213 protein-coding genes and 3 pseudogenes (1 of these 216 only partly in view) are annotated in these 221677 nt (G+C 72.2%); 117 read left to right on the top strand and 99 right to left on the bottom strand.

Translation table 11 applies throughout. The annotated features are described in order from the left end of the window. Positions 1-177 carry the final stretch of a TetR/AcrR family transcriptional regulator gene (locus tag ACIO3O_RS03995; protein ID WP_401741547.1) on the top strand. The gene continues 420 nt to the left of window position 1, outside the view, so 177 of the gene's 597 nt are visible here — the last part of the coding sequence; its start codon lies off the left edge, out of view; it ends in the stop codon at positions 175-177. A 6-nt stretch (positions 178-183) separates the two neighbouring features. Here the strand turns inward: ACIO3O_RS03995 and ACIO3O_RS03990 are convergent, their stop codons facing one another. After that, positions 184-873, bottom strand: a complete 690-nt coding sequence (locus tag ACIO3O_RS03990; protein WP_401741889.1) for a response regulator — start codon at positions 871-873, stop codon at positions 184-186. Between the two features lie 189 nt (positions 874-1062). Here ACIO3O_RS03990 and ACIO3O_RS03985 point away from each other — a divergent pair, with 189 nt between their 5' ends. From ACIO3O_RS03985 to ACIO3O_RS03970, 4 genes are all read left to right on the top strand, one after another. After that, a complete protein-coding gene (locus tag ACIO3O_RS03985) occupies positions 1063-1989 on the top strand; it encodes an ABC transporter ATP-binding protein (protein ID WP_401741545.1) in 927 nt (308 codons plus the stop codon). Between the two features lie 5 nt (positions 1990-1994). Continuing rightward, positions 1995-2753: an ABC transporter permease gene (locus ACIO3O_RS03980; RefSeq protein ID WP_401741543.1), complete on the top strand. Its 759-nt coding sequence runs from the start codon at positions 1995-1997 to the stop codon at positions 2751-2753. A gap of 54 nt (positions 2754-2807) precedes the next feature. After that, positions 2808-4451, top strand: a complete 1644-nt coding sequence (locus ACIO3O_RS03975) for a sensor histidine kinase (RefSeq protein ID WP_401741540.1) — start codon at positions 2808-2810, stop codon at positions 4449-4451. Between the two features lie 184 nt (positions 4452-4635). Further along, entirely contained in the window at positions 4636-4881 is a 246-nt protein-coding gene (locus tag ACIO3O_RS03970) for a chaplin (RefSeq protein WP_401741537.1), read from the top strand. A gap of 104 nt (positions 4882-4985) precedes the next feature. On the opposite strand, the gene ACIO3O_RS03965 is transcribed toward ACIO3O_RS03970, so the two are convergent. Then, positions 4986-5345 (bottom strand): DUF427 domain-containing protein, encoded by a 360-nt coding sequence (locus ACIO3O_RS03965; RefSeq protein ID WP_401741534.1) that lies wholly within the window; start codon positions 5343-5345, stop codon positions 4986-4988. 7 nt (positions 5346-5352) lie between these two features. Next, the gene (locus ACIO3O_RS03960) at positions 5353-6627 is read right to left on the bottom strand and encodes an erythromycin esterase family protein (protein WP_401741532.1); all 1275 of its coding nucleotides are present in this window, start codon (positions 6625-6627) and stop codon (positions 5353-5355) included. Between the two features lie 150 nt (positions 6628-6777). On the opposite strand from ACIO3O_RS03960, the gene ACIO3O_RS03955 reads away from it, so the two are divergent. The 8 genes and pseudogenes from ACIO3O_RS03955 (at position 6778) to ACIO3O_RS03920 (ending at position 13228) form a co-directional block, all read left to right on the top strand. Next, positions 6778-7515, top strand: coding sequence for a MerR family transcriptional regulator (locus ACIO3O_RS03955; RefSeq protein ID WP_401741530.1), 738 nt, complete (start codon positions 6778-6780; stop codon positions 7513-7515). A gap of 444 nt (positions 7516-7959) precedes the next feature. Further along, positions 7960-8685: a hypothetical protein gene (locus tag ACIO3O_RS03950; protein ID WP_401741528.1), complete on the top strand. Its 726-nt coding sequence runs from the start codon at positions 7960-7962 to the stop codon at positions 8683-8685. Between the two features lie 167 nt (positions 8686-8852). After that, a complete protein-coding gene (locus ACIO3O_RS03945; RefSeq protein ID WP_401741527.1) occupies positions 8853-9953 on the top strand; it encodes a chitinase in 1101 nt (366 codons plus the stop codon). A gap of 222 nt (positions 9954-10175) precedes the next feature. After that, entirely contained in the window at positions 10176-10352 is a 177-nt protein-coding gene (locus ACIO3O_RS03940) for a hypothetical protein (RefSeq protein WP_401741525.1), read from the top strand. Positions 10353-10526: 174 nt separating this feature from the next. Next, positions 10527-11084 (top strand): annotated as a pseudogene (locus tag ACIO3O_RS03935) (RHS repeat protein); the annotation flags it as partial. A gap of 351 nt (positions 11085-11435) precedes the next feature. Next, a complete protein-coding gene (locus ACIO3O_RS03930; protein WP_401741522.1) occupies positions 11436-11957 on the top strand; it encodes a hypothetical protein in 522 nt (173 codons plus the stop codon). 22 nt (positions 11958-11979) lie between these two features. After that, positions 11980-12306: a hypothetical protein gene (locus ACIO3O_RS03925; RefSeq protein ID WP_401741520.1), complete on the top strand. Its 327-nt coding sequence runs from the start codon at positions 11980-11982 to the stop codon at positions 12304-12306. A gap of 286 nt (positions 12307-12592) precedes the next feature. Then, entirely contained in the window at positions 12593-13228 is a 636-nt protein-coding gene (locus tag ACIO3O_RS03920; protein ID WP_401741517.1) for a TetR-like C-terminal domain-containing protein, read from the top strand. 42 nt (positions 13229-13270) lie between these two features. Here ACIO3O_RS03920 and ACIO3O_RS03915 read toward each other — a convergent pair whose 3' ends face one another. Further along, positions 13271-13756 (bottom strand): molybdopterin-dependent oxidoreductase, encoded by a 486-nt coding sequence (locus tag ACIO3O_RS03915; RefSeq protein WP_401741516.1) that lies wholly within the window; start codon positions 13754-13756, stop codon positions 13271-13273. Between the two features lie 159 nt (positions 13757-13915). Between ACIO3O_RS03915 and ACIO3O_RS03910 the strand changes: the two genes are divergently transcribed. Then, positions 13916-14575 carry an MSMEG_1061 family FMN-dependent PPOX-type flavoprotein gene (locus ACIO3O_RS03910; protein ID WP_401741514.1) on the top strand — a complete coding sequence of 220 codons (660 nt, stop codon included), beginning with the start codon at positions 13916-13918 and terminating at the stop codon, positions 14573-14575. Positions 14576-14690: 115 nt separating this feature from the next. Here ACIO3O_RS03910 and ACIO3O_RS03905 read toward each other — a convergent pair whose 3' ends face one another. The 3 genes from ACIO3O_RS03905 to ACIO3O_RS03895 are packed head-to-tail and all read right to left on the bottom strand — an operon-like array spanning position 14691 to position 19519. Next, positions 14691-15842 carry an XdhC family protein gene (locus tag ACIO3O_RS03905; RefSeq protein ID WP_401741512.1) on the bottom strand — a complete coding sequence of 384 codons (1152 nt, stop codon included), beginning with the start codon at positions 15840-15842 and terminating at the stop codon, positions 14691-14693. A gap of 57 nt (positions 15843-15899) precedes the next feature. Continuing rightward, complete coding sequence (locus ACIO3O_RS03900; protein WP_401741510.1) at positions 15900-18698, bottom strand: molybdopterin-dependent oxidoreductase; 2799 nt, start codon at positions 18696-18698, stop codon at positions 15900-15902. Beyond that, positions 18695-19519, bottom strand: coding sequence for an FAD binding domain-containing protein (locus tag ACIO3O_RS03895; RefSeq protein WP_401741508.1), 825 nt, complete (start codon positions 19517-19519; stop codon positions 18695-18697). Before ACIO3O_RS03895 ends, ACIO3O_RS03900 begins: the two co-directional genes overlap by 4 nt. Positions 19520-19817: 298 nt before the next feature. Between ACIO3O_RS03895 and ACIO3O_RS03890 the strand changes: the two genes are divergently transcribed. Then, a complete protein-coding gene (locus ACIO3O_RS03890) occupies positions 19818-21335 on the top strand; it encodes a PucR family transcriptional regulator (protein WP_401741505.1) in 1518 nt (505 codons plus the stop codon). 47 nt (positions 21336-21382) lie between these two features. Here ACIO3O_RS03890 and ACIO3O_RS03885 read toward each other — a convergent pair whose 3' ends face one another. Next, positions 21383-21781 (bottom strand): molybdopterin-binding protein, encoded by a 399-nt coding sequence (locus ACIO3O_RS03885; protein ID WP_401741503.1) that lies wholly within the window; start codon positions 21779-21781, stop codon positions 21383-21385. Between the two features lie 136 nt (positions 21782-21917). Between ACIO3O_RS03885 and ACIO3O_RS03880 the strand changes: the two genes are divergently transcribed. The 3 genes from ACIO3O_RS03880 to ACIO3O_RS03870 all read left to right on the top strand — a co-directional run bounded on the left by ACIO3O_RS03880 (position 21918) and on the right by ACIO3O_RS03870 (position 25439). Continuing rightward, entirely contained in the window at positions 21918-22313 is a 396-nt protein-coding gene (locus tag ACIO3O_RS03880) for a molybdopterin-binding protein (protein ID WP_401741501.1), read from the top strand. A 190-nt stretch (positions 22314-22503) separates the two neighbouring features. Then, positions 22504-23310, top strand: coding sequence for a molybdate ABC transporter substrate-binding protein (gene modA, locus ACIO3O_RS03875; protein WP_401741499.1), 807 nt, complete (start codon positions 22504-22506; stop codon positions 23308-23310). 161 nt (positions 23311-23471) lie between these two features. Beyond that, entirely contained in the window at positions 23472-25439 is a 1968-nt protein-coding gene (locus ACIO3O_RS03870; protein WP_401741496.1) for an ABC transporter permease, read from the top strand. An 8-nt stretch (positions 25440-25447) separates the two neighbouring features. On the opposite strand, the gene ACIO3O_RS03865 is transcribed toward ACIO3O_RS03870, so the two are convergent. The 4 genes from ACIO3O_RS03865 to ACIO3O_RS03850 all read right to left on the bottom strand — a co-directional run bounded on the left by ACIO3O_RS03865 (position 25448) and on the right by ACIO3O_RS03850 (position 29913). Further along, positions 25448-25870, bottom strand: coding sequence for a hypothetical protein (locus ACIO3O_RS03865; RefSeq protein ID WP_401741493.1), 423 nt, complete (start codon positions 25868-25870; stop codon positions 25448-25450). Between the two features lie 53 nt (positions 25871-25923). Then, entirely contained in the window at positions 25924-27477 is a 1554-nt protein-coding gene (locus ACIO3O_RS03860; RefSeq protein WP_401741490.1) for a serine hydrolase domain-containing protein, read from the bottom strand. 70 nt (positions 27478-27547) lie between these two features. After that, positions 27548-29197: a sensor histidine kinase gene (locus tag ACIO3O_RS03855; protein ID WP_401741487.1), complete on the bottom strand. Its 1650-nt coding sequence runs from the start codon at positions 29195-29197 to the stop codon at positions 27548-27550. Beyond that, positions 29194-29913 (bottom strand): response regulator transcription factor, encoded by a 720-nt coding sequence (locus tag ACIO3O_RS03850; protein WP_401741485.1) that lies wholly within the window; start codon positions 29911-29913, stop codon positions 29194-29196. Before ACIO3O_RS03850 ends, ACIO3O_RS03855 begins: the two co-directional genes overlap by 4 nt. 139 nt (positions 29914-30052) lie before the next feature. Here ACIO3O_RS03850 and ACIO3O_RS03845 point away from each other — a divergent pair, with 139 nt between their 5' ends. From ACIO3O_RS03845 to ACIO3O_RS03835, 3 genes are all read left to right on the top strand, one after another. After that, entirely contained in the window at positions 30053-30865 is an 813-nt protein-coding gene (locus ACIO3O_RS03845; RefSeq protein ID WP_401741482.1) for a PepSY domain-containing protein, read from the top strand. 70 nt (positions 30866-30935) lie between these two features. Next, entirely contained in the window at positions 30936-31613 is a 678-nt protein-coding gene (locus tag ACIO3O_RS03840; RefSeq protein WP_401741481.1) for a TetR/AcrR family transcriptional regulator, read from the top strand. A 24-nt stretch (positions 31614-31637) separates the two neighbouring features. Further along, complete coding sequence (locus tag ACIO3O_RS03835) at positions 31638-32360, top strand: DUF3159 domain-containing protein (RefSeq protein ID WP_401741478.1); 723 nt, start codon at positions 31638-31640, stop codon at positions 32358-32360. Positions 32361-32402: 42 nt separating this feature from the next. Here ACIO3O_RS03835 and ACIO3O_RS03830 read toward each other — a convergent pair whose 3' ends face one another. Beyond that, positions 32403-33068 carry a TetR/AcrR family transcriptional regulator gene (locus ACIO3O_RS03830; RefSeq protein WP_401741476.1) on the bottom strand — a complete coding sequence of 222 codons (666 nt, stop codon included), beginning with the start codon at positions 33066-33068 and terminating at the stop codon, positions 32403-32405. A gap of 167 nt (positions 33069-33235) precedes the next feature. Between ACIO3O_RS03830 and ACIO3O_RS03825 the strand changes: the two genes are divergently transcribed. Next, positions 33236-34165 carry a zinc-binding dehydrogenase gene (locus ACIO3O_RS03825; protein ID WP_401741473.1) on the top strand — a complete coding sequence of 310 codons (930 nt, stop codon included), beginning with the start codon at positions 33236-33238 and terminating at the stop codon, positions 34163-34165. Between the two features lie 69 nt (positions 34166-34234). On the opposite strand, the gene ACIO3O_RS03820 is transcribed toward ACIO3O_RS03825, so the two are convergent. Together ACIO3O_RS03820 and ACIO3O_RS03815 are read right to left on the bottom strand one after the other, a co-directional pair. Continuing rightward, complete coding sequence (locus tag ACIO3O_RS03820) at positions 34235-35452, bottom strand: winged helix DNA-binding domain-containing protein (RefSeq protein ID WP_401741472.1); 1218 nt, start codon at positions 35450-35452, stop codon at positions 34235-34237. 131 nt (positions 35453-35583) lie between these two features. Further along, positions 35584-36228 (bottom strand): dihydrofolate reductase family protein, encoded by a 645-nt coding sequence (locus ACIO3O_RS03815; RefSeq protein ID WP_401741469.1) that lies wholly within the window; start codon positions 36226-36228, stop codon positions 35584-35586. Between the two features lie 380 nt (positions 36229-36608). On the opposite strand from ACIO3O_RS03815, the gene ACIO3O_RS03810 reads away from it, so the two are divergent. Further along, the gene (locus tag ACIO3O_RS03810) at positions 36609-37061 is read left to right on the top strand and encodes a VOC family protein (protein WP_401741467.1); all 453 of its coding nucleotides are present in this window, start codon (positions 36609-36611) and stop codon (positions 37059-37061) included. A gap of 72 nt (positions 37062-37133) precedes the next feature. Here the strand turns inward: ACIO3O_RS03810 and ACIO3O_RS03805 are convergent, their stop codons facing one another. Together ACIO3O_RS03805 and nirB (ACIO3O_RS03800) are read right to left on the bottom strand one after the other, a co-directional pair. Beyond that, positions 37134-38567 carry an MFS transporter gene (locus ACIO3O_RS03805; RefSeq protein WP_401741466.1) on the bottom strand — a complete coding sequence of 478 codons (1434 nt, stop codon included), beginning with the start codon at positions 38565-38567 and terminating at the stop codon, positions 37134-37136. Then, on the bottom strand, positions 38564-41392 hold the full coding sequence (gene nirB, locus ACIO3O_RS03800; protein ID WP_401741465.1) for a nitrite reductase large subunit NirB: 2829 nt from the start codon (positions 41390-41392) through the stop codon (positions 38564-38566). The genes ACIO3O_RS03805 and nirB (ACIO3O_RS03800) overlap by 4 nt, the downstream gene beginning before the upstream one ends. Before the next feature lie 246 nt (positions 41393-41638). Between nirB (ACIO3O_RS03800) and ACIO3O_RS03795 the strand changes: the two genes are divergently transcribed. Together ACIO3O_RS03795 and ACIO3O_RS03790 are read left to right on the top strand one after the other, a co-directional pair. After that, positions 41639-42346, top strand: coding sequence for a sirohydrochlorin chelatase (locus ACIO3O_RS03795; RefSeq protein ID WP_401741462.1), 708 nt, complete (start codon positions 41639-41641; stop codon positions 42344-42346). 40 nt (positions 42347-42386) lie between these two features. Beyond that, entirely contained in the window at positions 42387-42866 is a 480-nt protein-coding gene (locus ACIO3O_RS03790; RefSeq protein WP_401741460.1) for a hypothetical protein, read from the top strand. Between the two features lie 32 nt (positions 42867-42898). On the opposite strand, the gene ACIO3O_RS03785 is transcribed toward ACIO3O_RS03790, so the two are convergent. The 3 genes from ACIO3O_RS03785 to ACIO3O_RS03775 all read right to left on the bottom strand — a co-directional run bounded on the left by ACIO3O_RS03785 (position 42899) and on the right by ACIO3O_RS03775 (position 44994). Then, complete coding sequence (locus tag ACIO3O_RS03785; protein WP_401741457.1) at positions 42899-43228, bottom strand: DUF4288 domain-containing protein; 330 nt, start codon at positions 43226-43228, stop codon at positions 42899-42901. 141 nt (positions 43229-43369) lie between these two features. Continuing rightward, entirely contained in the window at positions 43370-44014 is a 645-nt protein-coding gene (locus ACIO3O_RS03780) for an NAD(P)-dependent oxidoreductase (RefSeq protein WP_401741455.1), read from the bottom strand. Between the two features lie 44 nt (positions 44015-44058). Continuing rightward, positions 44059-44994 (bottom strand): EamA family transporter, encoded by a 936-nt coding sequence (locus ACIO3O_RS03775; RefSeq protein ID WP_401741454.1) that lies wholly within the window; start codon positions 44992-44994, stop codon positions 44059-44061. A gap of 45 nt (positions 44995-45039) precedes the next feature. Between ACIO3O_RS03775 and ACIO3O_RS03770 the strand changes: the two genes are divergently transcribed. Both ACIO3O_RS03770 and ACIO3O_RS03765 read left to right on the top strand, forming a co-directional pair. After that, positions 45040-45609, top strand: coding sequence for a MarR family winged helix-turn-helix transcriptional regulator (locus ACIO3O_RS03770; RefSeq protein WP_401741453.1), 570 nt, complete (start codon positions 45040-45042; stop codon positions 45607-45609). Positions 45610-45752: 143 nt separating this feature from the next. Further along, positions 45753-46208: a hypothetical protein gene (locus ACIO3O_RS03765; RefSeq protein ID WP_401741451.1), complete on the top strand. Its 456-nt coding sequence runs from the start codon at positions 45753-45755 to the stop codon at positions 46206-46208. Positions 46209-46394: 186 nt separating this feature from the next. Here ACIO3O_RS03765 and ACIO3O_RS03760 read toward each other — a convergent pair whose 3' ends face one another. After that, positions 46395-47180 carry a VOC family protein gene (locus ACIO3O_RS03760; protein ID WP_401741449.1) on the bottom strand — a complete coding sequence of 262 codons (786 nt, stop codon included), beginning with the start codon at positions 47178-47180 and terminating at the stop codon, positions 46395-46397. A gap of 141 nt (positions 47181-47321) precedes the next feature. On the opposite strand from ACIO3O_RS03760, the gene ACIO3O_RS03755 reads away from it, so the two are divergent. Both ACIO3O_RS03755 and ACIO3O_RS03750 read left to right on the top strand, forming a co-directional pair. Beyond that, the gene (locus ACIO3O_RS03755) at positions 47322-47639 is read left to right on the top strand and encodes a hypothetical protein (protein WP_401741446.1); all 318 of its coding nucleotides are present in this window, start codon (positions 47322-47324) and stop codon (positions 47637-47639) included. A gap of 151 nt (positions 47640-47790) precedes the next feature. Further along, complete coding sequence (locus ACIO3O_RS03750) at positions 47791-48207, top strand: ATP-binding protein (protein ID WP_401741444.1); 417 nt, start codon at positions 47791-47793, stop codon at positions 48205-48207. 84 nt (positions 48208-48291) lie between these two features. Here ACIO3O_RS03750 and ACIO3O_RS03745 read toward each other — a convergent pair whose 3' ends face one another. Continuing rightward, complete coding sequence (locus tag ACIO3O_RS03745; protein ID WP_401741443.1) at positions 48292-49230, bottom strand: DUF389 domain-containing protein; 939 nt, start codon at positions 49228-49230, stop codon at positions 48292-48294. Between the two features lie 39 nt (positions 49231-49269). Here ACIO3O_RS03745 and ACIO3O_RS03740 point away from each other — a divergent pair, with 39 nt between their 5' ends. Next, positions 49270-50259 carry an aminoglycoside phosphotransferase family protein gene (locus ACIO3O_RS03740; RefSeq protein ID WP_401741441.1) on the top strand — a complete coding sequence of 330 codons (990 nt, stop codon included), beginning with the start codon at positions 49270-49272 and terminating at the stop codon, positions 50257-50259. Between the two features lie 89 nt (positions 50260-50348). On the opposite strand, the gene ACIO3O_RS03735 is transcribed toward ACIO3O_RS03740, so the two are convergent. Further along, positions 50349-50927: an EF-hand domain-containing protein gene (locus tag ACIO3O_RS03735; protein WP_401741438.1), complete on the bottom strand. Its 579-nt coding sequence runs from the start codon at positions 50925-50927 to the stop codon at positions 50349-50351. 210 nt (positions 50928-51137) lie between these two features. On the opposite strand from ACIO3O_RS03735, the gene ACIO3O_RS03730 reads away from it, so the two are divergent. Both ACIO3O_RS03730 and ACIO3O_RS03725 read left to right on the top strand, forming a co-directional pair. Next, positions 51138-51722, top strand: a complete 585-nt coding sequence (locus ACIO3O_RS03730) for a GNAT family N-acetyltransferase (protein WP_401741437.1) — start codon at positions 51138-51140, stop codon at positions 51720-51722. Positions 51723-51730: 8 nt separating this feature from the next. Beyond that, complete coding sequence (locus ACIO3O_RS03725) at positions 51731-52633, top strand: alpha/beta fold hydrolase (protein ID WP_401741435.1); 903 nt, start codon at positions 51731-51733, stop codon at positions 52631-52633. Between the two features lie 7 nt (positions 52634-52640). Here the strand turns inward: ACIO3O_RS03725 and ACIO3O_RS03720 are convergent, their stop codons facing one another. The 3 genes from ACIO3O_RS03720 to ACIO3O_RS03710 form a co-directional block, all read right to left on the bottom strand. After that, on the bottom strand, positions 52641-52964 hold the full coding sequence (locus tag ACIO3O_RS03720; protein WP_401741433.1) for a hypothetical protein: 324 nt from the start codon (positions 52962-52964) through the stop codon (positions 52641-52643). Positions 52965-53109: 145 nt separating this feature from the next. Next, the gene (locus ACIO3O_RS03715) at positions 53110-53496 is read right to left on the bottom strand and encodes a RidA family protein (protein WP_401741430.1); all 387 of its coding nucleotides are present in this window, start codon (positions 53494-53496) and stop codon (positions 53110-53112) included. Between the two features lie 26 nt (positions 53497-53522). Then, complete coding sequence (locus ACIO3O_RS03710; RefSeq protein WP_401741428.1) at positions 53523-53996, bottom strand: hypothetical protein; 474 nt, start codon at positions 53994-53996, stop codon at positions 53523-53525. 137 nt (positions 53997-54133) lie between these two features. On the opposite strand from ACIO3O_RS03710, the gene ACIO3O_RS03705 reads away from it, so the two are divergent. Genes ACIO3O_RS03705 through ACIO3O_RS03690 form a run of 4 tightly spaced genes read left to right on the top strand, consistent with a single transcriptional unit; the run spans position 54134 to position 57721 of the window. Continuing rightward, entirely contained in the window at positions 54134-55021 is an 888-nt protein-coding gene (locus tag ACIO3O_RS03705; RefSeq protein WP_401741425.1) for an ABC transporter ATP-binding protein, read from the top strand. After that, entirely contained in the window at positions 55018-55848 is an 831-nt protein-coding gene (locus tag ACIO3O_RS03700; RefSeq protein WP_401741423.1) for an ABC transporter permease, read from the top strand. Before ACIO3O_RS03705 ends, ACIO3O_RS03700 begins: the two co-directional genes overlap by 4 nt. Further along, positions 55845-57086 (top strand): sensor histidine kinase, encoded by a 1242-nt coding sequence (locus ACIO3O_RS03695; RefSeq protein WP_401741420.1) that lies wholly within the window; start codon positions 55845-55847, stop codon positions 57084-57086. Before ACIO3O_RS03700 ends, ACIO3O_RS03695 begins: the two co-directional genes overlap by 4 nt. Further along, complete coding sequence (locus ACIO3O_RS03690; RefSeq protein WP_401741418.1) at positions 57083-57721, top strand: response regulator; 639 nt, start codon at positions 57083-57085, stop codon at positions 57719-57721. The genes ACIO3O_RS03695 and ACIO3O_RS03690 overlap by 4 nt, the downstream gene beginning before the upstream one ends. Positions 57722-57826: 105 nt before the next feature. Here ACIO3O_RS03690 and ACIO3O_RS03685 read toward each other — a convergent pair whose 3' ends face one another. Together ACIO3O_RS03685 and ACIO3O_RS03680 are read right to left on the bottom strand one after the other, a co-directional pair. After that, the gene (locus tag ACIO3O_RS03685) at positions 57827-58129 is read right to left on the bottom strand and encodes a DUF5133 domain-containing protein (protein ID WP_401741416.1); all 303 of its coding nucleotides are present in this window, start codon (positions 58127-58129) and stop codon (positions 57827-57829) included. A gap of 353 nt (positions 58130-58482) precedes the next feature. Beyond that, positions 58483-59376, bottom strand: a complete 894-nt coding sequence (locus ACIO3O_RS03680) for a SigB/SigF/SigG family RNA polymerase sigma factor (RefSeq protein WP_401741887.1) — start codon at positions 59374-59376, stop codon at positions 58483-58485. 571 nt (positions 59377-59947) lie between these two features. Between ACIO3O_RS03680 and ACIO3O_RS03675 the strand changes: the two genes are divergently transcribed. After that, positions 59948-61423, top strand: coding sequence for an MFS transporter (locus ACIO3O_RS03675; protein WP_401741414.1), 1476 nt, complete (start codon positions 59948-59950; stop codon positions 61421-61423). 255 nt (positions 61424-61678) lie between these two features. On the opposite strand, the gene ACIO3O_RS03670 is transcribed toward ACIO3O_RS03675, so the two are convergent. Continuing rightward, a complete protein-coding gene (locus tag ACIO3O_RS03670) occupies positions 61679-62491 on the bottom strand; it encodes an alpha/beta fold hydrolase (RefSeq protein WP_401741412.1) in 813 nt (270 codons plus the stop codon). 50 nt (positions 62492-62541) lie between these two features. Here ACIO3O_RS03670 and bla point away from each other — a divergent pair, with 50 nt between their 5' ends. The 4 genes from bla to ACIO3O_RS03650 all read left to right on the top strand — a co-directional run bounded on the left by bla (position 62542) and on the right by ACIO3O_RS03650 (position 65491). After that, positions 62542-63501, top strand: coding sequence for a class A beta-lactamase (gene bla, locus ACIO3O_RS03665; protein WP_401741884.1), 960 nt, complete (start codon positions 62542-62544; stop codon positions 63499-63501). 83 nt (positions 63502-63584) lie between these two features. After that, entirely contained in the window at positions 63585-64370 is a 786-nt protein-coding gene (locus tag ACIO3O_RS03660) for a DeoR/GlpR family DNA-binding transcription regulator (RefSeq protein WP_401741410.1), read from the top strand. Positions 64371-64433: 63 nt separating this feature from the next. Then, positions 64434-64793 carry a DUF4406 domain-containing protein gene (locus ACIO3O_RS03655; RefSeq protein WP_401741881.1) on the top strand — a complete coding sequence of 120 codons (360 nt, stop codon included), beginning with the start codon at positions 64434-64436 and terminating at the stop codon, positions 64791-64793. 11 nt (positions 64794-64804) lie between these two features. Beyond that, a complete protein-coding gene (locus ACIO3O_RS03650; RefSeq protein WP_401741408.1) occupies positions 64805-65491 on the top strand; it encodes an NUDIX domain-containing protein in 687 nt (228 codons plus the stop codon). Positions 65492-65538: 47 nt separating this feature from the next. On the opposite strand, the gene ACIO3O_RS03645 is transcribed toward ACIO3O_RS03650, so the two are convergent. The 3 genes and pseudogenes from ACIO3O_RS03645 to ACIO3O_RS03635 form a co-directional block, all read right to left on the bottom strand. After that, positions 65539-66078 (bottom strand): DinB family protein, encoded by a 540-nt coding sequence (locus tag ACIO3O_RS03645; RefSeq protein ID WP_401741406.1) that lies wholly within the window; start codon positions 66076-66078, stop codon positions 65539-65541. 5 nt (positions 66079-66083) lie between these two features. After that, positions 66084-67517, bottom strand: a complete 1434-nt coding sequence (locus ACIO3O_RS03640) for an MFS transporter (protein WP_401741405.1) — start codon at positions 67515-67517, stop codon at positions 66084-66086. Between the two features lie 272 nt (positions 67518-67789). Continuing rightward, positions 67790-68518, bottom strand: a pseudogene (locus ACIO3O_RS03635) (TetR/AcrR family transcriptional regulator); the annotation flags it as partial. A gap of 105 nt (positions 68519-68623) precedes the next feature. On the opposite strand from ACIO3O_RS03635, the gene ACIO3O_RS03630 reads away from it, so the two are divergent. After that, positions 68624-69325 (top strand): alpha/beta fold hydrolase, encoded by a 702-nt coding sequence (locus tag ACIO3O_RS03630; protein ID WP_401741403.1) that lies wholly within the window; start codon positions 68624-68626, stop codon positions 69323-69325. Between the two features lie 318 nt (positions 69326-69643). Next, positions 69644-71218, top strand: coding sequence for an aldehyde dehydrogenase (NADP(+)) (locus tag ACIO3O_RS03625; RefSeq protein ID WP_401741879.1), 1575 nt, complete (start codon positions 69644-69646; stop codon positions 71216-71218). A 20-nt stretch (positions 71219-71238) separates the two neighbouring features. Here ACIO3O_RS03625 and ACIO3O_RS03620 read toward each other — a convergent pair whose 3' ends face one another. Both ACIO3O_RS03620 and ACIO3O_RS03615 read right to left on the bottom strand, forming a co-directional pair. After that, entirely contained in the window at positions 71239-72096 is an 858-nt protein-coding gene (locus tag ACIO3O_RS03620) for an SMP-30/gluconolactonase/LRE family protein (RefSeq protein WP_401741400.1), read from the bottom strand. Between the two features lie 20 nt (positions 72097-72116). Further along, the gene (locus ACIO3O_RS03615) at positions 72117-72890 is read right to left on the bottom strand and encodes an IclR family transcriptional regulator (RefSeq protein ID WP_401741399.1); all 774 of its coding nucleotides are present in this window, start codon (positions 72888-72890) and stop codon (positions 72117-72119) included. A 237-nt stretch (positions 72891-73127) separates the two neighbouring features. On the opposite strand from ACIO3O_RS03615, the gene ACIO3O_RS03610 reads away from it, so the two are divergent. The 13 genes from ACIO3O_RS03610 to ACIO3O_RS03550 all read left to right on the top strand — a co-directional run bounded on the left by ACIO3O_RS03610 (position 73128) and on the right by ACIO3O_RS03550 (position 91116). Next, positions 73128-74282, top strand: coding sequence for a mandelate racemase/muconate lactonizing enzyme family protein (locus ACIO3O_RS03610; RefSeq protein WP_401741397.1), 1155 nt, complete (start codon positions 73128-73130; stop codon positions 74280-74282). Positions 74283-74311: 29 nt separating this feature from the next. Next, positions 74312-75331 (top strand): zinc-binding dehydrogenase, encoded by a 1020-nt coding sequence (locus ACIO3O_RS03605; RefSeq protein WP_401741395.1) that lies wholly within the window; start codon positions 74312-74314, stop codon positions 75329-75331. A 91-nt stretch (positions 75332-75422) separates the two neighbouring features. Beyond that, entirely contained in the window at positions 75423-76427 is a 1005-nt protein-coding gene (locus ACIO3O_RS03600) for a hypothetical protein (protein ID WP_401741393.1), read from the top strand. Between the two features lie 4 nt (positions 76428-76431). Further along, on the top strand, positions 76432-77574 hold the full coding sequence (gene chvE / locus ACIO3O_RS03595) for a multiple monosaccharide ABC transporter substrate-binding protein (protein ID WP_401741391.1): 1143 nt from the start codon (positions 76432-76434) through the stop codon (positions 77572-77574). 20 nt (positions 77575-77594) lie between these two features. Beyond that, positions 77595-79160, top strand: a complete 1566-nt coding sequence (gene mmsA / locus ACIO3O_RS03590; protein WP_401741877.1) for a multiple monosaccharide ABC transporter ATP-binding protein — start codon at positions 77595-77597, stop codon at positions 79158-79160. Between the two features lie 9 nt (positions 79161-79169). Continuing rightward, positions 79170-80402, top strand: coding sequence for a multiple monosaccharide ABC transporter permease (gene mmsB / locus ACIO3O_RS03585; RefSeq protein WP_401741388.1), 1233 nt, complete (start codon positions 79170-79172; stop codon positions 80400-80402). A 735-nt stretch (positions 80403-81137) separates the two neighbouring features. After that, the gene (locus tag ACIO3O_RS03580) at positions 81138-83927 is read left to right on the top strand and encodes a hypothetical protein (protein WP_401741387.1); all 2790 of its coding nucleotides are present in this window, start codon (positions 81138-81140) and stop codon (positions 83925-83927) included. Positions 83928-83934: 7 nt separating this feature from the next. Beyond that, positions 83935-84372 (top strand): hypothetical protein, encoded by a 438-nt coding sequence (locus tag ACIO3O_RS03575; RefSeq protein ID WP_401741385.1) that lies wholly within the window; start codon positions 83935-83937, stop codon positions 84370-84372. Further along, complete coding sequence (gene grpE / locus ACIO3O_RS03570; protein ID WP_401741383.1) at positions 84369-85022, top strand: nucleotide exchange factor GrpE; 654 nt, start codon at positions 84369-84371, stop codon at positions 85020-85022. The genes ACIO3O_RS03575 and grpE overlap by 4 nt, the downstream gene beginning before the upstream one ends. Positions 85023-85072: 50 nt before the next feature. Further along, positions 85073-87589, top strand: a complete 2517-nt coding sequence (locus tag ACIO3O_RS03565) for an Hsp70 family protein (RefSeq protein WP_401741381.1) — start codon at positions 85073-85075, stop codon at positions 87587-87589. A gap of 85 nt (positions 87590-87674) precedes the next feature. Continuing rightward, entirely contained in the window at positions 87675-88637 is a 963-nt protein-coding gene (locus ACIO3O_RS03560; protein WP_401741379.1) for a pseudouridine-5'-phosphate glycosidase, read from the top strand. Next, on the top strand, positions 88634-89578 hold the full coding sequence (locus tag ACIO3O_RS03555) for a carbohydrate kinase family protein (RefSeq protein ID WP_401741377.1): 945 nt from the start codon (positions 88634-88636) through the stop codon (positions 89576-89578). The genes ACIO3O_RS03560 and ACIO3O_RS03555 overlap by 4 nt, the downstream gene beginning before the upstream one ends. Positions 89579-89658: 80 nt before the next feature. Next, on the top strand, positions 89659-91116 hold the full coding sequence (locus ACIO3O_RS03550; protein ID WP_401741375.1) for an alpha-L-fucosidase: 1458 nt from the start codon (positions 89659-89661) through the stop codon (positions 91114-91116). Positions 91117-91142: 26 nt separating this feature from the next. Here the strand turns inward: ACIO3O_RS03550 and ACIO3O_RS03545 are convergent, their stop codons facing one another. Then, entirely contained in the window at positions 91143-91805 is a 663-nt protein-coding gene (locus tag ACIO3O_RS03545; protein WP_401741373.1) for a GntR family transcriptional regulator, read from the bottom strand. 40 nt (positions 91806-91845) lie between these two features. Next, on the bottom strand, positions 91846-92169 hold the full coding sequence (locus ACIO3O_RS03540; RefSeq protein WP_401741372.1) for an L-rhamnose mutarotase: 324 nt from the start codon (positions 92167-92169) through the stop codon (positions 91846-91848). Positions 92170-92352: 183 nt separating this feature from the next. Between ACIO3O_RS03540 and ACIO3O_RS03535 the strand changes: the two genes are divergently transcribed. Next, a complete protein-coding gene (locus ACIO3O_RS03535) occupies positions 92353-93861 on the top strand; it encodes a sugar porter family MFS transporter (protein ID WP_401741370.1) in 1509 nt (502 codons plus the stop codon). Then, entirely contained in the window at positions 93858-94946 is a 1089-nt protein-coding gene (locus ACIO3O_RS03530) for a mandelate racemase/muconate lactonizing enzyme family protein (RefSeq protein WP_401741368.1), read from the top strand. Before ACIO3O_RS03535 ends, ACIO3O_RS03530 begins: the two co-directional genes overlap by 4 nt. Before the next feature lie 9 nt (positions 94947-94955). On the opposite strand, the gene ACIO3O_RS03525 is transcribed toward ACIO3O_RS03530, so the two are convergent. Both ACIO3O_RS03525 and ACIO3O_RS03520 read right to left on the bottom strand, forming a co-directional pair. Continuing rightward, complete coding sequence (locus ACIO3O_RS03525) at positions 94956-96896, bottom strand: reprolysin-like metallopeptidase (RefSeq protein ID WP_401741366.1); 1941 nt, start codon at positions 96894-96896, stop codon at positions 94956-94958. A 105-nt stretch (positions 96897-97001) separates the two neighbouring features. Next, entirely contained in the window at positions 97002-97694 is a 693-nt protein-coding gene (locus ACIO3O_RS03520; protein ID WP_401741363.1) for a winged helix-turn-helix domain-containing protein, read from the bottom strand. Positions 97695-97771: 77 nt separating this feature from the next. Here ACIO3O_RS03520 and def point away from each other — a divergent pair, with 77 nt between their 5' ends. Beyond that, positions 97772-98431: a peptide deformylase gene (gene def / locus ACIO3O_RS03515; protein ID WP_401741362.1), complete on the top strand. Its 660-nt coding sequence runs from the start codon at positions 97772-97774 to the stop codon at positions 98429-98431. Between the two features lie 48 nt (positions 98432-98479). Here the strand turns inward: def and ACIO3O_RS03510 are convergent, their stop codons facing one another. Further along, positions 98480-100432, bottom strand: coding sequence for a hypothetical protein (locus ACIO3O_RS03510; protein WP_401741360.1), 1953 nt, complete (start codon positions 100430-100432; stop codon positions 98480-98482). Between the two features lie 151 nt (positions 100433-100583). Between ACIO3O_RS03510 and ACIO3O_RS03505 the strand changes: the two genes are divergently transcribed. The 6 genes from ACIO3O_RS03505 (at position 100584) to ACIO3O_RS03480 (ending at position 111258) form a co-directional block, all read left to right on the top strand. Continuing rightward, positions 100584-102269 carry a TIGR02677 family protein gene (locus ACIO3O_RS03505; protein ID WP_401741358.1) on the top strand — a complete coding sequence of 562 codons (1686 nt, stop codon included), beginning with the start codon at positions 100584-100586 and terminating at the stop codon, positions 102267-102269. Next, positions 102266-103486 carry a TIGR02678 family protein gene (locus ACIO3O_RS03500; protein WP_401741356.1) on the top strand — a complete coding sequence of 407 codons (1221 nt, stop codon included), beginning with the start codon at positions 102266-102268 and terminating at the stop codon, positions 103484-103486. Before ACIO3O_RS03505 ends, ACIO3O_RS03500 begins: the two co-directional genes overlap by 4 nt. A 2-nt stretch (positions 103487-103488) precedes the next feature. Then, entirely contained in the window at positions 103489-107754 is a 4266-nt protein-coding gene (locus ACIO3O_RS03495; RefSeq protein WP_401741354.1) for a TIGR02680 family protein, read from the top strand. Beyond that, the gene (locus ACIO3O_RS03490) at positions 107751-109154 is read left to right on the top strand and encodes a TIGR02679 family protein (RefSeq protein ID WP_401741352.1); all 1404 of its coding nucleotides are present in this window, start codon (positions 107751-107753) and stop codon (positions 109152-109154) included. The genes ACIO3O_RS03495 and ACIO3O_RS03490 overlap by 4 nt, the downstream gene beginning before the upstream one ends. Before the next feature lie 87 nt (positions 109155-109241). Further along, positions 109242-110318 (top strand): YihY/virulence factor BrkB family protein, encoded by a 1077-nt coding sequence (locus ACIO3O_RS03485; protein ID WP_401741350.1) that lies wholly within the window; start codon positions 109242-109244, stop codon positions 110316-110318. A gap of 130 nt (positions 110319-110448) precedes the next feature. After that, positions 110449-111258, top strand: coding sequence for a hypothetical protein (locus ACIO3O_RS03480; RefSeq protein ID WP_401741349.1), 810 nt, complete (start codon positions 110449-110451; stop codon positions 111256-111258). Positions 111259-111274: 16 nt separating this feature from the next. Here ACIO3O_RS03480 and ACIO3O_RS03475 read toward each other — a convergent pair whose 3' ends face one another. The 5 genes from ACIO3O_RS03475 to ACIO3O_RS03455 are packed head-to-tail and all read right to left on the bottom strand — an operon-like array spanning position 111275 to position 119494. Next, positions 111275-112615, bottom strand: coding sequence for a nitrate/nitrite transporter (locus ACIO3O_RS03475; protein WP_401741347.1), 1341 nt, complete (start codon positions 112613-112615; stop codon positions 111275-111277). Positions 112616-112633: 18 nt separating this feature from the next. After that, positions 112634-113008, bottom strand: a complete 375-nt coding sequence (locus tag ACIO3O_RS03470; RefSeq protein ID WP_401741344.1) for a nitrite reductase (NAD(P)H) small subunit — start codon at positions 113006-113008, stop codon at positions 112634-112636. Continuing rightward, positions 113005-115566 carry a nitrite reductase large subunit NirB gene (gene nirB / locus ACIO3O_RS03465; protein ID WP_401741875.1) on the bottom strand — a complete coding sequence of 854 codons (2562 nt, stop codon included), beginning with the start codon at positions 115564-115566 and terminating at the stop codon, positions 113005-113007. Before nirB (ACIO3O_RS03465) ends, ACIO3O_RS03470 begins: the two co-directional genes overlap by 4 nt. Before the next feature lie 47 nt (positions 115567-115613). Further along, positions 115614-117152: an NAD(P)/FAD-dependent oxidoreductase gene (locus ACIO3O_RS03460; RefSeq protein WP_401741342.1), complete on the bottom strand. Its 1539-nt coding sequence runs from the start codon at positions 117150-117152 to the stop codon at positions 115614-115616. Continuing rightward, positions 117149-119494, bottom strand: a complete 2346-nt coding sequence (locus ACIO3O_RS03455; RefSeq protein ID WP_401741340.1) for a molybdopterin oxidoreductase family protein — start codon at positions 119492-119494, stop codon at positions 117149-117151. The genes ACIO3O_RS03460 and ACIO3O_RS03455 overlap by 4 nt, the downstream gene beginning before the upstream one ends. A 182-nt stretch (positions 119495-119676) precedes the next feature. Here ACIO3O_RS03455 and ACIO3O_RS03450 point away from each other — a divergent pair, with 182 nt between their 5' ends. Both ACIO3O_RS03450 and ACIO3O_RS03445 read left to right on the top strand, forming a co-directional pair. Continuing rightward, entirely contained in the window at positions 119677-120840 is a 1164-nt protein-coding gene (locus ACIO3O_RS03450) for a uroporphyrinogen-III synthase (RefSeq protein ID WP_401741337.1), read from the top strand. Further along, complete coding sequence (locus ACIO3O_RS03445) at positions 120837-121553, top strand: sirohydrochlorin chelatase (protein ID WP_401741334.1); 717 nt, start codon at positions 120837-120839, stop codon at positions 121551-121553. Before ACIO3O_RS03450 ends, ACIO3O_RS03445 begins: the two co-directional genes overlap by 4 nt. On the opposite strand, the gene ACIO3O_RS03440 is transcribed toward ACIO3O_RS03445, so the two are convergent. Both ACIO3O_RS03440 and ACIO3O_RS03435 read right to left on the bottom strand, forming a co-directional pair. Further along, positions 121550-122584 (bottom strand): PP2C family protein-serine/threonine phosphatase, encoded by a 1035-nt coding sequence (locus tag ACIO3O_RS03440; protein ID WP_401741872.1) that lies wholly within the window; start codon positions 122582-122584, stop codon positions 121550-121552. The genes ACIO3O_RS03445 and ACIO3O_RS03440 overlap by 4 nt on opposite strands. Positions 122585-122795: 211 nt before the next feature. Beyond that, complete coding sequence (locus tag ACIO3O_RS03435; protein WP_401741332.1) at positions 122796-123539, bottom strand: metallophosphoesterase; 744 nt, start codon at positions 123537-123539, stop codon at positions 122796-122798. Between the two features lie 99 nt (positions 123540-123638). Here ACIO3O_RS03435 and ACIO3O_RS03430 point away from each other — a divergent pair, with 99 nt between their 5' ends. After that, positions 123639-124223: a CGNR zinc finger domain-containing protein gene (locus tag ACIO3O_RS03430; RefSeq protein WP_401741331.1), complete on the top strand. Its 585-nt coding sequence runs from the start codon at positions 123639-123641 to the stop codon at positions 124221-124223. Here ACIO3O_RS03430 and ACIO3O_RS03425 read toward each other — a convergent pair. The 10 genes from ACIO3O_RS03425 to ACIO3O_RS03380 all read right to left on the bottom strand — a co-directional run bounded on the left by ACIO3O_RS03425 (position 124120) and on the right by ACIO3O_RS03380 (position 132743). Then, positions 124120-125001: an ABC transporter permease gene (locus tag ACIO3O_RS03425; protein ID WP_401741330.1), complete on the bottom strand. Its 882-nt coding sequence runs from the start codon at positions 124999-125001 to the stop codon at positions 124120-124122. The genes ACIO3O_RS03430 and ACIO3O_RS03425 overlap by 104 nt on opposite strands. Further along, positions 124998-126608 carry an ABC transporter permease subunit gene (locus ACIO3O_RS03420; protein WP_401741327.1) on the bottom strand — a complete coding sequence of 537 codons (1611 nt, stop codon included), beginning with the start codon at positions 126606-126608 and terminating at the stop codon, positions 124998-125000. The genes ACIO3O_RS03425 and ACIO3O_RS03420 overlap by 4 nt, the downstream gene beginning before the upstream one ends. Beyond that, complete coding sequence (locus tag ACIO3O_RS03415) at positions 126605-127546, bottom strand: ATP-binding cassette domain-containing protein (protein ID WP_401741325.1); 942 nt, start codon at positions 127544-127546, stop codon at positions 126605-126607. The genes ACIO3O_RS03420 and ACIO3O_RS03415 overlap by 4 nt, the downstream gene beginning before the upstream one ends. Positions 127547-127678: 132 nt before the next feature. After that, a complete protein-coding gene (locus tag ACIO3O_RS03410; RefSeq protein WP_401741323.1) occupies positions 127679-128401 on the bottom strand; it encodes a response regulator in 723 nt (240 codons plus the stop codon). Then, positions 128398-129702, bottom strand: coding sequence for a sensor histidine kinase (locus ACIO3O_RS03405; RefSeq protein WP_401741322.1), 1305 nt, complete (start codon positions 129700-129702; stop codon positions 128398-128400). The genes ACIO3O_RS03410 and ACIO3O_RS03405 overlap by 4 nt, the downstream gene beginning before the upstream one ends. 48 nt (positions 129703-129750) lie before the next feature. Then, positions 129751-130599, bottom strand: coding sequence for a GNAT family N-acetyltransferase (locus ACIO3O_RS03400; RefSeq protein WP_401741320.1), 849 nt, complete (start codon positions 130597-130599; stop codon positions 129751-129753). Positions 130600-130634: 35 nt separating this feature from the next. Then, positions 130635-130967, bottom strand: a complete 333-nt coding sequence (locus ACIO3O_RS03395; RefSeq protein WP_401741317.1) for a hypothetical protein — start codon at positions 130965-130967, stop codon at positions 130635-130637. 31 nt (positions 130968-130998) lie between these two features. Beyond that, positions 130999-131262 (bottom strand): hypothetical protein, encoded by a 264-nt coding sequence (locus tag ACIO3O_RS03390; protein ID WP_401741315.1) that lies wholly within the window; start codon positions 131260-131262, stop codon positions 130999-131001. A gap of 43 nt (positions 131263-131305) precedes the next feature. Next, a complete protein-coding gene (locus tag ACIO3O_RS03385; RefSeq protein WP_401741314.1) occupies positions 131306-131839 on the bottom strand; it encodes a GNAT family N-acetyltransferase in 534 nt (177 codons plus the stop codon). Positions 131840-131927: 88 nt separating this feature from the next. Further along, on the bottom strand, positions 131928-132743 hold the full coding sequence (locus ACIO3O_RS03380) for an NAD(P)H-dependent oxidoreductase (RefSeq protein WP_401741311.1): 816 nt from the start codon (positions 132741-132743) through the stop codon (positions 131928-131930). A 114-nt stretch (positions 132744-132857) separates the two neighbouring features. Here ACIO3O_RS03380 and ACIO3O_RS03375 point away from each other — a divergent pair, with 114 nt between their 5' ends. The 3 genes from ACIO3O_RS03375 to ACIO3O_RS03365 all read left to right on the top strand — a co-directional run bounded on the left by ACIO3O_RS03375 (position 132858) and on the right by ACIO3O_RS03365 (position 135325). Continuing rightward, positions 132858-133748 carry a helix-turn-helix transcriptional regulator gene (locus tag ACIO3O_RS03375; RefSeq protein WP_401741309.1) on the top strand — a complete coding sequence of 297 codons (891 nt, stop codon included), beginning with the start codon at positions 132858-132860 and terminating at the stop codon, positions 133746-133748. A 269-nt stretch (positions 133749-134017) separates the two neighbouring features. Continuing rightward, positions 134018-134098 (top strand): tryptorubin family RiPP precursor, encoded by an 81-nt coding sequence (locus ACIO3O_RS03370; RefSeq protein ID WP_380837501.1) that lies wholly within the window; start codon positions 134018-134020, stop codon positions 134096-134098. A 93-nt stretch (positions 134099-134191) separates the two neighbouring features. Then, positions 134192-135325, top strand: a complete 1134-nt coding sequence (locus ACIO3O_RS03365) for a cytochrome P450 (RefSeq protein WP_401741307.1) — start codon at positions 134192-134194, stop codon at positions 135323-135325. Here the strand turns inward: ACIO3O_RS03365 and ACIO3O_RS03360 are convergent. The 3 genes from ACIO3O_RS03360 to ACIO3O_RS03350 form a co-directional block, all read right to left on the bottom strand. Continuing rightward, positions 135310-136827 carry a PQQ-binding-like beta-propeller repeat protein gene (locus ACIO3O_RS03360; RefSeq protein ID WP_401741306.1) on the bottom strand — a complete coding sequence of 506 codons (1518 nt, stop codon included), beginning with the start codon at positions 136825-136827 and terminating at the stop codon, positions 135310-135312. The two genes, ACIO3O_RS03365 and ACIO3O_RS03360, sit on opposite strands and share 16 nt — an antisense overlap. A 13-nt stretch (positions 136828-136840) precedes the next feature. Further along, complete coding sequence (locus ACIO3O_RS03355) at positions 136841-138664, bottom strand: PQQ-binding-like beta-propeller repeat protein (protein ID WP_401741304.1); 1824 nt, start codon at positions 138662-138664, stop codon at positions 136841-136843. 166 nt (positions 138665-138830) lie between these two features. Further along, the gene (locus ACIO3O_RS03350) at positions 138831-139322 is read right to left on the bottom strand and encodes a hypothetical protein (protein ID WP_401741302.1); all 492 of its coding nucleotides are present in this window, start codon (positions 139320-139322) and stop codon (positions 138831-138833) included. Between the two features lie 341 nt (positions 139323-139663). On the opposite strand from ACIO3O_RS03350, the gene ACIO3O_RS03345 reads away from it, so the two are divergent. Further along, a complete protein-coding gene (locus ACIO3O_RS03345; RefSeq protein ID WP_401741301.1) occupies positions 139664-142111 on the top strand; it encodes a helix-turn-helix domain-containing protein in 2448 nt (815 codons plus the stop codon). Between the two features lie 65 nt (positions 142112-142176). On the opposite strand, the gene ACIO3O_RS03340 is transcribed toward ACIO3O_RS03345, so the two are convergent. The 5 genes from ACIO3O_RS03340 to ACIO3O_RS03320 form a co-directional block, all read right to left on the bottom strand. Then, on the bottom strand, positions 142177-144684 hold the full coding sequence (locus ACIO3O_RS03340) for an ABC transporter permease (RefSeq protein ID WP_401741299.1): 2508 nt from the start codon (positions 144682-144684) through the stop codon (positions 142177-142179). A gap of 70 nt (positions 144685-144754) precedes the next feature. After that, on the bottom strand, positions 144755-145501 hold the full coding sequence (locus ACIO3O_RS03335) for an ABC transporter ATP-binding protein (protein ID WP_401741296.1): 747 nt from the start codon (positions 145499-145501) through the stop codon (positions 144755-144757). A 57-nt stretch (positions 145502-145558) separates the two neighbouring features. Continuing rightward, the gene (locus ACIO3O_RS03330; RefSeq protein WP_401741294.1) at positions 145559-146824 is read right to left on the bottom strand and encodes a sensor histidine kinase; all 1266 of its coding nucleotides are present in this window, start codon (positions 146822-146824) and stop codon (positions 145559-145561) included. Continuing rightward, positions 146821-147540 carry a two-component system response regulator CseB gene (cseB, locus tag ACIO3O_RS03325; RefSeq protein WP_401741292.1) on the bottom strand — a complete coding sequence of 240 codons (720 nt, stop codon included), beginning with the start codon at positions 147538-147540 and terminating at the stop codon, positions 146821-146823. The genes ACIO3O_RS03330 and cseB overlap by 4 nt, the downstream gene beginning before the upstream one ends. Before the next feature lie 180 nt (positions 147541-147720). Next, positions 147721-148167 (bottom strand): hypothetical protein, encoded by a 447-nt coding sequence (locus ACIO3O_RS03320; RefSeq protein WP_401741291.1) that lies wholly within the window; start codon positions 148165-148167, stop codon positions 147721-147723. A 447-nt stretch (positions 148168-148614) separates the two neighbouring features. Here ACIO3O_RS03320 and ACIO3O_RS03315 point away from each other — a divergent pair, with 447 nt between their 5' ends. The 5 genes from ACIO3O_RS03315 (at position 148615) to ACIO3O_RS03295 (ending at position 155470) form a co-directional block, all read left to right on the top strand. Then, positions 148615-149700, top strand: coding sequence for a sensor histidine kinase (locus ACIO3O_RS03315; protein ID WP_401741289.1), 1086 nt, complete (start codon positions 148615-148617; stop codon positions 149698-149700). Then, on the top strand, positions 149697-150374 hold the full coding sequence (locus ACIO3O_RS03310) for a response regulator (RefSeq protein ID WP_401741288.1): 678 nt from the start codon (positions 149697-149699) through the stop codon (positions 150372-150374). The genes ACIO3O_RS03315 and ACIO3O_RS03310 overlap by 4 nt, the downstream gene beginning before the upstream one ends. A gap of 225 nt (positions 150375-150599) precedes the next feature. Further along, positions 150600-152795, top strand: a complete 2196-nt coding sequence (gene helR / locus ACIO3O_RS03305) for an RNA polymerase recycling motor ATPase HelR (RefSeq protein WP_401741287.1) — start codon at positions 150600-150602, stop codon at positions 152793-152795. Positions 152796-152980: 185 nt separating this feature from the next. Continuing rightward, positions 152981-153235: a hypothetical protein gene (locus ACIO3O_RS03300; RefSeq protein ID WP_401741284.1), complete on the top strand. Its 255-nt coding sequence runs from the start codon at positions 152981-152983 to the stop codon at positions 153233-153235. Positions 153236-153247: 12 nt separating this feature from the next. Next, entirely contained in the window at positions 153248-155470 is a 2223-nt protein-coding gene (locus ACIO3O_RS03295; protein ID WP_401741282.1) for an MMPL family transporter, read from the top strand. A 62-nt stretch (positions 155471-155532) separates the two neighbouring features. Here ACIO3O_RS03295 and cutA read toward each other — a convergent pair whose 3' ends face one another. Continuing rightward, complete coding sequence (gene cutA, locus ACIO3O_RS03290; RefSeq protein ID WP_401741280.1) at positions 155533-155883, bottom strand: divalent-cation tolerance protein CutA; 351 nt, start codon at positions 155881-155883, stop codon at positions 155533-155535. Positions 155884-155908: 25 nt separating this feature from the next. Then, positions 155909-156391, bottom strand: a complete 483-nt coding sequence (locus tag ACIO3O_RS03285) for a hypothetical protein (RefSeq protein ID WP_401741277.1) — start codon at positions 156389-156391, stop codon at positions 155909-155911. A 263-nt stretch (positions 156392-156654) separates the two neighbouring features. Here ACIO3O_RS03285 and ACIO3O_RS03280 point away from each other — a divergent pair, with 263 nt between their 5' ends. From ACIO3O_RS03280 to ACIO3O_RS03250, 7 genes are all read left to right on the top strand, one after another. Then, complete coding sequence (locus ACIO3O_RS03280; RefSeq protein ID WP_401741275.1) at positions 156655-157257, top strand: CGNR zinc finger domain-containing protein; 603 nt, start codon at positions 156655-156657, stop codon at positions 157255-157257. A 103-nt stretch (positions 157258-157360) separates the two neighbouring features. Continuing rightward, the gene (locus tag ACIO3O_RS03275; RefSeq protein WP_401741274.1) at positions 157361-158254 is read left to right on the top strand and encodes a GNAT family N-acetyltransferase; all 894 of its coding nucleotides are present in this window, start codon (positions 157361-157363) and stop codon (positions 158252-158254) included. Further along, the gene (locus ACIO3O_RS03270; protein ID WP_401741271.1) at positions 158251-159051 is read left to right on the top strand and encodes a methyltransferase domain-containing protein; all 801 of its coding nucleotides are present in this window, start codon (positions 158251-158253) and stop codon (positions 159049-159051) included. The genes ACIO3O_RS03275 and ACIO3O_RS03270 overlap by 4 nt, the downstream gene beginning before the upstream one ends. A gap of 9 nt (positions 159052-159060) precedes the next feature. Then, positions 159061-159411, top strand: a complete 351-nt coding sequence (locus ACIO3O_RS03265; RefSeq protein WP_401741269.1) for a hypothetical protein — start codon at positions 159061-159063, stop codon at positions 159409-159411. 123 nt (positions 159412-159534) lie between these two features. Beyond that, positions 159535-160080: an SMI1/KNR4 family protein gene (locus ACIO3O_RS03260; RefSeq protein WP_401741266.1), complete on the top strand. Its 546-nt coding sequence runs from the start codon at positions 159535-159537 to the stop codon at positions 160078-160080. Between the two features lie 35 nt (positions 160081-160115). Continuing rightward, complete coding sequence (locus ACIO3O_RS03255) at positions 160116-160535, top strand: hypothetical protein (RefSeq protein WP_401741263.1); 420 nt, start codon at positions 160116-160118, stop codon at positions 160533-160535. 165 nt (positions 160536-160700) lie between these two features. Next, positions 160701-162164 carry an NF041680 family putative transposase gene (locus ACIO3O_RS03250; protein ID WP_401741261.1) on the top strand — a complete coding sequence of 488 codons (1464 nt, stop codon included), beginning with the start codon at positions 160701-160703 and terminating at the stop codon, positions 162162-162164. A 128-nt stretch (positions 162165-162292) separates the two neighbouring features. Here ACIO3O_RS03250 and ACIO3O_RS03245 read toward each other — a convergent pair whose 3' ends face one another. Continuing rightward, a complete protein-coding gene (locus tag ACIO3O_RS03245) occupies positions 162293-163375 on the bottom strand; it encodes a hypothetical protein (protein ID WP_401741258.1) in 1083 nt (360 codons plus the stop codon). 151 nt (positions 163376-163526) lie between these two features. Here ACIO3O_RS03245 and ACIO3O_RS03240 point away from each other — a divergent pair, with 151 nt between their 5' ends. Then, positions 163527-164150 (top strand): GNAT family N-acetyltransferase, encoded by a 624-nt coding sequence (locus ACIO3O_RS03240; RefSeq protein WP_401741255.1) that lies wholly within the window; start codon positions 163527-163529, stop codon positions 164148-164150. 105 nt (positions 164151-164255) lie between these two features. On the opposite strand, the gene ACIO3O_RS03235 is transcribed toward ACIO3O_RS03240, so the two are convergent. Then, positions 164256-164630: a VOC family protein gene (locus tag ACIO3O_RS03235; protein WP_401741253.1), complete on the bottom strand. Its 375-nt coding sequence runs from the start codon at positions 164628-164630 to the stop codon at positions 164256-164258. A 143-nt stretch (positions 164631-164773) separates the two neighbouring features. On the opposite strand from ACIO3O_RS03235, the gene ACIO3O_RS03230 reads away from it, so the two are divergent. The 3 genes from ACIO3O_RS03230 (at position 164774) to ACIO3O_RS03220 (ending at position 167729) form a co-directional block, all read left to right on the top strand. Beyond that, entirely contained in the window at positions 164774-165376 is a 603-nt protein-coding gene (locus ACIO3O_RS03230; protein WP_401741252.1) for a LysE family translocator, read from the top strand. A gap of 1 nt (position 165377) precedes the next feature. Beyond that, positions 165378-166085: a B3/4 domain-containing protein gene (locus ACIO3O_RS03225; protein WP_401741250.1), complete on the top strand. Its 708-nt coding sequence runs from the start codon at positions 165378-165380 to the stop codon at positions 166083-166085. Between the two features lie 72 nt (positions 166086-166157). After that, positions 166158-167729 carry a PLP-dependent aminotransferase family protein gene (locus ACIO3O_RS03220; RefSeq protein ID WP_401741249.1) on the top strand — a complete coding sequence of 524 codons (1572 nt, stop codon included), beginning with the start codon at positions 166158-166160 and terminating at the stop codon, positions 167727-167729. On the opposite strand, the gene ACIO3O_RS03215 is transcribed toward ACIO3O_RS03220, so the two are convergent. After that, positions 167651-168922 carry an alkene reductase gene (locus ACIO3O_RS03215; protein ID WP_401741246.1) on the bottom strand — a complete coding sequence of 424 codons (1272 nt, stop codon included), beginning with the start codon at positions 168920-168922 and terminating at the stop codon, positions 167651-167653. The two genes, ACIO3O_RS03220 and ACIO3O_RS03215, sit on opposite strands and share 79 nt — an antisense overlap. A 66-nt stretch (positions 168923-168988) precedes the next feature. Between ACIO3O_RS03215 and ACIO3O_RS03210 the strand changes: the two genes are divergently transcribed. Further along, positions 168989-169369 (top strand): MerR family transcriptional regulator, encoded by a 381-nt coding sequence (locus ACIO3O_RS03210; RefSeq protein WP_401741244.1) that lies wholly within the window; start codon positions 168989-168991, stop codon positions 169367-169369. Positions 169370-169388: 19 nt separating this feature from the next. Here ACIO3O_RS03210 and ACIO3O_RS03205 read toward each other — a convergent pair whose 3' ends face one another. Both ACIO3O_RS03205 and ACIO3O_RS03200 read right to left on the bottom strand, forming a co-directional pair. Then, positions 169389-170237, bottom strand: coding sequence for an SDR family NAD(P)-dependent oxidoreductase (locus tag ACIO3O_RS03205; RefSeq protein ID WP_401741242.1), 849 nt, complete (start codon positions 170235-170237; stop codon positions 169389-169391). A gap of 197 nt (positions 170238-170434) precedes the next feature. Then, positions 170435-170653: a hypothetical protein gene (locus ACIO3O_RS03200; RefSeq protein ID WP_401741239.1), complete on the bottom strand. Its 219-nt coding sequence runs from the start codon at positions 170651-170653 to the stop codon at positions 170435-170437. A gap of 181 nt (positions 170654-170834) precedes the next feature. On the opposite strand from ACIO3O_RS03200, the gene ACIO3O_RS03195 reads away from it, so the two are divergent. Together ACIO3O_RS03195 and ACIO3O_RS03190 are read left to right on the top strand one after the other, a co-directional pair. Further along, entirely contained in the window at positions 170835-171644 is an 810-nt protein-coding gene (locus ACIO3O_RS03195) for a TetR/AcrR family transcriptional regulator (RefSeq protein WP_401741237.1), read from the top strand. Beyond that, on the top strand, positions 171641-172342 hold the full coding sequence (locus ACIO3O_RS03190; protein WP_401741234.1) for a hypothetical protein: 702 nt from the start codon (positions 171641-171643) through the stop codon (positions 172340-172342). Before ACIO3O_RS03195 ends, ACIO3O_RS03190 begins: the two co-directional genes overlap by 4 nt. Here ACIO3O_RS03190 and ACIO3O_RS03185 read toward each other — a convergent pair. The 3 genes from ACIO3O_RS03185 to ACIO3O_RS03175 all read right to left on the bottom strand — a co-directional run bounded on the left by ACIO3O_RS03185 (position 172320) and on the right by ACIO3O_RS03175 (position 174364). Beyond that, positions 172320-172907: a GNAT family N-acetyltransferase gene (locus tag ACIO3O_RS03185; protein ID WP_401741231.1), complete on the bottom strand. Its 588-nt coding sequence runs from the start codon at positions 172905-172907 to the stop codon at positions 172320-172322. The genes ACIO3O_RS03190 and ACIO3O_RS03185 overlap by 23 nt on opposite strands. Before the next feature lie 61 nt (positions 172908-172968). Further along, on the bottom strand, positions 172969-173700 hold the full coding sequence (locus tag ACIO3O_RS03180) for a 4'-phosphopantetheinyl transferase family protein (protein ID WP_401741229.1): 732 nt from the start codon (positions 173698-173700) through the stop codon (positions 172969-172971). Positions 173701-173797: 97 nt separating this feature from the next. Further along, a complete protein-coding gene (locus ACIO3O_RS03175; RefSeq protein WP_401741227.1) occupies positions 173798-174364 on the bottom strand; it encodes a CGNR zinc finger domain-containing protein in 567 nt (188 codons plus the stop codon). 82 nt (positions 174365-174446) lie between these two features. On the opposite strand from ACIO3O_RS03175, the gene ACIO3O_RS03170 reads away from it, so the two are divergent. The 3 genes from ACIO3O_RS03170 to ACIO3O_RS03160 all read left to right on the top strand — a co-directional run bounded on the left by ACIO3O_RS03170 (position 174447) and on the right by ACIO3O_RS03160 (position 177537). Further along, positions 174447-175691, top strand: a complete 1245-nt coding sequence (locus tag ACIO3O_RS03170) for an epoxide hydrolase family protein (protein ID WP_401741225.1) — start codon at positions 174447-174449, stop codon at positions 175689-175691. A 77-nt stretch (positions 175692-175768) separates the two neighbouring features. Further along, positions 175769-177175, top strand: coding sequence for a CoA transferase (locus tag ACIO3O_RS03165; RefSeq protein WP_401741222.1), 1407 nt, complete (start codon positions 175769-175771; stop codon positions 177173-177175). Then, on the top strand, positions 177172-177537 hold the full coding sequence (locus ACIO3O_RS03160; protein ID WP_401741219.1) for a hypothetical protein: 366 nt from the start codon (positions 177172-177174) through the stop codon (positions 177535-177537). Before ACIO3O_RS03165 ends, ACIO3O_RS03160 begins: the two co-directional genes overlap by 4 nt. A gap of 58 nt (positions 177538-177595) precedes the next feature. Here the strand turns inward: ACIO3O_RS03160 and ACIO3O_RS03155 are convergent, their stop codons facing one another. The 3 genes from ACIO3O_RS03155 to ACIO3O_RS03145 all read right to left on the bottom strand — a co-directional run bounded on the left by ACIO3O_RS03155 (position 177596) and on the right by ACIO3O_RS03145 (position 179918). Then, a complete protein-coding gene (locus tag ACIO3O_RS03155; RefSeq protein ID WP_401741217.1) occupies positions 177596-178498 on the bottom strand; it encodes an aminoglycoside phosphotransferase family protein in 903 nt (300 codons plus the stop codon). 43 nt (positions 178499-178541) lie between these two features. Continuing rightward, entirely contained in the window at positions 178542-179093 is a 552-nt protein-coding gene (locus tag ACIO3O_RS03150) for a DUF6609 family protein (protein WP_401741215.1), read from the bottom strand. 90 nt (positions 179094-179183) lie between these two features. After that, positions 179184-179918, bottom strand: coding sequence for an alpha/beta hydrolase (locus ACIO3O_RS03145; protein WP_401741212.1), 735 nt, complete (start codon positions 179916-179918; stop codon positions 179184-179186). A gap of 202 nt (positions 179919-180120) precedes the next feature. Between ACIO3O_RS03145 and ACIO3O_RS03140 the strand changes: the two genes are divergently transcribed. Further along, entirely contained in the window at positions 180121-180738 is a 618-nt protein-coding gene (locus ACIO3O_RS03140) for a GrpB family protein (protein WP_401741210.1), read from the top strand. 247 nt (positions 180739-180985) lie between these two features. On the opposite strand, the gene ACIO3O_RS03135 is transcribed toward ACIO3O_RS03140, so the two are convergent. Both ACIO3O_RS03135 and ACIO3O_RS03130 read right to left on the bottom strand, forming a co-directional pair. Continuing rightward, positions 180986-182212 (bottom strand): family 16 glycosylhydrolase, encoded by a 1227-nt coding sequence (locus ACIO3O_RS03135; protein WP_401741207.1) that lies wholly within the window; start codon positions 182210-182212, stop codon positions 180986-180988. A gap of 158 nt (positions 182213-182370) precedes the next feature. Next, entirely contained in the window at positions 182371-184437 is a 2067-nt protein-coding gene (locus ACIO3O_RS03130; protein ID WP_401741205.1) for a DUF5107 domain-containing protein, read from the bottom strand. A 299-nt stretch (positions 184438-184736) separates the two neighbouring features. On the opposite strand from ACIO3O_RS03130, the gene ACIO3O_RS03125 reads away from it, so the two are divergent. From ACIO3O_RS03125 to ACIO3O_RS03100, 6 genes are all read left to right on the top strand, one after another. After that, the gene (locus ACIO3O_RS03125; protein WP_401741202.1) at positions 184737-186062 is read left to right on the top strand and encodes an ABC transporter substrate-binding protein; all 1326 of its coding nucleotides are present in this window, start codon (positions 184737-184739) and stop codon (positions 186060-186062) included. A 53-nt stretch (positions 186063-186115) separates the two neighbouring features. Then, on the top strand, positions 186116-187003 hold the full coding sequence (locus ACIO3O_RS03120) for a carbohydrate ABC transporter permease (RefSeq protein ID WP_401741200.1): 888 nt from the start codon (positions 186116-186118) through the stop codon (positions 187001-187003). Positions 187004-187053: 50 nt separating this feature from the next. Further along, the gene (locus ACIO3O_RS03115; RefSeq protein WP_401741197.1) at positions 187054-187962 is read left to right on the top strand and encodes a carbohydrate ABC transporter permease; all 909 of its coding nucleotides are present in this window, start codon (positions 187054-187056) and stop codon (positions 187960-187962) included. Positions 187963-187999: 37 nt separating this feature from the next. Beyond that, positions 188000-189238 (top strand): ABC transporter ATP-binding protein, encoded by a 1239-nt coding sequence (locus tag ACIO3O_RS03110; protein WP_401741195.1) that lies wholly within the window; start codon positions 188000-188002, stop codon positions 189236-189238. A gap of 102 nt (positions 189239-189340) precedes the next feature. Then, entirely contained in the window at positions 189341-191692 is a 2352-nt protein-coding gene (locus tag ACIO3O_RS03105; RefSeq protein WP_401741192.1) for an alkaline phosphatase family protein, read from the top strand. Positions 191693-191719: 27 nt separating this feature from the next. After that, positions 191720-192304 carry an AAA family ATPase gene (locus ACIO3O_RS03100; protein ID WP_401741189.1) on the top strand — a complete coding sequence of 195 codons (585 nt, stop codon included), beginning with the start codon at positions 191720-191722 and terminating at the stop codon, positions 192302-192304. Here the strand turns inward: ACIO3O_RS03100 and ACIO3O_RS03095 are convergent. The 6 genes and pseudogenes from ACIO3O_RS03095 to ACIO3O_RS03070 all read right to left on the bottom strand — a co-directional run. Then, positions 192286-192999: a GntR family transcriptional regulator gene (locus tag ACIO3O_RS03095; protein ID WP_401741187.1), complete on the bottom strand. Its 714-nt coding sequence runs from the start codon at positions 192997-192999 to the stop codon at positions 192286-192288. The two genes, ACIO3O_RS03100 and ACIO3O_RS03095, sit on opposite strands and share 19 nt — an antisense overlap. 212 nt (positions 193000-193211) lie before the next feature. Then, entirely contained in the window at positions 193212-193697 is a 486-nt protein-coding gene (locus tag ACIO3O_RS03090) for a carboxymuconolactone decarboxylase family protein (protein ID WP_401741869.1), read from the bottom strand. A 5-nt stretch (positions 193698-193702) separates the two neighbouring features. Next, positions 193703-194782, bottom strand: coding sequence for a dihydrodipicolinate reductase (locus ACIO3O_RS03085; RefSeq protein WP_401741185.1), 1080 nt, complete (start codon positions 194780-194782; stop codon positions 193703-193705). Positions 194783-194984: 202 nt separating this feature from the next. After that, positions 194985-195302 carry a hypothetical protein gene (locus ACIO3O_RS03080; protein WP_401741183.1) on the bottom strand — a complete coding sequence of 106 codons (318 nt, stop codon included), beginning with the start codon at positions 195300-195302 and terminating at the stop codon, positions 194985-194987. Between the two features lie 45 nt (positions 195303-195347). After that, entirely contained in the window at positions 195348-195596 is a 249-nt protein-coding gene (locus tag ACIO3O_RS03075) for a hypothetical protein (protein ID WP_401741915.1), read from the bottom strand. Between the two features lie 151 nt (positions 195597-195747). Then, positions 195748-195948: pseudogene (locus ACIO3O_RS03070) on the bottom strand (maleylpyruvate isomerase N-terminal domain-containing protein); the annotation flags it as partial. Between the two features lie 51 nt (positions 195949-195999). Between ACIO3O_RS03070 and ACIO3O_RS03065 the strand changes: the two are divergent. Next, complete coding sequence (locus tag ACIO3O_RS03065) at positions 196000-196437, top strand: MarR family winged helix-turn-helix transcriptional regulator (protein WP_401741180.1); 438 nt, start codon at positions 196000-196002, stop codon at positions 196435-196437. A 25-nt stretch (positions 196438-196462) separates the two neighbouring features. Here ACIO3O_RS03065 and ACIO3O_RS03060 read toward each other — a convergent pair whose 3' ends face one another. Beyond that, entirely contained in the window at positions 196463-196906 is a 444-nt protein-coding gene (locus ACIO3O_RS03060) for a MarR family winged helix-turn-helix transcriptional regulator (protein WP_401741177.1), read from the bottom strand. 158 nt (positions 196907-197064) lie between these two features. On the opposite strand from ACIO3O_RS03060, the gene ACIO3O_RS03055 reads away from it, so the two are divergent. Together ACIO3O_RS03055 and ACIO3O_RS03050 are read left to right on the top strand one after the other, a co-directional pair. Further along, entirely contained in the window at positions 197065-197622 is a 558-nt protein-coding gene (locus ACIO3O_RS03055; RefSeq protein ID WP_401741174.1) for a quercetin 2,3-dioxygenase, read from the top strand. Then, positions 197619-198554: an alpha/beta hydrolase fold domain-containing protein gene (locus tag ACIO3O_RS03050; RefSeq protein ID WP_401741172.1), complete on the top strand. Its 936-nt coding sequence runs from the start codon at positions 197619-197621 to the stop codon at positions 198552-198554. Before ACIO3O_RS03055 ends, ACIO3O_RS03050 begins: the two co-directional genes overlap by 4 nt. Before the next feature lie 55 nt (positions 198555-198609). Here the strand turns inward: ACIO3O_RS03050 and ACIO3O_RS03045 are convergent, their stop codons facing one another. Further along, positions 198610-199131 carry an AAA family ATPase gene (locus ACIO3O_RS03045; RefSeq protein ID WP_401741170.1) on the bottom strand — a complete coding sequence of 174 codons (522 nt, stop codon included), beginning with the start codon at positions 199129-199131 and terminating at the stop codon, positions 198610-198612. An 80-nt stretch (positions 199132-199211) separates the two neighbouring features. On the opposite strand from ACIO3O_RS03045, the gene ACIO3O_RS03040 reads away from it, so the two are divergent. Further along, complete coding sequence (locus ACIO3O_RS03040) at positions 199212-200618, top strand: erythromycin esterase family protein (RefSeq protein ID WP_401741167.1); 1407 nt, start codon at positions 199212-199214, stop codon at positions 200616-200618. On the opposite strand, the gene ACIO3O_RS03035 is transcribed toward ACIO3O_RS03040, so the two are convergent. From ACIO3O_RS03035 to ACIO3O_RS03025, 3 genes are all read right to left on the bottom strand, one after another. Continuing rightward, positions 200569-201159, bottom strand: a complete 591-nt coding sequence (locus tag ACIO3O_RS03035; RefSeq protein WP_401741165.1) for an isochorismatase family protein — start codon at positions 201157-201159, stop codon at positions 200569-200571. The two genes, ACIO3O_RS03040 and ACIO3O_RS03035, sit on opposite strands and share 50 nt — an antisense overlap. Before the next feature lie 172 nt (positions 201160-201331). Further along, positions 201332-201820, bottom strand: a complete 489-nt coding sequence (locus ACIO3O_RS03030; protein WP_401741163.1) for a hypothetical protein — start codon at positions 201818-201820, stop codon at positions 201332-201334. Positions 201821-201903: 83 nt separating this feature from the next. Beyond that, positions 201904-202392: a pyridoxamine 5'-phosphate oxidase family protein gene (locus ACIO3O_RS03025; RefSeq protein WP_401741161.1), complete on the bottom strand. Its 489-nt coding sequence runs from the start codon at positions 202390-202392 to the stop codon at positions 201904-201906. A gap of 233 nt (positions 202393-202625) precedes the next feature. Here ACIO3O_RS03025 and ACIO3O_RS03020 point away from each other — a divergent pair, with 233 nt between their 5' ends. Beyond that, entirely contained in the window at positions 202626-203882 is a 1257-nt protein-coding gene (locus ACIO3O_RS03020) for a serine hydrolase domain-containing protein (RefSeq protein WP_401741159.1), read from the top strand. Between the two features lie 57 nt (positions 203883-203939). On the opposite strand, the gene ACIO3O_RS03015 is transcribed toward ACIO3O_RS03020, so the two are convergent. Further along, the gene (locus ACIO3O_RS03015) at positions 203940-204392 is read right to left on the bottom strand and encodes a nucleoside deaminase (RefSeq protein WP_401741867.1); all 453 of its coding nucleotides are present in this window, start codon (positions 204390-204392) and stop codon (positions 203940-203942) included. Between the two features lie 484 nt (positions 204393-204876). Between ACIO3O_RS03015 and ACIO3O_RS03010 the strand changes: the two genes are divergently transcribed. Beyond that, a complete protein-coding gene (locus tag ACIO3O_RS03010) occupies positions 204877-206151 on the top strand; it encodes a PP2C family protein-serine/threonine phosphatase (protein ID WP_401741864.1) in 1275 nt (424 codons plus the stop codon). Positions 206152-206214: 63 nt separating this feature from the next. Here the strand turns inward: ACIO3O_RS03010 and ACIO3O_RS03005 are convergent, their stop codons facing one another. After that, entirely contained in the window at positions 206215-206619 is a 405-nt protein-coding gene (locus ACIO3O_RS03005) for a DUF5997 family protein (RefSeq protein ID WP_401741157.1), read from the bottom strand. A gap of 91 nt (positions 206620-206710) precedes the next feature. On the opposite strand from ACIO3O_RS03005, the gene ACIO3O_RS03000 reads away from it, so the two are divergent. Then, positions 206711-207526 (top strand): LysR family substrate-binding domain-containing protein, encoded by an 816-nt coding sequence (locus ACIO3O_RS03000; RefSeq protein WP_401741155.1) that lies wholly within the window; start codon positions 206711-206713, stop codon positions 207524-207526. 11 nt (positions 207527-207537) lie between these two features. On the opposite strand, the gene ACIO3O_RS02995 is transcribed toward ACIO3O_RS03000, so the two are convergent. Together ACIO3O_RS02995 and ACIO3O_RS02990 are read right to left on the bottom strand one after the other, a co-directional pair. Next, complete coding sequence (locus ACIO3O_RS02995) at positions 207538-208494, bottom strand: M56 family metallopeptidase (RefSeq protein WP_401741154.1); 957 nt, start codon at positions 208492-208494, stop codon at positions 207538-207540. Between the two features lie 5 nt (positions 208495-208499). After that, on the bottom strand, positions 208500-208940 hold the full coding sequence (locus tag ACIO3O_RS02990; RefSeq protein WP_401741151.1) for a BlaI/MecI/CopY family transcriptional regulator: 441 nt from the start codon (positions 208938-208940) through the stop codon (positions 208500-208502). A gap of 262 nt (positions 208941-209202) precedes the next feature. Between ACIO3O_RS02990 and ACIO3O_RS02985 the strand changes: the two genes are divergently transcribed. From ACIO3O_RS02985 to ACIO3O_RS02970, 4 genes are all read left to right on the top strand, one after another. Next, the gene (locus ACIO3O_RS02985; RefSeq protein ID WP_401741149.1) at positions 209203-209778 is read left to right on the top strand and encodes a TerD family protein; all 576 of its coding nucleotides are present in this window, start codon (positions 209203-209205) and stop codon (positions 209776-209778) included. Between the two features lie 122 nt (positions 209779-209900). Beyond that, positions 209901-210125, top strand: coding sequence for a twin-arginine translocase TatA/TatE family subunit (gene tatA, locus ACIO3O_RS02980; RefSeq protein WP_401741147.1), 225 nt, complete (start codon positions 209901-209903; stop codon positions 210123-210125). 141 nt (positions 210126-210266) lie between these two features. Continuing rightward, complete coding sequence (locus tag ACIO3O_RS02975) at positions 210267-211511, top strand: cytochrome P450 (protein ID WP_401741146.1); 1245 nt, start codon at positions 210267-210269, stop codon at positions 211509-211511. Between the two features lie 4 nt (positions 211512-211515). Beyond that, complete coding sequence (locus ACIO3O_RS02970) at positions 211516-211749, top strand: ferredoxin (protein ID WP_401741145.1); 234 nt, start codon at positions 211516-211518, stop codon at positions 211747-211749. Here ACIO3O_RS02970 and ACIO3O_RS02965 read toward each other — a convergent pair. Both ACIO3O_RS02965 and ACIO3O_RS02960 read right to left on the bottom strand, forming a co-directional pair. Continuing rightward, complete coding sequence (locus ACIO3O_RS02965; protein ID WP_401741142.1) at positions 211741-212157, bottom strand: hypothetical protein; 417 nt, start codon at positions 212155-212157, stop codon at positions 211741-211743. The two genes, ACIO3O_RS02970 and ACIO3O_RS02965, sit on opposite strands and share 9 nt — an antisense overlap. 36 nt (positions 212158-212193) lie before the next feature. Further along, on the bottom strand, positions 212194-213468 hold the full coding sequence (locus ACIO3O_RS02960) for an MFS transporter (protein WP_401741140.1): 1275 nt from the start codon (positions 213466-213468) through the stop codon (positions 212194-212196). Between the two features lie 122 nt (positions 213469-213590). On the opposite strand from ACIO3O_RS02960, the gene ACIO3O_RS02955 reads away from it, so the two are divergent. Beyond that, positions 213591-214511: a LysR family transcriptional regulator gene (locus tag ACIO3O_RS02955; RefSeq protein ID WP_401741138.1), complete on the top strand. Its 921-nt coding sequence runs from the start codon at positions 213591-213593 to the stop codon at positions 214509-214511. 44 nt (positions 214512-214555) lie between these two features. Continuing rightward, a complete protein-coding gene (locus ACIO3O_RS02950) occupies positions 214556-215329 on the top strand; it encodes a 2-phosphosulfolactate phosphatase (protein ID WP_401741136.1) in 774 nt (257 codons plus the stop codon). Between the two features lie 3 nt (positions 215330-215332). On the opposite strand, the gene ACIO3O_RS02945 is transcribed toward ACIO3O_RS02950, so the two are convergent. Further along, positions 215333-215950, bottom strand: a complete 618-nt coding sequence (locus ACIO3O_RS02945; RefSeq protein ID WP_401741135.1) for a DinB family protein — start codon at positions 215948-215950, stop codon at positions 215333-215335. Between the two features lie 51 nt (positions 215951-216001). Beyond that, complete coding sequence (locus ACIO3O_RS02940; RefSeq protein WP_401741132.1) at positions 216002-218392, bottom strand: ATP-binding cassette domain-containing protein; 2391 nt, start codon at positions 218390-218392, stop codon at positions 216002-216004. On the opposite strand from ACIO3O_RS02940, the gene ACIO3O_RS02935 reads away from it, so the two are divergent. Continuing rightward, a complete protein-coding gene (locus ACIO3O_RS02935) occupies positions 218367-218561 on the top strand; it encodes a hypothetical protein (RefSeq protein WP_401741129.1) in 195 nt (64 codons plus the stop codon). The two genes, ACIO3O_RS02940 and ACIO3O_RS02935, sit on opposite strands and share 26 nt — an antisense overlap. 23 nt (positions 218562-218584) lie before the next feature. Here the strand turns inward: ACIO3O_RS02935 and ACIO3O_RS02930 are convergent, their stop codons facing one another. Then, positions 218585-219199: a YdeI family protein gene (locus ACIO3O_RS02930; protein ID WP_401741126.1), complete on the bottom strand. Its 615-nt coding sequence runs from the start codon at positions 219197-219199 to the stop codon at positions 218585-218587. An 81-nt stretch (positions 219200-219280) separates the two neighbouring features. On the opposite strand from ACIO3O_RS02930, the gene ACIO3O_RS02925 reads away from it, so the two are divergent. Continuing rightward, positions 219281-219916 (top strand): TetR/AcrR family transcriptional regulator, encoded by a 636-nt coding sequence (locus ACIO3O_RS02925; protein WP_401741123.1) that lies wholly within the window; start codon positions 219281-219283, stop codon positions 219914-219916. Then, positions 219913-221310, top strand: coding sequence for a phenylacetate--CoA ligase family protein (locus ACIO3O_RS02920; RefSeq protein ID WP_401741121.1), 1398 nt, complete (start codon positions 219913-219915; stop codon positions 221308-221310). The genes ACIO3O_RS02925 and ACIO3O_RS02920 overlap by 4 nt, the downstream gene beginning before the upstream one ends. Positions 221311-221677: the final 367 nt, after the last annotated feature.

Raw genomic sequence — 221677 nt, 5'->3', positions numbered from 1 at the left:
CGCATGCGGGGCCGGATCGCCCCGGAGGCCGACGTCCACGCGCTCGCCCCCACCCTCATCGGCACCGGCCACCTCCTCTTCGCCGACCGGACGGGCCCGGCCCCGGACGCGGAGACGGTGCGCAGGGCGGTGGGAGCGGTGCTGGGCGGCGAGGCGCGGGGACCCGCCTCCCCATAGGCCCGCCTATGAGTGACGCCCCGTCAGCCCTGCTTCGTACGCCGCGATCGCCGCCTCCACCCGGTTGCGGACGCCGAGCTTGGCGAGGATCGCGCTGACGTGGGCCTTCACCGTGACCTCGACCAGGCGGAGTTGGGCGGCGATCTCCGCGTTCGACAGGCCGGAGCCGACGAGGGCCAGCACGTCGCGCTCCCGTGCGGTGAGGCCGGACAGTGCCGAATCGTCGAGGTCCGGGGCGGGGCGGCCGACGCGCAGTCCGGCCACGACGCGGGCGGCGACCCGGGGAGAGAGGTAGGCGCCGCCGGCCGCCACCGCGTGGACGCCTCGCAGGAGTTCGCGCGGGTCGTCCGCCTTGAGCAGGAAGCCGTCGGCGCCCTGGCGCAGCGCGCGGGCGATGTAGTCGTCCTCGCCGAAGGTGGTCAGCATGATCACCGCCGTGCCGGGCAGCTCGCGGTGGATGTGCGCCGCCGCCGCGATCCCGTCGACGCCGGGCATCTGGATGTCGAGCAGGGCCACCGCCGGGCGGTGCGCACGTACCGCTGCGACGGCCTCGGCCCCGTCGGCGGCCTCGGCGACGACCTCGATGCGCGGGTCCCTCGCCAGGATCGCCCGCACCCCGGCGCGGACCATCGCCTCGTCGTCCGCGATCAGTACGTCGATCGGTACGTCCACCAGTACGTCGATCGGTACGTCCATGACATCCCGTACGCCGTCCCGTACCTCGTCCCGTGTGTCAGCCATCGGCGCATCGTAGCCGCCGGGACCTTCGCCGGGGACCCCTGACGAAAGTAAAGGGCCTGGTCACCGACCTGAGAGCGATGCGCCCGCGCCCGTACGGCACCTAGCTTCAAAGTCGTACCGAACGACGACACCGGAGGAGCTGCCGTGCTCACCCTGCGAGGGCTGACCAAACGCCATGGCGGGACCGTCGCCGTGGACGACCTGACGCTCGACGTCGAGGAGGGCCGCGTGACCGGGTTCCTCGGCCCGAACGGCGCGGGGAAGTCCACCACCATGCGCATGATCCTCGGCCTCGACCACCCCACCGCCGGAACCGCGCTGATCGACGGCCGACCGTACGCCCAACTCCCCCACCCGCTGCGGGAGGTGGGTGCACTCCTCGACGCGAAGGCCCTGCATCCGGCGCGCTCGGCACGCGGTCATCTGATCGCGCAGGCCCGCAGCAACGGCATTCCCGTGCGCCGCGTGGACGAGGTGCTGGAGCGGGTGGGCCTGGCCTCGGTGGCCCGGAAGCGGGCCGGGGCGTTCTCGCTCGGGATGTACCAGCGGCTCGGCATCGCGGGCGCACTGCTCGGCGACCCGAAGGTGCTGGTCCTGGACGAGCCGGTCAACGGACTCGACCCCGAAGGGGTGCGCTGGGTGAGGGAGTTGGTGCGGGAACAGGCGGAACAGGGGCGCACCGTCTTCCTCTCCAGCCACCTCATGAGCGAGATGCAGCTGACGGCCGACCGGCTCGTCGTCATCGGGAAGGGGCGACTGCTCGCGGACCTCCCGATGGCCGACCTCCTCGCCCGCAGCACCTCCGCCTCGGTACGCGTACGGACGGCCGACCCGGCGGAACTCCACCGTCTGGCGGCCGAGTTGAGGGGAGTCGATCTGGACTTGCAGGGCGAGACAGCCCTCATCGCCCGAGGGACGACCGCGTCCGCCGTCGGCGACCTGGCCCACCACCTCGGCGTACGGCTGCACGAACTGCATTCCGTCACGCCCTCGTTGGAACAGGCGTACATGGAACTGACCGCGCAGAGCGTGGAGTACGGGACGACGAGCGAACCGAAGGCGGGAGTGTGACCACGATGACAGAGCAACCACGGACCGCCACCCTGGCGCAGGCCATCGGCTGCGAGTGGGCCAAGCTGTGGTCCGTCCGCACAACAGCGGCCTGTCTGCTCGCCGGACTCGCCCTGACCGGCGTCTTCACCTTCTACTACGGCTCCATCGCCCGCATCAACGCGTACCCCCTCCAGCCCCTCGGCAACGCGCCGGTCTCCTCCCTCACCCTGGGGCAGTTCGCGCTCCTGATCCTCGCCATGGCCACGGTGACGAGTGAGTACGCCACCGGAAGCGCCCGCGCCTCGCTGCTGTGGGTGCCGGTGCGGGCCCGGCTGCACCTCGCCAAGTCGGCCGTGACCGCGGCGGTGGCCTGTGCGGCCGGGGTCGTCTTCGGGGTGGTGGGCCTGGCCGTCGCGTGGGGCCCGTTCGGTGGTCGGGCGACCTTCGACGCGGCGGAGGCGGCGGTTCAGGTGCTCGGCATGGGGGTGTACTGCGCGCTGCTGGCGGTACTGGCCGTGGGCGTGGCGTTCGCGCTGCGGACGGCGGCTCCGGCGATGAGCGTGCTGGTGGTGCTGGTCGCGGGACTTCCCGCTCTGTGCACGGGGCTGGGCGGACCGTTCCTGCTGGCCGTCAACGACGTCCTGCCGCAGACGGCGGGAACGTACTTCCTGCGCGGCGGCGAGGCCCCGTACCCCGCACCCGTCGGACTCCTGATCGTGCTCGGCTGGGCGTTCGCGGCACATGTGGCGGGGCTGACGGTGCTGCGCAGCCGGGACGCCTGAGGAGTGCGCCGGGACACCTGAGAGGCGGAGCGGCCGATGGCCGAGACTGATCCCGTGTTCGATCGACTGAAGCCGCAACGGCCCGCCGCCGCCGTCCTCCGGAAGGCGCTCCTCCTGGACACCGCCCTCTGGGCCGTCCTCGCGGGCGCGGGGATCTTCGCGTACGGAGAGCGGGCCGCGCCCTCCCTCGTACGGGACCTCGTGCTGCCGCTGCTGGTCCTGGCGGTGGCGGGGCCCGTGAGCCGAAGCCGTCCCCGTACCGCCGTGTTCCTCGCCAGCGCGGTGTGCGCGCTCGGGCTCGCGGGGCCGGTTCCGGCGGGCAGCCCGTACCTGCTGGCGCTGGCGGCCCTGGCCTTCCGGCTCGGCACCGGGCCGACCGGCACCCGGCCCGCGCTGGTCGCGCTCGGGGGCTGCCTGGCCGTCGACCTGCTGGTGTGCGGGATGCTGCGGGTGGACGCGGTGTACTGGTTCTACACGGTGTCGATGGTGCCGCTGGCCCTGCTGCTGCCGTGGCTGACGGGACGGTACCGGCAGGCCAGGGCCGCGCTGGTGCGCGACGGCTGGGACCGGGCGAAAGCCCTGGAAGAGCGACAGCGCTCGGTCGCCGAGCGCGCCCGGCTGCGGGAGCGCAACCGCATCGCCGCCGACGTGCACGACTCCCTCGGCCACGAGCTGAGCCTCGTCGCCCTGCGCGCCGGGGCCCTGGAGCTGTCCCCCACCCTGTCGGACACCGACCGGGCCGACCTCGCCGAACTGCGTGCGGCCGTGGCCGACGCCGTCGACCACCTGCGGGACACGATCGGCGTGCTGCGGGACGGCGACACTCAGGTGGCACGTTCCGACACGGCGTCGCCGCCGGAGACCGTCGAGCAACTTGTCGCCAGGGCAAGCGAATCCGGCGCCGCAGTCGACCTACGACGCACCGGCACCAGCACCGGCACCGGCAGCACCAGCACCAGCACCAGCACCAGCACCAGCACCAGCACCAGCACCGGACCGTCCCTCGCCCCCGTCGTCGACCGCACCGTGTACCGGGTCGTCCAGGAAGCGCTGACCAACGCCCTCAAGCACGCGCCGGGCAGCCGCGTCCGCATATCCGTCGACCACCGGGATTCCCGTACGTCGGTACGTGTCACCAACCCGGCCCCCTCCACCCCCACCGCACCGCCCTCCCCCGGCGGCCACGGTCTCACCGGGCTGCGCGAGCGGGTCCGGCTGATCGGCGGCACCTTCCGCGCCGGGCCCCGGGACGGCGGCTACGAGGTGCTGGCCGCGCTCCCCGACGACGTGACCCAGCAGCCCAGGGAGCCCGTGCCACAGGCCGACAGCGGACCGGCCGCCGCCCGGCGCGTCACGCGGCGGCGCTTCGCGGTGGCCTTCGCGGCACCGGCCGCGCTCGGGCTCGTCGCGCTGCTGTCGGCCGCCACGCTCGCCCACCAGCTCACCGGCTGTGTGCTGCGCCCCGCCGACTTCGCGGGACTGCGGGAGGGGCAGCCGCGCGACGCCTTCGCCGGCCGGCTGCCCGATCAGCAGTTCGCCTACGTGCCGGACCGTGTGCGGGCGGCGCCGCAACCAGCGGGTACGCGCTGCGAGTTCTACCGTTCGAACGGCAACCTCCTGGACCGGGCCGACGTGTACCGGCTGTGCTTCACCGGTCCGCGCCTGGCGGCCAAGGACGTACTGCCGGGCGGCGAGTGAGGGGTGGGCGCGGGGGTGCGCCCGTCTCCGTACACGATGTTCGATCAAGGACCGGGCAGCGTGTTCGATCACGGGAGGCTCGTGACGGTCGATCTCGGAAAGTGCGTGTCCTCCGGTGAGTTCACGCGTTCTTCCCTGTGTGCTGCGGCTGGCTGGCCGCAGAAATAACCAGGAGGACCCCCCAATGAACAAGCTCAACAAGGCCGTTGCCGTCACCATGGTCGCCGGTGGAATGATCGCCGCCGGTGCGGGTGCCGCCTCGGCCACCAGCGGCTCCGACGCCAACGGCAAGGCCGTCCAGTCCCCCGGCGTCGTCTCCGGCAACCTGGTCCAGGCCCCGATCCACGTCCCGGTGAACGCCACGGGCAACACCGTCAACGTGATCGGCGCGCTGAACCCGACCTTCGGCAACGAGTCGTCGAACGTCTGACATGTGCGGCATAGCTGGCACGTCTCGCGCTTCCGACACGCCCGGCATAGCTGACGCAGAGGGCCTCCCGAAACCATCGGGAGGCCCTCTGTCCGTGTGTACGGTCAGCTGTTGTCGGGGCTCACGACTTCCGTGTCGTAGAAGGAGAAGTGGCCCTTGATCTGCGCTACTTCGGGAATCGGGTTCTGGTACGCCCACACCAGATCGGCCGCGCCCGGCACCGACCAGTACGACGCGTCGCCCTTGAAGGGGCAGTGGGTCGAGGTGTCGGAGGGGGTGAGGAGGTCGGTGCGGACGTCCTCGGGCGGAAGGTAGTAGCGGACGGGCAGGCCGGTCTCGCGGAGGAGGAGCGGGCGGCGGCTCTCGGCCAGCAGCTGCCCCTCCCGTACGACACGGACATGCGTCGTGCCCTGCTCGACGGTGATGCGGTGGCCCTTGCGTTCGGGTGTCGTCGGTGACGTCATACAGGTGTCAGCCGCGAGCGAGGCTGTTTTCTTCCCGGAGCGGGCCCACGAAGGCGACGGCGTCCATGGCGGGCAGGTCGGCCGGGTCGAGCGGGGCGTACCACCAGCTGCCGGGGGCGCGCCGGTCCGGGACGCCCGCGTGGGCGGCCAGGGCGGGTGCGGGGAAGAAGGCGCGGGCCGGTGCGGCGGCCGCGAGGGCGTGCTGCAAGGTCTCCCCTTCGGGGCGGGCGGCGTCGGCGGGGTCTGCCCAGGAGGGGGCGCAGGCCGCGGCGGCCTCCGGGGTGGAGTCGGCGGCGACGAAGGCGTAACGGTCGCCGATCGCGGAGGCGGCGACCAGGGCGCCCGCACCCCACCAGTGCTGCTCGCCGAGGAAGTTCATGGAACAACGGGTGCGCTGGAGATGGGAGTTGTGGGCGAAGACGAGGCTGGGGGTGCGCTGGGCGGCGGCGAGGGCGAGGAGGTTCTCGGCCATCATCGCGTCGCGGATGCCGAGCATGACGGCGATCCGGTCGGGTGCGGTGGAGGCCATGGCGGCGTGGTAGCGCAGGAGTCCGCGTGCGGTGCGGGCCTGGGTGTGGGCGCGGTCGAAGGCGGTGGGGTCCTGGGGGCGCAGGGCGGGGAGTTCGGTCTCGTACACCGCGAGTACGTCGTCGCAGGCGGCCCGCAGTGCGCGGGCGCGCGGTGTGCCGCCGACCGAGAGGGCCGGGTCCTTGAGGGCTTCGCCCACTTCCCAGGGGGCGTCGTCGCCGAGGAGTTCGCGCAGGGCGTCGGCGGTGTGCGGGATGCGGTGGGCGGGGAGGCGGTCGGCCAGGTGGGCGTGGGCGGCGAGGAGGGCGGCGCGGGGGCTCGGGGTGTCGCCGATGTCGAGCGGTGCGTCGAAGCCGTGGAAGCGCACCTGCTCCTCGGGCGGGAGACCGGTGTTGTGCTCGCGCAGGCGGACGACGAGGTCGCGGTTGGCGGCGAGGCCGCCGAAGCGGTGGGTGAGGCCGGTGGCCAGGACGTCGTCGAGGTCGCCGGCGCCGGTGGTGATGTGGTCGTCGACGCGGGTGGCGGCAAGGCAGTCGCTCTCGATGGCGATCGCGCGGTAGCCGTGGTGGCGCACGAGGTGCAGGAAGAGGTCGTTGCGCAGCTCCAGGAACTGTTCCGCGCCGTGGGTGGGCTCGCCGAGGCCGAGGAGGAGGGGCGGGTGAGGGAGGGTGGCGAACAACTGGTCTGCGGCGAGAGCGAGTTGGGCGGGGTCGTTGTCGAAGTGCAGGCCGAGGGAGTGCAGGGGTGAGGGCATGGGGGTCCCCTTGGGGGTGAGGTCCGACGACGACGGGTTCGTCGGGATGGGTTCGGGGTCTTCCTTCCACCGTATCCTTGAACACTCCATTGAGACTTTCCGCCGATTCTGTACGCCATTACCCACCACAACCCTCAAACGGTGGTCACCATGAACCCACGCGGCCTGCGCCCCGTCGACCTCGCCCGCGAGCACGGCCTGTCCACCCAGGCCGTGCGCAACTACGAGGACGAGGGCATCCTCCCGCCCGCCGAACGCACCCCCTCCGGCTACCGGCGCTACACCCCCGCCCACGCCCAGGCCCTGCGCGCGTTCCTCGCCCTGCGTCCTGGGTACGGGCACGGGGTCGCCGCCGAGATCCTGCGCTCCGCGCACCGGGGAGACACGGGCACGCTCTTCCGGCTGATCGACGGGGCACACGCGGAGCTGCTGCGCGAGCGCGACACCCTGGCCGAGGTCACGACCGCGCTGGGCGCACTGACGGCCGCCCCCGAGACGTACCCCCGGACCCCCGTCGAGACGTACCCCCGGACCCCCGTCGAGCCGACCGTCGGCACCCTCGCGCGCCAACTCGGCCTGCATCCGGCCTCGTTGCGGAAGTGGGAGGCCGCCGGAATCCTGCACCCGCGCCGCGATCCGGCGACCGGACACCGGCGCTACCCGCCGGGGGCGGTGCGCGACGCGTACGTCGCCCGGCAGTTGCGGCGGGGTGGTTTCCCGCTGGAGAGGATCCGGGTGTTCACGCAGCAGTTGCGCGGGGCGGGCGACACGGACGCGCTCGGCGAGGTGCTGGCCGAGTGGCACGGCCGGCTGCACCGGCGCAGCCGGGCGATGCTGGCGGCGGGGCGGGAGCTGGACGCGTACCTGGATCTGGTCGGGGCCCCCTGAAGAGGCAGTACCGGAGCTGATACGGGTGGCCGCCGTTGCAGCCGGACGGTCGTGGAGGCCGAGCGCGCTGCGGCCGGATATGCGCTGACCTGGGCCTTGTGGTTCACGGGCCGCGCCGAACGGCTACCCGGCGCGGGTGCTCGCTCCGGTGCGGGAGGTGCTCGTACGGCAGCACGCGCTCCGGGGGGTGGCGCCGGGGGGGGCTGACGGTCCGGTGCTGCTGATGGGGTGACAGGGGGCGCTGCGATTGCGGGTGATGGTTTGGTGGCGGAGTGTGATCGGTGGGCCGCTCGCGGGTCCTGGCCGTGTCCCACGGCTCGGGGGCCGGGCGGCGCGGCCCGGGTCGTACCCGAAGCCGTACCCCTTGCACCACCCCTGCACCACCCCCTGTCGTACGCACGTCACGGCCGCCCCCTCGGTCGTACCACCGGAAGGAACCGCCCCATGGGCCACACCGCCACCCTCTCCGCCACCGTCACCGTCGCCCTGTGCGGGGTGCTCACCCTGGGCCCCGCCGCGATCGCCTCGCCCGAGGCCCACACGGGTCCGGCCGCCGCACCGGCGGTGTCGGCACCCGTCGCACCGCGAGGGAACGTCGTACCGCTGGGGGACAAGGACCGGGAGAAGCTCGCGTCCACCTTCCAGACCGTCAGCAAGTTCGGTGCCGCGTCGGAGCGGACGGGCAAGCTGGCCGGGATGGTGGTCAAGGGCGAGAAGGACAAGAAGAAGCTGGACAAGGCCCGCAAGGACTCCGACAAGGGCCTCGACAACCTGATGGCGATCATCCCCGGCGGCTCGCCCGCCAACTACGCGGGCCGCGCGGCGACCCCGCAGCAGGCGGCTGCCCGGGAGGGGATGAAGGCGGCGGTCGAGCTGATCAAGACCGACACGAAGGCGCTGGTCGAGGCCGCCCTGAAGGGGGATGCCGCCGGGTTCACGAAGGTCGGCGGGACGCTCGTCGTCCACTTGGGCCAACTGGCCACGAGCATCTTCCTGGAGATGGGGCTCGGCGCGGTGAAGGACATCCTGCCGAAGGCACCGACCTTCGACCCGGCGCAGCTGCCGAAGATTCCGGGCACCCCGAGCATTCCCGGGTTCCCGGGGGCGGAGGCGGCGTCCGGGGCGAAGAACCTGCCGGGGGTGGGGGCGGGTGTGGCGGGCCGTCACTGATTCGGCGTAGTGCGGGGGGAGGCCTTCGGGGAGAGCCCCGGAGGCCTCCCCCGCGTCAACGTACCAACCTGGTCCAGACCTCTTGACGGTTGGTCTGGACCTACCTAGCGTGTGGGCGCACCACACCCCCCTCGCGTCTCCCGGTCCCCCCACCCAGGAGGTTCAGCATGTCCCCCCGCGCCCGCACCACACTCCCCCGCCTGCTGACGGCCGCGCTGACAGCGGCCGCACTCGTCCCCCTCACGAGCACCTCGGCCCCGGCCGCACCTACCTCCCCTTCCGCTCCTTCCGCACCTTCCGCTCCTTCCGCCGACACCTGTCCGGTGAAGTCGAAGCCCGCCGGAAAGGTCCTCCAGGGCTACTGGGAGAACTGGGACGGCGCCGCCAACGGCGTTCACCCGACCTTCGGTTGGACCCCGATCACGGACGCCCGCATACCCCAGCACGGCTACAACGTCATCAACGCCGCGTTCCCCGTGATCCGCAACGACGGCACCGTCCTCTGGGAGGACGGCATGGACGCGACCGTGAAGGTCGCCACCCCCGCCGAGATGTGCCAGGCCAAGGCGAACGGCCTGACCCTCCTGATGTCGATCGGCGGCGCGGCGGCCGGAATCGACCTCAACTCCACTGCTGTCGCTGACAAGTTCATCGCGACCATCGTCCCGATCCTGAAGAAGTACAACTTCGACGGCATCGACATCGACATTGAGACCGGCCTCACCGGCAGCGGCACCATCACCAAACTCTCCACCTCGCAGGCCAACCTCACCCGCATCATCGACGGCGTCCTCGCCCAGATGCCGTCCAACTTCGGCCTGACGATGGCCCCGGAGACCGCCTACGTCACCGGCGGCAGCGTCACGTACGGCTCGATCTGGGGCGCGTACCTCCCGATCATCAAGAAGTACGCCGACAACGGCCGCCTCTGGTGGCTCAACCAGCAGTACTACAACGGCAACATGTACGGCTGCTCCGGTGACTCCTACTCCGCCGGCACGGTCCAGGGCTTCACCAAGCAGACCGACTGCCTCAACAAGGGCCTCGTCATCCAGGGCACCACCATCAAGGTCCCCTACGACAAGCAGGTCCCGGGCCTCCCCGCCCAACCCGGCGCGGGCGGCGGCTACATGAGCCCCTCCCTCGTCTCCCAGGCCTGGCGCACCTACAACAACCAGCTCAAGGGCCTGATGACCTGGTCCCTCAACTGGGACGGCTCCAAGAACTGGACCTTCGGCGACAACGTCAAGTCCCTGCAAGGGCGTTGACCCGCCCCGCGCCGACGCACCACCCCCGCACCACCGCTGTCGCGCCCCCACACGGCAGCACCCCCGTGGGCCGTTCCCCTTTCCCCCTCTGGAACTGCCCACGACGCACAGCCGACTGCTGCCGGGCGACCGCCTTTCCCTGCGCTGACCGCCGGTTCCCTGCCGCTCCCGAGAGGTCTGTGTAGCGAACGGTGGGGGCTGGAGTTCGAAGGCGCAGCGGGTGTGCGAGCCGAACCGGCGGACGCACAACAAGTGGTGCTCGGATTCCTGGACGCGGTGGACGCCGCCAGGCTGGATGCGACAGTCCTCGACCGCGACGATCTCGACGGCGCTCCCGGTGAGCTGACGCGCGGCCTGCCGGCACAACTGCGGGACTGGGCGGGCGAAGGTGCTGCTTGATCAGCAGGGCATTGCCCGGTTCGCGCAGCGGCACCTGATGCCGGACACCGCGGATCACGCGGGAGGCGGACGGCGAGGTTCTCGACCCGGAGTCGGGTGTCCTCGTCCCCGCTGGCAGGTTGGTGGTGCACTCCGGGCAGGCGGGTCTGTACGGGCACCAGGAGCGTATCCGACGGCACCATCACGGTGACCCAGCACGACGAGGGCTCCGAGCACAAGGGCTTCAAGCTCACGGAAACCCGCTCGGGCCGCTGGATCGACCTGGTCAAGACGGACGCCTCGCAGTGGCAGGCCAAGGACCACACCGGCCACACCGCCGTGTTCGACCTCAACGCCGCCGGCGACCTGGCGAAGACCACCGACACGGCGGGCAAGGCCACGTCCTTCGAGTACGACTCCTCGCGCCGCCTGACGAGGATCACGACCCCGGACGGCCGGGTCACGAACTTCGGCTACGACGCGAACAACCGCGTCACCTCGATGCAGCGGGCGACGGCCTTCAACGGCAACGCGCACACGGGCCCGACCTACTCGTACACCTACGAGACGAACAAGACGAAGGTCACCGACCCGGAACAGCACACCACCACCCACGAACTGAACAAGGACGGCGGCGTCACCAAGACCATCGACGCCCTGGGCCACAACCGTTCTTCGTCCTACGACGCGAACCACAACGTGAAGACGGCTGTCGACGCGATGGGCACTGGATCGACCCCGGGCAACGAGACCGGGCACCCGCTACGCCCCCCACGTCCTCCGTGTGAGGTCAATCGGTGAGGGGCACTACCCGCTGGGCTCGCAGAAGGCTCCAGGCCAGGCGGTTACAGCGGGACGCATTTCCGCATCCGAGGGTTGCCTGCAATGCCCCAGTACGCCGGGTGCAATTGGCCACTTTGCCCAGCCTTGGAAGTTTCATGGGTGAGCAGATAATGTCATGATCGATCACTCCGGGAGAGCAGTAGTGACCTCCCGGTGACCATGTAACGCAGCAGGAGCGAGGCAGGAGCGGCCCAGGAATTCAGAGGCCAGGTACCGCGCCCACCCCGCCCCCTGCGTGCTTCGACGCATAAGGAATTGTACGTGACCCGTGCCCAGCGCATCAGAATCGCATCCGTCTCGCTCGTCACTGCCGCCGCGGTAGGTGTCGGCGGTGTTTCCACGGCCCAGGCCGCCGAGCGTCCGGAAGGCCCCGCAGTTTCGGCCTCCGCGCTCCCGGTTGACGACCAGACTGTTAACCATGTCCTGTCTGTCCTGAGCGGCCTCGACGAGAACGCCACGCCGGAGCAGATTGCCTACGCGTTCTTCCCCGACGACGCTCAGGCCCGCGCCCACGTCCTTGGTACTGCCTCGTCCGCACCGATCAGTGACCTCTACGAGCCGACCGTCCAGCAGGCATGGCCGCTGGCCGTGGCCGCGCTTGCGATTCGGTACGGGCCGAAGATCGTCAAGGGAGCTATCGCCGCCGCGAAGAAGGGCTCCGGTGCGGTGCGGGCCTACCTCAAGACGACGAAGATTGCGCGTGACCCGAGCACGATGGAAGCGTTCATCAACACGATCATGAACTTCTTCGGGGCTCCGACCGCCCCCGTGCATCGCGCCTGATTTCCGGAAGGTGCTGGCACCTGTGACTGAGGAACGCGACTCCTTCGCCTTTCCCCAGCAGACCCGTTACGGAATCTGGGTCGTGGCAGCGGCCGTACTCGTCATCGTGGGTGCCGTATCCCCTCAGGTCACCCCGGCGATGTTGGCTGCCACTTTCCTGAGTCCTCTCGGGCTCTACATGGCCGTCGAACTCATCGGTTCGCCCATGGATCTCACCGACCAACTGAAGCTGTCCTGGCTTCGTGCGCGGGATTCTGTGCGAGCCGCGCTCAGACACCCCGGTGAGATTCTGGCCCTGGTCTGTGTGGCCCTGGCTTGGCTCTTCCTCGCGGTCCGAGCCCTGACCTGACCGAAAGGGCGGGACGCAACTAATGCGTCCCGCCCTTATTCATCCTCTCCAGCACGCTGAGGCTGCTGATGCATCCGACTTCGGATATGAGGCCAGGCCTACGCCGTTGCCGACAATAGGCTGATCAACGTGCACTGAATCAGGTTCGATGAGCCTGGTTCGCACCCTCACCGCGGAGGCCCCGCGCGGACGCCCTGCTCCCTTGAGGTGGGCCGGTTCCCCGACACCACGTCGAGGGACGGGGCCACTCCTGATTTGCGTCGGCCGCCGTCCCGGAATCGGACGGATGACCTTGCAGGGCAAGAAGTATTCGAGGGGCGGTGTCACCCGCGTCCTGTGGCTCAAGACGGTGGTCCATGAGGGCCACGTGCCGACCCGCCCGGAGCTGACCGTCGGCACCGATTTGACGAACGCGATCGCGGCGATCGACGGCTGGCCCCTCTCGAATCAGGCGATCGAGACCCCCGACCTCGGCTCGACCTTCGAGTCGAAGATCCCCGGCACCGACCAGGCCGACGACACGTCCCTCGGGTTTTACGAGGAAAAGGTGTCGGACGAGATCGAGCAGCTGCTGAAGAAGGACGACACCGGCTGGTTCGTCTTCCTCCGCAAGGGCGACGTCCCGGCGTCGAAGTCGATGGACATACGCGCCGTCACCACGACGCTCGCCAACACCGCCCTGTGGGACGCGGAGATGGACGCCCGCCGCGCGCAGTTCGCCGGCGTCCTCACCGACCGGCTCGCCGCAGCACTCGACGAGGCGGAAGCACGCGGCGAGGTCACGCTCACGCTCGCCAGCCGGAACGCCGCGGCCCTGGCCATCGGACCGCTGTACTACCGCAGCACCATCGAGCGCGCCCCGGCCGACCCCGACCTCATCGAGGCCGCCGTCGCCGCCCTCGGCACGTGGTCCACCGGCTGAGCGGGGTTCCGTACCGGCATGTGAGCGGGGATATGGGCCGCGTCAGGATGCGTGCATGTGTGAGGCGTGGACCCGGATGGCAGTGATCGCGCTGATGTACCGGGCGCCGCAGCGGTCGGTGGGGACGACGAGTTGACTTCCCTCGGGGTCGAGGTCGGTGTCGTCGCAGCGGGTGGCGAGCAGGATCGCGGAGTTGGCGAAATCGGGGTCGATCTCCGCCCACGAGAGAGCGGTGTGGTGTCCGTCGCCGCCGCTGATCACGAGCAGGAAGCGGGAGCGGTCCTTGCGCCTGCGGGGATCGAAGGCCGGTGCTGCCGTACGCAGGACGTCGTGCAGCAGCGGGCCCTCGAACCGGTGGTGCTGGGGGCCGTCCTTGGCGCAGTCGAAGACCACTTCCGCGCGATGCTGCGGCCAGCCCTCACGCAGTCCGGCCACGGTGAGCGTGAGCGGTCGGGCGATCTCCCCACTGACGGTGAAGGATGCGACTCCGGTCGGGCGTGCGTGGGACACCGTGTCCTGTCGGCTCATCATTTCCCCCTCGGACGGGCGATCACTGCCGCAGTTGCGGTAAGTGATACCCAACGTCCTCCCGGGAGAATCCCATGTGCGAGTTGTTCAGCGCCCATCTCCTCGAAATTGTGAGATCCGTTGCGACGCGCGCAGGACGGGCTCATTAGGGTCAAGCGCATGACAACATCCATCGCCGGCAGCGCCTTTGACTCGTTGCACCTCGACGCCGTGTCCGACCAGCAGACACTGCGCCGGATCTACGAACGCCCCAGCCAGGCAGCTGTGCGCAAGCAGATGTCCGAACTCACCGAGCAGACCCGGAAGTTGATCGGTCTCTCGTCCCTGGTCTTGGTCGCCAGCACGGACGCCGAGGGCAACTGCGACGTCTCCCCGCGCGGAGGCCCCGCCGGGTTCGTCACGGTCCTGGACGAACGAACGGTGGCGATACCGGACGCGACCGGCAACAAGCGTCTGGACACCCTGGAGAACGTCATCGCCACCGGGCGGGCCGGACTGCTGTTCCTCATCCCCGGGCGGACCACCACGCTGCGAGTGAACGGCCGGGCCTGCGTTTCCGCTCGCCCGGAGTTGCTGGCGCAGCTGACCGCCGTGGGCAAGCCTCCGGCCAGCGCACTGGTGGTGGGTATCGAGGAGGTCTACCCGCACTGCCCCAAGTCGCTCCTGCGCAGCGGGGCCTGGCAGCCGGAGCAGTGGCTGCCGGCGGACGCCCAGCCGACCTCGGCCGAGGTGACGCTGGCCCAGCTGCGGATGCCGGAGCTGACGATCGCCGACATCGAGCAGGTGGAGGCGGAGTCGCTGAAGTACCGGTACGAGTAGGCGGCCGACCGGCGGCTGCCGTACCGCCGCGCCGCCACGCCGCCGTACGCCGGTATGCCGGTACGCCCCACGTTGCGTCGCCGATCAGCGCGCCGGGCCGTCGCGGATCAGCACGTCAAGCGACCACCCCGACCCCCCGCAGGGCATGCCTCGGCTCGTCGTGGTGGATCGGTGTGCGGGCTCCGGCCAGCGGCGCGCCGGACCCGCCGCGCCGGGCGGCCACGATCTCCGCCGCGATCGACAGCGCCGTCTCCTCCGGTGTCCGCGCGCCCAGGTCGAGGCCGATCGGCGACCTCAGGCGGGCCAGTTCCGGTGCGGTGACGCCGACTTCGCGCAGCCGTTCGTTGCGTTCCAGGTGGGTGCGGCGCGACCCCATCGCACCGACGTACGCCACGGGAAGCCTCAGCGCCCTCTCCAGCAGGGGGACGTCGAACTTGGCGTCGTGGGTGAGGACGCAGAGCACTGATCTGGAGTCGAGCTGCGCCGTCTCCAGGTAGCGGTGCGGCCAGTCCACGACGACCGCGTCCGCCTCGGGGAAGCGTTCCTTCGTCGCGAAGACCGGGCGGGCGTCGCACACGGTCACGTGGTGGCCGAGGAACTTCCCGGCCCTCACCAGCGCCGCGGCGAAGTCGATCGCGCCGAAGACGATCATGCGGGGTGCGGGCACGCTGGACTCGACGAGGAGCGTCAGAGGCCGGCCGCAGCGCGAGCCGTCCGCGCCGATGGTGACGACACCGGTCCGGCCGGCGTCGAGCAGGGCGCGGGCCTCGCCGGCCGCCGTGCGTTCCAGCTCTCGGTCGCCGCCGAGCCCGCCCTCGTAACCGCCGTCCGGATGCACGAGCAGGGCGCTGCCCAGCAGTTCACGGGGCCCTTCGACGACGCGGGCCAGTGCCACCGACGAGCCCTGTGCGGCTGCGGCGTACGCGGTGGTGAGGACGTCGCGGGCGGGTGCGTCCCGCCGTACCGGAGTGATCAGGATGTCGATGACACCACCGCAGGTCAGGCCGACGGCGAAGGCGTCCTCGTCGCTGTGGCCGAAACTCTCCAGGACGCTCTCGCCGTCTGCCAGGGCCTGTTGGCACAGTGCGTAGACCGCACTCTCCACGCACCCGCCGGAGACCGATCCGACGGCCCTGCCGTCACTGTCGACGGCGAGGGCCGCACCGGGCTGGCGGGGCGAACTCCCGTGTGTCGCCACGACCGTGGCGACCGCGAAGTCACGTTCCTGCCCGGCCCACCGGTCGAGCTCTTCAGCGATGTCCAACATGTCAGGTCTCCTTCGTCCAAGGGGCTCAATGGGGGGGCGCCTGTGTCCGCGGCGCGGTCAGGATGCGGACTCGCCCCGCCGTGCCGCCTTCTGGTGCATGTGCAGGGCGAGCCAGACGCGGTCGCGGGTCACCGGCAGCTCGGTGAAGCGGATGCCGGTGGCGTCGTAGAGGGCGTTGGTGAAGGCGGGGCCCACCGGGTTGAAGGGGCTCTCGCTCATCGACTTGGCCCCCAGCGGGCCGGTCGCGTCGGACGTCTCCATGAAGTGGACCTCCGTGCGCGGCACGTCGGCGTACTGCGGGAGGCGGTAGCGGCGGAAGGCCGCCGTGGTGACCTCGCCGCGCTCGTCGACGCGTACGGTCTCGAAGAGCGTCGCGCCCAGTGCCTGCGCGACGCCGCCCTCGACCTGGCCCCGGCACTGCAAGGGGTTCATGACCTTCCCCGCGTCCGCGGCGTGCACACTGCGCAGGATCCTCATCTCGCCGGTCCGCGGGTCGACCGCGATCCGGAACCACTGCGCGTTGAAGGCCACCGAGCGCGGGCTGCCGCCCCAGTGGCCCTCCGCCGTCAGCTCCGCCTGCGCCCCGTACGCGTACGCAGCCTCGTACAACTCCTTGAGGGTGACCGTGCGGCCCGCGCAGTCGATCGCCTCCGCGTCGAGCGTGCACAGGTGGCGGGGCACCCGCGTGTACCGGGCCGCGAAGGTCTTCAGCCGCCCGGCCAGGGACTCGGCGGCCAGCAGCACCGCCTTGCCCGCCACCACCGTTCCGGCCGAGCCGAAGGCGCCGGTGTCGTGGCGGACGACGTCGGTGTCGGACTGCCGGATGGCGATGCGGTCCACCGTGGTGTGGAGCGCGTCCGCGGTGAGCTGCTTGTGGACGGTGGTGGTTCCGTTGCCGAACTCGGCCGTGCCGACGGCGATGTCGTACGTTCCGTCCGCCAGGAGGGTCACGGTGGCGTCGGCGTAGTGCCCGTTCGGCGGGGCGGTCGCGATCATCGCCATGGCGGTGCCCTGTCCGGTGAGCCAGCCCTCCGGCACCTCGTCGGCGCTGCGGTCCTCGGCGATCGCCCTGCGGACGATGCCCAGGCACTGGTCGAGGCCGTACGAGGCGATGTAGAGGTCGTCGTCGTGGCCGATCGGCGTGACCATGTGGTCGCCGGGGCCGATGATGTTCCTCTCCCGCAGCACCAGGGGGTCCATCCCGAGGCGCCGGGCCACCTCGTCCATCGCGGACTCGACGGCGAACGTGGTCTGGCCCAGGCCGTAGCCCCGGAAGGCGCCCGCGGGGACGACGTTGGTGTACACGGAGTACGCGTCGACCTTCTTGTGCGGGGCGCGGTAGACCGCGAAGGACTCCCCCACGCTGTGGAACATCACGCCCGGCCCGTGATTGCCGTACGCACCGGTGTTGGTGACCACCCGCATCTGCAGCGCGGTGAGCGTGCCGTCCGCGCGGGCCCCGACCTTGATGCGGATGGTGAAGGGGTGGCGGGTGGCGGCTCCGTAGAACTGCTCGGCGCGGGTGAACTCCAGCTTGACCGGGCGGCGCAGCCTGAGTGCGGCCAGGACGACGACGTCCTCGGTCAGCATCTCCTGCTTGCCGCCGAACCCGCCGCCGACCCGGCCCGCGACCACGCGGACCTCGTCCTCCGCCAGCCCGTACAGGGCGCACAGCGCGCGGCGGGTCAGGAAGGGGGTCTGGGTGCTGGAGCGCACCGTGAGCCGCTCGCCGCTGCCGTCCTCCTTCAGCTCGAAGTACGCGACGCAGCCGTGGGTCTCCAGGCTGGCGTGCTGGACGCGCTGCGTCCGGTACGTCTCCTCGTACACGACCGCCGCCTCGGCGAACCCCTCCTCGACGGACCCCACCTCGCCGTGCACCTCGCCCGCCACGTTGTTCTCGACCCGGGCGATCCGCTCCCCGGTCCCCTTGCCCGCGTGGATCACCGGGGCGCCGGGGCGCATGGCGTCCTCCGGGTCGACGACGTACGGGAGTTGCTCGTACGTCACCTCGATGCGCCGGCAGCCCTCCTCGGCGGCCTGCTCGCTGTCGGCGACGACGGCGGCGACGCGCTGGCCGACATGGCGCACGACGTCGTCCAGGACGCGGGTGTCGTCCGGGTCCTCGCCCGGGTGCTCGTGGCGTCCGCTGGAGTACAGCAGGCCGGGGGCGTCCTCGTGAGTGAGGACGGCATGGACGCCGGGGACGCGCAGCGCCGCCGAGGTGTCGACGGCGAGGATGCGGGCGTGCGGGTGCGGGGAGCGCAGGAGCTTCATGTGCAGGAGGCCGGGTACGTCGACGTCGAAGGTGTAGCGGGCGGTGCCGGTGACGACCTGCGGTCCGGCCGGGGCGCCCAGGTTCTTGCCCACGGCCTGTCCCGCACAGGGGCGTTCGGTGTGGGTGACGCCGCGCACCGCGTCCTCGATGGCGCGGTATCCCGTGCACCGGCAGATGTTGCCCTTGAAGGCGCGCGGGAGGTCGGCCAGCTTCCCGTCGTCGTGGGCGCGCCCCTGCTCGGCTTCCAGGGCGGCGGTGGTCATGAGGAATCCGGCCGTGCAGAACCCGCACTGGAAGCCCTGCGCGTCGAGGAACTTCCTTTGTACGGGGTGGAGTTCGCCGTCCGGCGCGGCCAGGCCCTCCACGGTGGTGACCGTTCGGCCCTCGACCCGTACCGCCGGATAGAGGCAGCTGTGCACGGGCTCGCCGTCGACGTGGACGGTGCAGGCGCCGCAGTCGCCCGCGTCGCAGCCCTTCTTCACCCCGAACCAGCCGCGCTCGCGCAGATACGTGCGCAGACACTGCCCGGCCCGGGGCTCGGCGTCGAACGGCTGGTCGTTGACCTGGACGTGGAAGCTCATCGCGCACCGTCCTCGGTGAGTTCGCGGCGGACCTGTTCGGCCAGGTGGAAGGCCATCTGCCGACGCCACGACGGGAGCCCGTGGATGTCGTCGAACCAGTCGCCGTCCCCGACGGCGGAATCGATCGCCGCACGCAGCCCGGCCCGGTCGGGCGGCAGCGCGAACCAGAGCCGGAACGGACGCACCGTCGCGGCGGTGATCGTCACGGCCAGCGAACCGTCCACGGGGTCCCGGGTCCCGATGACCAGCGCGCCCGAGCGCCCGAGGCCGTACAGGGACACCTGCTGGAACGCGGTACGGAACCCCAGGGCACGGGCCGGGAGGGTGACCGAGCGCAGCAACTCCCCCTCGGCGAGGGCCTTTTGCCCCGCCCCGGTCACGAAGTCGGCGGCCTGCACGCGCCGGACGCTGCCGTCCTGGGCCCTGAGCAGGCAGGTGCCGTCGAGGGCCGCGGTCAGGGAGATCATCGGTCCGGCGGGAAGGGCGTTGCAGAGGTTTCCTCCGACGGTCGCCATGTTCCAGACCTTGAACGAAGCGAGGAAGGCGCGGCAGCACTGCTCGAAGAGCGGGGCCGCCGCCGCGTCCAACGCCCGGCCGAATCGGGAGAGTTGAGTGATGGTGCAGGTGGCCGCGATCTCCACCGATCCGTCCGGCAGGAGCCGGACGGGCTCCCAGCCCATGCGGCTCAGGTCCACCAACCGCCGCAGGTGCGGCTGGGGTTCGGAGAAGAGGTACGTGCCGCCGCCGAGCCAGGCGTCGCCCGGCCGCCAGGGTTCGTGGCGGCGCGCGTCGCGCACGTCCAGCACCGTGTTCAGATCCATGACCCCACCGCGTTCAGATCCATCGATTCCACCGTCCTCCGCCGCCGCTCGGCCGCTGCTCGGCCGCTGCTCCGCCGCTGGTTCTTCGCTGCTTCTTCGCCAGTGAAGCGGAGCCCTCGGCCGAAAACGACTGGGGTCCGCCACGGAAAAAACCCGAGCGGAACGGCCGGTTCCTGGTGGATCAACCAAGAGGCATTCTGCTTCTTGGGCCTTGCATTTACGATGTCCACACCCACAGCCACCTCGTGGATGTGAGAAGCCGGGATACGAAGCCGGTGACCGCGCAAGGAGTCAGCACATGCACGTCGGAGATCTTCTCCAGCTCGAAGAGCTCGACCTGGACCTCGTCTGGGGCGACGCAAACCTGCTCAGCAGGACGGTCAACGGCGTGACCGCCACCGACCTGGAGGACCCCACCCGGTTCCTGCGGCCCGGGGACGTCGTGCTCAGCGGACTCGTGTGGTGGAGCGAGGCGGACGGCCCCGCCAGGAGCACACGTTTCGTGTCCGCGATGGCGGAGTCGGGAGCCGCCGCCCTGCTCGCCGGGGAGGAGACGCACGGCGCCGTCCCCGCCGACGTCGTCGACGCCTGCCGCACCCACGGCATCGCGCTCCTGGCCGTACCGGCGCGCATCAGCTTCCGTACGATCACCGAGGCCGTCTACCGGCGCCAGTGGGGCGACCTGAGCCGCCACCCCACGGACCACTTCGCCCTGCCCGGCCACCTGCGCACCGAACTCGACCGGCTCGCCGAACACGGCGCCGACGTGGGCGAGTTGCTGAAGCGGGCACTCGCCCCCTTCGGAACACCGGACTGCTACCTGCTCACCCGCAGCGGACGTACGGTCTGCCGCACGCCTTCCGCGCCCGAACTCCCGGCCGCGCGAGCCCTGGAGCACCTCCACGGCGACGCCGGTGAGACCCTGCGCGTCGAGGCCGAGGCCACGCCGTACGACACCTGGTACCTCCATGTGCCCCGGACGGGGACGACGCCGCCCCGGGCCCTGCACGAGACGGCCGAGTTCGTGGCCCGGTTCCGCCACCGGCACGACCGCAGGCAAGCGGCCCGACGGCGTGCCGGGCAGGACCTGATCGCGCTCACCGAACGGCAGGACACCGACTCCGGCTCCCTGACGAACGCCCTGGAGTCCTGCGGCCCGCTCGCCGAGGGGCCGTGGCGGGTGGTGATCTCCTCCACCGGCGAGCGGCACGACGACGGCAGCGCCGGGGAGGCGCTCACGGAGGCGCTGCGGCACCTCCCCTCGGCGGCCTTCGCCGTCGGCACGACCCCGGACGCGGAGGTCGTCGCCGTACTCCGCAGCACCGAGGACGACCTGGCGGAACTCCGCGCCGCCTGGCCGCTGGTGCAGGGCTGCCGGCCCGAGATCCCGCTGCACGCGGGGCTGAGCACGCTGGTCATGGAGCCCTCGGGGCTGCGCGCCGCGCTCGGCCAGGCCCGGTTCGCCCTGGCGGCGGCCCGGCGGAGCAGCCCGACGCCGGGTCTGGTCACGGCGGTCGAGGACCTCTCCTCGTTGGAGTCACTGCTGGCCGGGATACCCGCCGGCGTCCGCCGGATCTTCAGTGCCCGCACGCTTGGTCCGCTCGTCGACGAGAGCACGGCCGCCCACCACAGGCTGCTGGAGACCCTGGAGGTCTTCCTCGCGCACAACTGCTCGTGGACCCGCACCGCGGAAGCCCTGCATCTGCACATCAACACCGTGCACTACCGCATCAACCGCGTGCAGCACCTCACCGGGCGCGACCTCAGCCGCCTCGACCACAAACTCGATCTGCGCGCCGCGCTGCTGTGCCGGTGAACGCGCCGAGCCCGCACTGCTGAGAGTGCTGCGCCACCAGCGCCGCCCTACGGCACGTAGACGTGCACGCTGGTCGACTTCACCCGCGCGGTGACGGTCACGCCCACCTCGATGCCGAGTTCCTCGACGGACTCACGGGTCACCAGGGAGACGATCCGGTGCGGCCCCGACTGGATCTCGACCTGGGCGGCGACGTCGTCGACCGTGACGCGCGTGACGATCCCGGCGAACGCGTTCCGCACGGACGTGACCACCGGGGTCTCCGGCAGGGGATGCATCCCCTGCGCCCGCTCCTTCGCGAACGCCGCCAGGCTCACCCCGTCGATCGCCCGGTTCCCCGGCCCCTCCCGGTCCATGACCAGCCGCCCGGAGTCGGCCCATCTGCGGACCGTCTCCGGACTCACGCCCAGCAGCCTCGCTGCCTGCCCAATGCTGTACGACGACACGCAGCGCACTCTAGGGCAGCCCCGCACCCCTCGGAGCCCGGGAGTTTCGTGCGTTCCTCCATCGCATCCCGCATCTGCGATGGAAGTTCGTACCAACCTTTGCAAATGCCAGATGAATCCGCATACTCTGCGGCACATGCAGTCCTACACCATCGGTCAGGCCGCGCGCCTGCTCGGCGTCAGCCCGGACACGACCCGACGCTGGGCGGACGCCGGACGCGTCACCACCCACCGCGACGAAAGCGGGCGTCGGCTGATCGACGGCCGTGACCTGGCAGCGTTCTCCATCGAGGTCGCCCAGGGCGGCAACGGCGAGGACGACGCGTCCTACACCTCCGCCCGCAACGCGTTCCCGGGCATCGTCACCGCGGTCAAGCTCGGCGACGTCGCCGCGCAGGTGGAGATCCAGGCCGGACCGCATCGGCTGGTCTCGCTGCTCACCCGTGAGGCGGTCGAGGAACTGGGGCTGGAGGTCGGCATGCAGGCCACCGCCCGCGTGAAGTCCACCAGCGTGCACATCGACCGCGTCTGACCCACCCCTTCGTACAGCGCCGACGTGCACAACGACCACATCTGACGCACCCCTTCGCGCAGCGCCAACGCGCACAGGGACCGCATCTGCCCGACCCCTTCGCACAGTCCCGCCGCCGTCCCCCGGCGGGACTGTGCCGCATCCGCTCGGCCGGCCCCGGTCGGCCACTCCCGCAAGGAGTCCCACCCTCATGTCCCTGACCCTCACCCGGCGTCGTGCCGCCGCCGCTGTCGTCACTGCGGCTCTCCTGGTTCCGCTGGCCGCCTGCGGCGGCAACGACAAGAAGGAGACCGGCAGCACCGCCTCGCCGTCCGTCGGCGGGGGCGCCAAGCCGGCCGACCTGACGGTGCTGGCCGCCGCTTCCCTCACCGACGTCTTCAAGACCGCCGGCGCCGCGTACGAGAAGGCCCACCCCGGCACGAAGGTGAAGTTCTCCTTCGCCGGTTCGCAGGAGCTGGCCGCACAGGTCAAGGCCGGTTCGCCCGCGGACGCCCTGGTGACGGCCGACACGAAGACGATGGACGGGCTGAAGACCGACACCGGCGCCGCGACCGTCATCGCCAAGAACCGCCTCGTCATCGCGACCGGCAAGGGCAACCCGGAGAAGATCGGCAGCCTCAAGGACCTCGCCGACACCAAGCTGAAGGTCGTGCTCGCCGCCCCCGAGGTGCCGGTCGGCCGCTACAGCAAGAAGATCCTCGACGCCCAGAAGATCACCGTGAAGCCGGTCTCGCAGGAGCCCAACGTCCGCGCGGTCCTCTCCAAGGTCGAGCTGGGCGAGGCCGACGCCGGTCTCGTCTACAAGACCGACGCCACGACGGCCACGGACAAGGTCGAGGCCGTCGACATCCCGGACGCGCAGAACGCGGTCGCCCAATACCCGGCGGCCACGCTCAAGACCTCGAAGAACGCGGACGCCGCGGCCGAGTTCGTGAAGTGGCTGTCCACCCCGGAGGCGCAGAAGATCCTCCAGGACGCCGGTTTCCAGAAGCCGTAACAACCGCTCCATCACTCGATCGCTCCAGGGAGGCCCCGGACGGGGGTGGGGGCCTCTCTGGAACGACATCCCCGGCTCTCGCAGCTCTCCCGGCTCCCTCACTCTCCCGGCTCCCCCGGCTCCCCCAGCTCCCCCAGCTCCCCCAGCTCCAGGACCCCTCCATGAGACGTCTCCGCCGCCGCACCACGGGCACCCGCGCGCCGCTGGCCCTGGCCCTGCCCGCTCTCGTCGCGGTCGCGTTCCTGCTGCTGCCGCTGATCGGCATCCTGGCCCGGACGTCCTGGGGCGAACTCGGCGCGCACCTGACCAGCCCCGGCACCACCGACGCCCTGAAGCTCTCGCTGGTCGTCTCCGGGTGGGCGCTCCTGCTCTCCGTGGTCCTGGGGGTGCCGCTCGCCTGGTTGCTGGCCCGGGTCGACTTCCCCGGCAAGGCGTTCGTCCGCTCTCTTGTCCTCCTGCCGATGGTGCTGCCGCCGACGGTCGGGGGCGTGGCCCTGCTGCTGGCCTTCGGCCGCCGGGGTGTCCTGGGCCCGTGGCTGGAGAACGCCTTCGGGATCACGCTGCCGTTCAGCACCGCGGGCGCCGTCGTCGCGGCGACCTTCGTGGCGATGCCGTTCCTGGTCATCAGCCTCGAAGGGGCCCTCGGCGGGCTGCGCCCCCGCTACGAGGAGACGGCCGCCTCGCTGGGCGCGTCGCCGCTGCGGGTCTTCTTCACCGTCACCCTGCCCATGGTGGCTCCCGGGCTCGCGGCGGGGGCCGCCCTCACCTGGGCCCGCGCACTCGGGGAGTTCGGCGCGACCATCACGTTCGCCGGAAACCTCCCCGGTTCCACCCAGACCCTCCCGCTCCAGGTCTACCTGCTCCTCCAGGAGAGCCCGGAAGCCGCCACGTCCGTATCGCTGCTGCTCCTGGTCATCGCCATGGCCGTCCTGATCGCCCTGCGCGGACGCTGGACCGGCACCCCCGACAAGGCGGCAAAAGCGCCTCGGGCACAGGCCACGCCCGAGGAATCGGAAGCGGCCCCTCCGACGGCCCGCCTCTCCCACGGCCCTGCCGATGCCGGTGCCGACGCCGACAGTGGGGTCAAACGGCAGCTCTGGCCGCTCCGGGCCGAGGTCACCGGCTTCAACGAACTCACCCTCGCCGCGGATCCCGGCACCACCATCGCCGTCGTCGGTCCCAACGGAGCGGGCAAGACCACCCTCCTGCGCGCCCTGCTCGGCCTCACCCCCCGCGCCCACGCCCGCCTCCGGCTCGGCGACACCGACGTCACGGCCCTTCCCCCGCACCGGCGCGGCGTCGCCTGGGTGCCCCAGGACGGTGCGCTCTTCCCGCACCTCAGCGCCCTGTCCAACACCGCCTACGGGCTGCGCACCCAGCGAGTGCCCCGCCCCGAGGCGCGGCGCCTCGCCCAGGAGTGGCTCGACCGCCTCGGCGTCGGCCACCTCGCCCACCGCAAGCCCTCGCAGCTCTCCGGCGGCCAGGCCCAACGCGTCGCCCTCGCCCGGGCCCTCGCGGCCCGCCCGCGCCTGCTGCTCCTCGACGAACCGCTCGCCGCCCTCGACCAGACCACCCGCGCCCACGTCCGCCACACCCTGCGCACCCACCTCGCCGATTTCGCGGGCGTCTGCCTGATCGTCACCCACGACCCGGTCGAAGCGGTCTCGCTCGCCGACCGCGTCCTCGTACTCGAAGACGGCCGTACGTTGCAGGACGCGGCCCCCGCCGACGTCACCCGGCACCCCCGCTCCCCCTGGGTGGCCCGCATGCTGGGCCGCAACGCCTGGCCCGGCACCGCCACCTCCGACGGGCTCGCCCTCCAGGGCGGCGGCCATCTCGTCACCGCCGATCCCCTGCCCGCGGGCACTTCCGCGCTCGCGGTCATCGCCCCGGAGGCCGTCTCCGTACACCGCGACAGGCCCGGCGGCAGCCCCCGCAACATCTGGCAGGGCACGGTGCGGGAGATCACCACCAGCGGCAGCCGTCTGCGCGTCCTGATCGGCTCCGCCCAGGCACCGGACCTGGTCGCCGAGATCACCCCGCAGGCCGCCGCCGAGCTCGGGCTCGCCGACGGGGTGAGCGTGTGGACCAGCGTCAAGGCCACGGAAGCGACCGTCGTCCCGCTCTGACGGACGCCTCACAGCCGCTTGAGACCGAGGAGTTGGAGTCCGGCGAAGCCGCCGACCGTCAGGGCCTGGAGCACGAGCCAGGCGGTGCCGATGCCGGTCGGGGTCAGGGTGCCGGAGACCGCCACGGTCAGGCTGAGGGCGACCCAGAACAGGTTGGCCGTGGCGATCGCGGTCAGGGCCGGACGGCTGATCCGCCGGCGCGTGCCCGCCGCGAGCACGCCCAGGGCGAAGAGGAGCAGGAAGGCGCCGACCGGGTACTGGACCGACGTGGCGATGCCGAACCAGGAGTCCAGGACCGTGGCGAGGGCCAGGTAGGCAAGGCCGTTGAGGCCGGTGACCACCCCGTCCAGTTTCAACGCCAGGCGGGCGAGACCGTCGCTGCCGGTCGTCCTGGCGGGGGCCCTCGTGCCGTCGAGGTGTGCGGTCGTCACAGTCGTATTCCTCTCGTACGTACGGGAGTTGGCCGATCGCGAAGGCGCTTCGTTCAGCGGGCCGCGACCGCTCCTGAACCGTAGGCAGCGTCGACAGGGCCCTCAATTACCTCCGGGGTAACCCGCCGGGCCCGCACGATCCGGCACGCCCGGGTGGCGAGCACCGCCGCCGACGCGGTGGCGGAGACCGCCAGCCAGACGAAGAGCGCGGGCCAGACGTACGTGATCATGGCCAGGTCTCCGGCCCTTCGGGTCAGCAGGCCCGCCAGGTCGCCGAGGTACAGGAAGGAGGCGATGGGCAGGGCGTACGGGAGGGTGCGCAGGGCGGTGCGCCACCAGGGGCGGGTGGCCGCACGCCGGGCCCAGCGGCGGGAGCGGACCACACCGGTGGCGCCGAGGCCGAGGGAGAGCGCGGTGAGCGCCGCGAGGACGTAGTCGGCCTGGAGGGTGAAGGGGGTGCCGGCCGTCGGGGACTTGCCCCGGGCGAGGTCGGCGAGGCCCTGGGCGAGGAGGGTGGCGTCGTCGCCGGAGATCATGCCGGTGTTGGTGACGACGGCGATGCCGGTGCGGGAGTCGGGGAGCAGGGTCTGCGCGGCGTTCTGGGTGAGCAGTTGGCCGGTGTGCCGGATCTCGCGCGGTCCGTCGCCTTCGGAGAGCTGGGTCCAGCCCATCGCGTACGACGTGCCCGCGGGGGTGCGGGGCGGGGTGTGCATGGTGGTGATGCCCTGCGCGGAGACGACACGGTGGCCGTTCGCCGCGACGCCGCCGTTGTTCTGGGCGATCAGCCAGCGCGCCAGGTCGTCGGCGGTGGTGACGACGCCGAAGCCTCCGGCGGTGAACCAGTGCGGCTGGTCGCGCTCGATCAGTCGCCCGTACGCACGGACGTAACCGCGGGCCCGCTCGGGCATGTCGGCGGTGGAGTCGACGGTGGTGGAGGTGTTCATGCCGAGGGGGCGGAAGACGCGGTCGGCCAGATAGGCGGCGAAGGGCTTTCCGCCGACGACCTCCACCAGGTGGGCGGCGACCGCGTAGTTGGTGTTGTGGTAGTTCATGCGGGTGCCGGGGTCGGACGCCAGCTCCACCCCGCGCAGGGCGGCGACCGCTTCGGTCAGGGTGCGCGGCTGGGGGCCGACCAGGTCGGGGTGGGTCGAATCGGCCATGCCCGAGGTCTGGTTGAGGAGTTGGCGTACGGTGATCCGCTCGGCGCGGGGGTCGGCGAGGGTGAAGTCCGGGAGGTACTGCCGTACCGGACGGTCGAGGTCGACCTTGCCCGCCTCGGCCAGCTGCATGACGGCCAGCGCGGTCATCGACTTCGAGAGCGAGGCCACCGGCACGGGAGTCCGCGAGGTCAGGGCCCGGTCCTCCGCGCTGTGCCCGTAACCGGCGACGCGCACGACCTTCTCGCCCTGGGTCACGGCCACCACCGCGCCGGGCAGATCGGTCTCCGCCATGTACGAGCGTACGTAGCGGTCGACGGCGTCCGGGGTCAGGGACTCGGCACCGGGCGCGGCGAGCGCGGATCCGGTGGCGCAGGTCAGGGCTGCGGCGGCGGCCAGCGAGGCGGCGAGGACGCGCAGGCGGCGGGGCTGGGAGGGGGTTGTCTTCATGCCCCCATCGGACCGCGGAAGGGGGTGGTGGCGCAGTGGCGTACGGGGGAGTTCGGAGGTAGTGCTGGCACTACCTGCCGCGCTGCGGCAAGGGGTTGCGGCACGGTACCGAATCCTGGGGCTGCTCCCCGCCCGGCAGCCGCAGCACCAGGAATCCTCCCGAATCCGAGCCCGACTCCGTGCCCGCCGGGGATTCCGCCGTGAGCGTGCCCCGGTGGGCGGTGGCCACGGAGCGGGCGATGGCCAGGCCCAGGCCCGCGCCACCGGTGTCGCGGTCGCGGGCCTCGTCGAGGCGGGTGAAGCGGGTGAAGACGCGTTCGCGGTCCTGCGGCGCGATGCCCGTCCCGTCGTCGGCGACGGTGAGGACGACGGCCCGGCCCGGCCCGGCGGCAGCGGGCTCGGTGTGCAGGGTCACGGTGACGGACGCCGTGGCGTGCCGCTGGGCGTTGTCGAGGAGGTTGTCCAGGACGCGTTCCAGCTGCGTGGGGCTTCCGGTGCAGTGCGCGTCGGGCTCCAACTCCGTTCGCACGGGCACGCGTTCGGGCGTACGGCGGTGGACGGTTGCCGTGACGAGGGCGGTCAGGTCGACGGGCTTGTGGGCGGGGGCCTCGCCCGTGTCGAGGCGGGCCAGCAGGAGGAGGTCGGTGGCCAGCGCCTGGAGGCGTACGACGTCCCGCTGGAGGTCGGGCAGTCGCAGCAGGCCGGGATGTGCCTGGGCCATCTCGATGTGGGCGCGCAGGGCGGCGATCGGGCTGCGCAGTTCGTGCGAGGCGTCCGCGACGAACCGGCGCTGCCGGTCCAGGGAGTCCTGGAGCCGGTCCAGGGTGTGGTTCATGGTGGCGGCGAGCCGGGCGACCTCGTCGTGCGAGTCCGGCACAGGGACCCGGCGGCCGAGGTCCCGGTCGGTGATCTCGGCGACCTCCGTGCGGATCGCGTCCACCGGCCGCAGCGCCCTGCCGGTGCTGTGCCAGGTGACGGCGGCCACCAGGAGGACGAGCAGCGGGATGCCGGGGAGCATCGCGACGAGGATGAGGTGCCGGGCCTCGTCGGCGGTGGTCAGGGCGGTGCCCGCGTACACCGTGACCGGGGTGTCTCCCATGCGGGCCGGGACGGCGACCGTACGGAAGTGGGGCCGGGCGGCGTCGGCGGGGGCGTCGTCGTTGAGGGCGAGGTACAGGGAGCGGGCGGCGTGGTCGCGTCCGGGGGCGGGCCCGAAGGAGGCGATGGGCGGCAGGCCCGCCAGGTTCTCGCTGGCGGCCCGGACGTGACCGTCGGCGGTGACGACCTGGAGGATGCCGTCCTGCCCGTCGGGCACCGGGATGCTCTGCAACAGCTTCCCCTCCTCGGTGAGTCCGGCCACGGCGCGGGCCCGGGTGAGGGCCGTCTCCTCGGCGGACTCGACGAGCCCGCGGTGGGCCAGCCCGAGCAGGCCGGCGCCGGCGGCGGTCAACACGGCGGCGACGACGAGCGCGGCCGCGGTGGTGGTGCGGACGCGGACGGAGGAACGGGAGCACCGCAGGCGTCGGCGGAGCCCGGGGAGGAGGCGCGGGCGGGGGGCGGCGGAGGCGGTGGGAAGCGTGCTGGGAGGCCGTCCGGAAACCTGGTCGGGGTCACGGGTCGGCACGCCCGCGCCGCGAGACCGCCCGAAAGCCTGACCGGGGTCACGGGTCGGGACGCCCGCGCCGGGCGGCCGTCCGGGGGCCTGGTCGGGGGAGGTCATCGTGTGCTCGTGGCGTCGCGTACGGATTCGGCCGCGCCCGTGTCCGTCGCCAACACCCGGTAGCCGAGGCCCCGTTCCGTGTGCAGGAGCTTGCCCGGGAAGGGGCGGTCCACCTTGCGGCGCAGCGCGCTGATGTGCACCTCGACGATGTTCGGGTCGCCCTCGCCGGGAAGGTCCCACACCTCTTCCAGCAGCGCCGACTTGGGGACCACGGTGCCCGGCGTGCGCGACAGCACGGCGAGCAGGTCGAACTCCCTTGCGGTGAGGGGGATTTCACGGCCCGCCCGGACGCACCGGCGGGCCGCGGTCTCCAGCACCAGGTCCCCCACTTCGATCCGCTCGGGACGGCCGCGCGAGGCGCGCCGCAGCAGGGCCCGCACCCGGGACTGGAGCACGAGGTAGGAGAAGGGCTTCGTGAGGTAGTCGTCCGCGCCCGTGTCCAGACCCTCGGCCTCGTCGTACTCGCCGTCCTTCGCGGTCAGCATCAGGATCGGCGTCCACAGCCCGGCCGCCCTGATCCCCGCGCAGACGCGATAGCCGTTGAGGCCGGGCAGCATGATGTCGAGGATGATCGCGTCGTACTCCCCCTCCAGGGCCAGGCGCAGTCCCTCGTCCCCGCGGGACGCCACGTCGACACGCATCCCTTCGGCCTCGAAACCGCGCTGGAGGACGGAGGTGAGCGAGGTCTCGTCCTCGACGATCAGAAGCCGGTTCATTCGCCCGATATTACCGGCGTATTGGATATGTACGGATTTACTTTCTTAAGGCGTCTTCAGGTCCCTTCAGGGTGGTTTCAGAAAGCTGCGGGAGTGTCCTCCCTGTCAGCACATCCACCCCGCCCCTCAGGAGCCCTTCGTGAAACTCCCCCGGCCCTCCGCCACCGCCACCGCCGCCCCCGTCCTCCTCGCCGTCCTGGCCCTCGGCGCCACCGCCTGCCAGGACAACGAAGGCGTCGACCAGGACCGCTCGGCGGCCTCCACCGCCGGGGCGGAGCAACCGGAGCAGGCGCAGACCGGACCGGCACGGAAGTCACCGTCACCCGGCGCCTCCCACCAGAGCGCCCCCCAGGAGACGGGCGGTCCGCGCGTCGGCCAGACGCAGGCCGCCCGCAGCGCCGAGGAGTCGGTCGACGGCGGCCGGGTGACCTCCCTGGAACTCCAGGACAGCGGCAAGGTCTGGAAGGTCGACGTGATGACCGCCGAGCCGCGCGTCCACCACGTCAAGGTGGACGCCACCACCGGCGCCCTCCTCGGCAGCGTCGCCGACCGTATGCCCGACCACGCCCGCAAGCGCCTGAACATCCCGCTCTCCCTGCTCGACAAGACCTCGGTCGACCGCGACGCCGCGGCCTCGAAGGCCCTGGAGAAGGCCGGGAAGGGTTTCGTCAGCGCCCTGTCCGTCCAGGGCCGCGGCGAGTCCCCCCACTGGGAGGTGAAGGTCCGCGTCGGCCGCACCGTCCACGAGGTCGACGTCGACGCGAAGGACGGACGCGTACGGGAGTCCCGGATCCGCGAGGCCTCCTCGGGCAGCCGCAATGACGACGAGCGGAGCCGCGACGACCGGGGCGAGCGAGCGGAGTGGGCCGAGGAGGGCAAGGAGCGGGTGCGCGAGCGCTCCGGCGACTTCGGCCGCGACTACTACAACTGGGAGCAGCACACGCCCCGTTGACCCGCGCGCTTACGGTCAGCGGTCCTGTCGATGCCTCGCCCATTTTGTTCAGCCGTGCTAATTTTAGGTTGTGCGTACAAACAAGAGGCCCGTGCGGCGTCCGTCGGCCGTGGGCGAGGTGCGCAGGCGGCAGATCATCGACGCCGCCGTCACCGTGCTCGCGCGGGACGGCCTGTCCCGCACGTCACTGAGCCGGGTGGCCGAGGAGGCCGGGCTGTCCAGCCCCGGGCTGATCACCTATCACTTCGCCGACAAGGACGACGTGTTGGTGCAGCTGACCGAGGACCTGCTCGCCACGTGCGCGGCCGCGATCGAGGAAGCACTGCGGGACGCGCCGGACGCGATGTCCGAACTGCTCGCGTACATCGATGCGTTCGTACGGTTCCAGGACCAACACCGGGACGGGGTCCGGGCGTTGTGGCGGCTGGCGTCGAGCTGGAAGGCGCCGGGCCGCACGGATGCCTTCGACGCGCGGGCGCTGGCCGGGCCGGTGGAGGAGATCCTGCGGCGCGGGGTGGACAGCGGGGAGTTCCGGGAGCTGAACCCGGCGTGGGTGGCGCAGAGCGTGCAGTGCTCGGTGGAGGGGTTCCACGAGCTGTTCTGCGCGGACCCCCGGATCGACACGGACGCCTTCGTCCGCGAGCTCCAGGAGCTGTACCGCAGGGCCGTCGAGGTCGAGAAGGGCGGCGCACCACGGGGCCGCGCGTCGCGAGGCCGCGCAACGGAGGAGCGCACACAACGTCCGTGAAGCACGACCGGAAGGGGCACCGCCATGGCCGTCAGCTACTGCACCCACCCTCCGCGACACGACCGCACCGAGGGCCGACCGCCCTCCGGAGAGCAGGCAGGGCACCGTGAACCGGGGGCCCGCCCGCCCCGCAGGCAGCAGCGTCCCACCCTCTGGGAGGAGACCGGCGGACCCGTGGGGCTGCTCCACTCCTCCCTCCCCTCGGTCTCCTTCGTGCTGGTCAACTCGGCCTTCGGGCTGTGGCCGGGGATCTTCGCCGCGATCGGCACGGTGCTCGCGTTCACGGTGCTGCGGGCGGTCCGCAGGCAGCCGCTGAAGCCCGCGCTGGCGGGGTCCGTCGGGGTCGCCATCTCCTCGTACTTCGCGAGCAGGTCGGGCGAGGCACGGGACTTCTTCGTCGTCGACATCTGGCTGAGCCTGACGGTGTTCGTGGTGCTGGTGATCTCCCTGGTGGTGCGCCGCCCGCTGGCCGGGGTGCTGTGGACTGCCGTGAACCGGGGCTCCCGGGCCTGGCTGCGCGACCGCCCGTCGCGCTTCGGCTACGACGTGGCGACGGTGGTGCTGGCACTGGTCTTCGGCTCGCGCTTCGCCGTGCAGTTCTGGCTGTACGACCGGGACCTGGCGGGCTGGTTGGCGTTCGCGAAGATCGCCATGAACTATCCGCTGTGGGCCGTGGCGCTGGCCGTCTGGGCGTGGGCGGCCCGACGCGCGGGGAGGCGTACAGGGCCTACGGGGCGTACGACCTGACGCACAACACCCTTATTCCGTAAGGGCGTTGGCGGCTCCGCCTCATCCCGCCCCGCGCGGTGTCGCCACCAGGGTCAGACTTCCGGGTACGGCCGCGAAGACCGACCGCACGTCGGCGGCGAGCCCCTGCCGGGTATGGGCGACCGGCCGTGCGATCCAGGCGTCCAGCGCGGCGCGGAACGCGGCGACGAGCAGGTCCAGCGCGAGGCGCGGGCGCACCTCCTCCCCGGCCCCGCCGAGTTCGAACCTGCGGTGCAGGACCGCGAGCGCGGCGCGGCTGGTGCGGTCGCAGAAGTGGAGGCCGTGCGCGTCCATCGAGGGCGTGTGCGCGGCCAGCCGACGGCTCAGCAGCGTCCGGCGCGCCCAGCCGTCGGCCGTCATCCGGTCGAGGGCGGCGAGCAGCGCGTCCTGGAGCATGACGAGGACCGTCCGGCCGTCCGGTTCACAGGTCTCCAGCTCGTCCAGGAACGCCGTCCACAGATCCTGCGTCGGCGCACTGGCCACGTCTTCCTTGCTGGTGAAGGTGCGGAAGAAGGTCCGCTTCGACACCTCCACGGCGTCGCAGAGCTCGTCCAGCGTGGTGCCGTCGAAGCCGCGCTCCGTAAACATCTCCAGGGCCGTGTCGATCAGCGCCTGCCGGGTGCGCAGCTTCTTCCGCTCGCGCAGCGGGAGGTGGTCGATCGCGGTGTCGGAGGTCGCTCGGGGCATGACGGCAGCATAAGCGGAAGGTCCACACGGGAGCAATCGCCACTTGACGGCTTGTGCCACTCAGTGGCAGAAATGGTCCCGCACTTCCGAGCCGCCCCCGGCCCACCCCGGTCCACCCCGGTCCACCTCCGGGACACCACCCCTCCCACCGAAAGGTGCACTTCGCCATGCGCGCCCTGCTCGTCGACCGTTCCGCCCCCGCCGGACTCCGCCTCGGCGAGGCCCCCGAACCCGTACCCGCCCCGCACCAGGCCCTGGTCCGGGTGGCCGCGACCTCCCTCAACCACGGCGAGGTGAGGCACGTCCTGGAGAACGCTTCCGACGGCCAGATCCTCGGCTGGGACGCCGCCGGAGTCGTCGAACGGGCCGCCGCCGACGGCTCAGGGCCGGCCGTCGGCACCCCCGTGGTCACCCTCGCCCCCGACGGGGCGTGGGCCGAACTCCGCGCCGTGGACACCGACTTGATCGGTACGGCCCCGGAGGGCGCCGACCTCGGGGCGCTCAGCACGGTCCCGGTCGCGGGCGCCACCGCCCTGCGCGCCCTGCACCGCGTGGGCCCGCTCCTGGGCCGTCGGGTCCTGATCACCGGCGCCACGGGCGGCACCGGCCGGTACGCCGTCCAACTGGCCCGGCAGGGCGGGGCACACGTCATCGCCTCCACCGCAGGCCCGGCGGCGTACGGCGACGGACTGCGGGCCCTCGGCGCCCACGAGGTGGTCCCGGAGCCGAAGGCCCTGGACGCCCCGGTGGACGGGGTGCTGGACCTGGTCGGCGGGACTCAACTCGTCGATGCGTACGCGAAGTTGGCGGAGGGCGGCACGCTGGTCGCGGTCGGCCACTCCGCCGAGCAGGGCGAGCACTTCCCCTTCGGTGCCCTCTTCGGCGACCAGGGCCGCCACGACCGCAGCCTCGTCACCTTCTTCCTGCTCGGCTGCCGGGGACTCGCCCCCGACCTGAGCCGGCTCGCCGCCCGGGTCGCCGCGGGCGACCTCGACCCGCAGATCGCCTGGCGCGGCGGGTGGGACCGGGCGGCGGAGGCGACGGAGGCGCTGCTGGGCCGCCGCCTGCACGGAAAGGCGGTTCTCACCTTCGCCTGAGCCTGGTAGTGGGCGATACCCGGATCGGTGGGCGCGATGCCCGCCGCCTCCAGCCGCTGGAACAAGCCGTCAGCCCTTCCCCGCTCGGGGGCTCTGACCTGCGAGTTCTTCCTCCAGCCAGGTACGGCCCCGGGTACGCGCGCTCAGTCGGACCCCGCCGAGGGGGACGGCCAGGCGTTCGGCCTCCGCCCGTACCGCGGCCTCGGCGGCCGCGCCGACGTCCTCCAGGAAGCGGCACACGATCGCACCGTCGGCGTCCTGCGCCCAGCCGCCGACGATACGGCCGTTCCACCAGAGCGAGGGGCCGATGTTGCCCGCCCGGTCGAACAGGCGCGGGCCGTGCTCGCCGAGGAACCACTCCCGCTGGTGCCAGCCCATCGGCGTGGAGTCCAGACCGGGGAGCAGTGCGGCCCACGGCTCGGGCGGTGCGGTCTCCTCCAGGTCGTCGGGCAGGAGCAGCCCGGTGCCGCCGTCGCCGAGGTCGACCTGCACCGGCTTCAGCGCGGCCAGCACCCGCTTGACCTGGGTCTTCGTCCATCCGGCCCACCATTGCAGGTCGTCGGCGGTGGCCGGGCCGAAGGCGCGCAGCCAGCGCCGGGCGAGCTCCTCCTCGGCCCGGCGGGTGTCCCAGGGTTCGAGGCCGCCGGGGAGCCAGTCGGTGAGCGGGGCCCAGCGGTACTGGTGCGAGGTCCAGGTGCCGCGCGGCCGTCCCCGTACGACGCGGCCTTCGGCGGCGAGCAGGAGCAGCAGCCGGCTCGCGGCCTTCTGCGTGGCGTAGGGCTCCTTCCCGGTGACGATCGTGACGGGGGTGCTGAGGCGGGGGTCGTCGTCGGCGAGTTCGGAGGCCGTGGACTCGCCCCGGGCGGCGAGCGCGCGTACGGCGATGTCCTCGGTGGCGGCGAGCCACTCCCGTACCCCCTGCTCGTCGTCCGCGACCTCGGAGGCGGCGAGGAAGCCGAGCAGCTTGCGGCGTTCGCGGGCGGCCACGGCGTCCGAGCAGGCGGCCTGCACCACCGGGGCGGCGTCCGGGGTGGTGACGAAGACGGTACGGCGCATGGCGAGCAGGCGGACGAGGGAGCGGTCCTGGTACAGGGCGCGCTCCACGTCCGCCACCGAGCCGCCGTTCATCCGCGCCCAGGCGGCGACGTACACGGAGGCCGGGTCGGTGCTGTGCAGGGCGACCAGGGAGCGGGCCACCTCCACCGGGTCGTCGGCCCGGGTCTCGGCCGCCAGCCGGTGGCGCGTCCCGAGTCTTGCCCGTCGTTCCGCCACGTCGATGCGCCGCATCGCCACCACTCCCTGTGCCGTGATCCGTACCGCCTCTGCCCGGGGAGCGTAACTCCCGGAAGTCGCTGCGGGCCGGGCCGGGCGGCCTCCGCCCGGCCCGGGCCTCAGGTGGAGCCCGACCGCACAGCCACTCACTTCCGCCAGAACAAGTGGTGCGTCACCCCGCTCGGGCTGGGGACGACGTCCACGTGGAACCGGTCGCGCAGTTCGTCGGGGGACTCCCACAGCCGCACCCCCTCCCCCAGCTTCACCGGGGACACCGCCACGTGCAGGGTGTCGACGAGGTCCGCGTCGAGGAACTGCCGGATTGTGGAGGCCCCACCGCCGAGCCGCACGTCCTTGCCCCGAGCCGCTTCCCTGGCCTGCGCCAGCACCGTCGCGGGGTCGGCGTCGACGAAGTGGAACGTGGTGTCGGAGAGCGTGAACGAAGGACGCACGTGGTGGGTCAGCACGAACACCGGGGTGTGGAACGGGGGCTCGTCCCCCCACCAGCCCTGCCACTCCTCGTCCTGCCACGGGCCGCGCTGCGGGCCGAACTTGTTCCGCCCCATGATCTCGGCACCGATGTTGTGGGAGAAGTCCCGGGTGAGGTAGTCGTCCAGACCGCGGCTGCCGCCGGGCTCGGTGCGGTTGGGCCAGCTCGCCGTGGCCCCCGCCCAGGCGAACAGCCGCCCGGGGTCGACGTGCCCGAAGGGCCTCTCCAGGGTCTGGTCCTCGCCGGCGGCGATGCCGTCGCTCGACACGTTGAAGTTCTGGACCTTCAGTAGCTGCGTCACGTACTGCTCCTTGTGCGGGGCGGCCCGGACGACCGCCTTCCCACACAAGACTGTCCCAGCCGGAAGAACTCATCGCCGCTTTTCAGGGGGCGGGGGCCGGGGGCCGGGGCGGGACGCCGGGCCCCTTCAGGGGCGCGGGGAACTGCGCGACCAGCCACGACACACCCGCACGGAACCGGTCCCCTTGCCCCTGCGGGTTTAGGTGAAGGGGCGGGGCTGGGGACCCCTTGCCCAGGCGGCCCGGGGCCGCACGCATCCGGCACGGAGAAGGCCCACGGCTGCCCAGGCGGCGGCACGCAGCCGCCCCAAAGGCCCGGCTTCGTACCGCTCAGGGGCCGAAACCGTAGGCAACTCCCCGTACACGGCTTCAGACTGGCCGCATGACACTCACGTGGAAGTTGGTCATCGACAGCAACAACGCCCCCGCCCTCGCGGACTTCTGGGCCGAAGCCCTGGGTTACGTCGTCGAGGACCCCAGCGCCCTCATCGAACAGCTCCTCGCCGCCGGGCACCTCCCCGAGCAGGCCGTCACCGAGCACAACGGCCACAAGCTCTTCCGGGGTCTCGCGGGCGTACGCCACCCCGACGACCCGTACGACGAGACCAGCGGCGTCGGCCGCGGCCGCAGGCTCCTCTTCCAGGACGTCCCCGAGCCCAAGTCCGGCAAGAACCGCCTGCACATCGACGTGCACGCCGAGCCCGGCGACCTCGACAAGCAGGTCGCGCGCCTGGAGAAGCTCGGGGCCACCCGAGTGAACGAGGTGGACCAGGGCCCGGCAGGCCACTGGTGGGTCATGCAGGACCCGGAGGGCAACGAGTTCTGCGTGGCGTAGACACACCAGGCACAGCACAAAGGGCCCCGGGTACGCACGGACGTACCCGGGGCCCAGCTCATGGGGACGGCTCTAGCTGGGCGCCTCCGCACCCTTCCTCGCGTAGAACCACCACGTCACGACCACACAGCTCGCGTAGAAGCCCACAAAGCCCCACATCGCGCTGGTCACCGCGACCGACCCGAACAGCGCCGGGATGAAGAAGAACCCGTACGCCGCGATGGCGGCGGTGAAGCCGGTGACCGCACCGGACTCCATCTCGGCCTGCTTCAGCGCCTGGTCGTAGGCCGGGGTGCCTTCGACGAGGCCCTTGAGGTGGGTCGTACGGAAGATGACCGGGATCTGCCGGAAGGTCGACCCGTTGCCGATCCCCGAGAAGAGGAAGGCGGACAGGAAGCAGAGGAAGAAGCCCCAGAAGGAGCCCTGATCGCCGCCCCGGGGAAGGAAGTTGATGACGCCGACCAGCGAGACGCCCATGCCGATGAAGGACAGGATCGTCACCCGCGCACCGCCGAGCTTGTCGGCGATCCAGCCGCCCGCCCACCGGGCGAGCGCGCCGATGGCCGGGCCCATCCAGGCGTACGTGGCGGCCGAGTAGGCGGCGTCGATGGGGGTGAAGGTGGTCTTGATGAGCAGCGGGAGGGCCGCGGCGAAGCCGATGAAGGAGCCGAAGGTTCCGACGTACAGCCAGGTCATGACCCAGTTGTGCTTGCGCTTGAAGATGACCTTCTGGCGGGAGAAGGGGGTCGAGGCGACCTTGAGGTTGTTCTGCCCGAACCAGGCCACGGCCGCGAGGACCACCAGCACCGGCACCCACAGGAACGCGGCGTTCTGGAGGTACACGGGGGTACCGTCGGCCTTGTGCTGGGCGGTGCCGATGGCGATGGTCGACCAGGTGATCACGATCGGGGTGAGCAGCTGGACGACGGAGACACCGAGGTTGCCGAGGCCGCCGTTGATGCCGGTGGCGTTGCCCTTCTCCTGCTTCGGGAAGAAGAAGCCGATGTTGGCGAGCGAGGAGGAGAAGTTCGCGCCGCCGATGCCGCAGAGGGCGGCGATGGTGATGAGGACGCCGTACGGGGTGGTCGGGTCCTGGATGGCGATGCCGAGCCAGATCAGCGGGACGACCAGGATCACCGTGGAGAGCGCGGTGAAGGTGCGCTGGCCGACCATCGGGCCGAGGAAGGTGTAGAGGATGCGGGCGGTGCCGCCGGTGATGCCGGGGATGGCGGTCAGCCAGAACAACTGGCTCTGGCTGAGCCCGAATCCGACGTCCGTGAGGTTCGTCGCGGTAATGCTCCAGACCTGCCACACGACGAAGGCGACGAGCAGCGCCGGGACCGCGATCCAGAGGTTGCGACGGGCGACCTTGCGGCCCGTGGCGCGCCAGAAGGCGGGGTCCTCGGGGCGCCAGTCGGTGATGGTGCGGCCGGGGCGGTACTGCGCCGGGTCGACGGCCTGGGCCGCGTCGTCACCCGTGCGGGGTGCCTGTGCGAGAGAACTCATGACTGCTTCCTGTGCGTCTGGTGCGTAGCCCTGTGAGACTGGTGCGTCCGAGGACCGTCGAGGGTCAACTCGTGTACGGGGATGAAGACTTCGGGGTCGTCCAGGCACTGCCCGGTGCGCAGGTCGAAGGCCTGCTTGTGCATAGGGGAGGTGATGACGGGCCGGTCGCCGACCGTGCCCATGATCCCGTCGGCGAGGACGTCGGCGCCGGAGAAGGGGTCGCGGTTGCCGACCGCGTACACCTCGCCGGAGGCGTCGCGGAAGACGGCGGCCTGGCCCGTGCCGTCCGGGAGGAAGGTGACCCGGCCGCGTCCCGGCTCCAAGTCCTCTTCCTCGCCGGTGAATTCGCCGAACCGGTCCAGCTTCGCCGGGTCGGCGAGGACGGCCTCCCACTCGTCGCGGTAGGCGGCGACGTGGCGTTCCATCTGCTCCTCCAGTTCGGCGCAGATGCCGAGGGAGTCCTCGACGAGGACCTCCTTGAGGTGCTCGACGCCTCCTGCGATCCGTTCGATCCAGGCCGCCGTGCGCTCCAGGCGTTCACCGGTGCGCAGGTAGTACATGAGGAACCGGTCGACCAGGGCGAAGAGTTGGGCGCTGTCGAGGTCCTGGGCGAGGAGGTCGGCGTGGCGCGGGTTGGTGCCGCCGTTGCCGCCGACGTACAGGTTCCAGCCGCCCGCGGTGGCGATGACGCCGATGTCCTTGCCGCGTGCCTCGGCGCACTCGCGCAGGCAGCCGGAGACGCCGCCCTTGAACTTGTGCGGGGTGCGCAGACCCCGGTAGCGCAGCTCCAGGTCGACGGCGAGCTGGATGGAGTCGCCCTGCCCGAAGCGGCAGAAGCGGGCGCCGACGCACGACTTCACGGCGCGCAGCGACTTTCCGTACGCCTGCCCCGACTCGAAGCCGTGACCGGCCAAACGCCGCCATATGTCGGGGAGTTGGTCCTTGCGGGCTCCGAAGAGGCCGATCCGCTGGGCGCCGGTGATCTTGGTGTAGAGGCCGTATGCGGCGGCGACCTCGCCGAGCGCCACGAGCTGCTCGGGGGTTATCTCGCCGCCCGCGACACGCGGGACGACGGAGTAGGTGCCGTCCTTCTGGATGTTGGCGAGGAAGAGGTCGTTGGTGTCCTGGAGGGCGGCCTGCTCGCCGTCGAGGATGTGTTCCAGGCCGAGGTCGGGGCCGAGTGTGCCGAGCACGTTGGCGACGACCGGCTTGCAGACCACGCAGCCCTCACCGTTGCCGTGACGGTCCCTCAACTCGCTGAAGGAGCGGATCTTCTCCGTGCGTACGAGGGCGTAGATCTCGGAGCGGGTCAGTTCGGGGAAGTGCTCGCACAGCCCGCGCGCCTTCTCGACGCCCGCCGCGTCGAGGACCGCCTGCAGTGTGCCGAGGCAGCCGCCGCAGCCCGTACCGGCCTTGGTGCACCGCTTGACGCCGCCGATGTCGGTGACGCCCTCCTCGGTGACGGCGGCCTGGACCTGCCCCTTGGTGACGTTGTGGCAGGAGCAGACGACGGCGTCGTCGGGGAGCGCGTCCGCGCCGGGCAGCTCCGCGCCTCCGGTGTTCGGCACGATGAACGCCTCGGCGGGGCCGGGGAGTTGGCGTCCGGCGTGCGGCTTCAGTGAGCCGTAGGCCGCCGCGTCGCCGACCAGGATGCCGCCGATGAGCTGTCCGTCGGGGCCGAGCAGCAGCTTCTTGTAGACGCCTTCGCGCTCGTCGGAGAAGACGACCGCGACGGCGTCCTCCTCGGCGGCGAACGGGTTGCCGAACGAGGCGACGTCCGCGCCCATCAGCTTCAGCTTGGTGGAGGTGTCCGCGCCGGTGAAGACCTCGACGCCCTCGCCCGCGAGGGCGTCCGCGACGGTCTCGGCCATCTGGTAGCCGGGCGCGACCAGGCCGTACACCCGCCCGTCGACGGTCTGCGCGCACTCCCCCACCGCGTAGATGTACGGGTCGGAGGTGCGGCAGTGGGCGTCGACCGCGACGCCGCCCCGGTCGCCGACGGCGAGCCCGCACTCGCGCGCGAGGCGGTCCCGGGGACGTACGCCCGCCGAGAAGACGACGACCTCGGCGTCGATGACCTTGCCGTCGGAGAGGCGGAGTCCGCTCGTGATGCCGTCGTCGTCGCGGACGACCTCGGTGGCGCCGACGCCGGTGTGGACGGCGACGCCCATCGACTCGATGGTGGCGCGCAGGGCGGCGGCACCTCCGTCGTCGACCTGTTGGGGCATCAGGCGCGGTGCGAATTCGACGACATGGGTGCGCAGGCCGAGGGTGCGCAGCGCACCGGCGGCCTCCAGGCCGAGGAGTCCGCCGCCGATGACGACGCCGTCGCGGGCCTGGTCGGCGTACGCGGTCAGGGAGTTGACGTCGTACTGGGTGCGGTAGGTGAAGCAGCCGGCGGCGTCGGCGCCGGGGATGGGCGGGACGAACGGGTACGAGCCGGTGGCCAGCACCAGCGCGTCGTACGAAATCGTCGTGCCCGAGGCGGTGGTGACGGTCCGTCCGGTGGGGTCGATGTGCTCGGCGGGGTCGCCGAGGTGCAGCTCGACGCCGTGTTCGGCAAGGAACTCCGGTGTGGAGAGGGAGAGTTCGGTGGGGGCGGTGCCGGTGAAGAGGGAGGAGAGGTGCACGCGGTCGTAGGCCGGGATGTCCTCCTCGGCCAGGACGACCGCGTGCCAGCCGGGCGAGCCGGGGCCGGTGAGGGCGCCGCGTTCGGCGAGGGCTTCCAGCAGTCGGTGGCCGACCATTCCGTGGCCGATCACCACCAGGGTCTGCGTCTCGGGGCCGTGCGCCCCGGGGCTCCGGCCCCTGTCCGCGTGTGTCATGGGCGAATCTCCGCTCCGTCACAACCGCCCGGTACCGTGCCGGGCACCTTCGACGCTAGACCTGTGCAGGGGTCCTGATCGTCGGCGAAAGCCCCAGGTGGAAGGGTCGGAGGACCCTTCTGCGCGGCCCCGGACGGCCCCTCTGTGCCGGGACGTTGGACTGCGGCGCGAGGGGCGGGCGCGGCATAGCGTGAAGGGTGGACGCCCCTCTTTCTCCCCCCTTCTTCTCGGATTCCGGAGGCACGGATGCTGGTCCTCGCCGTACACGGCAGCGCGGTCCCGGAGGCCGCCGAGACGATCGGGCGGCTGGCCGCACGGCTGGAACAGACGACGGGCGTACGTCCCGTGGTGGGCCATCTCGACGTACAGCGGCCGTCGTTGGGCGAGGTGCTGGCGGAGCGTCCGGGGGCGGTGGTGATGCCGGTGCTGCTGGGCGACGGGTACCACCGGAAGGTCGACATTCCGGCGGTGGCGCGGGCATACGACTGCACGGTCACGGAGGGGCTGAGCGGCGAGCGGGACGTGACGCTGGCGGTGCACGCGCGGCTGCGGGAGGCGGAGGCGCCGCTCGGGGGCTGGGCCGACGCGATCGTGGTGGCGGGCGCGGGCTCGACCCGGCCGGGCGGCAACGACGGAACCCTCGCGGTGGTCGACGACCTGCGCGACCTGCGGGATGTGCCGGTGGTCCCGGCGTACTGCTCGGCGGCGGAGCCGACGGTGCCGGAGGCGGTGGCCCGCCTGCGCGCCGCCGGTCACCGGCGTGTCGCTGTCGCGGCCCACCTCCTCGCACCGGGCCGTTTCACGCGGGCGCTGGCGGAGTGCGGGGCGTGGGCGGTGTCGGAGCCGGTCGCGGACCACCCGCGCATCGCGCGCCTGGTGGCGGACAGGTACCGGGCGGCGGACGAACGCTGGGCAGCGGAGGGCGAGCACGCGGGATCAGATTCATCACTGTGAGTGATGACACGAACACTCTTCGCCTGCTTCTCTGGTACGTATGAACACACAGCGCAACATCTTCGCGATCTTCGCTCAGGCGGCACTGATCCCCGCCCTCGCCCTGGCGGCACCGCTCGCCGCGACCCCCGCGTCCGCCACGCCCACCGCGACCGCCACGGAGGCTCAGGGCGAGACCCGCACCCCCGCCGCCGAGGTCAACACCTTCTTCAAGGCCTACCGGAAGGCCGTCCAGGGCTCCGGCCCGCACACACCCGAACAGGTCCGCAAGGCGCACCTCACCGCCGAACTGGACGCCCAGCTCGCCGCATGGGCCGAGCAGAACCACGCCGACCCGGTGCTGCGCGCACAGAACGTCCCCAAGGACTGGAAGGTGCGCAACCACGCGCAGACCGCCACCACGGCCACGGTGATCGTCACCCAGATCTGGGGCGCGAGCCCGGACACGGAGGTCTGGTACACCGTCCGCCGCTCCGACCTGAGGATCACCAACCTGACGGACCCACCGCTCCGGGGCTGAGCCCGGGAGGCCCAGGGCTCAGGGCTCAGGGCTCAGAGGGGATCGCCCGGCAGCAGGGGTTCGAAGGCGCGGTAGGCCTCGTAGTTCTTGAAGTGGCGGCTGTAGAGGTCGGCGCCGTCCCGGAGCGTCGTGTCCAGGACCTCGCTGACGTCCACGACGTGCAGGAGCTTCCAGGTGATGCGCTCACCGCGCTCGTTCTCGTAGCTGGTCTCCTGGGACCTGCCGTGGGCGAGGGCCTTGGTCCGAGCCTCCTCCTCGCTGTCGGCGGCCAGCAGGACGAAGTCCTCGGCGTAGAGGGGTTCGTGCCCGTCGGCGTCGGAGGTCGCCCGGGTGAGCAGGACGGCAATGTAGGTGGTGGCCATGGTCGCGGCTCCTCTTTCCGGCGGGCGTGGCTGGTGGGGAGGGTTCCCTCCGGGGCCCCTGCGCCACGGGGGCCACTGTAGGTTGCGGGGCGCCGTCGACCGTCGACCGTCAGCGGTGCGGGTCGCCCCGGGCAGGGAGGGTCAGTAGCCGACGGTGAAGCGGGTCCGGTGGTGCTTGGGGCGTTCTGCCTCGTCGAGGATCGCGAGGGCGAAGTCCTCCATGGAGATGGCGGATTCGCCGGTGGTGGGAGAGACCAGGAGCTCGTCGGTGCCCAGCCGGTACGTCCCCGTGCGCTCGCCGGGGGCGAAGAGGGCGGAAGGACTCACGTACGCCCAGTCCACTTCCGGACCGGCCGCGCGGACGACGGCCAGCTGGTCGTTGCAGGCGAGCGCGATGGGCCGCCAGGACCGCGGGAAGTCCGGCCCGTCGATCACGGTGAGCGTGTCACTGCCGGGGAGGCGGAGGCTGCCCGCCCCGCCGACGACCAGAAGGCGCGCCCCGGTGCGGGCGGCTCCCGCGACGAGTGCCTCGGCGGCCGCGGCGAGCTGTTCCTCCTGGCCGGGCACCGGGCGGGTGGCGCCGATCAACAGGTCCTGACCGTGGGCCAGTTCGGCCACGCTGTCCGGATCGAGGGCGTTTCCGGCGGCAGGTCTCGCCCCGGGATGCAGGGCGTCGAAGCGGGCCGGGTCGCGGGTGACGGCGGTGACGGCGTGCCCCCGGCCGACGGCCTCGGCGACGATACGGCTTCCGGTGGCACCGGTGGCTCCGAAGACGGTGATGCGCATGGGGATCGTACCTCCTGGAGAGATGGCGGGTGTTGAGGGCGGGGTCAGCGTGTGGGGGCGGGGGCGGGCATCTGCGCCGCAGCCGGTGCCGACCCGGCGACCGTTCGGGAGCCGCCCTTCGCACCGCCCCCCGGGCGCAGCTGCGCCAGGGCAACGGCCGCCAGGGCGAGCAGACCGCCGAGCAGTTGCAGCGGGGTGAGCTGCTGGCCGAGCAGCGCCCAGCCGAGCACGGTGGCGACCAGCGGGCTGAGCAGGCCGAGGAAGGTGACCTCGGTCGGCGAGAGCGCCTTGATGCCGCGGAACCACAGGACGTACGCGACGGCCGCGCCGATCAGCGTGAGGTATCCGTAGCCGAGCAGGTTCTCGCCCGTGAGGGAGGAGGGCGGCGGACCCTCAACGAGGAGCGCGACGGGCGTCAACAACAGGCCGCCCGCGACGAGTTGCCAGCCGGTGGTGGCGAGCAGCGGCGCCGGGGAGACCCAGCGCTTGCTGAGGACGACGCCGGTCGCCATGACGACCGCACCGCCGAGCGCGGCGGCCACACCGAGCACGTCCAGCCGGGCGTCGGCGCGCAGCACCAGGAGAGCGACTCCGGCGATTCCGGTCACGGCCGCCAACAGCGTACGCAGCGTGAGGCGTTGGCCGAGAAGTCCGGCGGAGAGGCCCGCCACGAGGAGGGGCTGCACGGAGCCGACCGTGGCGGCGACCCCGCCGGGGAGGCGGTAGGCGGCGACGAAGAGGAGGGCGAAGAAGACACCTATGTTCAGGGCGCCCAGGACGAGGGACTTCCACCACCAACTCCCCTTCGGGAGCTTCCTGGTGAGGAGTACGAGGAGGATTCCGGCCGGGAGAGCCCGCAGCACGCCCGCGAGCAGCGGGCGGTCCGGGGGCAGGAACTCGGTGGTGACGAAGTAGGTGGAGCCCCAGACGGCAGGGGCGAGGGCAGTCAGAAGCACGAGGGCCGTGCGATTTCTTAGCACTAAGACAACATATCTCACTGCTAAGAGATCGGCTAGGGTCTCTCCATGACGGAGAACAGGAACACCAACGCCGCATCGGGCGGAGCGACTGCCCCATCAGGCGGAGCGACCGCCGCGCCGGTCCGCGACCACGTGGATCACGTACTCGACCAGTGGCACGCCCAGCGCCCCGACCTGGACGTCTCCCCGATGGCGGTGATCGGCCGGCTGAAGCGGCTGATGCTGCTCATCGACCCGGAGATGAAGCGGACCTTCGCCGCGCACGGCCTGGACCGGGCGTCCTTCGACGTCCTGGCGACCCTGCGGCGCAACGGCCCGGACCGCCCCCTCACCCCCGCCGAGCTGATGGCCTCCGCGATGGTGACCTCGGGTGCGGTCACCCAGCGCCTGGACCGCCTCCAGGGCCGCGGGCTGATCACCCGCAGGCCGAGCCCCACGGACGGCCGGGTCGTCCAGGTCGCCCTGACGGAAAAGGGGCTGGCGCTGGTCGAGGCGACCCTGCCGGACCACCTGGCCACCGAGTCGCGACTCCTGTCCGCGCTCTCCCCCGCCGAGCAGGAGCAGCTCGCACTCCTGATGCGGACGTTGCTGCTGGGGCTGGGCGACGAGTTCTGAGCACGCGCCCCGGCACGCGGCAGGCGAAGGCGGTGCGCTTGCGCGCTTGTGGCGCGCTTGCAGTGCGCTTGCGATCTTGCGGAGGCGGGAGCAAGGTCGCTATGGCCCCTTTACCCCTTTTGGCCCAGTGAGGACGTTCTCCCATGGCTCAGCGCACCTCCTTGCGGTACAATCCCCGCGCCGCGGCGGCCGGCGCACTCCTCCTCGGCGGCGCGGCCCTGTTCGCCGCTCCTGCCGCCGTCGCCGCGGAGTCCCCCTCCCCCAGTTCCTCCACCGCCCTCCCGGCCCCCGTCCAGCGCGCGGTGTCCGCCGTGAACGACGGCGACAACAAGGCCTTCGTCGCCGCGTTCACGAAGGACGCCCTGGTCAATGACTCGGGCCGGGACTTCAAGGGCCACGCCGCCATCAAGGGCTGGAGCGACAAGGAGCTGATCGGTGCCAAGGCGAAGCTCACCGTGAACAAGGTGAAGCAGGACGCGCGGGACAAGAACACCGTGACCGTGACCGCCGAGGTCAAGAGCGACGGCTTCAACGGCCCGTCCGACTTCGCCTTCACCGTCGACGGCGACAAGCTCAGCGCGATGCGGATCACCGGCTGACCCGCCCCCCCAGACCACGGCGGGCGCGATCCGAAGAGGAACGCGCCCGCCGTGCACATGCCCGGAACCGGAAGCCGTACCGCCCACCCGGAACCGGAAGCCGTACCGCCCACCCGGAACCAGAAGCCGCGCCACCCACCCGGAACAACCGGAAGCCACGCGCTCACCCGGAGCCGGAAGGAGCCCTCACTCCTGCCGCGGATTCGGCTTCAGCACCGCGAACCGCGCCCCCGCCGGGTCCGCGAAGAACGCCATGCGCCCGACCTCGGGAATGTCCGACGGCGGTACGACGACGCTGCCGCCGCTCTCCACCACCCGGTTCGCCGTCGCGTCCGGGTCGGCCACGCCGAAGTACGAGATCCACGCCGTCGACTCGTCCGGCCTGGCCGGGGCCACGCCGCCGAAGGACATGTCCTCCACGTCGCCCTCCGCCGAGGAGATCACCGCGTACGCCATGACCATGCCCGGCACCTCCATCTCCTGCGAGCGCCAGCCGAAGAGGGAGCGGTAGAAGTCCAGCGCGGCCGTCGGGTCGGCGGTGTGCAGCTCGGTCCACAGGAGCGTGTCGTCCTCCGACGTCACCTCCAGGCCCTGGTGCGCGGCGGGCTGCCACACCGCGAACTCCGCCCCCGTCGGGTCGGTGAGACACGCCATCCGCCCCGAGTCCATGACGTCGAAGGCCTCGACCCGCACGGTCCCGCCCGCCTGCTCCGTGGCCTTGGCCACGCCCTCGGCGTCCCGCGTCGCGAAGTAGACCGTCCAGGCCGGGTGCGCGCCCTCCTCGGTGAGGGAGCCGATCCCGGCGACGGTCCTGCCGTTCTTCCGGAAGAAGCCGTAGCCGCCGCTCTCGGACCCGGCGGACTCGAACTCCCAGCCGAAGACGGCGCCGTAGAAGGCCGCCGCCGCGGGGATGTCCGGGCTGCCGAGGTCGAGCCAGTTGGGTGCGCCGGTACGGAATTCACTGGAGAGCATGGGAATCCGACCTCCCTTTCGCGGGGCCTTGTGCCACCTTGCCTCGAATCGTACGAGCGTTCCGCCCACTGTTCAGGGCGAACGGGCAGATCACAGTCGCTCGACTGGCATCTGTAAATCGAACAGACGTACGCTTCCCGTATGTCTTCCTACTCCGCCCCCTTCCCCGAGGACCTCATCGACCTCCAGCAGCAGCTCCACCAGGCCCAGGCCGACTTCCACACCCTCGCCACCGCCCCTCCCTGGGGCGCGGACTCCTCCCCCGTGTTCACCGAGGAGGAGGTGGACCAGGTCGAGGAGCTGTGGGAACGCATCCGCGAGCTGACGATGGCCGTCAACGAGCACCCGTACTGGACGACGGCGAACGGCTCGACCGGCACGCACGGCGGCCCGGTGAACAACGCCCGGCGCGTACTGCGCGTCGTCCGCGACCCGGACGCCGACGCGGGCGCCGCCTGACCAGGCCCCGCTCCGGCCCCGGCTCCGACCCCACCCCGGACACGCTCCGCACGCCCCCTGTTCGCCGCCGGGTTCTCGGGTACACGTACGGCAGCGATCGGTGACGTAGCAGACGTACCACCGGACGGCGATACGGAAGAGGGGCAGGGTCATGTCGATGCGCGCGGTGGGCTGGGCGAGGACGTTCCCGATGTCGGGGGGCGTGCGCGAGGGCAGAAGGTGGACGGAGGAGCACCTCTCGCAGCTGCCCTGGTACGAGAGCAGTCCCGACACCGCGGACTCCATCGTGCTGGCCGTCTCCGAGCTGCTCACCAACGCCCATCTGCACGCCCGCAGCGACGCCCAGCTCGTGCTGACCTGGGACAGCCGCTGCGTGCACATCTCCGTCCACGACGACACGCCCGAACGCGCGCCGAAGCAGCACGCCGAGTCCACGGGCGCGGTCTCGGGACGCGGCATCGCGATCGTGGACGCGCTGGCGGACAGCTGGGAGACCCACGAGCAGCAGCACGGCAAGGCGGTCACGGCCTGCTTCACCCCGGAACTCCCGGAGCCGGTGAAGGGCTAGCAGGAGCTGAGCGCCGCCAGCGGCTCCGGGCCGGCAGGAGCTGAGGTCGGCCGGCGGCTCCGGGCCGGCAGGAGCCGAGGGCCGCTAGCGGCTCCGGGCGACCTTCATCCCGTACCGCGACCACAGCGCCCGCTGTACGAACAGGGTCACCGTCCCCGCGATCAGCATGCCCGCCAGGTTGACGCCCAGCTGGATCAGCGAGGCGCTCACCTCGCTCCAGTGCCCGAGCGGGACCGCGACCGCCAGGTTCCCGGCGGCGGGCACGGTGGTGACCGAGATGAAGACGCCGACCAGCGTGGACGACTTGCCCGCCGTCATGGAGAGGATCCCGGCGATCCCGGCGAGCAGCGCGACGACGAACGACCACCGGTCGGGGTGGATGATGAAGTCGGTCAACGGCCGGTCGTCGAGCATGGTGGGCTCGATCCAGCCCAGCAGCCGCCCGGCCGCCGCACACGCCATGGTGATCAGCACCGCCGCCGTGAAGCCGACGACGAGGGTACGGACGGCCTTGCCGATCAGCGGGCCCTTGCGGCTCATCACGCCGAAGCAGATCGCCGCGACCGGCCCGAACTCCGGGCCCAGCACCATCGCCCCCACTATCAGGATGGGCTGATCCAGCAGCGCACCGATCGCCGCGATCTGGGTGGCCAGCGCGAGGAACGCAAGGAACGCCCAGGTCAGACGAGTCTCTGCGGCGGTGCGGGCGGTCAGCTCGTCCCACACCACGGCGTCGTCCGGGTCGCCCGGAGCGACCTCCTCCGCCTTCTCGGCGGCCGAGGAGATCGACAGGTCGACCTGTTCGACGGTGATGCCGCCGGTGTCCTTGAGCCCCAGCTCGCGCAGCGCGTCGAGGACGCCGTTGGCGGCCTCCCGCGCGACGTCGAACTCGACGAGGTCGCCCACCGGGGCGTGCGCGGCGCCGGGCAGCTTGAGGACGTTGACGACGGCGGGGCAGTCCGTGGCGATGCCCAGCACCTCGTCGGTGCGGTCGGCCGGACTGATGACTCGTACATGCAGCATGGACGCATTGTGCCGGGTGCGTCGTCGTAGGTTGACCCCATGAGCAACGTGAGCGACACACGCACCCGACGGATCGACGCGACAAGCCACTTGAACGGGGACGCGATCGACGCGCCGCTGGTGAGGGGCCTGTTGGAGGAACAGCACCGGGATCTGGCAGGACTGGAGCTGCACCGGGTGCGCGGCGGCTGGGACATGCAAATGTGGCGGCTGGGCGAAGAGTTGGCGGTACGGCTGCCGCTCACGCCGCGCGGTCCGGAGCTGCTGCGCAACGAGCTGCGCTGGCTGCCGGAGCTGGCCGCGCGGCTGCCGCTTCCGGTGCCCGTTCCGGTACGGGACGGGGAGCCGACCGAGCGTTTCCCGCGCCCCTGGTCGGTGGCGGCGTGGGTGCCCGGGGAGCCCGCCGACGCGGCCCCGGTGGCCGACGAGCACCGGCTGGAGACGGCCGACACGCTGGCGGGGTTCCTGCGCGCCCTGCATGTTCCGGCCCCGGCGGACGCCCCGGTGAACCCGATGCGGGAGGTGTCGCTGGCCCAGGTGAGTCAGGGTGTCGCCCGCACGCTGGCCGAGGAACGGGCGGCGGGCGACGGCTCCGCGATACGGCAGGTGGACGTCGACCGGGTGCGGGCCGTGTTGGAGGACGCGGCGGCGGCACCCGCCTGGGAGGGCCCGCGGGTGTGGCGGCATGCCGACCTGCACCCCGCGAACGCCGTCGTCACCGACGGCCGCCTCTCCGGGGTCATCGACTTCGGCGACGTGTGCGCGGGCGACCCGGCCCAGGACCTGGCGGCCGCCTGGACCCTGCTCCCCGCAGGCCCGCCCGGGGCCGAACAGGCCACCGTGGCGCGCTTCTTCGCCGCGTACGGGGAGGTGGACGAGGCGACGGTACGGCGCGCCAGGGGCTGGGCCCTGTCGCGCGCCCTGATGCTCATCGCCATCGGGCACAACGGGGACAAGGGCCTGCCGGGCGGGAAGCCGACGTGGGGGCCGGTGGGGCGGGCCTCGCTGGAGCGAGTGCTGGCGGGGTGAGCGGGGCGGCGTGGTCGGGGCGAGGTGGGCGGGGCAGGTGGGCCGCTCCGTACCGCACCGGTTACTGAGCAGCCCCCACCCCGGGCACTTCAGATCGGACCGAACAGCCAGTTCCCCGGTGCCTCGGGGTCCTCGCTCGTGTAGTACTCGGCGGTGGCCTGCCGCACCTCGTCACGGTCGAGCAGACCGTCGCCGTCCACGTCCAACTCCGCGAAGGCGTCACCGAGTTCGCCCTCCGGGACGCCCATGCCGTTGTGGTACATCGCGACGAACTCGTCCCGCGTCACCCGCCCGTCGCCGTCGCGGGAGCCGATGTCCATCCAGCAGTGCGTCATCACGCCCACGTTGCCCAGGAACTCATCGCGCGCCTCGGGCCCCTGGGACGTCGCCCGCCCCCGCATCCCGGCGCAGAAGTCCTCCCGGGTGAGGACCTCCCGGCTGCTGTCGGAGCTCATCCGGCCCAGCTCGCTGTGCCAGAAGTGGCGGAAGGCGTCCCGGAGTTCGACGATCTTCGGCGCGTCGGAGGCCTCGCCGAGCGCCTTCGCCATGCCGTCCGCGAGCCCGCAGAGGTCGGCCTCGGTGAGGAGACCGTCAGCGTCTCCGTCGAGCATGTCGAAGGTGCGGTCGATCTTGTACGTGAGGAAGTCGACGTCCGCGCTCACGGTCATGGGTGGCTCCCGTTCCTGGGTGGGCGGCGGTGGGCGGCCCGGGCGGCATCGCCCCGGGCCGCCGAGGCCTGCGGTCACCGGTCCCACTCGCCTCGGGACGCGGAGGTTTCCTGCGAAGTGCGTACGTCGGTCGGCTGTACGGACCGGGCGCCGCTCCCGGTGCGTTATCCCCGTGCGGGTGAGCGGGAGCACGTGATAGTTCTCGCTCCCATGACCAACGACCTCGGCCCGGAAAACCTTCAGCCAGACCCTCAGACGGACCCTCAGACGGACCTTCAGACGGAACGGCTCGTCCTGCACCCCTTGTCCGTGGCGGACTCCGAGCGGCTGGTGGCGGGCGGACCGCTGCACGAGACGCCGGACTATCCGCGCGAGGGCGACATCTCGGCGGCCCAGCGGTTTCTGCGGACATGCGCGGAGAAGGGCGACCCGAGTCCGTACGCGAACTTCGAGATACGTCTGCGGGAGGACGGCAGTCCGATCGGCGGCATCGGCTTTCACGCGGCGGCGGACGAGAGCGGTGCCGTCACGATCGGGTACGGGCTGATTCCGGCGGCCTGGGGGAACGGATACGCGACCGAGGCGCTGCGGGAGATCGTGCGGTTCGCCCGCGTGTGCGGGGCCTCCCGGGTGAAGGGCGACGCCGACCACGACAACATCGCGTCCCAGCGGGTGATGCTGGCGGCGGGGATGCTCCCGGTCGGGGAGGACGAGGAAGTGAGGTACTTCGAGCTGGCGTGGGAGGGCGGGGTGGCCCGGAAACAGGGGTTGACCTGCGGGAAAGGGCTGGCATGATCGCGGGCATGATCAACTCTCCCGCTCCCTCCCCGTACTCCCACTTCGACGCGCCGGACGGAACCCGGCTCGCGTACCGCGTCGTCGCCGAGGGCGACGGTACGGATGGGGCCGCGGCCCCCGTCGTCTGCCTGCCCGGTGGTCCCGTGCACGACTCCCGCTACTTCGGGGACCTCGGCGGGCTGTCCGAGGCCTCCGGGCGGCGGCTGCTGTTCCTGGACTTCCGGGGGAGCGGCGGGTCCGACCTGCCGGAGGACCCGGACTCGTACCGCTGCGACCGGCTCGTCGAGGACGTCGAGGCGCTGCGCGTCCACCTGGGGCTGCCCGCGCTCGACCTCCTCGCGCACTCCGCAGGGGCGAACGTCGCCGCACGGTACGCGGCCCGCCACCCCGAGCGCGTCGCCCGGCTCGTGCTGATCACGCCGAGCACCCGGGCCGTCGGCATCGACATCCCGGACGAGATGCGGCGCGCGGGCGCGGAGCTGCGCCGGGAAGAGGACTGGTACCCGGAGGCCTCGGCCGCGCTGAGCGCCATCGCGGCGGGCGAGGCGACGGGGGCGAACTTCGCGGCGGTCACGCCGTTCTTCTGGGGACGCTGGGACGAGGCGGCGCGGGCCCATGCCGCCGCGTCGGAGGCGATGAACACCAACCCGGTCTCCGGTCGCGCCTTCGGCGCGGAGGGAGCTTTCGACCCGGCGGCGACGCGGGCGGCGCTGGCCGAACTCACCGTGCCGGTGGGCCTGTTGGGGGGCGAGTACGACCTGAACAGTCCGCCCCCGGCGGTGGAGGAGTTCGCGGGGATGTTCGCGGGCGCGGACGTGACGTATGCGGTGCAGGCGGGGGCGGGGCACTACCCGTGGCTGGACGACCCGAAGGTCTTCGCACAGGCCGTGGCTGCGTTCCTCCGCTGAGGACCGCTCAGCCCACGCGCCGCTCGCCGGCCGGCCCCCGTTCGTACCCCGCGAGCGAGAGCCGCATCCGACCGGGGCCGACGGGCTCGACGCGCACCGGAATCCCCCAGTGCGCGGCGAGCGCCTCGCCGACGCGGACCAGGCGGAGGCGCTCCGCCGGGCTGTACGCGGGGAAGGTGGTCCAGCCACGGTCGGCGAGGGCGTTGCCGAGCTCGGTGAAGAGGGTGGCGTGCGCGCGGCGTTCCTCGTCGGGGGTGAGCGGCGTGCTCACAGCCGCCGTCTCGTCCGCCGCCCCCATCACCCGCACGTTCCGCAGGTCCCGTACGTCCATGCCGCTGCCCTCCCATGGCCCCGGAGACCGACTCCGGAGCCGCCAGTGTGGCAGAGCGGCCGGAGGGACTGAGGGGCCCGGGAGGGACTGAAGGACCGGGGAACCGAATTGAGTTCGCCTCGCGCCCTCCCCTGGGCCGTCGTCCTCAGATGGCCGCCAGCGCCTCGACCTCGATCCGGAACTCCGGGTTCACCAGCCCGCTGACCTGCACCAGGGAGCAGGCCGGAAGCTGCTCGTGGCCCAGGAACTCGTCCCGTACGCGCCGGAAGGCGTCCAGGTCCGCGAGGTCGGTGAGGAAGACCGTCAGCTTGACGATCTGGGTCATGCGGCCGCCCGCCGCTTCGAGCGCGGTCCGGATGTTCTCGAAGACCTGCCGGGTCTGGAGCTCGGCGTTCCCCTTCCCGACCAGTTGGCCCTCCGCGTCCAGGGGAACCTGTCCCGAGATCGCGACCGTCCGGCCGCTGAACACGACCGCGTGGCTGTATCCCCGGACCGGGGGCGATCCCGCGGGGCGGTCTATGTGGTGGTGCACGGTGGACTCCTTCAGGAAGGTAGTGGTCAGTGGTCGGTGCTGGTGCCGTGTTCGATGCGGTGCTGTTCGACGAGGTGGTCGTACGTGGACCTCCAGCCCGGGTCGGTGGCGCTGAGGTCGCGGAGTTCGAGGGTGACCGGGCCGCCGGTGAGGGCGCAGACGCCGGACGGGTCGATGCGCAGGGCGGTGCGGGCGCGCTCCAGCAGTGCCGCCGCCTCCTCCCCGGTCGCGTAGAAGGTCAGCGTCGCCTCGACCGGGAGGCCCGTCAGGTCGCAGTCCTCGCCGAACTCGGCCTCCGCCCGGTCCACCGCCGCCCGCACGTGCCCGTGCCCGGACGACCAGGCGTACGGGCAGGGTCCGGGGTGGGACTCCTCCGCGCAGATCAGGGTGTGCAGGGTGTGCGGCACCGGGTGGGCGTGGGCCGCTTCGGTGTACGGCACCAGCGCCCCCGCCTCCATGACCGCCGAGATCTCCCAGATCCCGTGTTCCGCCCGACTCATCAGGGACTCCACTCCTTGATCACCTGTGCCGTGGCAAGCACGCTACCCTGCCCGCCCCCGTGTCCACCGATCGGCCGACACCCGGTTCCGTCCTCGGGTCGCTACTGGCCGCGGACCCGGCCCGGCACGATTCCCCCATGACTCCACAGAGGGCTGAAACGGCAGTGAGGGTACGGGACTTGACCAAGCGGTACGGTCGCACTCCCGTCGTGTACGGGCTGGACCTGGACATCGCGTACGGCGAGGTCTTCGCCCTCCTCGGGCCCAACGGGGCGGGCAAGACCACCACCGTCGAGATCCTGGAGGGTCACCGGTCCCGGGACGGCGGCAGCGTATCCGTGCTGGGCGAGGACCCGGCCCGGGCCGGGCGGGCCTGGCGCGGCCGGATCGGGATCGTGTCCCAGCAGGCGCGCGACGCGGCGGATCTGACGGTACGTGAGGTGGTGGGCCACTTCGCGAAGACGTACCCCCGACCCCGCGACCCGGAGGCCGTCATCGAGCAGGTGGGTCTCGGCGAGCACGCCCGCAAGCGGGTGGGACGGCTGTCCGGCGGGCAGCGGCGCCGGGTGGACGTGGCGCTCGGGATCGTGGGCGATCCGGAGCTGCTCTTCCTGGACGAGCCGACCACCGGCTTCGACCCCGAAGCACGCGCCCGGTTCTGGGAGTTGATCCGCAGCCTCGCCGCCGGGGGCACGACCATCCTGCTCACCACCCACTACCTCGACGAGGTCGAGGCCCTGGCGCACCGGGTCGCCGTGGTCGACCGGGGCCGCGTCAAGGCGCTCGGCGAACCCCGCACCCTCGGCGGCCGGGCGGAAGCGGCAGCAGTGGTCAGCTGGCGGGAGAACGGGCGGGAGATGCGACGCGAGACCGCCGACCCGGACCGGCTGGTCGCCGAACTCCTCCGGCTCGCCGTGCACAACTCCGGCCGGGTGGAGGGCCTTTCGGTGCACCGCCCGAGCCTGGAGGACATCTACCTCCGCATGATCGAAGACGCCGACGTCACCGGAAGGGCCTCAGCATGAGCAGCGCAGGCAGCACGAGCAACACCCCGCTCCCCTCCCCCACCCGCATCGGCCTCTCCCGCGGCGGCCTCGAACTCCGTCAGTTCTTCCGGGAGAAGGACGCCGTCGTCTTCACCTTCTCGCTCCCGGTGGTGATGCTCGTCCTTCTCGCGAGCATCTACCGGGACACCGTCCCCGGCACGGACGTCGGCGCGGGGCAGATCTTCGCCGCGAGCATGATCGCCGCCGGGGTCATGTCGGCCACGTTCGTCGGCCTCGGCAACGGCATCGCGCAGGACCGCGACGACGGCACCCTCAAGCGCCTGCACGGCACACCGACCCCGCTGACCTCGTACTTCCTGGGCAAGGTGCTGCTGGTCCTGCTGGTCGGCCTGGCCGAAGTGGTACTGCTGCTCGCCGTCGGACGGGGCTTCTTCGGCCTCGCCCTGCCCACGGAACCGGGCCGCTGGCTGACGTTCGGCTGGGTGTTCCTGCTGGGGGTGGTGTCGTGCGCGCTGCTCGGCATCGCGATCGGGAGCCTGGCGCGGTCCGCGAAGAGTGCTTCCGCGATCATCATGCTGCCCTTCATCGGACTACAGTTCATTTCCGGGGTGTTGGTCAACCCGATCACCAACCTGCCGTCCCCGCTGGTGGAGTTGGGTTCGGTGTTTCCGCTCAAGTGGATGGCGCAGGGCTTCCGTTCGGTGTTCCTGCCGGACGAGATGACGTTCCAGGAGGTGGCGGGGTCGTGGGAGCCGGGGCGGACGGCACTGGTGCTGGCGGCCTGGTGCGCGGGCGGTCTGGTGCTGTGCCTGCTGACCTTCCGCAGGCGGACCCGCCGGGGATGAGGACACGCGCCGCGTCCGGCGGTCCGCACGCCTGGCTGCGGGGCTATCTCTCCTGGGACGCCTTCTACTCCACCGCCCTCCTGGCCTGCCTGGTCTTCGTCCTCACGCTGGACGACCCCACCGCGCGCAGCCCGGCCCTCGCCGTCTGCGCCCTGCTCGGCGGGGCCGGCTGGTACGTGACGTACGGCAGGCGTCTGATGCGTACGCCACAGGCGGCGGCCGGTACGGGGGCCGGCCGCCGCGGCGCGGTGTATCTGGCCGCGCTCCTCGCCCTCTTCGCGGCGGCGGTCGTGCTGGCCCCCGCCGCGTCGCTCTCGCTCGTGATCGTCGTCCCGCAGGTGTACTGGACGCTGCGGCCGGTGCTCGCGACGGCGGCGGTCGTGGTGTTCGCGCTGGTGCCACTGGTGGCGGAGGTCGTGCGCACGGCTTCCCTGGTACGGGGGGTGGCCGCCCAGGGGCCGACCGCGCTGTTGGTGATCGCGTTCTCGGTGCTGTGCGGGACGTGGGTGCACCGGATCATCGACCAGAGCACCGAACGGGCTGCCCTCATCGAGGAGTTGACCACCACCCGGGGTGAACTCGCGGCGGCCGCCGAGCAGGCCGGGGTCGCGGCGGAGCGCGAGCGCCTCGCGGGGGAGATCCACGACGCGATCGCGCAGGGCCTGAGCAGCATCGTGATGCTGACCCAGGCCACGGCCGCCACCCTCTCCCGGGTGGATCAACTCCCGCCCGGACAGGCCGAGTCGATGACCCGGGCCCGCGAGCAGCTCGACCTCGTCGCCCGCACCGCCCGCGAGTCCCTCGCGGAGGCGGGCGCGCTGGTGGAGGCGCTGCGCCCGGCGGCCCTGGACGCGGCCTCCCTCCCGGAGGCCCTGCGCAGGCTGACCGCCCGGGCCGCCGAGGGGACGCCCCTGACCACGTCCTTCACCCTGACCGGCGACGCCGAACCGCTGCCGGTCGCCCTCGAAGTCGTCCTGCTCCGTACGACGCAGGAGGCCTTGTCCAACGTACGCAAGCACGCGCGGGCGACGCGGGCCGACGTGTCCCTGACGTACACGCGCTCCCATACGTCCGTGGAGGTGCGCGACGACGGCACGGGCCTGACCGCACCCCCCGACGACTCCCCCGGCTACGGCCTCACCGGCATGCTCCGCCGCGTCGAACAGGTCGGCGGTACACGCCAGTTGACCGGAGAGCCCGGCCGGGGCACGACCCTTCACGTGGAGGTCCCCCGTTGAATCCCGTCACCGTCCTCATCGCCGACGATCACCCGGTCGTACGGGCGGGCCTGCGCGGAATGCTCGCCGGGGAGCCCGACATCGAGGTCGTCGGCGAGGCCGTGAACGCCGACGAGGCCCTCGCGCTGACCCACGCCCTGAGTCCCGCCGTCGTCCTGATGGACCTGCGCATGCCCGGCAGCGGGGTGAGTGCCACGGCCCGGATCACCGCCGAGCGGCCCGCCAGCCGCGTCCTGGTCCTGACCACGTACGGCAGCGACGACCAGATCCTCGCCGCGGTGGAGGCGGGCGCAACCGGCTACCTCCTCAAGCACGCCGACCTGTCCGAACTCCTCCAGGCGATACGGGGCGCCGCCTCCGGCGAAACGATCCTCGCCCCCTCCGTCGCCGCCCGCCTCACCCGCCATCTGCGCACCCCGAAACGCACCGCGCTCTCCGCCCGCGAGACGGAGGTCCTCCGCCTGGTCGCCCGCGGCCTGACGAACGCGGCGATCGGCTCGGCCCTGTTCATCAGCGAGGCCACCGTCAAGACCCACCTGCTGCGCATCTTCGGAAAACTGGAGGTGGACGACCGCACGGCAGCGGTGATGACGGCGGTCTCCCGCGGCCTGATCACCCCGGACGAAGAGCCCTGAGGGAGGAGGGCCCGGGGCGGTGCCCCGGGCCCTCCCTTTGGCGCGTCGAACGGTGCGTCGAGCGGTGCGTCAAGCGGTGCGTCAAGCGGTGCGTCAAGCGGTGCGTCAGGCTGCCAGGTCTGCCCGGGAGAGCTTCCGCGCGCTCGGTGTGTTCTGCGCGTTCTGCGCGGGGACCGTGACCGATTCCGGCGTGTCCGTGGCCCGTGCGCAGCACGTGCGGGCCAGCAGGGCGTCGGCGGACGCGAGGGCCGCCTCGATGGACTTCGTCGAGGTCGTCACGCACAGCGTGTACGTGACGTCGTCCAGCGCCTGCCGGGATTCCGGCGTCGGGTTCTGGGCGTGGGCGAACCGGTTCTCCGCGTAGCGCGTGAGGAGCGTGCGCAGCACCTTCGGGTCGGGCACCAGCATGTAGGGGTTCCCCTTCTTCTTGTCTTGTTGAGTTTTGTGTTCCTGTGTCGCCTGTGTCTGTTTCTTCGCTGTCTTGGCTGTCTTGGCTGTCTTGGCTGTCTTGGCTGTCTTGCCGCAGGTTGCGGGGGTTGTGGCATGCGTCGCTTGCGTCGCGTGCGTCAGGTGGTGGCACGCCTACGCCTGGTACGCATGCTCTTGGTGCGACTTCCCCTCTTTCACGCGCGCCACACCGACGGTTTTGCGTCAGACTGTGTCGCCCGTGACACGCACGGTGAACAGAGATTACGCGGAAGGCCCGTTAAGTACCCGTGAGTTAACCTTTGGCCCTTGTCGGGGAGCCGTCAGGATGTCCCTCAGGCCGTGGTGAGCATTCCGGTGCGCAGCTGGCCGAGGATGCGGGTCAGGAGGCGGGAGACCTGCATCTGGGAGATGCCCAGTTCCTGGCCGATCTCGGCCTGCGTGAGCTCCTGGCCGAAGCGCATCGAGAGGATGCGGCGGTCGCGGTCGGAGAGCTGGGAGAGCAGCGGGGCCAGGGTGTGGAGGTCCTCGAAGAGCTCCATGCCGGGGTCGACCGCGCCGAAGAAGTCCGCGTAGGAGACGGCGGACTTGGAGTTGTTGTCGTTGCCGGTCTCGGCGGGGAGGTCCAGGGAGCCGGCCGTGTACCCGTTGGCGGCGACGAGTCCGTCGGTGACCTCGGCCTCGGTGAGCTCCAGGAGCTCGGCGAGTTCGGCGACGGTGGGGTCGCGGTCCAGGACGGTGGCGAGCTGCTCCTTGGCCTTGGCCAGTTCCGTACGGAGTTCCTGGAGGCGGCGCGGCACGTGCACGGCCCAGGTGGTGTCGCGGAAGAAGCGCTTGATCTCCCCCGTGATGTAGGGGATCGCGAAGGAGGTGAACTCGACCTCGCGGGTGAGGTCGAACCGGTCTATCGCCTTGATCAGGCCGATCGTGCCGACCTGGATGATGTCCTCCAGGTCACCGCTCCCCCGGTTGCGGAAGCGGCGCGCGGCGAACTTCACCAGCGAGAGGTTCATCTCGATGAGCGTGTTGCGCGCGTACTGGTACTCCTGCGTGCCCTCTTCCAGTTCCTGCAGCCGGTCCAGGAACAGCCTGGACAGCTGGCGGGCGTCCTTGGGCGCGACAGCGGTGGGGTGCGCGATGTGCGGGAGTTCGGCGGGGCGGGCCGACTCCTGGGACTGCGAACCGGTGTCGGCCGGTGCCACGACGGTAGTGGTGGTGGGGGCTGACAGCATCACAGTTCCTCCTCGGGTCACGGTCGTCTCCCACCCGAGCCTTGCCCGCGAACGCGTGTTCACTCTCGGCAGAGGCAATCTTTCTTCGAAAGATTTTCACCAAAGCCGCCCGGAGAATGCTGGACAGGGGGAGGAAGGGGTCTCCGAGGTTCCCGGGAACCCTCGGGGGGAGTCTCGGGGAGCCCTCGGGGAGCCCTGGGCCCGCTCGGCGTCGGCCCGGCGGCAGGTCGTTCAGGGCGATATTCGTGTGCGGCGGGGCTCTCGGGTGACGTACGGTGGCACCGTCCCTGTCCCGACACGTCGGTGGCGGCGACCGGATTCCCTGTTCCTGCTGTGTTCCTTCTGTCTCGATCCCGAGGTGACGACCTATTAACCGGGCCAAGTAGCCGTCCGCGTTCCCCACGTGCTGTGTCGTCGCACGTGTCCTGGAGCGGACGTCGCACTGGCCTGAGTTGCGTCACCCCTCCCGGGTGCAGCTCTGCCGGCTGCCCCGGGTTCCGTGTTTTCCGGCCCCGGTACGCCTGTCGGCAGGGCTCCCCGATTCCTCCGGATCAGGAGTCTCTCCGTCGTGTCTTCCTCCGCGCTCGGCAACGAGCCGCAGCACACCACCCCATCCCCATCCCCAGCTCCCGGCTTGTCGACGATGGGCCTCACCGCCTGGATCGCCCTCCTGGTCCTCCTGAGCGCCGAGCTCATGGACCTGATCGACCAGTCGGTCGTCCTGACCGCCCTGCCCGCGATCCAGGAGTCCACCGGCGCCGGACCTGCCGCCGTGCAGTGGCTGACCACCGGCTACTCCCTGCCCATCGCCGTCGGGCTGATCACCGGCGGCCGCCTCGGCGACCTCTACGGCCGGCGTCGCGTCCTCCTCATCGGCACCGTCGTGTTCACCACGGCCTCACTGCTGTGCGGCCTCGCCGCCGGGCCGGGCGTGCTGATCGGCGCCCGCGGGCTCCAGGGCGTGGGAGTGGCCCTGATGATCCCGCAGGTCCTGGCCACCCTCCATGTCACCTTCGCGGGACAGAACCGCAGCAAGGTGTTCGGTCTGTACGGGGCCGTGATGTCGCTCGCCAGTGTGCTGGGCCCGGTGATGGGCGGTCTGCTCACCGAGGCGGATCTGTTCGGGCTGTCCTGGCGGCCGATCTTCCTGGTGAATGTGCCCGTCGGCCTCGCCGTGATCGTCCTGGGGCGCAGGTTCGTCCCCGAGTCGGCCGCGCGGAAGGCCGACCGGATCGACCTCACCGGCATGGTGCTGTCGGCGCTGGCCATCGTGCTGATCGTCTTCCCGCTCAGCGAAGGGCACCTCCACCACTGGCCGCTGTGGTGCTTCGCCATGCTCGCGGCCGGGCTCCTCGCGCTCGGTGTCTTCCTGCGCCATCAGCAGCGCAAGCAGAACGATGCAGCCCTCCTCCCTCTGTCCTTGTTCCGGGGCAGGCAGTTCTCCGGCGGTACGGTCGCGCAGTTGATGCACGGTCTGCTGTGCGGGCTGTTCTTCATGACCTGGTCGCTCTACCTCCAGTACGGGCTGGGCATGAGCGCCTTCCACGCGGCCCTGGCCTTCGTGCTGCTCTCCTTCGGGGAACTGGCCGGAGCGACGGTCACCGCGAAGAGCGGTGGGCGCTTCGCCCGCCGGTTGCCGCAGGCCGGGGCGCTTGTCGCGTTGGCTGCGACGGCGGGTTACGGGTTCCAGGTGGCGGCAGGTGGGGCGGGCGTGACGCTGCTGGCGATGACCGCTCCGGTGGTACTGATCGGGTTCGGGCTGGGCATGGTCGGCGGTCCGCTGGCCGATCTGACGCTGGCCCGGGTTCCGGAGGGGGATGCGGGGGCTGCGTCGGGGGTGTTCAACACCGCGTTCCATCTGGGGGTGGGGGTGGGGACGGCGTTGACGGCGCTGGTGTTCTTCGCGACGACTGAGGGGTCTTCGGATGCTGGGCTTCATCGCGAGGCGTTCGGGGCTGTGTTGTGGTGGGTCGGGGGGTTGCTCGGCGTGATGTGGGGGCTGATGTTCTGCTTGCCGGGGCGGGTGGGGCGTCGGGGCGACTGAGGCGGGGGCCGGCGGCCGGCGGGGCGGGGTGGCTCCGGGCAAGGCGTGGCCGGTTCCGGGGGCGGGCCGGGGGCTACCGGGCTGGGCCGGTAGCGGGAGGGGCCGCCCCCTTGCCCGCCCGTCCCGCCCCCGGGGGGGGCGGCCCCGCCGCCCAAGGCGGCTAGGGAGAGGAGGTGAGGCGGCCCCGCCGCCCAAGGGGGCTGGAGGGGAAGAGGGAAGGGCGGTCCCGTCGCTCAAGGGGGCTGGGGGGGATGGTCAGTTTCGTACTGTGGCGAGGAAGTCCAGCAAGGCCGTGTTGAAGAGGGAGGGTTGTTCGGCCGAGGGGAGGTGGCCCGCTTCGGGGATGACCGTGAGGGTCGCGTGCGGGATCAGGCTGTGGATCTCCTCGGCGACGGCGACGGGAGTGTAGACGTCGTCCGCGCCGACCGCGATCAGGGTCGGGACGGTCACGTCGGTAAGCGTCGCGCGGTAGTCGGGGCGTTCGGCGCGGCCCCGGAGGGCGGCGGCCGCGCCGTGCGGGTCGGTGGTGCGCATCATCGTCAACACCGCTTCGGCCAGGGCTGGTTGGGCCGTGACGTTGTACGGGGCGAGCATCTTGTCGATGACCTCGTCGGCGTAGCCCGCCATGCCCTCGGCGAGGAGGCGGTCGGCCAGGGCGTTGCGGAAGGCCTTGCCCTCGTCGGTCTCGGCGGGGGCGGAGGTGTCGGAGAGGACCAGGCCGCGCACGCGGTGCGCGTGGCCGCGGTGGAACTCCATCGCGATCTGGCCGCCCATCGACACCCCGCCGACCACCGCACCGGGCAGGTCGAGGTGGTCGAGGAGGGCGGCGAGGTCGTCGGCGAAGGTGGGGAGGAGCGTCGCCGGCGCGTCGGCCGGAAGCGCGCTGTCGCCGTACCCGCGCAGGTCGGGGGTGAGGACCCGGTAGCCGTGCGCCGCCAACTCCCGCGCCTGCGGGGCCCAGAGGGTGCGATTGAAGGGGTGACCGTGGACGAGGAGGACCGGGAGGCCGTCGGCGGGGCCGTGGTCGTCGTAGTGGAGGGTGACGTTCTGGACCTCGTGGGTACGCATGGGGTCACGATACGAGCTTGATCATCGACGTGCGGGAGCAGGGAGGCAGTATGGGTCCGGGCGGATTCGGCAGGTCGGGCGGGGTGTCGCGGCGGGCGCTGCTGGGGGCGGCGGTCGCGTGGCCGCTGGCGGGCTGTACGTCCAAGGACCCTGCGGGAGTACGGAGTTCGGGCACCCCCTCGCGGTCGGCGGGGACCTCTTCCCCGAGCCCCTCGGACGTACAGCAGCACCGCGCCCGCTTCGCCGCCCTGGAACGCACCCACGGCGCACGCCTCGGCCTCTACGCCCTGGCGACCGGCACCGGGGCCGCCCTCGCGCACCGCGCCGACGAGAGGTTCGCGTTCTGCTCCACCTTCAAGTCGCTCGCCGCGGCGGCGGTCCTGCACCGCAACCCGCTCACCCACCTCGACCAGCGTGTCCCGGTCACGCGGGCCGACGTCAACTCGATCTCCCCGATCGCGGAGAAGCACATCGGGGGCACCATGACGATCCGCGAACTGTGCGACGCGGCCGTCCGGCACAGCGACGGAACCGCCGGGAACCTCCTGGTGCGCGACCTCGGCGGCCCGCAGCAATTCAACGCGTTCCTGCGGGAGTTGGGCGACCGCGTCAGCCGCCTCGACCAGTACGAGCCCGGTCTGAACGACAACCGCCCCGGCGACCCCCGCGACACCACCACCCCGCACGCCCTCGCGGGCACCCACCGGGCCCTCCTGCTGGGCAGCGCCCTTCCCGCCGACACGCGCGCCCCGTTGAAGGAGTGGCTGCTGACCACCGTGACCGGCGCGCAGCGCATCCGGGCGGGGCTCCCCCGGGGCTGGACCTGCGCGCACAAGACCGGCACGGGCGACTTCGGGCGGGCGAACGACGTCGCCGTCGCCTGGCCGCCCGGCGGCAAGGGCGCACCGATCGTGCTGGCGATCATGACGGACCGCCCGGGCCAGGAGGCCGAGCCGAAGGAAGCGCTGCTGGCCGAGGCGACGTCGTACGCGATCTCCGTCCTGACCTGAATCACACGGTCACCCGAGCGGACACCCGATCCACATCTCACATCCTGTTGTTCAAATGAACAGACCTGTGTGAGTATCGCGGCATGGGAGTAGCCAACCGCCTCGACCTCACCCTGCGCCTCGTCCAGGGCTCCGACCGGGTTTCCGTGTCCGAGCTCGCCCACCGGCTCGGGGTCTCCGACATGACCGTGCGCCGTGACCTGGCCGAACTGGAGCGCCAGGGCCTGGTCAAGCGCGTGCACGGCGGCGCGGTCGCCACCCGCAGACGGGAGGAGGGGGCCGGGTTCGCGGCGCGCGAGGCGTGGCAGGCCGCGACGAAGGACCGGCTCGGCCGCGCGGTCGCCGAGCTGGTCGAACCGGGTTCGCGGGTGCTGCTGGACGCGGGGACGACCACCGTGCACGTCGCCGAGCATCTGGCGGCGCGGGCCCCGCTGACGGTGGCGGTGCTCAGCATCCAGGCGGCGGTGCGGCTCGCCGACGTACCCGGCATCGAGCTGCTGGTCGTCGGGGGCCGGTCGCGCCCCGGGGAGCGGTCCCTGGTCGGGCCGCTGGCGCTCCGTACGCTCGAAGCCCTCGCGTTCGACTGCTTCGTGATGTCCATCGGCGGGGTGCACGGCGAGCACGGCTGGTCCGAGTTCTCGCTGGACGACGCCGCCGTCAAGCAGGTCGGTCTCGCCCAGTCGGCCCGTACGGTCGCGGTCGCGGACGCGACGAAGCTCGGGGTGCGCTCCTTCAGCCGGGTCGCGGGGCCGGGCGCGGTCGGCACCTTCGTGACCGACACCGCCGCCGAGGACGCCACCACCCACCCGCACGGCCCGCAGACGCTGGCCGCACTGCGCGACGCGGGCGTGCACACGATTCTCGCCTGAACACTGTTGCTACGTATGAGGAGTTGACCCGTGAGAGACCCGAGTGCGACGCACCGCCCCCTGATGATCCTGGTCGCGGGACCCTACCGGTCCGGCACCGGCGACGACCCCGCCAGGCTGCACGCGAACGTGGCCGCCATGAACGAGACCGCGCTCGCCCTCTTCCGGGCCGGTCACCTCCCGGTCACGGGCGAGGCGCTGGCGCTTCCGCTCCTGGAGACCGCCGGAAGCACCGGCCCGGGCGACGCCCTGTACGAGGAGATCTTCCACCCGGTCGCCGAGCGGCTCCTCGCCCGCTGCGACGCGGTGCTGCGGATCGGCGGTCCGTCCGAGGGGGCCGACCGGATGGTCGCGCAGGCCGGGGCACAGGGCGCGGCGGTCTACACCTCGCTCGCCGAGATCCCGGCGGCGGTCGCCGCGTGAACGAGAACCGCGTGAATGAGCAGCGCGTGAACGAGCACCGCTCCGGCGTTCCCGGCATCGACGTACCCGACCGCCGCGGCCGCATCGCCCTCGACGCCCACGGCCGCGGCCTCACCGGCAATCCGGACGTCCGGGTCCAGGACGTGGAGGTGCTGTCCTGCGATTGGTACGTCCTGCGCAAGACGACCTTCGACCACCGGCGCAGGGACGGCAGTTGGAGCCGCCAGCAGCGCGAGACGTACGACCGGGGCGACGGCGCGACGATCCTGCTGTACGACGCGGAACGCGCGACCGTGCTCCTGACCCGGCAGTTCCGGCTGCCCGCGTACGTCAATGAGCACCCCACCGGCATGCTCCTGGAGACGGCGGGCGGCCTCCTCGACGGCAACAGCCCCGAGGAGGCGATCCGGCGCGAGGCCGCCGAGGAGACCGGCCACGAGGTCGGCGCGGCGGAACGGATCTTCGCGGTCTACATGAGCCCGGGCTCGGTCACCGAACGCGTGCACTTCTTCGCCGCTCCGTACGCGGCGGGGTCCGCGACGTCCGAGGGCGGCGGGGTGGTCGACGAGGGCGAGGACATCGAGGTCGTCGAACTCCCCTTCAAGGAGGCCCTGGTGATGATCCGCACCGGGGAGATCGCGGACGCGAAGACCATCATGCTGCTCCAGTGGGCGGCTCTGGAGGGCCCGTTCGCCTGAATCCGGGGAGTCCCGGGAGTCCGGGGAGTCCGAAGAATCCGAGGCGCCTAAGGTCCCGTCACCCCGTCGATCCTCTCCCTGATCAGGTCGGCGTGGCCGTTGTGCCGGGCGTACTCCTCCAGCATGTGGACCAGAATCCAGCGGAGCGACACGCTCGCGCTCCCGGCCGTCTCCGCCTCCGCCCCGGACAGGTGGCCCGGGTCGTCCAGGGAGGCTGCGGCGACGATCGCGCGGTTGCGGTCGACGGTCGTGCGCCAGGAGTCCAGGGCTGCCGCGATTCCGCCGTCCTCCGGCTTCTCCGCGTCGAGTCCGAAGCCGCCGTCCCGGCGCATCAGGTCCCGCTGGTCGGCGTCCTCGCCCCGGAAGACCTCCTGGAACCAGTGCCGTTCGACCCCTTCCAGGTGCCGGACCAGTCCGAGCAGCGTCATCGGCGACGGCGGCACGGAGGCCGTCCGTAGCTGCTCCTCGTCCAGGTCCTGGCACTTCAGGGCGAGCGTCCCCCGATGGAAGTCCAACCAGGTTTCCAGCATGGTGCGTTCGTCCGCGTGCGGGGGCGGGATGGGGCGGCCGTCGGGCATCGTGTTCATGGCGTTCACTGTGGCACAGGGGTCTGACAACGCCCCGGCAGAAGGGCCGCCGGGACCAGGGCCAGGGCGCCGAGTCCGGCCAGAACCAGCAGGGCGGTGGTGACCGGGGTGTCCGAGACGCCGGGGGCCATGGTGCCCGCGGCGACGGCGATGCCCAGGGTCGGGCCGATGTTCATGGCGGTCTGCTTGAGACCGCCGACGACTCCGGCGTACCCGGGCGGTGCGTCGCCGACGACCGTGCCGGTGGCGGCCACCATCACCGCCGCGAACCCGGCCCCCAGCACCCCGAAGGCCACCCCTTCGGCGGGCCACGCCGCAGCCGTGTCGAGCCGGGCCGTACCGGCGAGCGCTCCGATCCCGAGCACGACGAGGCCGATTCCGGTGAGCGCGGTGCGGCGTGGCCCGTACCGGCGCAACGCTCCTGCGGCGACCGGTGCGCCGAGCACCATCAGCACCGTCATCGGAAGCACCCGCACCCCGCAGGCGAGCGGGTCCAGGCCCCGTACGTACTGGAGGAAGAAGGTCAGTACGAACAGTGCCCCGAACATCCCCGCCGCCGTGATCAGCAGCAACGCCATCGAGGCCGTCACCGACCTCGTCCGGGCGACGCCCAACGGCACGATCGGGTGCGCGGTGCGCCGTTCGTGGACGACGAAGACCGTCGCGACGACCCCGGTCAGGGCGAGGGCGGTCCAGGTCGGGGCGCTCGTCCAGCCGTGTTCGGGCACCCCGGCCAGCGCGTGCACCAGGCATGCGAGTGCGGCCGCGAGCAGCACGGCTGCGGGGATGCCGAGGCGCTGGGGTCCGCCGCCGGTGCGGGGTGCGGCGGGGACCCGTACCGCGAGAGTGAGCGCGGCGACCAGGAGCGCCACCGGCACGTTGATCCAGAACACCGCCCGCCAGCCGAACTCCGCGACGAGTACGCCGCCGAGGAGGGGACCTGCAGCGGCGGCGACGCCGATCGCGCTGGTACGGAGCGCGATCGGGCCGCCGAGCCGGTCGGCGGGGTGGGTGAGGCGGAGGAGGGCGAGGGTGGCGGGTTGCAGGAGCGCGGCGCAGACGCCTTGGGCGGCGCGCAGGGTGATGGCCCAGCCGATGCCGGGGGCGAGCGCGATGGCGGCGGAGGTGAGGGCGAAGCCGACGAGACCGGTCAGGAGGAGGCGGGTGTGCCCGTACCGGTCGCCGAGCCGCCCCGCGACGACGAGGAGGGCGGCGACGGAGAGGAGGTAGGCGGTGCTGGTCCACTGGACCTGGGCGGGGGTGGCATGGAGGTCGCGTTGCAGGGCGGGCTGGGCGACGAGGAGAACGGTGCCGTCGAGGGCGACGAGCATGGCACCGGCGATGCTGACGATGAGGGCGAGGGTGCGGGTGAGGGGCGGCGGCGTGGGGGTGGGGGTGCAGGGGGAGCGGCTGCCGGTGCGGGCGGTGGGGGCGGTCATGCGGAGGCCTGGTGGGCCTGGTGCGGGGCGCGGCCGAGGTGGGCGTCGACCGCTGCGGCGACGAGACGGTCCAGGATCTCGTGGGGGTCTTGGGGGTCTTGGGGGTCTTGGGGGTCTTGGGGGTCTTGGGGGTCGTGGGGGTCGTGGGGGTCGTGGGGGTCGTGGGGGTCGTGGGGGTCGTGGGGGTCGTGGGGGTCGTGGGGGTCGTGGGTCTGGAGGGGTTCGTCGGCATTGTCAGGCTCACGGGGGGCGGGGCCGGAGGGCTGGACGCCGAGGGTGAGCGGGAGGCTGCCCCAGATCCAGAGCTGGGCGATGCCGTGGAGGTTGGCCCAGAGGGCGGCGGCGGTGATGTGAGGGGTGGGGGGTGCGGAGGCGGGGGCTTCGGAGGCTCCCCCAGCTTCGAGGGCTCCCCTAGCTTCGGGCGCTCCCCCAGCTCCGGCGGCTCCCCCAGCTCCGAGGGCTCCCCCAGCTCCGGCACCTCCCCCGGCGCTCGCCGCCCCCACCGCGCCCACCCCACCCGCGCCCCCCGCTGCCTCCTCCCTGCACCGGGCGACCAGGGCCGCCACCGCCTCCAGCAGGGGAAGCGTCTCCTCGCGGAGGCGGGGGCCCCGGTGGTCCGTCGCGTGTACGTCGCTGGCCAGCAGGTCGTGACGGAACATCAGCTCGAACATCCCGCGCCGCTCCTGCGCGAAGTCGACGTACGCACGTGCCAGCGATCGCAGTTGGCGCTCGGGCGGCGTCCCTTCCGTGCCCCCGGCCGCCTCGAAGCGCCCCGCGAGGTCCGCGAAGCCCCGTCGGGCGATCGCCGTGAGCAGCGCGTGGTGGGTGGGGAAGTGGCGGCGCGGCGCCCCGTGCGAGACCCCGGCCCGGCGGGCGATCTCCCGCAACCCGACGGAGGCCACGCCTCCGCTCTCCACGAGTTCGACCCCGGCGTCGAGCAGCCGCTCCCGCAGAGGCGCCTTGTCGGGAGCATGGGGCGAGGGTGTCGCGCGCAGTTCCATGAGCAGTGTCTACCACCTCGCGTAGACACTGTCTACGCCTGCCGTGACGGGAAGGGCCGCACCGGGCCGAGGGCGATTGTCAGACCCACCGGCTACCTTCCTGGCATGGCAACGTACGTACTGGTGGCAGGCGCCTGGCTCGGTGCATGGGTGTGGGACGAAGTGGCGGAAGGGCTGCGTGCGGCGGGTCACGCGGCGCACCCGCTGACGTTGACCGGACTGGCCGAGAAGCAGGGCAGACCTGCCGGGCAGCAGACGCACGTGCAGGACATCGTGGACGAGGTCGAACGACTGGACCTGCGCGACGTGGTGCTGGTGGGGCACAGCTACTCGGGAATCCCGGTCGGCCAGGCCGCCGAGCGCATAGGGGACCGTCTCGCATGCGTGGTCTTCGTGGACTCCAACGTTCCGGAGGACGGGAAGGCCTTCGCCGCCGACGCGCCGTCCCCGCACCGGGCTCGCCTGGTGAAGTCGCTGGAGGAGAACGGTGGTTGCTGGCCCTGCCTGACCGCCGACGACTGCGAGGGCCAGGGGATGACCGACGACCAGGTCGCCCGCTTCCTCGACGGCTCGACCCCGCACCCGGGCGACTCGCTCCTCGAACCAGCGGTCCTGAAGCGGCCGGTGGGCGAGCTCCCGGCGACGTATGTCAAGTGTCTGCTGGACGGCGAGGAGCTGATGGAGGAGGTGGCGAAGGCGCTGGAGAGCGAGCACTGGGAGCTGGTGTGGATGGACACCGGCCACTGGCCGATGTTCTCGCAGCCGGACGAGCTGATACGGGTACTGCTGGACGCGCACCGACCGTAAATCCGCGCGGGGGGCGCCCCCCATCCCCCACCCCCGCGCCGCCGCCTCAGCCCAGCAGTTCCCGCACGCGCGGAATGACCTCGCCCGTGCACCGGCGGATCTGGTCCGGCCAGGCAGGTCGCCGCGCGCGAGGGAGGACCGCCCAGCACCGAGGGCGAGGGGCCAGGGCCGCGACAGCCGGCAGTGCGGCGGCACACGCGTCCCTTGACCGGCCTTCTTCCGCATGCCTAACCTGCCGCCATTACCTCAACATCCGACATTTTGAACGCAGTTCGAAATGCCGAACAAGCAGCGCGAGGAGAGGCCACCGTGTCAGCAATACCCGCAGGGTCCGCGTCCACCCCCGGGGCCGACCCGACGGCCGAGCCCGTCTGGAGCGTCGACCCCCGGACCGGCGAGCGGCGCGAGCAGGTCGGGACCGAGGCCGCCCCCGGGGCCGTCGACGCGGCGGTCCGGGCCGCGCACGACGCCCGCGCCACGCTCGCCGACCGGACCGTGCGCTCCGCCTTCCTCCGCGCCGTCGCCGACGAACTGGAGAGCGCACGGGCGGAGTTGGTGGCGGCGGCCGACGCCGAGACCGCGCTCGGCGAGACCCGGCTCAACGGGGAACTCACCCGCACCTGCTACCAGTTGAGGTCCTTCGCGGACACCGTCGACGAAGGCTCCTTCCTCGACGTCATCATCAGCCACCCGGACGCCGACGCCACCCCGCCCGTCCCCGACCTGCGCCGCTACAAGATTCCGCTCGGGGTCGTCGCGGTCTACTCCGCCTCCAACTTCCCCTTCGCCTTCTCCGTGGCGGGCGGCGACACCGCGAGCGCCTTCGCCGCGGGCTGCCCGGTCGTGGTCAAGGCCCACCCCGACCACCCCGCCACCTCCGAGCTGACCGCCGCCGCTGTGCGGCGCGCGGCGGCCGGGCACCAGGTCCCGGCGGGCGTTCTCGGCCTCGTGCACGGCTTCGACGCGGGAGTCTCCCTGGTCCGGCACCCGCTGGTCGCCGCCGCCGGTTTCACCGGTTCGGTACGGGGCGGACGCGCCCTCTTCGACGCGGCGGCCGCCCGCCCCGTACCCATCCCCTTCCACGGCGAACTCGGCTCGCTCAACCCGGTGTTGGTGACCGGAGCTGCGGCGGCCGAACGGCCGGAGGAGATCGGATCCGGTCTCGCGGCGTCGATGACGATGGGCGTGGGCCAGTTCTGCGTGAAGCCGGGGCTCGTCCTGGTTCCGGCGGGAGAGCCGGGCGACGGGCTCCTCAAGGCACTCGGGCAGTCGCTCGCCGACGCCGGGGCGGGCGTCATGCTCGACCACCGGATGCGGGAGAACTTCGTGGCGGGCGTCGCCGAGCGCGCGCGGCTCCCCCACGTGGAGGCTCCGGTACGCCCCGGGCCCGGCCCGGACGCCCATACGGTGGGCCCCGGCTTCCTCACCGTGCCCGCCGCCGAGCTCGCCCGGGACGAGGGCGCGCACGCCCCGCTCCTGGAAGAGTGCTTCGGCCCGGTGACCGTCGTCGCCCGGTACGCCGACCCGGCCGAGGCGGAGGCCCTGCTCGCCCGCCTTCCCGGCAACCTCACGGCCACCCTCCACGTCTCGGAGCAGGAGGCGGACGGCACGGACGGCACAGCCGCCGGTCTCCTCGCCCGCCTGACCGCGCTGGCCGGGCGCGTCCTGGTCAACGCCTGGCCCACGGGTGTCGCCGTGGCCCCCGCCCAGCACCACGGCGGCCCCTACCCGGCCACCACCTCGACCTCCACCTCGGTCGGCAGCACCGCCGCCGAGCGCTGGCTGCGCCCGGTCGCGTACCAGAACACCCCGGACGCGCTGCTCCCCCCGGAGCTGCGCGAGTCCAACCCGCTGAACCTGCCGCGCGTGGTGGACGGGCGCAGGGAGGTCTGAGCGCGCCTGCCGTCCCCCGGCTACGCCCCGAAGGCGGGGGACGGCAGGCCCTGGCCCGCGTCCGGCAGCACCAGCAGGGAGCCCGCGAGCGGGTGCGGGCGGGGCTGTCCGGCGCGGGCGGTGGTGATGTAGAGGTCGCGCAGGCCGGGGCCGCCGAAGGCGCAGGCGGTGGGGCGGGGCAGCGGGAGGCGGACCGTGCGGTCGAGGCGGCCGTCGGGCGTGTAGCGGCGGATCTGGCCGCCGTCCCACAGGGCGACCCAGACGCAGCCCTCGGCGTCGACGGTGAGGCCGTCGGGGAATCCGGCGCCGGGTTCGACCTCGGCGAAAGGCCTTCTGTTGACGGGGAGTTGGTCCACCAGGTCGCACACGTCGACGCGGCGGGTGGGGCTGTCGACGTAATAGACGCGCGGGCTCAGCGGGCACCAGCCGATGCCGTTGCTGACGGTCACGGCGGGGAAGAGGGCGGTGGCCTCGGTGGTGGCCGGGTCGATGCGGACCAGATGGCCGCCGCCGGGGGCCTCGTCGTAGCGCATGGTGCCCGCCCAGAGGGAGCCGTCCGGGGCGACCGCCGCGTCGTTGCCGCGCCGGCCGGGGACGGGATCGTGCAGCAGCCAGCGGAAGGTACCTTCGGCGGCATAACTCCCCACACCGTCACGGAGGTTGACGACCAGCCCACCGTCGGCGGCCGGTTTCGCGGCGCCCACGTGCTGCTCGGTGGCCATGACGGTGCGGCGGCCGGTGGCGGGGGCGTAGGTGTGGACGCGGGAGCCGAGGACGTCGACCCAGATCAGCCGGTCGGCGGCCGGATCCCAGGTGGGGCCCTCGCCGAGCGCCGCGCCCTCCCGTACCGCCGCCTCGACCCGTGTGCCCGACGTCATGCGCGACGCCATGCCCGACGTCATGCGCGACGCCCCCGGTGGCCGAGCCGCAGCGACAGGTCGGCGGCGCCCTTGGCGGCCAACTCGGCCAGTTCCGCCCCGCGTTCCTCGGTCCACCGGATCATCGGGACGGACACCGACAGCGCGGCGACCACCCGGCCCGCACTGTCGCGGACGGGGGCGGCGACACAGCTCACGTCGGGGTTGGACTCGCGGTGCTCGGTGGCCAGGCCCCGGGCGCGGATGTCGGCGAGCGCCTGCTGGAGGGCTTCGGGGTCGGTGATGCTGTGGGGCGTCATCCCGACCAGCTCGCGGCCTTCGAGACGGGCCCGGAGTTCGGGCTCCGGGAGGGAGGCAAGCAGCATCTTGCCCACGGAGGTGCAGTGCGCGGGCAGCTTGCGGCCGGCGGCGGAGACCATGCGGACCGCGTGGGTGGAGTCCACCTTGGCGATGTAGATGACGTCGGTGTCCTCCAGCACGGCCACGTGCACGGTCTCGTCGCAGGTCTCGGCGACCTCGCGGGCGACCCGCTGACCCTCGGCCGCGAGGTCGAGCTGCTCGGCGTACCGGCTGCCCAACTGGTAGGTGCGCACGCCCAGTCGGTAGCGGCCCGGCTGCTCGGGGACGGTGACCAGGTAGTTGCGGGCCGCGAGCGTGGTGACGAGTTCGTGGACGGTGGTGCGGGGCAGGCCCAGCTTGCGGGTGATGTCCGGGGCGGAGAGCGCGCCGTCGCCCTCCAGGAACAGTTCGAGTATGTCCAGTGCCCTGGTCACTGCGGGAACATGACGCCCCATGGCCGTCCACCCACCCTCTGCGTCTTGAGTGTTCGAGATTCCGGTCACTGACCGGTATGACGAACGCAGGTTAGTCCCGGGCGACCGTGACGGGCAATGAGTGGGGGTCGGGGAGATCCGTGTGCAAGCCATTGACACCCTCCGGGCCGCTGACTACGGTCACGCCAACATTTCGAACGCGTGTCGAAATATCGAACGACTCCGCAGCCTCCCCCCGGCCCTGAAGGAGCAACTTCCGTGCGCATCACGGGCATTACCCCTCACGTCGTAGGAACTCCCTGGCGCAACCTCACCTACGTCGTCGTGCACACCGACGAAGGGCTGACCGGCGTCGGCGAGACCCGGATGCTCGGGCACACCGACGCCCTGATCGGCTATCTGAACGAGGCCGCCGCCCACCACGTCGTCGGTACGGACCCCTTCGACACCGAGGCCCTGGTGCGCCGGATGAAGTACGGCGACTACGGGCGGGCCGGCGAGATCGTCATGTCCGGCATCGCGTGCGTCGAGATGGCCTGCTGGGACATCAAGGGCAAGGCGCTCGGCGTCCCGGTCTGGCAGCTGCTCGGCGGAAAGGTCACCGACCGCGTCAAGGCGTACGCCAACGGCTGGTACACCACCGAGCGCACCCCGGAGGCGTACCACAAGGCGGCGCGCGGGGTGATGGAGCGCGGGTACCGCGCCCTGAAGATCGACCCCTTCGGGACCGGGCACTTCGAACTGGACGCCGGGCAGAGCCGGTACGCGGTCTCGCTGATCGAGGCGGTACGCGACGCGATCGGCCCGGACGCCGAACTCATGCTGGAGATGCACGGCCGCTTCAGCCCCTCCACGGCGGTGCGCCTGGCCAAGGAGATGGCCCCCTTCCGGCCCGCGTGGCTGGAGGAGCCGGTGCCGCCGGAGAACCTCAAGGCATTGGAGAAGGTCGCCGCGAAGGTCGACCTGCCGATCGCGACGGGCGAGCGCATCCACGACCGCATCGAGTTCCGCGAGCTGTTCGCGTCGCAGGCCGCCGACATCATCCAGCCGGACGTGGGCCACATCGGCGGCATCGCGGAGACCCGCAAGCTGGCCGCGACCGCCGAGACGCACTACACCCTGATCGCCCCGCACAACGTCGGCGGTCCGGTCCTGACCGCCGCCTCCCTCCAACTCGGTTTCTCCACACCGAACTTCAAGGTCCTGGAGCACTTCAACGACTTCGCGGACGCGGAGATCAAGAAGGTCGTCAAGGGCGCCCCGCAGGTCGACCCGGAGACCGGCTGCTTCGAGATCTCGTACGCTCCGGGGCTCGGCGTGGAGCTGGACGTGGAGGCGGCGGCCGAGTTCCCGCAGCAACAGGCGCGGTTCGACCTGTGGGCCGAGGGCTGGGAGAAGAGGGCGCCCAAGTGAGCCGCGGGTGGGGAGAGGAGGACACCCGGGTGAGCCGCCCCAGCCGCTCCCTGGTCGTCGACCGTCCGGGCGAACACCGCCTGTCCGAGACCGAGTTGAAAGACCCGGGCCCCGGCGAAGTCCTGATCCGGGTCGCCGCCGCCGGCATCTGCATGAGCGACCGTGAGGTGTACGACGGTCACCGCGACAGTGGCTACGTACGGTATCCACTGGTGCCCGGGCACGAGTGGTCCGGCACGGTGGCGGCGGTCGGCCCCGGGGCGGACCCCGCGTTGGTCGGGCGCAGGACGGTGGCCGAGGGGTTCAGGGCCTGCGGGACCTGCGAGCGCTGCCGGTGCGGCGAGACGAGTCTGTGCACCGGCGGGTACGCGGAGACCGGCTTCACCGAACCGGGCGCCTTCGCCGACCATCTCACCGTGCCCGCACGGCTGTTGCACCTCCTGGAGGACGACGCGGATCTGCGTGCCGCCGCCCTCCTGGAGCCCGCGGCCGTCGTCGCCGCGGCGGCGCGGGCCGGGCGGCCGAGCCCCGGCGAGCGGATCGCGGTGGTGGGTGCGGGCACCCTCGGGCTGCTCGCCGTACAACTGCTCGCGGCGTCCACGCCCGCCGAGCTGACGGTGATCGACCCCCGGACCCCGCGCGCCGCACAGGCCCGGAAGTTCGGCGCGGTGGAGTCCCTGACACCGGATCAGGCAGCGTCCGCGTACGGGCACTTCGACCTGGTGGTGGAGACGGCGGGCGCGCCGACCACCGCCGCGACGTCGTGCCTGCTGGCCAGGCGGGGCGGGCGGGTGGTGCTCACCGGGATGTTCGCGCCGGGTGCGGTCGGAATCGATCCGGTGCACCTCTCGCTCAGCCAGCTTCAGGTGCGCAGTGTCTTCGGGGCGCCGTCCTCGGCGTGGTCGGACGCGGTGCGGGCGTTCGGTCTCGGGCTGCTCGATCCGGCGCCGCTGATCACGCACGAGTTCCCGCTGGAGCGGTTCGCGGAGGCGATCGCGCTGGTGGGCGGGGGCGACCCCACGACCGGGAAGGTGCTGCTGAGGCCGTAGCCCCGGCTCGGCCGCCTCCCCCACACCCCATCCCCCGACCAGTGTTCGCCATGTCGAACGTCACGTCGTTACGTACGGAGTACGGAGTCCCATGCCTCAGCCACCCCCCGTCCGCCCCCGCCGCCCCGGCGTCGACGCCCTCGCCCGCATCGGCCACCTCTTCCCCGACACCGACCCCTCCGACACCTCCGCCCACGCCTTCCCCGACGGCGGCACCTGGCGCACCGAGGTTCCCTCCGTCGAGGGCCCCGAGGCGCTCGCCGTCGTACTGGAGGAGAGCGCCCGGCTCGACGTTCCCGTGCACCGGATCAGCCAGGGTTCGGGCATCTGGATGCTCACCGACACCGAGATCACCGAGATGGTCGGGGCGTGCGCGGCCCGCGACATCGAGCTGTGCCTGTTCACCGGACCGCGCGGCACCTGGGACATCGGCGGCTCCACCCGCTCCGACTCCGGCGGCGGCGGACTGCGCGCCCGGGGTCACGACGCGCTCGCCGGTTGCGTCGAAGACGCCGTACGCGCAACGGAGTTGGGGGTGCGCTGCCTGCTCGTCGCGGACGAGGGCGTGCTGTGGAGCCTGCACCGGATGCGCGTGGCCGGGATCCTGCCCGCCGACACCACCTTCAAGCTGTCCGCGCTGACCGGGCCGGTCAATCCAGCGTCGTACACGGTCTACGAGCAGCTCGGCGCGGACTCCCTCAACGTGCCCTCCGACCTCACGCTCGACCACCTCACCGAGATCCGCCGGGTCAGCGCCGCGCCGATGGACATGTACGTCGAGGCGCCGGACGACCTGGGCGGCTACATCCGGATGTACGAGGTCGCCGAGCTGATCCGGCGCGGCGCACCGCTCTACCTGAAGTTCGGCCTGAGCCGCTCCCCCGGCATCTACCCGTACGGAGCGCAGCTGCGGGACACCGCGCTCGCCTCGGCGCGCGAGCGGGTGCGGCGCGGGCGGCTGGTGCTCGACCTGCTGGCCCGGCACGGGGCCGACGGAGGGATGTCTCCGCTGGGCGCTCGCCTGCCGGGGGCGCTGCGCCGGTTCGCGGCGCCGCTCGGGCCCGTCGACGTAACGCTCGTACTGGAGGAGGACTAACCCCATGCCCAGCACCCGCAGCACCACCACCAGGATGACCGGCTTGGCCGTCGCCGCCCTCCTCGTCGCCTCGCTGACCGCCTGCGGTCAGGAGGCCCGGGGCGGCAGCCGCTACAAGGCGGACACCGGCAAGGGCGGCACGATCGGGCTGGCGATGCCCACCAAGGCGTCCGAGCGCTGGATCGCGGACGGCCAGAACATGGCGAAGCAGTTCCAGCAGGCCGGGTACCAGACCGACCTCCAGTACGGGGACGACAAGGTCGAGAACCAGATCGCCCAGATCGAGAACATGATCACCAAGGGCCGGAAGCTGCTGGTGGTCGCCGCCATCGACGGCTCGGCGCTGACCGAGGTCCTCCAGCGCGCGCACGACGCGGGCATTCCGGTGATCAGCTACGACCGGCTCATCCTGGGCACCCCGAACGTCGACTACTACGCGTCCTTCGACAACGAGCGGGTCGGCGAGCTGATGGCGACGTACATCGTCGAGAAGCTGAAGCTGGCCGCATCAGGGAAGGGGGCGGACGCGAAGGACCCGGGCGCGAAGAAGTACAACATCGAGCTCTTCGCGGGCTCCCCCGACGACAACAACACCAAGTTCTTCTGGAACGGAGCGCTGAAGGTCCTCCAGCCGTATCTGACGAGCGGTCAACTCGTCGTGCGCAGCGGCCAGACGAGGATGAGCCAGGCCACCACCCTGCGCTGGGACGGCGGCACCGCCCAGAAGCGGATGGACGACCTGATCAGCAAGAACTACGGCGAGCAGCGCGTGGACGCGGTCCTCTCCCCGTACGACGGGATCTCGATCGGCATCATCTCCGCCCTGAAGAGTGCCGGATACGGTACGCAGGGACAGCCGCTGCCCATCGTGACCGGGCAGGACGCGGAACTGGCGTCGGTGAAGTCCATCATCGGCGGCGAGCAGACGCAGACCGTCTACAAGGACACCCGCAAGCTGGCCGCGCAGGCCGTCGCCATGGGCGACGCCGTACTGAACGGCAAGAAGCCGCAGGTCAACAACACCACCGATTACGACAACGGCAAGAAGACCGTGCCGTCGTACCTGCTGAAGCCGGTGAGCATCGACAAGTCGAACACCCAACTCCTCGTGGACGAGGGGTACTTCACTGCGGGACAGCTCAAGTGAGCGCCCACCCCGTGCTGGAGATGCACGGCATCACCAAGACCTTCCCCGGCGTCACGGCGCTCTCCGACGTCAACCTGACCGTCCGCCCCGCCGAGATCCACGCGATCTGCGGCGAGAACGGCGCCGGGAAGTCCACCCTGATGAAGGTGCTGAGCGGGGTCCACCCGCACGGCTCCTACGACGGCGAGATCCTCTTCGAGGGCGAGCCGGTGGCCTTCAAGGACATCCGGGCCAGCGAGCGGCACGGCATCGTGATCATCCACCAGGAGCTGGCGCTCGTCCCGTACCTGTCGATCGCCGAGAACATCTTCCTCGGCAACGAACAGACGGGCGGCAGGCGGAAGTTCATCGGCGGGAAGGGCTTCATCGACTGGAACGACACCCTGCGCCGCGCGAGCGCCCTGCTCAAGCGGGTCGGTCTGCCCGACAAGCCGCAGACCCCGGTCGCCGACATCGGCGTGGGCAAGCAGCAGCTGGTGGAGATCGCCAAGGCGCTCGCCAAGGAGGTGAAGCTGCTCATCCTGGACGAGCCGACGGCGGCCCTCAACGACGACGACAGCGCGAAGCTCCTCGACCTGATCGTGGAACTGCGCGAGCAGGGCATCCCGAGCATCATCATTTCGCACAAGCTGGGCGAGATCCGCCGGATCGCCGACACGGTGACGGTGCTGCGCGACGGACGCACGATCGAATCGCTGACGGTACGTCATGCACCGGACGCGGAACCGGAGTTGTCCGAGGAGCGGATCATCCGGTCGATGGTCGGCCGGGACCTGGACCACCGCTTCCCCGAGCGCAGCACGTACGAGGGCGAGGACGCGGGCAGCACCGCGCTGACGGTCTCCGGCTGGACCGTCCGCCACCCGGTCGACCACCAGCGTCTGGTCGTCGACGACGTGTCGCTGACCGTCGGGCGGGGCGAGATCGTCGGCATCGCGGGCCTGATGGGCGCGGGCCGCACCGAGCTGGCCATGTCCGTTTTCGGGCGCTCCTACGGTCGGTACGTCGCCGGGCGCGTCGAGGTCGGTGGCCGGGAGGCCGACGTACGCACCGTTCCGGCGGCGATCGAGGCGGGACTTGCGTACGTCACCGAGGACCGCAAGCAGTACGGCCTCAACCTCATCGACACCGTCCACCGCAACATCTCCCTCGCCTCCCTGCCCGGGATGCGGCGGCGCGGCGTCGTCGACGAGCACCACGAACGCCGGGTGGCCGAGCGCTACCGCGACTCCATGAACATCAAGACCCCCACGGTCTTCGAGCAGGTGGGCCGACTGTCCGGCGGCAATCAGCAGAAGGTCGTGCTGAGCCGGTGGATTCACGCCGACCCCGAGGTGCTGATCCTGGACGAGCCGACGCGCGGCATCGACGTCGGCGCGAAGTTCGAGATCTACACGGTCATCGACCGGCTCGCGGCCTCCGGCAAGGCGGTCCTGTTCATCTCCTCCGAGCTGCCCGAACTGCTCGGCATGTGCGACCGGATCTACACGATGGCCGAGGGCCGGCTGACCGGTGAGGTCGACCGTGCGGACGCCACCCAGGAAGCGCTGATGCGCCACATGACGACGACCACGACCCGAAGCTGAGGCCCCGCCATGACCACCGCCACTCCCCTGCGCGAGGACTCCCCGGCCGGGCCGCCGCCCGCGCGACCGGCCGCCCTCACCGCGCTCCTCGACAGCATGCGCGCGAACATGCGCCAGTACGGCATGCTCGTCGCCCTGCTGTTCATCGTCGTCCTCTTCCAGATCTGGACCGACGGCACGCTGCTCCTGCCCAACAACGTCTCCAACCTGATCCAGCAGAACGGCTACATCCTCATCCTGGCGATCGGCATGATGATCGTCATCATCGCCGGGCACATCGACCTCTCGGTGGGCTCGCTGGTGGCCTTCGTCGGCGCGATGTCGGCGGTGATGATGGTCAAACAGGACATGCCGTGGGTGCTCGCCCTGGCCCTGTCCCTCCTCATCGGCGCGGTCGCGGGCGCCTGGCAGGGCTTCTTCATCGCATACGTCGGGATTCCGTCGTTCATCGTGACGCTCGCCGGGATGCTGCTGTTCCGGGGCCTGACCCAGATCGTCCTGGAGGGGCAGTCCCTGGCCCCGTTCCCCGAGGGCTTCCAGAACATCGCCAAGGGTTTCATCCCGGAGATGGGCCCGTACACCCAGTACCACAACCCGACCCTGGTGCTCGGCGCGCTGGCGCTGACCGTGCTGCTGTACCGCGAAGTCCGTGACCGCAAGCGGCAGTTGGCGTACGAGCTGGACGTCGTCCCGAGGAGCCTGTGGCTCACCAAGTGCGTCGCCGTCGTGGCGGCCGTGATCGCCTTCACCCTCACGCTCGCCAGCTTCCACGGCGTCCCCGTCGTCATGCTGATCATGTGCGCCCTGCTGATCGGGCTGGGGTACGTGATGCGCAACGCGGTTATCGGCCGCCATGTGTACGCACTCGGCGGCAACAAGGCGGCGGCGAAACTGTCCGGCGTCAAGGACAAGCGGGTCGTCTTCCTGGTCTTCGTGAACATGGGCGTCCTGGCCGCCCTCGCGGGCTGCGTCTACGCGGCACGCCTCAACGCGGGCACCCCGCAGGCGGGCCTGAACTTCGAACTCGAAGCCATCGCGGCCTCGTTCATCGGCGGGGCGTCGATGAGCGGCGGGGTCGGCACGGTCATGGGTGCCGTGATCGGCGGTCTGGTGCTCGGCGTCCTCAACAACGGCATGTCGCTGGTCGGCATCGGCACCGACTACCAGCAGGTCATCAAGGGGCTGGTCCTGCTGGCCGCGGTCGGCTTCGACATCTGGAACAAGCGGAAGGCCGGTCGCTGATCCGGAAGCTGAGTGGTGGCCGCTGTCCCGGTCGCCCGGTCGCTGCCGTCCCGGTCGCTCGGTCACTGCCGTCCCGGTCGCGGTGGCTGCCGTCCCGGTGGCTCGGTACCCGCCGTCCTGGTGGCCCGGTGCCCGCCGCGCCGGTCGCTCGGTCGCCGCCGTCCCGGTGGCTCGGTGCCCGCCGTCCCGGTGGCCCGGTGCCCGCCGTCCCGATCGCTCGGTGCCCGCCGTTGGTCGCTCGGTGCCCGCCGTCCCGGTGGCCCGGTGCCCGCCGTCCTGGTGGCCCGGTGCCCGCCGCGCCGGTCGCTCGGTCGCCGCCGTCCCGGTGGCCCGGTGCCCGCCGTCCCGGTGGCCCGGTGCCCGCCGTCCCGATCGCACGGTAGCCGTCCCGGTGGCCCGGTGGCCGCCGTCCCGGTGGCCCGGTGCCCGCCGTCCCGATCGCACGGTGCCCGCCGTCCCGATCGCACGGTAGCCGTCCCGGTGGCTCGGTGCCCGCCGTCCCGGTGGCCCGGTGCCCGCCGTCCCGATCGCTCGGTGCCCGCCGTTGGTCGCTCGGTGGCCGCCGCGTGACCGGGGGCGGCGGCCGTCGCCTCGCTGCCGGGAAGATCGCCCTTACTCCGCGCGACGCCAGGACGTATGCTGCCGGTGCGTGAGCAGAGCCCTGGGTGCCGTCTGCTTCGGCACCGCCCCCGGGCTTCAACTGCGCTGATCTGTTGCCTGTGTTGGGGGAGCACAGTGACATCACAGCACTCCGGCGGCGGTACCGGGCGGGAGGCCTCCGACACCTCCCGGGTCTGCGAGGTCTTCGGGAAGGCCGTGGCGGCGTACGCGCGCGAGGACTTCGCCGCGTCCGTCGGCTATCTGCGTCTCCTCGACCGGGACGGACCCGTGCCCGCCCGCCTCGCGGCCGCGCACGCCGCCCTGCACGGGGCCCTCGCCGCCCGGGTGCGGAACTGGGGCCGCTGCTGCGACTGGTACCTCCGCTCCCTCGCCGCGCACGACGTGCCGTTCGCCGCCCGCGTCTCGGGTGCGTGCTCGGTCGCGGAGTGCGGCGGCGCGGCCGCATCCCGCTGCGGCCAGTGCGGCGGGGACCACTGCTCCGCCCACGGGGTGCGCCACGGCGACGGGGTGCGGCGCTGCGTCCCCTGCCTGAACACCGCACTGACCAACATCGCCCAGGCCGCCCTCCTCACCGGCCGCACCGAGGAAGCCGTACGCGTACTGCGGTCCTGGTCGCGCGAGGACGACCCGTCGGCGGCGCGCGAACTGTTGAAGAGCCTCGCCCCCGCCGACCCCTCGGAGACCGACGCCCTCGTCGATGCCTACCGCGCCTACGGCACCCGCATCGTCGTGGACCTCCCCTCGCACCGCGTCTCCCGCCGACACGTGAGCACCCTCGCCCTGCACCACGCGCTCGGGCGCGGCGGCCATGCCGAGTGGCACCGCGTCAACAGGCCCACCGCCCGGGACATGGACGGCCACGCGGATGAGCTGTACGTCCAGTCCGCCGCGCACACGGCACGCGGGCTCACCGCATCCGGCGACCATGCACAGGCCTGGGGACGCTGGGCCGCCATCTGGCGGAGCCGACCGCTCGACCTCCGGGCGACCCACGCGCTCGGCGTGGCGGCCCTGCGCCTGGCGACGTCGGCGGTCCCTCTCGCCGAGCGCGACCGGGTGGCGGTCACCCGTCAGATCATCGTCTGTTGGGCCGTTGTCCTGCACTCGCCCGCCTTCCGGAGTGCCGTACGGGACGCGTGTGGGGAGGAGTTCGAGGACGAGGTCTGGGCGAGTGCCGTCGATTCCCTGCGTACGCAGATCACCCAGCTGCTCCAGGACGGGGACCGGACGCGGGGAAACACGCGCGCCAGGTCCCTGGAGCTGAAGTGGCGGATGGAATGCGAGGCCGCGAGCCGCTGGGCGGCGCTCCCCCCGACGGACGCGCCCGCCCCTCCCGGTCCGGGCCTCTTCTGCGGGCCGCTCTACCTGGTGGAGGTCGCCAGCATCACCGCGAGCTGGAGGCGCCGCATGCGGGAGGTCCGGGAGAGGATCCCGCCCGCTGCCGCCTCCGGTGCTCCGGGAGCGAGCGCACTGGCCGAACTCTTCGGTCCGGAGCCGGTGTTGGCGACCCTGCTGCGGGAGGGCCGCTGGCAGGACGTGATCACCGCCGTCGAGGAGTCCTACCCCGACTGGCGGGGCCGTGCGGCACGATCGGGCTCGGGTTTGGCGGGCGGCGCGAGCCTGGATCGTACAGGATCTGACGACGGTGACTCCGGCGGCCCTGCGGCCGTGGCGATGCTCGGCACCGCCTTCCTCCGGCGGGCCGAGGAGTACGTCCGGGGCAAACGCTGGCCCGAGGCGCTGCGGAACTTCGAGCTGGCCCGGGACGCGGGACAGGACATGGCCCGGTACGCCGGCCAGGTCTGCCGCGCCGCCGTGGGGGCGGGGGCGACGGTACGAGGCAGGTTCACCGGCGACCACGCACAGGCGGGCTTCCTGGAGCGGGGCCTGCAACTCGCCCCTGGACAGGTTGAGTTGGCCCGCAACCTGACGGCGGTCTCCCTGCGCCTCGCCGAGCAGGCCGAGAAGCGGGGCAACCGGGAGGAAGCCGAGCGGCGCTACCGGCGCGCCCAGGAGCTGTCGCCCGACGACCGGCAGGCGGCAGACGGCCTGGCCAGGGTGGTACGTCCGGTGGTACGTCCGTCCGCCGCACCGGCATCCGTGCCGCCACTGCCACCGCCTCCCCCGCCCTCACCGGCTTCGGCCTCGACACCGGGCGACGGAGGACGGAAGGGTGACGTGCCGCCTGCGGACCGGCCCGATACCTGGCAGCTCGCCGTCGCCATGCACGCGAAGTCCCTGACCCTTGCCCGCAAGGGCGACCGCGACAAGGCGCTCACCCTCATGCGGAGGGCCGCCACCCTCCTCGCCGGCTATCCGGACAGGCGGTTCTCCGGCGAGTCGGCGGAGGTCGACGTGGCCCGAGGGCTCTGGCGCAGGGGGCACGCGCACTCGACCCGCGACGAAGCCGGAACCCGTGCGCGTATCGACCTCCTGCGGCTGTCGCTCTCCTACCACCGACTCCCGGAGAACACCGAACTCCCGGAACTGCTCTACCTGTTGGCGGCTTCGCTGTTGGGGGCACGTGCCTACGACAAGATCATCGAACTCAGTGAACGCTGCACGGGCGAGGAAGGGGACCTCACGGATTTCCACGAGGTCCTGGCCCTGGCCTACGACCTGCGCGGCGCGCGGCACCACAGGGCGGGGGACCAGCGGGCGTCGACCCAGGACTTCCACGCCGCGTGGAGGCTGAGGAACGCTGCCGGGAAGGCCGGGGAGACCGGGAAGGCCGGGGAGAGCGGGGCGAAGGAGCAGCAGGCCGCGCAGGAAGAGACCTCCGGCGTCGGCTCTGGCTCTCCCCCCGTCGCCCCACCTGCGGCCGGCGCTCCCCCCGTCGCCCCACCTGCGGCCGCCCCTCCCTCCGCCGACACTCCCCCCACCACCCCTCCCGAAGGCACGTGATCCCGCGATGACGCCGCAGCCGCCGCCCCCGTCCGACGCCTCCCGTCCGTCCGACGCCTCCCACCGGTCCGACGCCCCCGCCGCCACTCCCGCCCCGCCCGACGCATCGCCTCCACCCCCCTCACCCGGCTCCCCCGCCTTCGGCCCCACCGCGTACGACGTGCTCGGCCTCGCCCTCGGGGCCGACGCCCGGGCGATCCGGGCGGCGCGGCTGAAGGGAATGGCCGACCCGAAGCGGCGCAGCGACGTATCGCGGGCGGCGAACGCGCTCGCCAGGCCGAGCGGCAGGCTGAAGGCCGCCCTCCTCACCCCGCTGCTGGGCGGGCTCTCGGAGGAGGAGCTGGCCTCGCTGGTCCAGGTGGCGGCACATCACCTGGTGGACGACCTGCCGCCGTTGATGCCCGAAGCCGACCGTTTCGGCCCGTTTCCCAGGAGCGATTCGTGACCGTGCCCGTATCCCCCTCGGAACACTCCTCCCCCTCGGAACACTCCTCCCCGCAGGGACCACTCCCCGAGCCGGACGAGAAGACCGAACAAGAGCGCCGCATCAAGCAGTTGACGTTCCGCGCCCAGGCCCTCGAAAAGAAGCGGCTCGCGGCGGAGCGCACGCTGCGCAGCCTCCTCGAAGGTCTCCTGGAGGTGGACGACATCCTGGCCGACGCCGTGCGGCGCACCGAGGCGGACGGGCCGGGCCCGGCTCAGGCCGTGCCGGAACTCCTGGAGGAGCAGATCGGCGCCGCGCACCGCGTCCTGCGCCAGCACCTCCTGGCCGCGGGGGTCGAGCCGATGAACCTGGTCGGCGGCAAGGCCGTACCGAGCATTTCGCACGTGGTGGCGAAGGAGCCCCGCTCCTCCGTACCGGCCGACACGGTCCTGGAGGAGCGGGTGACCGGTTTCTACGCGGACCACGAGGTGCTGCGCGAGGCCCTGGTCGTGGTCGCCGTACCTGGCCCCGACCCGGAGCCCGAGGCCGAACCCGTACCGGAGCCCGTACCCGTACCGGAGCCCGCATCCGTACCCGAGCCCGAATCCGTACCGCCACGGCGTCAGCCCCGACGCCTCACCCGCCACAAGCGCCGCAACCGCCGCGCCTGAAACAGACACCTTCCCCACCCTCTGGCTCCGCCGAAACGAAGGTACGCACCGTGCACAGAACCCTCGGCATCGACCTCGGCACCACCAACTCCGTGGTCGCCTGGATGAAGAACGGCGCCCCCGAGGTGCTCCCCGTCGCGCACGACCGGCTGAGCATGGCGTCCGCGGTCGGCGTCACCGAGGACGGCGGCCTCCTCGTCGGCCAGGAGGCGCTGCGCTGGCTGGACCGGGACCCCGGCAGGGTGGTCACCTCGGTGAAGCGTTTCATGGGCCGGAAGTTCGGCGAGGCCGCGGTGCAGGAGGCGCTCGGCCGGATGGGCGACGCGGCCGCGCACTTCAGCGAGGGCGGTGACGGCGGCATCCTGATCCGGCTCGGCACGCACCAGTACACCCCCGTGCAGATCTCCGCGATCATCCTGCGCCGCCTCAAGACCGACGTCGAATCCCGCCTGGGCGTGGTCTTCGACCGCGCCGTGATCACCGCGCCCGCCTACTTCGGCGAACGGCAGCTCGCGGCGACCCGGGCGGCGGGCGAGCTGGCGGGCCTGCATGTCGTACGCGTGCTGGTCGAGCCGACCTCGGCCGCGCTGGCGCACGGTCTGACCCGGCCGCAGGACGCGGCCCCCGCGACCTTCGTCGTGTACGACCTGGGCGGCGGCACCTTCGACGTGTCCGTCCTCAACACCGCGCCCGGCTACCTCGACGTGATGTCGCTGGGCGGCGACAACCTGCTCGGCGGCACGGACTTCGACGATCTGCTCGCCGCCCGCCTCAAGGAACGCTGGCAGCAGGAACGCCGGCAGAAGGAGCGCGATCCCCAGGAGTACGCTCCCGCCCCGACCGACGACCACCGCCTCCGCCGGGCCGCCGAACAGGCCAAGATCCGCCTCTCCCTCGCGGAGGCCACGGACGTCACCGTCTCCCCCCTCGGCACCCACGGCGCGACCCTCGAACAGCGCGTGGACCGCCCCGTGCTGGAGGCCCTGATCGCGACGCAGATCGCCGCGACCGTCGACCACACCACGCGCGCCCTCTCCCGCATCGACCACCTCCCGGAGGACGTCGCGCAGGTGCTGCTGGTGGGCGGTTCCAGCTCCATTCCTCTCGTACGGGAGAACCTTGCGGCGGTCTTCGGCGAGGAGCGCCTGCGCACGGACATCGACCCCATGCACTGCGTGGCCCTGGGCGCGGCGGTGCAGTCGGCGCTGCTGGAGGAGCTGACCTGCCCCGGCTGCCACGCGGTGAACCCGGTCGCGGCCGACACCTGCGGCGGCTGCGCGGCCGCGCTCGTCGGCGCGGCGACGGTCGACTGCCCGGGCTGCCACGTCCCGGCGCCCGCGGGCAGCTCCGCCTGCCCCGTCTGTGCGACGGACCTCTCCGCCCTCACCCCTCCGCCCGTCAGGGCCACCGTCGTCGAATGCTCACAATGCGGCGAGGAGAACCCCGCCGCCGCGATGCTCTGCACGCTCTGCGAGGAGCCCCTCCCGGGATTCGCGGGCCTGAAGTGCCCGAGCTGCGGAATGGTCAACTCCGCCGGTCTGAGCGCCTGTTCCCACTGCGACCGGGAGTTCGCGGTCTCCACTCCCCTGGAAGTCACGGCCCTCCCCTTCGGTATCCAGCAGAAGGACGGCACCCTGCGCGTCCTGGTCGAGGCGGGCGAGTCCTACCCCACCGACTGGCACGTCAAGGACTTCCAACTCACCGGCAACAAGGGCGACATGCTGGAGATCCTGCTCCGCGAGGGCGACCTCCAGCCCGCCCACCTCAACGACCTGTGCGCCAGCCACACGTACGAGATCGAGGAGGACATCACCGGCACCCGCTCCCTGGTCATCCGGGCCCGCCTGAACAGCGACCGCATCATCGACCTGGAATTCCGCATCGACAACGCCGAGTGGCACGCGGTCAAACTCAACCGCAACCCTCTCACCAGCAAGTTCCGCGGCCGCGTCCTGAACGTCCACCGCGAGTACGTCGCCTACCTCGCCAACTGGCAGCACGAACTCGAACCGGCCGAAACAGCCCAACTCCGCGCCATGGAGGAGCGCCTGCGCGCCCTCCTCGCCGGGGGCAGCACCAGCGGCACCCTCGACCACCTCCTCGACGACGCCCGCCGCCACCGCGACCAGCAGGACTGGGTCCGCTGGGCCTCCGCCCTCTCCGCGCTCTACCCCCGCTACGTACCGCACCTGCTCTCCACCGACGACCTCGAATCCATGCGCCGCAGCAACGCGGAGCTCCGCGCCTTCCGCAAGGACGGCGACCTCCCGGGCGGGTACGCCGTCGCCGAGGAGGTCGTCGCCCTCAAGGACCGCCTCGGCCACGACCTCTACCGCGCCCTGTCCGCCATCGCCTCCGCCTCCCAGGGCCGCCTCTCCTCGGCCCTGGCCCGCCGCGTCCTCGACCTCGCCGCCCAACTGAAGGACGCCGCCGCCTCGGGCGACACGGCCACCCGCGACGCGACCCTGTCCCGCATGGCCGACCTCCACAAGGAGGCCTCCCGCGAACTCCAGCAACAGGACACTCCTGAGCGCCAGACGGTGCGCCCGGAGGGGGTCGGGGGCTGAGCGGCACCCCGCAACGTCTCGACTCCCTGGGCAACGTCCCGGCTCGCTGGTTTGCGCGCTCCCTCCGCGCGCCATGGATGGGGACATGCCAGCCCACACACCGCAGCACGCGTCCACCGACCGCAGCCGACGCCACGAACCGGCCCTCTCCCCCGAGGTCCGGGACGCCCTGGCCGCCCGGCGTCCCGTCGTCGCCCTCGAATCGACGATCATCGCGCACGGCCTGCCGCGACCCCGCAACCTCCAGGTGGCGCTGGAGCTGGAGGAGCTCGTGCGCGCCTCCGGGGCCGTTCCCGCCACCATCGCCGTCCTGGACGGCACGGCCCATGTCGGCCTCGCGAAAGAGGAATTGGGCCGGGTCGCCGAAGACCCGGCGATACGGAAGCTGGGTCACCGGGACCTCGCGCCCGCGCTCGCGACGGGAGCGAGCGGGGCCACGACGGTGTCCGCCACCGCGTTCCTGGCCGCCCGGGCGGGGCTGCGGGTGTTCGCGACCGGGGGCCTCGGCGGCGTACACCGCGAGTGGGCCGAGACCCAGGACGAGTCGGCGGATCTACGGCTGCTCGCCCGCACCGGCATCACGGTCGTCTGCGCCGGGGTGAAGTCGATCCTGGACGTTCCCGCCACGCTCCAGCGGCTGGAAACGCTGGGCGTCGGCGTGCTCGGCTACCGCACCGCCCACTTCCCGGGCTTCTACCTCACCTCCTCGGGCGAGCCCGTCGACTGGACGGTGCACACCCCCGAGGAGGTGGCGGAGGTGATGTGGGCCCGGGAGGCTCTCGGCGGCCCCGAAGCGGCGCTGATCATCGCCAACCCCGTACCGGAGAAGGACCAGTTGGCCCCGGAGCTGCACGACCGGGTGCTTGCCGACGCCCTTGCCGCGTGCCGGGCGCAGGGCATCGAGGGACAGGCCGTCACCCCCTTCCTCCTCGACCATCTGATGCGTCATACGAAGGGGGCGTCGCTGGAGGCCAACTTGGCCGCCGTACGCGGAAACGTGGCGCTGGCGGCCCGGATCGCGGCAGCGGCATCGGCGGCGCGGCGGTGACCGGTAAGGGGCTGCTCGTCGTCGGGGACGTGGTGACGGATGTGGTCGTACGGCACGGATCGCCGCCCGTCCGGGGTACGGACACGGCGGCGCACATCCGTACGCTGCCCGGCGGGGCCGGCGCGAACGTGGCCTGCTGGGCGGCCCGTTCGGGGTGCCGTGACGTGCGGCTGCTGGCCCGGGTCGGTGCCGACTCCGCGACCTGGCACCGGGAGATCCTGCACCGCGCCGGGGTACGGGCCGAACTCGCCGTGGACGAGGACGCACCGACAGCCACCGTGGTCGCCCTCGTGGACGCCTCCGCCGAGCGGACCTTCCTCACCGACAGCGGCGCGGCACTGCGCCTCTCCCTCGCAGACTGGTCTCCCTCGCTCCTGGACGGCATCGGCCATCTGCACCTCTCCGGCTATCTGCTCTTCGCCGCGACCAGCCGGACCACCGCCCTGCTCGCCCTACGCGCGGCACTGCGGCGGTCCATCCCGGTGAGCGTGGACCCCGCCTCCGCAGGATTCCTCACCGAGCTCGGTGTCGACCGTTTCCTGGCCGCGGTCGAGGGAGTGGACCTCCTGCTCCCCAACGCGGACGAGGCCCGCCTCCTGACCGGCTGCCCCGAACCGGCCGACGCGGCAGTTGAGTTGAGTCGCCGCTTTCCCCTGGTGGCGGTCACCCTCGGCGACCAGGGCGCCCTGCTGGCCCGCTCCGGAAGGGTGACCGCCCGCATCACCGCTACTCCGGTCCCCGCCCCGGTCGACTCGACGGGCGCAGGCGACGCTTTCACCGGCGCCTTCCTCGCCGCACGCCTCGCCGGGGCGTCCGACAGTGAGGCGGCCACGAGGGCCTGCCGCGCGGGGGCCCAGGCCGTCATGACGCTCGGCGGCCGTCCGCAGGGCGCGTCGTCCTCGGGGGCGCGGGGGGCCTTCGTCCACCCGCACGGGTATTGACGTGCTCCGGTCACGAGGTCAGGATCGTATAGGAAATGGGTCCTGCCGTCTTGCCCTCCCCCACCCTGATGGAGCCCGCCATGAGACGTACGCCCGTACTGCTCGCCCTCTCCGCGCTTCTCGCGACCGGCGCTCTCGCCTCCCCCGGCGCGAGCGCCCAGCCCTCCGGCGACGCGAGCACCCGGCCCACCGGCGCGTCCGTCGGTACGCGCGCCGACGCCGCCCCGCCGCCCGGTTCCGAGCCCCGCAACCATGCTTTCGGCGCCACCGCCACCCAGAGCAGTACCGACTTCGGCGGCGTCGCGGCCCGCGCCCTCGACGGGAAGAACGACGGCAACTTCGCGGCCAACTCCGTGACGCACACCGCCGATCAGCGCCAGCCCTGGTGGCAGGTCGACCTCGGCGGCGCCCGGCAGACCGACCGGGCCGTGCTGTGGAACCGTACGGACTGCTGCTCCGACCGGCTCGCCGACTTCTGGGTGCTGACGTCCGAGCAACCCATCACCGCCGACGGCCTCGACGAGGCCCGGCAGACGCCCGGTGTCAGGGCGCAGCACGTCAGCGGGCTCAGTGCGGCGTCGGTGACCGTTTCGCTCACCGGGAAGACGCGCTATCTGCGGGTGCAGCGGGCAGGGAGTGGGCATCTGTCGCTCGCCGAGGTGCAGGTGTACGGGCAGGAGGTCGTCGCCCCCTCGGCCGCGGCCCGACAGTGGGTGAGGCAGAGCCCGTTCGGGATGTTCCTGCACTACGGCATGGGGACGTACACCGACTCGCAGTGGGCCGACCCGAACACACCCGCCGCCGCCTTCGACCCGAAGCCCGGGGTCGACCCCGACCAGTGGGCCAAGGCCATGAAGTCCGCCGGGATGACGTTCGGCGTGCTCACCGCCAAACACCACGACGGCTTCGCCCTCTGGCCGACGCGGCAGTCCTCGTACAGCGTGGCGGGCAGCCCCTGGCAGGGCGGGAAGGGGGATGTGGTCCGGGACTATGTGCAGGCCATGCGGGCCAACGGGCTCAAGGTGGGGCTCTACTTCTCCGTCTGGGACCGGCACAACGGGGACTCCACCGAGCTGGTGAAGAAGCAGCTGACCGAACTGCTCACGCGGTACGGGAAGATCGACTACCTGTGGTTCGACGGGTGGGGGTGGCAGATCCCGTACTCCCAGATCCCGTACCAGCCCGTGCGCGACCACATCCGCAAGCTGTCGCCGGGCACGGTGGTCGCCAACAACGACCACTTCGGGACGCTGCACACCACCGACGTGATCGTGTACGAAGTGCCGGTGCAGGGCATGCCACCGGCCGGGAATCCGCAGCCGGTCGACGCGAGCGACACCCTCGACACCCGCTCGACGTGGTTCAGGACGACGGGGACCGGGACGCCCAAACCGGCCGCCGACATCGCGTCGAACCTCGGCAGGATCAATGCGGGCAACGGGTTGTATCTGCTGAACGTCGGTCCGGGGAAGGACGGACGGATCGATCCGCAGTACGCGGCCCGGTTGAAGGAGATCGGGGGGCTGGGGAGGAAGTAGCCCCCCCGCTGCCTGCACCGGCCCCGTCAGGAGTCCTGGGACGTCCGCCTCGTCCGCTGGCGTTCCAGGCTCCTGGTCAGGTGCTCGGTCATGGCCTCCGCCGCCCGCTCGGGGCTGCGGCGCAGTACGGCCCGCAGAATCCTGTCGTGTTCCGCCAGGGTCTGCGGGCCCGCGCCGGGGATGCTGCCGACGCGGAACAGGTGCAGGTGAGCGTGGAGGCGTTCGACCGCGTCCGCGAGCAGCGGGCGGGCCGCGGCCTGCGCGAGGGTGTCGTGGAAGCGCTGGTCGAGAGCGACGAACTCCCGGAAGACCGCGAAGTGTTCACCCGATTCGGGCTCCCCCCGCATCTCCTCCGCCAGACCCTCTATCGCGTCGAGCTGGGCGTCGGTGGCGTGCTCGGCGGCGAGGGCGGCGGCCCGGGGTTCCAGGAGCATCCGCATCTCGAAGAGCTCCTCCAGGCCCTGCGCGGTGAGCAGCTCCGTCGCCCGGTACCCGGCCAGCGAGCGCTTGGTGACCAGCCCGTCGGACTCCAGTCTGGCCAGCGCCTCGCGCACAGGGGTGGGCGAGACCCGGAGCGTACGGGCCAGGGATTCGATGCCGACCCGGGCTCCGGGCCTTATCCGGTGGTCCATGACCATCGCCTTGGCGGCTTCGTAGACGCTGTCGGCCAGTACTTGACGCTCGCTCATGGGCAGTCATCCTAGGTGACGCCGATCGCGTCTTATCAGCTCATTCCATGAGAAAGACCTGCTCGGCGGCGGCCCACCACTCGCCCGGCTGCGCCTCGGGCACCTTCTCCTGACAGGGGTCGGTCAGCTTCCACCACTCCTGGGTGGCGGGGTCGTCCGCCATCACCGCGAGGTCGGCGGCGAGGTCGTCGCCGTGGTACTCGAAGTAGCTGAACAGCCGGTCGCCGAGCAGGTGGATCGAGTAGTTGGCGATGTGGCTGGCGCGCAGTCGGGCAAGTACGGGCTCGGGCACGGCCCGGTGCAACTCCCGGTATGCGGCGAGCTTTTCGGGCCTGACCCGGATGACTTGTGCGATCCGCTCCATGCGAGATCACCTCCCGCTCCGGAACGTATAGGAAAAGTGCATTCCTGGGGAGAGGTGCCCTGGATTCGCCCCGGATTCGCCCTGGATTCGTGCTCCAGGGGTTGACCGCACGCCCCGGTGCGCCGCTAGCCTCCCCCTGCCGCAACTTCCTATAGGAAACAACTCGGTTGTCCTGGAGGCATCATGGCCACAACGGCCAAGACCGTCGCACCGTCCGGCTCCGGACCGTCCGGCTCCGCACCGCCCGGCTCCGGACCGTCCGAAGCCGCCCCGCCCCTGCCCCGCTTCGCCAAGGCGGTCGCCGTGCTCGGCGGCATGGCGGGACTGCTGTACGGCTACGATTCCGGCGCGATCGCCACCGCGCTGCCCCTGGCCACCGAGCGCTTCGGCCTCACCTCCACCGAACAGGGCCTGGTCACCAGCCTGATCCTGCTCGGGGCGCTGCCCGCGATCGTCGCGGGCTCGCTCGCCGCCAAGCGCTTCGACCGCCGCCATCTCCTCCTCGCGGCCGGCGTGATCTTTGTCGTCGGCTCGCTCGGCTGCGCGCTCTCCACGAACGTGACCGCCCTGCTCGTCTCCCGCTTCGTCCTCGGGCTCGCGGTCGGCCTGGCCAACATGTTCGGCCTGATCTACCTGACCGAACTGGCCCCCAAGCGGGTGCGCGGCATGCTCAGCGCCCTCTACCAGCTGTCCGTCAACGTCGGCATCCTGATCGCGTACGGCACCGGGGACGTCCTGCGCTCCTCCGGCTCCTGGGAGTGGATGCTGGGCCTGGGCGCGCTGCCCGCCGTGCTCTTCCTCGCCGGAATGCTGTTCTCCCCGAACAGCCCGCGCTGGCTGACCCTGCGCGGCCGGGACGCCGAGGCCCGCTCCGTACTGCTGCGGCTGCGGTCCACGCCCGCCGAGGCCGACGCCGAAGCGTCCGAGATCCGCCAGAGCCTGCATCAACAGGACGCGGGGCTGCGGGAGTTGCTGCACCGCAACCGCAAGGCCCTCACCATCGGCCTGACCCTGACCTTCTTCCAGGTCTTCACCGGCATCAACGCGGTCGTCTACTACGCCCCGACCGTCTTCGCCGACGCCACCGGCCACTCCGCGTCCACCGGCATCATCGCCAACTACAGCGTCGGCGGTGCGCTCGTCGTCTCCACGGCGCTCTCCCTCCCGCTGATCGACCGGCTCGGCCGGGTCAGGATGCTGTCGATCAGCCTGGCCGGGCAGATTCCGCCGCTGATCCTGCTGGCCCTCTTCCCGCACTCCGCCATGCTCGACGTGATCTGCGTGTTCGTCTTCACCTTCGCGTTCGGCTTCGGGCTCGGCCCGGTGTTCGGGCTGTACGTCCCGGAGATCCTGCCGCTGCGGGCCCGCGCGCTCGGCATGGGGGTGATCACCTTCGTCCAGTACACCTTCAACTTCCTCTTCTCGCTGACCTTCCCGGACGTCCTGGCCGCGATCGGCTTCTGGGTCTTCGGCATCTACGCCGCCCTCTCCGCCCTCGGTCTGGCCTTCGTCCTGCGCAAGGTGCCCGAGACGGCGGGCCGTTCACTGGAGGAGATCGAGGCGGAATGGCGCGCGAAGGACCCACAGCGAAAGGTCCCCCAGCGGAAGGCCCCACAGCAGAGGGACCCACAACAGAGGGACCCGCACCAGAAGGACCCGCACCAGCACGCTCCGAAGGGGAACCGCGCATGAGCAAGATCCGCCGCGTCGACTGCCGCCTCGTCGACCTCGAACCCGAGACCCTGCGCACCGACGCCAGTCAGACCTTCGTCCGCCAGGAGACGATCCTGGTCACCCTCACCACCGACGACGGTCTCACCGGAACCGGGTATTCCTACACGATCGGCACCGGCGGCTCCTCCGTCCTGGCCCTGCTCCGCGACCATCTCGCCGCCGTCGTCACCGGTCAGGACGCCCGTAACGTCGAGGCCCTGTGGACGCGCATGCTGTACGCCACCAGGGCCACCGCCTTCGGTGTCCTCACCTCCCTCGCGCTGGCCGCCGTCGACACCGCGCTGTGGGACCTGCGCTGCAAGCGGGCGGGCGAGCCGCTGTGGCGGCTGGCGGGCGGGGCGCACGAAGGACTCCCGGTGTACGACACGGAGGGCGGCTGGCTGCACCTCACCGAGGCCGAGCTCGTCGAGAACGTAACCGCCGCCCGGCGCAAGGGACTTCGCGGGGCGAAGCTGAAGGTCGGCAAGCCGTCGGGCACGCAGGACGCCGCACGGCTCGCTGCCGTGCGCGAGGCGGTCGGGCCGCACTTCGAGCTGATGGTCGACGCCAACCAGTCCCTCACCGGGGCGGAGGCGATCCGCCGGGCCCGCCTCTTCGAGCCGTACGACCTCGCCTGGTTCGAGGAGCCGCTCCCGGCGGAGGACGTCGCCGGGCATCTGCGCCTGGCCCGGTCCACGTCGATCCCCGTCGCGGTCGGCGAGTCCCTGTACAGCGCGGGCCATTTCGCGGAGTACCTGTCGGCGGGGGCGGCCGGAATCGTACAGGCCGACGTCGCCCGGGTCGGCGGCATCACCCCGTGGCTGAAGGTCGCACACGCCGCCGAGGCCTTCAACGTGAAGATCGCCCCGCACTTCCTCATGGAACTCCACGCGAGCCTCGCCTGCGCGATCCCCGCCGGGATGTACGTCGAGCACATCCCCCAGCTCGGCGCGATCACGCATGGCTCCCTCCGGATCGAGGACGGGTGCGTGATCCCGCCTGACGTCCCGGGCCTGGGCATCGACTGGAACGAGGACGCCATCGCCGACCTGCGGGTCGCGTAGTGCCCTCGGTCAGCGGACGTACTGGAGCGAGGTGGTACGGGTGTTGTAGTTGTACGTGACGTGGCCGCCCTGGAAGTTCTGGCGCAGGAGGTGGCGTTCCGGGCGGTACTCCGTGCCCGTCGGGAAGCCGAGGCCGCCCTGTTCCCAGCCCTGGGCCGCCCAGCGGTTGCGGATCGCGCCGCGCACCTGGTGGGCGCCGGTCCGTGCGGACCAGTACAGGGAACGGTCGTTCTGGAAGTGCTGGAACCAGCCCGGCTTGGCGGCGGGCGTGCGGGCGACGGGGCCGAGCGGGCAGCCCAACGGCTGTCGTGGACCGTCCAGTTGCTGCCAGAGGCGGCCGATCGCACCGGGCGAGGTGGGGTGCACGCAGGCGTAGTGGGCGACCAGGGTGTGGTCGCGGTCCATGGTGACGGTGATCGGGTCGGCCGTTCCGGCGGGTCTGCCGTCGAGGGTCCAACTGGTCATCCGGTACCCGGGGTTGGGGTTGGCGGGGACGGTGACGCGCGTGCCTTCGGGGTACGGTCCGCGAGGTGCCTGGACGCCGCCGGTGGTGGTGAGGGTGTAGGTGGCCGCGGGCGGTGGGGGCGTGTTCTCGCGGTAGGCGGCGACGACCGGGCCGGTCTGCCGGAGCACGCGCACCGCGTCGTGGCGGGCGTCCCCGAGCGGCTGTCCGTTGTGGGAGTGCAGCGGGTTGGAGTACTGCGGGACGGTCGTGCAGCCGCCGCAGGCCGAGCGGTACGCCATGATCGTGTGGAAGCTGCGGTCGGCGGGGACGTAACCGCGGTTGTAGGGGAGGAAGGGGTTCTCGAAGTCCTGGCCCTGCTGGCGGAGGGTCGCGTCGTCGTGGTCGAGGCCCAGGTTGTGGCCGAGCTCGTGGGCGACGACGTACAGCGGGCCCGGAACGGCGTCGATGCGGGCGGCCGAGATGTAGCTGCGGGAGGTCTCGGGCGAGGGGAGCGTCGGCTTGAGCGCGTGGCCGAGCCAGGTGCTGCCGTTGCGCGGGACCAGGGCGAGGACCAGGTCGGCCCTGCTCTCCTCGCGCACCGCGTCGACCTTCGGTTCGGGGGAACCGGTGGCCCAGCCGCCGAGCCAGTTCACGACGGCGGTGGTGTCCTGCCCGCCCGCGTAGCCGGTGGTGTCGATCGGGAAGACCTTGACGATCCGGACGCTGAGTCCGTCGGCGCCGCTGTCGGCCAGCGCCTGGTTCATCCGGCTCACGGAAGCCTCGGCCCGGGTCCTGACGCCTGCCTCACCGCCCGCTTCCTGGCCGGCGGCGGGGAGGTAGCCGACGGCGAGGTCGATGACGGACGGGGCGATGCCGTTGTGCGCCCGGGGCTTGCCGGGGTGCTGCGGCTTCGGGGCGTGGGGCCTTTCCGCGTACGGCTGCTGCGGCTTCGCGGCGTGGGGCCTTGCCGCGTACGGCCGCTGCGGCTTCCCGGCCGTCGGTACGGAGGAGGCGTCGTCCCGCGCGGGGACCGGCATCCTCGCCGGATCGACCTCCTCGACCCGCGTCCGCCCCGTCGCGTCCGCCGCGATCGTGTAGGAAAGGTTCCTGATCGGTACGTCGCCCGCGACGGTGAGCGGTGTCGCCGCATCCCCGCAGAGGCCGTCGAAGGCCAGGGAGACCGGCTGATGCTCGGGGTCGTCCCGCAGGTGTCCGGCCCACACCACCGTTCCCGCGTACCCGCGCCCGACGGACTCGGTGGTCAGTTCCGCCGTGACGCCGGGGAGGAGCGGGAGGGTGAGGTCGGTGCGCGCGCCGGGGGCGCAGAGGCCGCTCAGGTCCTCCTTGCGGACGTCGAGCGGGCCCGAGCGCAGGACCCACGGGCGGTCGGGGTCCGGCCCGGCGTCCGCTGCTTCGGCGTGCGCACGGGCCGCCGCCGGAACGATCATCGCGAGGGCGGCCGCCGCCGCGCACCCCGCCCACCAGATTCTTCGTACCTCGGACACGTGCCCTGATCTTCCTCGGTCGCCGACAGCTCCAGGGGTACGCCGTTCCGGCCCGCTCCCCCACCGGGAGCGGGCAAATGGCGCAGCAGGGGGCGCGGGCCGGGCTCAGCCCGACCGGCCCGGGTTCTCCGGCAGCAGCGGGAAGAGCCGGGCGATCACGGCCACCGGCGCGGTGCCCGCCGGGCGGGCGGCCGGGTGCGCCTCGCGGTCCTGGAAACGGGCGAGGAGGTGACGTACCGAAGCGGCGAGTTCCGCCGTCTCCTGCGGGGTCAGGTGGACCACGGCGCTGAAGGACTCGTCGTGCTGCCAGGCGTCCGGGGCCTCGTCCCGGTGGGTCAGCCAGTGCTGGTGGCTGGTGTCCTCCAGGCTGCGGGCGAGCGTGGTGAAGGGGTGCTGCCGGTCCGGTGCCGCCCCGTCGGGCTGGTCGGACTCCCAGCGCAGGCGCCACGGCCGGGCGCGGCCGCCCTGGTGCGGGGCCTCCTCGATCAGGCCGTGGCGGGCGAGCTGGCGCAGGTGGAAGGAGCAGAGGCCGGAACTCTCGCCGAGTCGGGCGGCCGCCTCGGTGGAGGTGACTGTGCCGACCTCGGCGAGCAGGTCGAGGAGGGCGATGCGGAGGGGGTGGTCGGGGAGGGTCTTGGGGGCGCGCGGGAGGGGGGTGGCCCGGCGAAGGCGGTCACGGGCGTCGGATTGCTTGGCCTCGTAGGGCTGCTTGTCCTCGTGAGTCCGCTTGGCCTCGTACGGCTGCTCGCCCTCGCGGGTCCGCTTGGCCTCGTCGGATTGCTTGTTCTCGTCGGTCACTTTGCAAAGAGTGCTACTTTGCAAAGCATTCGGCAAGCCGACTGCGCCGGTCGGCACAAAGAGGAGGAGCGGCAGCCATGGCCAAGGGGCTCGAGGAGCTCGCACAGGACCGCCGGGTACGGGCGCAGGGTGAGCCCGTCGACTCGTATCCGCGCATCTCGCCGGAGGCAGGGCGGGGTGCGGTGCGGCGGATCACCGTCGTCGGCGAGGAGGTCCTGCGGCGGCGGTGCCGGGAGGTCGTGGAGTTCGGGACGCCCGAACTGGCGCGGCTGATCGACGACATGTTCGCCACGAACCAGGTGGCGGAGGGGGCCGGGCTCGCCGCCAACCAGATCGACGTGGACCTGCGGGTCTTCGTCTGGGACATCACGGACGACTGGGGCGTGCGGCATGTCGGGCACATCGTCAATCCCGTACTGGACGAGGTTCCGGCGGAAGAGCGGGAGTTGATCGAGGAGTCGGAGGGGTGCCTGTCCGTTCCCGGGCCGTACCGGACGGTGCCCCGGCTCGACCGGGCCGTCGTCCGGGGACGCGACAAGGACGGGAATGCGCTGGTCATCGAGGGGCGGGGGTACTTCGCCCGGTGCCTCCAGCACGAGACGGACCACCTGAACGGCCACCTCTACCTGGACCGCCTCGCCCAGCGGGAACGGAAGTCCGCCCTGCGGGAGATGGCGGAGGCCCGGGAGAAGGTGTTCGCGCGGCGGGCCGCCAACGCCGAACGGCTCGGCAAGTAGGGTGCCGGGCAGCCCCGTGGGTGGGGTGCCCGGGCCGGATTCACCCCGTCAGCGCGCGGCGGGAGGGCTGGGCCAGGCTGCCGCTTCCGCCGCCGCGTCGAGAACGTCTCCCAGCCTCAGCCATGCGGCAGGCCCGGAGTTCCCGATGGGCGCGTGCGCGAACCGCTTCCAGGCCTCGTCGGTGAGGAGCGCGGCACGCACCTCCGCCATGACCAGCGGATGCACCGGCCTGTCCCACCCATCGCCCTCCGCGTAGGGGGCTAGGGTGCCGAGCGCGGTCCAGGCCGGGAGTGCTCGTACCGTGTCCGACCGGCATGCGGGGTGGTCCAGCACGAACCAAGCCCACCTTTCACGATCCTGCGGTCCTCCGCCCATGCGCTTGCGAAGTTCCCGTGTGATGCACAGCAGCAGGTGCCCGGCGGGCTCGGAGTGCCGGGTGAGGACGTCCTCGACGAACTCGGTCTCCTGGCTCAGCCGGTGCAGCACAAGGGAGACGAGGGCCTTCTCGATCAGCCCGTCGTGTCCCGGGTGCTCCTCCAGGTACGCACGCAGCGCAGCCTCCTTCAGCTCGCCGAGGCGGCGCACCGTCACGGTGTCCGGGTCGCCCAGGGGCGGCTCGGTCCGTACGACCGGGGGCCTCGGAGGCGGCTGGGGATCAGTCACGGCGGTGATCGCGTCGAGGACGGCGCGGCCCTTCTCGCCGTCCGCCGACTCGGTCCGCGAGAAACTCGCTCGTCTGCGGGCGGCCCGCACCATGCCCCGCGCGGCAGCCTTGGCCTGTTCGTCCAGCTCGGGAAGGTGCGCCAGGACCACGGGCACCCAGGCGAGGTCCGTGGGACGCGGACCGGACCAGTCGTCCCGGGGGGCCTCCCACAGTCGGAGAGCCTCCGCCGTGGCCCGGGCGAACTCCTCGGTCAACTGCGCCAGTTCTTCGGGGGACGCACGCCAGTCCCTCGGCTGCCCCTGGGGGGAAGTCGCCTCGTCCGGCCACAGGATGTGCCGCCAGGTGCCGTCCGCCGCTGTCGCTCGCGCTCCCCACTCCAGCGCGGCGTCGCAGTTGAGCTCCACCATCACGCCGCCCAGACGCAGCACATCGTGGACGTACGCCAGCCGGTCAGCGGACAGTCCTGCCAGCTCATCGGCGAATCGGCGGCGCACCTCGGCCTCGTCGTCACCGTCCCTCACGAGGCGTGCCATGCGCGTCAGCAACACCTCTGCGGCGAACTCCTCCAGTTCTTGCTCGGCCAGCTTCCGGAGCAGGTGCGGTTCCACCTTCCAGGGCAGCTCCTTCATCAGCTGTCTGCGGATCACCTTGCCGAATTGAGCCTCGTCCGCACGCAGAACGGCCTCTTCGTGCCGATCGGGATGCGCATGGAGCACGAAGGACCACATACGTCCCCACGCCTGGTGTGCCTCCTGGTGCCGCCTCCGGCCGTATTCCGAATCCACCCCCTCGTACGTCGGAGCCGTCGGCATCACCTCGAACGCCGCCGCGAAGACCACGTCGTGCAGCTCCCGCCCCCGCAGCACCAACTGCGGCACCGTCGGCTCGTCGAGCAGCTCCCTCGTCATGCTCGGTGGCGACGGCACGCGCCGCTTCACCTCTTCCGCCACTCCCCCCGCCACCACGGCACCGCTGTCGGCCCGCCCCAGGCAGGCGAGCTGTTCGGGCGGGCAGTCGGCCAGCGTGGAGCGCAGCAGGTCGGGCGGGCAGTCCGGATGCCCCAGGGCCAGCGCCGCAAGGTCCATCCGTTGCTCCGGATACCAGTGCCGCACCTCGCGTGTTCCTCGGCGCACCGCGGCCTCCAGCATCCAGCGCGGAGCACTCTCCCGGTACGCCTTGCCCAGCAGCGCCGTCAGCGCGGCCTCCGCCCGGTGCCCGTCGGGATCGGCGCGGAGCTGCTCCGCGACGAGACGCGCCTGCACCGAGTCCGGCTCCGCCTCGCGGGCGAGCGTCCCCAGGAACTCCACCGGCAGCCGCGGCCCCTCCACCGTCGCCATGCGCACCACACCTCGTCTCTCCGCACCCCCGTTCGGCCGGTGCCCCGGGAAGTTGCTTCAGCCTCGCACGCGGCACTGACAACGCCCCCGGCCCTGCTGGATTCAGGACATTCCACCCGGCGGCTCGCCCGTATGGGTGACAATGGCGGCGATGAACGAGACGCCCCCGCCTGCGGTCGCCGCAGCTTCCGCAGGCTCGGTCCCGACGGAGGGCTACGGCCCCTTCGCCCATCTGACCGTCCCGGACTCCGCTCTGTACCGGCAGGTCATGGCCGTATTCCTGGCGGCGAAGCAGCGGTTCGTGGTGCATCTGCGGCCCGAGGACGTCTACTCCGCGCTTGCCCCCGCGGACCGTCCGGCCGATCCGGCGACGGTCGTCAGCAAGCTGGACTCGCTCGTGAAGTGGGGGAATCTGCGGGCCGACCCGGACACGGCGCGGGTGACGGCGGTGGAGGACTTCTACCGGAAGCGGCTCATCTACCAGCTCACGCAGGCCGGGGAGGCTGCGGAGGAGGCCCTTCAGACGTACGGCACAGCCCTCGGTCGGCGCGGGGCGCTCCAGGCGGTCGCGCTGCACGACATCGTCACGCAGTTGCGGGTACTGCTCGTGCTGAGCGGCGAGGAGGAGCCCGACCCGGCGAAGGTGCATCTGGCGTTGGACGCCCTGACCAGCCGTTTCACCGCGCTGGCGGACAATGCGCGGGCCTTCATGGGTTCGCTCCAGCGCACCATCGACCTGCACGACGTCGAGGTCGAGGTGTTCCTCGCGTACAAGGACCGGCTCATCCAGTATCTGGACCGCTTCATCCACGATCTGATCACGCTGGGCGGGCGCATCGCGGGGCTGCTGCTCGATCTCGATGCCGTCGTGGGTCCGCTGCTGCGCATCGCTTCCGTGCGGGAGGCCGTCGACGCGTCGCCCGAGGAGGCGGAGCGCGCCGAGCGGGAGGCATTCGAACGGTGGACGGGGCGCTGGTCGGGGCTCACCGCCTGGTTCGTGTCGCAGGAGGGGCGGGATTCGCAGGCACGGCTGTTGCGCGGGCGGGCGCTGGGCGCGATTCCGCAATTGCTGGCGGTCGTACGGGTGCTCAATGAGCGGCGTTCGGGAAGGTCGGACCGCTCGGCCGACTTCCGGGCCCTGGCCCGCTGGTTCGCCGAGGCCCCCGACGACGAGGCGCGGCACCGGCTGTGGCGCACGGCGTTCGGCCTGTACCCGGCCCGGCACCTCACCGTCGACGCCGACACCCTCGCCGACCGCGTCGCCCGCCCTGTGCGGCCGAGCACTCCGTGGGGGGAGGCCGAGCCGCTGCGGATCAGCCCGCAGTTGCGGCGTACGGGCAGTTACGAACGCCGGGGCAAGCCGAGGAAGGTCGTCGACCGGTCCGAGGGGAAGCGACAGCTCGCCGAGTACGCGGCCAAGCAGGCGGCGGAGATCGCGGCGGCCCGCAGCCGACTGGCGACCCGGGGCGAGGTACGGCTGTCGACGCTCGGCGAGTTCGACCCGTTGGCCTTCGGGCTGTTCCTCCAGTTGCTCGGGGACGCGCTCGCCACGTGGCGGCCCGACACCACGCGCACCGTCGCCACCAGCAACGACGGTTCGATGGAGATCAGGCTCGGTGCGCTGGAGGGGGCCGGGGAGGCGGAGATCCGCACTCCTGCCGGGGTGTTCCGCGGGCCGGACCACACCGTCGAAATCGTCGACCTGACCGCCCGGCCACAGGAGCCCGCGCGAGCATCCCGGTGGGACTCACCGCCCGACCCCTCTGCCGCCGAAGCCCGCACGACCACCCCGCCGGATCACCTCGCCCCCGACCGCCCCGCCCAGGAGCCCGCATGAACACGCCGCTCGCCGAAGTCCTGGAGGGGCAGCACGCAGCCGAGATGCGCAAGGCCTCCCGCGCCCTGCTCAAGGAGCCGCTGCTGCTCTCGCGCGGCCCGCACGCGGACGAGTTCCGGCTGGTGCGCCGCCATGCCGCCGAGCTGCGCGACTGGTTCAGTAAGAACACGGGCTGGCCCCTCCAGCTCGACACCGAGTCCGCCCGGCTGCGCAAGATCCCCGGCGCCCCCGTCGATGCCACCCACCCCGCCCGGGAGGCCTCGCGTGCGGCGCAGCCCTTCACCCGGCGTCGCTACGTACTGCTCTGCCTCACCCTGGCCGCCCTGGAGCGCGGCGAGTCGCAGATCGCGCTGGGCAGGCTCGCCGGCCAGGTGGTGCTGGACTCCTCCGACCCCCACCTCGCGGCTGCCGGAATCGAGTTCACGCTGGAGCGGCGCGACGAACGGCTCGACCTCGCGGCGGTGGTCCGGCTCCTGCTGCGGTACGGGGTGCTGCGTCGGGTCGCGGGCGACGAGGACGCGTACGTGAGCGGGGCGGGCGACGTGCTGTACGACGTCGAGCGGCGCGTCCTGGCGGGCCTGCTGGCCACCCGGCAGGGGCCATCCCTGGTGCGGGAGCAGGGATTCGAAGAGCGGATGGACCGGCTCACCGCCGAAACGGCCCTGGAGAGCGACGAGTTGCGGTTCAAGGCGATCCGCCACCACTTGACCCGTCGGCTGCTCGACGACCCAGTCCTCTACTACGACGAGCTGTCCGACGCCGAGCTGGCCTACCTCACCCGCCAGCGCGCCTTCCTCATCACTCGCATCACCGAGCTGACCGGCCTGGTCGCCGAGGTCCGCGCCGAGGGCATCGCCATGGTCGACCCGCTGGACGACCTGACCGACGTACGGATGCCGGAACAGGGCACCCATGGGCACGTCACCCTGCTGCTGGCCGAACACCTCGCCTCGGCCACCGGCCCGGTCACGACGGCGGAACTGCAGCGACAGGTACGCCAACTGGCCGCCGAGCACGGGAGTTTCTGGGCGAAGAGCGCCCGGGAGCCCGGGGCCGAGCCCGAACTCGTCGAGCAGGCGCTGGCCAAGCTCACGTCCCTGGGCCTCGCCGCCCGTACCCCCGCAGGTGTCGTTCCCCGCCCGGCCCTGGCCCGGTACGCGGTGGGCGAGACCGTCGTACTCGAAGCAGCCGCGTCCCGGAAGGCCCCGCAGAAGTGACCGTGTTCCCCGCTCAGGACACCCACGAGGCCCCGGCCTCCTCCGTGCTGCCCGTACCCGGCCGGACCCGTTGGCAGCCGTTGCGCATCGGGCTGGTCGATCTCTTCTACTACGACGACGAGGAGTTCTGGTTCCGCGACGGCCGGCTCCTGCTGCGTGGCAACAACGGCACCGGCAAGTCCAAGGTCCTGGCGCTCACGCTGCCCTTCCTGCTGGACGGCGACCTGTCCTCGCGCCGGGTGGAGCCGGACGGCGATCCGCTCAAGCGGATGGAGTGGAACCTGCTGCTGGGCGGGGAGCACCCGCATCCGGAGCGGCTCGGGTACACCTGGATCGAGTTCGGCCGCCGCGACGAGAACACCGGGCAGGCCCATTTCCGTACGCTCGTCTGCGGGTTGAAGGCCGTCACCGGCCGGGGCATCGCCCGGCACTGGTACGCGGTCACCGACCAGCGCGTCACGGTGGACCTGAGCCTGCTCGACGCGACGGGCACCGCGCTGTCCCGGGACCGGCTCGTGGAGGCGGTGGAGGGGCGCGGCATGGTCTTCGACCAGGCCAAGGCGTACCGCAGGGCGGTGGACGAGGCGCTGTTCGGCCTGGGTGAGCAGCGGTACGCGGCACTGGTCGACCTGCTGGTGCAGTTGAGGCAGCCGCAGCTGTCGAAGCGGCCCAACGAGGCAGCTCTGTCACGGGCGTTGACGGAGTCGCTGCCGCCGATGGACCAGGCGGTGATCGCAGACGTGGCGGAGGCGTTCCGTTCGCTGGACGAGGAGAAGGAGGAGCTGCGGGCGGCGTCCGAGGCGGAGCGGGCGGCGACCGCGTTCCTGGAGCACTACCGGCGGTACGCGCGGGTGGCGTCGAGGCGTCGGGCCAGACTGCCGCGTACGGAGCATTCGCGGTACGAGAACCTGCACCGCGACCTGACCGTGGCGCAGGGCCAACGTCTGGACGCCGAGCAGGCGCGGTCACAGGCGGCGGAACAGCTTGCGGTACTGGAGGAGACAGCGACGCGGCTGCGCGCGGAGGACACGGCGCTGCGGGCCGGGCCCGAGATGCGCAGCGCACGCGAGCTGGAGCAGGCGTCCGCCGATGTGTCCCGCACGGAGGGGGAGCTGACGCGCGCCGAGGGCGACCGGCAACAGGCCGCGCAGGCGCACACCCGGGCGCTGGGGCGGCTCGGAGCTGCGGAGAACCGGTTGCGGTCGGCCGAGGACGCGCTGGCCGAGACCCTGGCTCGGGCGGCGGAGGTCTCCCGTCGGGCCCGGCTGGACGGCGAGCTGCGCACCGACGGCGCCCCGCCGGCCGAGCTGCGGCGCATGTCCGGTGAGGCGGTGGCGCGCCGGCGTCGCACGGTCGACCACGTGGAGGAGCTGGCGGGGCGCGCAAGGCTGGCGGCGGCCGAGCGGACGGCTGCGGCCCAGCGGCTCGACGAAGCACAGGCGGAGGTCGTCGCCACCGGTGCGCAGCAGGCCGAGGCGGCGGAGACGGTGGCCGAGGCGGGCGTCCGTCTCGTGGAGGGCGTACGTGAACACCTCGACGGCTGCACGGAGTTGAGGGTGGCTGACCCCGAGGGTCTGCTGGACCGGTTGCAGGACTGGACGCCGCTCCTGTCCGGCCCGAACCCGGCACGGGCCGAGGCGTCGGCCGCACACCGTGAGCTGTCGGCCTCGCTGGCGGACGAGGCGGCGTCCTGGACGCGGGCGGGGACGGAGCTGCGGGAGCGGAAGGCTGCCGCCGACGCCGAAATGGCGACGCTGGAGGCGGGCGGCCAGCGCGGTCCCAAGGCGCCGCACACTCGGGGCAGGGACGTCCGCGAAACGGCGGCGGGGGCTCCGCTGTGGCGCCTCGTCGACTTCCACGAGACGGTGTCGGCGGCCGAACGGGCAGGCCTGGAGGCCGCGTTGGAGGCTTCCGGTCTGCTGGACGCATGGGTGCGGCCGGACGGGACGGTGCTGGGGGCCGCCTGGCGGGGCGCAGCGGATGCCGTACGGCACGACGTGCTGCTGGCTCCGGATTCCGGCCCGGTTGCCGGGCCTTCGCTGGCGTGGGCACTACGCCCTGCCGTCGACCGGGGGGACCCGCGGGCCTCGGCGGTGGGCGAGGCTGTGGTGGCCGGGCTGCTGGAGGCCATCGGGCTCGACGAGGGCGCGGGTACGGACGTGGACGCGGGTACGGGTGAGGACGTGGGCCCGGCTACGGGTGTGGCGGGAGTGGGCACCGGCCTGTCCGGGAACGGTCGCACCTGGGTGGCGGCCGACGGCCGGTTCCGGGTGGGCGCGCTGAGCGGCAGCTGGGCGAAGCCCGCCGCCGAGTACGTCGGGGAAGGCGCCCGGGAAGTGGCGCGGCGGGCCCGGATCGCCGGGTTGCGGGCCGAACTGGACTCCGTTGGGGTCGAGTTGGCACACGCCACCGCCGCCCACGCGGCGGTTTCGGCACGGCGCCGCACCCTGGACGCCGAACTGGGCTCCGTACCCGACGATGCGGAGCTGCGGCAGGCCCACGCGCAGGTGACGGCCGCCCAGCAGGCCGCCCGCCGGTCGGCCGAACGGCACGACCTGCTGTCCGGGAGGCTGGCCGACGCCGTACGCGCGGCGGGCTATGCTGAAACTGAACTGATCGGCGCAGCAAAGGACTTGGGCCTCCCGCACGACCGGCCCGGGCTGCTCGCGGTACGTAGCGCGCTGGCCGAGTACGACGTGGTGCTCGCCACGCTCTGGCCCACTCTGCGCGAGCGCACCGAGTCGGTGGCGGGCGTGACCACGGAACGCGAGGAAACGGAAGCTGCCGCGCTGCGGGTACGGGAGTTCGCACAGCGCGCGGAAGCCGCATCGCACGCGTCGGTGGCCGCCAACTCGCGCTACGACACGCTGCGTTCGACGGTGGGCGCGGCGGTCGAGGAGCTGGAGCGGCGGCTCACCGCGACGGCGGAGGCGTTGCGCGCCTGCGAGGGGGAGCAACAGCGGACCTCGGATGCGCACACCGTGGCGGACCGGGACCTGGTCCGCGCGGAGACCCGTATCGAGGAGCTGGAGAAGAACGTCGCCGAAGCGGTCGCCACCCGGACCGAGGCCATCGGCGCGCTCCAGCGCTTCGCGGGAACGGGACTGCTCGCGGTCGCGCTGCCCGAACTCGCGGTACCCGCGCCGAACGGCGAGCTCTGGGCGGCGACACCCGCCATCGCACTGGCCCGCTCCGTCGAGGCGGAGCTGGCGGCGGTCGACGACTCCGAGGGCGCCTGGGAGCGGGTGCAGCGCCACCTCAGCGAGGAGTACAAGAAGCTCCAGGACTCCTTGTCGAGGCACGGGCACACCGCGTCGGCCCGGATGGTCGAGGACGGCATGCTCGTCGACATCGTCTACCAGGGCCGGGAGCGCGCGGTACCGGAGCTGGCCGAAGCGCTGACCGTGGAGGTCGGAGAACTCCAGCGCATCCTCTCTGCCCATGAGCGCGAGATCCTGGAGACCCACCTGCTGACCGAAGTGGCGGGCACGCTCCAGGAGTTGATCGGCGCGGCGGAGCGGCAGGTGGCGCGGATGAACCGGGAGCTGGAGGAGCGCCCCACCTCCACCGGTATGAAGCTGCGCCTGGTGTGGCGGCCGTCCCGCAGGGCTCCGGCCGGGCTCGCCCAGGCACGTACGCAGCTGCGACAGTCGGCGGACGCCTGGTCCGTGGAGGACCGCTCGGCCGTGGGCGAGTTCCTCCAGGCGCAGATCGCACAGCAGCAGACGGACGACGGTGCGGGCAGCTGGCTGGACCATCTCACGTCGGCGCTGGACTACCGCTCCTGGCACGAGTTCGGCATCGAACGTCATCAGCACGGCAATTGGGTGCCCGCGACCGGCCCGGCCTCGGGCGGCGAGCGCGTGCTGGCGGTCTCCGTTCCGCTCTTCGCCGCCGCGTCCTCGCACTACGCTACGGCGGCCAGCCCCTACGCGCCCCGGCTGGTGACGCTCGACGAGGCGTTCGCGGGGGTGGACGACGACTCGCGCGCGAAGTGCCTGGGGCTGCTGCATGCCTTCGACCTCGACGTGGTGATGACGAGCGAGCGCGAGTGGGCCTGCTACCCGCAAGTGCCCGGCATCGCCATCGCCCAGCTCTCGCGTGTGGACGAAGTGGCCGCAGTGCTGGTGACACGCTGGGAGTGGGACGGCACGCACCGGACACGGGGAGCCGAGCCGGACCTCACCGCCGGGCACATGCCGGAGGGCCCGGCGGGGCCGGAAGTGGGGCCGGAAGCGGGGCGGCAGCTCGGTCGGGAGACCTGGTGACGGCCGCCGCCCCGGGGGCGGACCCCGCACACTCCGGTTGTCACGGCTCGGCCGTCGCCCCGGGGACCGGCCCCGAGGCCGTCCCCGCGCGCTCCGGCCGCCTTGTCCCCGTGGTCGAATCCGTACGTCCGGGACTTCCCGGGGCCGGGGTCGTCCCCGGGGTCGACCTCCCCCGGCTTGCCCGTCTGCTCGGTGGACCGGACACCGCCTGGCTGGTGGAGCGGGTCCGGCGGCGCCTGGAGCGTGAGGAGTCCCTCACCGCGTCCGTTTCGTTGACCGGGCCGTCGCCCGCCCAACGGGCCGCGGCGGAAAGGCTGTTGGGGCGACCGCCCGGCGCCGGGCGCTCCCTCACCGTTCCCCTCGCCGCGGTGGACGCCGTGCTGCGCCGCTCGGGCATCAGCCCGCACGGGCTCGCCGACGCCGTGCTCGCCCTGACCGGCCCCGTGACGCCCCGCCGTGAGGTGGCCGACCGGGAGGCGGAGTCCTGGCGCCGGGCCTACGCCCCGCTGGAGGCCCTGCCGGTCGCCTTCGCGGACTGGGCGGCATCGTTGCGTACGGCGGGAACGGCCCGTCGTCTCGCCCGGACGCCCGAGGCCACTGCCGCCCTCCTCACCCGGGCGGCGACCGTCCTGACCACCCTGCCGCTGCCCGCTCCGTACTCTCCTCCGACCTCGCTGGCCAGCTTCGCCGCCCGGATCGTGGACGATGCGCATGCCCTGGACGACGGAACGGCGCTGGCCACGATCGTCCTCTCGGCCATCAGAGCGGTGAACGGCCTCCCGGACGGCTCGGGAGCACAGTGGCGGCGCGAGGCCTGGGCCTCGGCCGGGCTCCTGCGCGACGACCTGTCCTCCACGGTCCTGGTCCTGAACCTGCGCGGCACCCCTCCCCTGGACTGGCATGCCGACCTGGGTGAACCCGCCGTCCTCACCCTGCGCCAGCTCGCCTCCCGACCGCCGGCCGCCGCCTCGGTCCCGGCCCACGTCCGGATCTGCGAGAACCCGGCCGTGCTCGCCGCCGCGGCCGACGCGCACGGTCCCCACTGCCCCACGCTGATCTGCCTCCAGGGCCAGCCGTCGGCAGCCGCCCTCACCCTGCTGCGCCACCTCCATGCCCAGGGGGCGACGCTGCACTACCACGGCGACTTCGACTGGGGCGGTCTGCGCATCGCCGCCCACCTGCTGAGGCACGTCCCCTGGCGGCCGTGGCGGTTTGCGGCCGCCGACTACCGCGCGGCCGCCACCCGGCGGCCGGGTGCCCCGCTGCTGACGGGAACTCCGGCCGACGCCCCGTGGGACCCGGAACTGCGGCGGGCCCTCGAAGCGGTCGGGCTCCGAGTGGAGGAGGAGTCGGTGGGCGCGGACCTGTTGGCGGACCTCGGTCAGCCGGGCCGGGCCTGACCCTCCGGACAGTGGCCGGGCGGTGCGCCCCGTACGCCGCCCGTGATTCTTCGGGTCGGGAGCCCGTCCGGGGGTACCCGCCACGGCATGACAGACAGCCGTGACAACCAGCGCGAGAGCGAGCCGGGCCCCCGTCCGGACGACCGTCAGGACAGCCGTCCGGGCGACGAGCCGGAAGCACGGACCACCGGCGGGCCCGACAGCCCCACGGACCTCGCCGGACGCTCCTGGTGGGCCGTCCTGAAGCGCACCGGCAAGGAGTTCCTGGAGGACGAGCTGCCCGACCGGGCGGCCTCGCTGACGTACTACGGCGTGCTCTCGGTCTTCCCCGCGATGCTGGTGCTGGTCTCGCTGCTCGGGGTGGTCGGCGAGTCGGCGACGAAGACCGTGCTCGACAACGTGCGCAGCCTGGCGCCCGGTGCGGTGAAGGACATCCTCACGCAGGCGGTGCAGCAGCTCCAGGACAGCGGCGGCACGAGCGGGATCATCGCGATCGTGGGTCTGCTCGCCGCGCTCTGGTCCGCGTCCGGGTACGTCGGGGCGTTCATACGGACCTCGAACGCGATCTACGACATGCCGGAGGGGCGGCCGGTGTGGATGGTGACCCCGTTGCGGGTGGGGCTGACGGTGGTGCTGATGGTCCTGCTGGCGGCCAGTGCGGTGATCGTGGTCTTCACCGGGTCCCTGGCGAAGTGGGCCGGGGAGGCGATCGGGCTCGGCAGCGAGGCGGTCACCGTCTGGTCGGTCGCGAAGTGGCCGGTGCTCCTGGTGCTGGTGGTGCTGATGATCGCGCTGCTCTTCTGGTCGGCGCCGAACGTGCGCGGGCGCGGGTTCCGCTGGATCAGCCCGGGGAGCGTGTTGGCCGTGGTGCTGTGGCTGGCGGCGTCCGGGGGCTTCGCGCTGTACGTCGCGAACTTCGGCTCGTACAACAAGACGTACGGCGCTCTCGCGGGCGTGATCGTCTTCCTGATGTGGCTGTGGTTGTCGAACCTGGCGGTGTTGCTGGGGTTGGAGTTCGATGCGGAGCTGGCCCGGCAGCGGGCCATCAGCGGGGGGCTTCCCGCAGGTGAGGAGCCGTACGTCGAGCCGCGCGACACCCGGAAGTGGCCGGCCAGGATGCGGCGGAACCGGAAGCGGAAGCAGGCCGCCCAGGCTGGGCTGTGAGCCCGGTTACATACGCGATGGGCGTTTTGGTGAGTTTCGTTACGTTCTCTACGTATGACCCACATGTGAGGTCCGTAACTTCGGTGATGTCAGCCCGACACCGCACCGAAGAACGTGGAGTACGCACCCCATGAAGATCAGCCGCAGCACCTTCCGTACCGCCGCCGTCGCCACCGGTGTGGCTGCGGCCCTGGCCCTCCCCGCGACCGCCGCCTTCGCGGACGACGCCACGGACCAGACGGTCACCACGCCGACCGTGCAGAACGACGACACGGTGACCACGCCGCCGAAGGGCGAGGGCCCCGACGCCGACCACACGGCCGGTGACAACCAGCGCGCCAAGGAAGAGGGCGGCGACAAGGACAAGGTCACCACCCCCGGCACGGGCGACGAGACCAAGAAGCCGGACGAGGCGAAGAAGCCCGACGAGACCAAGAAGCCCGACGTCAAGCCCACGGAGCCGTCCTTCATACGTACGGAGAAGCTGGAGGACGGCTCGGTCGCCAAGATCTACAAGACCGGCGACACGTCCTTCAAGGCCGTAATCACCCTGCGTGACGGCAGCACCCAGGTCCTCACGACCGACGGGTCCAAGGACGCCACGGTCCGCCTCCAGGACGGCATGTACATCAGCCTCGCCGCGTCCGACGGCAACGTCGTCTCCTGGTACGACCCGCTGGACAAGCCCAAGCCCCAGCCGAAGCCGAACCACCACCACAACGCCCACCAGAAGCCGCACGTCCACCAGCAGCAGAAGCCCGCCACCAAGCCCGCCCAGAAGGTCTTCCCCAAGGGCGGCGTGAAGGCCGGCGCCGAGAACGTCTCCGGCACTTCCGCCGCGACCGACACCGCCCTCCTCGCGGCGGGCGGCGGTCTGGCCGCGGCCGGTGCGGCCGGTCTCGGCTTCGCGGTCCTGCGCCGCCGCGGCCACCAGGGCTGACCGCGCGCACGCCAGGTCACCTGCGCCGCAGATACACCCCCCAGGTGACCACCAGGCACAGCACGTAGTACACGAGGAACGCCAGGTACGCCGCGTCACCCGTCCCTTCCGTGAGGAAGGACTGCCGGAACGCGACGTTCACCAGCACCCCGCCCAGCGCGCCCACCGCGCCCGCGATGCCGATCACGGCACTCGCCCGGCGGCGGGAACGGTTCGAGGCCTCGGCCCCGTCCACTCCCGCCGCCGTTTCGCGTTCCGCCTGGGCGTGGAAGATGCCGGGGATCATCTTGTACGTCGACCCGTTGCCGAGCCCCGAGAAGAGGAAGAGGGCGACGAAGCCGGTCAGGAACAGCGGCAACGACCCGGCCCGGGAGGCCGCGAAGACCAGCAGCGCCCCCGCCGCCATCGCCACGAAGGTCCAGAAGGTGACCCGCGCCCCGCCCCAGCGGTCGGCCAGCGCTCCGCCGACCGGCCGGATCAGCGAGCCGAGCAGTGGTCCGAGGAAGGTCAGGTACGCGGCGCTGACCGCCGTCGGGAAGTCGCCCCGGAACTGCACCAGCAGCACCTGCCCGAAGGCGAAGCCGAAACCGATGAAGGAGCCGAAGGTGCCGATGTAGAGGAGGGACATCACCCAGGTGTGCGGCTGCCGGGCGGCCTCGCGCAGGGCGCCCCGGTCGTTGCGCAGGGCGGGCAGGTTGTCCATCCGCAGGGCGGCGGCGGCCGCCGCGAACACGATCAGGGGTACGTAGAGGAGCGGTACGAGGCGGGGGTGCGCGGCGCCCGCCGTGGCCAGGACGAGCAGGCCGAGGAGCTGGACGGCGGGGACGCCGAGGTTTCCGCCGCCCGCGTTGATGCCGAGGGCCCGGCCCTTGAGGTGCTGGGGGTAGAAGGCGTTGATGTTGGCCATCGAGGAGGCGAAGTTCCCGCCGCCGATGCCCGCGACGGCCGCCACGCACAGCAGGGTCGTATAGGAAACACCGGGTTCCAGGACGTACGCCGTGAGCAGGGTGGGGAGGAGGAGGGCCAGGGCGGTGACGACGGTCCAGTTGCGGCCGCCGAAGACCGCCACGGCGAAGGTGTACGGCAGCCGCAGCGCCGCGCCGAAGAGGGTGGGGACGGCGGTCAGCACGAACTTTCCGGCCGGGTCGATGCCGTACTCGGGGCCCAGGAAGAGCACCAGGACCGACCACAGGCTCCACACGGAGAAGCCGATGTGCTCGGAGAGGACCGAGAAGACCAGGTTGCGGCGGGCGACCCTGGCGCCGGTGGCGGCCCAGAAGTCGGGGTCCTCGGGGTTCCACCGGTCGAGGGAGGGGCGGGTGGGGGTGGTCCGGGGCGGGCGGACGGTCGTCGTCATGGGGTGCGCCTCACTTCCTTAGGTGGAGGGGGAGTTGGTGCGTACCGGCCAGACCGGGAGGGTGGCCGGGGTGCCGTCCGGGGTCTCGTCCTCGTCGAGGCAGACGCCGGTGCGCAGGTCGAAGGCCTGCTTGTACATCGGGGAGAGGACGACCGGGACGCCGTCGCGGCTGCCGAGGAGGCCGCGCGAGAGGACGTACGCGCCGCTGAAGGGGTCGCGGTTGCCGACGGCGTGGACGGTGCCGGTGCGGTCGCGGTAGAGGGCGATCTGCTCGCCGCCGACGAGGGCGGCGACGCCCCGGCCGGGGACGAGGGAGTCGTACGCGACCACGGGGAACCACCGCTCCCCCACGGCCACTTCGACCATCGCCGCAGCGCCGAGGGTGCTGGTCATACGAGGGACCTCACTTCCAGCGTGGCTCCGGCGACGAAGGTGTCGGCCGGGCCTGCGGGGCGGATCTGCTCGCGCTCCGGCACGAAGCGGATCGTCGGGTCGGGCGTCCCGGGCGCGTTGACGAAGGAGACGAAGCGCGCGAGGCGGTCCGGGTCGTCGAGGGTGGCGCGCCATTCGTCCTCGTACGAGGTGACGTGACGGCTCATCAGGTCGTCCAGGTCGGCGCAGATGCCGAGCGAATCCTCTACGATCACGGCCCGCAGATGGTCGAGGCCGCCCTCCATGCGCTCGATCCAGGGGGCGGTGCGCTCCAGGCGGTCGGCGGTGCGGATGTAGAACATCAGGAAGCGGTCGATGGTGCGCAGGAGCGTGGCGTGGTCGGCGTCGGTGAGGAGGAGGTCGGCGTGGCGCGGGGTCATGCCGCCGTTGCCGCCGACGTAGAGGTTCCAGCCGCTGGAGGTGGCGATGACGCCGAAGTCCTTGCTCTGGGCCTCCGCGCACTCGCGGGCGCAGCCGCTGACGGCGGACTTCAGCTTGTGGGGTGCGCGCAGGCCCCGGTAGCGGAGCTCCAGCTCGATGGCCAGGGCGACGGAGTCCTGGACGCCGTAGCGGCACCAGGTCTGGCCGACGCAGGACTTGACCGTACGCAGGGACTTTCCGTAGGCGTGACCCGACTCGAAGCCAGTGTCGACCAACCGCCGCCAGATGAGCGGGAGTTGGTCGACGGATGCGCCGAACATGTCGATGCGCTGGCCGCCGGTGATCTTCGTGTAGAGGCCGAAGTCGCGGGCGATCTCGCCGATGGTGATGAGTCCGGCGGGGGTGACCTCACCCCCGGGGATGCGGGGGACGACGGAGTAGGAGCCGTTGCGCTGGAGGTTGGCGAGGAAGTGGTCGTTGGTGTCCTGGAGGCCGGCCTGTTCGCCGTCCAGGATGTGGCCGGAGACGGCGTCGCCGAGGGCGGGGCTGAGGGAGGCGAGGACGGAGCCGACGACGGGCTTGCAGATCTCGCAGCCCTCGGAGGAGCCCGCGCCGCCGGGCCCCGGGGTGCCGTGTTCGTCGATCAGGCGGGCGAAGGTGGTGATGCCCCTGACGCGTACGATCTCGTAGATCTCGGCCCGGGTGAGGTCGAAGTGCGCGCACAGCCCACGGCTCAACTCAACTCCCTGGGCAGCGAGTTCGTCGTTCACGAGGGTGGTGAGGAGCTTCACGCAGGAGCCGCAGCCGGTGCCCGCGCGGGTGCACTTCTTCACGGCGGGGACGTCTGCGCAGCCCGTGTCGGCGACCGCCGAGCGGATCGCGCCCTTGGTGACGTTGTGGCAGGAGCAGACGACCGCCTCGTCGGGCAGGGCGATCGGGCCGGGGGCCGCGCCGATGGAGGCGGGCAGCACGAGCTGTTCGGGCGGGGCGGTGAGGGGTGCGCCGGACAGCGCGAGCGGGCGCAGCAGGTCGTACGCATCGGTGTCGCCGACCAGGACGCCGCCGAGGAGGGCGCCGTCCGTGCCGATGACCAGCTTCTTGTAGACGCCCTCGCGACTGTTGGCGTACAGCACTTCGAGGGAGTCGGGGGTGGTGCCGTGGGCGTCGCCGAAGCTGGCGACGTCAACGCCGAGGAGCTTGAGCTTGGTGGACAGGTCGGCGCCCGTGAACTCTCCCTTCTGCCCCGTGAGTTCGGAAGCCACCGCCTCCGCCATCGCATAGCCCGGGGCGACCAGGCCGTAGACCCGGCCGTCGACGGCGAGGGCGCATTCGCCGATGGCCCAGATCGCGGGGTCCTCGGTGCGGCAGTGCGCGTCGACGGTGATGCCGCCGCGTTCGCCGACGGGCAGGCCTGCGGCGCGGGCGAGCTGGTCCCGGGGACGTACGCCCGCGGAGAAGACGACGAGGTCGGTGTCGACGGTCGCGCCGTTGGACAGCACCATGCCGGTGACGGTGCCGTCGGCGGCGGTCTCGACGGTCTGGGTGCCCGCACCCGTGTGCACGATGACGCCCAACTCCTGGATCTTCTCCCGGAGTACGGCACCGCCGCCGTCGTCCACCTGGAGGACCATCAGGCGCGGGGCGAACTCGACGACGTGCGTCTCCAGGCCCATCGCGCGCAGGGCGCCCGCCGCTTCGAGGCCGAGGAGGCCGCCGCCGACGACCGCACCGACGCGGGCGGTGTCCGCTGCCGCGCGGATGGCCTCCAGGTCCTCGATGGTCCGGTAGACGAAGCAGCCGGGGGCGTCGTGGCCGGGGACGGGCGGGACAAAGGGGGAGGAGCCGGTGGCCAGGACGAGGGCGTCGTACGGGAAGACCTCGCCGGTGCGGGCGGTGACGGTGCGGGCCGCGCGGTCGATGGCGGTCGCGGGGTCGCCGAGGCGCAGGTCGATGCCGTGCTTGTCGCCGAACTCCGGTTCCCACAGGGTCAGTTCGGCGGCGCTCGTGCCCGAGAACCACGAGGTGAGGTGGACGCGGTCGTAGGCGGGGCGGGGCTCTTCGGCGAGCACGGTGATCTGCCAGGCGGGTGCGTGGCCGCCGCGCTCGGCGAAGGCTTCGAGGAAGCGCTGGCCGACCATGCCGTGGCCGATGAGGACGAGCCGTCGGGGGGTTTCCTTGCCATGCGTCACAGGGCGGCTCCTTCGGGGAGTTCGGGGAGTTCGGGGAAAGGGGTGAGCAGGTCGAGGGGGCGTGGCGGCAGTGGCTCGCCCCTCTCGTAGGTGCGGGTGAGGTCGCCGATCGCGGTGAGGTCGCCGACGAGGATCGCGCCGACGAGGCGGTCCCCGCGCATCACGAGCTTCTTGTACGAGCCGTACGCGCCGCGGGTGCCGTCGGCGAGCCGCAGCGCGTCGCCCGCACTGTCCGTGACCTCGCCGAACGCGGCGATTTCCAGGGCTCCCGCGGTGAGGCGGGCGGCCGCGTGCGCGCCGGTGTAGGCGGCGTACGGGTCGGCTCCGGAGAGGCGGGCGGCGAGGGTGTCCGCCTGGGCCCAGGCGGGGCCGGTGACGCCGTGCACCGCGCCCCGGTGCTCGGTGCAGTCGCCGATCGCGTACACGTCCGGGGCGGAGGTGGCGAGGGTGTCGTCCACGACGATGCCGCGCCGGACCTCGATCCCGGCGGCCCGGGCGAGACCGGTGCGGGGGCGGACGCCGCAGGCGAGGACGACGAGGTCGCAGGCGAGGACGACGAGGTCGCAGGAGAGGACGTGGCCGTTGGCGAGTTCGACGCCGGTGACGGTGGTGGTGCCGTGGAGGGCGCGGGCGCGGTTGTCGGTGTAGACGGCGGCGCCCATGGATTCGAGGGCGCGGCGGACGGTGGTGGCGGCTTGCTCGTCGAGATGACGTTCCATCAGGTAGGGGGCCTGGTGGATGAGTTCGGTGGGGAGGCCGAGGGCGGTGAGGGCGCGGGTGGCGCTGACGCCGAGGAGGCCGCCGCCGATGACGATGGCTCTCGGGGTGGTGGAGAGGGTGGCCGTGGCCTCGGCGAGGCGGGTGCAGTCGGAGAGGGTGCGGAAGGGGTGTACGCCCTGTTTGAGGTCGGCGTGCGGGGGTGTTTCGGCGGTACGGGTCCGGGCCGGGGGCTTGGCGGGGGTGGGCGGCCGGTGGCGGGGCTGGGCGGGGGTTCCCGGGGTGGGCCGGGAGCGGGAGGGGCCGCCCCCTTGCCCGCCCGTCCCGCCCCCGGGGGGCGGCCCCGCCGCCCAAGGGGGCGGGGCGGCAAGAGGCGGAGCCGAGGGGGCGGCGGCGGAAGCGGGGCGCCCGAAGGGGGCTGCGGGGGGAGCGGGGTGCCCGAGGGGAGCGGCGATGAGGGATGTGTGGAGGTTGCGGATGGGTGGGAGGACGGGGTTGGCGCCCGTGGCGAGGACGAGGGTGTCGTAGGTGTGGGTCTCGCCGGAGGCGGTGTGGAGGGTGTGGGCGGCGGTGTCGACGGCGACGACTTCCGTGCCGGTGCGGATCGTTGCCCCGCCGGTCGGGAGGGTCAGGGCCTCCGGCGGGTAGCGGCCGTCGAGGACACCGGCGAGGAGGGCGCGGTTGTAGGGGGCGTGGGGCTCGTGGCCGTACAGGGTGAGGTCGAGGGCGCCGGGCGGGGCCTGGGCGAGGGTCTGCTGGGCGAAGCGGGCGGCGGCCATTCCGGCACCGATCACCGCGATACGGCGGCGGCCGGTCATCGGGGCGCCTCCACAGTGGCGGTAGCGGTAGCGGCGGTCAGGGTCGCCGCCGCAGTAGCGGTAATGGCGGACAAGGTCACCTCCGCAGCAGCGGTATCGGCGGTCAGGGTCGCCGCCGTGGCGGCCGCCGCCGGGGGCATCTCCGCGGTGGTGAAAGCGGCCGGGGTCGCCCCCGCAGCACCCGTGGCAGCCGAAGCCGGCCCCTTCGTACCGGCGGCCGTCGGAGTCGCCCGTTCCGCTCGAACCGCGCACACCTTGAACTCCGGCATGCGGGACTGCGGGTCCAGTGCGGCGTTGGTGAGGGAGTTGGCGCGGCCCTCGCCGGGCCAGTGGAACGGCATGAAGACCGTGTCGGGGCGGATCGCCGTGGTGATCCTGGCCGGTGCGGTGGCCCGGCCCCGGCGGCTGGTGAGGGTCACCCGCTCCCCCTCCGCCACGCCCAGCCGGGCCGCCAGCCGGGGGTGCAGCTCGACGAAGGCACCCGGGGCGGCACGGTTCAGCTCCGGTGTGCGGCGGGTCTGCGCGCCGCTCTGGTACTGGGCGAGCACCCGCCCGGTGGTGAGGTGGAGGGGGTAGTCGGCGTCGGGCTCCTCCCCCGCCGGGCGGTGCGAGACGTCGGCGAACCTGGCCCGCCCGTCGGGGGTGGCGAACCGGTCGAGGAAGAGGCGCGGGGTCCCCGGGTGCACCGCCCCGTCCTCCCCCGCCGGGCACGGCCAGAACACCCCGTTCTCCGCGCCGATGCGGGCGTAGTCGATGCCCGAGTAGTCCGCCTGGCCACCCGCCGACGCCGCGCGGAGTTCGGTGAAGGCCTCCTCCGGGTCGGCCGGGAAGCCCTTCCCGTGGCCCAGCCGGTCGGCGAGATCGTGCAGGATCTGAAGGTCGGTGCGGGCCTCGCCCGCAGGGGGCAGGGCCGCCCTGCGGAGGATGACGCGGCCTTCGAGGTTGGTCATCGTGCCGGTTTCCTCGGCCCATTGGGCGGAGGGCAGGACCACGTCCGCCAGTGCCGCCGTCTCCGAGAGGACCACATCACACACGATCAGGGTGTCGAGGGCCTCGATGCGGGAGGTGACGTGCCGGGCGTTCGGGGCCGAGACCACCGGGTTCGAGCCCATCAGGAACAGGGCCCGCACCCCGCCCTCCGTACCGAGGGAGTCGAGGAGTTCGTACGCGGAGACCCCCGGGCCGGGCAGGTCCGCGGGGTCGACGCCCCACACCCGGGCCACGTGCGCCCGCGCCTGGGGGTCCGTTATCGAGCGGTAGCCGGGCAGTTGGTCGGCCTTCTGGCCGTGCTCGCGGCCGCCCTGCCCGTTGCCCTGCCCAGTGAGGCACCCGTACCCGGAGAACGGGCGGCCCGCACGCCCGGTGGCCAGGCACAGGTTGATCCACGCGCCCACCGTGTCGACACCCTTGGACTGCTGCTCCGGCCCCCGCGCGGTGAGGACCATCCCCGTACCGAAGGCCGCACCCGCACCCACGAACAGCTCGACCGCGCGCCGCAACGCCGCCACCGGCACCCCGGTGATCGCCTCCACCCGCTCCGGCCAGTGCGCCGCCGCAGCCGTACGCGCGGCCTCCCACCCCGTCGTACGGGCGGCGACGAAGTCCTCGTCGACGTGTCCGTCCGCGACCACCAGGTGGAGGAGCCCGAGCGCGAGGGCCAGATCCGTGCCGGGAGCGGGGGCGAGGTGCAGGTCGGCGAGTTCGGCGGTGCGGGTGCGGCGCGGGTCCACGACGACCAGCGAGCCCCCGTTCTCCCGCAGTTCGCGCAGGTACCGGACGGCGGGCGGCATCGTGTCGGCGAGGTTGCTGCCGACGAGGATGACGCAGCCGGTGCGGGCGACGTCGGCGAGCGGGAAGGGCAGGCCCCGGTCGAGTCCGAAGGCGTTGCGGTGCGCGGCTGCGGCCGAGGACATGCAGAAGCGGCCGTTGTAGTCGATGCCGGCCGTACGCAATGCGACGCGCGCGAACTTGCCCAGCAGGTAAGCCTTTTCGTTCGTCAGACCGCCGCCGCCGAAGACGCCGACGGCGTCGCGCCCGTACCGTTCGCCGGTCCGTACGAGCGCGGACGCCGCGCGGTCCAGGGCCTCGTCCCAGGTGGCCTCCCGGAGCGGGCCGCCCTTGGTGTCCCGTACGAGAGGAGTCGTGAGGCGGACACCCGGCGCGAGCACGGCGGCGGCGCTGTGGCCCTTGCCGCACAAGGCCCCCTGGTTGACGGGGAAGTCGGGGCGCTCGACGATCTCCACGGGCGAGGGACCCGACGCCGCCGCGCCGAGGCGCATGCCGCACTGGAGCGAGCAGTACGGGCAGTGGGTGTCGACGGGGGCCGTCGCGGTCTGGTTCATGGCGCCCACCGTGCCCGCGCGCCGTTACGCGCCCGCATCCCATGCGTTGCGCGGACGGAACAGAGCGCTCACCGCGGCGGCCGGGGCGTGCGAGACGCGGGACACATGCCCGTAGCGCAGGGCTAACTCCCAGGAGACGCCTCCGCAACAGCGGCTTAACACGGCTCGGCCAGTGTCGGGCCATGACAACAGCGACGCCCGCCACGCCCGTTCCGCCGGAGGGCTCACTGACCGGACTCACGGTCGGGGTCACGGCCGACCGGCGCCGCGACGAACTCGAAGCCCTGCTGCGGCGGCGCGGTGCGCGCGTGCTGTCCGCGCCCGCCCTGCGGATCGTGCCGCTGGACGACGACGCTCGCGTACGGGACGCCACCGACGCCTGTCTCGCCCGCCCCCTCGATTACGTCGTCGCCACGACAGGCGTCGGCTGGCGCGGCTGGATGAGCGCGGCCGAGGGCTGGGGCACGGGCGCGCGCCTGGTCGAGGCGTGCCGGGGCGCGATCGTGATCAGCCGGGGTCCGAAGGCGACCGGCGCGATCCGGGCGTCCGGACTGCGGGAGAGTTACGCGCCCGCATCGGAGGCCGTGGACGAGATGCTGGTCTGGCTGCTCGACCGGGACCTGACGGGCAAGCGGGTCGCGGTGCAGGAACACGGCACCCCGCTCCCGGAGTTCACGGCGGCGCTGCGTGCGCGCGGCGCGGAGGTCGTGGAGGTGCCGGTGTACCGGTGGGGCCCGGCGGCCGACCCGGACGCGGTACGGCGGCTGGTGGAGGCGACGGTGCGGGGCGAGGTGCACGCGCTCCCCTTCACCAGCGCGCCCGCGATCGACGCGTTCCTCGCGACCGCCGACGGGACGGGCCGCCGCGAACAGGTCCTGGCGGCGCTCCGCACGGACGTGCTGGCGGCCTGTATCGGGCCGGTGTGCGCCCGGCCGCTGCTGGCGGCGGACGTGCCGGTCGTGTGGCCGGAGCGGGGGCGGCTGGGGGCGCTGGTCCGCACCCTCGACCAGGAACTCCCGAGCCGTCACGCCCGTCAACTCCCCTCCGTCGTCGGCCTCTTGACGGTGCAGGGCACAGCCGTCTCCGGCCCCGCCGGAACGGTCCACCTCACCCCCCTCCCCACCGCGATCCTGCGCGCCCTGGCACAGCGCCCCGGCACCGTCCTCAGCCGTGCGGAACTGCTGCGCCGAGCCTGGCCCGCCGACACGCCCGACGCGCCGCGCCCGACGGACGAGCACGTGGTGGAAGCGGCGGTGGGACGGCTCCGGTCGGCCCTCGGCCCGTACAGCGCACTGATCCGTACGGTCACCAAGCGGGGCTACCGGCTGGCGGTGGACCCGGGATGAGGCCCCTCGGTGGACCCGGGACGAGGCCCCTCCTGGCGGTCGCGCACGGCACCCGGGACCCCGACGGCATGTCGACCACCGAGCAACTCCTCTCCCTGGTCAGGGAGTTGAGGCCCGGATTGCCCGTGATCCTGGCGTACGTGGACGTCGCCCGGCCCGCGCTCGCCGACGTGCTCGCGACGCTGCGCGGCGAGGTCGTCCTCGTGCCGCTCCTCCTCGGCACGGGCTTCCACCTCCGTACGGACATCCCCGAGGCGCTGGCCGCCGCTCCGCAGGTGCGCGCCCGGACGGCGGCGGCGCTGGGCCCGCACCCGCTGCTCGCGGCGGCGCTGGCGGACCGGCTGGGGGAGGCCGAGGCCCCTGCGGACAGCCCCGTGGTCCTGGCCTCCGCGGGCTCATCCGACCCGCGTTCGCTCGCCGACACCGCCGCGATGGCCGACCTGCTGGCCCACCGGCTGGGCCGCCCGGCGGTGGCCTCGTACCTGTGCGGGGGCGCGCCGACCCCGGCCGACGCGGTGGCGGAACTGCACGCCCAGGGGCACCGGGAGGTCGCGGTGGCCAGCTATCTGATGACGCCGGGCTTCTTCGCCCGCAGGGCGGCCGCCGCCGCCGGAACGGTCACGTCCGCGCCGCTGGGCGCGCACGAGGCGGTGGCACGGCTGATCCTGAACCGGTACGACGCGGCCGTGACACCGGCGGTCCAGGAGGTCTAGCGGCTCTCCGGCAACGCCAGGACCAGGGCCGCCGCGTCGTCCGACAGGCGCCCCCCGGTGTGGTGCGCGAGGCCAGTGAGGACGGCGTCCTTCACGGCGACCGGGCACGGTCCGAGGCCCTGCCCGGAGAGGGCGCCCCCGAGGTCGTAGAACTCCCGGCGCGCGTCGCGTGCCTCGGTCACGCCGTCGGTGACGGTGAGCAGCGAGGCCCCGGGGGCGAGGGTGTGTTCCACCGCCACGAGCGGTTCCCGCAGGACGTCGTCGAAGAGGCCGAGCAGCCCCCCGTGCGGCAGCTTCAGCTCGCGGGCGCCGTCCTCGTCCACGCACCAGGGCGGTACGTGACCGCAGTTGACGAACCTCAGCCGCCCTCCGGGGTGCGCCTCGACGATGAGCGCCGTCGCGAAGCGCCGGTCGCCGGTGGCGGCCTGACGGCGGGCCAGCGAACGGTCCATCCAGTGGGCGACGGCCACCGGGTCCGCCTCCCGGTAGACGGCCTCGCGGAACGCCCCGAGCAGGGTCACGGTCGCGTCGACCGCCACGAGCCCCTTGCCGCATACGTCGCCGAGGACCAGCCGGAGGCCGTACGGGGTCTCCAGCGCCTCGTAGAAGTCGCCGCCGACCTGGGCGTCGGAACCGGCGGCCCGGTAGAAGCCGGACACCCGGTAGCCGCCGGTCAGCGGGGGAAGCGGGCGCAGTACGGCGCGTTGGACGCCACCCGCGAGGGAGCGGATGTGCCGGACGCGTTCCTCGCCGCGCCGGCGGGCGAGCGAGGCGAAGGCGGAGGCGAGGGTGATCCCGGCCATGGCGACGACACGGGTCAGCGGGTCGACACCGCCCGGCTGGGGCGGCGCGGCCCACACGAACAGCAGCTGTGTGCCCCAGGCGACCGCACCGGACACGGCGACCGCCCGCCAGCCGTGCGCGATGGCCACCAGCGGCGGCACGGCCGCGACGACGGGTGAGAGGCGCACGTCGGCGCCGGTCACGAACTCGGCGACGACGGCCAGCCCCCAGAACACCCACGGAACCACCAGCAGCAACCGCGCACCCCGGGACCGCTCATCGGGCGTGCGAGGCCCGCCGAGGAGCGACCTGAAGAAACGTGGGGGCATGTCACGGCCTTGGAACGCCGCCATGCGGCACGTGGACGGGACCCTCATGCTCCCCCGCCGCCCCGACACCCCGCAGGGGCCCTTGGTCCCGACCCGACGGGACTTTCGCCCCCTCCCCCACCCCCTCCCTCTACAGCACCACCCGGTAATGGGTCGTCAGCCTGCCCTCGTCGTCCAGTATGTGAAAGGCCAGACCGGGCGGCTGTTCGCGGTCGGCGGCCTCCTCGCCCTCCCACGGCAGCCGCAGCGTCCAGGTCACCGCCGGACCCACGATCAGCGGCCGGCCGGCGAAGGTCGTGGCGGCGGCCGTGTGGGCGTGGCCGGTGAGGACGGCCGCCACCTGCGGGTACGCGGCGAGGATCGCGGCCAGGTCCTCCGGGTTCTGGAGCAGGTAGGCGTCGGGGAGGGGGTGGTGGAGGACGACGGGCGGCTGGTGGAAGGCGAGGAGGGCCCGGGTCGTGGCGGGGAGTCCGTCCAGGGTGTGCCGTATCCAGCGCAGGGTGGCCGGTTCGAGGAGGCCTTCGTCGCGGCCGGGGAGGGTCGAGTCGACGAGGAGGAGGGCGGTGTCGCCGACGTGATGGACCCGGTTCACGGGAGCGCCGTCCGCCTCCTCCCCCAGAAGTCCCTTGCGGTAGGCGGCCCGTACGTCGTGGTTGCCCGGGCACGGGAGGACGGGGAAGGGCGCGTCCAGCAGCCGGGCCGCCTCCTCGTACTCGGCGATCGTGCCGTGGTCGGCGATGTCGCCGGTGACCAGGAGCGCGTCGACGGGGCGGGGCAGGGCGCGCAGGTGGTCCATGACCCGGGCGGCACGTTCGGTGGAGCGGGCGCTGCCGTCCAGGTGCAGGTCGCTCATCTGGGCGAGCAGAGTGGCCATCGTGACGATCCTCCCTAATGGGAAACAGGTGCGTTTCCGTTAGGGACTGTAAGCTGCGGGCACAGTGATGATCAAGAGGGGGAGCAAGGGGTGGGTGGCATGGAACCGTGCCTGGCACTGGAGTTGGCGAGCACCGTCCGGCACGACGGGAACGGCGGCGTCGCCGACGACCTGTCCGACGCGGAGGACGCGGTGCGGTGGCTGCGCGCACGGTCCGACGCGGGCGCGGTCGCGGATGCGGGGGTTGTACGGGAGGAACTGGTCGCCCTGCGCCAAGCCGTGCGGGCCCTGTTCGCGCGAGCGGTGAGCCCGGCCCCGCCCAGCCCGGCGGACGCGAACCGCCTGCTTCCGGCGCCCGAGGCCCTGGAGCGCCTGAACGCCGCCGCCGCGCGTGAGCCCGTGATCCCACAACTCACCCTCCTGGACGGCGTTTTCACCCACGCCCTGGCTCCCTCCGCAGAACGCGATCCCCTCCTCCGGCTGACGGCGGCCGTGGCCCGCGCCACCATCGCACTCCTCACCGGCCCCGACCGGGACCTGCTGCGCGCCTGCACCGCACCGCGCTGCGTGCGCTACTACGTCAAGCAGCACGGCCGCCAGGAATACTGCAAGCCTTCGTGCGGCAACCGCGCCCGGGTGGCCCGCCACTACCGGCGCCAACGCACCGCAGCGCCGCCAGACTGAGGGCGGTGAGGGTCCACAGGGTCAGGACGCCCAGGCCCTCCCAGGGGCCCACGGGGAGGTTGGCGAGATCCACGCTCGCCTGGACCGTGAGTCCGGCCGGCATCGGGGCGATGCCCTGGAGGAGGCGTTGCCAGTCGGGGTCGGCCAGTACCTGGGCCAGGATCGGGAAGAGGAAGAGCAGGCCGAGGACGATGCCGACCGCCCCCGCGGAACTGCGGACCAGCAGTGCCACGCCGAGGGCGAGCAGCCCGATCAGGACGAGGTAGAGGACCGAGCCGACGGCGGCCCGGAGCGTCGGGCCGTCGGTCAGGGTCAGGGGTGCGTGGCCGTTCGCCACGGTGAAGCCACGGCCCGGCTGCACCGCCCCCGCGATCAGCAGCGAGCCGACCGCGCCCACCGCCCCCACCGGGACCAGCACTGCCACCAGCACGACCGCCTTGGCGCGCAGCACCGTCCCCCTGCGCGGCATCGCGGCGAACGTGGTGTGCACCATGCCGGTGCTGTACTCGTTGCCCACCGTCAGCACCCCGACCACCACCGCGACGACCTGTCCGGCCATGAAGCCGGTGAGGCCCAGGCGAGTGGGGTCGCCCCCGCAGCCCGGGCCGTCGCACCGGGCGGTGAGCACCACCCCGGCGCTCACGGCGAGCGTGAGGACGACCGTACCGAGCAGGAGCCAGAGGTTCACGGTGTCGGTCCGCAGCTTGGTCCACTCGGCCCGCACGGCACGCACCCCGTCGCCCCGGAAGCCACGCCCCCGCCGCGCCCCCGCACTCACGCGTCCCTCCGGTGCACCCGTACCAGCGCCACTCCGAAGGCCGCCGCCGCGTACGCGCACAGCACCCCGAGGCCCGCCCACGGCGGCAGGGGGAAGTAGCCGTGCATCGGGGAGTAGACCGTGACGACCTGGTCGTAGTGCTCGACGCTCTGCTGGATCGCGAAACCGGCGGCCGGGGTGACCGTCAGCAGCCAGTCCGACGCCTCCTGCGGCAGCAGGGACGCGGACGCGAGGAGGTACGGCAGTACCAGCCCGGCCACCACCACCGTGATCGTCACCGCACTGCGCCGCAGAATCGCCCCGACGGCCAGCGCCAGCACGCTCGCGGCGGCCAGCAGCAGACCGGTACCGAGGATCACCCGGAGTTCGGTCGCCGTCGGCACGGTCAGGACGGGGAAGCCGCCCGCGGCGGACCGTGCCGCACCGAAGGGCACCATGACCGCCGCCGCCACCGTCCCGACGAGGAACGCCGTACCGCCCACCACGACCGCCTTCGCACCAAGCACCCTTCTGCGCCCAGGAGTTGCCGCGAAGGTGACGCCGATGAGTCCGCGCCGGTACTCGACGGTCGTGTACCCGGTGGCGACCACGACCAGCATGATCAGTCCGGCGAAGGCCCCGACGAGGAAGTTCGAGACGATCCGCACCCCGCTCCCGGCCGGCCCGCCGACCACGGGGGCGATGTCCCCGGCCCCGGTGATGCGGTACCCCGCACCGACCGCCACGGCCTGCGGCTTCGTCGCACCCGTGTAACTCCCGGACGTGCCCGCGCCGTCGCCCACCTGCCGGTGCTGCCAGCCGTCGCCCTCCTGCCGGTGCTGCCCCGCCTCGCCCCGCCACTGGCCGCCCAGGACGGGAGCCCCGAAGACGGCGATGGCGACGGCCGGGACGAAGCCCGTCCCGGTGCCGGTGCCCTCGGTCGCGGAGGGGGACGTCACGAACAGGCCGACCTGCGCCGTCTCCGCGAGCCCGGACAGGCGTGCGGTGCCCACCTCGCTCCACGTCCTGCCGTCCGTGGACCGGTAGCCAGTGACCGTGTCCCCGGCCCGCTTCAGGCGCAGCCAGCGCGGCGCGCCCCCGGCGGACGCGGGGGACGCGGCGGACGTGCCCTGCGGACCCGCCGTGTCGTGCGTGAAGTCGTCCTGCATGCGCACGCCGTGCTCGCCCGTCACCATCACGGCCGCGTACGACGATCCGGGGGTCAGGGAGTCCTTGACGATGATCCCCGCCTTGGCCCAGGGCGCGAGGCCGGGGCGGTCGGCGGTGGGCGTCGTCGCGATGCGCCCGGTGAGGGAGGTGACGGGGACCGTGAGCGTGCCGTCGCCCTTCAGCGGCTGGTGGAGGAAGGAGAAGGAGTCGTTGACGGCCCCGCCGCCCGGCCCGACGGGCAGCCCCGCCGTCCGGCCGCCGCCCTGCGCGGTCTGCGCCGTGGCGAGCAGTCCGACCAGGCAGACGGCCACCAGCGCGCCGAACGTGCCGAGCACCCAGCCCCGTACCGTACGGAACTTGGTCCACTCGGCGTGCAGCACCCGGCCGAAGCCGCTCCCCCCGCGGCGGACCGGGGGTGCCGCGGGTGCGGAGGACAGGGTTTCCGGCGTCATGGTCATCGTCCGACCTCCCCGCCGACGACGCCCCGGTACTGGACGGCGTCCCGGGTCAGTTCCAGGTACGCCTCCTCCAACGAGGCCCGGTGCGCGGCCACTTCGGAGAACGGCACCAACTGAGCGGTGAGCAGCGCGACGACGTCCTCGGCGGACAGCCCGGTGACGCCGAGGGTGTCCCGGTCGGTGGAGCTGACGGTCGCCCCGGCCCGTGCGAGGGCGGTCATCGCCTCGTGGCGGGCCGAGGTGCGCAGCGTCACCCGGCCCCGGGACACGGAGTCGAGGAGTTCGCGTACCCCGACGTCGGCGACGACCTTGCCGCGTCCGACGACGATCACGTGGTCGGCGCAGTCCTGGAGTTCGCTCATGAGGTGGCTGGAGACCAGGACGGCCCGCCCCCGTTCGGCCAGCGAGGCGAGGAAGCCGCGCATCCACTGGAACCCCTCCGGGTCGAGCCCGTTGAACGGCTCGTCCAGCATCAGCACCGGCGGATCGCCGAGGAGCGCGGCCGCGATGCCGAGCCGTTGCCGCATGCCGAGCGAGAATCCGCCCGCCCGTTTCCGGGCCACGTCGGTGAGGCCCACCCGCCGCAGCGCCTCGTCGACGGCGGCCGTGCCGAGCCCCTGCGAGTGGGCCAGCCACAGCAGGTGGTGCCGGGCGGTCCGGCCGGGCTGGACGGCTGACGCGTCCAGGAGCGCGCCGAGGTGGGTGAGGGGGGTGCGCAGGCTGCGGTACGGGCGGCCGTTGACCAGTGCGGTGCCCCGGTCGGGTGCGTCGAGGCCGAGGATCACGCGCAGGGTGGTGGACTTGCCCGCGCCGTTCGGCCCGACGAAGCCGGTGATGTGTCCGGGCCGCACGGTGAAGTTCATCCCGTCGAGCGCCCGGGTGTCCCCGAAGCGTTTGTGCACGTCTCTGACGTCGATCGCTGTGCTCGTCACGTCCATGTCCGGAGAGTAGGAACCGGGAGGGGTGCCGGACGTCCCCGCGGGGTGGGATCTTCCGGGGCTTCCGGGCCCACTCCGCAGGGGGCGCCCTGGCTCTCGCGGGGGACACCGCTCCCCCGTGCGGGGGAGGCGTCAGGGCCTGCGGCGGCCGGGGACGACGAGCCCGGACTCGTACGCGACGATGACGGCCTGAGTGCGGTCGCGCAGGCCGAGTTTGGCGAGGGTGCGGCTGACGTGGGACTTGACCGTCTCGTCGGTGACGGTGAGGCGGGCGGCGATCTCGGCGTTGGAGAGTCCCTCGGCGACGAGCAGCAGCACCTCCCGCTCGCGGGCAGTGAGTGCGGGCAGGACGGATCCCCCGTCCGCCTCCTCCGCTCCCGCCGCCTCCTCCGTCACGGCGGGCCGCTTGGTGAACTCCCCGATCAGCCGCCGCGTGATGCCCGGGTCGAGCAGCGCGTCACCCGCCGCGACGACCCGTACCGCGTCGAAGAGCCGCTCGGCGGTGGCGTCCTTGAGCAGGAAGCCGCTGGCCCCGGCGCGCAGGGCGTCGTACACGTACGCGTCGAGGTCGAAGGTGGTCAGGACGAGCACGCGCGGCGCCGGTACCCCGTCCGGTGTGCCGCCGAGGAGGACGCGGGTGGCCTCGATGCCGTCCATCTCGGGCATCCGGATGTCCATCAGGACGACGTCCGGCGCGGTCTCCCGGCAGACGCGCACCGCTTCGGCCCCGGTGGTGGCGGTGCGCACGACCGTGAACTCCGGCTGGGAGTCGAGGAGGGTGGCGAATCCGGTGCGTACGACCAGGTGGTCGTCGGCGATGACGACGCGTATCGGGGCGGCGGGCGGGGTGCTCATGGGGTCCGTTCTGTGGGTACGGGGAGGCCGGGGGAACGGGGGGCGGCCCCTGTGGGGGGTGCCGGTTCCGGTTCCGGTTCCGCCGGGAAGCGGGCCTCGACCGTGAAGCCGCCCCGCTCCCCCGGCCCCGCCCGGACCTCTCCCCCGACGGCCCCGGCCCGTTCGCGCATGCCGAGCAGGCCGTGCCGGTCGTCGGAGGGGGTGGGCGGCGGGCCGGGGCCGTTGTCGCGGACGCGCAGGTGCAGGGCCTGGGGGCCGTAGTGGAGTTCGACGTCGACGGGTGAACCCGGGGCGTGCTTGCGGGCGTTGGTGAGGGATTCCTGCACGATGCGGTACGCGGCGAGCTCCACCCCGGGTCCCAGCGGGCGGGGGTCGCCGCTGAGGACGAGGCGGATCGATCCCGTGGACGCCGCGCGTGCCTCGTCGAGGAGGTCGTGGAGCCGTGCCAGGTCCGGCTGCGGACGGCGTTCGGCGTCCGCGCCGGTGTCGTCGCCCTCCTCCCGCAGCACGCCGAGCAGCCGCCGCATCTCGGTGAGTGCGGCGCGCGCGGTGTCGCCGATGCCGAGCAGCCGTTCGCGGCCCTGGTCGGGCATGCCGGGGGTGGCCACCCGGGCGGTCTCGGCCTGCACGGAGATCATGGAGATGTGGTGCCCCACCACATCGTGCAACTCCCGGACGATCCGGGCCCGTTCCTCCCGGGCGGCGTTCTCCCAGCGCACGTCGCGCATCACGTCGTGCGTGGCCCGGTGCGCCCGGTCCCGCTCTCCCGACCGCCGGGCGAGCCCGGCGCAGGCCGCCGTGGGCGCGAGCGCGGCGAGGAGCAGGAGCTGTACCGGGCGGCCGGGTTGCTCCGCCTGTTCCAGGGCGAGTACGAGGAAGGGGGCGGCCAGCAGTACGGCGGCCACGGGGTGTCCGTGCCGCCCGAGCCGGTAGTGGGCGACGAGCTGGGCCACGAGTCCGGCGACGGTCACCGTGTCGAAGGCCGTCACGGAACCGAGGCTCACGGCGGTCACGGCGACCCCGGCGGGGCGAGGTCGCAGGAGTGCCAGCGGCAGCCCGGTGCACAGACACAACACCCCCACCACCATGGCCAGTTGGACCCACGAACCACCGCTCTGGGCCGACTGGGCGAACATCCGGGGTATCGACCCTCGCCGCGCGACGAGTTCGGCGAGCGAGGCGGCGGCCGCGAGCGCGCACAGCACGGCGACAGCCGCGGGCGGCAGGGCCACCGGGCGTGCGATTCCCGCCGCCCGCCGCGTGAGCACGGCCCAACCGTCCTGCCAGGTCCCCCAGTTCACGCCGCTCAGTATGCGCGAGGTCCGGGGCCGACGCGACGGGCCCCGGGGTCACTGCCCCCGGGCGGGCTGGTTGGCGATGAGGAGGGTGGTGTCGGCGGGGCGGAAGCCGAGGCGGGCGTAGATGCGGGCGATGGTCTCGTCGGCGTACGCGAGGAAGACGGTCCGCACCCCGTGCTCGCGGGCGTGGGCGGCGAGCGCGACGGTCACGGCGGCGCCGAGCCCCTGACGGCGGGCGGTGGGCAGGGTGCCGACGCCGCCGATCTCGGTGGCGTCGGCCGCCGGGTGGTAGTGCCCGGCGGCGAGCGGTGTGCCGTCGGGGGCGAGGGCGGCGACGAGGACCTTGTGTCCGGTACGGAGCGACGGCCGGACGGCGTCAGCCGTCCCGTCCCCCTCGATCCGCCCCGCGACGACCGCCAGCTCCTCCGGCCCGGCGGCCCCGAGCGCCGTCCCGGCCGCCGCGAAGGCGAGCGCGGGGAGGGCGAGGACGGCGGCCAGCGCAGGGTCGTCCGCGCCGACGGCACGCAGGGTGACCCCGGGCGGCAGGGCAGGGGCCGAGAGCGCGTTCTCCTCCGGCAGGACCATCAACGGCCGCTCCGCCACCGGCATTTGGCACCCTTCCACCCTCCCCCGCATCCCCGGCACAGCCTCCGCCAGCCACTCGAACGCCTCGGGCACGCCGAGCTCCCGCTGCCGCGCACGGACGGCCCGTATCTCCTCGACGGAGGGCAGCTCGCGGGCGGCGGGCTGGGCGTGGTTCGGACCGCCGTAGTAGGGAGCGCCGGGTCCGGTACGTACGAAGAGACGCAGCGCGCCGAAGTCCTCGGCCCGGGCGAAGTGCAGGGGCACGGTGGCGTAGTACAGCTCGATGCGGTCGCGCAGGGAGATCGTGACGGTCATGCGCCCCATCCCACCACGCCCGGGCCCCGCCCCTTTCACCGCTGGCCTGCCGCCACCCTCCGCACCAGCCCGACCGCCTGCCCCAACACCCGCCGCCCTTCCGGTGTCGCCGCCTCCGGTGAGCGGCGGCAGAGGGCCGCGCAGGTGGTGAGGGCGGCCCCGAAGCGTTCGTCGCCGTCCTTGCGGAGGGCGTGGGCGGTCTCGGTCAGCCCGTGGACGATCGCCTCGGGCAGTTCCCGCTCGGCCAGGGCGCCCACGACCCGCTCCGCGCAGCTGCGTCCGGCCGGACCGGGCAGCCATGCGCCGAGGTCGAGCGCGTCGGACAGATCCGTCAACTCCCGCGCCAGATCGTCGAGTTGAACTGTCATGCCAGCACCGTACCGCGGCAGCCCGGGGAAGCTAGACGTCCAGCGGTCCCGGGGCCGGGGCCGGGTCTCGCCGTGCCGTCTCGTTCTCGGTGTCGCTCTCACCGGTCCGGTCGGGGAACATGAGCCGGACGCCGCCGTGGATGGCGCCCAGGCCCGCGAAGCCGAGGGCGATGCGCAGGAGCCAGAGGCCGGTGTCGTCCGGGTCACGGGGCATCCCGAAGCCGATCCAGAGGATCAGCGCGATGCCACCGATGACGACGAACGCCGCACAGGTCCGACGCAGGGTGATGTTCATGGAGGCATCATCGCAAACGAGCCCAACCCCCGCACGACCGAGGTCACATGGGCAGCGACCGCACCCGCACCTCCCCCTCGGGCCACTCCGCCCCCTCGGCCAGCGGGGTCCACATCGTGTGCAGGGGCATCACCGCCACCGCCCCTTCCGGCTGTTCGACCCGGACCGCGTACCGCACCTCGCGCCAGCCGAGGCGTTCGTACAGGCCGACGATCGGTGGGCGGCAGAAGAGCAGGGCGTGGCGGGGGCCCTGGGTGCGGGCGTGGTCCAGGGCCGCGCCGACGATCCGGCGGGCCAGCCCGCGGCCCCGCACGTCGGGGGCGACGGCCACTCCGCCGACCCCGACGACGTCGAAGTCGGCGCCGCCCACCGACAGCGGCAGCCGCCGCAGTCCGGCGTGCGCGACGAGGCGTGAGTCCTCGTCGCGGACGAGTCCGAAGTGGTCCTCCTTCGGCAGCCACGTCAGTCCGGTGTCGGCGACGCCGAAGGGGTCGTCCGCGTCGCCGAGCATCTGGATCAGGTCGGCGCGGGTGTACTGCGGGAGGCGGTGCAGGGAGAAGGCGGAGTGATCAGTCATGCGTGCAGGGTGGTTCACCGGAGCGGGCGGGACGGAACCGGCCCCTTCAGTCACAGGGCCGCCCCCTCCGGCCACGGAGCCGCCCCCTTCAGCCACGGGGCCGCACGTGCCGGTCCAGGCTCGACGTGCCCGGCTCCTCCACGCCCGGCAGCAGTCGCATGTCGTGGTCGTAGTCGCCGCCCGAGAGCAGGCGGTACGGGACGGGCGCGTCGGTGAAGAGGCCGTCCAGGCGGGCCGCGTACGCCTGCTTCGCCTCCTCGAAGCCTTCCACGGGGAGGGTGTTGGTGCCGTACACGGCGAAGGGGTCCAGCGGGTCCATGCCCGTGAACGCGAACAGCCCGTGCTGCAGGGGGTGCAGGACGTCGGCGATGCTGCCGTGGATGCCCCGGTCGGAGAAGGCGGTGGCGCGGGCCCCCGCCGTCACCGAGAGCAGCACCCGCCGTCCCGACAGCGCGCTCGCCCCGCCGCTGTACGGGACGAGCCCGGGACCGTACGCGAAACCGGGTGTGAAGACCCGGTCGAACCAGCCCTTGAGGATCGCGGGCGGGCCGAACCACCAGACCGGGAACTGGAACACGATCGCGTCCGCCCACCGCACCTTCTCCTGCTCCGCCGCGACGTCCGCCGTCAGCCGCCCCTCGGCGGTCGCCCGGCCCGCCTCGGCCATCACGGACAGGCGCTCGTCGCCCGCGAGGTCGGGGAAGTCGTCCGCGTCGACGGTGGCCTTCCACTTCATCGCGTACAGGTCGGAGACCCGCACCTCGTGGCCCGCCGCGCGCAGGTGGTCGGCGGCGAAGGCGGAGAGGGAGGCGGTGAGGGAGCGGGACTCGGGGTGGACGGTGACGAGGAGGATCTTCTTGGACTCGCCTCGGGCGTCTGCGGCGGTGTTCACGTCGGTGTTCATGCCGTTACGGTCTCCCGGCTGCGACCGCACAGCCAGAACCCTCCGCGACCGGCGGACCCGCGTTCCTGGTACTGCCAGGACCACCCTGGAGGGCCACCGTCCATACTGGGAGGCATGACGCGTACGGCAGACACCCCCCGCACCGCCGCCCCCGTCCGTCCCGCGCCCGTCCGTCCCGCGCTCGGTGAGTTCCTGCGGGCCCGCCGTGGGCGGGTCGCGCCGGAGCGGGTCGGGATCGCCGCCGGGCGCCGCCGCCGCGTACAAGGGCTGCGCCGCGAGGAGTTGGCCCAGCTCGCGGGCATCAGCGTGGACTACTACGTACGGCTGGAACAGGGCCGGGCCACCCAGCCCTCCCCCGAGGTCCTCGACGCGCTGGCCCGCGCGCTGGACCTGGGCGCGGCGGAGCGCGCCCACCTGAGCACGCTGGCCGGGACGGGCCCCGGCATCGCGGCCGACAGCGCCCCCGCCACCCGGGTCGGCCCGGTCCTGCGTCAGGTCCTCCGCTCGCTGGACCACCTCCCGGTGATCGCCACGGACCACCGCCTGGACGCGGTCGCGTGGAACGCGCTGGGCGCCGAACTCCTCGGCGGCCTCGACGGGCCGCACCCCCGCCGCGACCGCAACAACGGCCGCTTCCTCTTCCTCGACCCGGCCGCCCGCACCGTCCACCCCGAGTGGGAGACCCGCGCCCGGGAGGCGGTCGGCCTGCTGCGGGTGGCGACCGGCAAGCACCCCGAGGACGCCGAACTGATCTCCCTGGTGGCCGAACTCTCCACCCTCAGCGAGGAGTTCAGGTCCGTCTGGGACAGCGGCGAGATCACCATGTGCGCGGCGGGCCGCAAGAGCCTGCACCACCCGGCGACCGGCCCCCTGACCCTGGACTTCGAAACCCTCCAGGTCCCGGCCGCCCCCGGCCAGACGGGCCTGGTCGTGCACGTCTACAGCGCCGAGGAGGGCACCCCCGAGGCCACCGCCCTGGCGAACCTGCGGGCCACGCTCCCGTAATCAGAGCCTCCGTCAATAAACCCGCCGCACCCGCCTCTTCACGCCTCTCCCGGACGGAATTTCGGCCAGCGTCCACTTCTGGCGGCCCGGTCGGTCATGAGAAGGAAAAAAGCACGCCCAGGGGGTTGATCAACTGCGGCGTTGATTCTACGTTCAGCAATCGTTCAGCGCTTCGCGGAATGGTCATACGGCCAACGGCACATCACCCTCACAAGGGGTACCCCTGTGCCCGGAACTGCCCCATATAAAGGGGCGAGAAGGAGCAGAAAATGAAGTTTCTGTTTGCCATCAAGAACGCCGTGTCCCACCAGAAGAGCCTGAAGGCCAGCGCTTGGTACATCTGGTACTAGAGCACTGCCCGGGGCCGCCCCCGTCGTCCGGCGGGGGCGGCCCCGGGAGGCACCGTTCACCGCCTCGCCCGGCCGCCCTTCGGAGTCCCTTTCATGACCCAGCCGCCACCGCAGACCCCGCCCGCACACCAGCCGCTTCCCTTCCGGGCCGCCGCACACCCGGACCCCGCGCACCCCGCCGCCGCCCGGACCACGACGTTCGCGCCTCGGCTGGCCGCGCTGCTGCGGGACCACCGGGGCAAGGAGGTCTTCCGGCTGGAGCCCGACACCATCGGGGTGGCCGGCCACGAACTGGCCGACCGCATCCTGTCGGCCCGGCGCGCCACCGAGGTCGAGCGGCCCACTTTCAAACCGCTCCAGGGACGTTCCATCGCGCCGAGCGAGGCCGCCCAGGTGATGCGGACGGTAGGCCGTGACGTACGCGACGCACTGAAAAGGCCGCTACCCGGAAATATCGACCTCTCCGGCCCGTGGCCGTATACGGGGCACGTTTTCCTGCGGGATCTGATATTGGGCGGCGACCCCTATCGGCTGCGTATTCTGATGAGCCGTAATCTCGAATTGACGACCAAACTGACCTGGTCGGTCATCGCGGCTGGCGCCGCCTTCCCCCGCCCCCTGAGGGCCCGGCCCGGCCGGGAACTCACCGCGCTCGCCCGCAGGACCGCCGAGGCCGGGAACTACCACGACCGCCGCTACGCGATGGGCATGTACCGGCGGGCCGCCGCACCGGTCTGCTTCACGGTCTCCACCCTGGTGGCGAACGCGCTGTGGCTGGGCTCCCCGTTCGACGAGTCCGTCCCCAACCGCAACATCCTGTACGAGGCCATGCGGCTGCTGCCCCCGTCCTGGAACATGCTGCGCAACGCCTCCCCCGAGTACCCGGACCTCGATCCGGCGATCCGCGCGGGCGACGACATTCTCGTACTGCCGCTGCTCTCGCAGCGCGACCCGGCGCTGTGGGAGCACCCCGACGAGTTCCGCCCCGAGCGCTGGGACGCGCTCGACCCCGACACCGCGCCCGGCTACCTCGCCTTCGGGCACGGCTCGGAACGCTGCTGGGGGCGGCACGCGGTGATGCCGCTCGCGGAACTCCTGCTCGACCTGCTGCGCAACGAGGGACTCGCGGTCAGCCCGAAGCAGCGGTCGGTGAAGGTGCCGCTGGCGGGGCTCCTGGGGGTGGACGAGATCCAGGTGACACGGGAGGCGTCTCAGCGGGTCGTGTAGGCCAGGGCCAGACAGGTCCGCTCGCCGGTCGAGGTCTTCCGCGGCTTGCCGATCATGCTGCTGGACATGAACATCCGGCCCTTGGTGTAGCGGATGTCCGCCTCGTGGGAGAAGGAACATTCCTTCTCCTGCTCGCTTCCCCAGACACGGTTCTCCAGCAGGGTCACCGGTGTGAAGGCGTCCCCGCCGATGCTGACGATCTGCCGGCTGCCCTCGCCGAAGACCGGTTCCCGGTACGCGATGAGGTTGCCGCCGTCCATGCGCAGCGGGAACATCTCGTGCCGGACGCCCGCGTCCGCCCTGTCGGACGTCGGCTTCCCCCTGGCGAGGTCGAACGAGACGATCTCGTTGGTCCTGACGAACTTCTCCGTGCCGACCGGGTGCTCCTCGGTGGGCAGGTAGATCCTGCCGTTGCCGACGACCACGCCGTGGCAGCCCTCCACTTCGTCGAAGGTGCAGTTCACCACGTACCGGTCCCTCGGCGCGGGGATGATGGCCTTGAGCCTGCCGGTCCGCTCGTCGATCGAGAAGAAGTCCCAGCTGTCCGCCACCTCGCCCGGGGTACTGCGGAGTCGGGAGGTGACGACGAGCGGCCTGGTGGAGACGACGGACGGATAACTGAAGCCCGTGGGCATCCTGAACGTCGACAGCGGGGCGCCTGTGGTCGAGTTGATGTTCTGGATCTCCCAGTGCAGGTTCTCGTACGGACCGCACCTGCGGACCGCCACGAGCGCCTCGCCGCCGCCGTATCCCACGTCGACGCAGTCCTCGGCGTTGCCCTGGGGCCTCCACAACTCCCTGCCGTCGGCCAGGTCCCAGGCGGCACCGCCCTTGTCGCCGGAGGCGGCGACGGTGTCGGCGCTCAGGGTGACCTCGTCGAACTGGACCTTCGGGTCATCGGTCGTGCCGCCGTTGACGGACGTGCTCCACAGCAGCTTGCCCGCGTCGAGGTCGATCGCACCGACCTCGGTGCAGGGCACGGTGTCCTTGGTCGTCCTGGGCCTGACCGCCTCGAAGGCGATCGCGGTCCTGTTGTCCTTCGAGGTGTGGCGCGAGGCCGCACAGAGTTGGCCGGGCAGCGGGATCGTCCACCGTCGGGTGCCGTCGGCGACGTCGTACCCGCTGATCGAGGCGACGCCCGGCTTCACGTACACCGTGTCGGTCAGCCAGGAACCGGTGGCCTTCACATCGGCGGCGACGACAGGCTCGGGCAGGCGGAAGGCCTCCCGGGACCGTGTGTTCGCGGGGACGCTCTCCTTGCCCGGGCCGTCCGAGGCCTCCTTTCCCCCGTTGGCGTCGGCCCCGGCCGGAGTCGTGGCGTCGTTCCGCTGCTCGGCGCCATCCTTCGCGTACCAGACTCCACCGCCGATGATCAGCACCGTGGCGACGGCCGCGGCGACGACGATCCGCATCCGTGTGGTCAGCTTCCTGCCGTCGCCGGGGCCCGGCGGAAGCGGGTACGGGGGCGAAGGCGGGTACGCGGGCGGAGGTTGCTGCGTCATATGTACGTACCCCTCACGAGCCGAATGCCATGACGATCTTTTTCTTCTTCTCCTCGGCGTCCGTGCTCGCGGAGGAGACGGAGCCGATCGCCAGGTAGAAGGCACCGTGCGCGTACACGTAGCGCGCCTTCCAGAAGCTGCTCTCGATCTGCGCCGTCGACGCCGGATGCTGGAGCAGCAGCTTCGGCGGGCCGCCCGTCGGAGGAAGGGTGCCGACCGCGCCGCCCCGGTCGGTGGAGGGGGCCATGTACACGAGGATGTTGCCGCCGTCTCCCCGTTCCAGCGGTGTGACGGTGCGTCCGGTGGGAGCCGCAGCACGCCACTTGGGCCTGCCGGTGTCCAGGTCGAAGGCCACCACCGCGTTCGCGGTGCGGCTGGCGCTGGTGTCGGTCGCCAGGTACAGGGTGTTCGTGTCGGCGACAGCACCGGTGCAGTCGTCCAGGCTCCTGACCGCGATGGAGAACGAGGTGCATGCGGGCTCGTACGTGTCGTTGCCGAGCTGGAGCCGGGAGCGGAGCTTTCCCGTGTCGGTCAGCGCGATGACCGCTCGCTTCTTGACGTTGTTCTCATCGCGCTGGTTGGCGGAGAAGACGAGCGGGCTGACCGAGTAGATCTTCTCGACCGTCCAGCCGCTGTCGACCCGGTAGACCCACGTGGTCCTGCCGGTGGCGGGGTCGACCTCGCTGATCTCCTCCTGAGCGTGGCTGTCACTCGTGTTGCACCAGGCGGCGGCGATCAGCCTGGGCCCGCCCGCGAAGGCCTGTCGATGACAATTGCCCTTGCCCTGCGCGGTACTTCCCCACAGGTGCTTCCCGTCGGCGAGCGAGAAGCCGAAGGACTGGATGCCAGCGGCTGCGGTCACCGTGGTTCCGCTGATGCTCAACGTGATGTCGGAGGGGAGCGGCAGGATCGACTCCTTCGGGATCGATCTCTTCCAGCCCTGCCGACCGCTCCGGAGGTCGATCTGCTGGAGCCCGGTGCACTTCTCGCGCTCACCGCGCTTGTCGTTGACGCCGATGACGATGCTGCCGTTGTCGGCGGGCGCGACGGGTGCCGCGCAGAGCCCGGTGGGCAGGGTCACGGTCCACTTGCGTTGGCCGTCGGTCGTCGAGTAGCCGGAGACCGTCTCGTAGAGCCCCACGACGAGGGTGTCGCCAACGACCCACGGCCCGAACACGGTTGCCCCTCCGCCGGGCAGGTCCACGTCGTTCCTGAGCAGCCATCTGACCTTGGCCTCGCCCGGCTTGCGCCCCGCGTTGAGGTCTTCGCGCTCGGCGCCACTGGCGTCCCCGCCCGCGCCCTTGCCGCCCGCGCCCTTGCCACCGGAGGCGGACCCGGAGGGCTGGGCGCTCCGGATCGGTGTGGCCTGCGGCGCGTTCGCGTCACCGCCGCCGACCGCGAACCAGACACCGCCGCTGATCACGAGCAGGGCTGCCACGACCGCGCCGATGAGCGCGGCGCGCCTGCCCTGGAACAGGCCGCCACGGTCGGTGGCACCGCCGGGCAGGGTGGCACCGCCGGGCAGGGTGGGAGCGCCCGGGAGCTGCTGCGCGGGTTGGCCGCCATGGGGGTTGAGGCGACTGCCGTACGGGCCGGGAGTCTCGTATGGCGGCGTGGCCGGCTGCCGGCCGTAGTGGCCGGGTTGGGGGGCGTACGGACCGGGCTGGGGGGCGTACGGACCGGGCTGGGAGGCGTACGGGCCGGGTTGGCCGGGTGCCTGCGGGGGACCGTAACCGGACGGGCCGGGCTGCGGAGGCGCGCCCTGCTCAGCTCCGGAAGACGGTTCCTGCGCAGCGCCGAAACCTCCCGGTGGCGACTGGCTGGGAGGGTGGGTCATGCGTGCTGTTCCCTTCGTACGGTGCGCGGGTGGAGGTGCTGTTCGGCGAGGCGGGCGACGGGCAGGGCGGTGATACGGGGCCAGGACGGCCACCGCGCTCGCCGTCGGTGCCACGCCTGCGGGGGGACCACGGGGTACCCGCCTCGCTGAGGCCCCGGGCCCGCTGTCAGCCGATCCTGGGCGGCAGGCCGGGACCGGAGGGGCGGCGCCCCTCGACGTAGGCCTTCGTGCCCCGCAGGGAGCACAGCGTGATCGCGATCACCGACAGGACCAAAGCGCAGAGGAACCCGAGGAGTTGGGCCTGGATGGACTCGGAGTCGAAGTCGCCCTGGGCGATCATCGACCCGATGGCCACACAGGAGAGAGCCACGATGATGCCGAGCTGCACGGTCAGTCGTTCGGCCCTGTCGCCGTCGCCCGCCAGGAGGTGGAGGGCGTTCCGTGCGATGGACAGGCCGAAGAGCAGAAGCACACCGCAGATGATCGGACCGAAGCCGGACTCGAAGGTCTTGATTCCCGTGTAGGCGGAATAGCAGGCCATGCTCCCGCCGAGCAGCGCCGAGAAGACTCCCGCCGCCGTCGCGACGGCCGGTCGCGGCACACGGGCCGGTGCCGGGGCGGGGCGGCGGTCGTAGGGGTTACGAGGCGAGTGGGTCACGGCCTCCCCCTGCGGAACAGGTCGTCGGGTTCGACGGGACGCTCGGCGTCCTGCCCGGCTGGTCCGGGCCCTCCGGGCCACGAAGGATGAGTCTGCACCGTGTTTCTGCCTTCCTGGGTCGAGCCTCTGGGGCGAGCGCCGTCGGCTGTGCGGCAACGGTCGAGCACAGCGGCGGCATGACCTGAACCATCGCGTCCGCCTGGTCAACGGGCCAGGCCGGGGACCGGCCACTTGTGGCCGGTGCGGAAGATAGGGTCGCCTGGACCGAGATCGACGGCGAAAGGCACGACGTGACGGGGGAGTTCGGCCGACTGGTGCGTCAACGGCGGCTCAGTGCGGGGATGACGCAGGAGCAGCTCGCCGAGAGGTCCACGGTCGGCGTGCGGACCATCCGCAGGATGGAGACCGGCACGGTCAAGAACTTCCGGCTCGACACCGTCCGGCTGCTCGCCGACGCCCTGGACCTCACGGCGGACGAACGCCGCGACCTGATGTCCGCGGCGGGCGCGGTACCCGCGTTCCCGGACACATCCGGATCCGGATCCGCACCCGCCGAAGCACCCGGCGAAGCCACCGGCGAACACAAGCCGAGCGGACCCGAGCCAGTTGAACCCGCACCCGGCGAACCCGCATCCGGCGAACCCCAGGCCGAAACGGGCAACCCAGACCACAAGGCCGACACTGACGCCGACGAACCCGGCGCCCCCACAGCCGGTGGACCCGAGCCCGAGCCCAAGCCCGCCCCCGCCCCCTCCGGCACGCCCCCGCCCCTGGCCGAGGCCGCCGACCGGCTCGCGGCCGTGCTCCAGGGCCGGTGGCAGCGGGAAATGGAACAGCGCGGCGCCCACAACCCGTTCCCGCTGCCCGTGCGCTGGCAGCCGGTGGCAGCCGAGCTGGCCGACCACTGGGACAACGTCCGCCGGGTTCCCCCCGGGGGCTCGGCCGGCCCGCTCGACCTCACCGGCGACCTGACCGACATCGCGGACGTCTTCCGGCGCGTCCCGTCCGGCCGACTGGTGGTGCTCGGCCGCGCCGGGTCCGGGAAGACGATCCTGACGCTCCGGTTCGTACTGGACCACCTGGCCACCCGCACCCGTGCCGAACCGGTCCCGGTGATCTTCGGTCTGGCCTCCTGGGACCCGACGGCCGACAACCTCCGGGACTGGCTGGTGGACCGGCTGCTGCGCGACCACCCGGACCTGGTCGCCCCGGCACCCGGCGGTTCGACACTCGCGGCCGCGCTGGTCGAGGCGGGCCGCATCCTCCCCGTACTGGACGGTTTCGACGAGATCCCCGAAGCGCTCCGCAGCGCCGCACTGCCGGCGCTCAACAGCACGTCCCTGCCCATGCTGGTGACCTGCCGCCCGCACGAGTTCCGCGAGGCCGTCGCGGCGAGCGACGTGCTGACCTGGGCCGCCGGCATCGTGATCACCGACCTCACTCCCGCCGACTTCTCCGACTACCTGCGCCGCTCCAGCCGGACCACCCGCTGGGGACCGGTCCTGGGAGAACTGCGCGAGCAGCCGGACAGCCCGGCGAGCAAGAACCTCACCGAGGTGCTGAGCACACCGCTCATGGTCGCCCTCGTCCGCACCACGTACAACGGCGCCGCCTCCGACCCTTCCGTCCTGCTGGACACCGGCCGGTTCCCGACCCCGCACGATCTGGAGGACCACCTGCTCGGCAGCTTCGTGCCCACCGTCTACGGGCCGAACTCCACGGGGCTGCGACGCCCGGACTGGACCGTCGGCCGCGTCCAGCACTGGCTGGGCCACCTCGCCGGTCATCTCGACCGGCTCGGCACCCCGGACCTCGCCTGGTGGCAGCTCGGCACCTCGCTCAGCCGCTCGTCACGCATCCTCGCCGTGATGATCGCCTCGACGATCGTCACCACGCTCGCCGACTGGGCGGTCAACCTGCCCGGCTACCTGAGCGAACTCGGATTCGCGGCCGGTCTGCGCGCGGGCCTGCTGGACGGGCTGCTCCTGGGGCCCATCGTCGGGCTGGGCTTCGGCCTGGTGTACGCGCTGATGACCGTGTACTTCCGGGTGACGTTCGAACCGGTACGGGTCCAGGTGCGGCTGTTCCGACGCAGCAGCCGCACCCCCGTGGCCCGTACCGTCGTCGCACGATGCGGCGCGGGGCTGCTCGGCGGGTTCGTGGTCGGCATCGGACACCAGCTGATGGCCACGCTGGGGCGCGAAATGCTCCGCGGCTTCCCTTCCCCGCCCGACGCCCTGATCAGAACGACCCTGCCCAACATGCTGGTGTACGGCCTCGTCTTCGGACTGGCGGCCGGTGTGGTGTTCGGGCTCAGCTCACTGCTGGAGGCACCCGTCGAGAACGACTCCGCCGCCAGCCCGCTCGCCATGCTGCGCACCAACCGCACGACCGTCCTGCGTCGGGTCCTCTTCCTCGCGCCGATCTTCATGCTGGTGATCGCCTTCGGCGGAGTGCTCGTGGTCGCGCTCCTCCAGGGCCCGCTCGGCCCACTCGGCTGGCCCCTCTCCTACGGTTTCGCCGCAGGGCTCCTGGGCGCGTTGACCGGGGCGCTCTCCTACACCTTCGCCTTCACCGCGTGGGGTCAGTGGCTGGTGTTCTCCCGCATCTGGCTCCCGCTCACCGGCAGACTTCCCTGGGCGGTCACCACCTTCCTCGACGACGCCCACCGCCGCGGAGTGCTGCGCCAGGTCGGTGCCGTCTACCAGTTCCGCCACGCCCGCCTCCAGGACCACCTCAAGCCTGACGTCCGGCGTCCCCGCGCCGACGACGTGCGCAGTTCCCCGTAGGCGGCGGGGCCGTACGGGCAGCTTCCCGTACGGCCCCGCCCCCTACGGCATGCGACGCCCCACGCTCACTCCGCCGCCGTCGCCGCCGGAATGTCGACCCGGGCCGCCCTCCGCGCCGGCCACAGCGAGGCCAGCAGTGCGCCCGCCGTCGCGCCCAGCACTCCGAGGGCGAGGCGCCCCCACGGGACGACCAGTTCGTACCCCGCGACGCTCTCCTGGAGGGTGTGCCCCAGCGCCCACCCCAGGAAGACGCCCAGCACGGTGCCGACGGCCGCGCCGAGCGCGCCGACGATCAGCGCCTCCAGGCGGATCATGCGGGTCACGCCCAGCCGGTCGAGGCCGATCGCGCGCAGGGTGCCGATCTCCTTGCCGCGTTCGAGGACGGACAGGGCGAGGGTGTTGGCGATGCCGAGGGCCGCGATCACCATCGCCATGCTCAGCAGGGCGTAGAAGACGCCGAGTTGGTCCCCGATGCCGCTGGTGTCCTCGGCGGCGAGCTCCTTCTTGTCCAGGACGGCGAGGGCGGGGTTGTCCCCGAGGGCCCGCACGACGTCGCCCCGCGAGGCGGCGGAGACCAGCACGGCGTGCGTGCTGGGAGTGGCGTCGTACCGCGCGACCAGCGAGCCCGAAGCGGTGATGCTGGGCATCAGGTCGCTCTGTTCGTCCGCCCGGTACACGGCGCCGACGGTGACCTCCCCCTTCTTCCCGTCCCGCTCCAGCACCAGCGTCTGCCCGACCCGCCATCCGGTCCGCTCCGCCTTGAAATCGGCCACCGCGATCTGCCCCGTGCGCAGGCTGTCCAGCGACCCGGACACCACGTCGTACGTCAGCAGCCCGCCGATGGTTGCCGGGTCGACGCCGGTGAGCACCGAACTGACGCCGCCCAGCCGGTACTCGGTGGACTGGTCGAGATTGCTGTACGAGGCCCCCGCCAGCCCCTTCAGCGGCTTCGCGGTGTCGCTCCGCAGCCCGCCGCCCGGCGACTCGACCACGAAGTCGGCGGTGACCGCCTCGGTGGTGGCGCGCTCCAGGTACGCGGTGGCGGAGGCCCCGAGCACGGACAGCCCGGAGGCGAGGGCGAGCGCGATGGCGAGCGCGGCGGCGGTGGCGCCGGTGCGGCGCGGGTCGCGCACGGTGTTGCGGGCGGCGAGGTCCCCGTACACGGGGCTGATCCGCCCGAGCAACGGCCTCAGCAGCCGGACGAACGGCCCGGCGAGCACCGGGATCAGCCCGATCGCGCCGACCAGCGCCAGGACGGCGCCGAGCCCGATGACGGCCCGGGCGTCGTCGCCCCCGGCGACGGCGGCGATCACGACGGTGGCCACGCCCGCGGCCGTCGCCCCTGCGCTGATCCGGCTGTGCAGCGACCCGATGCGCGCGGGCGCGGTCCGCTCGGCCGCACCGAGCGCGGCGACCGGCGGAATCGCCATGGCCCGCCGGATCGGCAGCCAGGCCGCGACCACCGGCAGCGCGGTGCCGACGAGCAACGCGACGACGACCGTGCCGGGCGCGAGCACCAGCGGAGCCGTCGGAACATCCTCCGAGCCGAAGAGAACCTGGAGCAGCCGGGCGACCCCCACACCCACCACGACACCGCCCACCGAGGCGAGCAGCCCGACGAGCGCGGCCTCGGCCAGCAGCAGGCGGCGCACCTGCTGCCGGGTGGCGCCGACGGCCCGCATCAGGGCCAGTTCACGGGTGCGGCGCGACACCAGCATGCTGAAGGTGTTGGCGATCAGGAAGGCCGCCACGAACAGCGCGACCGCCGCGAACCCCACCATGATCTGACTCATGGTGTCGCTGCCACTGGAGCTCAACATGCCCTGGAGCCGGGCGAGTTGGGCTCCGGTGACCACACTGGTCCGCTCCGGCAGGGCCGCATCGACACGCTCGCCGAGCGCGACGGCATCGACGCCGGGTGCGGCCGTGATCTCGATGTTCGTGTACTGGCCGGGCCGCAGGAACTGCCGCTGGGCGGTGGCCGCGTCGAAGAGGACGAGGCTGCCGCCGGGGGTGAGCTTGGAGGCGTCGGTACGGAAGACACCGACGATCTCGTACGAGGCGGCTCCCGCCCGCGTACCGACCCGGAGGGTGTCCCCGACCCGGTATCCGGCCTTGGCGGCGCTGGCCTCGTCCAGGGCGACCTGCCCCGCGCGGGTCGGGCCGGTGCCGTGGCTGAACCGGTAGGCGGGGTCGGTGCCTTCCCCGTCCGGTGCGAAGTTCCCGCCCTGCCGGAAGTCGGCGCTGCCGAGCAGGCGTCCGTCGTGGTCGGCGACGGCGGCGAACCCGCCGACCCGCCCGGCGGCGGCCCGCACGCCGTCGATCCCCGCCAGGGCGGCGGCGGTCCGGCCGTCGAGGGTGGCGGCCGGTCCGCCCCGGGGGTCGGTGTCCGGGGCGACGTTGAGATCGATGCGGTTGTACCCGGCGGTGGCCCGGTCGACGGCGGCCTGCTGGAGGCTGTCGCCGTAGACGAGGCTACCGGTGATGAAGGTGATGCCGAGGAGGACGGCGCAGGCGGTCATGAGGAGACGTGCCCGGTGGGCGAGGAGATTGCGGAGGGAGGTGCGGAGCACGGGATCTTTCCTGGGGGGGGAGGGGGCGGGGTGACCGGGGTGGCTCAAGTGCCCTTGGTCCAAAGAGACTTCACAGGGACTTCATGCGGTCGAGGACCTGACCCGCCGTGGGCCGTACGAGCTCGTCGACCAGTCGGCCGTCCGCCAGGAAGACCACCCGGTCCGCGTGGCCCGCGGCCACCGGGTCGTGGGTGACCATCACCACGGTCTGCCCCAACTCCCTTACGGAGTCCCGCAGGAAGCCCAGCACCTCCGCCCCGGCCCGCGAGTCCAGGTTCCCCGTCGGTTCGTCGGCGAAGACGATCGCCGGGCGCGCGACGAGGGCGCGTGCCACCGCGACTCGCTGCTGCTGCCCTCCGGACAGTTCGCTCGGCCGGTGTCCCAGCCGCCCGCCCAGGCCGAGCATGTCGACCACCCGGTCCAGCCACGCCGGGTCGGGCCGCCGCCCGGCGATCGTCATCGGCAGCGTGATGTTCTCCAGCGCGGTCATCGTCGGCAGCAGGTTGAACGCCTGGAAGACGAAGCCGATCCGGTCCCGCCGCAGTTGCGTGAGCCGCCGGTCGTCGAGCGTGCCCACCTCCGTGTCGCCGATCCGTACGGACCCCGAGCTGAAGGAGTCCAGCCCCGCCACGCAGTGCATCAGCGTGGACTTGCCGCTCCCGGACGGCCCCATGATCGCGGTGAACTCCCCTTCCCGGAAGCTCACGCTGACCCGGTCCAGCGCGACGACCCGGGCATCACCTCGCCCGTACTCCTTCGACAGGCCAGTGGCGGCGGCGGCAACGGTCACGGCGGAACTCCTCGGGGTGCGTACCAATGGGGGGACACCCGAAGAGTCGTCCGTGAAGGTATCGGCCCGCGTCGCCGCCGTGTATCAGTTGCCGCTCACTGCGTCCGGTGACGAGGGCAGCCGCAGCATGGCCACCGCGCCGCCCTCCGGCGCGTTCGCCAGCTCCAGTTCGGCGTCGAGGAGCCGTGCCTGCGCCAGGGCGATGGTCAGCCCCAGCCCGTGCCCGCTCCCCCGGTCCGCCGCCCCCGTGTGGAACCGGCGCGGCCCGTCCCGCAGCAGGTCGGCCGGGTATCCGGGCCCGTGGTCGCGCACGACGACGGTCCCCTCCCGCACCTCGACCCGCACCGGCGCTCCGCCGTGCCGGTGGGCGTTGACCACGAGGTTCCCCACGATGCGCTCCAGGCGGCGCGGGTCCGTCTCGACGGGGGCGAGGGCGTCCTCGACGGCGACCTCCGCCGCGTATCCGGTACGTGTCACCGCCTCCCGCACCACCTCTCCCAGCGGCACCCGCGCCCGCACCGCCCGCTCGGCGCCCGCGTCCAGCCGGGAGATCTCCAGCAGGTCCTCGACCAGCCCCCGCAGGTCCCGCACCCGGGCCCGCAGCAGGTCCTCCGTCTCCCCCGGCGGCAGCAGGTCGACGGCGGCCAGCAACCCCCCGACGGGGGTGCGCAGTTCGTGCGCGACATCGGCCGTGAAGCGCCGCTCGGACTGCAACCGCCGGGCCAGGCTGTCGGCCATCCGGTCGACGGTGGCGGCGATCTCGGCCACCTCGTCGCCGCCCTTGGTGGGTCCGGTACGGGCGTCCAGGTCACCGGCGGAGATCCGGGCGGCGGTCTGCGAGACCCGGCGCAGCCGGCGGGCCAGCAGTCCGGCCCCGTACACGGCCAGGGGTGTGGCCGCGGCCAGCGCGATCAGCGAGGCGGCGCCCATGGTGAGGTCGAGCCGGTACAGCGTGTGGAACTCCGGGCCCATGTTGACCTGGAGGGCGAGGACCGGACTGCCCGGGCCGCCGGTCCGCTGGGCGGCCCAGACGCTCGGCCCGATGGTGCCGTCGCCGCCGTCGTCGTACGCCGAGTGCCGGTCGGTGTCGGAGAGCTCGCGCAGGGCTGCGGGCAGGTCGGGCGGGTCGAGTTCGGCGCCGTCCGCGAGGGTTCCGGTACGGCGGTAGACGTCCATGGCGGAGTAGACGCCGTTGGTGGCGCGGGCCTCGGCCCGGCTGCGGATGTCCTGGGCGCTCCACACGTGCACCAGCACCCCGACGGCCGCCACGACCAGGCAGGCGGTGGCCGCCGCCAGCGCGGCGATCTTCCAGCGCAGGGAGAGGGAGCGGCGGCGGGGCACGGGGTTCATCGCCTGAACTTGTAGCCGAAACCGCGGACCGTCTCGATCCGGTCCCGCCCCAGCTTGCCGCGCAGCCGCTGCACGCACAGGTCCACGACCCGGCTGTCACCGTCCCAGCCGTAGTCCCAGACGTTGCGCAGCAGGGTGTGCCGCTCCAGCACGATGCCGGGGTGCGCGGCGAATTCGAGGAGCAGCTTGAGCTCGGTCGGGGTGAGGGCCACCGGGCTGCCCGCGACGAACACCTCCAGGCCGCCGGTGTCGATGGTCAGGTCCCCGAAGACCAGCCGCCCGTCCGGCTCCGCCCCGCGTGTCCCCGCCTCCGGCCCGGGCACGGGCGCGTACGTCGCCCGCCGCAGCAGCGAACGGATCCGGGCCACCAGTACGTACGTGTCGACGGGCTTGACCACATAGTCGTCCGCACCGGCCTCAAGCCCCGCGACGACGTCGAGCCCGTCGCCCCGGGCGGACATCATCAGCACCGGTACGAGGCTGGTCTCGCGGACCTTGCGGCACAGCCCGATGCCGTCGAGGCCCGGCAGCATCACGTCCAGGACCAGCAGGTCGAAGCCGCCCTCGCGGAACAGCTCCAGCCCTTCCAGCCCGTCGGCGGCGCTCCTCATCGCGTACCCGTAGCGCTCCAGGGCGACGGTGAAGGACCGCCGCATCAGGTCGTCGTCCTCCACCAGCAGGACGCGGGGGGTGGGAGTGGAGGCGGCCGATGACACGGGGGGTGGCTCCTGTCGTACGTACGGCTGGGGATGCGGGGGCCGCACCGGCTGCCCCAGTCGTACGATATGGCAGATATCCGGCACACCGGCCGCACGGCCCGCATCGATGCCGGACCAAGCGGCGGGTGATACGTGCCCGATACAAACCGGGCCCGTCCGTCACGCCCCGGCCTCGTCTCAGCCGCGCCGCAGCCTGCGCAGGCCCAGCGCGCACACGCCGCAGACGGCTCCCCACCCCGCGTTGAACAGGAAGATCGGCACGATCGCGATCGGCTGGGCCGGCGGGCCCTGGAGTTCGCCGGTGAGGATCGGCGAGAGGACCGCGCTGAGGGCGACGGTGGCCAGCGCGTACCCCATGCCTGCGGCGACTCCGAGGAGGAGGGGTTCGCGCACGCGGCGGACGAGGCCGAGGAGCAGGATCCAGGCCAGGGTGATGAGTGCGGTCAGGACCAGGGGGGTGGTGGGCTTTCCGAGGACGTCGTTCAGGCCGACGATCGAGAAGAGGGGGCGGAGGCAGGCGACGAGGACCAGTGCGGTCAGGAGGGGGCGGTCGAGGGCGCGGAGGCGTTGGCCGAAGGTGGGGGTGGGGGTGGGTGTTTGGTGGAGCGTGGGTTCCGGGTTCATGCGGTCAGCGTGGGGGGAGGGCCGGGGGTGGGGCGTCTGCCTGGGGCGGACTGTAGGCGTACGCCTCGGGTTGTGGGAGCGTGGGGAGGTGTACGGCGCTGGTTGCGGGGTGGTGGGGAGGCTGTCGTCCGCGCGGACGGGGGCGGGGTGGGGTGTGCTGCTTAGGCTGGAGGCATGGCCCCTCAATCCGGCCCGGAAGGGTCCGTGCCCGGTGTCTCCGGAGGGCTGCGACGGCCCCCCGCTCCGCGCCGCACCCGGCATCCGGGTTCGCCTGCGGCGGGCTGCCCCAGCCCCTTCCCCAAGCTCTCAACTTCGTTCGAGCAGGGGAGACCCCATCTTTCACCTAAAGCGCTCGCCGCGCGGCTGGGTGGGTGGTTGCTCGCGCAGTTCCCCGCGCCCCTGACGGGGCGCTCCTCACCGGCAGGGGATGCACAGCGAGATGCCACCTTGGCCGTGGGTGTGTTCGTGCTGGTGGCGTTGGGGAGTCTGCGGTCGTTGATCGGGGAGCGGTCCGAGGGCTGGGGGGTCACCGCACTCGGGTGGGCGCTGATCGGTGTCTCCTGCGGGGCGTTGTACTTCCGGCGGCGGTGGCCCGTCGCGGTCGGGGGGTTCGTGTGGGCGGCCTCGGGCGCGTACTACCTGGTCAGCACCTACGACGGGCCGCTCATGGCCGCCTTCGCCGTCGCCCTGTACACCGTCGCGGCCGAAGGGCGGCTGCGGGCGGCCGTCGCGCTCGCCGCCCTGGCCGTGATCGGGACCGGCCTCGGCACCCTCGCGGGCAACCACACCGTCAACGGCGTCGCCCTCTTCATGCTCACCGGCTGGCTCGTCGGCACCGTCGCCCTCGGCTGGGCCCGGCACACCCGCCTCGCCCACGCCCGGGAGGCCGAGCGGCGTGCCGCCACCGAGGAGCGGCTGCGCATCGCGCGCGAACTGCACGACGTCGTGGGGCATCACCTGTCGCTCATCAACGTGCAGGCGGCGGCCGCCCTGCGCCGGACCCAGAAGCGTTCCGGGAGCGGTGAGGAGGCGTTGGCCGCCATCAAGGAGTCCAGCCGCGAGGCCCTGCGCGAGCTGCGCGCGACCCTCGGCGTCCTGCGTCAGGTCGACGAGGCCGCCCCCACCGCTCCCCCGGCCGGGCTGGACCGGCTCGACGACCTGGTCGCCGGTGCCCGGCGTGCGGGGCTGGAGGTCGAGACGTACCGCAGCGGCGTTCCCTGGCCCCTCCCGACCGAGCTGGACCTCGCGGCGTACCGGATACTCCAGGAGTCGCTGACCAACGTGGCCCGGCACGCCCGCGCCACCACCGTGACCGTCCGCGTCGAGCACGCGCCGGACCACCTCGCCCTGGAGGTCGCGGACGACGGCCGCGCCGCCCCGGGGCCGTACGGCAGCGGCATCGTCGGCATGCGCGAGCGGGCCCGTGCCCTCGGCGGCGAGCTGGCTGCGGGACCGGGGCCCGGCGGGGGCTTCGCGGTCCGGGCCCGTCTTCCCCTTCCCCTTCCTCGTACCGCTGCGGACGGAGCATCGTGAACGCGAAGATCAAGGTTCTGGTCGTCGACGACCAGCGTCTCGTCCGCGCCGGGTTCCGGTCGATCCTGGAGGACGAGGACGACTTCGAGGTGGTCGGAGAGGCCGCCGACGGCGAGGAGGCCGTCGGCGCCTGCCGGGCGCTGCACCCCGACGTCGTGCTGCTGGACATCCGGATGCCGGGCGTGGACGGCCTGGAGGCCGCCCGCCGCATCGCCGCCGATCCGCGCCTCGACCGCGTGAAGGTCGTCATCCTGACCACCTTCGACCTGGACGACTACGTGTACGGTGCGCTGCGCGCGGGCGCGACCGGGTTCCTGGTGAAGGACACCGAGCCCGAGGAACTGGTGCGTGCGGTACGGGTCGCCCATCGCGGCGACGCCCTGATCAGCCCCTCGGTCACCCGGCGGCTGATCGCGGAGTTCGCCGGCCGGGTGAAGGCCCCCGTCACCAGTCCCCGGCTGAACGCCCTCACCGCGCGCGAGCGGGAGGTCATGGAACTGGTCGCCGCCGGGCTCACCAACGACGAGATCGCGGCCCGCCTGGTGCTCAGCCCCGCCACGTCGAAGACCCACGTCAGCCGCATCATGACCAAGCTGGCGGTGCGCGACCGGTCCCAACTGGTGATCCTGGCCTACGAGTCGGGCATGGTGCGGCCGGGCTGGCTCAGCGAGTAGACGGCCTACGGCGGACGGATTGCCGGAGCGCATCCGGAGCGCATCCGGAGCGCATCCGGAGCGCATAAAGAAAGGCAAGGAGGTCAGTGCTCTCCTTGCCACTATCAACTTATAACCCATGGGGGGCCTTGCGGCAAGGCCCCGTAGCTGGTGCAGAATCGCGGATCTCAGCCAGAGCTGAGCAGAATCCTGCCGGAATGGGAGATCCCCGAGTTGCGTGCCACGTTGTCCGAAGCTGCCGCCACCACCCCCCTCACCACCAGCGCGTTCAACCTGCCCGACACTCTCTCCGCCAAGGCCGACCCCGCGCTGATCGGCTCCGACACGGAGCACTTCGCGGCCATCGCACACAGCCTCGCCGCGACGATCGCCGAACTCTCCGCGAACCTCGACACCGCCCGCAAGGCCCCCGGCCGCCTCGGCCGCGAGGCGATGGACCGTGACTCCGAGATCCACCGGCTGACCGCCCGCCTGCGCACCCTGCGCCGCTTCGGACTCGACCTGTGCCTGGGCCACTTCGTACCGGAGGACGGTTCCGGGCCGGTGTACGTCGGGCGGCTCGGCCTGACCGACAGCGAGGGGCAGCGGCTGCTGGTCGACTGGCGCTCCCCCGCCGCCGAACCGTTCTTCGCCGCCACGCACGCCCACCCGATGGGGCTGGCCAGCCGTCGCCGGTACCGCTGGAACGACGGCCGGATCAGCGACTACTGGGACGAGGTGTTCACCGCCGACGGCCTGAAGGGGCATGCCGTCGCGCTGGACGACCAGTCCGCGTTCATCGCCAGCCTCGGCGGCGAGCGCTCGTCGCGGATGCGGGACGTGCTGTCCACCATCCAGTCCGACCAGGACGCCATCATCCGGGCGGGCTCGCGCGGCGCGCTCGTCGTGGACGGCGGTCCCGGTACGGGCAAGACGGTCGTCGCCCTGCACCGCGCCGCACACCTGCTGTACGCCGACCCGCGCCTGGGGCACCGGCGCGGCGGCGTCCTGTTCGTCGGCCCGCACCGCCCCTACCTGGACTACGTCGCCGACGTGCTGCCGAGCCTGGGCGAGGAGGGCGTGCAGACCTGCATCGTGGCGGACCTGGTCGCCGAGGGTGCGTCCGCGCTGCCCGAGGCGGACCCGGAGGTGGCCCGGCTGAAGTCGTCCGTCGCGATGGTGCGGGCGATCGAACCGGCCGTCGCCCTGTACGAGGAGCCGCCCACGGAGGGCATGACGGTCTCCACGCACTGGGCCGACGTATGGCTGAGCGCCGCCGACTGGGCCGCCGCCTTCGCCGCCGTGGAACCCGGCACTCCGCACAACGAGGCCCGTGACCAGATCCGCGAGGAGCTGCTGACGATCCTCATGGACAAGCACGAGGAGGAGGACGAGGAGGGGGAGGTCTCACCGCAGCTCCTGCGCCGCTCGCTGCTCCAGAACCGCGAGCTGATCGGCACCCTCAACCGCGCCTGGCCGATCCTGGAGCCCACCGACCTGGTCGGCGACCTGTGGTCGGTGCCCGCGTACCTGCGCAAGTGCGCTCCCCACCTGTCCGTCGACGAGGTGCGCGCCCTCCAGCGCAAGGACGCCCCGCACGCCTGGACCGTCTCCGACCTGCCGCTCCTCGACGCGGCCCGCCAGCGGCTCGGCGACCCCGAGTCCTCCGCCCGCAAGCAGCGCCACGACGCGGCCGTCGCCGCCGAACGGGCCCGCCGGGCCGACGTCATGGACAGCATCCTGCAGAACGTCGAGATCGACGAGAGCGAGGGTGCGCTCGGCATGCTGCACGGGCAGGACATCAAGGACACCCTGATCGACCAGGACGGGCTCCCGTCGGCCGAACCCGATCTCCTCGCGGGACCGTTCGCGCACGTCATCGTGGACGAGGCGCAGGAACTGACCGACGCCGAGTGGCAGATGCTGCTCCAGCGCTGCCCGTCCCGCAGCTTCACCGTGGTCGGCGACCGGGCGCAGGCGCGGCACGGGTTCACGGAGTCGTGGCGGGAGCGGCTGGAGCGGATCGGCGTGGACCGTATCGAGGTGGCCTCGCTGACGGTCAACTACCGCACCCCGGAAGAGGTCATGACGGAGGCCGCTCCGGTGATCCGGGAGGCACTGCCGGACGCCAACGTGCCGACGTCGATCCGCAGCAGCGGCATCCCGGTGGTGCACGGTGCGGCGGCAGACCTGGACGCGGTCCTGGACGGCTGGCTCGCCGCGCACCCGGAGGGCGTGGCCTGCGTGATCGGCGACGCCGACTACCGGCCGCTCTCGCCGCGCGTGCGCTCGCTGACCCCGACGCTCTCCAAGGGGCTCGAATTCGACCTGGTGGTGCTGGTCGACCCGGCGGAGTTCGGCACGGGCATCGAGGGGGCGGTGGACCGGTACGTCGCGATGACGCGGGCGACGCAGCAGCTGGTGGTGCTGACGCGGGCGTGAGCGCGCGGGGCGGGGCTGCGGTGACGTACCCGACGCACGTGATGGCGACGTACCCGACGTATGTGATGTCCGTACGAAGGCAACTCCAGCGGTAGTCGTACGGCCGCCCCCGCAACCGGCGCGGTAGGCGGGGTGCCCGCCCCGGGCCGACGCCGAGGGGCGGGCCGGGCGCGGAGTGTCGGGGCATGAGCGCACCTCCGCCGCCCCCGCCCTCGCGGTTCGTCGCGGGTCTGGTCGGACTCCAGGTCGGGGGTGCCGCCGGTTTCCTGCTCACGGAGACCGTCGGCGCCTTCTGTGCCTTTGTCCTCGACCGGGCACTGCACGTGGACGGCAGCGGTGCGCTGCTGGTGGCCTACATCGCCGTACCGCTGGTCTGTGCCGTGCTGGGTGCGGTGATCGGCGTCCGGTGTGCGGGCCGCGCGTCCCGTCCGTACCGCTGAAGCGAGTTCCTCATGCGCCCAACTCCCTTGCCCACCGGCGTCTTCGGACGGCTGGCCGCCTGGTCCCAACGGCACCGCTGGGGCGCCCTGCTCCTGTGGGTGCTCGCGGTCGCGGTGATCACCGTCGCCTCCCAGGGCGTGAGCAGCGCCTACCGCAACGACTTCGCGCTGCCGGGTACGGAGTCCCAGTCGGCCTCCGACCTGCTCGAACGGCACGGTTCCGCGCAGGCGGGTGGCAGCGTGCAGATCGTCTTCCGGGACCCCGACGGCCTGCGCGACGACCGTCCGGCCGTCGAGAAGACGGTGGTACGGGTGCGGGAGCTGCCCCGGGTGGCCGACGTCAGCAGCCCGTTCGCCGACGGCTCGGCCCTGTCCCGGGACGGGACGACCGGGTACGCGACGGTCGTGCTCGACGCCGCGTCCGAGGACGTGCCCCGGGAGGACGTCGTACGGATCATCGACACCGCGCGGCAACAGGCCGGGCCGGGTCTGACCGTCGCCCTGGGCGGCGACGCGGTGCGCGGTGCGCAGCAGGAGAGCGGCGGGGCGGCGGAGGGTGCGGGGCTGCTGGCCGCGCTCGTCGTCCTGGTGCTGCTCTTCGGCTCGTTCGTGGCGGCGGCGATCCCGCTGCTCACGGCGGTGTTCGCGGTCGGCGGCGCGGTCGGGCTGATCGCGCTGGCCTCGCATGTCTTCACGATCGCGGACTTCACGCCGCCGATCATGATGCTGGTCGGTCTGGGCGTCGGCGTGGACTACGCACTGCTGATCTTCTACCGCTTCCGGCGCGAACTCGTCGCCGGCGCCGCCCCGCAGGACGCCACCCGTGCCGCGCTGGACGCGGCGGGCCGCACGGTCTTCTGTGCGGGCTGCACGGTGATCGTGGCCCTCCTCGGGCTGATCGCGCTCGGCCTGGGCTCGTTGCAGGGCGTGGCGCTGGCGGTGGCGCTGACCGTACTGGTGACCATGGCCGCGTCGCTGACCCTGCTGCCCGCGCTGCTGGCGTTCTTCGGCGGCCGCATCCGGCGCACGGTACGCAGGAGGAAGCCGCGTGAAGAGGGCCGCCGCTGGCGGCAGTTGGCGTCCTTCGTGCAGCGCCGCCCGCTGCCCGCACTGCTGGCGGCCGTCGCTGTCCTCCTCGCCTTCTCGGCACCGGCGCTCGGCATGCGGCTGGGCTTCGCGGACGCGGGCAACGACCCGGTGTCGTCCACGAGCCGACAGGCGTACGACCTCCTGGCGAAGGGCTTCGGCCCGGGCTTCAACGGCCCACTGATCGCGGTGAGCCGGGGCGGGGAGGGTGCGGCGGAGGGGGACGGGGGCGCGGCGGTCGGCGGGGCGGGCCCGGCAGTCGGCGGGGCGGGCCCGGCGCACAACGGCGCGGGCGCGGCAGTCGGCGGCGCGGGCGCGGCGCAGCAGCTCCGTGCGGCGCTTTCCGGGGCCCCCGGTGTCGCCGGCGTCAGTCCCGTCCTCCCCTCCCCCGACGGCGCGGTCTCCACGGTGATCGTCTTCCCGGCCGGCTCCCCGCAGGACGCGGACACCGCCCGGCTGGTCCACACCCTGCGCGCGGACGTCCTGCCTCCGCTCGCCGGACGCACCGGCGCGGAGTACCTGATCGGCGGTCCGACCGCTGCCGCGCAGGACTTCGCCGACTCGGTCGCGGACCGCATCCCGCTGTTCGTGGCGCTGGTGGTGGGCCTGTCCACCCTGCTGCTGATGCTGGTCTTCCGGTCGCTCCTGATCCCGCTGAAGGCGGCGCTCCTCAACCTCCTGTCCATCTCGGCGGCCTTGGGCGTGATCACGCTGGTCTTCCAGCACGGGTGGTTCGGGGTGCAGCCGGGGCCGGTCGAGGCGTTCATCCCCGTCATGATCTTCGCGATCGTCTTCGGCCTGTCGATGGACTACGAGGTCTTCCTCGTCGCCCGCATGCACGAGGAGTGGGAGCGCACGGGCAACCACCTGCACGCGGTCCGCGAGGGCCTGGCCGCCACCGGCAAGGTGATCACGGCGGCCGCGGCCATCATGATCGTGGTCTTCGGGGCGTTCGTGCTGAGCCCCGGCCGGATGCTCCAGCAGTTCGGCCTGGGCCTGGCGGTGGCGATCCTGCTGGACGCGGTGGTCATCCGCTGCCTGATCGTCCCGGCGGCGATGCAGCTCTTCGGCCCGCGCGCCTGGTGGCTGCCGGGGCCGCTGGCCCGCCTCCTGCCGAAGGTGACACTGGAGCGCCCGGCCCCCCAGTAGCAGGCACGGAACCCCCCAAGTAGCAGGCACGGAACGGGGAGGCCGCCCGGGCGACCTCCCCCTCACCCTGCCGACGTCCCCGCCCCACGCGTCTGCTCCCCGACCCACTCCAGGTACGCGGGACTGCCCGCGACCACCGGAACAGCGACGATCTCCGGGGTGTCGTAGTCATGCAACTCCCCAACAAGAGCGGCGAGTTCGGGAACCAGCTCGCCCCGCGTCTTGAAGTCGATCCGCCACTCCCGCGCCCGCTCGACCCGCCCCTCCCACCGGTACACGGACCGGACCGCGTACACCTGCGCGCAGGCGGCCAGCCGCTCGCCGATCACCCGGTCGGCGAGTTCGTCGGCGGCGGCCTCGCTGTCGGTAGTGGTGGTCAGGATCGCGTACGGGGCGGAGTTCGGCGTCGTCATGCCGTCGAGCGTACGCAAGTAGGGGTCACCGGCCCGCCCAGAAGGCGTCCAGCGGCTGCGGGGTGGCGGCGGCGATCAGTTGGCGGGCGGTGCGGTGGGCCGTGGCGGCGGACTCGGCGACCGTACCGAGGGAGTGGTTGACGGTGGAACCCTCGTAGACCAGGAGGAGTTGGTCGACCAGGAGGCCGGGGTCGGGGGTGCCGGTGGCCTCGGCGAGGGCGACCATGCGGGCGCGCAGGGTGCGCTTGTGACCGGCGATGACCGCACGGGCGACGCCGTCCGGGTGGTCGGACTCGTACTGGGCCTGGATGAAGGCATTGCTGCGGAAGCCGTCGGCGGAGGTGCCGCACGCCCACTCGCGGAGGGCGTCGAAGACGGCGAGCAGCCGGGCGCGCGGGTCGTCGCCCGCGGAGTCGACGGCCGCGTCGAGGATGAGGCGCCAGCGGGTCTGGCGGCCGTCGAGGTAGGCGAGGAAGGCGGCGGTACTGGCGGGCTTGAGAGTATGCACGGTTCCTCCCGGGGCGGGTGAAGTCGGTAAGGGGCGAGGTGAGTCGGGCGGCGGGGGCGGCGTGGGTGCGCCGTGCCGTATCGCGTGCCCGGCGTCGATCCCGTACAGCACGTCCTGGACGATCCGGGTGACGCGGCGGAGGAGGGGGCGCATGGGCGACGGTCCTTCCCGGCGCCCGGCTTCCGGCTTCCGGACAAGCACCGGCGGGGCGCACTAAGAGGTAAAGTGGCCTTTCACACATGACGCTAACACGGGAGTAAGGCTTGAAGATACTGTTTTCGCATTACACATCCGGCGCGGCCGTCGCGACGGACCTCGTCAACACGTCGGCCCACGTCCGCACGGACATCGGCGAAGTCCTCACGGGGCCGGACGCGTTGACGACCTTCCTCGCCGAACACGACACACGACTTGACGCCCTGCCACCGGGAGCAGCACCGACCACCGACGACCTCACCGCCGTCCTGACCCTCCGTCAGGAAACGCGCGCCCTGCTGGCGGCCACCTCCGAGGACGAGGCCGTCGAGGGCGCCAACCACCTCGCTGCCAGGGCCACTTCGGGCCTCTCCCTGCTCCGGGACACCGAGGACCGCCTCCAGTGGTACGTCACCACCGCACCCGGCGCCTCCGTGGCCGACGAACTGGCCGCCCTCATCGGCACCGGCCTGCTCGGCGTGCTGCACACGCTCGGCCACAGCCGGTTCCGGCCCTGCCAGTCGCCGACCTGCACGGGCCTGTTCGTCGACACCAGCAAGGCGGGCCGCCGCTGCTACTGCATCCCGAACCTGTGCGGCAACCGGCTGCACGTGGCGAAGCACCGGGCCCGGCAGCAGGCCCGTCAGCAGGCACGGGACGCCTCCCGGTGAAACGGGGCGCCTCCCGGTGAAGCGGGGCACCTCCCGGTGAAACGCGGCGCCTCCCGCTAAAAATCGGGATGCTACCCACCCCCACCCCCACTACCTTCGCCTGATGGACTCCGTACGCACACGGCTGATGCGCGAGAGCGACCTCCCCTCGGCGGAACAGGCGTCGCACACGACCTTCCTGGAGGGCGACCGCCTCAGCAGACGCGCGAACGAACCCGAACCGGAGCCCCGCACCCCCGCCGACTCCGCCCTCTGGATCCAGCGGATGGGCCACTTCCTGGCCACGGACCCGGCGGGCTGCTGGGTGGCGGTCGACGAGGCCGACGACGACCGGGTGGTGGGCTTCGCCCTCTCCCAGAACCGGGGCCCGCTCTGGCTCCTCATCACGTACGGCGTCCTGCCCGGCCTCCAGGGCAAGGGCATCGGCAGGCGCCTCATGGACGCGGCGCTCTCCCACGCGGGCGACCGCCCCGGGATGTTCATCTCCACGGTCCACCCGGGCGCGACCCGCCGCTACTGGCAGGCGGGCTTCACCCTGCACCCGCTGATGGGCCTGACCGGCACCGTCGACCGCTCCTCCCTCCCGGCGGTCACCGACCTCCACGAGGGCACCGCCGACGACATCCCCTGGATGGACCACCTGGACACGGCCCTCCGGGGCGCGGGCCACGGCCCGGACCACGCGCACTTGTTGGAGACGATGCGCCTGGTCGTGTCCCGCACCCCCCAGTACCCCGGCTACGCCTACCTCGACCCCCGCGGCCGCACCCACCTCCTCGCCGCCCAACACCCCTCCACGGCCCGCACCTTGCTCTGGGAGGCCCTCGCCTCCGCCCCTCCCGGCCCGACCGGCATCCCTCCGGCCATCACCACCGCCAACCACTGGGCGGTGGACGTCGGCCTCTCCGCCCGCCTGACCCTCCTCCAGGACGGCTACCTGGCCCTGCACGGCCTGCCCGCCCCCACCCCCTACCTCCCGAGCGGCCGCTTCCTGTGACTCCTCTTCCCCTCCAGGCGGAATTCCGCCACCCCCTGCTCGTCCAGGTGTACGACGCCGAGTGCCCCTGGGGCCCGGACGACACCCTCTTCCTCGCCCTCGCCAACGAGACCCCGCACGCCCGCGTGCTCGACCTGGGCTGCGGAACGGGCCGCGTCACCCTCGCCCTGGCCGCGGCCGGCCACACGGTCACGGGAATCGACCCGGCCCCGGCCGCGCTCGCGGCAGCCCGCGCCAAGCCGGGCGCGGAGAAGGTCACCTGGCTGACGGGAACGCTCCCGGAAGTGGCCGCAGACCTCCCGCACACGCCCTTCAACATCGCCATCATGACGGCCCACGTCGCCCAGTTCCTCCTCACGGACACCGAATGGGCCGAGACCCTCACCCTCCTCAAGAACGCACTCACCCCGGGCGGCCGCCTCATCTTCGACAGCCGCGACCCGGCCGACCGCCGCTGGGAACGCTGGAACCCCACCGACTCCCGCCACGAGATCACGCTCCCGGACGGCCTCAGAGTGACGGCCTGGACGGAAGTCACCGAAGTGAGCGGCGAGAACGTCTCGTTCACCCACCACTACACCTCCCCCACCCTCCCGGACCTCCACAGCACCGCCACCCTCCGCTTCCGCCCGGAACCCACCCTCCGCACCTCCCTCGCAGAGGCGGGCTTCACGGTCGAGCAGATCTACGGCGGCTGGCACCGCGAGCCGGTGGGCACGTCACCCGACGGCGAGTTCGTGGTGGTCGCCCGCGTCCAAGATTTGTCCGACGGATCCTGTCCAGCAGGGCTCGGTTAGGTTGACCGCATGTCTTCTGCACTTGTTGTTGGTTACGACCCGCAAGCGATACCTGGCGTCGATGGAGAGGCTCTTCGCGCGGCACTCGATGCGGAGCTCGCCCGGTTCGGTGAGTACGGCATCGACGCAGCCATGACACTGATCGTGTTCGACGCATCAGCCGAATCCAGCCTCGTCGCTTCGTTGACCAAGCAACCGTGGGACGTCGTGGTCGTCGGCGCCGGGATTCGCAAGACCGAGCAACTGCTGCCGCTCTTCGAACAGATCGTGAACCTGATCCGACGGCATGCGCCCCAGGCCGCCATTGCGTTCAACACCAGTGGCGGGGACACCGTCGAGACGGCACAACGCTGGCTCTGACTTTCGGCCGCCCGACAACGCCCTGAGCCACCGTCGAATCGCGGCAACGGCCACGGCAACGGCAACGGCAACGAGGACGACGTAACCGCTCGTCTGTCACTGGCAACTGGTACCTCTGATGCCATGGATGCATCCGATGGAGAATATGTCACTGCCGAGGACCTTGACCGCTTGCGGGAGGCCTTCCCCACTGAGTGGAGGGAACCCCCGCTCGGCTGGGAGGCCCTGACGGCCTGGGAAGCCGAGGCTGGAGTCGTACTGCCCGAGCCCTATCGGTCATTCGTCGCCGAGATAGCCAACGGCTCGTCCCTCGGACCGCCCGAGGACGGCGGGCTGTTGCCCCTGGGATGGCTCCCGGACCCATGGCCCCATGGCCTGGGGCCGCGCAACCCGTCCGCGACCTTCCCTCTCACCGAAGCATGGATGTGGGAAGAAGACGGCAGCGCAGGTGGCGAATGCATCAGCGCTGTCTACAACGACGGATCGGTCGTGCTCGGCACGGAAGAGAGCGGCATGTACTGGCTCCTGACCACAACGGGAGACTCTCCGGGATCGGTCTGGTTGGTGGCGGACGTTGGTGCCCAGCCCTACCCCGGGCCCATCGCGTCCAGTTTTCCGGACTGGGTACGCCGTTGGCAGGACGGCAACGGCTGGTGGGACGGCAACTAAGCTTTTCGTTTAACCTCACTCTGATGGAGGTGGGGATGGGGCAGGCAGTGTTGGAGTCCATCACGTATGCGGCGGTGTGCCAGGACTGCGGTGCCCGGCTGGAGTGTTGTGGCGTCCAGGCCCTGGTGGACGGTTCTCTGCGGTGGGACGTGGAGGTCACCTGCTCGGCTTGTGGGTTCGCGATGGCCTCGTGCGACGACGTACTGCCGTCTGACCTCCGCGATCAGTTGCTCTCCAAGCACGGAACGGCAGGGCTGCGGGTAACTTCCCCACAAGGAAAGAACATCGCGATCATGCGCGTGCTGCGGACTGAACTCGGCATCGGCCTCACCGAGGCCAGGACTGAACTGGGCCGTGTGCTGGCCGGGGAGTTCTCGGGAACCCTTCCCGAGATGGAACTCCTCGCCCGCAAGCTTCGGGCGGCCGGAATCTCTGCGGTAGCCGCTCGGCGATAGCGCTTTGCCCCGGTCTGGACCGCTCTTCGTCGCTCGCCATGTGACCGCTGGCCTCGAATAACACGTCGCACAGGGTCACTGACCTGGGCATTCGCCGGACGGGCGGACAGCCTCCGTATGAGCATGCGTTCCGTCACAGAACCGCACTCCTACGAAGGCCACAGGATGAGTCTGCTGCACCACGATGCCCGGCACGAGGCATTCGACTTCACCTCCCACTTCCGGGAGGACCTCTACGGATGCCTGACCCGGCGCGGTGACACGTTGTTCGAAATCACGGACGCGACGCTCTGCGAGAACGGGCCGGTGACCTCACCGGTCGACCCGACACTGCTGGCCGAACACCGGCGCGGGCACGGCGCGATGTACGACGCACTCAATCACGACCGCATCGATGCGGACAGGCTGCGGAAGGCACTGACCGTGCTGCCGCAGCCCAAGGCCGCCGACGAGCGCCTGGTCCTGGCCGTTGATGTCTCCGCGTGGCTGCGTTCGGACGCGCCGACCAGCCCGGACCGCTTGTTCTGTCATGTCTACGGACGCTCGGGACGCTCCAGTGACCAGTTCGTCCCCGGCTGGCCGTACTCCTTCGTCGCCGCGCTGGAAACTGGACGGACGTCGTGGTGCCAGCTGCTCGACGCGGTCCGCCTCGGCCCCGACGACGACGTCGCCGAGGTCACCGCCCGGCAGGTCCGCCGCGTCGTGAACGACTTGATCGGCCAGGGCCAGTGGGAGGACGGCGACCCGGACATCCTGGTCGTCTGCGACGCCGGCTATGACGCCCCGCGCATGGCCTACCTCTTGGGCGGCCTGCCCGTCGAGGTGCTGGGACGGATGCGCTCGGACCGCGTCATGCGACGGCCGACACCCTCACTCAAGGAGTACGCCCTGGCCTATCCCCAGGGCGGACGACCACCGAAGCACGGCAAGGAGTTCCGTTTCGCCAAGCCCGATACCTGGGGTGAGCCCGACGCGGCGACCGTGCAGGTGACCGACCGCTACGGCACCGCCCAGGCGATGGCCTGGGATCGTATCCACCCCAGGCTCACCACCCGCAGCGCGTGGATCGACCACAACGGCGAACTCCCCGTCATCGAGGGCACCCTAATCCGCCTCCAAGTGGACCACCTGCCCGGCGGAGGCGACCCACTGCCCGTCTGGCTGTGGTCCTCCAAGACCGGCATGACCAGGGAGGACGTCGACCTGCGGTGGCAAGCGTTCTTGAGACGATTTGACCTTGAACACACTTTCCGATTCGTCAAGCAGACGCTCGGCTGGACCCGTCCCAGGCTCCGCAGCCCCGAGGCCGCGGACCGGTGGACGTGGCTCGTGATCGCCGCGCATACCCAGCTGAGGCTCACCCGCGAGGCCGCAGCCGATCTCCGCCGCCCCTGGGAGAAACCGGCCGAGCCCGCCCGGCTCACTCCGGCCCGCGTCCGCCGCGGGTTCAGAAACCTCCGCCCTCACCTGCACAGTCCGGCCCGTGCGCCCAAACCCTCAACAGCCGGACCAGGACGCCCGCTTGGCTCGAAGAACCGACAGCCCGCTACCCGCTACGACGTGGGCAAATCAACCAGACGCCCCGAAAGCATCGCTGAGCGTAATCAACTCAAAGCTCACAAACCATAAAAAAACAAGCTAAGACGTGCCACACCGCTGTGCTGTCTGGTGCGGTTCCGTACGGGTGCGTCGTCGCTGGGCGCGCGGTTCACCGCGCCCCTGACCGGGCGAAGCTGCCCGTGCCTCGACAGTCGCGGTCAGCCGTCGAATCTCGACCAGGGAATGTCCAGTCGGCGCAGCGGATACAGCGCGCTGCGATGTGTGGCACCGATCCAGACCTGGAGCGTGCTCTCGTCCCAGTCAGGTGTGACGTCGGCGACCAGCCCGGGACCGACCAGGAAGTCCCTCGGGGCGATGGATGACAGGAACGGCCGCAGCGGCACGCGCCGGAGACAGTCCTCAAGCACCGGCAGGGAGTCACGGGGAACGTCGTGAGAAAGGGCCAGGTAGGGGGCGGTCAGAGCGGCTTCGTGCAACTGAAACTGCAGGAGGAACGCGCTCAGCGGCTCCTGTTCGGGTACGGGTTGATCGTCTTCGCACCAGACGGTCGGATCGGTGTCGATGGCACCCGGCTGCCAGAGGAACGACCAGGTCCAACCGCCCTGGTTCTCGACCCCGAAGGCGAGTCGCTCCGCGCTGTCGTCCAGAAGCAGGCCGTTGGCCGGCAGGATCCCGTTCTGCCGGCCGAGGACAGCCGGGTGCCGCGCCGCCAAGCGGTAGAGGTTGGCCAGCGCCCACGGAACGGAAGCCGGTATCTCGGTTACCGGCCCCTCTGCACCGGTCGCCGGGAACCAGCCCTTGACGAAGAGTTCCAGGGCCCGGCCGCGGTCGGTGTTCACGTGGTCGAGCCACTCCAGACCGGGCAGGACGGACGACGGGCCCGACGGCCGCACCCTGTCCAGCACTTCTTGGCCCAGTGGGGAGTCGAGGTGCAGTACGCAGAGCAGCACTTCGCTGTCGCTCCACTGCCCGGTCCCCGGCCGTGCCGTGCCGAGGTAGACGCATCCTCCGCCGAGCCGGATGAACACGTGCAGGGGGAGTCGGGTGCCCACATCCCAGATCCGTGCGGCGAGCTTGACCGGGCCCGGACCGTACAGCCGCAACTCCCTGCTGTTCCACACGCAGCTGGTGGTCACGCTGTCCACAGCATCCGCAATGACCACGAGCTCCGCCGAGCCGAACGCGACGACGGCACCGCCCATCGTGAACATCTCGGCGTCGGGGCCGACAAGGGCCAGGGCCTCGGCTTCATCGACAAGGTCCAAGCAGGTCAGAGGCATGGCCGCGAGTGTAATCAACCCCGGAAGCGCCGTAGACGACGGACGACTTGGTGGGTTACGGGCTGCACAGGGTCCGGTGGAGCCGGGCTCCCCGCCTTCACCGAACGAAAATCCCTGGCCAGAGCCGCGGGAGCCCGCTAGAAAGGGGCCCATGAGCACCTCCACCCCGCCCCCCGCGGACCCACGCACCTTCACGCCCACCACCCTCGACCTCGGCGACGCCCACCTCCGCCCCTGGAGCCGCAAGGACGTCGAGTCGTCCGCGCTCGTGCAGGGGCTGATGGACGCGGCGGCCGACCCGCAGATAGCCCTCTGGAATCCGCTGCCCGCCGCCGACCACGCCGCCGCCGTGAAGTGGCTGGAGGTACGGGGCGACGCCTGGGACGCCGGGACCCTCGCCACCTTCGCGCTGCTCGAAGGGCCCGCGACGGACTCCGGGCGCGAACCGGTGTTCCTGGGCGCCGTCACCGTCCGCTGGACGGACCGCTCCGACGGGCTCGGCATGGTCGGTTACTGGCTGCTTCCCGCCGCCCGCGGCCGGGGCCTCGCGACCCGTGCGACGCTCGCCGCCACCGAGTGGGCGTTCCGCACCGCTGACGTCCGCCGCCTGGAACTCGCGCACGCCGTGGAGAACGAGGCCTCCTGCCGGGTGGGCCTGCGCGCCGGCTTCCCCGCCGAGGGCACCCTCCGCGCCTCGTACCGCTTCGGCGACGGCCAGTACCACGACGAACACCTCCACGCCCGCCTCGCGACGGACCCCACGCCGCAGGGCTGACGCAGTCCTCTGCCGGGTCAGGCTCACCCGGCGGCAACGGCGCACCGGCCCCCGCCTGCCGGTGGTGGTGGCCGCCACCGGCGGGCGAGCAACCCGTTAGGGCCCTCACCCGCCCCCCGTGTCGATCACGCAGAAGCGGTTCCCCTCCGTGTCCGCGAGCACCACGAAGTCCGGCTTCTCGGGGTACGCGTCCCAGTCCACCCGCATCGCCCCCAGCCCCACCAGCCGCTCCACCTCCGCCGCCTGCGCGGCCGCGTCGCCCGCGTAGAGGTCGAGGTGGACGCGGGGGTGCTCCTGCACCGGCGTCCCGCTCAGGCCGAGCGACAGCGCGGGCCCGCCCGCGCCGGGGTCCGCCGGGACCAGTACCGCCCAGTCGTACGACGGCTCCTCCCTCGGTACGTAACCCAGCGCCGCACTCCAGAAGGCGGCGGCCCGCGACACGTCCGAGACTCCCAGCACCACTGATCCGATGTGCACCATGCACCCAGCCTGCCCGCAGGGGCGCCCGGCATCCCCAGGAGGGAACCGCCATTGGACCTGTCGAGCCGGTCGTCTTTGGCTCTGTTCGGTGGACCATGGCCCCGCCAGGGTGGGAGGGCCAAGAAAGCTTCTGGAGGTCCCCCTTGAGTGTCGCGTTCCTGCTCACCACCCTCGCCGTGGTGCTCACCCCCGGCCCCGGCGTGGTCTTCACGCTCGCCGCCGGGCTGTCCCACGGCCGTCGGGCCGGCCTGGTGGCCGCGTTCGCCTGCACGCTCGGCGTCGTACCGCATCTGCTGGCGTCGATCACCGGGCTCGCCGCACTGCTGCACGCCAGCCCGGTGGCGTACGAGGTGGTGAAGTACCTCGGCGTCGGCTACCTGCTGTACATGGCGTGGACGACCCTGCGCGACAAGGACGCGCTGGAGGTCGGACAGGCGGAGCGCCGGCCGGCGCGACGGGTCATCGTCTCCGCGGTGCTGATGAACCTGCTCAATCCCAAACTGACAATGTTCTTCGTCGCGTTCCTGCCGCAGTTCGTGCCCGTCGAGCGGTCCGGATCGCTGGGCGCGATGCTGGAGTTGAGCGCCGTGTTCATGGCGCTGACCTTCGTCGTCTTCGCGGCGTACGGGATCTGCGCGGCCGTCGTACGGGACCGGCTGCTGGCCCGGCCCCGTGTGATGACCGCGATCCGGCGGGTGTTCGCCGTGTCCTTCGTCGGCCTGGGCGCACGGCTGGCGGTGGCCTGACATGCGCTTCCGTCACGCCGATACGATCTGGTCCGCCCATCCCGAGCTGGGCGCAGGCGCACTGTACGCCTCCGGTGTCGGCCCGGCCGCCGACCTCGGCCCACGCGTCGCGGAGTACACCGGCCGCGCACGGGACCGGCTCGCCGAATCCACCGAGGGCCAGTTCCCCGAAGTGCTCGCCTGGCGGCGGACGTTCACCCGCGTCGGGCTGAAGCCGACGCAGTACCGCTGCGCCTCCGAGTCCCTCCTGCGGCGGCTGCGCAAGGAGGGCTCGCTCCCCCGCATCCACCCCGTGGTCGACCTGTGCAACGCCCTCTCCGTCGCGTACGGAATCCCCGTCGCCGCCCTGGACGCCGACCGGATCACCGGCCCGCTCCTGGAGGTGCGACCCGCCCACGGCGACGAGCTGTACACCACCTTCGGCGGCGACACCGAGCATCCGGCCCCGGGCGAGGTCACCTTCGTCGACTCCGGCGGCCGCGCCCACGCCCGCCGCTGGACCAACCGGCAGAGCGGCCACTCGGCGGTCGGCCCGGGCACCACCCGCATCCTGGTCGTCACGGAGGCCATGCACGAGGGCGGCGGTACGGAGACGGTCCCGGCCCTGCTGAAGTCCCTCGCGGAGGAGCTGTCCACGCACTGGCCCACGGACCCGGTCTCGGCCGTACTCACGGCCGCCGCACCGGAGTTCACCTTCGGCCCGAAATAGCCCCCGGGTACCACCTACCGGTCGCCCCCGCCCCGCATGACAGCATGGCCCCGGCGAACGAGGGGGGACCGGATGACGAACAGCACGACCACACCCACCTCCTACGGCTCCGACTTCCTCCAACTGGACCTCGGCAGCGCCCCCTCGGGCGGCAAGGCGGACTGGCTCGCCCAGCGGCTGCGCGGGGCGATAGCAGACGGCCGCCTCGTCGTCGGGGCCAAGCTGCCGCCCACCCGCGTCCTCGCCGCCGAACTGGGCGTCTCCCGGGGCGTCGTCACCGAGGCGTACCGCCGTCTGACGGAGGACGGTCACGTCGAGGGGCGTCGGCGCGGCGGTACGACGGTGGTCGCGGCCCCTCTCGCGGCCCCCGTCGCGGCTCCTCCCCCGGTCCCCGTCGCGGGCCCTCTCGTACGGCCGCACCTCCACCTCGTACCGCCGTATCCGCCTGCCGGGCCCACCCCGCCCCGCACACCGGCCCCCACCGGGCCGGAGCCGTCCGCCCTCTTCCCCCACGCCCCCGGCCCCGACATCTTCGACGCCCTGCGCGCCGCCCGCGCCCGTATCGACCTCGCCCCCGGCCGCCCCGACCTCAGCGCCTTCCCCCGCGCCGCCTGGCTGCGCGCCGAGCGGGAGGTGCTCGCGGAGCTGTCCGCCGAGGACCTCGGGTACGGGGACCCGCGCGGCGCCCCGAGGCTGCGGCACGCCGTCGCCGACTGGCTGGCGCGCAGCCGAGGCGTACGGGTCGCGCCGGACGACATCCTGATCGTCGCCGGTACGGCCCAGGCGCTCACCCTCCTGCACCCGGTCCTGCGCGCCGACGGCATCGACAGCATCGCCGTCGAGGACCCCGGCTCCCTCGGCACCCGCCAACACCTCCTGAACGGCGGCCTCGCCACCCCGCCCGTCCCCCTCGACGAGGACGGCCTGCGCGTCGACGCCCTGCGCGCCACCGGTGCGCCCGCCGTCCTCCTCACCCCCGCCCACCAGTTCCCCATGGGCATGGTGACCAGCGGCGAACGCCGCCGCGAGGTACTGCACTGGGCCGCCGCCCACGACGGGCTCATCGTGGAGGACGACTACGACGCCGAGCACCGCTACGACCGCCCGCCGGTCCCCGCCCTCCGCTCCCTCCTCCCCGACCGTGTCTGCTACCTGGGCAGCGTCTCCAAACTCCTCGCCCCCGCGCTGCGCATCGGCTGGATGGTGCCGCCGCCCCGGCACCTGGGCGCACTCACCGAGGCGAAGCGCTTCACCGACCTGGGCAATGCCGTCCTCCCCCAACTGGTGCTCGCCCGCCTGATGGAGTCCGGCCACCTGGAACGGCACCTCCGCCTCCTGCGGGGCCGCCATGTGCGCCGCCGCGACGCGATGATCGACGCGGTCGCCGCGCACCTGCCGGGAGCGGTCGTGCACGGCGCGGCGGCGGGCCTGCACCTGACCGTCACGTACGCCCCGGCCGACGTCCCCGACACCGAACTGGCCGCCGCCGCGCTCGCCCTGGGCGTGAAGTGCCAGCCCTTGTCGTGGCACCGCCAGCTCCCCGGACCACCGGGTCTCGTCCTCGGTTACGCGGCCGGATCGACCAGCGCGGTCGCGGAAGGGGTGGAGCTGATCGGCCGGGCCCTGCGCGAGCTCGTCGGGTAGCCGGAATCCACCGTCGCCGGATAGCCGGAATCCGCCGTCGTCGGGTGGCCGGAGTCCGCCGTCGCCGGGTGGCCGGAATTCCCCGTCGGCCCGGCCGGGTTCCACGTCGGGTAGTCGGTGTAGCCCTGCTCGCCGCCCACGTACATCAGCCCCTTGTCCCGTACGGGATTGACCGGAGCCCCGGCCCGGAGCCGGGCGACCAGGTCCGGGTTGGCCAGGAAGGGGCGGCCGAGGGAGATCAGGTCGGCGCCCGCCGCGAGCAGTCGTTCGGCGGCGGAACGGCCGCCGTCGGCGGGGATCTGCGCTGCCGGAAGGACCGGGTTGGCGATGAGCGTGCCGGGCCAGTCGGCGCGGATGCGGCGGAAGAGGGGGGCGTCGGGGTCGGCGTACACGAGGTGGAGGTAAGCGAGGTCGCCCACTTCGGCCAGTGCGGGGACCAGGGCCGCGTAGATCGCGTCGGTGTCGCCCTCGTCGATGCCGTTGACGGTCAGGCCGGGCGAGAGCCGTACGCCGACCCGCTCGGGCCCGATCGCCTCGGCGACCGCCCGCACCACCTCCACGACGAAGCGGATGCGGTGGGCGACGGAGCCGCCGTACTCGTCGGTGCGGAGGTTGGTGTTGCGGGCGAGGAACTGGTGCAGGAGGTAGCCGTTCGCGCCGTGCACCTCGACGCCCTCGAAGCCTGCCTCGATCGCCTTGCGGGCCGCGGCCGCGAAGTCCGCGACGGTGGAGCGGATGTCGTCGGTGGTCAACTCCCTCGGGGTGAGCGCCGGTTGGTGGCCGGTGGCGGTGTGGATGGTGTCGGGGAGCGGAACCGGCGAGGGGGCGAGCGGCGCCCGGCCGCTGTTGTCGGGGTGGCCGACCCGGCCCCCGTGCTGGAGCTGCACGAACATCCGGCCGCCCTCGGCCCGTACCGCGTCCGTCACCCGGCGCCAGCCCTCGACGTGCGCGGAGGTGTGCAGACCGGCGGTGTTGGCGTACGTCTGGCCGACCGCGTTCGGCCGGGAGGCCTCGGCGATGATCAGGCCCGCGGTGGCCCGCTGGGCGTAGTAGGTGGCCATGAGCGGGAGCGGTGTGCCGTCGGCGGCGGCCCGGTTGCGGGTCAGGGGGGCCATGACGAGGCGGTTGGGGAGGGTGAGGGGGCCGAGGCGGGTGGGCTGGAAGAGGGCGGCTTCTGCGGCTGTGTTCGTCATGGCCGTACGGTAGAAGTTGACACCGGTGTCAGGTTCAAGCCCCTTCGAGAAGGCGCAGGTCACGGCATGCGGATCGGTGAACTGGCGGAACGCACGGGCGTGAGCGAGCGCTCGCTGCGCTACTACGAGAAGCAGGCGCTGCTGGCGTCGGACCGTACGCCCGGCGGCCACCGCGACTATCCGGAGCGTGCGGTGGACCGGGTGGTCCTCATCCAGCAGCTGTACGCGGCGGGCCTGCACAGCAAGAAGATCGCCGAGCTGCTCCCCTGCCTCCGGGACGCGGACGGCGGCCCCTCCGCCGTCGCGACCCCTCGCCTGTACGCCGAGCTGTCGGCGGAACGGGACCGCATCGACTCGATGATCACGGACCTGATGCGGTCCCGGGCGGTGCTGGACGAGGTGATCGCGGCGGCGGCGAAGGTGGGGGCGGACCGGGTGCCGGGCTGAACTCCCGCTCCCCCACCCCTCACCCCACCCCCACGAACCCGCCGACCCACGCCTCCGTCCGCGCCATCAGCTTCCGCCGGACCTCGGTGTCGTACGCCTGTTCGTGTGCTCGGGTGTCCGTGAAGCGGTCGAAGTACCGGCCGGTGACGGTCGCCAGCTCCGGGTCGACGACCAGCCGGACGGTGGGGCGTACGCCCTCCTCCACCGGCACGGCCGGGGTGAGGCCGTACGCACGGACGCCGGCGGTGTCCATGAGGTGGGCGGGGTGGAGGGTGTTCACCGTGACGCCTGTGCCGTCGAGTTCGGCCGCCAGCTCGAAGGTCGCCATGATCAGCGCGAGCTTGCTCCGGCAGTAGGCGCGCAGCCCCTCGTACTCCTGCTCCAGCATGAGGTCGTCGAGGTCCAGGGCCTCCTGTCCCATCGAGGCGACATTGACGACGCGGGCGGGCGCGGAGGCGGTGAGCAGCGGGAGCAGGGCGCGGATGAGGACGTACGGCGCGAGGTGGTTCACGGCGAAGCGCAGCTCGTGGCCCTGCGCGCTCAGCTCCCTGCGGAGGGGGTCCGAACCGCCGCCCGCCACCGCGTTGTTGACCAACGCGTCGAGCCGGGGCTCCGCCGCCCGCACCTGCCGGGCGAACGCGCGAACCTGGTCGAGGTCGGCGAGATCCGCGAGGTAGGTGCGGACGGTGGCTTGCGGGGCGACGGTACGTATCTCCTGCGCGACGGCGTCGAGGCGGGCACGGTCGCGGCCATGGAGCAGGACGGTGTCACCGCGTGCGGCGAGAGCGAGGGCGATGCCGCGGCCGAGGCCCTGGGTGGCGCCGGTGATCAGGGCAGTGCGGCTCGGGTTGGTTCGTGGCGGATGCATGCCGTGATTCTGGCGGCGGGGTACGTGGCTCGGGGAGCCCGCGTTGCTCCTGGTGTCGGCACCACCAGGCAGAACCCGACCTTGCACGGCCCTCTTCATGCTGCTGTGCACGATCGGTGCGTTCTGCCGGACGGGCGAAACGAGGAAGCAGGATCCGCTGCCATGTGACCTGCGCGAGGCCCCTACAGGGACGAGCCTCAGGCCGCGAGAGCCCAGGCCGTCGAGACCACTCGGCTGTCACCCATCCGCCCCTGGCCCTGCTCGCCCGTGTCGGTCTGCGGTCCGCATCCGGTGTGCTGGGCGCAGGGCGCGGCCTGTTGGGGCTTGTCCTTGAAGATGGCCCAGCCGACGGCGATATAGGCGGGCCCGGTCGTAATCACGGCTATGGCTATTTCGGTGAAGTCCATCGGTCTCACCCCCTGGGGCTTTGTGCATCGAGTTCCCCAGAGCATAGGGGGGCGGGGTATCGAAGGGAAGGCAATTCCCGGACAGGGCACGAGGGTTGGCTTTCGGACCCGTGCGCTCGGGCCCGTGCGCCTGCGAGGTTTATGTTATACGCTTTGTATATCGCGTATACAAGGCTCCACGGAGAGGCCCATGCCCCGCACACCTCGCACCCCCCGACCGGCCGCAGGCGCGGAACTCGCCGCCGTGGCCGACCTCCTGTGGCAGCTGGAGGCCGACACCGCCGCAGAGCCCCGGCCACGGCTGAGCGCCCCGCTGATCGTGCGCACCGCTGTCGCCCTGGCCGACACGGAAGGGCTGGAGGCGGTCTCCATGCAGCGGGTCGCCGCCGAACTCGGGTGCACCGCAATGGCGTTGTACCGGCACGTGCCCGGCAAGGATCAGCTCGTCGCGGCCATGAGCGATGTTGCCGCCGGACACCCGCCCGCCGCCGGGGGCGTCGACTGGCGCGCCGAGGTCGAGGCCTGGGTGGAGGCCCTGTGGGGGCGGTATCTGCGCCACCCGTGGATGCTGCGCACCCCGACTCGCAGTGCACCGGTCGGGCCCGGTGAACTCGCTTGGTTCGAGGCCGTACTGACGCTCCTTCAGCGTGCGGGTGTCGAGCGCGGTCAGCTCATTCCGCTCGCGACCTTCGTCTCCAGTGCCGTACGCGATCTGGCCCGCGTCGCCACCGAGCTCGACCCGGCGGGTGCCGCCGCGTACGGGCAGGTGCTGGCCGAGCGGTTGGACCCGACACGGTTCCCCACGCTGTGCGCGTTGGCCGGCGAGGAGGGGCTCGACGAGGACGAGGACGGAGACGTCACGCCGATCGTCCGGCACGGCCTGCGGTACCTGCTCGACGGCATCGAAGCACGGGTCGCCTCCGGTCGCACCAGAGCCCCAAGCGAGTCGCCCGCACGTTCCCCTCAGGCAACCTCAAGCAAAGGACGTACGACGTCATGACGGACAGCCGCATACTCCGCCTCCTGGCCGCCTCCGGCATCGCCGCCGGGTTATTTGCCGCGGTCGGCGTTCCGCTCTACTTCGTGTACTCCGGGGCCCCACCGGCCTCGAACGTCCTCGCCCGCATCCTGCTCAACCTCCTGACCTGCGGCGCCCTCCTGGTCTTCCTGACCGGGCTGCGGCACCTGATCCGCGGTGCCGGACCCGCCTTCGCGTGGCTCGCCAGCCTGGTGTCCGGCTCCGGCACGGCGTACGTGACCGTCACTCTCGTCGCCGCGTCCGTCGAGGCGGGGACCGTGCTCGAACACCCCGACGGGACCCTGGACCCGACCGTCGACGGCACCCTCGCCCACGCGAACATGCTGCTGCACGGGTCGGTCGCCCGGCTTCTGACGGCGGTCCTGCTGACGGCCGCCGGGTACGCGATCCTGCGCAGCGGCGTGCTGCCTCGCTGGACGGGCCGGTGCGCGTACGCCGTCGCCGCCGTCAACCTCGCCTTCGTACCGTCGCTGTTCTTCGGAACGGACGCGGCCGACTTCTACAGCGCCGTCGGCTGGGGCAACACCGCGCTGACCGCCGCCCTGTTCGTCTACTGGGCGCTGGCGGTGGGCGTCGCTGTACTGAGGCAAGGCACCCCGGTCGCAGCACCGGTCGCAGCCCCGGACACCGGCCCGGTCACCGCGCGAGGCGCTCGCTGAGGCGGGCCTTCGCCTCGGGCCATTCGTCCACCAGCAGCGAGAAGTACACCGAGTCGCGCCACGTCCCGTCCGGGCGGCGGCGGTGGCGGCGCAGGACGCCCTCGCGCCGGGCGCCGAGGCGGGCGATGGCGGCCTGCGAGCGTTCGTTCTTGTGGTCGGTCTTCCACTGGACGCGGCCCATGCCGAGATCTTCGAAGGCGTGGGTCAGCAGGAGCAGCTTGGACTCGGTGTTGACCGGCGAGCGCCAGTACGCGCGCCCGTACCAGGTCCAGCCGATCTCCAGCCGTTCGTCCTCCTCGGAGACGTCCAGGTACGTCGTCCAGCCGATCGCCCGCCCGCTCTCCAGGTGGATCACGGCGAACGGGAGGTACGGCCCGTCCAGCACGTGCCGCATCGGCTCCGCGAGTTCCGCCTCCGTCTGCGGCACCTGAACGCCCAGCCAGCGCCAGACCTCCTGGTCCCGGCCACCGGCCAGGAAGAGGTCGCCGAGGTGCTGCTCGGTGAGGGGTTCGAGGCGCGCGTGGCGGCCGGTGAGCGTGACGGGGTGCGGAGTCTTCGCGGGCATGATCCGTAACGTAACCAAGGATTGACCTAGGTGCAACGATCTTTTGCACTAGTGCGAAGCGTCAGGGGGTGGCGGCAACCGCCCGGGCGAGAGCGGCCGAGTAGCCCTCGGGTGTCGCGACGTCCGTGAGGTGCCATCCGGGCACGTCCCCGGGCAGCTTCCCGGCCCCGACGTACGTCCCGTCCAGCGGTACGGCGAGACCCGTGCCGGTGCCCTTCAGGTAGGCCTCCTTGCGGCACCAGCAGCGCCCGAAGGCGGCGGCCCGGGCCGGGTCGTCGTCCCGCAGCGCGGCCAACTCCGCCCGCTCGCGCGGATGCAGGACGGAGGCGACCTCGTCGACCTGCGCCACGGGCGGCAGCACCTCGACGTCGATCCCGACCGGCGTCGCCGCGAAGGCGAACATCACGAGGTCGCCGCTGTGCGAGAGCGAGAAGTGCAGCCCCGTCCCGGGGAGCGAGGGCCGCCCGTGCGGTTCCGGGCACAGCGGGCACGCCTCCCGCCCGAAGACGACGGAGGCGGGGTCCTGCCCCAGGTAGGCCCCGGCCAGCCGCCGCAGGGCGACGTGCGCGGCGAGGTAGCGGTCGCGGTCCTCGGCCCGCCGGAAGTCGGAGTGCCGCCGGCGCTCGGCGGGGTCGAGCAGGGCCAGGGCGTCCGGGCCGCCGCTTGTCGTGTCGTACGTCGAGACGTGCAGGGCCCAGACCTCGGGGGCGGCGCCGGGCTTCGGGAGCGGGCCGGGGACGGGGCCGGAGGGCAGCGGGCGGGCCGGAACGAGGGGGTGTTCGGGTGCGGGCACGGGGGACCTTGGGGTGGGGACGGGCGGGGCGCGGAGGCGCAGCATCTCACGCGGGTCGGTGGGGGCGTCGGCGGGGTTCCCGCCCACGACGGCCCGCTCAGGAGGAAGTCGCGGGCCTCTTGCGCTGGTTGGCGTGGAAGCGTGCCTTCTTCTCGCGGTTCCCGCACGTGTTCATGTCGCACCATCTGCGGGTGCGGCTCCGGCTGGTGTCGAAGAAGGCGGCGCGGCAGGTCGGCGAGGCGCACAGGGCCAGCTTCCCGTCCCGTTCGCCCGCGATGACGGCGACCGCGTCGGCGGCGATCACACCGAGGGCGTCCTCCACACACGCCAGGCGCCACCGCCGCTCGCCCCCGGGTGTCAGGACCGCCGCGGCCCGCCCCTGAGCGCTGCGCTCGTTGATGACGTGAACGGCGGCGGCGGGCAGCGGGTCCCGGATCGCGGCGGCCGTCGCGGCGGCGTGGATCGACTCCCGGAGTTCCTTGGCGAGTTCGAGCTGGGCGGGGGTGCAGGAGTCCACGGGGAGGCCGCTCACCAGCAGCCAGTCGACGAGCCGCCGCGGCGCGGGAATGCGCTCCACACGGTCGCCGTGACGCTCCGACAGGGTCCCCGTGAAGCTGGTCGCCAGCACGGCGCCGAGGCGGAAGTCAGGGAAGGCGGCAGGCATGGAACCACCTTAGCCGGTTGCGCGCGGGCACCCGGAGAGCGTAGAACCGTCTTAGCCGGTTCCGCGATGGCCAGGAGGTCTCATGCCCCGCACGAACAGCGACGTACAGGCACAAAAGAGTGCAGACACCCGCGCACCCGCCGATGAGGTGCGGCCGTTCGAAGCCCACGCCGAGGTGCGGCCGTTCGAAGCCCACGCCCCCGACGCCGACCTCGCCGACCTGCGCGCCCGACTGGCCGCGGCACGGCTGCCGGAGGCCGAGACGGTGCATCGCGCCCCGCCCGGCCCCGGCCGCTGGGCGCAGGGTGTTCCGCTCGCCGACCTGGTCGACGTCGTGCACCACTGGCGCACCGGCTACGACTGGCGGCCGTTCGAGGAACGCCTCAACCGGATCGGCCAGTTCCGTACGACCGTCGACGGTCTGGAAATCCACTTCCTGCACCGGCGGTCGCCGCGCGCCGACGCCACCCCGCTGGTCCTCACGCACGGCTGGCCGGGCAGCGTCGCGGAGTTCGTGGACGTGGTGGACGCGCTGGCCGATCCGCAGGAGGCGGACGCACCGGCGTTCCACGTCGTGGCCCCGTCGCTGCCGGGCTTCGGCTACAGCGAACGGCCGGACGTGACCGGCTGGGGCACGGAGAAGATCGCCGCCGCGTGGGTCGAACTGATGGGACGGCTCGGCTACGACAGGTTCCTGGCCCACGGCGGCGACTGGGGCGGCGTCATCACCACGGTGCTGGGCGGCAGGTTCCCCGAGCACGTGCTCGGCATCCACACGACGGTCGCCCAGTCGCCGCCCGGGATGACGACGGCCGGGCTGACGGAGGCCGAGCGCAGGTGGACCGAGGAGACGTACGACTTCTGGCACCACCGGGCGGCGTATGCGAAGCAGCAGGCGACCGGGCCGCAGACCATCGGCTACGCGCTCGTCGACTCACCGGTGGGACTGCTCGCCTGGATCCTGGACAAGTTCGCCGCATGGTCGGACACGGAGGACAGCCCGTTCGAGACGATCTCCCGGGACCGGTTCCTCGACAACGTCACCCTGTACTGGCTGACGCGGACCGGGGCGTCGTCGGCGCGCATCTACTACGAGAGCCACGACTCCCTGGACCCCGAACTCCGCGTCGACGTCCCGTCGGCGATCACGACCTATCCGCGGGACATCGAGAAGTATCCGCGCTCCTGGGCCCAGGAGCGGTTCCGCAGGATCGTGCGCTGGAACACGCCCGCGTCCGGGGGCCACTTCCCGTCGCTGGAGGTTCCGGACCACTTCGTCGCAGATGTACGGGAGGGACTCGCGGCGGCGCTCGCGGCGGGGCGGTAGGGGCGTGTGGGGAAGGTCTCAGCGGGGGCGGGAGAGAGGCACTGGTACGCCCAGGGCGGCAGGAGCATTCTGAGGCCATGACGCTGACTGATCACGACGCCGCGACCGTGCACGCCTGGTCGGCCGTGGGCGGACGCCCCGAACTCGCCGAGCAGGTCACGTACGAGGGCGCGGGCGACGTGCTGCCCGCCGCCCTGCCGGTACGGCAGCTGGCCCGGGCCACGGTGGGCGCGTGTTCGCTGGCCGCCGCCGAACTGGCGGCGGCACGCGGCGGCGGGACACCGATCCCCGAGGTGCGGGTGGCGGAGGGCGCGGTCGCCGCCGCCTTCCACAGTGAGCGCAACCTGCGCATGGACGGCCGCGCGGCGACCAACTTCGCGCCGCTGTCCGGCTTCTGGCGCACCTCCGACAGCTGGGTGCGCACCCACGCCAACTACCCGCACCACCGCGCCCGGCTGCTGGGCGCGCTCGGCATCCCGGACGACGGCTCGCGCGACGACCGGGCGATGGCAGAGACGCTAGCCGCCGAACTGGCGACACGGCGGGCCCACGAGGTGCAGGAGACGGTGTACGGGGCCGGGGGCCTCGCGGTGGCGCTGGCCCCCGCGCCGACCGCCGCCCCGGACGCGGCGATTCCGCTGGTGGAGGTGCGGGAGGCGGGCGAGGGCGGCTCCCGACGGCTGCCCCCCTCCGCCTCCGCAGCGGCTCCGGCCGAGGGGGTACGGGTGCTGGACCTGACCCGGGTGCTGGCCGGACCGGTGGCGGGCCGGACGCTGGCGCTGCTGGGGGCCGACGTGCTGCGGGTGGACGCGCCGCAGCTGCCGGAGGACGCGGACACGTACGCCGACACGGGCATGGGGAAGCGTTCGACACTGCTGGATCTCGGGGCTGCGGGGGACCGCGAGGTCTTCGAGGAGCTGCTGGCCACGGCGGACGTGGTGCTCTCGGCGTACCGTCCGGGTGCGCTGGACCGGCACGGGCTCGCCCCGGAGGCCCTGTTGGAGCGCCGCCCGGACCTGGTCGTGGCGCAGTTGTGCGCGTGGGGGTGGACGGGGCCGTGGGCGGGGCGGCGGGGCTTCGACAGCCTCGTGCAGGTGGGGACGGGGATCGCGGCGATCGAGGGGACGGACGCCCGGCCGGGCGCGCTGCCCGCGCAGGCGCTGGATCACGGGACGGGGTATCTGATCGCGGCGGGCGTACTGCGGGGGCTGACGGAACGTCAGGAGACGGGTCGGGGACGGCACTTGCGGTACTCGCTCGCCGCGACGGCCTCCTGGCTGATGCACGGGCTGCGGCCGGAAGCGCCGTCGGACGACGCGTACGACGCGGACGACGCGTACGACGCCCAGCGCTGGATGACGACCTGCGAGTCCCCGTACGGAAAGCTGGACCACGCGCTTCCGCCGGTGGGCTACACGGGCGGGCCGCAGAACTGGGCCAGGCCGGTGGGCCTGTGGGGCACGGACGCCCCGGCCTGGCGGTGAACGGAACCGGCGACGACGCGCTCCCCTTTCCGCGGCAGCCGATCCGGGACGTCGTGGCGACGTACTCCCGCCAGGCGGGCTGCCCGGGGGACTTCGCGCAGGTCACGGTGGACTTCGAACCGTGGGAGGAGGGCTTCGCCTTCGAGGTGGCGCGGGAGGCGCGGATTCCGGCGGATCCCGAGGTGGCGAACTACGTGGCGGCACTGGAGGAGGGGCTGCGGGCGGAGCTGACGGAGCGGGTTCCGGGGTGCGCGGTGGCGGTGGTGCTGAGGAGGCTCCTCATCCATGAGGTGGACTCCCGGGAGGGATCGTTCCGGCAGGTGGGAAGGGTGGCGGTACGGGTGGCACTGGCGCGGGGCTGAGAGGGACGGGGCCACGGTGCACGGCGGCGTCCACGCGAACCGGTGCCGGTGGCCGGCGCTACCTGCTCAGCAGGGCGTCCGCCTGCGCCACCTGGACCGGATCGAGCGCGGTGCGGCCGTCCGCCACGTCCCAGAGCGCGTTCTGCAGGATGCGGCCCAGCGTCCAGCCCACCGCCCGCTGCCGGTCGAGGCCGAGGGCCTCGGTGAGCAGGTCGAAGCGGTGGAGCACCGTGACCGCGGTGCCGCAGTCCAGCGCGGGCCAGAGGTCGAACCCCGGGTCGCCCGCGAGGGGTTCGGGGTCGATGGCCAGCCAGGGCTCGCGGTCCCCGGCGAGGACGTTGTCGTGGTGGAGGTCCCAGTGCAGGAGGCGGTCGCCGGGTTCCGGGAGGAGCTCGGCGACGGCCGACGCGCAGGTGCGGAGCAGCGCCCGGTCCGCCGGGTCGGCCAGTTTCCGTACCGCCGACGGTACGTCGGCGAGCATCGCGGCGGCGATGTCGGACAGCTGCCGGAGCCCGGGCGGGGCGGGGTGCGCGGTGAGGCGGGCCATCAGGTCGGCCAGGGTCCGCAGGGCCTCCCGCTCCCCCTCGGGCGTCCGGGCGAGAACGGAGAGGGGGCGGGACGCGTCGAGGCGTTCCAGGAGCTCGGTGCCGGTGGCCGGGTCGTGGGCGAGCAGACGCACCGCACCGTTTCCGGCCCAGGTCCGCAGGGCGGTCGCGGCCCCGGCGGTCTCCTCCCGTACCTGCTGGAGCTTGAGCACGGCGGGCGTGCCGTCGGCGGTACGGGTCACGGGCAGGACGACCGACGCCATGCCGTGCCCCGGCGCCCCGTCCGGCCGCAGGTCCCAGCGCTCCAGGAACTCCCCCGCGAGGCGCGGCAGATCGGCGAGCCAGGCGGGGGCCTGCGCGTTCTCGTCGCGGTAGGAGGCGGCGAAGGCGGGCGGGACGGTGAAGGGGGCGGTCATGCGAGGCTCCTTCGGGGACGGCGGTACGGGAGGGGGCGGCACCTCAGGCGAAGGTCACCGCCGGGTACGCCAGCAGCATCCACGCCCCGAACCCCAGCTTCAGCACCGCGTCCCCCGCCCCCAGCACCCGCACCGGCGCACGCCTCGTCACGTACAGCCCGATCAGTGCGTTCAGGCTGGTCAGCGCGCCGAGCAGGGTCATCAGGGGGCCGTGGGCGAGGCCCATGGTGAGGAAGTGCAGGCCGACCACGAAGAGAATCCGGAGGATCAGCTGCCGGTCGTCCCGCTCGGCCTCCGGCTGCTTCTGGTACCGGCTGACGACCAGGTAGATCAGCCCCATCTCCAGCACGAAGGACCCCACGAGCCCCGCGATCTGGACGAACGACGTCGACCCGAGCGACGGCAGCAGCGCGCTCAGCCCGCTCGCGACGAACCCGGCGACACCGCCGCCGATGGCGAAGGGCACCCAGCGGCTCTGGACGATCCAGCCGAGCAGGAAGCCGAGCCCGACGCAGAGGAGGAAGAGGCCGCCCCCGCGTATGAGGGGGTACGGATGGGGGACGGAGGCGGTGGCCTGCACCAGGAGGGTGCTCATCGTCTGTACCGGCCGTCCTGCGAAGCGAGTTGAGAGTTGATCACGCGCCCCAACCTAGCCCCAGACGATCCCGTACGAACAGGCCTTTCCCTACGCCCTGTCGCCCTCGCCCACCAACGCGTCCACGAACCCCTCCCGCGAGGCCGCGTCCGACGCGAACCACAGGCTCAGCCGGTGGTCCGCCTCCGGCAGCACGAGCCGCACGTACTCCGCCCGAGACGCACCGAGCGCCTCCTCCACCGCTTCCGTGACCGAGGGCGGGATCACCGCGTCGACGGCGGGCGTGGCGAGCACCGCGCGCACGCCCGCCGGAAGCTCCCGGAAGACGTCCAGGGCAGGAGAGTCGCGCCAGCTGTCCGGCGTACGGATGATGCCGGTGAACCCGGCGCCGAAGGCCACCGGCCAGGCCCGCGCCGCGTACACGGCGGGCGCCCCGAGGCCGATCGCGACGACCCGGTCCCGGTAGTGCGCGGCGAGGTCCGCGACGGTCTGCCCGCTCATGCTGAAGCCGACGACGGCCAGCGGGACGTCGGCGGGCAGGCAGGTGTCGACGACGGTACGGGCCTGCTCGAACCGGCGCCGCAGACTCAGCTCGCTCAGCGCGCCGGTGCTGTCGCCGTGCCCGGAGAAGTCGAAGGCGAGGGCGTGGTGCCCCCGGGCGGCGAAGGCGGCGGCGAGGACGCTGGGGCTCTGCTTGTCCCCGTTGCCCGCGCCGTGCAGGACAAGAACGGCGACGACCGGAGCGGTACTGGCGACGGCGGGCTCCACCGTGACGCAGGCGAGGACTTCGCCGTCGCAGGCCAGGGTGAAAGGTGTTGTCCGCACGGGAAGTCTGGCTGCTCCGACATCGGGACCAGCCGTTGCCGAGGCAAGAGCCCCTTCCCCATCCGTCCCCGGACGCGCTCCGCGCCCGGCACCCTCCACCGCGGTCGCCTCAGCCTCGTACACACGCATCGCCCTCCCCGTCCCCGTCCCCACCGAACAGCCCTCGCACGATACCCACCAGCGCCCTCCTAGACTTGCCCGAATGACCGAAACGCCCCCGCCGCCCGCCAGGGACTCCGCCCCCGTTCTCGTCCCCTACTCCCCCGCCTGGCAGCCCCAAGGACGGGCCCTCACCCAGGAGTTGCTGGCCGCCCTCGCGCCCCTGGCCGAGCGCGTCGAGCACATCGGCAGCACCGCGATTCCCGGCATGGCCGCCAAGGCCGTCTTCGACCTCCAGGTGAGTGTCGCGGACCTGGCGGCGGCCGAGGCCGCCTTCGCCGAACCCCTCGCGGCGCGCGGCTTCCGGCTCTCCCCGTACCGGAACGACCACGTCCCCGCAGGCCTCGACGACGACCCGGCGAACTGGACCAAACGGCTCTGGACGCGCCGATCCGAGGACGGCGCCTCCGCCGTCAACCTGCACGTACGCCGCACGGGCTCACCCAACGAGCGCCTCGCGCTCCTCTTCCGCGACTGGTTTCGCGCACACCCGGAGGCCATCCCGTCGTACGCCCGCTTCAAGCAGTCGCTCGCGGACGCGGTTGACAGCACGGGCGTGTACGCGGACGTGAAGGACCCGGTGGTCGACCTGGTGATCACGGTCGCGGAACCGTGGGCCGCACAGACCGCCTGGAAACCCACCGCGCCGTCCACAGACTGACCCCAGGGACTGAAGGGACCGAAATATCGAAGTCCCGCGAGAGCCTCGCCCGCCCCGCACACCCGCTCCCCCGACATGCGGATGCCCCGCAGCCGGGGGGGGTGACTGCGAGGCATCCAGGGTGCTCAGCAGGCCGGGGGGATGTGCCTGCGAGCTCGGGTCGAAGAGGCTTGTTCCCCCGTCCCGGGCGGGCATGCACCTCTGCGCAAAAGTTTTTTCGCGACTCCCCCGGCCGCCCTCCCCGCGATCAGCTGCGCGTGCGGAAGGCGTCGACCACCAGGTACGTTCCCGAGCGCTTGACCACCTTGATCGTGTGCACGCTCTGCGCGAGGCCGGACACCCCGAAGACGGTCTGCTGGACCTGGCGGGTCGGCGAGGTGAGGTCGACGGTCCGGCGCAGCGTGCCGTCCACGTACACGTCCGCCGTGCCCAGGTCGGAGAACTTCTCGGTGAGGAGGTCGACGCCCGTTCCGTTGAAGGTGTACGAGACCGAGTCGCCGTTGGTGCGCGTGTAGTGGACGTCGTCGCCGTGGTCCCCGTAGCCGCGCCCGCCGCCGTAGGTCCAGGCACCGGCGTACGTCACGCCGCCCGCCGGGTCGTTGACCATCAGCGAGTCCGGCTGCGTGACCTTCACGTTCCGTACGTACAGGTGGCTCGGCAGCGGGGTCGACGGCTGGATGCAGCCGCCCCAGCTCGCGCAGCCGCCCGCGCTGTTGTTGAGGATGAGGAACATCGGCTCGCTCGGCACCGCCTTGGTGGTCGTACAGCGGGCCACGCCGTCGACCAGCCAGGTCATCTTCCCGGGCTGCCAGTCCAGACCGTAGGTGTGGTAACCGGCGGACAGGTCGGTGGTCGTGAAGGTGCAGCCGGTCTTGTCCTCGGGGCGGACGTTGTGGAGCGTCATGTAGTCGGTCTTGGAACCCTCGGTGCCGAGGATCTCGAAGATGTCGACTTCGGGGAGCGCGGTGCTGTTGTCGATGTCGGAGGCCGTGGTGTCGGCCGGGAGCATCCAGAAGGCGGGCCAGAGGCCGAGGCCGCCGGAGACCTTGATGGTGGCCTCGACCTTTCCGTACAGGAAGCTCTTCTTGCCCTGGGTGCTGATGTATCCGGCCCGGTACTTGTGGTCGAGGTACGGGTTCGCGCTGAGCCCGAGGTCGACTTCGCCGTTCGCGAGTTTCACCTGGTCGGGGTGGGCGACGGAGCCGTCCGGGGTCTGCTTGGTGAGGTAGCGCCAGATCCAGCCGGTGGGCTGGTCGACGTCGGAGTCGCCCGCGCTCCAGACGGAGGTGTCGAGGGTGCTGCCGTTGAACTCGTCGTTGATCAGCACCTTGTCGGCGGCCAACGTCGAGGGCTGCGCGGGTGCGGCGCTCGCCGTGCCGAGTCCGGCGAGGAGGGCGGTGGCGGCGGTCAGGGCGGCGAGAACCGTTCTGGTCCGGGCGCCTCGGGGCTTCCGGGCGGTGGGGGTTGCGTGCATGCGGACACTCACCTTTCACGAAGGGTGGTGCACCGGATCCCGGACAGGACCCGGTGGGCGCGCTCGTCCGGCGGTGGGCGGCGGGGTGCCGCCCGGGGAATGTGGGGGTCGGTCGGCACGCGGATCAGCCGCTCGCCCGGGTCAGTCGCTCACGCGGCTCAGTCCGTCATGCGGAAGTCGTACGCGTACGGCAGCGGATGCTCGGTACGGGCCCGGGCCCGCAGCTCCTCCTCGTCGCCCTCCGCCCCCGCCTCGGCGAGCCGCTTCGCGTGGTAGTCCGTCCACAGCCGGTCCAGCGTGGGCTCCCCCTCGCGCAGGTCCTCGACCTCCAGTCCCACCTCGAACTCCTCCTGTACGTCGGCCAGTCGTCCGAGTACGAGGGAGGCCTGGGCCCGCAGGAGCCTGACCCGCCCGTGTCCCCGGGCCTCCTCGGGCAGCGCTTCCAGCACCCGGCGGCAGGCCACGGGGCGGTCGGCGGCGAGGAGCGCCTGTCCGGCCTCCAGGGCGAGGGTGCGTTCGCCGGGGGCGAGGGCGACGGCGGCGAGGTAGCGGTCGGCGGCGAGGTCCAGGGTGCCTTCGAGGCGGTCGAGGAGGGCGAGGTTGCGCAGCGCCCAGGCGTTGGGGGCGGCCGCGGCGGACGCCTCCCAGGCGGCGCGGGCGCCCTTGCGGTCGGCGGCGTGCCAGCGCATCAGGCCCAGGTGGTAGAGGGCGGTCCAGTTCCCCTCGGTGCGGGAGGCCGTGAGCAGGTCGTACCACTCGCTCTGGACCATGAGTCCGCGCGGCGGCACGGCCGGGTCGCCGACCGGGAACTCGCCGGTGCGCAGGAGCGTGAGCCACGGCTCCTGCTCCTCGCCGAGGGTGTCCTCGGCGAACGGCGTGCCGGTCGGGTCGGGTGCGCGGCCCGGGCGGGTGGCGCGGCGGACGCGCTCCAGCGCCCCCCAGCCGGACCCTTCCCCCAGCTGCTCGACGGGGGCCCGGTCCGCGAACTCGGCGGCGTGCGCGAGCTGTTGCTCCAGATGGGATTCCGGTACGACGTCACGGACCGCGGCGGCGACGGCGGCCCGGGCCCGCGCCCAGTCCCCGTGCACGGCCTCGGGGTCGGTGGCCACCGGGCCGTACGTCTCCACCCAGGACCAGGAGGTGCGCGGCGGCATCGGCTGGTATTCGAGCTGGGTGTCGGCCAGGCCCGCCTGGATTTCGAGGTAGGCGCGCGGCCCGGGACCCGTGCCGGAGAGGAACTCCTGCCAGCGGCGGCCGCCCTGGCTGTGCCCCCAGAAGAAGAGCTTGCGGCCGCGCTGGCGGCGGGTGGAGGTCTGCAGGAGGCCGGTGCCGTCGCCGTCGAGGGCGGCGATCCAGGGGCGGTCGGCCTCGCGGAGGTCGTAGAAGTAGTCGGCGGCGAGCGGGCTGCGGTCGGCGTAGCTGCGGTCGGTGCCGGAGGAGACCGGGACGGGGACGTAGCTGACCTTGCGCTCGTAGTTGATCTCCCAGGCGGCGTCGGCGGGGGCGACGACACGGACGTCCGGGGTTTCGGGGACGGCGATGTTGGACCACCAGTACATGGGGACCATACGGGGGTTCGGGTTGCTGATGCGCATGTGCACATGGAGGTGTTCGGAGCCCGGCGGCAGCCAGGCGTCGACCTGGAAGGGGACCCGGCGGATGCGCTCCCACTCGTACAGCCGCAGGACCGGGACGCCGTCGGGGCCCTCGACGCGGGCGGCGTGCACGGGTGAGGAGGTGAGCGGGGAGTGGCCGATGACGCCGATGTTCCACTCGACGCCGCCCGCCAGCCAGGCGTTGCGGACGGCGAGGTTGGCCGGTTGCAGCACCTGGTTGCGGTAGAGGAGTTCGCGTCCGGTGGGCTTGTGGACCAGGGACCAGAGGCGGCCGCCGTAGTCGAGGAGGAAGGTGGCGCGCAGGTGCTCGTTCTCCAGGACGGCGACGGGGGTGTCGGTGGGGGTGCGTTCGCGACCGTAACCGTCCTGGAGGGTGTACGGGAGGACGTCGGGGACGTGTCCGTAGCCCGCCCGCAGGGCGAGGTCGTTGACGGCGCAGCCGAAGCTCAGCCCGGTGTTGATGTCGCTCTCGCCGAGCAGCGGCGGCAGCGGGCTGTCCGGTCCGAGGGACGCCGCGTCCAGGGTGAGGACGGTGCGGCGCAGGGTGGCGGCCGGCCGGGGGCAAGCAGCGGGCGGGGCGGATACCGCGGGCGGGACGGATCGGGTCATGGGGGTCAACACCACCGGTTTCGGGCAGCGCACCGCCGGCGAGCAGAGCGGGGCGATCGGATGGGGCACCGGCCTGAGCGAGCCGTACAACTCCCTTGACCTGCGCGGGAGTTGACGTCGGGACGGATCTGGATGCGTCAAGTGGGCTGGTTCGTAGAGGAAGTTAACCCGCGAGCTATTGACTAGACAAGTGCGTGATCCGCAGAATCAGCCACGTCGCCCGACGGGCCCACTTGTCTGGTCAATCTCCGTCCGGATCCGATCGGTTGAGGTCCCTCACCCCTCTCGAAGGGCAGCCCATGTCCCCCTCGCGCACCCCGTTGTTCACCGTCCGCCGCCGCACCGCCCTGGCCGCGCTGACCACGGCCGCCCTGGCCGCCTCCCTCACCGCGTGCGGCGGGGGGACGGGCTCGGACGGCGGCGGCACGACCGTCGACTACGTCTCGCAGTGGAACCCGCAGGACCCCGAGGCCCAGGTCATCAACAAGGCCATCACCGCCTTCGAGAAGGCCAACCCCGGCATCAAGGTCAAGGCCACCTACGCGGGCCGCAACAACGACGCCAAGATCCTCAACCAGATCAAGGCCCGCAACGCGCCCGACATCGTCGAGGGCGGCACCATGCGCCTCAAGCAGTTCAAGCTGGAACCCCTCGACGACCTGTACGCCATGAAGATCCCCGGCGAGACGAAGACCGTCGGCGAGGTGGTCCCGGACGGGCTGAAGACCCTCAACACCGCCGAGGGCAAGGCGTACGCGGCACCGTACGAATACGTGGTCGGCGGCCTGTGGTACCAGGAGAAGCAGCTCGCCTCGCGCGGCCTCAAGCCCCCGGCCCAGTGGCCCGAGTTCACCGCCCAGGCGGCCAGGTTCAAGGCCGACGGGCAGCCGCTGGTCCAGCAGGACGGTTCGGTCGCGGGCTACAACTTCTTCTGGTTCGTCAACCTGGTGGCCCGCTACGGCGGCCCCGACGCGATGGCCAAGGCCGCCACCGACAAGTCCGGCGAGGCCTGGAAGGGCGAGGTCTATCAGCAGGCCGCCGACCAGGTCCGCGCCCTGACCTCGGCAGGAGCCCTCAACAAGGGGTACGAGGGCACCACCTTCCCCGCCGCGCAGAACGCGTGGGCGCAGGGCAAGGGCGGGTACGCGCTGAACTTCTCCTGGATGCCGAAGGAGACCGACAAGGTCCGGGCGGCCGACGCGGAGATCCGCTACACCCCGTTCCCGAACGTGGGCGGCCCCGGCGACGACCTGGTGGAGGCCGACACCACGTCCTGGGTGGTGCCGCAGGCGGCCAAGCACAAGGACGCCGCGAAGAAGTTCCTGGCCCACCTGTACGGCAAGGCGACGATGCAGGGCTTCTCGGACACCGCGAAGACGCTCACCCCGCGCACCGACGTCACCCCGCCCGCGCTGCTCGCGGACGTCACGGCGCTGCTGGCGAAGAACCCGAAGGTGATGCCGCGCCTGGGCAACCTGGAGCGCACCGCGCCGGCCGACTACATCACCAAGGTCGTCGACCCGGTGTACGGCGACTTCTTCAAGTCCGTGGGCAAGCAGTCCACCGCGGACTTCCTGGACAAGCTGGCGAAGGCGTCCAAGGAGTTCTGGGCGACGCAGCGCTGATCCCACGGAACTGCCGCTGATCCCACGGAACTACTGAAGAAGGGATTCACCCCGTGCAACGAAGCCGATGGACGACCCTGCTGTTCGTCGGGCCGGCGGTGCTCTGGCTGGCCGTGTTCTTCGGCGCCCCGGTGGTCGCGACCCTGTGGGTCTCGCTCACCGACGAACAGGGCGTCGACGAGGACAGCAGATTCATCGGCCTCGCCAACTACACCCGGCTGCTGAAGGACCCGTACTTCATCGACACCTTCTGGGTGATGCTGAAGATCCTCTTCATCGGGGGCGCCGCGGTCTTCGCGATCAGCTTCCTGTTCATGACGATCCTGCGCGAGATGCGGTTCAAGCGGTTCGCGCGGGCCGTCATGTTCGCCCCGTACATCGTCATCCCGGTGGCGCTCGCCATCCTGTGGGGCGTCCTGCTCAACCCGCAGACCGGGCTGCTCAACAGCCTCCTCGACCTGGTGGGGGCGGGCGCGCTGAAGCGGGTCTGGCTCGGCCCCGACTGGATCTTCACCAGCGTGGTGATCGGCCTGATCTGGCTGAGCACCGGCTTCTACACGACGCTGCTGTGCGCGGGCGTGGACCGCATCCCCGCGCACTACTACGAGGCGGCGGAGCTGGAAGGCGCCTCCCGCTGGCACCAGTTCGTCCGCGTGACCATCCCCATGACCTGGGACGTCATCGGCACGGCCGCCGTCCTGTGGGTGATCGGCGCGATCAACACCTTCGGCTTCATCTTCGCCTTCTCCGGAGCCGGAGCCACCCCCGACAAGCGCACCTGGACCCCCGCCATCTATCTCTACCTGGAGACCTTCGACCCGCTGAACGGCTCCCTGAGCTACGGCTACGGCTGTGCGATCGCCGTGATGCTGATGCTGCTGGTCGCGGTGAGCGTGGCGCTGATCAGGCGGGTCTTCCGGCGTGAGGCGGTGCAGTTCTGATGCGGCCGCACACGGCACTCACAGCACTCACGAAGGAGACCGAGGCGAGCGTGTCGACCACCCTGACGGACAAGCCCGTTCATGCCGTACGAGGCCCCGCCCGCGAGGGTCCGCGCTCGCGGGCCCGCCGCTCGGTGACGGACGTCGCCTTCTTCGCGGGCCGCCTGTTCGTATGGGTGTGGGTGGTGGGCACCCTGGTCCTCGGGCTGTGGCTGGTGGTGGCGTCCTTCAAGGACGAGGCGACCGTCTTCACCAGCCCGTGGTCGGTGCCGGCCTCGCCGCGCGTGCAGTCGTACGTGGACGCCGTACAGCTCTTCAACCTCAAGGACGCCTTCCTCAACACCGTCTTCGTCGTGTCGGTCTCGACGATGCTGGTGGTGGCGGTGTCGGCACCGTGCGCGTACGCGCTGGCCCGGTGGAAGTTCCGGGGCTCGGGGGCGCTGACCTTCGTCCTGGCGGCGGCCGTCGGGGTGCCGGTGCAGGTCCTCTTCGTACCGATCTACCTGGCGTACAGCAGGATCGGGATGATCAACAGCCTCTGGGGCGTCATCCTCATCTACGTCGGCATGAACATCCCCTTCACCACCTTCCTGCTGGTCAGCTTCTTCCGGTCGCTGCCGGGCGAGCTGGAGGAGGCGGCGGCGATGGACGGCTCGAAGACGCTGCGGACCTTCTTCACCGTGATGCTGCCGCTGGCCAGGCCCGGCCTGTCGACGGCCGCGATCATCACGGCGATCGGGCTGTGGAACGAGTTCCTGATCGCGCTGACCTTCCTGGGCGACGACAAGAAGTACACGCTGACGATCGGCCTGCTGAACCTCTACGGGAACATGCGCTACAACACCAACTGGACCGCGCTGTTCGCCGGGGTGGTCATCTCCCTGCTGCCGCTCCTCGTCCTGTACGCGTGGCTCTCCAACAAGATCATCGAGGGTCTGACGCTGGGCAGCGGCAAGTGACTCCCGTATCCCTGACCGACTGTGAGGTGTCCTCTTCATGAGCGCGATAGAACTGCGGGACGTCGTCAAGACCTACCCGGACGGCACCAACGCCGTCACCGGCATCGACCTGTCCGTCCCCGACGGTTCCTTCACCGTCCTCGTCGGCCCGTCCGGCTGCGGAAAGTCGACCCTGCTGCGGATGGTGGCGGGCCTGGAGGAGATCACCGGCGGCGAGGTCCGGATCGGTGGCACCCCCGTCAACAAGAAGGCCGCCGCCGACCGCAACCTCGCGATGGTCTTCCAGAACTACGCGCTCTACCCGCACATGACGGTCGCCGACAACATCGCCTTCGGGATGCGCGCCCGCAAGGTCCCCAAGCCGGAACGCGAACGGCGCACGCGCGAGGCGGCGGAGATCCTGGGCCTCACCCCCTTCCTCGACCGCCGCCCGGCCAACCTCTCCGGCGGCCAGCGCCAGCGGGTCGCGATGGGACGGGCCATCGTCCGCTCCCCCGAGGCCTTCCTGATGGACGAACCGCTCTCCAACCTGGACGCGAAGCTGCGGGTCCAGATGCGGGCGGAGATCTCGCTCATCCAGCGGCGGACCGGGACGACCACCCTGTACGTCACGCACGACCAGACCGAGGCCATGACCATGGGCGACCAGGTCGTGGTGATGAGCAAGGGCCGCATCCGGCAGGTCGGCTCGCCCACGTCGTTGTACGACGCCCCGGCCGACCTCTTCGTGGCGAGCTTCATCGGGGCGCCGCCGATGAATCTGGTACGGGCCCGCCTCGTCCGGGACGGGGAGGGCCTGGCGGTGGCGCTCGGCACATCCCGGCTGGCGGTCACCCCACAGGTGCTGGCGCGCCGCCCGGACCTGCCCTCCTACGCGGACCGGGAGGTCGTGGTCGGCATCCGCCCCGAACACCTCCAGGACGCGGAGTACGCGGGGCCGGGCCGGGACGGGGATCTGCTGCGGGCCGAGGTGCGGCTCCGGGAGGACCTCGGGCGGGAGGTCTCCCTCCTGGTCAACCCGGTGCCGGGGGCGGACTGGACCCGGCTCGTCCTGGACGACTCGGCGACGGTCGAGGACGACCCCATGGGGGCGGGGGCGACGCTCACCGCCACCGTCCACCAGCGCACGCGCCTGCGTGACGGGGACACCGCCGCGCTCCGCGTGGACCTGGACGAACTCCACTTCTTCGACCCCGACACCTCCCTCTCCATCGGGGGCGCCTCCCCGCAGGCTTCCGCCTCCGCCACGCCCTCCCCCGCCGCCCAACCGGCCTGACCCTCCGCATCTCCCACCCCCTGGCCGCCGGTTCGGCCCTCCCCTGCTTCCCTTGAGCCCCCTCGGGCGACGGGGCCGCCCTCCCCCTTCCCAGGACGCCCCATGACACCCCGCCCCGCCTACCCCTCCACCCCCGCCATCCCCCTCGCCGCCCCCCGCCCCACCCCCTCCCTGCCCCCCGGCATCACCCCCCGCAAGGTCCTCCTCCTCGGCCTCGACGGTCTCCGCCCCGACCACGTCCCCCACGCACCCCACCTCCACCACCTCGCCCAGGAGGGCATGTTCGCCGTCTCCCCCCTCTACTGCTCCCCCGCCGGAGTCACCGGCTCCGGCTCCGGCTGGGCCACCGTCCTCTCCGGCGTCTGGCCCGACCGCAACACGGTCCGCGACGGCAACCTCGTCTCCCGCCGGGCCCACCGCTTCCCCGACCTCCTCACCCGGCTCAAGCAGCACGACCCCCGGCACTCCACCGCCGCCCTCACCTGCTGGACCGCCTTCCACCGCGCGGAGTGGTACGGCGGGCCGATCCTCTCCGGCGCCCTCGACCTGCGCATCGGCTACGACTGCGACACCGACGACCCCGACGCGGCGGACGCCGAACTCGCCGAGCTGGCGGCGGAGATCCTCGGCGCGCACTCCCCCGACCTCCTCTTTGTCCACTTCGGCAGCCTGGACCTGGCCGGTCACGCGGGCGGTGCGTCCCTCCCCCGGTACGCGCACAGCCTCGCCGCCGTGGACCGCGCGGTCGGCCGCCTCCTCGACACCGTCCGCGCCCGCCCGACGTACGCCGCCGAGGACTGGCTGATCCTGGTCACCAACGACCACGGCCACCAGGACATCGGCGACGTCCACAACGGGCCCTCCCCTGCCGAGCGCGGCTGGTGCCTGATCGCCCACGGCGCGGGCATCGCTCCCGGCTCCTCCCGCCCCGACGTCCGCACCGTCGACGTGGCCCCCACCGCCCTGCACCACCTGGGCGTTCCCCTCGATCCGGCCTGGGGCCTGGACGGCCGCCCCGTCCAACAGCCGCAGCCCACCGACCCCTTCGACACCCTCCTCCCCGACCTCTCCCCCGCCTACGAACCCCTCCTGATCCCCCTCGGCACCTGCGGTGGCGCGACCCCGACCCCGCCGCAGGGGTGGACGACGCACACCGCACACCCCGACGGCGAAGGGCACCGGGAGGAATGGTCGGGGTGGCGCTTCACCACCGACCCGCACTGGACGGCCCAGGACCGGGCGCGGGCCCGGGGCCGGGAGACCTTCGTCCGCGCGCGCGGCGTCTTCGCGGTCGCGGACGCCGCCCTGTGGCGGGGGCGCGGCGACGGGCAACACGGCGCACCCTTCGACGCGACGCTCACCTCGGAGACGTACGAAACAGATCACATCCCCACCCTCACCGTCGACTTCATCGCCCACTACCGCCAGCACGGGGACGGCCGGGCCACCCTCACCGCCACCTTCGACGACGGCCCGGAGCTCGGCCTCCTGCGCTTCGGCCCGTCCCCCAGCACCGCGAACCATGGCACGGACGCCGTCGCCCGCCCCTTCCGCCTGCACGTCGACGTGCCTCCGGGCGCCCGCACCCTGCGCCTGCACTGGCGGCTGACGACGACCGGTTCGGGGTGGTTCGCCGTCGACGGCGTACGGGTGAGCCCCGGCCGTCTCCCGTCCCTCACCCTGACGACGGACACCGCCCTGCCCGAGCCGGGCACGGACGTCCTGGTCACGGCAACCGCCCACGGCGAGCTGCCGCCCGGCACCACCTGGCACCTGGACAGCGAACTGGACTGGCCCTCGGTACCGCTGGCCCCGGGCCGCTGGCTGGTCGCGGTCCCGGCGGACGCCGCCCGCACCCCCTCCTGGCTGACGGCCGAGGCCCGCTGGCCCGGCGGCGGAACGTACGCGGAAACCGTGATCGCCGTCCCGTACGCCGACCCGTCCGTCGCCAAGTTCTGGACCGCGACGGCCCCCACCGCCCCCGCCCGCACGGAGGGCGGTGCGGACGGCGGCGGACGCAGCTGGCCCCCGGAACTCCGGCCGGCAGCACGCGAGCCCTTCGGCGACGCCATCCTCTGCGGCGGCCAGGCCATCCGCCTCAGCGGTACGGGGTCCGCCCTCACCCTCCTCGCGGGCAGCGCCTTCTACCCCGGCGGCGGCCCCGGCGCCGTACTCCTCGCGGACGGCACCCGCCACCCCTTCGACCTCCACATCCCCGCCTGGGACACGGCCGCCGTCGACTCCCCCCACCCCGTGGCCGCATCCGCCCAGGGCCAGGACGGCACCCTCCACCTCTACCGGATCACCGTCCCGCTCCCGCCCCACACGCAGGTCACCGGCATCCTCCTGCCCGACTGCTCGGACCGCCCCGCGACCTACTCCCCGTCCCCCTACGTCTTCGACATCCGCGTCGAGAGCGAACCGGAGGGAGCCCGTACGCTCTCCTCACCTTGATCGTTTCTGCACGGAGCCGGAGGCCCCATGAGCCTGGACCCCACCCCCATCGACCGCGCACCGGCGGCCGGAGCCGTCCTGCTGTCCGGCATACCCGGCAGCGGCAAGTCCACGGTGGCCGCCGCACTGGCCGCACGGTTCGAGGCGGCGGCCCACGTCGAGGTGGACGCGCTCCAGGAGATGGTCGTCAGCGGCGGGCAGTACCCCTCGCCGACCCCGAACCCGGAGGCCGACCGGCAGATCTTCCTGCGGGCCCGCAACGCCTGCCTGCTGGCGGACAGTTTCGCGCGGGCCGGTTTCCTGCCGGTGCTCGACGACGTGGTGGTCCGCCGCACCCACCTCGACTTCTACCGCGCCGCGCTGACGTCCGTACCGCTGCACGTCGTCTTCCTGGCCCCCGGCCCGACGGTGGCGTGGCAGCGGAACCTGTCGCGGCCGAAGGTGCTGGACGTCGACTGGTCACCGCTGGACGAGGCGATGCGTACGGAACTCGGCGGGCAGGGCGTCTGGGTCGACAACGCGACGCTGACGGTCGAGGAGACGGTGGACGCGGTCCTCGCCGCCACGGGGCTGGCGTCGGCGGCCGAAGCCTCCTACTCCCCGAGCGTGTAGCTGAGCGTGATCCGGTCGCCCCGGTAGAGGACGTGCGAGTACTCGACGGGGCGGTCGTCCGCGTCCACCGTCACCCGGTGCACCACCAACGCCGTGACCTCGCTCGACGCGTCCAGCGCCTGGGCGGCCTCCAGCGGGATCGGGGTGGTCTCGACGCGTTCGGTGGTACGGGCCAGCCGCACGCCGAGCGGTCCGGTGAGGCGTGCGTACGTCGACCCGGCCAGCTCCTGCGCACCGAGCGCGGCGAAGTCGGCGGCCCGTGCGAGGTACGTGGTCTCCAGCCCGATGGGCATGCCCTGCGCCACGACCCGGCGGCGCAGGGCGAACACCTCGGCGCCGGGGGCCACGTGGAGCTCCCGGGCCACCCGCCGGTCGGCCGCGGCCACCCCGTGGTCGAGGACCTCGCGGCTCACCTCGTACCCGCCGGCCCGCATCTGCTCGGTGTGCCCGCGCCCCAGCATCACCGGAATGCGGATCTTCTCGCCGACGACCCGCGTCACCTTCCCCTGGCTGCGGGTCAGCCGGCCCTCCAGGATCAGTTCGGTGGTCGCCCGCCGCATGGTCACCCGTGACACGGCGAAGTCATGCGCGAGCTCGACCTCGGAGGGCAGGGCCGCCCCCGGCTCCAGATCATCGATCCAGGTCAACAGCGCGGCCTTGACCTGCAGATACTTGGGAACCCCTCGCTCGCCCACGCGCCACTTCGCCTTCCCCCGCCACCTCCCGGCATCCCACCGGCTCCGCCGCTCAGCGTAGAGCCATCCGCCACGGAACCCCGCCGCCCGTCGGTCAGTGGCCTGGCAGCCCTGTGACCCGGCAGCCATGGTGACTCGGCAGTCCTAGTGGCCCGGCAGCCCTGGTGGCCCGCCAGTCCTAGTGGCCCGGCAGCCCTGGTGGCCCGCCAGTCCTAGTGGCCCGGCAGCACGCACCTCGCGTCCAGCCCCAGCACCCGGTTGAGCCGTCCGAACGCCAGCCACGACCCCAGGCACATGGTCAGCTCGACGATCTCCGCCTGCGTGTAGCTCCCCGCCATCCGCCCCCAGAACTCCTCGTCGAGACCGTGGTGGTCGAGCGCGTACCGCTCCGCGTACTCCGCCGCCAGCCGCGTCCGCTCGTCCAGCACGTGCGCGTCGGCCGTCCGCCACTCCTCGACCGCCGCCGCGAACTCCTCCTCGACCTTCTCCCCGTCCCGCTCCGTGCGCCAGTCCAGACAGAACATGCACCCGTTGACCTGCGCGATCCTCAGCCGCGCCGCCTCGAACTCCCGGAGCCCGAGCGTCGTGTGGGAGTACACGGCCAGCGAGAAGTTCGCCGCGGCGGGCCCGATCCCGGGCACCATGTCACCCCACACGTACTCGATCGGGTCCTTGCCCTGCGGTACGTCGATCTCGATGCCGCTCACGCCGAGCCCCTTCCCAGCCGCCCCCGCGCCGCACGCAGAGGCACATCCAGTGCGTCGTAGATCCCGGCGGGCGCCCCGACCAGCCAGTCGATGGCGTTCACCAGCCGCCCCACCGCCGTGGCGTTGCCGCCCGCCGAACGGTTCTCGTCCTCGTCGCTCGCCTCGACGGTGACCTCGATGCGCGGCCGCCCCTCGACGATCACCCGGTGCGCTCCGGTCCCGTCGGGCGGCGCGGGCCAGTCGGGCGCGCAGGAGGGGTGGATGCGCGTGATGTGCTCGATCACCAGCCTCGGCGCACCGTCCACGATCCCCTGCACCTTGAAGCGGACGGCTCCCTGTGTACCCGCCCCGAACTCGCCCATGGTGCGCGTGGTGACGGTCCGCTCCAGCGGCCGCCGCTCCATGGTCTCCCGTATCTCCTCGATCTCGACGCCCAATGCCCGTGCCATGAGGCGCAGTTGACCGCCCCACACCATGGTCGGCACGGTCTCCATCAGCATCGGCGCGACGTAGTCCAGCGGATGCCCCATGCCGATCAGGTCGCGGACCGCTTCCGGCTGGTCGTACGTCGAGTAGTCGAAGATCTCCTGACAGCGCACGGCGTCGAGCCTGCTCCCGAGCCCGCTGATGAGCAGCGGCAGCACGTCGTTGCCCCAGCCGGGGTCGACCCCGGAGACGAAGAGCGAGCCGCCACCGGCCTCGGCGGCCTCCTGGAGGGGCTTGATCAGTTCGGGCGGGGCGCTCGGCGGATCGTAGAGGGCGTACAGCGCGGGCGTCACGACGACCGCTCCGGCACGCAGCGCCCTGGCGACGTCCGCGTGGGCGTCGTCGGGGCGCATGTCGCCGGAGGCCGCGTAGACGACCGCACGGGGCCGGGCGGCCAGCACGGCATCGACGTCGGCGACCGCGCGCACCCCCAGCTCCCGCTCAAGACCGGCGAGTTGACCCGCATCGCGCCCGACCTTGGCCGGGTCGTGGACGAGTACGGCGGTGAGTTCCAGCTCCGGGTGTGCGTCGACGGCGCGGATGGCCGCGCGGCCGACGTTCCCCGTGCCCCAGACGACCGTGGGAATCATGCGGCGGAGGGTAGCGCGGGGGTGCGCAGGTTCCCATAGCCGTGCAGGGGGTGCTTTGGGCGGGGGGGCGGTGCGGGAGCGGGCGGCGAGGCGGGGTGCCCGGCGGTCCCGCCCTCGACGCGTGAGGGCGCCCGGCGCCCTCACCCCAGGCGCGCCCCGTGCGCCCCGTGCGCTCCGTGCGCCCCATGCACCCCGCGACCTCTCACTCCGTGTCGATCCCGGAAATCGCCGCGGGCCCGATCGGTGCCGCCTTCTCGTCCAGACCTGCCGACCGCAGCGCCGTCTCGGCGATCCGGCGCGCCTCCAACTCCGCCTCCCCGCTGGTCGCCGCCTGCACCTCCAGCCGGATGACGAACGTGGAGTTCTCCTCGTCCAGGGTCAGCCGGTCGAGCTCCTCCGCCTCGCCGAGCGCGGTGTGCCGGGGGTCCGCAGGGCTCAACTCGCGCAGCAGCACGGCCCGGGCGGCCGGCGTGAGCTTGTCGAGGAGCGTGCCGGGAAGGGTGACGACGTAGGTGGTCATCCTGGACGCGTACCCGGTCAGCCCGGGATAAATCGGCTCGCGGGCTCAAAGATCACGACCGGGGTCCCGCCCGAGGAGCGCCAGGATCTCGCCCAGAGCCGTGCCGCCCGCCGACGCATACGCGACCCGGGGCGCGAAGGCCGCGCCGGGCGCCGTCCGGGCGTCACCCTCGGGCACCTTCCGGGCCACGGCAAGCGCGGCACCGAGCACCTCGTCCCCGAACTCCACCCCGACCCCCAGGCTCCGCGCCACGTCCCACGCGTGCACCACGTAGTCGACCAGGTGGAAACCCACCGCGCGCGCCGGGAAGGGCCCGCTCGGGGTGGATCTCCGGCAGCAGGAACGGCCGTCCGAGCACACCCGGTTCCGCGAAGGCCGCCAGCACCCGCCCCGCCGCGGCCTCGTACGCCCCGACGGGATCACTCACGTCCGCCCGCGGCCGCCACACCTCCGCCCCGCCCTCTCCCCGCGCCGCCGCCGCGAACCCCTCGTGCTGCGCGGTCATGTGGGCCAGCAGGTCGCGCAGCGTCCACTCCGCGCACGGGGTCGGTCGGCCGAGGTCCGCCGCGCGCACCCCGGACACCACCTCAAGGCTCACTCGTACGGCCTCGGCATCCCGCGCGATGAGCTCCTCATTCGTACGCATACGCTTACGATCTACCACCACCCACCATCTGTCAACGACTACCATGCGCCCATGACCGACGACCTCCGGAGCCGCGACCTCGCCGCCATGCTCCAGCCGCTGCTCAACTCCCTCGTCAAGGCGGAGCTACCGGTCCTCGCCGCCCACGGCCTCACCATGTGGGGCTATGTGGTGCTGGGCGCACTCGGCGACGGCCCGGTGCGCACGCAGGCGGCGCTGTGCGAGGTCATCGGCGCGGACAAGACGCGCATCATCTCCACCCTGGACAAGCTCCAGGAGGCCGGGCTCATCTCACGCCTGCCGGACCCGGCCGACCGCCGCGTGCGGCTGCTGTCGATCACGGAGGAGGGGCGCGGGGTGCTCCGTTCCGTACGTACGGAAATCCGCGCGGGCGAGGACCGCAGGCTCGCCGCGCTCCCGGCAGCCGACCGCCGCGGCTTCCTGCGCGCGCTGAACGCCTTGAGCGACGCGCAGCCCCCGCAGACCTAAGCCTCCCCCGGCCCCTGGAGCGCCTCTAGAGCGGACTCCCCCAGTCCGCTTCCAGCGCCGCCCGCAGCGCGGTGACCGTCTCCGTGCCGATCCGGTCCGCGAGTTCGCGCTCCAGCCGGGCGAGGACGGCCTCGGCCTGCCGGTGCGTGCGCTCCCCCTCCTCGGTACGCCGGACCAGACGCTGCCGGGCGGACGCGGGGTCGGGGAGCTGTTCGAGCAGCCCGGCCGCGATCAGCCCGTGCACCGCCTGGTGGGCGGTCTGCCGGGTGACCCCCATCCGCCGGGCCAGCTCCGAGACCGTGGTGCCGTCCTCGTCGAGCACGGCGAACAACTGCACCTGCGTCGGCGAGACCGGCGCGACCCCCGCCTCCGCCAACGCGGCCAGCAACCCCTCCTCGAACCAGCGCCGGGCATCGCTGAGCAGGTGCGGAATGCCGTGACGGCGGGCCGGGGGCGTGGTCGGGGGCATGGTCTGCGTCGGTTCCTCGGGTGAGCGCGGGCGGGACCGGAATCGTATCCGCGCCCACGAACCTTCCCTCGTACGGCTTGCCCCTTCCCCGACCTCTATGTCAGGCTGCCTGACATTCCATGACCGCCGGGCGAGACAAGACGACACATGAGGTCCGCATGACCATCGAGTACGCCACCCGCTACCGCAGCGCCTCCCGCATACCCGCCGACCCCACAAAGCCGTACTTCATCGAGAAGGGCGAGGGCGACCGCGCGCACCTCTTCGGCGACCTGATCACGGTCTACGCGGGCGGCGAGCAGACCGAGAACACCTTCAACTTCTTCACCGTGGAAGGCCCGAAGGGCGACATCATCCCGGCACACCTGCATGCCGACACGCACGAGGTCTTCTACATCACGCAGGGCGCGGTACGGCTGTTCGTCGAGGACACCGAGGGCGTCCAGCAGGAGAAGCTGCTCACGCCGGGCGACTTCGGCTTCGTACCGAAGAACTGCAAGCACGCGTACCGCATGGAGCGCAACCACAGCCAGGTCGTCGGTGTCGCCGCCGGGCCCGGCGGCACCTTCGAGCGCTTCTTCGAGACCCTCGGCGCACCGTCGGAGGCGCTCGGCCTGCCGCGCGAGCCGGTGATCCCCGAGCCGCACAAGTTCGGCACCGTGCCGGAGCAGTTCGACGTGCGCTTCCTGCGCGACCACGAGTGGCGGACCCGGTGACGCCCGATCCTCCCGTACGTGAACTGTCCGTACGGGAACGATCCGTACGGGAGCTGTCCGTCCAGGAGCTGTCCGTACGGGAACTGATCGTCGCCCCGCACCCCGACCGAGCCCCCCTCCCCGAAACCCCCGCCTCCGCACGAGTGTTGCGCGGCGTCCCGTACGCCGAAGTCCCCGGCGGCCGCCCCCTCGAACTCGACCTCTGGCTCCCCATGACGCCCTCCCCCGCGCCCCTCGTCCTCTTCCTCCACGGCGGTGCGTGGCGGCGCGGGCGGCGCGACGACATGGGCTTCCGTACCCGCGGCTGGTCCCCGGGACCCTTCGCCCGCATCGCGGCGGCGGGCTTCGCGGTGGCCTGCGCGGACTACCGGCTCAGCGGCGAGGCCACGTTCCCCGCCCCGCTCCACGACCTGCACGCCGCCCTGCGCTGGCTCACGCTGCGCGGCGCGGAGTTGGGCGTCGACACGGGCCGGACGGTGGTGTGGGGCGAGTCGGCGGGCGGCCACCTCGCCTCGCTGCTGGCCCTGACCGCGCCGGGACTCGCGGGGGCGGTGGTCTGGTACGGCCCGAGCGACCTGACCTCGGCACGCGGCCCGTTCACCCCGCAGAATCCGGCGACACCGGAGGCACTGCTGCTGGGCGGCCCCCCGGCCACGACCCCGGACCGCGCCCGCGAGGCGAGCCCGCTCTCCCGCGTGCACCCCTTGGCGCCGCCCTTCCTCCTGATCCACGGCGAGGCGGACACGATGGTCGACTGCTCGCACAGCACGTCCCTGGCGGCGGCCCTCCGCGACACATCGGCCTCCCCCGTCGACCTGTGGACCGTCCCTGGCGCCGGCCACGGCTGGCACGGCGCCCCGGACGCGACGGTGGAAGCCGTCTTCGACCGCTCCCTCACCTTCGCCCGCAACTGCGCGCGCGGGGAGGGTTAGAGGAGTCGGGGAGTCGAGGGCGGGGGGGAATCAGCCCGGAACGACCGAACCCCGGCTACCCCCGCCCGAAGACCTCCGCCATCACCCGCCCCGCCGTCTCCGCGAGACTGCTGGACCCCGGGACCACCGCCTCGCACCCCCCGGGAAGCAGGTCCGAAGCCCTGTACCACTCCCGGAGCTGCTGGTCCCCGACCCCCTCCATCGGCGGCTTCGTCCCGTGCCGCCGCAGGGTCTCCTCGTACGGCACGTCGAAGTAGTACATGCACGTCACCCCGCGGTGGTCACGCCGCAGCGCGTCCAGCATCGCGCCGTAGCGGTCGGCGTACAGGATGCCTTCCACCACCGTGTGGAAGCCGTGGTCGAGCGCATAGCGGGCGACGGCGTCGATGAGCCCGATGTTCGCCCCGCCCGGAACGTCGCGTTCCCGCAGTACGTCGCGGCGCAGGTTGTCCTGCCCGACGACGGCGAGCCCTCGCCCGTACCGTCGGCGGATCTCGGCGGCGACCGAGGACTTCCCCGAGGCGGAGTTGCCCCGCAGGACGATCAACCGGGTATCGGCACTGCCCACGGCGTTCATGCGGGCGACGCTAGGACATCCCGCCCCGCGTTCGCGCCAAGATCCCCGCGCCGCCACCCGAACGACTACCGTCCCCTGACATGCGCACGCCTTCCTCGGACGCCCCCTTACCCCAACCGACGCGCTCGCTGGCCCGAGCGGCCGTCCCCCTGCGATCCCTGACCGCCGACGCGCCCACCGCCGATCTCCAGCCGCTGCGCCGGGTCCTCGACGGCGTACGGATCGTCGGCCTCGGCGAGGCCACGCACGGCACACGGGAGTTCTTCCAGCTGAAGCACCGTCTCCTCGCCTTCCTGGTAGCGGAATTGGGGTACACCGCCCTCGCGATGGAGGCCAGTGAGTCCGCCGCCCCGGCCGTCGACGCGTACGTCCGGCACGGCGTCGGAAGCGCGGCGGAAGCCGTCGCCGGGCTCGGCTTCTGGACCTGGCGGACGCGCGAAGTCCTGTCGATGGTCACGTGGATGCGTACGTACAACTCCGGGCGTCCCGCGTCCGAGCAGGTCCGCTTCCTCGGCATCGACCCGCAGCAGTGCGGCCCCTCCCTCACCGCGCTCGGGGCCTTGCTGCCCCGCCTGCCGGACCCTTCCCGGGCCGCCGCGCTCCTCACGGACCTCCGGGTCCTCGACGGGGCACAGCCCGGCTCGCGCCCCGACCCCGCGCAACGCCTGATGCGGCAGGCCGAGGAACTCGCCGACCTCGTCCGCCCGTACGACACCGACAGCGACGCCGACCACCACCCCGTCCGCCACGCCGCCCGCCTGGTCCGCGCCGCCGACCTGGTCACCCGCCCCCGGCAGCACACCGACCCCGAGCAGACCCTCTTCGCCGCCCGCGACCGGTACATGGCCGACGCCCTGGAGGCCGAACTGTCCGACGCCCCGGCCGCGAAGATCGCCCTCTGGGCCCACAACGGACACATCGGCACCACCCGTTACGGCGCCGCGGTCCGTCCCCTGGGTAGCCACCTCCGCGACCGGCACGGCGACGCCTACTACGCCCTGGCGCTCCTCTTCGGCAGCGGCGCCTTCCGCGCCCGCCGGACCCTGCCGGGGCCCTGGCAGGGACGGCGCGCCCGGACCCGTAACGCCCGCAACTCCCGTACCACCGGCAACTCCCCCGACCCGAAAGTCCCCACGCACCCCCTCGGCCCGCCCGCCCCCGGCACCGTGGAGGCCCAGCTCGCCGCGGCGACCCCCGCCGACCACTTCCTGGACCTGCGCACGGCCCCCGAACCGGTCCGGGCCTGGGCCGCCGTCCCCCACCCCCACCGGAGCTTCGGCGCGCTGGTCCCCCGCTGGACCTACCAGCTGCACCACACCCCGGTCGTCCTGACCGACACGTACGACGGCCTCGCGTACGTCGCCACCTCGACCCCGTCCGAACCCTTCGCCCGGCCGACGGCGAAGGGTCAGCAGACCCAGGACGGGATCTTCTCCGTCAGACCAGGTCCTTCTCGGACGCCACGACGACCCCGTACAGGTCGCTGATGGTCGCGAGCGCGCCCCGGTGGACCTCGGCGGTGGGCACCTCGCCGAGCACCGACGGCAGCGGTCGCGTCGCGGAGGCGTCGGCGACGACCGTGGGACGGTTGCCGCGCAGGAACGCGCCCTGGGTGGTGAACAGGACGCACATGTGCGTCATGAACCCGGCGATGATGACGTTCTCGTTGCCCGCCGCGTCGACGTGCTTGTCCAGGTCGGTGCCGACGAATCCGTTCGGGACGCTCTTCACGACGACCGGCTCGCCGTCGACCGGGGCGACCTTCGGGTGGATCTGCCCGATCTCCTGGCGGATGTCGTACGGGGTGCCCTCGCCACCGTCGTTGATGACGTGGACGACCTTCGCACCGGCCGCCCGCGCCCGGGCCAGCAGCGACTCGGCGGCGTCGAGGGCGGCCTGCCAGCCGTCGAGCTCCATCACGCCGCCGACGTAGGTGTTCTGGTAGTCGATCAGGATCAGCGTCGCGTCGGCGAGCGAAGCGGGCGTCTCGTCGAAGCCGTTGAGCTGCCGCAGGGTCGTCGTAGCCATGGGAGTACCACCTCGTGGGGTTCGTGCCGGATTCTGTCGCTCACCGTGGTGCGGTGGGCTGCGTCAACAACGCTACGGACGTCCCTCCATGTCGGCAATGACGTCAAGCATGCAGATTCCGACACCCTCCGACGGCCCACCCCGCAGCCTTGGCCCCACATCCCCTCGTCCCCTAGTAAGGACCGCCCCGGAAGTACACGTTCCGCTGCTCCCGGGCCCGCTCTCCCTGTACGTATGCCGCATCCGACCGCTCCCCGGCAGCCGACCGGCCCGCGAGGGCGCGCAGCCGCTCCAGGCCCGCCAGCACCTCCGGGCGGTTCTCCGCACGCTTCAGCCAGGCCGGGAGGCGCGGAATCATCGCGCCCGTGGAACTCGACCGGCCCCGCTCCCGCAACCGCGCGCCGACGTAGTCGGCCAGCACCGCCACGTGCTCTTCGTTGTACGCCCACAGCACGCGCCCCGCACACCGCGTCTGCAGCCACAACGGCCGCCCGAAGTACGGGTCCTCGGTGCCGCCCATCGTCACCCCGACCAGCGCCCGGCCCTCCACCGGCGCCTCCCAGTCGGCCGTCGCCCCGCACCGGGCGCACACCAACCGCCGGGGCATGAACAGCAGATCGATGCAGTACCTCCGGTCCGGCGAACCGGGCCGCGACACCACCGCGGCCCTTCCCCCGCACCCCGGACACACCACGTACAGCCGCTCCGAGAGTTCCGCCGGCCACCAGCCGCGGTCCCGGTGCCTCAGACCACCCACACGCCCTCCCGCATCAGATGCCTCCCCCGCAGCTCGTGCTCCTCGTGCCACGCCTGCACCGCCTGGGGCACCACACGGTAGTACGCGTAGGGCCTGGCCGATCCGGCCGACCGGCGCGGGTCCCAGTTCCAGCGCTCGACGAACGCCTCCGCCGCCTCGGCCGGCACCTCCTCCGCACCGAAGCTCTCCACCGTGCCGTCGATCAGCACCACGTCCCGGGTGTGCCCGAACGCCAGCCGGGTGCGTCCGCTCGCGTGCAGGTTCCGGCCGGTGGGGTTGGTCGTACGGGTGGCCAGCCAGAGCGCCTCCCCGTCCCACCGGAACCACAGCGGCACCAGACACGGCACGCCCTCCTGGTCGGCGGTGGCGACCCAGATGTCCGACTCCCGCTCCAGGCGGGCCAGTACGTCCTTCTTGCGCTGCTCGGGGGTGCGGGGTGCGTCGGCGGGCGGTGCGGGCTGCTCGTTGATCTTCATGTCCCGGACGCTATGCGGTGACGTCGGCGAGCACCTCGGGCCCAGGTCGCGGGCCGCGCGTACCGCTGGACCTAGGACCACGGCGGCCGTGGTGTACCTGACCCCCCTGCGCAGCGGGGAGCTACCCCCAACGGGAAGCACCTGCTGGCCGGATGGGCCAGTAGATCTTGAACGGAGAGGCTGAAGGGGTCCCGCCGCCACCCGCGGCCCCCAGCACTCCGGAGGCGTTCTCCATGACCGTACGGACCGTACGTTCCCCGCGACACCCCGCAGGCACCGCGTCCGCCCCGTCGGCCCCGTCCGTCCCGTTCGTCCCGTCCACCCCGTCCACCTCCCGCCGCCGACGCGGAATCGCCGCCGTGGCCGCCCTCGCCGCCGCACTCGCCGTGGGCGGCACCCTGCCCGCGTCCGCGACCCCGGCCCCCTCCGCGCCGGACACCCGGAACTCCGCCTTCCGTCAGGGCCTGCAGGACCTCGTCCAGAAGGACAAGTACCCGGCCGCCCTCGCCTCCACGGTCGACAGCGACGGGCGCACCCGCAACTACGCCTTCGGCAAGGGCGATCTGAGGACCGGCGCACCCGCCCCCGTCGACGGCCGGGTGAGAGCCGGAAGCAACACCAAGACGTTCACCGCCGTCGTCGTCCTGCAACTCGTCGGCGAGGGCAAGGTCGACCTGGACGCCCCCATCGAGCGCTACCTGCCGGATCTGGTGCGCGGCGACGGCATCGACGGCCGGAAGATCACGGTCCGCCAACTCCTCAACCACACCAGCGGCCTGCCCAACTACACCGAGTACCTCGTCGACGACGTCCTGGGCAAGGACCGGCACACCTACTTCCAGCCGCGCACGCTGCTCGACATCGCACTGCGGCACAAGGCCCAGTTCGCGCCCGGAACCGACTGGGCGTACAGCAACACCAACTACGTGCTGGCCGGGCTGCTGATCGAGAAGGCCGGCAAACGCCCGCTCGCCGAACAGATCCAGCACCGCGTCATCGACCGCCTGGGGCTGCGCGACACGTACTTCCCGGCAGTGGGCGAGGAGCGCATCCGCGGCAAGCACCCGAAGGCGTACCACGCGGAGAAGCCCGGGGCGCCGCTGGTGGACTTCACCGAGCTGGACCCCTCGTGGGGCTGGGCGGCGGGGCAGATCGTCTCCACGCCCAGCGACCTGAACCGCTTCTTCATGGCCCTGCTCGACGGAAAGCTCCTCAAGCCCGCGCAGTTGAAGCAGATGCGCACGACGGTCCCGGTGCCCGAGGAGTGGGGCGGCAAGGGCGCCCGCTACGGACTCGGGCTGATGAGTACGCCGCTGAGCTGCGGCGGCGCGATCTGGGGCCACGGCGGCGACATCCCGGGCCACACCACCCGCAACGGCGTCACCGACGACGGCCGGGCGGCGTCCCTCGCCCTCACGGCCAACATGGCGCCGACGAAGGACGGACCGGACAACGCGCTGAAGGTGCTGGACGCGGCGTTCTGCAAGTAGCGAGAAGAGGGGGTGCTGGGTGCTGCTCGCACCCAGCACCCCCCTCCTGCCCTGCCGTCAGTAGTCGATACGGTCCGACTTCGCCAGCCACGCCTCGAACGGCTCGTTCCGGTTCGCCACGTCGAGGCGCTCGATCGTCGCGGGCCACAGCTCCTTGGACCGCTTCTCGAACAGGTCGTAGAACTTGCGGTCGTCGAACCCGGCCACGGCCGCGTCGTCGCGGTCGGCCGCGAACACGATCCGGTCGACGCGCGCCCACAGCGCGGAGGACAGACACATCGGGCACGGCTCACAGGAGGTGACCAGCACACAGCCCTCCAGCGAGAAGGTGTCCAGCTCCTTGCAGGCGGCGCGCATGGCGCTGACCTCGGCGTGCGCGGTCGGGTCCAGGTTCGCGGTCACCTGGTTGTTGCCGAGCGCGACGATCTCGCCGCCCTTGGCGACGAGCGCGCCGAAGGGGCCGCCGCCGTTCGCCACGCTGGTGGTGGCGATGCGGATCGCCTCGTCCATCCAGGCGCGCTCCAGCTCCTGGATGCTCTTCTCTTCGGCGTACGCGGTCACAATGACTCCCTCTGGCGTTGTTCACCTTGTGTGATGGAGTACACAGGCAACCGGGGGTCCGCAGCGAGGGGTGAAAGACATGAAAACCCGGCAGGCTCAGTCCGCCTCTTCGTAGACTCCTACAAGAGTGGCCCCGCGCCGCGTCACCCCTGGTGAGCACTCCACCGCCCGGACCTGCCGTGCGCCACCCGCGCTCGGGTGGCGCACTCCTATGCGCCCGCCCCGTTCCGTCCGTACCCCGGAATGCGGTCGTGACCGCTCGGTACGGTGTGTCAGCCAATCGGTGAACCGCGCACGAAGGCTCGATGCCGTGGAACCAGGGACGAACCACCTCACGCAACCACGGGCGGACGGTGCCGGGGAACCAGGGCCGGAACACATCGTCGGGCCGGAGGCCGTCAACGGGTACGAGGGGGACGACGGTCCCGCGTGGATCGACTACCGGGCCCTGTTCGCCGCCACCCCCAGCCCGTACCTCGTACTGGACACGAAGCTGGTCATCGTGGACGTCAACGAGGCCTACCAGTCGGCCACCGGGCGCACCCGTCAGGACCTGATGGGGCTGCACATATTCGAGGCGTTCCCCGACAACCCCGACGATCCCGACGCGGACGGGGTGCGCAACCTCAACGCCTCCCTCCAGCGGGTGCTGGCACACGGGGTGCGGGACAGCATGGCGCTCCAGAAGTACGACATCCCGGTGACCGCCGGCGTCCCGGCCACCACGGACATCCCCGGGACCTCGCCGGACGGTCGTCCTCGGCGTGCCCCCGACGTGTTCGAGGAGCGCTGGTGGAGCCCGATCAACGCCCCGGTGCCGGGCGAGGACGGTTCGCTCTCGCTGATCATCCACCGGGTCGAGGACGTCACCGAGTTCGTCCGCGCCCGCGCCGACGCGGCCGGGGCCACGTCCGCGGAGTCCCGGGACACCCAGGCCGAGCTCTTCGGCCGGGCCCGCGAACTCCAGCGCCTGAACGAAGAACTGCGCCTGGCGCACGCCCGTGAGCGGGAGGTCGCCCTCACCCTCCAGCAGTCCATGCTGCCGGTGGCACCGGTCGGCCGCGACGACCTCGCGGTGCGCTACCTGCCGGCCGTGCGCTCGCTCAACGTGTGCGGCGACTGGTACGACGTCGTGGCCCTGACCGGCGACCGGCTGGCCGTCGCGGTCGGCGACGTCGTCGGGCACGGACTTGCGGCGGCCGGGGTCATGGGGCAGTTGCGCAGTGCGCTGAGCGCGGCCGTGCGCGCCGCCGACGGACCGGCCCGGGCGCTGGAGGTGCTGGCCGAGCACTCCCGTACGGTGGACGGCGCACTGGCCACCTCCGCCGCCCTGACGGTCGTCGACCGTGCGGCCCACACGCTGACCTACAGCAGCGCGGGCCACCCGCCGCCCGTGCTCCTGCACCCGGACGGCACCGCCTCGCTGCTGGACGCGGCCACCGATCCGCCGCTCGACGCCCGGGTGGTCCACGCGCCGCAGCTCCAGGCCTGTGTCCCGTACGTTCCCGGGGACACCCTGGTCCTCTACACCGACGGTCTGGTGGAGCGCCGCGACGAGGACATCGACGTTGGCCTCGCCCGCCTCACCGGCTCCCTGGCCCGGCACACGGGCCTCGCCCCGGACCGCCTCGCGGACTCCGTACTGGCCGATCTGGGGCTGAGCCGGGGCGGAACGGACGACATCGCCCTGGTGATCGTCCGCCTCTGACGGCTGTCCGCCGCTGTCCGCCGTCGCTGCGGTGCTCGTGGGACCCGCGCCTTGGGCTGTCTGCTACTTCGACTTCTCGGCGTTCTTCTCCTTGATCCGCACGGTCTCCTTGCGGACCTCGTTCTGCGTGGCGCGCTCCTTCTGGAGCCACTCCGGGTTCTCGTCCTTCAGCGCGTCGATCTGCTCGGTGGTGAGCGCCTCGGTGACACCGCCGCGGGCGAGGCCCGAGATGGAGACGCCGAGCTTGTTGGCGACGACGGGACGGGGGTGCGGGCCGTTGGCGCGCAGGTCCTGGAGCCACTGGGGCGGCTCGGCCTGGAGCGCGGTCAGCTCGGCACGCGAAACCACGCCCTCCTGGAACTCTGCGGGGGTGGCTTCGAGGTACACACCCAGCTTCTTCGCCGCCGTGGCGGGCTTCATGGTCTGGGTGTTCTGGTGCGACGTCATGGTGTCAAGGGTATCGAGCATGTGCCCCACCGCCGACCACACGCCCCCGCACCCCCACCGACCCCGTGCCTCCCGGCGGTGCCCTCCTCCCCCTGCCGGTAACCTGACCCGCGTGACAGGCTCGGAAGCACCCTCCCCCACCTCCCCCTCGTTCCGGCTCGCGTACGTCCCGGGCGTGACCCCCACCAAGTGGGTGCGGATCTGGAACGAGCGGCTGACCGACGTCCCGCTGACCCTGGTCGCGGCGACCCCGGCCGAGGTGTTCGACGTCCTGCGCGAGGGCGGCGCCGACGCCGGTTTCGTACGGCTGCCCGTCGACCGTACGGACCTGGCCGCGATCCCCCTGTACACGGAGACGACGGTCGTCGTGATCCCCAAGGACCACGTCATCGCGGCCGTCGAGGAGATCACCGCGGACGATCTCGCCGACGAGCTGGTGCTGCACCCCCTCGACGACACCCTGGACTGGGAGCAGCCCCCGGGCGTGCCCGCCAAGGAGCGTCCGGCCACCACCGCCGACGCGATCGAGCTGGTGGCGGCGGGCGTCGGCGTCCTGATCGTGCCGCAGTCCCTGGCCCGCCTGCACCACCGCAAGGACCTGACGTACCGGACGATCACGGGCACCCCGGAGTCCCGGGTCGCCCTGTCCTGGCCCCACACGGATTCGGGTGAGCCGACCGAGCTGGTCGAGCACTTCATCGGGATCGTACGAGGCCGAACGGTCAACAGCACCCGGGGACCGGCCCTCCCCAAGAACGACTCCGACGCCAAGAACGGCAAGAAGCGCGCCGACAAGCCGAAGCAGACCCCCCGCGCGTCCGGAGCCAAGTCCGGTGCCAAGGGCTCCGCCAAGCCGAAGCCCGGCGGCGGCAGGGCCACCGCGAAGAGCAGCCGCAACTCCCCCAAGCGCGGCAAGCCCCGCCGCTGAGCACCCGCCCGTCAGCCGAACGTCGCCGCTTCCAGGACGACGTAGAGGCCGACGGTCGCCGTGAGCGCCGACAGGGTGGAGGCGGCCGTTCCGGCAGCGGCGACCAGGGCGGCGGCACCGACCGAGGTGAGTGCCGGGGGCCAGCCGCCCGCAGGCGGCAGCGGACCGAGCAGCGCCGCGACCCTGCGCGGCACTGGCCCGGGTTCGGCGAAGGCCGCCAGGCCGGGGAAGGCCGCGCCGCCTCTCTTGCGGGAGACCAGTGCCGCCTTGCCGACCGCGCGTGCCGTCGCCCGGCGGTCCCCCGTCGCGTGCGCGGCCTCCTCGTCGGCCCACCGCTCGGTGCAGTAGCCGACGACCCGGTGCAGGGGGCGCAGGAGGGGGTTGGCGCAGCCCGCCAGCCGGACGGCGAGCAGGAGGCGGTGGTGGCGTCCGGCGAGGTGGGCGCGCTCGTGGGCGAGGAGGGCGTGGCGTTCGGTGTCGGTGAGGGCGGCGAGCATGCCGGTGGAGACGAGAATCCGGCCGTGCGTGCCGCCGGAGGCCGTGCCGGGGAGCGCGTAGGCGTACGGCTGGTCGTCCGGGAGTACGGCGACCTCGGACGCGGCGCCGAGCCCGGCCAGGACGCGGTGCGCGCGGGCCCGGTAGCAAAACTGCCGGTACATGGTGTACGCGCAGGTCAGCAGGACGAGCGCGAGTGCGCCGATGGACGCCTTGCCCGCGATCTCGTCGTACGGGACCGCCGCACGCACCTCGGGGTCGGACCAGCTGTCGGGCAGCGGGTTGCCGGGCAGCTGGGCGGTGCCGACGACGACGAGGAGGCCGAGGCAGACGGTGCTGCACACGGCGAGGATGGCGGCGACCGCGGTCAACAGGCGGGCGGCGGTGCGTGGGTGGAGGTGTTGTTCGGCGAGGCGGGCGACGGGCAGCGCGGTGAGCGGCAGGATCAGCGGCAGGTAGACGAAGACGCCCATGGTTGTCAGCGCCCCGGGCCCCGGTCCGGGCCGTTCTCGGGTGCCTCCGACTCGTACAGCAGTGTCCGCAGGAGCCGTTCGTCGTCCGGGGAGAGCGCCGACACGAAGCTGGACAGAACGGCGTCGCGGTCGTCCTCCCGATCGAGCAGCTTGCGCATGCGCAGCGCGACCAGCCCTGCTCCGTCGGCGACCGGCGTCCACGCGAAGGAGCGGCCGGAGCGGCTGCGGGTCACCGCGCCCTTGTCGTACAGCCTGGTCAGGATGGTGATGACGGTGGTGTACGCGAGTGAACCGCCGAGCCGTTCCTGCACCCAGGCCGCGGTCACCGGTTCCGGTGCCGCGCCGAGCACGGCGAGCACCTGGGCCTCCAACTCGCCCTGCCCGCGCCTGCGTTCGCGTGCCCGTGGGCGGCCGTCCGGGGCCGTGTCCCGCGTCCCGTCCGTCATTGCGCCATCTCCTTCGGTTCGTCTTCCCGCCATCCGGGGCCCGGTTGTTCGCCGTGCGGACGCCGGAGCATCGTATGCGGGTACGGCGCACCCGGGCACGGAACTTCTACAGTGTTGTAGATTCAGCTCCGGATTCGGAATTCTGCCCTGCACGCCACGCGGACCTGCGCGTCGCACAGTCCTGCGCGTCGCAACAACCTGCGCGTCGCACGGACACGCACGCCCCGCGGCACGGCGTCAGGCACTCGGGAAGGGAAACAACATGGGTGTGAGCCTCGCCAAGGGCGGCAACGTCTCGCTGAGCAAGGAGGCCCCGGGCCTGTCCGCCGTCGTGGTGGGCCTGGGCTGGGACGTACGGACGACCACGGGCACCGACTACGACCTCGACGCGAGCGCACTGCTGGTCGACGAGTCCGGGAAGGTCCTCTCCGACCAGCACTTCGTCTTCTTCAACAACCTCAAGAGCCCGGACGGTTCGGTCGAGCACACCGGCGACAACCTCACCGGTGAGGGCGAGGGCGACGACGAGTCGATCAAGGTCGACCTGGCCGCCGTGCCCGCCGGGGTGGCACGCATCGTCTTCCCCGTCTCCATCCACGACGCCGAGAGCCGCGGCCAGAGCTTCGGCCAGGTCCGGGGCGCCTTCATCCGCGTGGTGAACCAGGCGGGCGGTGCGGAGATCGCCCGCTACGACCTCAGCGAGGACGCCGCGACGGAGACCGCGATGGTCTTCGGCGAGCTGTACCGCAACGGTGCGGAGTGGAAGTTCCGCGCGGTCGGCCAGGGTTACGCGAGCGGACTGGCCGGAATCGCCTCGGACTTCGGCGTCAACGTCTGATCCTGGCCCGGCTTCACCCTCCCACCGGGGCCTTTACGCTCCCACCGGGGCGCGGCTTTCGTCCGCGCCCCGGCCCACCGGCCCAGCAGTCCCTCGGACAGCCCCACACGGAACGGACACCGATGTTCGGCATCAGCGAGCTCGCCATCCTCCTGATCGTCCTCGTCCTGGTCTTCGGCGCGAAGAAGCTGCCGGAGCTCGCCCGCAACGCGGGCAAGGCCGCCCGCATCCTCAAGAGCGAGGCGAAGGCGATGAAGAAGGACGACGCCACCTCCGCGACACCGCCGACCAAGCCCTCCGGCGCCTTCCGGGTTCGCCCCGGGGGCGGCTCGACCGACACCCCCTGACCTGCGACTCCCTGCCCAAGCACGCCCGAAGGAGCCAATTCGACACGGCCTTGCGCCACGAATCCCTTGTGATGACGCCACACTGATGCCATTCTGGTGCCACCAGTGAGGTCCGCATCTGTTGTCGCCCTGGAGGAATTCGTGCAGCACGAAACGTCGACCGCGCCCGCAGCCACCTGCCCCCTGTCCTCGCACCCCGCCGAGCCGGTGCCCCGCATACCCACCGGCCGCGACGCGGGCTGCCCCTTCGGCCCGACCGCCGAGATGACCGCCCTGCGCGAGCACGACCCGCTGGTGCGGCTGACCTTCCCCGACGGCCACGTCGGCTGGCTGGCCACGGGGTACGAGACGGTCCGGGCGATCTTCGCCGACTCCCGCTTCAGCGCCCGGTACGAGCTGTTGCACTACCCCTTCGCCGACATCGGCGAGCTGCCTCCCGCCCCGGCGGGCGACATGACCGGGATGGACGCCCCCGAGCACACCCGCTTCCGGAAGCTGCTCATGGGCAAGTTCACGGTCCGCCGGATGCGGGAACTGACGGCCCGCGTCGAGGAGATCACCGCCGAGCAGCTCGACACGATGGAGCAGGCGGGCGGCCCGGTGGACCTGGTCGCGGCCTTCGCCCAGCCGATCCCGGCCCTGATGATCTGCGAACTGCTCGGAGTCCCGTCCGCCGACCGCGAGTTCTTCCAGCGGTGCGCGCTGCAGCTGACCTCGATCGTCTCCGACCAGCAGACGCAGTACGAGGCGATGACCGCACTCGGGGACTACATGCACAAACTGGTCCTCGCCAAGCGGGCCGACCCCACCGACGACCTGCTCGGCGACCTGACCTCCACCGACCTCACCGACGAGGAACTCACCGGCGTCGGCAGCTTCCTGCTCGGCGCGGGGCTCGAAACGACCGCGAACATGCTGGCCCTGGGCACGTACGCACTGCTGCGCCACCCGGACCAGTTCTCCGCCCTGCGCGACGACCCGGCCCTGGCCCCGCAGGCGGTCGAGGAGCTGATGCGCTACCTGACCATCGCGCACACGGGCGCCAAGTCGGCCCTGGAGGACGTCGAGCTGAGCGGCAAGCTGATCAAGGCCGGGGAGACCGTCGTGCTGTCCATGGAGGCCGCCAACCGCGACCCCCTGCGCTTCCCCGACCCCGACACCCTCGACCTGCGCCGCAAGGCCACCGGCCACCTGGGCTTCGGCCACGGCATCCACCAGTGCCTGGGCCAGCAACTGGCCCGGGTGGAGATGCAGGTGGCCCTGCCCGCCCTGCTCACCCGGTTCCCGACCCTGCGGCTGGCGGCCCCCGAGGAGGAGATCCCGCTCCGTACGGACCAGAGCATCTTCGGCGTGCACAGCCTCCCCGTGACCTGGGACGAGGTGTAGTGCGATGCCGGTCCCCCCGAAGGACTCCACCGCCGGGGAGTGGAAGGTGCGTGCCTCCCGCGAGCGGTGCATCGGTTCCGGAATGTGCGCGCTGACCGCGCCCGGTGTGTTCGACCAGGACGCCGAGGACGGCTTCGTCCAGATCCTGCGCCCCCGGCTGCCGCGGACCGACCCCGACGCCGAGGCCGCACGCGAGGCCGTCGGCAACTGCCCCGCCGAGGCCCTCGGCCTACGCTGACGACCGCTCGCCCGGCCTGTGGCCGGGCGGCGTCGCCAATTCCGTCCGGGCCCGCCGCCAGATCACCGGCAGGTCCGACACCTCGGACACCCAACTGCGCGATCTCAGCGCACCCTTGTCCCGGTACGCCCGCATGATCTCGACGTGCGGCGGCCAGCCGACGAACCCGAGCAGCGCGGCCTCGTCCCGCCAGACAGCCACGGCCCCGCACCTGCGGGCACCGGGAAGCGCCCAGAGCCACATCCCGTACGCGCCGTCCAACTCCCTCCAACGCGAGCCCAGTCGACGCCCTTCGCGGTAGACCGGCAACAGATCCCGCCCCCGGTTGAGCGCGAAGTCCGTGACGCTCACCAGGACCGGACCGCCACCGCCGTCCTCCGGTCCTGGCATCCAGTCCGACCTCACCACTTTAGTAAGCATATGCATACGATCTGCTTCAGCTTATTATTTGTCAATGGGTACGTTGTCGGCCGCGAACCGGTCTCCCCGCCCGGCGACGCCCACCGTCACGAGCGCCCCGAGCGCCAGCGCACCGCCCAGCCACATCACTCCCGCCACCCCGACCCCGTCGGCGACCAGCCCTCCCGTCAACGCCCCCAGCGCGATCGCCCCGTTGAAGACCCCGACGAAGAGCGACGACACCCCTTCACGGGCGCGGGGCGCGGCCTGCAACAGCCAGGTCTGCGTGCTCACCGAGACACCCCCGTACGTCACTCCCCACACGGCCAGCAGCACTCCCGCCACCGCCAACGACCCCCCTGCGGCCGGAAGCACCAGCACCACGAGCAGCAGCGTCACCGCCAGCACCCCGCTGATCACCAGCAGCGTGGCGCGGACGGAACGGGCCGCCCCGGCACCGGAGAGGAAGTTCCCCACGACACCGGCGATCCCGTACACCAACAGCAGCGTGCCGATCGTGCCCGCCGACGCCCCGGAGACCTCTTCCAGCACGGGCCGGACGTAGGTGTACGCGGCGAAGTGCCCCGTGACCAGGAACGCGACCAGCACCAGCCCCGCCCGCACCCGCCCGTCGCCCAGCAGACGCAGCACCCCGCCCAGCGGGACCGCCCGCTCGGCGGGAAGGGGCGGCAGTAGCACCGCCAGCGCCCCGAGCGCGAGGAGGGCGAGCCCGGCGGCGGCCACGAACGCGGCACGCCATCCCGCCAGTTCGCCCACGTACGCCCCGGCCGGAATGCCCAGCACGGAGGCTATGGCGACCCCGCTGAAGACGAGGGAGGTAGCGGCGGGAACCGATCCGGCCGGTACGAGTCGTACGGCCAGCCCCGCGGCGATCGCCCAGACCCCGCCCATGCCCACACCGACCAGCACCCGGGCCGCGACCATCACCCCGAATCCGGGCGCCCAGGCGGCGGCGAGGTTGCCCGCCGCGAGCACGGCCAGCAGGGCGCAGAGCACCAGCCGCCGGTCCAGGCGCCCGAGGAGAGAGGTGAGCAAGGGCGAGGAGACCGCGGCGACCAGTCCGGTCACGGTGAGCGTGAAGCCCGCGAGCCCCTCCGAGACCCGCAGCGAGTCCCCCATCGGGGTCAGCAGGCCGACGGGCAGCATCTCGGACGTCACCACCGTGAAGGTGCCCACCGCAAGGGCCACGACTCCGGCCCACCCGCGTGCCGCACCCCGGCCGTCACCGACGGCCCCGTCCCTCCGCGCTGCCCGCTCCGCGCCGCGCGCCTCCATGTGTTCCGCATGTTCGCTCTTCATGCCCACCAGCCAACTCACCCCGGCCGGACGGAACAACGGCGGACTTCTCACCCTTCTATGAGCGGGGCTCATGGATCACCGGACGAGCGGGCCTCACGACATCGACCGAGGAGACGCCGACCGTGGCCGCACTGGAATCACGCGAGCTGGAAGCCTTCCTCACGCTTGCCGAAGAGCTCCACTTCGGCCGGACCGCCGAGCGGCTGTACGTCTCCCAGAGCCGGATCAGCCAACTGCTCCGCTCGCTGGAGAGCCGGATCGGCGCCCGCCTCGTGGACCGCACGAGCCGCCGCGTCGCTCTGACACCCCTGGGCGAGCAACTCCTCTCGACGGCCGGTCCCGCCTACGACGCCCTGCTCTCGGCGGTGAACGACGCCAGTTCGGCGGCACGGTGCGTGGGCACCCTGCGCGTCGGTTTCCAGGGCACCGCCAACGGCCGGTTCCTGCACGCCCTGACGTCCTTCCAGCACGACCACCCCCAGGCCGTCGCCGACCTCACCGAGATTCCCCTGTCCGATCCCTTCGGCGCGATCCTCCGCGGCGACGTGGACGTGGCGGCCGTGCTCCTGCCGGTCCAGGAGCCCGAACTCGTGGTGGGCCACGTCTTCTCCCGGCAGCCGAACGCACTCGCCGTCCCCGCCGGCCATCCCTTCGCACGGCGCGACTGCCTCGACGCGGAGGATCTCGCCGCCGTCACCCTCATCTCCGTGCACGACGGGGCGGCCCCCGCCTACTGGCGCCGCGCCCAGGCCCCGACCACCACCCCGAAGGGCCTCCCCGTCGCGTCCGGTCCCCGGGTCAACACGCTCCACGAGGCCCTGCCCCTGGTCCAGTCCGGCCGAGGTGCCTTCCTGCTGTGCCGTCCCACCGCGAACTTCTACGCCCACCAGGGCCTCACGTTCGTACCGGTGAAGGGCCTGCCGGATTCGGCCTTGGGCCTGGTGTGGCACCGGGAGCGCGCGACGGAGTCGATTCGATCCTTCGCCAGGGCGATGCGGGAACACCCGGTGGATCAGGGACCGGAACAGGGACCGAGGGACTGAAGGACCGAAGAACCAGACATGGTCGGATGACAGGATTGCCGGTCATGGAGGCATGGTTTCAGCAGACGGGACACGGCGTACGGTTCGACTGGGGTCCGGTGGGCGCCGAACGGCTGGTGGCCGGCGGGGTGCACTGCCTGGTCGTGGTGGACGTCCTGTCCTTCACCACCGCGGTGGGCGTCGCGGTGGAGGCGGGCACCCGGGTCTTCCCGTACCGCTGGCGCGACGAGACCGCCGCCCCCTACGCCGCCTCGCTGAAGGCGGACCTGGCCGTCGGACGGCGCATGGCCTCGCCGTCCTCCCCCTGGACGCTCTCCCCCGCCGCCCTGCGACGCGCCCCGTACACGCCGAGACTCGTCCTCCCCTCCCCCAACGGCTCGACCGTCGCCGCAGCGGCGGGCGACGCTCCCGTCGTCGCCGCCTGTCTGCGGAACGCGAGCGCCGTGGGCCGCTGGCTCATCTCCCAGGGGTACGGAGGACCCGACCGCCCCGTCGGAGTGGTCGCGGCGGGCGAACGCCGGCCGGACGGCAGTCTGCGCCCCGCTCTGGAAGACCTCCTGGGCGCCGGAGCCGTGCTCGCCGCCCTGCGAAAAGCCTCCGCCACGGACCGCCCGCCCGCCCTGTCGCCGGAGGCCTCGGCGGCCGCGGCGACGTACACCGCGACCGCCGACGTGCCCGCCGCTCTTGCCGCCTGCGCCTCCGGCCTGGAACTCGCCTCGGGCGGCTTCCCTGAGGACGTCGCGGTGGCGAGCGAACTGGACGCTTCGGCGGTGGTCCCGCTGCTGAGCGAGGGTTCCTTCACCGCCGCCGCGAACTGACCCCTATGCCCCCGGGGTCTCTCCCGCCGCCTGTGCCGCCTCCCGTGCCACTCCTTCCAGCTGCTCCACGTACTTCGTCCACGACATACTCTCGGCCGGGGGCAGGTTCTCGTTGCCCTCCCGGAGTCCTGCGGTTCCGTCGATCATTTCCCGGACGATGTCGGCATGACCGGCGTGCCGGTTCGTCTCCGCGAGCATGTGGATCAGAATGCGGTGCAGCGTGACCTCGTTCCGCTCCTTCGGCCAGTGCGGGACACGGCCGGTGGAGTCCCACTCCAGCGCCTCGATCGTGGCGTCGGCGTGAGCGCACGCCTTCCGGTAGAGGCCGACGACGAACTCCCGGGACTCGTCGGCGGTCGCCCACATGTCCACAGTCGGATCGTCGTCGAAGTCCTCCAGCCACGGCATCGCCTCAGCGGTGAACGGCCGCCCGAAGGTGTCGCCGAAGTACCCGACCTCGCAACCGGCCAGGTGCTTGAGCAGACCCAGCAGGTTGGTCCCGGTCGGGGTGAGGGGGCGCCGGACGTCGTACTCGGAGAGCCCTTCGACCTTCCACAGCAGAGCTTCCCGGGCGGACGTGAGGTAGTGGTGCAGGTGCTTCTTGAGATCGGTCTCAGTCATGGGTGACACCCTCCCATCCCCCACTGACATCCGGCAGCCGTAGGAACCCGGTCAGCCACCGACGTACGCGGCCAGATGCTCACCCGTCAGTGTGGACCGGGCTGCGACGAGCTCGGCGGGCGTGCCCTGGAAGACGATCCGGCCGCCGTCGTGGCCCGCCCCCGGACCGAGGTCGATGATCCAGTCGGCGTGGGCCATCACCGCTTGGTGGTGCTCGACGACGATGACCGACTTGCCCGATTCGACGAGCCGGTCGAGCAGGCCGAGCAACTGCTCGACGTCGGCCAGGTGCAGGCCCGCCGTCGGCTCGTCGAGGACGTAGACGCCGCCCTTCTCCGACATGTGGGTGGCCAACTTGAGCCGCTGCCGTTCGCCGCCGGACAGGGTGGTGAGCGGCTGGCCGAGGCTGACGTACCCGAGTCCGACGTCGGCGAGCCGGTTCAGGATGCGGTGCGCGGCCGGTGTGCTCGCCTCCCCGGAGCCGAAGAACTCCTCGGCCTGCGTCACCGACATCGCCAGCACCTCGCTGATGTCACGGCCCCCGAGCTTGTACTCCAGCACCGACGCCTGGAACCGCTTCCCCCCGCACTCCTCGCAGGGGGTGGAGACGCTCGCCATCATCCCCAGGTCGGTGTAGATGACGCCGATGCCGTTGCACTCGGGGCAGGCGCCCTCGGAGTTGGCGCTGAACAGCGCCGGCTTCACGCCGTTGACCTTCGCGAAGGCCTTGCGGATCGGGTCGAGCAGTCCGGTGTACGTCGCCGGGTTGCTCCGCCGCGAACCGCGGATCGGGCTCTGGTCGACGGACACCACCCCCTCCCCCGCCGGGATCGACCCGTGCACCAGAGAGCTCTTGCCGGACCCGGCCACCCCGGTGACGACGGTGAGCACGCCGAGCGGAATGTCCACGTCGACGTCACGCAGGTTGTGCGCCGACGCACCGCGGATCTCCAGCGTCCCGGTGGGCTTGCGCACCTCCGCCTTGAGCGAGGCCCGGTCGTCGAAGTGGCGGCCGGTGACGGTTCCGCCCTTCCGCAGCCCTTCGACGGTGCCCTCGAAGCAAACGGTGCCGCCCTCCGTGCCCGCGCCGGGACCGAGGTCGACAACGTGGTCGGCGATCACGATCGTCTCCGGCTTGTGCTCCACGACGAGCACGGTGTTGCCCTTGTCGCGCAGCCGCAGCAGCAGGTCGTTCATCCGCTCGATGTCGTGCGGGTGCAGGCCGATGGTGGGCTCGTCGAAGACATAGGTGACGTCGGTCAGCGAGGAGCCGAGGTGACGGATCATCTTGACGCGCTGGGCCTCGCCGCCCGAGAGAGTGCCTGCGGGGCGGTCGAGTGCGAGGTAGCCGAGCCCGATCTCCACGAACGAGTCCAGGGTGTGCTGCAAGGCGGCCAACAGCGGTGCGACGGAGGGTTCCTTGAGGCCGCGGACCCACTCGGCCAAGTCCCTGATCTCCATGGCGCAGGCGTCGGCGATGCTGATCCTCTTGATCTTCGAGGACCTGGCCAGCTCACTGAGCCGGGTGCCGTCGCACTCGGGACAGGTGGTGAAGGTGACCGCCCGGTCCACGAAGTCGCGGATGTGCGGTTGCATCGCTTCCCTGTCCTTCGACAGGAACGACTTCTGGATCTTGGGGATGAGCCCTTCGTAGGTGAGGTTCACTCCTTCGACCTTCACCTTGGTCGGCTCGTGGTACAGGAAGTCCTGCATCTCCTTCTTGGTGAACTTGCGGATCGGCTTGTTCGGGTCGAGGAGACCGGACTCGGCGTACACCCGCACGGTCCAGAAGCTGTCCGACTTCCAGCCGGGGATGGTGAACGCTCCCTCGGCCAGCGATTTCGTGTCGTCGTAGAGCTGGGTGAGGTCGATGTCCGAGACGGCGCCGCGCCCCTCGCACCGGGGGCACATGCCACCGGTGCGGTTGAAGGTCGCCTTCACCGTCTTCTTGGCGCCCTTCTCGACGGTGATCGCCCCGCTCGCCCGCACGGAGGCGACGTTGAAGGCGAAGGCGCTGGGCGAGCCGATGTGCGGCTTGCCGAGCCGGCTGAACAGGATGCGCAGCATCGCGTTGGCATCGGTGGCGGTGCCCACCGTGGAGCGGGGATCGGCTCCCATGCGCTGCTGGTCGACGATGATCGCGGTGGTCAGCCCGTCGAGTACGTCGACCTCGGGCCGGGCCTGCGTCGGCATGAACCCCTGTACGAACGCGCTGTACGTCTCGTTGATCAGCCGCTGCGACTCGGCGGCGATCGTGGCGAACACCAGTGAGCTCTTGCCCGACCCGGAAACCCCGGTGAACACCGTCAGCCGACGCTTGGGAAGCTCGACGCTGACGTCCTTGAGGTTGTTCTCACACGCCCCGTGCACACGGATCAGGTCATGGCTGTCGGCGACGTGCGGCACGGACGATCCCGTGTCCGCCTTCTTGGCCCTGCTCATCGTGGTGCCTCCCTGTGTGGTGCGGGCCGCCTCCACGGTCTTCGAGGACGTCGCCCAAGTCGATCCGTCTGGCTTCACGCACAACGGACGCTTCCCCATTCTGAAGGCGGAGCACGTCAACGGCCGCTTCTTTCCCCGATCGGCGGCGTCGGCGCCGACGACTCCCTGACGAGCAGGTCCGGCCTGCGGGAATCAACTGACTTCCGACGACCTCAACGCGCTGAGCACACGTTCCAGGCGCGCTTCCCGGGCCTTCGGCGTCAGAGCCTGGAGCAGCGGGAGGATCAGTTGGTAGCGGGCCGTCCTGTCGAGCGCGTCGAAAGCCTTCCTCGCGTCCGGGTCGGCATCGAGTGCTGCCGCCAGGTCGGGCGGTGCAGTGGCGGTCTTCTGGGATTCGTACGCCTTGGTCCAGCGTCCGTCCTGCTGCGCCTTGCGCACTTCGGCCATGCCCGGCTCGCGCATCCGTCCCTCTGCGAGCAGCACCGCCACCTTGTCGACGTTGACCTGCGACCACAGGCTCCGGGGGCGCCGCGGTACGTACCGCTGAAGATAGTGGTCCCCGTCGAGCGAGCGACGCTGCCCGGAGATCCAGCCGAAGCACAGCCCGATGTCGACGAGTTGGCCGTCGGTCACGGAAGGGATGCCGGACTTCTTCTTCGCGACCTTGACCCAAATTCCTTCTTGGCGTGCGTAATTGACGTCCAGCCAGCTCTCGAAGGCCCACCCGTCCGCAAAGGCGACGATCTCGACGCCGTCGATCAGGCCGAACCCACTGCCCCCACCGGACCCACCGCTCTCGTCACCCATGCGGATCAGACTAGCGCCGGCCTCCTCCACGAGAGCTGGATGAGCTGGATTAAATACGGTGCAGTACCGTATCGTTTTTGCATGACGATCGATCCTGAAGCCTCCCCTCCCCGTCCCCCCGGGCGCCCTCGCAGCCGTGAGGCGGACGAGGCGATCCTCGGCGCGGCGCTGGATCTGCTGATCGAGCGGGGCATGGGTGCCACCAGCATCGAGCAGATCGCACGCCGCGCCGGAGTCACGCGCGCGACCGTGTACCGCCGGTTCCCGAACCTCACCGACCTGCTGGTGCGCGCCATCGAGTGGGAGTACCAGAACACCCAACCCGAAGCACTGAGCTGGCCGGACGTCCCCGCCATGATCAGGGACTGGGCCGGCCAACTCAGCGTGCCCCGCTCCCGCCGTCTCATCCGCCGCCTGTACGGCACGGTGGACGACCTCCCCGAACTGCTGCGCGCCTACGACACAGCACACGGGAGCCACCGCGGCCGCGCTGTCCGCAGCACCCTGGAACAGGCCCGGACCACAGGCCAACTCCCGCCGCACACCGACCCGGAAACCCTCCAACTAATCCTCAGTGGTGCGGCACTTCAGCATCTGGCCGCGTACCCCGACACCACCGAGCCCAAGGACATCGAGGCCTACTTCCTCGCCGTCCTCCGGCAGGTCGGCTTCCCCGCCGCTTCCCCCTCCCCCTCCCGAAGGAGCACGCAACGATGACGCAGGACAACGCGCCGAGCAGCATGTCGTGGCTCGGCCCGGACATCCGACGGGCCCGCAAACAGGGTGCCGACGGACTCGCCCGCCGCCAGCAAGCCCGGCTGGCCGACGCCGTGGCCCGGGCCCGGACCAAGTCTCCGTACTACCGCGATCTCTATCGCGGCCTCCCCCGACGGGTGGACGACCCGACGCTACTTCCCGTCACCGACAAGCGGCGGTTAATGGAACGGTTCGACGACTGGGCGACCGACCGGGACGTCACGTACGACAAGGTCCGCAGCTTCGTCGACGACCCGGAACGCATCGGGGACAAGTTCCTGGGCCGGTACATGGTGGCCACCACATCCGGGACCAGCGGTCGACGCGGCCTGTTCGTCCTCGACGACCGGTACATGGACATAGGCGCCGCGCTCACCTCGCAGGCCCTGGCAACCTGGTTGGGCCCTTCGGGCATGCTGCGGGCCGCGGCCCGGGGCGGCCGGTTCGCCCAACTGGTCGCCGTCGGCGGGCACTACGTGGGTTTCGCGGGCAACCGCCGTGCCGCCCGCGAAGGGGGCTGGCGCAACAAGATCCTCCGCGCGTTCTCCGTGCACACTCCCCTGCCCGAACTGGTCGCCCAGCTCAACGCGTACCGGCCGGCCGTCATCATCGGCTACACCAGCACGGTCATGCTGCTCACCGCGGAGAGGGAAGCGGGACGCCTGACCATCGACCCGGTGCTGGTGCAACCCGCGGGCGAGACGATGACCACGGCGGACACCGACCGGATCGCCGCGGCCTTCGGCGGCCACACGGTCGTCCGCACGGTGTACGGCGCCACCGAGTGCACCTACCTCAGCCACAGCTGCGCGGAGGGCTGGTACCACGTCAACTCCGACTGGGCCGTCGTGGAACCGGTCGAGGCGGACTACCGGCCGACCCCGCCCGGCCAGTACTCCCACACCGTCCTCGTCACCAACGTGGCCAACCGTGTGCAGCCGTTCCTGCGGTACGACCTCGGGGACAGTGTTCTGCTGAACCCGGACCCCTGCCGTTGCGGCAGCCCGCTCCCCGCGATCCGGGTGCAGGGCCGCGCGGGCGACATCCTGACCTTTCCCGGCCTCTCCGGCGACGAGGTCCGGATCAGCCCGCTGGCGCTCAGCACATTGTTCGACCGTACGCCGGGAGTGGATCTGTTCCAGGTCGAGCAGACCGCCCCATCGACGCTTCGGGTTCGGCTGCGCCTGGCGGAGGGAGCGGCGCCGGACCTCGTGTGGCGTTCAGTGGAGTCGGAGTTGAAAGTGTTGTCCGCGGACAACAAGCTCGCCGAGTTCACCATCGAGCGGGCAGCAGAACCTCCCGAGCAGTCCTCAGGAGGAAAGTTCAGGACGGTCATCCCCTCGCCTGAGCACTGAACACCGCAGAACGCCCCACTAGGCTCTCCCGGAGAGACCAAAAACGCCCAGGAGCCCCTCTGGGGACCTCTGGCGGCCCCCGTGACCCCATCACACCACCCTCTCCGCGTTCGGGCCTCTCAGGCCCCTTTCTGCGGGTCACTTTTTGCCCGGTTCTGCAATTTTTGGGAGTTTCACGTACTTCGGCTGGCTGGGTAGGTGCGGCTCGGAGTGTTGTGGGGGGGGGACCCCAGAAACCGGTTTTTTGGGGGGCGCCACAACCGACAAAAACCAGGGGCCCCCCCCCCCCCCGCGGTGTTGCGCGGGGGCGCCCCCCCCCGGTGCCCGGTGGGGAGTCGCCTTGGGGGGGGGTGGGAGGGGCCCACGG

This window comes from Streptomyces sp. NPDC087440, from assembly GCF_044744005.1.
GTDB lineage: Bacteria > Actinomycetota > Actinomycetes > Streptomycetales > Streptomycetaceae > Streptomyces.
Note: the sequence above shows the minus strand (reverse complement) of the source record. Positions and strands in the feature narration are given on the sequence as shown.

Excerpts from the sequence above, each read along its gene's own strand:
- ACIO3O_RS03920 (WP_401741517.1), top strand. The coding sequence starts at position 12,593 with ATGACCTTGCAGGGCAAGAAGTATTCGAGGGGCGGTGTCACCCGCGTC.
- ACIO3O_RS03645 (WP_401741406.1), bottom strand. The coding sequence starts at position 66,078 with ATGAACACGATGCCCGACGGCCGCCCCATCCCGCCCCCGCACGCGGAC.
- ACIO3O_RS03855 (WP_401741487.1), bottom strand. The coding sequence starts at position 29,197 with ATGACCTCCCCCGACCAGGCCCCCGGACGGCCGCCCGGCGCGGGCGTC.
- ACIO3O_RS03140 (WP_401741210.1), top strand. The coding sequence starts at position 180,121 with ATGACCGAAACGCCCCCGCCGCCCGCCAGGGACTCCGCCCCCGTTCTC.
- ACIO3O_RS03900 (WP_401741510.1), bottom strand. The coding sequence starts at position 18,698 with ATGAGCTTCCACGTCCAGGTCAACGACCAGCCGTTCGACGCCGAGCCC.
- ACIO3O_RS03430 (WP_401741331.1), top strand. The coding sequence starts at position 123,639 with ATGGAACCGTGCCTGGCACTGGAGTTGGCGAGCACCGTCCGGCACGAC.
- ACIO3O_RS03790 (WP_401741460.1), top strand. The coding sequence starts at position 42,387 with ATGAACACACAGCGCAACATCTTCGCGATCTTCGCTCAGGCGGCACTG.
- ACIO3O_RS03760 (WP_401741449.1), bottom strand. The coding sequence starts at position 47,180 with ATGCTCTCCAGTGAATTCCGTACCGGCGCACCCAACTGGCTCGACCTC.
- def (WP_401741362.1), top strand. The coding sequence starts at position 97,772 with ATGGCCAAGGGGCTCGAGGAGCTCGCACAGGACCGCCGGGTACGGGCG.
- ACIO3O_RS03025 (WP_401741161.1), bottom strand. The coding sequence starts at position 202,392 with ATGAAGATCAACGAGCAGCCCGCACCGCCCGCCGACGCACCCCGCACC.
- ACIO3O_RS02990 (WP_401741151.1), bottom strand. The coding sequence starts at position 208,940 with ATGACGGACGGGACGCGGGACACGGCCCCGGACGGCCGCCCACGGGCA.
- ACIO3O_RS03245 (WP_401741258.1), bottom strand. The coding sequence starts at position 163,375 with ATGCCTCTGACCTGCTTGGACCTTGTCGATGAAGCCGAGGCCCTGGCC.
- ACIO3O_RS03275 (WP_401741274.1), top strand. The coding sequence starts at position 157,361 with ATGGACTCCGTACGCACACGGCTGATGCGCGAGAGCGACCTCCCCTCG.
- nirB (WP_401741875.1), bottom strand. The coding sequence starts at position 115,566 with ATGGTCGGCCAGCGCTTCCTCGAAGCCTTCGCCGAGCGCGGCGGCCAC.
- ACIO3O_RS03005 (WP_401741157.1), bottom strand. The coding sequence starts at position 206,619 with ATGCTCGATACCCTTGACACCATGACGTCGCACCAGAACACCCAGACC.
- ACIO3O_RS03540 (WP_401741372.1), bottom strand. The coding sequence starts at position 92,169 with ATGGAGCGGATCGCACAAGTCATCCGGGTCAGGCCCGAAAAGCTCGCC.
- ACIO3O_RS03895 (WP_401741508.1), bottom strand. The coding sequence starts at position 19,519 with ATGGATCTGAACACGGTGCTGGACGTGCGCGACGCGCGCCGCCACGAA.
- ACIO3O_RS03630 (WP_401741403.1), top strand. The coding sequence starts at position 68,624 with ATGGCAACGTACGTACTGGTGGCAGGCGCCTGGCTCGGTGCATGGGTG.
- ACIO3O_RS03020 (WP_401741159.1), top strand. The coding sequence starts at position 202,626 with ATGACCGTACGGACCGTACGTTCCCCGCGACACCCCGCAGGCACCGCG.
- ACIO3O_RS03950 (WP_401741528.1), top strand. The coding sequence starts at position 7,960 with ATGGGCCACACCGCCACCCTCTCCGCCACCGTCACCGTCGCCCTGTGC.
- ACIO3O_RS02925 (WP_401741123.1), top strand. The coding sequence starts at position 219,281 with ATGACGATCGATCCTGAAGCCTCCCCTCCCCGTCCCCCCGGGCGCCCT.
- ACIO3O_RS03695 (WP_401741420.1), top strand. The coding sequence starts at position 55,845 with ATGAGGACACGCGCCGCGTCCGGCGGTCCGCACGCCTGGCTGCGGGGC.
- ACIO3O_RS03015 (WP_401741867.1), bottom strand. The coding sequence starts at position 204,392 with ATGGACGAGGCGATCCGCATCGCCACCACCAGCGTGGCGAACGGCGGC.
- ACIO3O_RS03380 (WP_401741311.1), bottom strand. The coding sequence starts at position 132,743 with ATGAACACCGACGTGAACACCGCCGCAGACGCCCGAGGCGAGTCCAAG.
- ACIO3O_RS03620 (WP_401741400.1), bottom strand. The coding sequence starts at position 72,096 with ATGACGTCGGGCACACGGGTCGAGGCGGCGGTACGGGAGGGCGCGGCG.
- ACIO3O_RS03780 (WP_401741455.1), bottom strand. The coding sequence starts at position 44,014 with ATGCGCATCACCGTCTTCGGAGCCACCGGTGCCACCGGAAGCCGTATC.
- ACIO3O_RS03830 (WP_401741476.1), bottom strand. The coding sequence starts at position 33,068 with ATGCCCCGAGCGACCTCCGACACCGCGATCGACCACCTCCCGCTGCGC.
- ACIO3O_RS03040 (WP_401741167.1), top strand. The coding sequence starts at position 199,212 with ATGCGCACGCCTTCCTCGGACGCCCCCTTACCCCAACCGACGCGCTCG.
- ACIO3O_RS03720 (WP_401741433.1), bottom strand. The coding sequence starts at position 52,964 with ATGGACGTACGGGACCTGCGGAACGTGCGGGTGATGGGGGCGGCGGAC.
- ACIO3O_RS03460 (WP_401741342.1), bottom strand. The coding sequence starts at position 117,152 with ATGACCGGCCGCCGCCGTATCGCGGTGATCGGTGCCGGAATGGCCGCC.
- ACIO3O_RS03475 (WP_401741347.1), bottom strand. The coding sequence starts at position 112,615 with ATGACGACGACCGTCCGCCCGCCCCGGACCACCCCCACCCGCCCCTCC.
- ACIO3O_RS03550 (WP_401741375.1), top strand. The coding sequence starts at position 89,659 with ATGAGACGTACGCCCGTACTGCTCGCCCTCTCCGCGCTTCTCGCGACC.
- ACIO3O_RS03065 (WP_401741180.1), top strand. The coding sequence starts at position 196,000 with ATGACCGACGACCTCCGGAGCCGCGACCTCGCCGCCATGCTCCAGCCG.
- ACIO3O_RS03575 (WP_401741385.1), top strand. The coding sequence starts at position 83,935 with ATGACGCCGCAGCCGCCGCCCCCGTCCGACGCCTCCCGTCCGTCCGAC.
- ACIO3O_RS03730 (WP_401741437.1), top strand. The coding sequence starts at position 51,138 with ATGACCAACGACCTCGGCCCGGAAAACCTTCAGCCAGACCCTCAGACG.
- ACIO3O_RS03215 (WP_401741246.1), bottom strand. The coding sequence starts at position 168,922 with ATGACGAACACAGCCGCAGAAGCCGCCCTCTTCCAGCCCACCCGCCTC.
- ACIO3O_RS03080 (WP_401741183.1), bottom strand. The coding sequence starts at position 195,302 with ATGACCACCTACGTCGTCACCCTTCCCGGCACGCTCCTCGACAAGCTC.
- ACIO3O_RS03560 (WP_401741379.1), top strand. The coding sequence starts at position 87,675 with ATGCCAGCCCACACACCGCAGCACGCGTCCACCGACCGCAGCCGACGC.
- ACIO3O_RS03470 (WP_401741344.1), bottom strand. The coding sequence starts at position 113,008 with ATGACCAGCACCCTCGGCGCTGCGGCGATGGTCGAAGTGGCCGTGGGG.
- ACIO3O_RS03320 (WP_401741291.1), bottom strand. The coding sequence starts at position 148,167 with ATGAACCCGGAACCCACGCTCCACCAAACACCCACCCCCACCCCCACC.
- ACIO3O_RS03615 (WP_401741399.1), bottom strand. The coding sequence starts at position 72,890 with ATGGGGCGTCATGTTCCCGCAGTGACCAGGGCACTGGACATACTCGAA.
- ACIO3O_RS03745 (WP_401741443.1), bottom strand. The coding sequence starts at position 49,230 with ATGCTGCATGTACGAGTCATCAGTCCGGCCGACCGCACCGACGAGGTG.
- ACIO3O_RS03190 (WP_401741234.1), top strand. The coding sequence starts at position 171,641 with ATGACGGACAGCCGCATACTCCGCCTCCTGGCCGCCTCCGGCATCGCC.
- ACIO3O_RS03765 (WP_401741451.1), top strand. The coding sequence starts at position 45,753 with ATGGCTCAGCGCACCTCCTTGCGGTACAATCCCCGCGCCGCGGCGGCC.
- ACIO3O_RS03685 (WP_401741416.1), bottom strand. The coding sequence starts at position 58,129 with ATGCTGGTGCCCGACCCGAAGGTGCTGCGCACGCTCCTCACGCGCTAC.
- ACIO3O_RS03810 (WP_401741467.1), top strand. The coding sequence starts at position 36,609 with ATGACACTCACGTGGAAGTTGGTCATCGACAGCAACAACGCCCCCGCC.
- ACIO3O_RS03860 (WP_401741490.1), bottom strand. The coding sequence starts at position 27,477 with ATGAAGACAACCCCCTCCCAGCCCCGCCGCCTGCGCGTCCTCGCCGCC.
- chvE (WP_401741391.1), top strand. The coding sequence starts at position 76,432 with ATGCCCAGCACCCGCAGCACCACCACCAGGATGACCGGCTTGGCCGTC.
- ACIO3O_RS03820 (WP_401741472.1), bottom strand. The coding sequence starts at position 35,452 with ATGCGGCGCATCGACGTGGCGGAACGACGGGCAAGACTCGGGACGCGC.
- ACIO3O_RS03455 (WP_401741340.1), bottom strand. The coding sequence starts at position 119,494 with ATGAACCAGACCGCGACGGCCCCCGTCGACACCCACTGCCCGTACTGC.
- ACIO3O_RS03260 (WP_401741266.1), top strand. The coding sequence starts at position 159,535 with ATGGATGCATCCGATGGAGAATATGTCACTGCCGAGGACCTTGACCGC.
- ACIO3O_RS03655 (WP_401741881.1), top strand. The coding sequence starts at position 64,434 with ATGATCCTGGTCGCGGGACCCTACCGGTCCGGCACCGGCGACGACCCC.
- ACIO3O_RS03915 (WP_401741516.1), bottom strand. The coding sequence starts at position 13,756 with ATGAGCCGACAGGACACGGTGTCCCACGCACGCCCGACCGGAGTCGCA.
- ACIO3O_RS03205 (WP_401741242.1), bottom strand. The coding sequence starts at position 170,237 with ATGCATCCGCCACGAACCAACCCGAGCCGCACTGCCCTGATCACCGGC.
- ACIO3O_RS03545 (WP_401741373.1), bottom strand. The coding sequence starts at position 91,805 with ATGAGCGAGCGTCAAGTACTGGCCGACAGCGTCTACGAAGCCGCCAAG.
- ACIO3O_RS03990 (WP_401741889.1), bottom strand. The coding sequence starts at position 873 with ATGGACGTACCGATCGACGTACTGGTGGACGTACCGATCGACGTACTG.
- ACIO3O_RS03105 (WP_401741192.1), top strand. The coding sequence starts at position 189,341 with ATGACACCCCGCCCCGCCTACCCCTCCACCCCCGCCATCCCCCTCGCC.
- ACIO3O_RS03410 (WP_401741323.1), bottom strand. The coding sequence starts at position 128,401 with ATGAGCACCCCGCCCGCCGCCCCGATACGCGTCGTCATCGCCGACGAC.
- ACIO3O_RS03365 (WP_401741307.1), top strand. The coding sequence starts at position 134,192 with ATGACCCAGCCGCCACCGCAGACCCCGCCCGCACACCAGCCGCTTCCC.
- ACIO3O_RS02970 (WP_401741145.1), top strand. The coding sequence starts at position 211,516 with ATGCCGGTCCCCCCGAAGGACTCCACCGCCGGGGAGTGGAAGGTGCGT.
- ACIO3O_RS02985 (WP_401741149.1), top strand. The coding sequence starts at position 209,203 with ATGGGTGTGAGCCTCGCCAAGGGCGGCAACGTCTCGCTGAGCAAGGAG.
- tatA (WP_401741147.1), top strand. The coding sequence starts at position 209,901 with ATGTTCGGCATCAGCGAGCTCGCCATCCTCCTGATCGTCCTCGTCCTG.
- ACIO3O_RS03385 (WP_401741314.1), bottom strand. The coding sequence starts at position 131,839 with ATGACTGATCACTCCGCCTTCTCCCTGCACCGCCTCCCGCAGTACACC.
- ACIO3O_RS03700 (WP_401741423.1), top strand. The coding sequence starts at position 55,018 with ATGAGCAGCGCAGGCAGCACGAGCAACACCCCGCTCCCCTCCCCCACC.
- ACIO3O_RS03945 (WP_401741527.1), top strand. The coding sequence starts at position 8,853 with ATGTCCCCCCGCGCCCGCACCACACTCCCCCGCCTGCTGACGGCCGCG.
- ACIO3O_RS03265 (WP_401741269.1), top strand. The coding sequence starts at position 159,061 with ATGTCTTCTGCACTTGTTGTTGGTTACGACCCGCAAGCGATACCTGGC.
- ACIO3O_RS03295 (WP_401741282.1), top strand. The coding sequence starts at position 153,248 with ATGCGCCCAACTCCCTTGCCCACCGGCGTCTTCGGACGGCTGGCCGCC.
- ACIO3O_RS03125 (WP_401741202.1), top strand. The coding sequence starts at position 184,737 with ATGTCCCCCTCGCGCACCCCGTTGTTCACCGTCCGCCGCCGCACCGCC.
- ACIO3O_RS03220 (WP_401741249.1), top strand. The coding sequence starts at position 166,158 with ATGACGAACAGCACGACCACACCCACCTCCTACGGCTCCGACTTCCTC.
- ACIO3O_RS03130 (WP_401741205.1), bottom strand. The coding sequence starts at position 184,437 with ATGACCCGATCCGTCCCGCCCGCGGTATCCGCCCCGCCCGCTGCTTGC.
- ACIO3O_RS02940 (WP_401741132.1), bottom strand. The coding sequence starts at position 218,392 with ATGAGCAGGGCCAAGAAGGCGGACACGGGATCGTCCGTGCCGCACGTC.
- ACIO3O_RS03330 (WP_401741294.1), bottom strand. The coding sequence starts at position 146,824 with ATGAACCCCGTGCCCCGCCGCCGCTCCCTCTCCCTGCGCTGGAAGATC.
- ACIO3O_RS03910 (WP_401741514.1), top strand. The coding sequence starts at position 13,916 with ATGACAACATCCATCGCCGGCAGCGCCTTTGACTCGTTGCACCTCGAC.
- ACIO3O_RS03395 (WP_401741317.1), bottom strand. The coding sequence starts at position 130,967 with ATGACAGTTCAACTCGACGATCTGGCGCGGGAGTTGACGGATCTGTCC.
- ACIO3O_RS03170 (WP_401741225.1), top strand. The coding sequence starts at position 174,447 with ATGCCCCGCACGAACAGCGACGTACAGGCACAAAAGAGTGCAGACACC.
- ACIO3O_RS03770 (WP_401741453.1), top strand. The coding sequence starts at position 45,040 with ATGACGGAGAACAGGAACACCAACGCCGCATCGGGCGGAGCGACTGCC.
- ACIO3O_RS02920 (WP_401741121.1), top strand. The coding sequence starts at position 219,913 with ATGACGCAGGACAACGCGCCGAGCAGCATGTCGTGGCTCGGCCCGGAC.
- ACIO3O_RS03110 (WP_401741195.1), top strand. The coding sequence starts at position 188,000 with ATGAGCGCGATAGAACTGCGGGACGTCGTCAAGACCTACCCGGACGGC.
- ACIO3O_RS03445 (WP_401741334.1), top strand. The coding sequence starts at position 120,837 with ATGAGGCCCCTCGGTGGACCCGGGACGAGGCCCCTCCTGGCGGTCGCG.
- modA (WP_401741499.1), top strand. The coding sequence starts at position 22,504 with ATGTCCCTGACCCTCACCCGGCGTCGTGCCGCCGCCGCTGTCGTCACT.
- bla (WP_401741884.1), top strand. The coding sequence starts at position 62,542 with ATGGGTCCGGGCGGATTCGGCAGGTCGGGCGGGGTGTCGCGGCGGGCG.
- ACIO3O_RS03960 (WP_401741532.1), bottom strand. The coding sequence starts at position 6,627 with ATGCCCTCACCCCTGCACTCCCTCGGCCTGCACTTCGACAACGACCCC.
- ACIO3O_RS03415 (WP_401741325.1), bottom strand. The coding sequence starts at position 127,546 with ATGGACGTGACGAGCACAGCGATCGACGTCAGAGACGTGCACAAACGC.
- ACIO3O_RS03535 (WP_401741370.1), top strand. The coding sequence starts at position 92,353 with ATGGCCACAACGGCCAAGACCGTCGCACCGTCCGGCTCCGGACCGTCC.
- ACIO3O_RS02950 (WP_401741136.1), top strand. The coding sequence starts at position 214,556 with ATGGAGGCATGGTTTCAGCAGACGGGACACGGCGTACGGTTCGACTGG.
- ACIO3O_RS03370 (WP_380837501.1), top strand. The coding sequence starts at position 134,018 with ATGAAGTTTCTGTTTGCCATCAAGAACGCCGTGTCCCACCAGAAGAGC.
- ACIO3O_RS03150 (WP_401741215.1), bottom strand. The coding sequence starts at position 179,093 with ATGAGCACCCTCCTGGTGCAGGCCACCGCCTCCGTCCCCCATCCGTAC.
- ACIO3O_RS03165 (WP_401741222.1), top strand. The coding sequence starts at position 175,769 with ATGACGCTGACTGATCACGACGCCGCGACCGTGCACGCCTGGTCGGCC.
- ACIO3O_RS03225 (WP_401741250.1), top strand. The coding sequence starts at position 165,378 with ATGCGCTTCCGTCACGCCGATACGATCTGGTCCGCCCATCCCGAGCTG.
- mmsA (WP_401741877.1), top strand. The coding sequence starts at position 77,595 with ATGCACGGCATCACCAAGACCTTCCCCGGCGTCACGGCGCTCTCCGAC.
- ACIO3O_RS03210 (WP_401741244.1), top strand. The coding sequence starts at position 168,989 with ATGCGGATCGGTGAACTGGCGGAACGCACGGGCGTGAGCGAGCGCTCG.
- ACIO3O_RS03785 (WP_401741457.1), bottom strand. The coding sequence starts at position 43,228 with ATGGCCACCACCTACATTGCCGTCCTGCTCACCCGGGCGACCTCCGAC.
- ACIO3O_RS03905 (WP_401741512.1), bottom strand. The coding sequence starts at position 15,842 with ATGTTGGACATCGCTGAAGAGCTCGACCGGTGGGCCGGGCAGGAACGT.
- ACIO3O_RS03250 (WP_401741261.1), top strand. The coding sequence starts at position 160,701 with ATGAGTCTGCTGCACCACGATGCCCGGCACGAGGCATTCGACTTCACC.
- ACIO3O_RS03640 (WP_401741405.1), bottom strand. The coding sequence starts at position 67,517 with ATGACCGCCCCCACCGCCCGCACCGGCAGCCGCTCCCCCTGCACCCCC.
- ACIO3O_RS03485 (WP_401741350.1), top strand. The coding sequence starts at position 109,242 with ATGACAGACAGCCGTGACAACCAGCGCGAGAGCGAGCCGGGCCCCCGT.
- ACIO3O_RS03100 (WP_401741189.1), top strand. The coding sequence starts at position 191,720 with ATGAGCCTGGACCCCACCCCCATCGACCGCGCACCGGCGGCCGGAGCC.
- ACIO3O_RS03795 (WP_401741462.1), top strand. The coding sequence starts at position 41,639 with ATGCTGGTCCTCGCCGTACACGGCAGCGCGGTCCCGGAGGCCGCCGAG.
- ACIO3O_RS03185 (WP_401741231.1), bottom strand. The coding sequence starts at position 172,907 with ATGCCCGCGAAGACTCCGCACCCCGTCACGCTCACCGGCCGCCACGCG.
- ACIO3O_RS03235 (WP_401741253.1), bottom strand. The coding sequence starts at position 164,630 with ATGGTGCACATCGGATCAGTGGTGCTGGGAGTCTCGGACGTGTCGCGG.
- ACIO3O_RS03890 (WP_401741505.1), top strand. The coding sequence starts at position 19,818 with ATGCACGTCGGAGATCTTCTCCAGCTCGAAGAGCTCGACCTGGACCTC.
- ACIO3O_RS03195 (WP_401741237.1), top strand. The coding sequence starts at position 170,835 with ATGCCCCGCACACCTCGCACCCCCCGACCGGCCGCAGGCGCGGAACTC.
- ACIO3O_RS03175 (WP_401741227.1), bottom strand. The coding sequence starts at position 174,364 with ATGCCTGCCGCCTTCCCTGACTTCCGCCTCGGCGCCGTGCTGGCGACC.
- ACIO3O_RS03400 (WP_401741320.1), bottom strand. The coding sequence starts at position 130,599 with ATGACCGTCACGATCTCCCTGCGCGACCGCATCGAGCTGTACTACGCC.
- ACIO3O_RS02930 (WP_401741126.1), bottom strand. The coding sequence starts at position 219,199 with ATGGGTGACGAGAGCGGTGGGTCCGGTGGGGGCAGTGGGTTCGGCCTG.
- ACIO3O_RS03345 (WP_401741301.1), top strand. The coding sequence starts at position 139,664 with ATGACGCAGGAGCAGCTCGCCGAGAGGTCCACGGTCGGCGTGCGGACC.
- ACIO3O_RS03480 (WP_401741349.1), top strand. The coding sequence starts at position 110,449 with ATGAAGATCAGCCGCAGCACCTTCCGTACCGCCGCCGTCGCCACCGGT.
- ACIO3O_RS03255 (WP_401741263.1), top strand. The coding sequence starts at position 160,116 with ATGGGGCAGGCAGTGTTGGAGTCCATCACGTATGCGGCGGTGTGCCAG.
- ACIO3O_RS03390 (WP_401741315.1), bottom strand. The coding sequence starts at position 131,262 with ATGAACATCACCCTGCGTCGGACCTGTGCGGCGTTCGTCGTCATCGGT.
- cutA (WP_401741280.1), bottom strand. The coding sequence starts at position 155,883 with ATGACGACGCCGAACTCCGCCCCGTACGCGATCCTGACCACCACTACC.
- ACIO3O_RS03980 (WP_401741543.1), top strand. The coding sequence starts at position 1,995 with ATGACAGAGCAACCACGGACCGCCACCCTGGCGCAGGCCATCGGCTGC.
- ACIO3O_RS03825 (WP_401741473.1), top strand. The coding sequence starts at position 33,236 with ATGCGCGCCCTGCTCGTCGACCGTTCCGCCCCCGCCGGACTCCGCCTC.
- ACIO3O_RS02995 (WP_401741154.1), bottom strand. The coding sequence starts at position 208,494 with ATGGGCGTCTTCGTCTACCTGCCGCTGATCCTGCCGCTCACCGCGCTG.
- ACIO3O_RS03600 (WP_401741393.1), top strand. The coding sequence starts at position 75,423 with ATGCCTCAGCCACCCCCCGTCCGCCCCCGCCGCCCCGGCGTCGACGCC.
- ACIO3O_RS03965 (WP_401741534.1), bottom strand. The coding sequence starts at position 5,345 with ATGACGTCACCGACGACACCCGAACGCAAGGGCCACCGCATCACCGTC.
- ACIO3O_RS03240 (WP_401741255.1), top strand. The coding sequence starts at position 163,527 with ATGAGCACCTCCACCCCGCCCCCCGCGGACCCACGCACCTTCACGCCC.
- ACIO3O_RS03355 (WP_401741304.1), bottom strand. The coding sequence starts at position 138,664 with ATGACCCACCCTCCCAGCCAGTCGCCACCGGGAGGTTTCGGCGCTGCG.
- ACIO3O_RS03420 (WP_401741327.1), bottom strand. The coding sequence starts at position 126,608 with ATGACCATGACGCCGGAAACCCTGTCCTCCGCACCCGCGGCACCCCCG.
- ACIO3O_RS03870 (WP_401741496.1), top strand. The coding sequence starts at position 23,472 with ATGAGACGTCTCCGCCGCCGCACCACGGGCACCCGCGCGCCGCTGGCC.
- ACIO3O_RS03450 (WP_401741337.1), top strand. The coding sequence starts at position 119,677 with ATGACAACAGCGACGCCCGCCACGCCCGTTCCGCCGGAGGGCTCACTG.
- ACIO3O_RS03705 (WP_401741425.1), top strand. The coding sequence starts at position 54,134 with ATGACTCCACAGAGGGCTGAAACGGCAGTGAGGGTACGGGACTTGACC.
- ACIO3O_RS03300 (WP_401741284.1), top strand. The coding sequence starts at position 152,981 with ATGAGCGCACCTCCGCCGCCCCCGCCCTCGCGGTTCGTCGCGGGTCTG.
- ACIO3O_RS03045 (WP_401741170.1), bottom strand. The coding sequence starts at position 199,131 with ATGAACGCCGTGGGCAGTGCCGATACCCGGTTGATCGTCCTGCGGGGC.
- ACIO3O_RS02945 (WP_401741135.1), bottom strand. The coding sequence starts at position 215,950 with ATGACTGAGACCGATCTCAAGAAGCACCTGCACCACTACCTCACGTCC.
- ACIO3O_RS03755 (WP_401741446.1), top strand. The coding sequence starts at position 47,322 with ATGTCTTCCTACTCCGCCCCCTTCCCCGAGGACCTCATCGACCTCCAG.
- ACIO3O_RS03500 (WP_401741356.1), top strand. The coding sequence starts at position 102,266 with ATGAACACGCCGCTCGCCGAAGTCCTGGAGGGGCAGCACGCAGCCGAG.
- ACIO3O_RS03530 (WP_401741368.1), top strand. The coding sequence starts at position 93,858 with ATGAGCAAGATCCGCCGCGTCGACTGCCGCCTCGTCGACCTCGAACCC.
- ACIO3O_RS03505 (WP_401741358.1), top strand. The coding sequence starts at position 100,584 with ATGAACGAGACGCCCCCGCCTGCGGTCGCCGCAGCTTCCGCAGGCTCG.
- ACIO3O_RS03805 (WP_401741466.1), bottom strand. The coding sequence starts at position 38,567 with ATGAGTTCTCTCGCACAGGCACCCCGCACGGGTGACGACGCGGCCCAG.
- ACIO3O_RS03135 (WP_401741207.1), bottom strand. The coding sequence starts at position 182,212 with ATGCACGCAACCCCCACCGCCCGGAAGCCCCGAGGCGCCCGGACCAGA.
- ACIO3O_RS03055 (WP_401741174.1), top strand. The coding sequence starts at position 197,065 with ATGACCATCGAGTACGCCACCCGCTACCGCAGCGCCTCCCGCATACCC.
- ACIO3O_RS03835 (WP_401741478.1), top strand. The coding sequence starts at position 31,638 with ATGGCCGTCAGCTACTGCACCCACCCTCCGCGACACGACCGCACCGAG.
- ACIO3O_RS03435 (WP_401741332.1), bottom strand. The coding sequence starts at position 123,539 with ATGGCCACTCTGCTCGCCCAGATGAGCGACCTGCACCTGGACGGCAGC.
- ACIO3O_RS03060 (WP_401741177.1), bottom strand. The coding sequence starts at position 196,906 with ATGCCCCCGACCACGCCCCCGGCCCGCCGTCACGGCATTCCGCACCTG.
- ACIO3O_RS03735 (WP_401741438.1), bottom strand. The coding sequence starts at position 50,927 with ATGACCGTGAGCGCGGACGTCGACTTCCTCACGTACAAGATCGACCGC.
- ACIO3O_RS03660 (WP_401741410.1), top strand. The coding sequence starts at position 63,585 with ATGGGAGTAGCCAACCGCCTCGACCTCACCCTGCGCCTCGTCCAGGGC.
- ACIO3O_RS03880 (WP_401741501.1), top strand. The coding sequence starts at position 21,918 with ATGCAGTCCTACACCATCGGTCAGGCCGCGCGCCTGCTCGGCGTCAGC.
- ACIO3O_RS03740 (WP_401741441.1), top strand. The coding sequence starts at position 49,270 with ATGAGCAACGTGAGCGACACACGCACCCGACGGATCGACGCGACAAGC.
- ACIO3O_RS03085 (WP_401741185.1), bottom strand. The coding sequence starts at position 194,782 with ATGATTCCCACGGTCGTCTGGGGCACGGGGAACGTCGGCCGCGCGGCC.
- ACIO3O_RS03360 (WP_401741306.1), bottom strand. The coding sequence starts at position 136,827 with ATGACGCAGCAACCTCCGCCCGCGTACCCGCCTTCGCCCCCGTACCCG.
- ACIO3O_RS03750 (WP_401741444.1), top strand. The coding sequence starts at position 47,791 with ATGTCGATGCGCGCGGTGGGCTGGGCGAGGACGTTCCCGATGTCGGGG.
- nirB (WP_401741465.1), bottom strand. The coding sequence starts at position 41,392 with ATGACACACGCGGACAGGGGCCGGAGCCCCGGGGCGCACGGCCCCGAG.
- ACIO3O_RS03510 (WP_401741360.1), bottom strand. The coding sequence starts at position 100,432 with ATGGCGACGGTGGAGGGGCCGCGGCTGCCGGTGGAGTTCCTGGGGACG.
- ACIO3O_RS03955 (WP_401741530.1), top strand. The coding sequence starts at position 6,778 with ATGAACCCACGCGGCCTGCGCCCCGTCGACCTCGCCCGCGAGCACGGC.
- ACIO3O_RS03725 (WP_401741435.1), top strand. The coding sequence starts at position 51,731 with ATGATCAACTCTCCCGCTCCCTCCCCGTACTCCCACTTCGACGCGCCG.
- ACIO3O_RS03970 (WP_401741537.1), top strand. The coding sequence starts at position 4,636 with ATGAACAAGCTCAACAAGGCCGTTGCCGTCACCATGGTCGCCGGTGGA.
- mmsB (WP_401741388.1), top strand. The coding sequence starts at position 79,170 with ATGACCACCGCCACTCCCCTGCGCGAGGACTCCCCGGCCGGGCCGCCG.
- ACIO3O_RS03710 (WP_401741428.1), bottom strand. The coding sequence starts at position 53,996 with ATGAGTCGGGCGGAACACGGGATCTGGGAGATCTCGGCGGTCATGGAG.
- ACIO3O_RS02960 (WP_401741140.1), bottom strand. The coding sequence starts at position 213,468 with ATGAAGAGCGAACATGCGGAACACATGGAGGCGCGCGGCGCGGAGCGG.
- ACIO3O_RS03850 (WP_401741485.1), bottom strand. The coding sequence starts at position 29,913 with ATGAACCGGCTTCTGATCGTCGAGGACGAGACCTCGCTCACCTCCGTC.
- ACIO3O_RS03375 (WP_401741309.1), top strand. The coding sequence starts at position 132,858 with ATGACGCGTACGGCAGACACCCCCCGCACCGCCGCCCCCGTCCGTCCC.
- ACIO3O_RS03670 (WP_401741412.1), bottom strand. The coding sequence starts at position 62,491 with ATGCGTACCCACGAGGTCCAGAACGTCACCCTCCACTACGACGACCAC.
- ACIO3O_RS03035 (WP_401741165.1), bottom strand. The coding sequence starts at position 201,159 with ATGGCTACGACGACCCTGCGGCAGCTCAACGGCTTCGACGAGACGCCC.
- ACIO3O_RS03155 (WP_401741217.1), bottom strand. The coding sequence starts at position 178,498 with ATGACCGCCCCCTTCACCGTCCCGCCCGCCTTCGCCGCCTCCTACCGC.